The sequence below is a fragment of the Citrobacter sp. EC_71 genome (assembly GCF_019584005.1).
Lineage (GTDB): Bacteria > Pseudomonadota > Gammaproteobacteria > Enterobacterales > Enterobacteriaceae > Citrobacter > Citrobacter werkmanii.
This window is the reverse complement of record NZ_VDAY01000003.1, coordinates 1-230,686: the sequence shown is the minus strand read 5'-3', so window position 1 is coordinate 230,686 and position 230,686 is coordinate 1. Positions and strand designations below refer to the sequence as shown.

The 230,686-nt window shown below is 51.7% G+C and carries 222 protein-coding genes and 3 pseudogenes (1 of these 225 cut by a window edge); 116 read left to right on the top strand and 109 right to left on the bottom strand.

Going from position 1 to position 230,686, the window contains the following annotated elements; translation table 11 throughout:
- On the top strand, positions 1 to 197 hold the final stretch of the coding sequence (rimL, locus tag FHD02_RS04610) for a 50S ribosomal protein L7/L12-serine acetyltransferase (RefSeq protein ID WP_220393629.1). It extends 349 nt beyond the left edge of the window; the window shows 197 of its 546 coding nt (coding positions 350-546); its start codon lies beyond the left edge, outside the window; it ends in the stop codon at positions 195 to 197.
- On the opposite strand, the gene ydcK is transcribed toward rimL, so the two are convergent.
- Positions 189 to 1,169, bottom strand: coding sequence for a YdcK family protein (gene ydcK / locus FHD02_RS04605; protein ID WP_220393628.1), 981 nt, complete (start codon positions 1,167 to 1,169; stop codon positions 189 to 191). The two genes, rimL and ydcK, sit on opposite strands and share 9 nt — an antisense overlap.
- A 113-nt stretch (positions 1,170 to 1,282) precedes the next feature.
- Between ydcK and tehA the strand changes: the two genes are divergently transcribed.
- The 3 genes from tehA (at position 1,283) to FHD02_RS04590 (ending at position 3,710) form a co-directional block, all read left to right on the top strand.
- A complete protein-coding gene (gene tehA / locus FHD02_RS04600) occupies positions 1,283 to 2,284 on the top strand; it encodes a dicarboxylate transporter/tellurite-resistance protein TehA (protein ID WP_220393627.1) in 1,002 nt (333 codons plus the stop codon).
- Positions 2,284 to 2,880 (top strand): tellurite resistance methyltransferase TehB, encoded by a 597-nt coding sequence (tehB, locus tag FHD02_RS04595; RefSeq protein ID WP_042308258.1) that lies wholly within the window; start codon positions 2,284 to 2,286, stop codon positions 2,878 to 2,880. The genes tehA and tehB overlap by 1 nt, the downstream gene beginning before the upstream one ends.
- A 155-nt stretch (positions 2,881 to 3,035) precedes the next feature.
- Positions 3,036 to 3,710, top strand: coding sequence for a DUF3313 domain-containing protein (locus FHD02_RS04590; protein WP_038640757.1), 675 nt, complete (start codon positions 3,036 to 3,038; stop codon positions 3,708 to 3,710).
- Positions 3,711 to 3,747: 37 nt separating this feature from the next.
- Here the strand turns inward: FHD02_RS04590 and FHD02_RS04585 are convergent, their stop codons facing one another.
- On the bottom strand, positions 3,748 to 4,656 hold the full coding sequence (locus FHD02_RS04585) for a DMT family transporter (protein ID WP_137350249.1): 909 nt from the start codon (positions 4,654 to 4,656) through the stop codon (positions 3,748 to 3,750).
- A gap of 185 nt (positions 4,657 to 4,841) precedes the next feature.
- Between FHD02_RS04585 and FHD02_RS04580 the strand changes: the two genes are divergently transcribed.
- Entirely contained in the window at positions 4,842 to 5,711 is an 870-nt protein-coding gene (locus FHD02_RS04580; RefSeq protein WP_137371573.1) for an AraC family transcriptional regulator, read from the top strand.
- Here FHD02_RS04580 and FHD02_RS04575 read toward each other — a convergent pair.
- On the bottom strand, positions 5,694 to 6,860 hold the full coding sequence (locus FHD02_RS04575; protein WP_220393626.1) for a benzoate/H(+) symporter BenE family transporter: 1,167 nt from the start codon (positions 6,858 to 6,860) through the stop codon (positions 5,694 to 5,696). The genes FHD02_RS04580 and FHD02_RS04575 overlap by 18 nt on opposite strands.
- A 105-nt stretch (positions 6,861 to 6,965) precedes the next feature.
- Here FHD02_RS04575 and FHD02_RS04570 point away from each other — a divergent pair, with 105 nt between their 5' ends.
- On the top strand, positions 6,966 to 7,502 hold the full coding sequence (locus tag FHD02_RS04570) for a helix-turn-helix domain-containing protein (protein ID WP_220393625.1): 537 nt from the start codon (positions 6,966 to 6,968) through the stop codon (positions 7,500 to 7,502).
- 79 nt (positions 7,503 to 7,581) lie between these two features.
- Entirely contained in the window at positions 7,582 to 9,543 is a 1,962-nt protein-coding gene (locus tag FHD02_RS04565) for a U32 family peptidase (protein ID WP_137371570.1), read from the top strand.
- Here the strand turns inward: FHD02_RS04565 and FHD02_RS04560 are convergent.
- The 4 genes from FHD02_RS04560 to FHD02_RS04545 form a co-directional block, all read right to left on the bottom strand.
- The gene (locus tag FHD02_RS04560) at positions 9,540 to 9,770 is read right to left on the bottom strand and encodes a DUF2554 family protein (protein ID WP_042308265.1); all 231 of its coding nucleotides are present in this window, start codon (positions 9,768 to 9,770) and stop codon (positions 9,540 to 9,542) included. The two genes, FHD02_RS04565 and FHD02_RS04560, sit on opposite strands and share 4 nt — an antisense overlap.
- Before the next feature lie 189 nt (positions 9,771 to 9,959).
- The gene (locus FHD02_RS04555) at positions 9,960 to 10,085 is read right to left on the bottom strand and encodes a DUF2474 domain-containing protein (protein WP_064507023.1); all 126 of its coding nucleotides are present in this window, start codon (positions 10,083 to 10,085) and stop codon (positions 9,960 to 9,962) included.
- The gene (gene cydB, locus FHD02_RS04550; protein WP_137371569.1) at positions 10,085 to 11,095 is read right to left on the bottom strand and encodes a cytochrome d ubiquinol oxidase subunit II; all 1,011 of its coding nucleotides are present in this window, start codon (positions 11,093 to 11,095) and stop codon (positions 10,085 to 10,087) included. The genes FHD02_RS04555 and cydB (FHD02_RS04550) overlap by 1 nt, the downstream gene beginning before the upstream one ends.
- Entirely contained in the window at positions 11,095 to 12,498 is a 1,404-nt protein-coding gene (locus FHD02_RS04545; RefSeq protein WP_137365483.1) for a cytochrome ubiquinol oxidase subunit I, read from the bottom strand. The genes cydB (FHD02_RS04550) and FHD02_RS04545 overlap by 1 nt, the downstream gene beginning before the upstream one ends.
- A gap of 262 nt (positions 12,499 to 12,760) precedes the next feature.
- Between FHD02_RS04545 and FHD02_RS04540 the strand changes: the two genes are divergently transcribed.
- From FHD02_RS04540 to patD, 8 genes are all read left to right on the top strand, one after another.
- Positions 12,761 to 12,937, top strand: coding sequence for a type II toxin-antitoxin system HicA family toxin (locus FHD02_RS04540; RefSeq protein WP_047411120.1), 177 nt, complete (start codon positions 12,761 to 12,763; stop codon positions 12,935 to 12,937).
- 46 nt (positions 12,938 to 12,983) lie between these two features.
- A complete protein-coding gene (locus FHD02_RS04535) occupies positions 12,984 to 13,400 on the top strand; it encodes a type II toxin-antitoxin system HicB family antitoxin (RefSeq protein WP_137371583.1) in 417 nt (138 codons plus the stop codon).
- Positions 13,401 to 13,492: 92 nt separating this feature from the next.
- The gene (locus FHD02_RS04530; RefSeq protein ID WP_220393624.1) at positions 13,493 to 14,902 is read left to right on the top strand and encodes a PLP-dependent aminotransferase family protein; all 1,410 of its coding nucleotides are present in this window, start codon (positions 13,493 to 13,495) and stop codon (positions 14,900 to 14,902) included.
- A 329-nt stretch (positions 14,903 to 15,231) separates the two neighbouring features.
- Complete coding sequence (gene ydcS / locus FHD02_RS04525; RefSeq protein WP_042308274.1) at positions 15,232 to 16,377, top strand: putative ABC transporter substrate-binding protein YdcS; 1,146 nt, start codon at positions 15,232 to 15,234, stop codon at positions 16,375 to 16,377.
- Between the two features lie 16 nt (positions 16,378 to 16,393).
- Entirely contained in the window at positions 16,394 to 17,410 is a 1,017-nt protein-coding gene (locus FHD02_RS04520; protein ID WP_042308276.1) for an ABC transporter ATP-binding protein, read from the top strand.
- On the top strand, positions 17,411 to 18,355 hold the full coding sequence (locus FHD02_RS04515; RefSeq protein ID WP_220393623.1) for an ABC transporter permease: 945 nt from the start codon (positions 17,411 to 17,413) through the stop codon (positions 18,353 to 18,355).
- On the top strand, positions 18,345 to 19,151 hold the full coding sequence (locus FHD02_RS04510) for an ABC transporter permease (RefSeq protein WP_003020204.1): 807 nt from the start codon (positions 18,345 to 18,347) through the stop codon (positions 19,149 to 19,151). The genes FHD02_RS04515 and FHD02_RS04510 overlap by 11 nt, the downstream gene beginning before the upstream one ends.
- Positions 19,152 to 19,172: 21 nt before the next feature.
- Complete coding sequence (gene patD / locus FHD02_RS04505) at positions 19,173 to 20,600, top strand: aminobutyraldehyde dehydrogenase (RefSeq protein ID WP_220393622.1); 1,428 nt, start codon at positions 19,173 to 19,175, stop codon at positions 20,598 to 20,600.
- Between the two features lie 195 nt (positions 20,601 to 20,795).
- Here patD and FHD02_RS04500 read toward each other — a convergent pair whose 3' ends face one another.
- On the bottom strand, positions 20,796 to 21,920 hold the full coding sequence (locus FHD02_RS04500; RefSeq protein WP_220393621.1) for a multidrug effflux MFS transporter: 1,125 nt from the start codon (positions 21,918 to 21,920) through the stop codon (positions 20,796 to 20,798).
- 101 nt (positions 21,921 to 22,021) lie between these two features.
- Between FHD02_RS04500 and FHD02_RS04495 the strand changes: the two genes are divergently transcribed.
- Positions 22,022 to 22,783, top strand: a complete 762-nt coding sequence (locus tag FHD02_RS04495; protein WP_220393620.1) for a helix-turn-helix domain-containing protein — start codon at positions 22,022 to 22,024, stop codon at positions 22,781 to 22,783.
- A 135-nt stretch (positions 22,784 to 22,918) separates the two neighbouring features.
- Here the strand turns inward: FHD02_RS04495 and yncL are convergent, their stop codons facing one another.
- On the bottom strand, positions 22,919 to 23,014 hold the full coding sequence (yncL, locus tag FHD02_RS04490) for a stress response membrane protein YncL (RefSeq protein ID WP_071524268.1): 96 nt from the start codon (positions 23,012 to 23,014) through the stop codon (positions 22,919 to 22,921).
- A 192-nt stretch (positions 23,015 to 23,206) separates the two neighbouring features.
- Here yncL and FHD02_RS04485 point away from each other — a divergent pair, with 192 nt between their 5' ends.
- Positions 23,207 to 23,380: a GhoT/OrtT family toxin gene (locus FHD02_RS04485; RefSeq protein WP_016153148.1), complete on the top strand. Its 174-nt coding sequence runs from the start codon at positions 23,207 to 23,209 to the stop codon at positions 23,378 to 23,380.
- Positions 23,381 to 23,390: 10 nt separating this feature from the next.
- Here the strand turns inward: FHD02_RS04485 and FHD02_RS04480 are convergent, their stop codons facing one another.
- Genes FHD02_RS04480 through FHD02_RS04470 form a run of 3 tightly spaced genes read right to left on the bottom strand, consistent with a single transcriptional unit; the run spans position 23,391 to position 29,840 of the window.
- Complete coding sequence (locus FHD02_RS04480; protein ID WP_220393619.1) at positions 23,391 to 25,550, bottom strand: virulence factor SrfC family protein; 2,160 nt, start codon at positions 25,548 to 25,550, stop codon at positions 23,391 to 23,393.
- Positions 25,547 to 28,528: a virulence factor SrfB gene (locus FHD02_RS04475; RefSeq protein ID WP_220393618.1), complete on the bottom strand. Its 2,982-nt coding sequence runs from the start codon at positions 28,526 to 28,528 to the stop codon at positions 25,547 to 25,549. Before FHD02_RS04475 ends, FHD02_RS04480 begins: the two co-directional genes overlap by 4 nt.
- A gap of 4 nt (positions 28,529 to 28,532) precedes the next feature.
- A complete protein-coding gene (locus FHD02_RS04470; protein ID WP_220393617.1) occupies positions 28,533 to 29,840 on the bottom strand; it encodes an SrfA family protein in 1,308 nt (435 codons plus the stop codon).
- A 282-nt stretch (positions 29,841 to 30,122) separates the two neighbouring features.
- Here FHD02_RS04470 and FHD02_RS04465 point away from each other — a divergent pair, with 282 nt between their 5' ends.
- Positions 30,123 to 31,721, top strand: a complete 1,599-nt coding sequence (locus FHD02_RS04465; protein ID WP_137371561.1) for an ABC transporter substrate-binding protein — start codon at positions 30,123 to 30,125, stop codon at positions 31,719 to 31,721.
- 17 nt (positions 31,722 to 31,738) lie between these two features.
- Positions 31,739 to 31,972 carry a YdcY family protein gene (locus tag FHD02_RS04460; RefSeq protein ID WP_003020183.1) on the top strand — a complete coding sequence of 78 codons (234 nt, stop codon included), beginning with the start codon at positions 31,739 to 31,741 and terminating at the stop codon, positions 31,970 to 31,972.
- Between the two features lie 80 nt (positions 31,973 to 32,052).
- Here FHD02_RS04460 and FHD02_RS04455 read toward each other — a convergent pair whose 3' ends face one another.
- Together FHD02_RS04455 and mddA are read right to left on the bottom strand one after the other, a co-directional pair.
- The gene (locus FHD02_RS04455) at positions 32,053 to 32,502 is read right to left on the bottom strand and encodes a DMT family transporter (protein WP_042308290.1); all 450 of its coding nucleotides are present in this window, start codon (positions 32,500 to 32,502) and stop codon (positions 32,053 to 32,055) included.
- Positions 32,499 to 33,017, bottom strand: a complete 519-nt coding sequence (mddA, locus tag FHD02_RS04450; protein ID WP_137371560.1) for an L-methionine sulfoximine/L-methionine sulfone acetyltransferase — start codon at positions 33,015 to 33,017, stop codon at positions 32,499 to 32,501. The genes FHD02_RS04455 and mddA overlap by 4 nt, the downstream gene beginning before the upstream one ends.
- 37 nt (positions 33,018 to 33,054) lie before the next feature.
- Between mddA and FHD02_RS04445 the strand changes: the two genes are divergently transcribed.
- A complete protein-coding gene (locus FHD02_RS04445; protein ID WP_137371559.1) occupies positions 33,055 to 33,630 on the top strand; it encodes an XRE family transcriptional regulator in 576 nt (191 codons plus the stop codon).
- Between the two features lie 57 nt (positions 33,631 to 33,687).
- Positions 33,688 to 34,725 carry an NADP-dependent oxidoreductase gene (locus FHD02_RS04440; protein ID WP_061388458.1) on the top strand — a complete coding sequence of 346 codons (1,038 nt, stop codon included), beginning with the start codon at positions 33,688 to 33,690 and terminating at the stop codon, positions 34,723 to 34,725.
- Positions 34,726 to 34,756: 31 nt separating this feature from the next.
- Here FHD02_RS04440 and pqqU read toward each other — a convergent pair whose 3' ends face one another.
- Complete coding sequence (pqqU, locus tag FHD02_RS04435; RefSeq protein WP_220393616.1) at positions 34,757 to 36,877, bottom strand: TonB-dependent receptor PqqU; 2,121 nt, start codon at positions 36,875 to 36,877, stop codon at positions 34,757 to 34,759.
- Between the two features lie 262 nt (positions 36,878 to 37,139).
- On the opposite strand from pqqU, the gene FHD02_RS04430 reads away from it, so the two are divergent.
- Together FHD02_RS04430 and FHD02_RS04425 are read left to right on the top strand one after the other, a co-directional pair.
- Positions 37,140 to 38,201, top strand: a complete 1,062-nt coding sequence (locus tag FHD02_RS04430) for a YncE family protein (protein ID WP_220393615.1) — start codon at positions 37,140 to 37,142, stop codon at positions 38,199 to 38,201.
- A gap of 136 nt (positions 38,202 to 38,337) precedes the next feature.
- Positions 38,338 to 38,559, top strand: coding sequence for a YgdI/YgdR family lipoprotein (locus FHD02_RS04425; protein WP_137398139.1), 222 nt, complete (start codon positions 38,338 to 38,340; stop codon positions 38,557 to 38,559).
- 42 nt (positions 38,560 to 38,601) lie between these two features.
- Here the strand turns inward: FHD02_RS04425 and ansP are convergent, their stop codons facing one another.
- Complete coding sequence (gene ansP / locus FHD02_RS04420) at positions 38,602 to 40,044, bottom strand: L-asparagine permease (protein ID WP_038640693.1); 1,443 nt, start codon at positions 40,042 to 40,044, stop codon at positions 38,602 to 38,604.
- 282 nt (positions 40,045 to 40,326) lie between these two features.
- A complete protein-coding gene (locus FHD02_RS04415; protein ID WP_220393614.1) occupies positions 40,327 to 41,868 on the bottom strand; it encodes a PAS domain-containing methyl-accepting chemotaxis protein in 1,542 nt (513 codons plus the stop codon).
- 515 nt (positions 41,869 to 42,383) lie between these two features.
- Between FHD02_RS04415 and FHD02_RS04410 the strand changes: the two genes are divergently transcribed.
- The 6 genes and pseudogenes from FHD02_RS04410 (at position 42,384) to FHD02_RS04385 (ending at position 49,000) form a co-directional block, all read left to right on the top strand.
- Positions 42,384 to 43,382, top strand: a complete 999-nt coding sequence (locus FHD02_RS04410; RefSeq protein ID WP_220393613.1) for an MsnO8 family LLM class oxidoreductase — start codon at positions 42,384 to 42,386, stop codon at positions 43,380 to 43,382.
- The gene (locus tag FHD02_RS04405; protein WP_220393612.1) at positions 43,382 to 44,503 is read left to right on the top strand and encodes an amidohydrolase; all 1,122 of its coding nucleotides are present in this window, start codon (positions 43,382 to 43,384) and stop codon (positions 44,501 to 44,503) included. The genes FHD02_RS04410 and FHD02_RS04405 overlap by 1 nt, the downstream gene beginning before the upstream one ends.
- 25 nt (positions 44,504 to 44,528) lie before the next feature.
- Positions 44,529 to 46,787, top strand: a pseudogene (locus FHD02_RS04400) (NtaA/DmoA family FMN-dependent monooxygenase).
- 10 nt (positions 46,788 to 46,797) lie between these two features.
- Positions 46,798 to 47,307 carry a GNAT family N-acetyltransferase gene (locus FHD02_RS04395; RefSeq protein ID WP_042308308.1) on the top strand — a complete coding sequence of 170 codons (510 nt, stop codon included), beginning with the start codon at positions 46,798 to 46,800 and terminating at the stop codon, positions 47,305 to 47,307.
- Between the two features lie 9 nt (positions 47,308 to 47,316).
- Positions 47,317 to 48,243 (top strand): amino acid ABC transporter permease, encoded by a 927-nt coding sequence (locus FHD02_RS04390; protein ID WP_137371552.1) that lies wholly within the window; start codon positions 47,317 to 47,319, stop codon positions 48,241 to 48,243.
- The gene (locus FHD02_RS04385) at positions 48,227 to 49,000 is read left to right on the top strand and encodes an amino acid ABC transporter ATP-binding protein (RefSeq protein WP_042308310.1); all 774 of its coding nucleotides are present in this window, start codon (positions 48,227 to 48,229) and stop codon (positions 48,998 to 49,000) included. Before FHD02_RS04390 ends, FHD02_RS04385 begins: the two co-directional genes overlap by 17 nt.
- Positions 49,001 to 49,035: 35 nt before the next feature.
- Here FHD02_RS04385 and FHD02_RS04380 read toward each other — a convergent pair whose 3' ends face one another.
- Together FHD02_RS04380 and FHD02_RS04375 are read right to left on the bottom strand one after the other, a co-directional pair.
- Positions 49,036 to 50,025, bottom strand: a complete 990-nt coding sequence (locus FHD02_RS04380; protein ID WP_137371551.1) for a zinc-dependent alcohol dehydrogenase family protein — start codon at positions 50,023 to 50,025, stop codon at positions 49,036 to 49,038.
- A gap of 89 nt (positions 50,026 to 50,114) precedes the next feature.
- The gene (locus FHD02_RS04375; RefSeq protein WP_137371550.1) at positions 50,115 to 51,044 is read right to left on the bottom strand and encodes a LysR family transcriptional regulator; all 930 of its coding nucleotides are present in this window, start codon (positions 51,042 to 51,044) and stop codon (positions 50,115 to 50,117) included.
- A gap of 112 nt (positions 51,045 to 51,156) precedes the next feature.
- Here FHD02_RS04375 and FHD02_RS04370 point away from each other — a divergent pair, with 112 nt between their 5' ends.
- Positions 51,157 to 51,774: a glutathione S-transferase family protein gene (locus FHD02_RS04370; protein ID WP_137371549.1), complete on the top strand. Its 618-nt coding sequence runs from the start codon at positions 51,157 to 51,159 to the stop codon at positions 51,772 to 51,774.
- Between the two features lie 39 nt (positions 51,775 to 51,813).
- Positions 51,814 to 52,041 carry a tautomerase PptA gene (gene pptA, locus FHD02_RS04365; protein ID WP_137371548.1) on the top strand — a complete coding sequence of 76 codons (228 nt, stop codon included), beginning with the start codon at positions 51,814 to 51,816 and terminating at the stop codon, positions 52,039 to 52,041.
- Between the two features lie 38 nt (positions 52,042 to 52,079).
- Here the strand turns inward: pptA and FHD02_RS04360 are convergent, their stop codons facing one another.
- Both FHD02_RS04360 and FHD02_RS04355 read right to left on the bottom strand, forming a co-directional pair.
- Positions 52,080 to 54,056 (bottom strand): alkyl/aryl-sulfatase, encoded by a 1,977-nt coding sequence (locus FHD02_RS04360; protein WP_137371547.1) that lies wholly within the window; start codon positions 54,054 to 54,056, stop codon positions 52,080 to 52,082.
- 217 nt (positions 54,057 to 54,273) lie between these two features.
- Positions 54,274 to 54,846: a flavin reductase family protein gene (locus tag FHD02_RS04355; protein ID WP_137371546.1), complete on the bottom strand. Its 573-nt coding sequence runs from the start codon at positions 54,844 to 54,846 to the stop codon at positions 54,274 to 54,276.
- A gap of 157 nt (positions 54,847 to 55,003) precedes the next feature.
- Between FHD02_RS04355 and nhoA the strand changes: the two genes are divergently transcribed.
- Positions 55,004 to 55,849: an N-hydroxyarylamine O-acetyltransferase gene (nhoA, locus tag FHD02_RS04350; protein WP_061381316.1), complete on the top strand. Its 846-nt coding sequence runs from the start codon at positions 55,004 to 55,006 to the stop codon at positions 55,847 to 55,849.
- Positions 55,850 to 55,908: 59 nt separating this feature from the next.
- Here nhoA and FHD02_RS04345 read toward each other — a convergent pair whose 3' ends face one another.
- The 7 genes from FHD02_RS04345 to FHD02_RS04315 all read right to left on the bottom strand — a co-directional run bounded on the left by FHD02_RS04345 (position 55,909) and on the right by FHD02_RS04315 (position 65,874).
- Entirely contained in the window at positions 55,909 to 56,802 is an 894-nt protein-coding gene (locus FHD02_RS04345) for a PhzF family isomerase (protein ID WP_137371545.1), read from the bottom strand.
- A gap of 104 nt (positions 56,803 to 56,906) precedes the next feature.
- Positions 56,907 to 57,587, bottom strand: coding sequence for a respiratory nitrate reductase subunit gamma (narI, locus tag FHD02_RS04340; RefSeq protein WP_038640663.1), 681 nt, complete (start codon positions 57,585 to 57,587; stop codon positions 56,907 to 56,909).
- Positions 57,584 to 58,279 carry a nitrate reductase molybdenum cofactor assembly chaperone gene (gene narW, locus FHD02_RS04335; RefSeq protein WP_137371544.1) on the bottom strand — a complete coding sequence of 232 codons (696 nt, stop codon included), beginning with the start codon at positions 58,277 to 58,279 and terminating at the stop codon, positions 57,584 to 57,586. The genes narI and narW overlap by 4 nt, the downstream gene beginning before the upstream one ends.
- A complete protein-coding gene (gene narH, locus FHD02_RS04330) occupies positions 58,279 to 59,823 on the bottom strand; it encodes a nitrate reductase subunit beta (protein ID WP_042308334.1) in 1,545 nt (514 codons plus the stop codon). The genes narW and narH overlap by 1 nt, the downstream gene beginning before the upstream one ends.
- Entirely contained in the window at positions 59,820 to 63,560 is a 3,741-nt protein-coding gene (locus FHD02_RS04325) for a nitrate reductase subunit alpha (protein ID WP_220393611.1), read from the bottom strand. Before FHD02_RS04325 ends, narH begins: the two co-directional genes overlap by 4 nt.
- Positions 63,561 to 63,695: 135 nt before the next feature.
- Entirely contained in the window at positions 63,696 to 65,084 is a 1,389-nt protein-coding gene (locus FHD02_RS04320; RefSeq protein ID WP_137371542.1) for a NarK family nitrate/nitrite MFS transporter, read from the bottom strand.
- Between the two features lie 211 nt (positions 65,085 to 65,295).
- Entirely contained in the window at positions 65,296 to 65,874 is a 579-nt protein-coding gene (locus FHD02_RS04315; RefSeq protein ID WP_042308341.1) for a TetR family transcriptional regulator, read from the bottom strand.
- A gap of 117 nt (positions 65,875 to 65,991) precedes the next feature.
- On the opposite strand from FHD02_RS04315, the gene FHD02_RS04310 reads away from it, so the two are divergent.
- Positions 65,992 to 67,479, top strand: a complete 1,488-nt coding sequence (locus tag FHD02_RS04310; RefSeq protein WP_137371541.1) for an MFS transporter — start codon at positions 65,992 to 65,994, stop codon at positions 67,477 to 67,479.
- Here FHD02_RS04310 and FHD02_RS04305 read toward each other — a convergent pair whose 3' ends face one another.
- The 3 genes from FHD02_RS04305 to yddG all read right to left on the bottom strand — a co-directional run bounded on the left by FHD02_RS04305 (position 67,480) and on the right by yddG (position 70,426).
- Entirely contained in the window at positions 67,480 to 67,860 is a 381-nt protein-coding gene (locus FHD02_RS04305; RefSeq protein ID WP_087856632.1) for a GFA family protein, read from the bottom strand.
- A 143-nt stretch (positions 67,861 to 68,003) separates the two neighbouring features.
- Positions 68,004 to 69,086, bottom strand: coding sequence for a porin OmpD (gene ompD / locus FHD02_RS04300; protein WP_137371540.1), 1,083 nt, complete (start codon positions 69,084 to 69,086; stop codon positions 68,004 to 68,006).
- Positions 69,087 to 69,544: 458 nt separating this feature from the next.
- A complete protein-coding gene (gene yddG, locus FHD02_RS04295; RefSeq protein WP_137371539.1) occupies positions 69,545 to 70,426 on the bottom strand; it encodes an aromatic amino acid efflux DMT transporter YddG in 882 nt (293 codons plus the stop codon).
- A gap of 286 nt (positions 70,427 to 70,712) precedes the next feature.
- Between yddG and fdnG the strand changes: the two genes are divergently transcribed.
- The 4 genes from fdnG to FHD02_RS04275 all read left to right on the top strand — a co-directional run bounded on the left by fdnG (position 70,713) and on the right by FHD02_RS04275 (position 76,033).
- Complete coding sequence (gene fdnG, locus FHD02_RS04290; RefSeq protein ID WP_220393610.1) at positions 70,713 to 73,760, top strand: formate dehydrogenase-N subunit alpha; 3,048 nt, start codon at positions 70,713 to 70,715, stop codon at positions 73,758 to 73,760.
- A gap of 12 nt (positions 73,761 to 73,772) precedes the next feature.
- Complete coding sequence (gene fdnH / locus FHD02_RS04285; protein WP_042308353.1) at positions 73,773 to 74,657, top strand: formate dehydrogenase N subunit beta; 885 nt, start codon at positions 73,773 to 73,775, stop codon at positions 74,655 to 74,657.
- Entirely contained in the window at positions 74,650 to 75,306 is a 657-nt protein-coding gene (gene fdnI / locus FHD02_RS04280; RefSeq protein WP_016153106.1) for a formate dehydrogenase-N subunit gamma, read from the top strand. The genes fdnH and fdnI overlap by 8 nt, the downstream gene beginning before the upstream one ends.
- Positions 75,307 to 75,433: 127 nt before the next feature.
- Positions 75,434 to 76,033: an inorganic diphosphatase gene (locus tag FHD02_RS04275; protein WP_165407619.1), complete on the top strand. Its 600-nt coding sequence runs from the start codon at positions 75,434 to 75,436 to the stop codon at positions 76,031 to 76,033.
- Between the two features lie 47 nt (positions 76,034 to 76,080).
- On the opposite strand, the gene FHD02_RS04270 is transcribed toward FHD02_RS04275, so the two are convergent.
- From FHD02_RS04270 to sra, 5 genes are all read right to left on the bottom strand, one after another.
- Positions 76,081 to 76,365 (bottom strand): HigA family addiction module antitoxin, encoded by a 285-nt coding sequence (locus tag FHD02_RS04270; protein WP_137371536.1) that lies wholly within the window; start codon positions 76,363 to 76,365, stop codon positions 76,081 to 76,083.
- Positions 76,365 to 76,643, bottom strand: a complete 279-nt coding sequence (locus FHD02_RS04265) for a type II toxin-antitoxin system RelE/ParE family toxin (protein ID WP_061381325.1) — start codon at positions 76,641 to 76,643, stop codon at positions 76,365 to 76,367. Before FHD02_RS04265 ends, FHD02_RS04270 begins: the two co-directional genes overlap by 1 nt.
- Positions 76,644 to 76,851: 208 nt before the next feature.
- A complete protein-coding gene (locus tag FHD02_RS04260) occupies positions 76,852 to 78,567 on the bottom strand; it encodes an ABC-F family ATP-binding cassette domain-containing protein (protein ID WP_220393609.1) in 1,716 nt (571 codons plus the stop codon).
- Between the two features lie 308 nt (positions 78,568 to 78,875).
- Positions 78,876 to 80,573 carry a malate dehydrogenase gene (maeA, locus tag FHD02_RS04255; RefSeq protein ID WP_042308364.1) on the bottom strand — a complete coding sequence of 566 codons (1,698 nt, stop codon included), beginning with the start codon at positions 80,571 to 80,573 and terminating at the stop codon, positions 78,876 to 78,878.
- A 179-nt stretch (positions 80,574 to 80,752) separates the two neighbouring features.
- Positions 80,753 to 80,893: a stationary-phase-induced ribosome-associated protein gene (gene sra / locus FHD02_RS04250; RefSeq protein ID WP_038640628.1), complete on the bottom strand. Its 141-nt coding sequence runs from the start codon at positions 80,891 to 80,893 to the stop codon at positions 80,753 to 80,755.
- Positions 80,894 to 81,121: 228 nt separating this feature from the next.
- Between sra and osmC the strand changes: the two genes are divergently transcribed.
- A complete protein-coding gene (gene osmC / locus FHD02_RS04245; RefSeq protein ID WP_042308368.1) occupies positions 81,122 to 81,553 on the top strand; it encodes a peroxiredoxin OsmC in 432 nt (143 codons plus the stop codon).
- Positions 81,554 to 81,600: 47 nt separating this feature from the next.
- On the opposite strand, the gene FHD02_RS04240 is transcribed toward osmC, so the two are convergent.
- Genes FHD02_RS04240 through FHD02_RS04215 form a run of 6 tightly spaced genes read right to left on the bottom strand, consistent with a single transcriptional unit; the run spans position 81,601 to position 87,316 of the window.
- Complete coding sequence (locus FHD02_RS04240) at positions 81,601 to 82,371, bottom strand: 3-hydroxybutyrate dehydrogenase (RefSeq protein WP_137371534.1); 771 nt, start codon at positions 82,369 to 82,371, stop codon at positions 81,601 to 81,603.
- Between the two features lie 11 nt (positions 82,372 to 82,382).
- Complete coding sequence (locus FHD02_RS04235; protein WP_204554957.1) at positions 82,383 to 83,777, bottom strand: GntP family permease; 1,395 nt, start codon at positions 83,775 to 83,777, stop codon at positions 82,383 to 82,385.
- A gap of 43 nt (positions 83,778 to 83,820) precedes the next feature.
- Positions 83,821 to 84,744: a 3-hydroxyacyl-CoA dehydrogenase family protein gene (locus FHD02_RS04230; RefSeq protein ID WP_220393608.1), complete on the bottom strand. Its 924-nt coding sequence runs from the start codon at positions 84,742 to 84,744 to the stop codon at positions 83,821 to 83,823.
- Positions 84,734 to 85,939: an acetyl-CoA C-acetyltransferase gene (locus tag FHD02_RS04225; protein WP_220393607.1), complete on the bottom strand. Its 1,206-nt coding sequence runs from the start codon at positions 85,937 to 85,939 to the stop codon at positions 84,734 to 84,736. The genes FHD02_RS04230 and FHD02_RS04225 overlap by 11 nt, the downstream gene beginning before the upstream one ends.
- Before the next feature lie 10 nt (positions 85,940 to 85,949).
- Positions 85,950 to 86,606, bottom strand: coding sequence for a CoA transferase subunit B (locus FHD02_RS04220; protein ID WP_220393606.1), 657 nt, complete (start codon positions 86,604 to 86,606; stop codon positions 85,950 to 85,952).
- Positions 86,607 to 86,608: 2 nt separating this feature from the next.
- Complete coding sequence (locus FHD02_RS04215) at positions 86,609 to 87,316, bottom strand: CoA transferase subunit A (protein ID WP_042308380.1); 708 nt, start codon at positions 87,314 to 87,316, stop codon at positions 86,609 to 86,611.
- A gap of 142 nt (positions 87,317 to 87,458) precedes the next feature.
- Between FHD02_RS04215 and FHD02_RS04210 the strand changes: the two genes are divergently transcribed.
- Positions 87,459 to 88,349 (top strand): LysR family transcriptional regulator, encoded by an 891-nt coding sequence (locus FHD02_RS04210; protein ID WP_200006434.1) that lies wholly within the window; start codon positions 87,459 to 87,461, stop codon positions 88,347 to 88,349.
- 13 nt (positions 88,350 to 88,362) lie between these two features.
- Here the strand turns inward: FHD02_RS04210 and FHD02_RS04205 are convergent, their stop codons facing one another.
- The 7 genes from FHD02_RS04205 to FHD02_RS04175 are packed head-to-tail and all read right to left on the bottom strand — an operon-like array spanning position 88,363 to position 95,286.
- Complete coding sequence (locus tag FHD02_RS04205) at positions 88,363 to 89,304, bottom strand: ABC transporter ATP-binding protein (protein ID WP_220393605.1); 942 nt, start codon at positions 89,302 to 89,304, stop codon at positions 88,363 to 88,365.
- A complete protein-coding gene (locus tag FHD02_RS04200) occupies positions 89,297 to 90,283 on the bottom strand; it encodes an ABC transporter ATP-binding protein (protein ID WP_042308384.1) in 987 nt (328 codons plus the stop codon). The genes FHD02_RS04205 and FHD02_RS04200 overlap by 8 nt, the downstream gene beginning before the upstream one ends.
- Positions 90,280 to 91,176 (bottom strand): D,D-dipeptide ABC transporter permease, encoded by an 897-nt coding sequence (ddpC, locus tag FHD02_RS04195; RefSeq protein WP_042308386.1) that lies wholly within the window; start codon positions 91,174 to 91,176, stop codon positions 90,280 to 90,282. The genes FHD02_RS04200 and ddpC overlap by 4 nt, the downstream gene beginning before the upstream one ends.
- Positions 91,173 to 92,195, bottom strand: coding sequence for an ABC transporter permease (locus FHD02_RS04190; protein WP_032935738.1), 1,023 nt, complete (start codon positions 92,193 to 92,195; stop codon positions 91,173 to 91,175). Before FHD02_RS04190 ends, ddpC begins: the two co-directional genes overlap by 4 nt.
- 44 nt (positions 92,196 to 92,239) lie before the next feature.
- Entirely contained in the window at positions 92,240 to 93,802 is a 1,563-nt protein-coding gene (locus FHD02_RS04185) for an ABC transporter substrate-binding protein (RefSeq protein WP_137371529.1), read from the bottom strand.
- Between the two features lie 15 nt (positions 93,803 to 93,817).
- A complete protein-coding gene (gene ddpX / locus FHD02_RS04180) occupies positions 93,818 to 94,405 on the bottom strand; it encodes a D-alanyl-D-alanine dipeptidase (protein ID WP_038640600.1) in 588 nt (195 codons plus the stop codon).
- A 14-nt stretch (positions 94,406 to 94,419) separates the two neighbouring features.
- Positions 94,420 to 95,286 carry a MurR/RpiR family transcriptional regulator gene (locus FHD02_RS04175; RefSeq protein WP_137371527.1) on the bottom strand — a complete coding sequence of 289 codons (867 nt, stop codon included), beginning with the start codon at positions 95,284 to 95,286 and terminating at the stop codon, positions 94,420 to 94,422.
- A gap of 399 nt (positions 95,287 to 95,685) precedes the next feature.
- On the opposite strand from FHD02_RS04175, the gene hdeB reads away from it, so the two are divergent.
- Positions 95,686 to 96,015: an acid-activated periplasmic chaperone HdeB gene (gene hdeB / locus FHD02_RS04170; RefSeq protein WP_032939734.1), complete on the top strand. Its 330-nt coding sequence runs from the start codon at positions 95,686 to 95,688 to the stop codon at positions 96,013 to 96,015.
- Positions 96,016 to 96,170: 155 nt separating this feature from the next.
- The gene (locus tag FHD02_RS04165; protein ID WP_137371526.1) at positions 96,171 to 98,114 is read left to right on the top strand and encodes a methyl-accepting chemotaxis protein; all 1,944 of its coding nucleotides are present in this window, start codon (positions 96,171 to 96,173) and stop codon (positions 98,112 to 98,114) included.
- 45 nt (positions 98,115 to 98,159) lie between these two features.
- Here the strand turns inward: FHD02_RS04165 and FHD02_RS04160 are convergent, their stop codons facing one another.
- On the bottom strand, positions 98,160 to 99,299 hold the full coding sequence (locus tag FHD02_RS04160) for an HlyD family secretion protein (RefSeq protein WP_061381336.1): 1,140 nt from the start codon (positions 99,297 to 99,299) through the stop codon (positions 98,160 to 98,162).
- Between the two features lie 2 nt (positions 99,300 to 99,301).
- Positions 99,302 to 99,643 (bottom strand): DUF3302 domain-containing protein, encoded by a 342-nt coding sequence (locus tag FHD02_RS04155; RefSeq protein ID WP_137371525.1) that lies wholly within the window; start codon positions 99,641 to 99,643, stop codon positions 99,302 to 99,304.
- Between the two features lie 211 nt (positions 99,644 to 99,854).
- Here FHD02_RS04155 and FHD02_RS04150 point away from each other — a divergent pair, with 211 nt between their 5' ends.
- The 3 genes from FHD02_RS04150 to FHD02_RS04140 all read left to right on the top strand — a co-directional run bounded on the left by FHD02_RS04150 (position 99,855) and on the right by FHD02_RS04140 (position 102,233).
- Positions 99,855 to 100,493 carry a helix-turn-helix domain-containing protein gene (locus FHD02_RS04150; RefSeq protein WP_220393604.1) on the top strand — a complete coding sequence of 213 codons (639 nt, stop codon included), beginning with the start codon at positions 99,855 to 99,857 and terminating at the stop codon, positions 100,491 to 100,493.
- A 161-nt stretch (positions 100,494 to 100,654) separates the two neighbouring features.
- Positions 100,655 to 100,969: a helix-turn-helix domain-containing protein gene (locus tag FHD02_RS04145; RefSeq protein WP_220393603.1), complete on the top strand. Its 315-nt coding sequence runs from the start codon at positions 100,655 to 100,657 to the stop codon at positions 100,967 to 100,969.
- Complete coding sequence (locus FHD02_RS04140; RefSeq protein ID WP_220393602.1) at positions 100,962 to 102,233, top strand: type II toxin-antitoxin system HipA family toxin; 1,272 nt, start codon at positions 100,962 to 100,964, stop codon at positions 102,231 to 102,233. The genes FHD02_RS04145 and FHD02_RS04140 overlap by 8 nt, the downstream gene beginning before the upstream one ends.
- 37 nt (positions 102,234 to 102,270) lie before the next feature.
- Here FHD02_RS04140 and FHD02_RS04135 read toward each other — a convergent pair whose 3' ends face one another.
- From FHD02_RS04135 to FHD02_RS04120, 4 genes and pseudogenes are all read right to left on the bottom strand, one after another.
- Positions 102,271 to 103,638, bottom strand: coding sequence for a glycoside hydrolase family 10 protein (locus FHD02_RS04135; protein WP_137371521.1), 1,368 nt, complete (start codon positions 103,636 to 103,638; stop codon positions 102,271 to 102,273).
- A 12-nt stretch (positions 103,639 to 103,650) separates the two neighbouring features.
- On the bottom strand, positions 103,651 to 103,938 hold the full coding sequence (locus FHD02_RS04130) for a VF530 family DNA-binding protein (RefSeq protein WP_137371520.1): 288 nt from the start codon (positions 103,936 to 103,938) through the stop codon (positions 103,651 to 103,653).
- 584 nt (positions 103,939 to 104,522) lie between these two features.
- Positions 104,523 to 104,797: pseudogene (locus FHD02_RS04125) on the bottom strand (GrpB family protein); the annotation flags it as partial.
- Complete coding sequence (locus tag FHD02_RS04120) at positions 104,791 to 105,351, bottom strand: GNAT family N-acetyltransferase (protein WP_137370606.1); 561 nt, start codon at positions 105,349 to 105,351, stop codon at positions 104,791 to 104,793. The pseudogene FHD02_RS04125 and the gene FHD02_RS04120, both read right to left, overlap by 7 nt.
- Before the next feature lie 109 nt (positions 105,352 to 105,460).
- On the opposite strand from FHD02_RS04120, the gene tam reads away from it, so the two are divergent.
- Positions 105,461 to 106,219 (top strand): trans-aconitate 2-methyltransferase, encoded by a 759-nt coding sequence (gene tam, locus FHD02_RS04115; RefSeq protein WP_137370603.1) that lies wholly within the window; start codon positions 105,461 to 105,463, stop codon positions 106,217 to 106,219.
- 130 nt (positions 106,220 to 106,349) lie between these two features.
- Complete coding sequence (locus tag FHD02_RS04110; protein WP_042308414.1) at positions 106,350 to 106,730, top strand: GFA family protein; 381 nt, start codon at positions 106,350 to 106,352, stop codon at positions 106,728 to 106,730.
- Here the strand turns inward: FHD02_RS04110 and FHD02_RS04105 are convergent.
- From FHD02_RS04105 to sad, 6 genes are all read right to left on the bottom strand, one after another.
- Positions 106,723 to 107,637: a bestrophin family protein gene (locus tag FHD02_RS04105; protein ID WP_079224232.1), complete on the bottom strand. Its 915-nt coding sequence runs from the start codon at positions 107,635 to 107,637 to the stop codon at positions 106,723 to 106,725. The genes FHD02_RS04110 and FHD02_RS04105 overlap by 8 nt on opposite strands.
- 210 nt (positions 107,638 to 107,847) lie before the next feature.
- Positions 107,848 to 109,299 (bottom strand): tagaturonate reductase, encoded by a 1,452-nt coding sequence (locus FHD02_RS04100; RefSeq protein WP_137370602.1) that lies wholly within the window; start codon positions 109,297 to 109,299, stop codon positions 107,848 to 107,850.
- A 106-nt stretch (positions 109,300 to 109,405) separates the two neighbouring features.
- Entirely contained in the window at positions 109,406 to 109,933 is a 528-nt protein-coding gene (locus FHD02_RS04095) for a GNAT family N-acetyltransferase (RefSeq protein WP_137370601.1), read from the bottom strand.
- 80 nt (positions 109,934 to 110,013) lie between these two features.
- The gene (locus FHD02_RS04090) at positions 110,014 to 110,373 is read right to left on the bottom strand and encodes a DUF4186 domain-containing protein (protein WP_038640562.1); all 360 of its coding nucleotides are present in this window, start codon (positions 110,371 to 110,373) and stop codon (positions 110,014 to 110,016) included.
- A complete protein-coding gene (gene glsB, locus FHD02_RS04085; RefSeq protein WP_220393601.1) occupies positions 110,373 to 111,299 on the bottom strand; it encodes a glutaminase B in 927 nt (308 codons plus the stop codon). Before glsB ends, FHD02_RS04090 begins: the two co-directional genes overlap by 1 nt.
- A gap of 151 nt (positions 111,300 to 111,450) precedes the next feature.
- A complete protein-coding gene (gene sad, locus FHD02_RS04080; RefSeq protein WP_137370599.1) occupies positions 111,451 to 112,839 on the bottom strand; it encodes a succinate-semialdehyde dehydrogenase in 1,389 nt (462 codons plus the stop codon).
- Between the two features lie 102 nt (positions 112,840 to 112,941).
- Here sad and FHD02_RS04075 point away from each other — a divergent pair, with 102 nt between their 5' ends.
- Together FHD02_RS04075 and FHD02_RS04070 are read left to right on the top strand one after the other, a co-directional pair.
- Positions 112,942 to 113,802, top strand: a complete 861-nt coding sequence (locus FHD02_RS04075) for a LysR family transcriptional regulator (protein WP_137370598.1) — start codon at positions 112,942 to 112,944, stop codon at positions 113,800 to 113,802.
- A gap of 94 nt (positions 113,803 to 113,896) precedes the next feature.
- Positions 113,897 to 115,093, top strand: a complete 1,197-nt coding sequence (locus tag FHD02_RS04070) for a sugar transporter (protein ID WP_042308442.1) — start codon at positions 113,897 to 113,899, stop codon at positions 115,091 to 115,093.
- 39 nt (positions 115,094 to 115,132) lie between these two features.
- On the opposite strand, the gene FHD02_RS04065 is transcribed toward FHD02_RS04070, so the two are convergent.
- Positions 115,133 to 115,798 (bottom strand): MarC family NAAT transporter, encoded by a 666-nt coding sequence (locus tag FHD02_RS04065; RefSeq protein WP_061381352.1) that lies wholly within the window; start codon positions 115,796 to 115,798, stop codon positions 115,133 to 115,135.
- A 257-nt stretch (positions 115,799 to 116,055) separates the two neighbouring features.
- On the opposite strand from FHD02_RS04065, the gene marR reads away from it, so the two are divergent.
- The 3 genes from marR to marB are packed head-to-tail and all read left to right on the top strand — an operon-like array spanning position 116,056 to position 117,142.
- Positions 116,056 to 116,490 (top strand): multiple antibiotic resistance transcriptional regulator MarR, encoded by a 435-nt coding sequence (gene marR, locus FHD02_RS04060; RefSeq protein WP_042308445.1) that lies wholly within the window; start codon positions 116,056 to 116,058, stop codon positions 116,488 to 116,490.
- Positions 116,491 to 116,509: 19 nt separating this feature from the next.
- Positions 116,510 to 116,893 (top strand): MDR efflux pump AcrAB transcriptional activator MarA, encoded by a 384-nt coding sequence (marA, locus tag FHD02_RS04055; RefSeq protein WP_003032424.1) that lies wholly within the window; start codon positions 116,510 to 116,512, stop codon positions 116,891 to 116,893.
- Positions 116,894 to 116,923: 30 nt separating this feature from the next.
- Positions 116,924 to 117,142 (top strand): multiple antibiotic resistance protein MarB, encoded by a 219-nt coding sequence (gene marB, locus FHD02_RS04050; RefSeq protein WP_137370605.1) that lies wholly within the window; start codon positions 116,924 to 116,926, stop codon positions 117,140 to 117,142.
- A gap of 33 nt (positions 117,143 to 117,175) precedes the next feature.
- Here marB and eamA read toward each other — a convergent pair whose 3' ends face one another.
- On the bottom strand, positions 117,176 to 118,075 hold the full coding sequence (gene eamA, locus FHD02_RS04045) for an O-acetylserine/cysteine exporter (RefSeq protein WP_042308449.1): 900 nt from the start codon (positions 118,073 to 118,075) through the stop codon (positions 117,176 to 117,178).
- Positions 118,076 to 118,273: 198 nt separating this feature from the next.
- Between eamA and ydeE the strand changes: the two genes are divergently transcribed.
- Positions 118,274 to 119,461, top strand: coding sequence for an efflux MFS transporter YdeE (gene ydeE, locus FHD02_RS04040; RefSeq protein ID WP_220393600.1), 1,188 nt, complete (start codon positions 118,274 to 118,276; stop codon positions 119,459 to 119,461).
- Positions 119,462 to 119,501: 40 nt separating this feature from the next.
- Here ydeE and urtE read toward each other — a convergent pair whose 3' ends face one another.
- From urtE to urtA, 5 genes are read right to left on the bottom strand one after another with little or no spacing between them, the layout of a single operon-like run.
- On the bottom strand, positions 119,502 to 120,200 hold the full coding sequence (gene urtE / locus FHD02_RS04035; RefSeq protein WP_137370596.1) for an urea ABC transporter ATP-binding subunit UrtE: 699 nt from the start codon (positions 120,198 to 120,200) through the stop codon (positions 119,502 to 119,504).
- A gap of 9 nt (positions 120,201 to 120,209) precedes the next feature.
- Positions 120,210 to 121,007, bottom strand: coding sequence for an urea ABC transporter ATP-binding protein UrtD (urtD, locus tag FHD02_RS04030; RefSeq protein WP_137370595.1), 798 nt, complete (start codon positions 121,005 to 121,007; stop codon positions 120,210 to 120,212).
- Positions 121,007 to 122,080, bottom strand: coding sequence for an urea ABC transporter permease subunit UrtC (gene urtC / locus FHD02_RS04025; RefSeq protein WP_061381356.1), 1,074 nt, complete (start codon positions 122,078 to 122,080; stop codon positions 121,007 to 121,009). The genes urtD and urtC overlap by 1 nt, the downstream gene beginning before the upstream one ends.
- Complete coding sequence (gene urtB / locus FHD02_RS04020) at positions 122,080 to 123,654, bottom strand: urea ABC transporter permease subunit UrtB (RefSeq protein ID WP_137370594.1); 1,575 nt, start codon at positions 123,652 to 123,654, stop codon at positions 122,080 to 122,082. Before urtB ends, urtC begins: the two co-directional genes overlap by 1 nt.
- Before the next feature lie 43 nt (positions 123,655 to 123,697).
- Positions 123,698 to 124,969, bottom strand: a complete 1,272-nt coding sequence (gene urtA, locus FHD02_RS04015; RefSeq protein WP_137365534.1) for an urea ABC transporter substrate-binding protein — start codon at positions 124,967 to 124,969, stop codon at positions 123,698 to 123,700.
- Between the two features lie 487 nt (positions 124,970 to 125,456).
- On the opposite strand from urtA, the gene mgtS reads away from it, so the two are divergent.
- Entirely contained in the window at positions 125,457 to 125,552 is a 96-nt protein-coding gene (mgtS, locus tag FHD02_RS04010) for a protein MgtS (RefSeq protein WP_003032406.1), read from the top strand.
- Positions 125,553 to 125,835: 283 nt separating this feature from the next.
- Here the strand turns inward: mgtS and FHD02_RS04005 are convergent, their stop codons facing one another.
- Positions 125,836 to 126,762 carry a diguanylate cyclase gene (locus FHD02_RS04005; protein ID WP_137370593.1) on the bottom strand — a complete coding sequence of 309 codons (927 nt, stop codon included), beginning with the start codon at positions 126,760 to 126,762 and terminating at the stop codon, positions 125,836 to 125,838.
- Positions 126,763 to 126,927: 165 nt separating this feature from the next.
- Complete coding sequence (gene dcp / locus FHD02_RS04000) at positions 126,928 to 128,973, bottom strand: peptidyl-dipeptidase Dcp (protein WP_137370592.1); 2,046 nt, start codon at positions 128,971 to 128,973, stop codon at positions 126,928 to 126,930.
- 137 nt (positions 128,974 to 129,110) lie between these two features.
- Here dcp and ydfG point away from each other — a divergent pair, with 137 nt between their 5' ends.
- The 3 genes from ydfG to ydfZ all read left to right on the top strand — a co-directional run bounded on the left by ydfG (position 129,111) and on the right by ydfZ (position 131,023).
- Positions 129,111 to 129,857, top strand: coding sequence for a bifunctional NADP-dependent 3-hydroxy acid dehydrogenase/3-hydroxypropionate dehydrogenase YdfG (ydfG, locus tag FHD02_RS03995; protein ID WP_042308469.1), 747 nt, complete (start codon positions 129,111 to 129,113; stop codon positions 129,855 to 129,857).
- Between the two features lie 86 nt (positions 129,858 to 129,943).
- A complete protein-coding gene (locus FHD02_RS03990) occupies positions 129,944 to 130,630 on the top strand; it encodes a GntR family transcriptional regulator (protein ID WP_137370591.1) in 687 nt (228 codons plus the stop codon).
- A 189-nt stretch (positions 130,631 to 130,819) separates the two neighbouring features.
- The gene (gene ydfZ, locus FHD02_RS03985) at positions 130,820 to 131,023 is read left to right on the top strand and encodes a putative selenium delivery protein YdfZ (protein WP_042308473.1); all 204 of its coding nucleotides are present in this window, start codon (positions 130,820 to 130,822) and stop codon (positions 131,021 to 131,023) included.
- A 75-nt stretch (positions 131,024 to 131,098) separates the two neighbouring features.
- Here the strand turns inward: ydfZ and FHD02_RS03980 are convergent, their stop codons facing one another.
- The 5 genes from FHD02_RS03980 to FHD02_RS03960 all read right to left on the bottom strand — a co-directional run bounded on the left by FHD02_RS03980 (position 131,099) and on the right by FHD02_RS03960 (position 136,844).
- Entirely contained in the window at positions 131,099 to 132,565 is a 1,467-nt protein-coding gene (locus tag FHD02_RS03980; RefSeq protein WP_137370590.1) for a mannitol dehydrogenase family protein, read from the bottom strand.
- Positions 132,566 to 132,729: 164 nt separating this feature from the next.
- On the bottom strand, positions 132,730 to 134,109 hold the full coding sequence (locus tag FHD02_RS03975; protein ID WP_137370589.1) for an MFS transporter: 1,380 nt from the start codon (positions 134,107 to 134,109) through the stop codon (positions 132,730 to 132,732).
- Positions 134,110 to 134,162: 53 nt separating this feature from the next.
- Positions 134,163 to 135,182, bottom strand: a complete 1,020-nt coding sequence (locus tag FHD02_RS03970) for a Zn-dependent oxidoreductase (RefSeq protein WP_137370588.1) — start codon at positions 135,180 to 135,182, stop codon at positions 134,163 to 134,165.
- 13 nt (positions 135,183 to 135,195) lie between these two features.
- Positions 135,196 to 136,410 (bottom strand): starvation-sensing protein RspA, encoded by a 1,215-nt coding sequence (gene rspA / locus FHD02_RS03965; protein ID WP_042308480.1) that lies wholly within the window; start codon positions 136,408 to 136,410, stop codon positions 135,196 to 135,198.
- A gap of 107 nt (positions 136,411 to 136,517) precedes the next feature.
- Entirely contained in the window at positions 136,518 to 136,844 is a 327-nt protein-coding gene (locus FHD02_RS03960) for a YnfA family protein (RefSeq protein ID WP_038640517.1), read from the bottom strand.
- A gap of 152 nt (positions 136,845 to 136,996) precedes the next feature.
- Between FHD02_RS03960 and FHD02_RS03955 the strand changes: the two genes are divergently transcribed.
- Together FHD02_RS03955 and speG are read left to right on the top strand one after the other, a co-directional pair.
- Positions 136,997 to 137,338, top strand: a complete 342-nt coding sequence (locus tag FHD02_RS03955) for a DUF1283 family protein (RefSeq protein WP_038640515.1) — start codon at positions 136,997 to 136,999, stop codon at positions 137,336 to 137,338.
- 36 nt (positions 137,339 to 137,374) lie between these two features.
- Positions 137,375 to 137,935, top strand: a complete 561-nt coding sequence (speG, locus tag FHD02_RS03950) for a spermidine N1-acetyltransferase (protein WP_038640513.1) — start codon at positions 137,375 to 137,377, stop codon at positions 137,933 to 137,935.
- Between the two features lie 6 nt (positions 137,936 to 137,941).
- On the opposite strand, the gene FHD02_RS03945 is transcribed toward speG, so the two are convergent.
- Positions 137,942 to 138,652, bottom strand: coding sequence for a YnfC family lipoprotein (locus FHD02_RS03945; protein ID WP_038643159.1), 711 nt, complete (start codon positions 138,650 to 138,652; stop codon positions 137,942 to 137,944).
- Positions 138,653 to 138,755: 103 nt separating this feature from the next.
- Between FHD02_RS03945 and FHD02_RS03940 the strand changes: the two genes are divergently transcribed.
- The 6 genes from FHD02_RS03940 to clcB all read left to right on the top strand — a co-directional run bounded on the left by FHD02_RS03940 (position 138,756) and on the right by clcB (position 145,201).
- The gene (locus tag FHD02_RS03940) at positions 138,756 to 139,064 is read left to right on the top strand and encodes a DUF1161 domain-containing protein (protein ID WP_137370587.1); all 309 of its coding nucleotides are present in this window, start codon (positions 138,756 to 138,758) and stop codon (positions 139,062 to 139,064) included.
- A gap of 148 nt (positions 139,065 to 139,212) precedes the next feature.
- On the top strand, positions 139,213 to 141,651 hold the full coding sequence (gene ynfE, locus FHD02_RS03935; protein WP_220393599.1) for a selenate/tellurate reductase subunit YnfE: 2,439 nt from the start codon (positions 139,213 to 139,215) through the stop codon (positions 141,649 to 141,651).
- Between the two features lie 10 nt (positions 141,652 to 141,661).
- Positions 141,662 to 142,279: a dimethylsulfoxide reductase iron-sulfur subunit DmsB gene (dmsB, locus tag FHD02_RS03930; protein WP_042308489.1), complete on the top strand. Its 618-nt coding sequence runs from the start codon at positions 141,662 to 141,664 to the stop codon at positions 142,277 to 142,279.
- A 1-nt stretch (position 142,280) separates the two neighbouring features.
- Positions 142,281 to 143,135, top strand: coding sequence for a dimethyl sulfoxide reductase anchor subunit family protein (locus FHD02_RS03925; protein WP_137370585.1), 855 nt, complete (start codon positions 142,281 to 142,283; stop codon positions 143,133 to 143,135).
- 42 nt (positions 143,136 to 143,177) lie between these two features.
- Positions 143,178 to 143,792 (top strand): Tat proofreading chaperone DmsD, encoded by a 615-nt coding sequence (gene dmsD / locus FHD02_RS03920; protein ID WP_137370584.1) that lies wholly within the window; start codon positions 143,178 to 143,180, stop codon positions 143,790 to 143,792.
- 119 nt (positions 143,793 to 143,911) lie between these two features.
- Positions 143,912 to 145,201: a voltage-gated ClC-type chloride channel ClcB gene (clcB, locus tag FHD02_RS03915; protein WP_137370583.1), complete on the top strand. Its 1,290-nt coding sequence runs from the start codon at positions 143,912 to 143,914 to the stop codon at positions 145,199 to 145,201.
- On the opposite strand, the gene bioD is transcribed toward clcB, so the two are convergent.
- The 3 genes from bioD to FHD02_RS03900 form a co-directional block, all read right to left on the bottom strand.
- Positions 145,157 to 145,852, bottom strand: coding sequence for a dethiobiotin synthase (gene bioD, locus FHD02_RS03910; protein WP_042308499.1), 696 nt, complete (start codon positions 145,850 to 145,852; stop codon positions 145,157 to 145,159). The two genes, clcB and bioD, sit on opposite strands and share 45 nt — an antisense overlap.
- Positions 145,853 to 145,977: 125 nt before the next feature.
- On the bottom strand, positions 145,978 to 147,198 hold the full coding sequence (mlc, locus tag FHD02_RS03905; RefSeq protein WP_042308501.1) for a sugar metabolism global transcriptional regulator Mlc: 1,221 nt from the start codon (positions 147,196 to 147,198) through the stop codon (positions 145,978 to 145,980).
- 118 nt (positions 147,199 to 147,316) lie between these two features.
- Positions 147,317 to 148,225 (bottom strand): LysR family transcriptional regulator, encoded by a 909-nt coding sequence (locus FHD02_RS03900; protein WP_137370582.1) that lies wholly within the window; start codon positions 148,223 to 148,225, stop codon positions 147,317 to 147,319.
- Between the two features lie 107 nt (positions 148,226 to 148,332).
- Here FHD02_RS03900 and FHD02_RS03895 point away from each other — a divergent pair, with 107 nt between their 5' ends.
- Positions 148,333 to 149,583, top strand: coding sequence for an MFS transporter (locus FHD02_RS03895; RefSeq protein WP_137370581.1), 1,251 nt, complete (start codon positions 148,333 to 148,335; stop codon positions 149,581 to 149,583).
- 30 nt (positions 149,584 to 149,613) lie between these two features.
- Here the strand turns inward: FHD02_RS03895 and FHD02_RS03890 are convergent, their stop codons facing one another.
- The 3 genes from FHD02_RS03890 to FHD02_RS03880 form a co-directional block, all read right to left on the bottom strand.
- Positions 149,614 to 150,288: a CPBP family intramembrane glutamic endopeptidase gene (locus FHD02_RS03890; protein ID WP_220393598.1), complete on the bottom strand. Its 675-nt coding sequence runs from the start codon at positions 150,286 to 150,288 to the stop codon at positions 149,614 to 149,616.
- A gap of 92 nt (positions 150,289 to 150,380) precedes the next feature.
- Entirely contained in the window at positions 150,381 to 151,853 is a 1,473-nt protein-coding gene (locus FHD02_RS03885; RefSeq protein ID WP_220393597.1) for a HAMP domain-containing sensor histidine kinase, read from the bottom strand.
- Positions 151,850 to 152,572 (bottom strand): response regulator transcription factor, encoded by a 723-nt coding sequence (locus FHD02_RS03880; RefSeq protein WP_061381375.1) that lies wholly within the window; start codon positions 152,570 to 152,572, stop codon positions 151,850 to 151,852. Before FHD02_RS03880 ends, FHD02_RS03885 begins: the two co-directional genes overlap by 4 nt.
- 188 nt (positions 152,573 to 152,760) lie before the next feature.
- Here FHD02_RS03880 and msrP point away from each other — a divergent pair, with 188 nt between their 5' ends.
- The 5 genes from msrP (at position 152,761) to FHD02_RS03855 (ending at position 157,549) form a co-directional block, all read left to right on the top strand.
- On the top strand, positions 152,761 to 153,765 hold the full coding sequence (gene msrP / locus FHD02_RS03875) for a protein-methionine-sulfoxide reductase catalytic subunit MsrP (protein ID WP_220393596.1): 1,005 nt from the start codon (positions 152,761 to 152,763) through the stop codon (positions 153,763 to 153,765).
- Positions 153,766 to 154,392, top strand: a complete 627-nt coding sequence (gene msrQ, locus FHD02_RS03870) for a protein-methionine-sulfoxide reductase heme-binding subunit MsrQ (protein WP_137370577.1) — start codon at positions 153,766 to 153,768, stop codon at positions 154,390 to 154,392.
- A gap of 47 nt (positions 154,393 to 154,439) precedes the next feature.
- Complete coding sequence (locus FHD02_RS03865) at positions 154,440 to 155,927, top strand: carboxypeptidase M32 (protein WP_220393595.1); 1,488 nt, start codon at positions 154,440 to 154,442, stop codon at positions 155,925 to 155,927.
- A gap of 137 nt (positions 155,928 to 156,064) precedes the next feature.
- The gene (gene asr / locus FHD02_RS03860) at positions 156,065 to 156,457 is read left to right on the top strand and encodes an acid resistance repetitive basic protein Asr (protein ID WP_079224300.1); all 393 of its coding nucleotides are present in this window, start codon (positions 156,065 to 156,067) and stop codon (positions 156,455 to 156,457) included.
- Positions 156,458 to 156,727: 270 nt separating this feature from the next.
- Positions 156,728 to 157,549, top strand: a complete 822-nt coding sequence (locus tag FHD02_RS03855; protein ID WP_220393594.1) for a serine protease — start codon at positions 156,728 to 156,730, stop codon at positions 157,547 to 157,549.
- Between the two features lie 34 nt (positions 157,550 to 157,583).
- Here the strand turns inward: FHD02_RS03855 and mdtI are convergent, their stop codons facing one another.
- Positions 157,584 to 157,913 carry a multidrug/spermidine efflux SMR transporter subunit MdtI gene (gene mdtI, locus FHD02_RS03850; RefSeq protein WP_038640477.1) on the bottom strand — a complete coding sequence of 110 codons (330 nt, stop codon included), beginning with the start codon at positions 157,911 to 157,913 and terminating at the stop codon, positions 157,584 to 157,586.
- Entirely contained in the window at positions 157,900 to 158,265 is a 366-nt protein-coding gene (mdtJ, locus tag FHD02_RS03845) for a multidrug/spermidine efflux SMR transporter subunit MdtJ (RefSeq protein ID WP_167371265.1), read from the bottom strand. The genes mdtI and mdtJ overlap by 14 nt, the downstream gene beginning before the upstream one ends.
- Before the next feature lie 416 nt (positions 158,266 to 158,681).
- On the opposite strand from mdtJ, the gene FHD02_RS03840 reads away from it, so the two are divergent.
- Complete coding sequence (locus FHD02_RS03840) at positions 158,682 to 159,716, top strand: AI-2E family transporter (RefSeq protein WP_220393593.1); 1,035 nt, start codon at positions 158,682 to 158,684, stop codon at positions 159,714 to 159,716.
- Between the two features lie 30 nt (positions 159,717 to 159,746).
- On the opposite strand, the gene FHD02_RS03835 is transcribed toward FHD02_RS03840, so the two are convergent.
- On the bottom strand, positions 159,747 to 160,943 hold the full coding sequence (locus FHD02_RS03835) for a multidrug effflux MFS transporter (RefSeq protein WP_220393592.1): 1,197 nt from the start codon (positions 160,941 to 160,943) through the stop codon (positions 159,747 to 159,749).
- A 261-nt stretch (positions 160,944 to 161,204) separates the two neighbouring features.
- Between FHD02_RS03835 and FHD02_RS03830 the strand changes: the two genes are divergently transcribed.
- On the top strand, positions 161,205 to 162,056 hold the full coding sequence (locus FHD02_RS03830) for an aldo/keto reductase (RefSeq protein WP_061381383.1): 852 nt from the start codon (positions 161,205 to 161,207) through the stop codon (positions 162,054 to 162,056).
- Between the two features lie 42 nt (positions 162,057 to 162,098).
- On the opposite strand, the gene pntB is transcribed toward FHD02_RS03830, so the two are convergent.
- Together pntB and pntA are read right to left on the bottom strand one after the other, a co-directional pair.
- Positions 162,099 to 163,487 carry a Re/Si-specific NAD(P)(+) transhydrogenase subunit beta gene (gene pntB / locus FHD02_RS03825; RefSeq protein WP_038640472.1) on the bottom strand — a complete coding sequence of 463 codons (1,389 nt, stop codon included), beginning with the start codon at positions 163,485 to 163,487 and terminating at the stop codon, positions 162,099 to 162,101.
- Positions 163,488 to 163,497: 10 nt separating this feature from the next.
- The gene (pntA, locus tag FHD02_RS03820) at positions 163,498 to 165,027 is read right to left on the bottom strand and encodes a Re/Si-specific NAD(P)(+) transhydrogenase subunit alpha (protein ID WP_137370571.1); all 1,530 of its coding nucleotides are present in this window, start codon (positions 165,025 to 165,027) and stop codon (positions 163,498 to 163,500) included.
- A gap of 525 nt (positions 165,028 to 165,552) precedes the next feature.
- On the opposite strand from pntA, the gene ydgH reads away from it, so the two are divergent.
- From ydgH to folM, 3 genes are all read left to right on the top strand, one after another.
- Complete coding sequence (ydgH, locus tag FHD02_RS03815; RefSeq protein WP_220393591.1) at positions 165,553 to 166,497, top strand: DUF1471 family protein YdgH; 945 nt, start codon at positions 165,553 to 165,555, stop codon at positions 166,495 to 166,497.
- A gap of 245 nt (positions 166,498 to 166,742) precedes the next feature.
- Positions 166,743 to 168,125, top strand: coding sequence for an amino acid permease (locus tag FHD02_RS03810; protein WP_137370570.1), 1,383 nt, complete (start codon positions 166,743 to 166,745; stop codon positions 168,123 to 168,125).
- A gap of 36 nt (positions 168,126 to 168,161) precedes the next feature.
- Complete coding sequence (folM, locus tag FHD02_RS03805) at positions 168,162 to 168,884, top strand: dihydromonapterin reductase (protein WP_137370569.1); 723 nt, start codon at positions 168,162 to 168,164, stop codon at positions 168,882 to 168,884.
- Here the strand turns inward: folM and FHD02_RS03800 are convergent.
- On the bottom strand, positions 168,881 to 169,216 hold the full coding sequence (locus FHD02_RS03800) for a GlpM family protein (protein ID WP_032939759.1): 336 nt from the start codon (positions 169,214 to 169,216) through the stop codon (positions 168,881 to 168,883). The two genes, folM and FHD02_RS03800, sit on opposite strands and share 4 nt — an antisense overlap.
- Before the next feature lie 126 nt (positions 169,217 to 169,342).
- Here FHD02_RS03800 and rstA point away from each other — a divergent pair, with 126 nt between their 5' ends.
- Positions 169,343 to 170,077, top strand: coding sequence for a two-component system response regulator RstA (gene rstA, locus FHD02_RS03795; protein ID WP_170975143.1), 735 nt, complete (start codon positions 169,343 to 169,345; stop codon positions 170,075 to 170,077).
- An 86-nt stretch (positions 170,078 to 170,163) separates the two neighbouring features.
- Here rstA and FHD02_RS03790 read toward each other — a convergent pair whose 3' ends face one another.
- Both FHD02_RS03790 and FHD02_RS03785 read right to left on the bottom strand, forming a co-directional pair.
- Entirely contained in the window at positions 170,164 to 171,192 is a 1,029-nt protein-coding gene (locus FHD02_RS03790; protein WP_137370567.1) for a HoxN/HupN/NixA family nickel/cobalt transporter, read from the bottom strand.
- A gap of 120 nt (positions 171,193 to 171,312) precedes the next feature.
- The gene (locus FHD02_RS03785; protein ID WP_137370566.1) at positions 171,313 to 172,152 is read right to left on the bottom strand and encodes an aminoglycoside phosphotransferase family protein; all 840 of its coding nucleotides are present in this window, start codon (positions 172,150 to 172,152) and stop codon (positions 171,313 to 171,315) included.
- 191 nt (positions 172,153 to 172,343) lie between these two features.
- Here FHD02_RS03785 and FHD02_RS03780 point away from each other — a divergent pair, with 191 nt between their 5' ends.
- Complete coding sequence (locus FHD02_RS03780) at positions 172,344 to 173,135, top strand: MBL fold metallo-hydrolase (protein WP_220393590.1); 792 nt, start codon at positions 172,344 to 172,346, stop codon at positions 173,133 to 173,135.
- A gap of 25 nt (positions 173,136 to 173,160) precedes the next feature.
- Here FHD02_RS03780 and FHD02_RS03775 read toward each other — a convergent pair whose 3' ends face one another.
- Positions 173,161 to 173,505, bottom strand: coding sequence for a DUF1294 domain-containing protein (locus FHD02_RS03775; RefSeq protein ID WP_137365550.1), 345 nt, complete (start codon positions 173,503 to 173,505; stop codon positions 173,161 to 173,163).
- A gap of 1,438 nt (positions 173,506 to 174,943) precedes the next feature.
- Here FHD02_RS03775 and FHD02_RS03770 point away from each other — a divergent pair.
- The 3 genes from FHD02_RS03770 to tus all read left to right on the top strand — a co-directional run bounded on the left by FHD02_RS03770 (position 174,944) and on the right by tus (position 178,030).
- Positions 174,944 to 175,405 carry a hypothetical protein gene (locus FHD02_RS03770; RefSeq protein ID WP_220393589.1) on the top strand — a complete coding sequence of 154 codons (462 nt, stop codon included), beginning with the start codon at positions 174,944 to 174,946 and terminating at the stop codon, positions 175,403 to 175,405.
- A 319-nt stretch (positions 175,406 to 175,724) separates the two neighbouring features.
- A complete protein-coding gene (rstB, locus tag FHD02_RS03765; RefSeq protein ID WP_137370563.1) occupies positions 175,725 to 177,026 on the top strand; it encodes a two-component system sensor histidine kinase RstB in 1,302 nt (433 codons plus the stop codon).
- Positions 177,027 to 177,100: 74 nt separating this feature from the next.
- Complete coding sequence (gene tus, locus FHD02_RS03760; protein WP_220393588.1) at positions 177,101 to 178,030, top strand: DNA replication terminus site-binding protein; 930 nt, start codon at positions 177,101 to 177,103, stop codon at positions 178,028 to 178,030.
- On the opposite strand, the gene fumC is transcribed toward tus, so the two are convergent.
- Complete coding sequence (gene fumC, locus FHD02_RS03755; protein WP_137370561.1) at positions 178,027 to 179,430, bottom strand: class II fumarate hydratase; 1,404 nt, start codon at positions 179,428 to 179,430, stop codon at positions 178,027 to 178,029. The genes tus and fumC overlap by 4 nt on opposite strands.
- 142 nt (positions 179,431 to 179,572) lie before the next feature.
- A complete protein-coding gene (gene fumB, locus FHD02_RS03750) occupies positions 179,573 to 181,219 on the bottom strand; it encodes a class I fumarate hydratase (protein WP_137370560.1) in 1,647 nt (548 codons plus the stop codon).
- Positions 181,220 to 181,481: 262 nt separating this feature from the next.
- Here fumB and manA point away from each other — a divergent pair, with 262 nt between their 5' ends.
- On the top strand, positions 181,482 to 182,657 hold the full coding sequence (gene manA / locus FHD02_RS03745; RefSeq protein ID WP_137370559.1) for a mannose-6-phosphate isomerase: 1,176 nt from the start codon (positions 181,482 to 181,484) through the stop codon (positions 182,655 to 182,657).
- Between the two features lie 106 nt (positions 182,658 to 182,763).
- Complete coding sequence (locus FHD02_RS03740) at positions 182,764 to 184,272, top strand: YdgA family protein (protein WP_137370558.1); 1,509 nt, start codon at positions 182,764 to 182,766, stop codon at positions 184,270 to 184,272.
- A 45-nt stretch (positions 184,273 to 184,317) separates the two neighbouring features.
- Here the strand turns inward: FHD02_RS03740 and FHD02_RS03735 are convergent, their stop codons facing one another.
- On the bottom strand, positions 184,318 to 185,346 hold the full coding sequence (locus FHD02_RS03735; protein ID WP_038640443.1) for a Mal regulon transcriptional regulator MalI: 1,029 nt from the start codon (positions 185,344 to 185,346) through the stop codon (positions 184,318 to 184,320).
- Between the two features lie 169 nt (positions 185,347 to 185,515).
- Between FHD02_RS03735 and malX the strand changes: the two genes are divergently transcribed.
- The 8 genes from malX (at position 185,516) to add (ending at position 193,708) form a co-directional block, all read left to right on the top strand.
- Positions 185,516 to 187,108 carry a maltose/glucose-specific PTS transporter subunit IIBC gene (gene malX, locus FHD02_RS03730; protein ID WP_137370557.1) on the top strand — a complete coding sequence of 531 codons (1,593 nt, stop codon included), beginning with the start codon at positions 185,516 to 185,518 and terminating at the stop codon, positions 187,106 to 187,108.
- A gap of 10 nt (positions 187,109 to 187,118) precedes the next feature.
- Positions 187,119 to 188,291: a MalY/PatB family protein gene (locus FHD02_RS03725; RefSeq protein WP_220393587.1), complete on the top strand. Its 1,173-nt coding sequence runs from the start codon at positions 187,119 to 187,121 to the stop codon at positions 188,289 to 188,291.
- A gap of 480 nt (positions 188,292 to 188,771) precedes the next feature.
- Positions 188,772 to 188,957, top strand: coding sequence for a general stress protein (locus tag FHD02_RS03720; RefSeq protein WP_006684659.1), 186 nt, complete (start codon positions 188,772 to 188,774; stop codon positions 188,955 to 188,957).
- A 92-nt stretch (positions 188,958 to 189,049) separates the two neighbouring features.
- The gene (locus FHD02_RS03715) at positions 189,050 to 189,547 is read left to right on the top strand and encodes a ferritin-like domain-containing protein (protein ID WP_038640435.1); all 498 of its coding nucleotides are present in this window, start codon (positions 189,050 to 189,052) and stop codon (positions 189,545 to 189,547) included.
- 24 nt (positions 189,548 to 189,571) lie between these two features.
- On the top strand, positions 189,572 to 190,078 hold the full coding sequence (locus FHD02_RS03710) for a ferritin-like domain-containing protein (protein ID WP_137370555.1): 507 nt from the start codon (positions 189,572 to 189,574) through the stop codon (positions 190,076 to 190,078).
- Between the two features lie 50 nt (positions 190,079 to 190,128).
- The gene (locus FHD02_RS03705) at positions 190,129 to 191,535 is read left to right on the top strand and encodes a cytochrome ubiquinol oxidase subunit I (RefSeq protein ID WP_220393586.1); all 1,407 of its coding nucleotides are present in this window, start codon (positions 190,129 to 190,131) and stop codon (positions 191,533 to 191,535) included.
- Positions 191,535 to 192,545: a cytochrome d ubiquinol oxidase subunit II gene (gene cydB / locus FHD02_RS03700; RefSeq protein WP_220393585.1), complete on the top strand. Its 1,011-nt coding sequence runs from the start codon at positions 191,535 to 191,537 to the stop codon at positions 192,543 to 192,545. The genes FHD02_RS03705 and cydB (FHD02_RS03700) overlap by 1 nt, the downstream gene beginning before the upstream one ends.
- 161 nt (positions 192,546 to 192,706) lie before the next feature.
- The gene (gene add / locus FHD02_RS03695; RefSeq protein WP_042308602.1) at positions 192,707 to 193,708 is read left to right on the top strand and encodes an adenosine deaminase; all 1,002 of its coding nucleotides are present in this window, start codon (positions 192,707 to 192,709) and stop codon (positions 193,706 to 193,708) included.
- Positions 193,709 to 193,784: 76 nt separating this feature from the next.
- Here the strand turns inward: add and FHD02_RS03690 are convergent, their stop codons facing one another.
- Positions 193,785 to 194,825, bottom strand: a complete 1,041-nt coding sequence (locus tag FHD02_RS03690; protein WP_042308603.1) for an oxidoreductase — start codon at positions 194,823 to 194,825, stop codon at positions 193,785 to 193,787.
- A gap of 240 nt (positions 194,826 to 195,065) precedes the next feature.
- On the opposite strand from FHD02_RS03690, the gene blr reads away from it, so the two are divergent.
- The 12 genes from blr (at position 195,066) to gstA (ending at position 205,419) form a co-directional block, all read left to right on the top strand.
- Entirely contained in the window at positions 195,066 to 195,191 is a 126-nt protein-coding gene (gene blr / locus FHD02_RS03685) for a division septum protein Blr (protein WP_038643149.1), read from the top strand.
- A gap of 291 nt (positions 195,192 to 195,482) precedes the next feature.
- A complete protein-coding gene (ydgT, locus tag FHD02_RS03680; RefSeq protein WP_008784684.1) occupies positions 195,483 to 195,698 on the top strand; it encodes a transcription modulator YdgT in 216 nt (71 codons plus the stop codon).
- Between the two features lie 91 nt (positions 195,699 to 195,789).
- Positions 195,790 to 196,230 (top strand): DUF2569 domain-containing protein, encoded by a 441-nt coding sequence (locus FHD02_RS03675; RefSeq protein WP_220393584.1) that lies wholly within the window; start codon positions 195,790 to 195,792, stop codon positions 196,228 to 196,230.
- Positions 196,231 to 196,306: 76 nt separating this feature from the next.
- Entirely contained in the window at positions 196,307 to 196,888 is a 582-nt protein-coding gene (gene rsxA / locus FHD02_RS03670; protein WP_003029144.1) for an electron transport complex subunit RsxA, read from the top strand.
- Complete coding sequence (gene rsxB, locus FHD02_RS03665; protein WP_032943340.1) at positions 196,888 to 197,466, top strand: electron transport complex subunit RsxB; 579 nt, start codon at positions 196,888 to 196,890, stop codon at positions 197,464 to 197,466. Before rsxA ends, rsxB begins: the two co-directional genes overlap by 1 nt.
- Positions 197,459 to 199,576, top strand: coding sequence for an electron transport complex subunit RsxC (gene rsxC / locus FHD02_RS03660; protein WP_220393583.1), 2,118 nt, complete (start codon positions 197,459 to 197,461; stop codon positions 199,574 to 199,576). Before rsxB ends, rsxC begins: the two co-directional genes overlap by 8 nt.
- Positions 199,577 to 200,629, top strand: a complete 1,053-nt coding sequence (gene rsxD / locus FHD02_RS03655; RefSeq protein WP_137370551.1) for an electron transport complex subunit RsxD — start codon at positions 199,577 to 199,579, stop codon at positions 200,627 to 200,629. It abuts the gene before it with no gap.
- Between the two features lie 9 nt (positions 200,630 to 200,638).
- Complete coding sequence (gene rsxG / locus FHD02_RS03650) at positions 200,639 to 201,259, top strand: electron transport complex subunit RsxG (RefSeq protein ID WP_061381400.1); 621 nt, start codon at positions 200,639 to 200,641, stop codon at positions 201,257 to 201,259.
- A 3-nt stretch (positions 201,260 to 201,262) separates the two neighbouring features.
- Entirely contained in the window at positions 201,263 to 201,955 is a 693-nt protein-coding gene (locus tag FHD02_RS03645; protein WP_137370550.1) for an electron transport complex subunit E, read from the top strand.
- Positions 201,955 to 202,590 carry an endonuclease III gene (gene nth / locus FHD02_RS03640; protein WP_038640407.1) on the top strand — a complete coding sequence of 212 codons (636 nt, stop codon included), beginning with the start codon at positions 201,955 to 201,957 and terminating at the stop codon, positions 202,588 to 202,590. The genes FHD02_RS03645 and nth overlap by 1 nt, the downstream gene beginning before the upstream one ends.
- Positions 202,591 to 203,203: 613 nt before the next feature.
- Entirely contained in the window at positions 203,204 to 204,709 is a 1,506-nt protein-coding gene (gene dtpA / locus FHD02_RS03635) for a dipeptide/tripeptide permease DtpA (RefSeq protein ID WP_137370549.1), read from the top strand.
- Positions 204,710 to 204,813: 104 nt separating this feature from the next.
- A complete protein-coding gene (gene gstA, locus FHD02_RS03630; protein ID WP_137370548.1) occupies positions 204,814 to 205,419 on the top strand; it encodes a glutathione transferase GstA in 606 nt (201 codons plus the stop codon).
- 73 nt (positions 205,420 to 205,492) lie between these two features.
- Here the strand turns inward: gstA and pdxY are convergent, their stop codons facing one another.
- The 5 genes from pdxY to anmK form a co-directional block, all read right to left on the bottom strand.
- On the bottom strand, positions 205,493 to 206,353 hold the full coding sequence (pdxY, locus tag FHD02_RS03625) for a pyridoxal kinase PdxY (RefSeq protein ID WP_220393582.1): 861 nt from the start codon (positions 206,351 to 206,353) through the stop codon (positions 205,493 to 205,495).
- A 64-nt stretch (positions 206,354 to 206,417) separates the two neighbouring features.
- Positions 206,418 to 207,692 (bottom strand): tyrosine--tRNA ligase, encoded by a 1,275-nt coding sequence (gene tyrS, locus FHD02_RS03620; protein ID WP_032939770.1) that lies wholly within the window; start codon positions 207,690 to 207,692, stop codon positions 206,418 to 206,420.
- 126 nt (positions 207,693 to 207,818) lie between these two features.
- Positions 207,819 to 208,475, bottom strand: a complete 657-nt coding sequence (pdxH, locus tag FHD02_RS03615; RefSeq protein ID WP_137360098.1) for a pyridoxamine 5'-phosphate oxidase — start codon at positions 208,473 to 208,475, stop codon at positions 207,819 to 207,821.
- A gap of 59 nt (positions 208,476 to 208,534) precedes the next feature.
- Positions 208,535 to 208,858, bottom strand: coding sequence for a C-type lysozyme inhibitor (gene mliC / locus FHD02_RS03610; RefSeq protein WP_042308632.1), 324 nt, complete (start codon positions 208,856 to 208,858; stop codon positions 208,535 to 208,537).
- Between the two features lie 93 nt (positions 208,859 to 208,951).
- A complete protein-coding gene (anmK, locus tag FHD02_RS03605) occupies positions 208,952 to 210,073 on the bottom strand; it encodes an anhydro-N-acetylmuramic acid kinase (RefSeq protein WP_042308634.1) in 1,122 nt (373 codons plus the stop codon).
- Between the two features lie 273 nt (positions 210,074 to 210,346).
- Here anmK and slyB point away from each other — a divergent pair, with 273 nt between their 5' ends.
- A complete protein-coding gene (gene slyB, locus FHD02_RS03600) occupies positions 210,347 to 210,814 on the top strand; it encodes an outer membrane lipoprotein SlyB (protein ID WP_003029175.1) in 468 nt (155 codons plus the stop codon).
- Positions 210,815 to 210,860: 46 nt separating this feature from the next.
- Here slyB and slyA read toward each other — a convergent pair whose 3' ends face one another.
- The gene (gene slyA, locus FHD02_RS03595; RefSeq protein WP_019076732.1) at positions 210,861 to 211,301 is read right to left on the bottom strand and encodes a transcriptional regulator SlyA; all 441 of its coding nucleotides are present in this window, start codon (positions 211,299 to 211,301) and stop codon (positions 210,861 to 210,863) included.
- Between the two features lie 192 nt (positions 211,302 to 211,493).
- Between slyA and FHD02_RS03590 the strand changes: the two genes are divergently transcribed.
- The 3 genes and pseudogenes from FHD02_RS03590 to FHD02_RS03580 all read left to right on the top strand — a co-directional run bounded on the left by FHD02_RS03590 (position 211,494) and on the right by FHD02_RS03580 (position 214,633).
- Positions 211,494 to 211,730 (top strand): DUF1656 domain-containing protein, encoded by a 237-nt coding sequence (locus FHD02_RS03590; protein WP_038640388.1) that lies wholly within the window; start codon positions 211,494 to 211,496, stop codon positions 211,728 to 211,730.
- A gap of 2 nt (positions 211,731 to 211,732) precedes the next feature.
- Complete coding sequence (locus tag FHD02_RS03585) at positions 211,733 to 212,596, top strand: HlyD family secretion protein (RefSeq protein ID WP_220393581.1); 864 nt, start codon at positions 211,733 to 211,735, stop codon at positions 212,594 to 212,596.
- A pseudogene (locus tag FHD02_RS03580) lies at positions 212,593 to 214,633 on the top strand (FUSC family protein). Before FHD02_RS03585 ends, FHD02_RS03580 begins: the two are co-directional and overlap by 4 nt.
- On the opposite strand, the gene sodC reads toward FHD02_RS03580, so the two are convergent.
- The 3 genes from sodC to FHD02_RS03565 all read right to left on the bottom strand — a co-directional run bounded on the left by sodC (position 214,609) and on the right by FHD02_RS03565 (position 216,403).
- Positions 214,609 to 215,136, bottom strand: coding sequence for a superoxide dismutase [Cu-Zn] SodC (sodC, locus tag FHD02_RS03575; RefSeq protein WP_137360094.1), 528 nt, complete (start codon positions 215,134 to 215,136; stop codon positions 214,609 to 214,611). The pseudogene FHD02_RS03580 and the gene sodC sit on opposite strands and share 25 nt — an antisense overlap.
- Before the next feature lie 81 nt (positions 215,137 to 215,217).
- Entirely contained in the window at positions 215,218 to 216,114 is an 897-nt protein-coding gene (locus FHD02_RS03570) for an aldo/keto reductase family oxidoreductase (RefSeq protein ID WP_042308642.1), read from the bottom strand.
- 49 nt (positions 216,115 to 216,163) lie between these two features.
- Positions 216,164 to 216,403 carry a DUF1289 domain-containing protein gene (locus FHD02_RS03565; protein WP_038640381.1) on the bottom strand — a complete coding sequence of 80 codons (240 nt, stop codon included), beginning with the start codon at positions 216,401 to 216,403 and terminating at the stop codon, positions 216,164 to 216,166.
- 100 nt (positions 216,404 to 216,503) lie between these two features.
- Between FHD02_RS03565 and FHD02_RS03560 the strand changes: the two genes are divergently transcribed.
- The 4 genes from FHD02_RS03560 (at position 216,504) to rnt (ending at position 219,502) form a co-directional block, all read left to right on the top strand.
- Positions 216,504 to 217,103 (top strand): TetR/AcrR family transcriptional regulator, encoded by a 600-nt coding sequence (locus FHD02_RS03560; protein WP_137370543.1) that lies wholly within the window; start codon positions 216,504 to 216,506, stop codon positions 217,101 to 217,103.
- A 54-nt stretch (positions 217,104 to 217,157) separates the two neighbouring features.
- Positions 217,158 to 218,255 (top strand): alkene reductase, encoded by a 1,098-nt coding sequence (locus tag FHD02_RS03555; RefSeq protein WP_042308647.1) that lies wholly within the window; start codon positions 217,158 to 217,160, stop codon positions 218,253 to 218,255.
- Positions 218,256 to 218,352: 97 nt separating this feature from the next.
- Positions 218,353 to 218,760 (top strand): lactoylglutathione lyase, encoded by a 408-nt coding sequence (gloA, locus tag FHD02_RS03550; RefSeq protein WP_042308649.1) that lies wholly within the window; start codon positions 218,353 to 218,355, stop codon positions 218,758 to 218,760.
- A 94-nt stretch (positions 218,761 to 218,854) separates the two neighbouring features.
- Complete coding sequence (gene rnt / locus FHD02_RS03545) at positions 218,855 to 219,502, top strand: ribonuclease T (protein WP_038640374.1); 648 nt, start codon at positions 218,855 to 218,857, stop codon at positions 219,500 to 219,502.
- A gap of 53 nt (positions 219,503 to 219,555) precedes the next feature.
- Here rnt and grxD read toward each other — a convergent pair whose 3' ends face one another.
- Positions 219,556 to 219,903: a monothiol glutaredoxin 4 gene (grxD, locus tag FHD02_RS03540; RefSeq protein WP_003832760.1), complete on the bottom strand. Its 348-nt coding sequence runs from the start codon at positions 219,901 to 219,903 to the stop codon at positions 219,556 to 219,558.
- Between the two features lie 334 nt (positions 219,904 to 220,237).
- On the opposite strand from grxD, the gene FHD02_RS03535 reads away from it, so the two are divergent.
- A complete protein-coding gene (locus FHD02_RS03535) occupies positions 220,238 to 221,068 on the top strand; it encodes a C40 family peptidase (protein WP_137360090.1) in 831 nt (276 codons plus the stop codon).
- Positions 221,069 to 221,195: 127 nt separating this feature from the next.
- Positions 221,196 to 221,777: a superoxide dismutase [Fe] gene (sodB, locus tag FHD02_RS03530; protein ID WP_003029205.1), complete on the top strand. Its 582-nt coding sequence runs from the start codon at positions 221,196 to 221,198 to the stop codon at positions 221,775 to 221,777.
- 39 nt (positions 221,778 to 221,816) lie between these two features.
- Here sodB and FHD02_RS03525 read toward each other — a convergent pair whose 3' ends face one another.
- Both FHD02_RS03525 and cydH read right to left on the bottom strand, forming a co-directional pair.
- A complete protein-coding gene (locus FHD02_RS03525; protein WP_220393580.1) occupies positions 221,817 to 222,986 on the bottom strand; it encodes an MFS transporter in 1,170 nt (389 codons plus the stop codon).
- Positions 222,987 to 223,161: 175 nt separating this feature from the next.
- Positions 223,162 to 223,251: a cytochrome bd-I accessory subunit CydH gene (cydH, locus tag FHD02_RS03520; RefSeq protein WP_003029209.1), complete on the bottom strand. Its 90-nt coding sequence runs from the start codon at positions 223,249 to 223,251 to the stop codon at positions 223,162 to 223,164.
- Between the two features lie 297 nt (positions 223,252 to 223,548).
- On the opposite strand from cydH, the gene purR reads away from it, so the two are divergent.
- Positions 223,549 to 224,574, top strand: a complete 1,026-nt coding sequence (gene purR / locus FHD02_RS03515; RefSeq protein WP_038640368.1) for an HTH-type transcriptional repressor PurR — start codon at positions 223,549 to 223,551, stop codon at positions 224,572 to 224,574.
- Here the strand turns inward: purR and punR are convergent.
- Positions 224,571 to 225,503, bottom strand: a complete 933-nt coding sequence (gene punR, locus FHD02_RS03510; protein WP_038640367.1) for a DNA-binding transcriptional activator PunR — start codon at positions 225,501 to 225,503, stop codon at positions 224,571 to 224,573. The genes purR and punR overlap by 4 nt on opposite strands.
- A 113-nt stretch (positions 225,504 to 225,616) precedes the next feature.
- Here punR and punC point away from each other — a divergent pair, with 113 nt between their 5' ends.
- Entirely contained in the window at positions 225,617 to 226,822 is a 1,206-nt protein-coding gene (punC, locus tag FHD02_RS03505) for a purine nucleoside transporter PunC (RefSeq protein ID WP_220393653.1), read from the top strand.
- A gap of 290 nt (positions 226,823 to 227,112) precedes the next feature.
- Complete coding sequence (gene cfa / locus FHD02_RS03500) at positions 227,113 to 228,261, top strand: cyclopropane fatty acyl phospholipid synthase (RefSeq protein WP_220393579.1); 1,149 nt, start codon at positions 227,113 to 227,115, stop codon at positions 228,259 to 228,261.
- Positions 228,262 to 228,315: 54 nt separating this feature from the next.
- Here cfa and FHD02_RS03495 read toward each other — a convergent pair whose 3' ends face one another.
- Entirely contained in the window at positions 228,316 to 228,957 is a 642-nt protein-coding gene (locus FHD02_RS03495; protein ID WP_042308659.1) for a riboflavin synthase, read from the bottom strand.
- A 217-nt stretch (positions 228,958 to 229,174) separates the two neighbouring features.
- Between FHD02_RS03495 and mdtK the strand changes: the two genes are divergently transcribed.
- A complete protein-coding gene (gene mdtK / locus FHD02_RS03490) occupies positions 229,175 to 230,548 on the top strand; it encodes a multidrug efflux MATE transporter MdtK (protein WP_042308660.1) in 1,374 nt (457 codons plus the stop codon).
- Positions 230,549 to 230,686: the final 138 nt, after the last annotated feature.

Below are 230,686 nucleotides of genomic sequence, written 5' to 3'. Positions count from 1 at the left end.
TGATTCATCATTATGCGCAGCGCCAGGAAATTCGCCGTTTTGTGATCAAATGCCGCGTAGAGAACGTTGAGAGCAACCAGGTGGCATTGCGCAATGGCTTCCAACTGGAAGGATGTTTACGACAGGCTGAGTTCCTCAATGGCGAATACTACGATATGAATCTCTATGCCCGCATCATTGATGGTCCCTCAGAATAAGCCTGCGATAGGGGTACGCGTAATGCGTTGTTCGCCGTTGATCACTTTCGGCCCGCGCAGATGAATAGCATCGCCATCAAACGCTTCAATGTGCGCCTGGCCGTTTATCTCAATGTGATTCTCGACTAACACTTCTCCAAGAACGCAGGCGTGACCTTCAACCAGGATATGATCGTCTAGCTGGATTGGTCCGCCGCGTAATGTAGCATGTCCCCCGACCAACACATGGTGCTTCAGCACGCAGTTACCCTCGACTACCGCGTGTTCCGCCACCTGTGAGCTGTAGCGCAGGGTAGGAATCGCATCTTCATCGGTTCCGGCGATGACGCGCGCATGTCCGTAGACTTTGGCGCAATCGCAAATCCAGACATTATTCTCTTCATTACCTTCCACCTGGGCGAAATCAAAAACTTCCGCCCGATGCTCAATAAAGGCATAGTTGATATTCGCATCGCCATAGATCTGCGCCTGATGCACTACGCGTGAGTGGCTGACGGTCGCCCGATCGTAAATCTGCAGCAACTGGTCGTTTTCAACAGTGAGTCCCCTGGCGGCAATGATTTCGGACCCACCTACAACGCGTGCATTACCGCGCAGAAGGCACTCGCCGCGAATAACAGAATTCTGAATCGTGACGTTGTCACGTATTTGTGCGTAATGACTGATTTCTGCCCGGTCAATCCACACGGCATCGCCTATTTGCGCGCCATCTCTGACTACGCTTGCCTGAGTAACCCGGGCGTTTCCGGTTATCGATGCGCCGGAAAATGCGAGCGCATTCTCATCGTAAATCCAGCAATCACCGCTTTGCGACAAGACGCTTTCATCATCAATCCAGCCGCCAGGCGTACCGGCGGTAACATCATTAAAATCAATGAGAGCAATGATTTGGCGTAGTAATACGCTTTTTTTATTGCCATTATCCTGGTAACTAAAGGAGCGAAGCTCACCGCTGAGTCGATATTTGGTCATGGCTCATTTCCATGTTGCGCACCTTAGTTAAACGTAGCAAAGTTTTCCGCACTGGCTAAACCAACTGAAATTCCATAAAATGCATTTCAAATATACTTTAAAAAATAAACAAAATGAGTAAGAGCAAACAGAGTGAACGGGTTCTCAATCTTCCGGCCGGTTATTTTGGCATGGTACTGGGGACAATCGGGATGGGATTCGCCTGGCGTTATGCCAGCCAGATATGGCCGGTGAGCCACTGGATTGGCGATGGGTTAGTGATCCTGGCGATGGTCATTTGGGGGCTGCTGACGCTGGCTTTTATGTATCGCTTGTTGCATTTCCCGCACAGCGTACTGGCTGAAATTCGTCACCCGGTGATGAGTAGCTTTGTCAGTCTGTTTCCGGCCACAACCATGCTGGTAGCAACTGGTTTTGTTCCCTGGTATCGACCGCTGGCGATCGGGTTATTCGGCATTGGCGTGGTGATACAACTGGCGTACGCGGCCTGGCAAACGGCAGGATTATGGCGTGGAGCGCATCCAGAGGAGGCCACCACGCCGGGTCTGTATCTGCCGACCGTCGCCAATAACTTTATCAGCGCAATGGCCTGTGGTGCACTTGGTTTCAATGATGCCGGATTGGTGTTTTTGGGGGCCGGGGTTTTTTCCTGGCTCAGCCTGGAACCGGTGATCCTGCAACGTTTACGTAGCTGCGGGGAGCTGCCATCGGTCTTACGGACTTCGCTTGGCATTCAACTGGCGCCCGCGCTGGTCGCCTGTAGCGCCTGGCTTAGCGTCAACGGCGGAGAGGGCGATACGTTAGCCAAAATGCTGTTCGGCTATGGTCTGCTGCAGCTTCTGTTTATGCTACGTCTCATGCCATGGTATCTGTCTCAACCATTTAATGCCTCGTTCTGGAGCTTCTCGTTTGGCGTGTCGGCCCTGGCGACGACGGCCCTGCATCTCGGACACGGCAGCGAATCAGGATTTTTTCATACGCTGTCTATCCCACTGTTTATTTTTACCAATTTTATCATTGCATTATTACTGATACGTACGCTTGCTTTGCTGATGCAGGGAAAGCTGCTTATCCGCACAGAACGTGCTGCATTACTGAAATCTGAGGATAAATGATGACTCATTGCGACGAAAACTACTTTACTGAGAAATACGATTTAACCCGTACGCATTCCGATGTTGTTGAAGCGGCAAAAGTGGTCGCGCCAGGTAAAACATTAGATCTGGGCTGCGGTAATGGTCGTAACAGCCTGTACCTTGCGGCAAACGGCTATGACGTTACCGCATGGGATAAAAACCCCATGAGCATAGCGAACCTTGAGCGTATTAAAGCGGCGGAAGGACTGACCAACCTGCATGCGCAGGTCGCAGATCTTAACGCCTTACGCTTTGATGGCGAATATGATTTTATTCTTTCTACCGTTGTGCTGATGTTCCTTGAGGCGAAAACTATCCCAGGACTGATTGAGAATATGCAGCGCTGCACGAAGCCAGGCGGATATAATTTAATCGTTGCGGCAATGGACACTGATGATTTCCCGTGCACCGTTGGTTTTCCGTTTGCGTTTAAAGCGGGTGAATTACGCAACTATTACAGCGGGTGGGATCTGCTGAAATACAACGAAGACGTGGGTGAACTTCATCGTACGGATGAAAACGGTAATCGCATTAAACTGCGCTTTGCCACTATGCTGGCACGCAAAACTGCCTGAACCTCCTGTCTGGGTTAACTCTCTCTGCGTTCAGCATTTTTTATGTTGAGCGCAAAGATAAAATTGTGCGGTCCTTACCATTTTTAGTGCATCCAAAATGAATCTGTTTTGCTATTCTTTTTAGGCATCATTGCGAAAACTAAAGGGATCGTTTCATGCGTACTCATACTTTATTTAAAGTTGCAGTGCTTACTGGCTTGTTGGCATTATCCGGCTGTGCGTCAAAAGTAACCGAACCGGATAAATATTCTGGGTTTTTAAAAAATTACTCTGATCTGAAGGAAACAAAATCGGCAACCGGACAAACGGTACTCCGTTGGGTTGACCCGAACTACAACGAATCCAAATATGACAACATTGTATATAACCCGGTAACGTATTATCCGGTTCCTAAACCTACTACGCAGGTAGGGCAGAAGGTTCTTGATCAACTACTGACCTACACCAATACACAGTTGAAATCCGCAATCAGTAAACGTAAACCCCTGGTGACTACCCCTGGGCCACGTAGCCTGATTTTCCGCGGGGCAATTACCGGTGTAGCGACCAGTAAAGAAGGGCTGCAGTTCTACGAAGTGATCCCGGTTGCGCTGCTGGTTGCGGGAACGCAAATGGCAACGGGTCACCGTACCATGGATACCAACCTCTACTTCGAGGGTGAGTTGATTGATGCGGCGACCAATAAACCGGTTGTTAAGGTTGTACGTAAGGGTGAAGGTAAAGATCTGAACAACGAAAGCACGCCGATGGCGTTCGAAACGTTGAAGAAAGTTGTTGATGACATGGCGACTGATGCTTCCATGTTTGACGTGAACAAAAAAACACAATAATAATGATGAACGCACCATCTAAGGATGGTGCGTTTTTTTATGCCGCCCGGCGACGATATACGAGTTTACCCATCAGCGCTTCTGGTCGGGCAAACATCACCAGATTCCCCAGCAAAATCAATACTAATCCCACAATCGCATTTACCTGCCAGATATACCCTTCATACAATGTTGACAGCGTCAGTGCGACCAGAGGAAAAAGCAGCGTACTGTATGCGGCCTTACTGGGACCAATACGACCGACCAGTGTGAAATAGGCGCCAAAGGCAATCACCGAACCAAAAATAGCCAGGTACAGCAGTGCGCTAAGATAGCTGAAAGTCCACTGCGGAGTGAAGTCATCGCCACGCATTAGCGCAATAGCGGCGATCAGCAACGTGCCGTACAACATGGCCCAGCTATTGGTGGTCAATACTTCCAGCCCTTTTTTCTGGTGGCGCAGACTTATCATGTTGCCCAATGAAAAACCAAAGGTTCCCAGAGCGCTTAAGCCGATGCCCAGCAGAAGTGAATGGTTGAACCCACTGTTGAGCAAGTCCTGCCAGAACAGGGTGACAATGCCGGTCAGACCGAGACCGGCGGCAATATAAAAGCGCATCGGTGGTTTTTGGCCGAAAAACAGAAAGCTATTGACCGCATTGAACAGGACGGCCATCGAGAAAATCACCGATTCAAGGCCCGTGTTAATCCACGCCGCAGCCGTATAAAAACACCAAAAGTTAAAGCAAAAAACGCATCCGCCTTGTAACAGACAAAACAGATGGTCACGACCTGATAGTTTGCGTAATTTACCGCTAACCAACAGGATTATTATCATTACCGAGCTGGCAACGGCAAAGCGCCAAAAGATAGAAACCGGCGCTGAAACCGGCCCTTGCTGCAGATAAATGGCAATCCATGTCGTTCCCCAAATCACTACCACCAGGCAGTACAATAGTGCGTTCATACAACTTTCTCTTTTTGGTCTTCAGACGCACACTGTGTCACGTTGGGTAGCAGGGGGCTTTCATCAGATTGCGCTGGACTTGCAAAATCTTGCGCTTTTTTTCGCGCAAATGTGAAAAGGAAGCTGTTAACAATATGTAGCTGATATAGACTGAAAGCCTGCTAACTTATTTTGAATGTGATGGTATGTCTCAGCCCTACGGTGCCTTTGAAAATTTACGCAAACACAATGCCGTGCTGCACGAGTCGGTTGCGTTACATTCAGGGATCCAACTGGCGGCCTGGTCAAATAAGCGTGATACCATTACCCAGTATTGTGATCACCATACCCTCAGCTTATATGTCGCCGATGGCTACGAGAGTTACCACAAGACGGCCGGCGGCTGGAAGAATGGCGGTGGGCCGGACCGTTTTTGCCTGATGCCGAAAGAGAGCGAATCCAGTTGGGATATCCGCGACGATCTTTCCTTTGTGCATCTCTATTGTACGGACGGCCATTTGCGCGAAGTGGGTGAAAAAGTCTGGGACAAAAGCCCTTATAGCTTCACGCTGGATGAGCATACGTTTGGTAGCGATCCGGGGATAACAGCGGTTTATCGTCAGTTTTTACTCGGGAATGACTGGCAACAACCGGCCAATCATCTCACGCTCAGCGCCGCGTCTTCGCTACTGCTCACGCATCTGATTCAGCATTACAGCAACGTCCAATGGCAGTTGCCCGTTGTCACCGGGGGGCTTGCGCCTGCCACATTGCGCAACGTGCTGGCCTACATAGAAGCGCATCTGGCGTACCCCATCACCCTGAGCGATTTGGCAAGCGAGGCGGCGCTTAGTGAATTCCACTTTGCCAGAATGTTTCGCCAGTCAATGAATATGGCGCCGCATCAGTACGTTATGCAACGACGTATGGTATTAGCCCAGCATCTGGTCTGTCATTCTTCCCGCAGTTTGTCGGATATTGCGATGGCTTGCGGGTTCAGTTCGGCGAGCCATTTCAGCAACCGGTTTAAGCAGGTGACGGGTAAAACGCCAACGCAGTTACGTGCGGCGAAATAAAGTAAACACCGCGTAACACATACCTCCGGCGATCAGCCCCCAAAATGCAGACCCAACTCCCCATAGCGTCAGGCCACTGGCAGTGACCAGAAAAGTAATGATAGCCGCATCACGCTCGGCTTCATGATGCAATGCCTGGTACAAGCTGCCGCTAATCGTGCCAAGCAACGCCAAACCCGCCAGCATTTGGATCCAGCTTACGGGCAAGGCTGCCATCAGTCCGGTGACCGAACCGCCAAACACCCCAGCCAGAAGATAGAAAACACCCGCCGCCGCCGCGGCAAGCCAACGTCGTTTGGCATCAGGATGCGCTTCGGGACTTTGGCAAATTGCCGCGGTTATGGCGGCAATGCAAATGGAATAGACGCCAAAAGGGGAAAACAGCAGCGCCAGCAGACCGGTAAAGACAATCAACGGTGAAACGGGTAACGCATAACCTGACGCCTTCATGGTGGCGATACCGGGCGCATTTTGTGAGGCCATGGTGACCAGAAACAGCGGGAGTGCGATGCTAATGCTGTGGGCAAACGAAAAATGTGGGGCGATAAACTCGGGTAACACTGGAGATAAACTCACCTTATTAGTGACAATGTCACCTTTTGCCAGCGCGATGATTATACCTACCAGCATCGCGGCGATCGTCGAATACCGTGGGGCAATGACTTTAAACGCTAACCATGCCACCAGCATGCTACCGCACAAGATAAGCTCACTATTCAGGCTATTGAACGCCTGCAGGCCAAAGCGTAACAGGATCCCGGCCAGCATGGCTGACGCCAGTGAGTGAGGGATAATTTTCATCAGTCGGGCAAAGAGTCCGGTTACGCCGCACAGCACTATTAAGGCATTAGCCACGATAAAAATACCGATCGCATTCTGAATCGTTACCCCTTGCAGCCCCGTAACCAGTAGTGCGGCGCCGGGTGTTGACCATGCCGTAAGAACAGGGGCGCGATACCATAATGTCAGCGCCAGCGTGCTAACGCCCATCGCTATTCCCAGCGCGGTCATCCAACCCGCAATTTGCCCAGTTGTCGCACCTGCGGCCAGCGCCGCTTGCCAGATAATGGCTGCCGAACTGGCGTAACCAACCAGCACCGCGACAAAACCTGATAGCACGGTAGGCAGAGGGATTGAAAATGTTCGCATAGCAACTCCGTGTGCGTTATAACGGTCAGCCACTGTAGCACTGTGCGTTATAGCGTACAAGTGCTAAGCTGTAGCCTTGAGAAGGAAGGGCGAAGGAGGAGAAACATGGATAACTTAACTCACTATCTGGCGACGACGCTCAGAACGCTGCGCCACCAGCGGGAATGGAGTCTCTCGCGTCTGGCGGAGGAAACCGGCGTGTCAAAAGCGATGCTAGGGCAGATTGAGCGCAATGAATCCAGCCCTACAGTGGCGACCCTGTGGAAAATCGCCACCGGGTTGAATGTCCCATTTTCGACGTTTATTTCGCCACCCGAGTCAGACAGCCCCCCGGCTTTCGATCCCCTACACCAGGCGATGGTCGTCACGCCGCTGTTCCCGTGGGATCCTCAGTTGTGTTTCGATCACTTTTCGATACTGCTGGCCCCCGGTGCGCTCAGTGAATCCACACCACACGAAAGCGGTGTTATAGAGCACGTAGTGGTGATTAGTGGTCTGCTGGATATGTGCATTGATGGCCTATGGCGTACCATTAAACCCGGTGAAGGTGTCCGTTTTGCTGGCGATACTGCCCATAGTTACCGTAACAGCGGTGAACAAACGGTTCACTTTCATTCACTGATCCATTACCCGCGCAGTTGATCGGGAAAACTATTCCGAAATGCCGCGCTTGTGACTACAATAGCCGCCATTTTTACCGCTTGTGGATGGTAACAACTGTATGCGCCAGCAGCCTCATCACCTTGAATTGTTAAGCCCGGCCCGGGATACCGCCATTGCGCGCGAAGCCATTTTACACGGTGCAGACGCCGTTTATATTGGTGGACCGGGATTTGGCGCGCGTCATAACGCCAGCAACAGCCTGAAAGATATCGCTGACCTGGTGCCTTTTGCCCATCGCTTCGGGGCGAAAATCTTTGTGACGCTGAATACGATTTTGCACGATGATGAACTGGAGCCCGCGCAGCGATTAATTACCGATCTGTACCAGACCGGTGTTGATGCTCTGATTGTGCAGGATATGGGGATTCTGGAACTGGATATTCCCCCCATTGAGCTGCATGCCAGCACGCAGTGTGATATTCGCAGCGTCGAGAAGGCGAAGTTTCTGTCTGATGTCGGATTCACCCAGATTGTCCTGGCGCGGGAACTGAGCCTTGAGCAGATTAACGCCATCCACCAGGCCACGGACGCGACCATTGAATTTTTCATTCACGGTGCGTTGTGCGTTGCCTATTCAGGTCAGTGTTATATTTCACATGCGCAAACCGGGCGTAGCGCTAACCGCGGCGACTGTTCCCAGGCTTGCCGTTTGCCGTATACCCTGAAAGACGATCAGGGGCGCGTGGTGTCCTATGAAAAACACCTGCTATCGATGAAAGATAACGATCAGACCGCCAACCTCGGCGCGTTGATTGATGCAGGCGTACGTTCCTTCAAAATTGAAGGGCGCTATAAGGACATGAGCTATGTGAAGAATATTACCGCGCATTATCGTCAGATGCTCGACGCCATCATTGAAGAGCGCGGCGACCTGGCCCGTTCATCAGCCGGACGCACCGAACATTTCTTTACCCCCTCCACGGAAAAAACCTTCCATCGCGGTAGCACCGATTATTTTGTCAATGCGCGTAAGGGCGATATCGGCGCGTTTGACTCGCCAAAATTCATTGGTCTGCCGGTTGGTGAAGTCCTGAAGGTCGCGAAAGATCATCTGGATGTTGAGGTCACCGAGCCGCTGGCGAACGGCGATGGTCTGAACGTGTTAATCAAGCGTGAGGTGGTTGGTTTCCGTGCCAATACCGTTGAAAAAACGGGGCACAATCGATATCGGGTGTGGCCGAATGAAATGCCAGCCGATTTGCACAAAGTGCGTCCGCATCATCCGCTGAACCGTAATCTCGATCATAACTGGCAGCAGGCGTTAACCAAAACCTCCAGCGAACGTCGTATCGCGGTTGATATTGAGCTGGGTGGCTGGCAGGAGCAGTTGATCCTGACGCTCACCAGTGAAGAGGGGGTGAGCGTTACTCATACGCTGGACGGTCACTTTGACGAAGCGAACAATGCAGAAAAAGCGTTGAGCAATCTGCAGGATGGTCTGGCCAAACTTGGACAAACGCTTTATTACGCCCGCGATATTCAGGTTAATCTGCCGGGGGCGCTGTTTGTGCCAAACGGTCAACTCAATCAACTGCGACGTGAAGCTGTCGATATGCTGGATGCGGCGCGTTTGCAAAACTATCAGCGCGGCAGTCGCAAACCGGTTTCACAGCCTGCGCCGGTGTATCCACAAACGCATCTGAGCTTCCTGGCAAACGTCTACAACCATAAAGCGCGTGAGTTTTATCACCGTTATGGCGTTCAGTTGATTGACGCGGCCTATGAAGCGCACGAAGAAAAGGGCGATGTGCCGGTGATGATCACCAAACATTGCCTGCGTTTTGCGTTTAACCTGTGCCCGAAACAGGCGAAAGGAAACATCAAGAGCTGGAAAGCCACACCGATGCAACTGGTAAACGGCGATGAAGTTCTGACGCTGAAATTTGATTGCCGACCGTGCGAAATGCATGTAATCGGCAAGATGAAACATCACATTCTGAAGATGCCGTTGCCGGGCAGCATCGTCGCTTCCGTCAGTCCTGAAGATCTGATGAAAACATTGCCGAAGCGCAAACCTTAACCCTGGTGAGTATCGGGTTTGCGTGATTTTTGCCAGTAATGATGTTCGCGAAGATCGGCGGCGGATTCTTCCGCCGTCACGCGCAGCTCATCGCTGTCGGCGGTGTGCCGTAATACGTGATCGGCATTCTGCACCTGAAGATATTCATGCCCTTGATTGGTTGCGAGAAGTTGACCTGAAAAAAGCGCGCTGGCCAGCAATAACACCGTTAATCCTTTCTTAAACATCTTGCACCCTCTGGTACGTTAGCAACGGAAGTGGCGATAATTTCGCCTTGTGACTATTCAATATTTTAATCGGTGAAATGGCAATCTCTGTTTCGCCAGTGAGATGTTTTTTGCATTTTTGTTTGGTTAACGTTGGGATTTGTTACAACCGGGAAGCATCGCGCTGCCCGGTTGTTTTCAGGGAGAGTCTCAGGACTTAAAGCCAGCAGCCGTCATCAGTAAACGAAAGAACATACCGACGGCGGCCAGGGCCAGCACGCTGCCACCCCAGAGGATCACTAGCCACATCAGGCGTTTCCAGATTGATTGTTGCATCAATGATACCCCTCACCATGTTGAACTTTGCCGCGGAAAACGTAGTAGCTCCAGGAGGTATATACCAGGATTATCGGGATAATCAGTAGGGCGCCAACCAACATAAAGCCCTGGCTTTGCGCTGGCGCGGCTGCCTGCCAGAGCGTAATGGACGGCGGAATAATATGCGGCCATATGCTGATCCCCAGACCGCTGAACCCAAGGAAGATCAATCCCAACGTCAAAATAAACGGTAGTGCATGGCTGTGTTGTTGGTCCAGTGAGCGCCACAGCCACATACTGATCAACAGCACCAGCAGCGGAACCGGCATCAGGAACCACAGGTTGGGCAGGCTAAACCAGCGCTCGGCAATCGCACTGTGCGCCAGCGGCGTCCACAGGCTGATAATGGCGATAACAACCAGCATCGCCAGCAGCAGTTTTTTGGCCACGCGGCGCATTTTATCCTGCAACGGATTTTCGCTTTTCATCACCAGCCATGTTGCTCCCAACAGGGCGTAGGCCACGACCAGCCCAACACCACAGAACAGCGTGAACGGGGTCAGCCAGTCGAAAGGACCGCCGCTGTAGCTGCGTCCGGTGACAGAGAATCCGTTAAGCACGGCACCTACCACGATGCCCTGAGTGAATGTCGCCAGAATTGAGCCGCCGAGAAAAGCTTTATCCCAGAATGGTCGATGTGCTGGCGTGGCATTAAAGCGAAACTCAAAAGCGACGCCGCGAAAAATCAGGCCGAGCAGCATCAGGGTTAGCGGGATCGTCAGCGCATCGACAATCACTGCATAGGCCAGGGGGAAAGCGCCGAATAATCCGGCCCCGCCCAGTACCAGCCACGTTTCGTTGCCGTCCCATACGGGGGCGACGCTATTCACCATCACATCACGGTCATCAGCATCCTGAATTGCAGGGAACAAAATGCCGATACCGAGATCGAAACCATCCATCACGATGTACATCAACGTGGCGAACACGATAATGACAAACCAGATAACTGATAAATCGATACCCATTAGCGGTGAGCCTCCGGTTGAGAATCAAGAACTGCAGCAGAAAGCGGTCGTGCAGGCGTGCCGGATGGCGGCGTTGACGGATCATCTTCCTGTGGCCCTTTACGGATCAGGCGAATCATGTAGCTGTAACCGACGCCAAACACTGAGCTGTACACCACAAAGAATGACAGCAAGCTGATGCTCATATGTAGATCGCCATGCGCGGATACTGCATCTGCGGTACGTTGCAGACCGTAGACCACCCACGGTTGACGGCCAACTTCAGTGGTTACCCAGCCAGCCAGTATGGCAATCAGACCGGAGGGACCCATCCATAATGCAAAACGCAGGAAAGGACGTGAGGTGTATAACCTCTGCTTGTAACGTAGCCGCAGGGCGATCGTGCCCAGCAGGATCATCAGCATGCCTAGCCCTGCCATAATGCGAAACGACCAGAACACCATGGTTGAGTTGGGTCGATCTTCTTTAGGAAACTCTTTTAGGGCCGGGACTTGTTTATCCAGGCTGTGGGTCAGGATCAGACTGCCCAGCGCCGGGATCTCCAGTCCATAGCGGGTACGCTCCTGTTCCATATCCGGCCAACCGAACAGCAATAGCGGAGTAGGTTCACCGGGCGGATTTTCCCAATGTCCTTCAATCGCCGCAATTTTTGCCGGCTGGTGTTTCAGCGTATTCAAACCGTGCATATCACCAATCAATGCCTGTAACGGGGCGACGATTAATGTCATCCACAGCGCCATTGAAAACATAGCGCGAATAGCTGGCGTATTGTTTCCGCGCAGCAAATGCCACGCCGCAGAAGCCGCGACAAATAACGCGCTGCTGAGGAAGGCGGCTACAGACATATGCAGCAAACGATAAGGGAATGAGGGATTGAAGATAACGGCGAACCAGTCGACGGGAACAACCTGCCCATTAACGATTTCATAGCCTTGCGGCGTCTGCATCCAGCTGTTGGAGGCGAGGATCCAGAAGGTAGAAATAATGGTACCCAGTGCAACCATACAGGTCGCGAAGAAGTGCAGGCCAGGGCCCACGCGATTCCAGCCGAACAGCATTACTCCAAGGAAACCCGCTTCGAGGAAAAAGGCGGTTAACACTTCATAGGTCAGTAGCGGTCCGGTGATGCTCCCGGCGAACTCGGAAAAACCGCTCCAGTTGGTGCCGAATTGATAGGCCATCACCAGCCCGGAAACCACGCCCATACCAAAGTTTACGGCGAATATTTTGGACCAGAAATGATATAGCGAGCGCCAGGTGGGATTTTTCGTTTTTAACCATAGTCCTTCGAGCACTGCCAGATAACTGGCGAGCCCGATGGTAATGGCCGGAAAGATAATGTGGAAGGATACCGTAAACGCGAACTGGATCCTCGCCAGGTGAAACGCGTCAAGACCGAACATGCTTAACTCCGCAGGCAAAATTGATTTGGCGCAATTCTAAGCCTGGGAAGCAATGGAGGGCAGAAACAGAACAGTTCTTTTTAACCATAACAGTTGTAGCGTTGTTATAGGTTGGCCGGGTTGATATGAAATCTGGAGGCTGGATTCCTGTTATTAAATAGCATCCTCCCCACGCTAGTGATTTTGCGTTATTAATAGCAAGATAATTAAAAGTAATCATTAGTGTTTACTTTTTGTGTATAATAGACGACAGGGAGGCGCAGTGAAGCAAAGTGAGTTCAGACGCTGGCTTGAATCTCAGGGAGTTGAAGTTACAAACGGCTCAAATCATCTGAAGTTGAGGTATCAGGGAAGGCGTAGCGTTATGCCCCGGCATCCTGGTGATGAGATAAAAGAGGCCCTGCGAAAAGCGATCCAAAAGCAGCTTGGCTTACAGTAATCATCATCTCTATAAGGCTGACTATATGAGAAATTTTGAGAAAATTATGCGTTATCCCGTTAATCTAATACCCGCCGTGGAAGGTGGGTTCATGGTGTCTTTTCCGGATATTCCTGAAGCATTGACTCAGGGAGAAACTCGCCATGATGCTTTGCAGGCTGCGCAGGCCGCATTGGTCACCGCTTTTGAATTCTATTTCGACGATAACGAACCGATTCCTTTGCCTTCATCGGTTGTCGCTGGCGCTGACTATGTAGAAATACCACTGAGCGTTGCGTCTAAGGTTCTGTTGTTAAATGCCTTCCTTGAATCGAATATTACCCAGCAGGAGCTGGCAAACAGGATCGGCAGGCCTAAGCAGGAAATCACTCGCTTATTCGATTTAAAGCACGCGACAAAAATTGATGCTGTGCAGATAGCTGCCCGCGCTTTAGGAAAAGAACTGTCGGTAACGATGTTATAAAACTGTTAGCTATAACAGTTATAAAAAATGTCTTGATTATGTAAACTGATATACACAGTGGTTGTCACCAACACCGGTAATCAGGACGAAACATGAAAAAGTACCAGCGGCTGGCAGAGCAAATTCGCGAGCAAATCGCGTCTGGCGTATGGCAACCCGGCGATCGTCTGCCTTCTTTGCGTGAGCAGGTGGTCAGCAGCGGGATGAGTTTTATGACCGTTGGCCATGCCTATCAGTTGCTGGAAAGCCAGGGCCGGATTATTGCCCGGCCACAGTCGGGTTACTATGTTGCCGCACGTCCCGAACGCGAGCTGGCAGCGCCGCCAGCGCAGGTGATGCGCGACGAAGCGGTGGATATCAACACCTACATTTTTGATATGCTACAGGCCAGTCGGGATGCGTCGGTGATGCCATTTGCCTCTGCGTTCCCTGACCCGCGTTTGTTCCCCCTCCAGCAGTTAAACCGCTCGCTGGCGCAGGTGAGTAAAACGGCCACGGCGATGAGCGTGATCGAAAACTTGCCGCCGGGGAATCAAGAGCTGCGCCATGCCATCGCCCGCCGCTATGCCCAACAGGGGATGACCATTTCACCTGACGAAATTGTGATCACCACCGGTGCGCTAGAAGCCCTCAACCTGAGCCTGCAGGCGGTCACCGAGCCGGGTGACTGGGTAATTGTCGAAAACCCCTGTTTTTATGGCGCATTGCAGGCACTGGAGCGATTACGTCTGAAGGCGCTGTCTGTTGCCACTGATGTTAAAGAAGGGATCGATCTTACCGCGCTCGAGCAGGCATTGCAGGAGTATCCGGTAAAAGCGTGTTGGTTGATGACCAACAGCCAAAATCCGCTGGGGTTTACGCTCAGCGCAGAGAAAAAAGCGCATCTGGTCGCATTACTGGAGAAATATCATGTGATGCTGATTGAAGATGATGTTTATAGCGAACTGTACTTTGGTCGAGAAAAACCGCTCCCCGCCAAAGCCTGGGATCGCAGCGATAGCGTTCTGCATTGTTCATCATTCTCAAAATGCCTGGTGCCCGGATTTCGTATTGGCTGGGTGGCGGCAGGGAAACATGCCCGGCGCATTCAGCGACTCCAGCTAATGAGCACCTTATCCACCAGTTCCCCCATGCAGCTTGCTCTCGTGGACTATTTGTCAACCCGACGCTATGACGCGCATCTGCGCCGTTTACGCCGTCAACTTGCAGAACGCAAACAGCAGGCCTGGCAAACGCTACTGCGCCATCTTCCGGCGGAGGTCAAAATTCACCACAACGACAGCGGCTATTTTCTGTGGCTCGAACTGCCGGAACCGCTGGATGCGGGTGTGCTTAGTACGCAAGCGCTGGCGCACCACATCAGCATTGCGCCGGGGAAAATGTTCTCAACCTCGGGGAGCTGGACGCGTTTCTTTCGCTTTAATACCGCATGGCACTGGGGAGAACGCGAGGAGCTGGCGGTGAAACAGCTTGGAAAATTAATTCGCGAAATGATGAAATAAAATCTAACGCGCTATTCAATATAAAAGAATAGTGCGTTCTTATTTTCGAAATAGAGAATACCGAACCCTGATGTTATTTATATCGGGTGCTACCATACAAAAAATCAATAGTTCTTACTATTGCCACCTCTACGCCTAACTCCTTGTCTATACTCCAGAAGATTAAAAAAGCGGGTCAGAATCAGTAGCGTAATGAGCGTTAGCTCACAACCTGATTAAATTTCCTTGCGCCAGCAGGAACGCTTAGCACACCCCGACTATTTTTAGGAAAGGACATATATTTACGGCAAGGCTGCCGCTCAATATTTTTTCGACAGGAGTAAGATGTTATGAGCAAGCAATTTGCCCTCAGTAGCCTGTGTGCGCTCAGTATGACGCTGATGACTGCACAGGCAGCCGAACCCCCTACATCATTAGATAAACCGGAAGGCCGCCTGGATATTATTGCCTGGCCGGGTTATATCGAGCGCGGACAAACCGATAAACAATATGACTGGGTCTCGCAGTTTGAGAAAGATACCGGCTGCGCGGTCAATGTTAAAACGGCGGCCACATCTGATGAGATGGTCAGCCTGATGGCAAAAGGCGGCTACGACCTGGTGACCGCGTCCGGTGACGCTTCACTGCGTCTGATTATGGGTAAACGCGTGCAGCCGATTAACACTGCACTGATCCCAAACTGGAAAAGTATCGATCCACGCGTGGTGAAAGGCGAGTGGTTTAACGTTGGCGGAAAAGTATACGGCACCCCGTATCAGTGGGGACCAAACTTGCTGATGTATAACACCAAAACTTTCCCAACACCGCCAGATAGCTGGAACGTGGTGTTTGTTGAGCAAAAACTTGAGGATGGAAAAAGCAATAAAGGACGCGTGCAGGCCTACGATGGCCCGATCTATATCGCCGATGCCGCGTTATTCGTTAAAGCCACCCAGCCGCAATTAGGCATCACCGATCCCTACCAACTCACCGAACAGCAGTATCAGGCGGTTATCAAAGTCCTGAGCGATCAGCATGCGCTTATCCATCGCTATTGGCACGATACCACTGTGCAAATGAGTGACTTCAAAAACGAAGGCGTGGTGGCATCCAGCGCCTGGCCTTATCAGGCTAACGCCCTGAAAGCAGAAGGTCAGCCTGTTGCCACGGTATTCCCAAAAGAAGGGGTTACCGGTTGGGCTGACACCACCATGCTGCATAGTGCAGCGAAACACCCGGTGTGCGCTTACAAATGGATGAACTGGTCATTAACCCCGAAAGTACAGGGCGACGTAGCCGCCTGGTTTGGTTCTCTGCCAGTGGTGCCTGAAGGATGTAAAGCCAGCCCGCTGTTGGGTGAAAAGGGCTGTGAAACCAACGGCTATAGCTACTTTGACAAAATCGCCTTCTGGAAAACGCCAATGGCGGAAGGTGGCAAATTCGTTCCTTACAGTCGCTGGACGCAGGATTACATCGCCATTATGGGCGGTCGTTAATTCCGCTGGGGGTTTTATGACGTACGCAGTAGAGTTTCATAACGTCTCGCGTCTGTACGGGGATGTTCGTGCAGTTGATGGAGTGAGTATTGCGATTAACGACGGGGAGTTTTTTTCTATGCTGGGGCCATCCGGCTCCGGCAAGACCACCTGTCTGCGCCTGATTGCCGGGTTCGAGCAGCTTTCAGGCGGCGCAATCACCATTTTTGGAAAACAAGCCAGCGAATTGCCGCCCTGGGAGCGGGACGTCAATACGGTATTTCAGGATTACGCGCTATTCCCACATATGTCGATCCTCGACAACGTCGCTTACGGGCTGATGGTCAAAGGGATTGATAAAAAACAGCGTCACGCCAAAGCCCGTGAGGCGCTTGATAAGGTCGCACTCGGTTTTGTTCATGAGCGCAAACCGTCACAGCTTTCCGGCGGACAACGTCAGCGCGTGGCGATTGCCAGGGCCTTGGTTAATGAGCCACGCGTCCTGCTGTTGGATGAGCCGCTCGGGGCGTTGGATCTTAAGTTGCGCGAACAGATGCAATTAGAGCTGAAGAAGTTACAGCAATCTCTCGGTATCACCTTCATTTTTGTCACTCACGATCAGGGCGAAGCGCTGTCGATGTCTGACCGTGTGGCGGTGTTTAATAACGGTCGCATCGAACAGGTGGACTCGCCGCGTGAACTGTACATGCGACCGCGTACGCCGTTTGTGGCAAGTTTCGTCGGGACGTCCAATGTCTTTGATGCCACGATGTCAGCGAACGTTTGCGGGCTACAGGGGATGTTTTCCCTGCGTCCGGAACACATTCGTCTGAATGATATTGGGGGAGAAGTCCAGGCTCCGGGCGTTATCCAGGCGGTGCAGTACCAGGGCGCGGCGACACGGTTTGAACTGAAACTCGCCGGCGGTGAAAAGTTGCTGGTTAGCCAGGCGAACCTGACGGGAGAAATGCTGCCCTCAACGCTGTCGCCGGGTCAGCAGGTGATGGCATCGTGGTCACGCGACGTGATGGTGCCGCTGGTTGAGGAGAGGTGAATGGCTATGAACGTCTTACCTTCGCCATCGCAACCGACAAATCTGAACAAGATCTCCGGTTTCTTCTGGCGTAATCCGGGGCTGGGGCTGTTTTTACTGCTTCTCGGGCCGCTGATGTGGTTTGGCATCGTCTACTTTGGCTCACTGCTGACGCTGTTGTGGCAAGGTTTTTATACCTTCGACGATTTCACCATGTCGGTCACGCCGGACCTGACGCTGGCGAATCTGCAGGCGCTGTTTAGTCCCGCCAACTACGACATCATTTTGCGTACCCTGACGATGGCGATAGCTGTCACCATTGCCAGCGCGATTCTGGCGTTTCCAATGGCGTGGTATATGGCGCGCTATACCAGCGGCAAAATGAAAGCCTTTTTTTACATTGCGGTGATGCTGCCGATGTGGGCCAGCTACATTGTTAAAGCCTACGCGTGGACGTTACTGCTGGCGAAAGACGGCGTGGCGCAGTGGTTTTTAACCCATCTTGGGCTGGAGCCGCTGCTGCTTTCGTTCCTGACGCTACCTGCTGTTGGCGGCAATACGTTGTCGACCTCAGGGTTAGGACGCTTTCTGGTGTTCGTTTACATCTGGTTGCCGTTTATGATCCTGCCGGTACAGGCCGCGCTTGAGAGGCTTCCGCCGTCACTGTTACAGGCATCCGCTGATTTGGGCGCACGCCCGCGTCAAACCTTCCGCTATGTGGTCCTTCCGCTGGCAATACCCGGTATCGCGGCGGGATCGATCTTTACCTTCTCTCTGACGTTGGGCGACTTTATCGTGCCGCAACTGGTGGGACCGCCGGGGTATTTCATCGGCAACATGGTGTATTCGCAACAAGGGGCGATCGGCAATATGCCGATGGCGGCGGCATTTACTCTGGTGCCAATTGTGTTAATCGCACTGTATCTGGCGTTTGTGAAGCGTCTGGGAGCTTTCGATGCACTCTGAACGCGCACCCTGGTTACTCAAACTGGCGGCATGGGGCGGGGTTATTTTCCTGCACTTTCCCATCCTCATCATCGCCACCTATGCTTTTAATACTGAGGAGGCTGCTTTCAGTTTTCCACCGCAGGGGTTAACGCTGAAGTGGTTTAGCGTTGCGGCACAGCGTAGCGATATTCTGGAATCAGTGACGTTGTCACTTAAAATCGCTGCGTTGTCGACGGCCATTGCTCTCGTTCTGGGGACGCTGGCCGCTGCCGCGCTGTGGCGTAGGGACTTTTTTGGCAAGAGTGCAATATCGCTGTTGCTGCTGTTGCCAATCGCGTTACCGGGGATCATCACCGGTCTGGCGCTGTTGACGGCGTTTAAAACCATCAACCTGGAACCGGGTTTTCTCACCATCGTGGTGGGGCATGCGACGTTTTGCGTGGTGGTGGTGTTTAACAACGTAGTGGCGCGTTTTCGCCGTACCTCATGGAGTCTGGTTGAAGCGTCTATGGATCTTGGCGCCAACGGCTGGCAAACCTTTCGTTACGTGGTGCTGCCGAACCTGGCATCGGCACTGCTGGCAGGAGGGATGCTGGCGTTTGCCTTGTCATTTGATGAAATCATCGTGACAACGTTCACTGCCGGACATGAAAGAACACTTCCTTTGTGGCTGCTCAATCAATTGGGTCGTCCACGAGATGTGCCTGTCACCAACGTTGTGGCATTGCTGGTAATGCTGGTGACTACACTGCCAATTTTAGGGGCCTGGTGGCTAACGCGTGAAGGCGACACTCTCGCCGGAAACGGTAAATAAACGACGATATGGGAAATTGCTATGCAACATCAATTACTGATTAATGGCGAGCTGGTCAACGGTGAAGGTGAAAAGCAGCCGGTCTATAACCCTGCCACTGGTGAACTGATTCTGGAGATTGCAGAGGCCTCAGCCATGCAGGTTGATGCCGCGGTCCGTGCGGCCGACCATGCATTTGCCAGTTGGGGGCAAACCACACCGAAAGTGCGTTCCGAGTTACTGTTGAAACTGGCAGATGCTATCGCGGATAACGCGCAAACCTTCGCTGAGCTGGAATCGCTCAACTGCGGTAAGCCGCTGCACTGTGTGCTCAACGATGAAATTCCGGCCATCGTCGATGTGTTCCGCTTCTTCGCCGGGGCGGCCCGCACCCTGCAAGGCCTGGCGGCCGGAGAGTATCTGGAAGGGCATACGTCAATGATTCGCCGGGATCCGCTGGGCGTGGTCGCCTCCATTGCGCCGTGGAACTACCCGCTGATGATGGCGGCGTGGAAACTGGCTCCGGCGCTGGCGGCGGGGAACTGCGTGGTGATTAAACCGTCGGAAATTACCCCATTGACGGCGCTTAAACTGGCCGAGTTTGCCAAAGATATTTATCCGGCAGGCGTTGTTAACGTGCTGTTTGGTCGCGGTAAAACGGTGGGGGATCCGCTGACCGGACATGAAAAAGTCCGCATGGTTTCGCTAACCGGCTCAATTGCCACTGGCGAACACATTATTCAGCACACCGCGCCGTCAATTAAGCGCACACATATGGAACTAGGCGGCAAAGCCCCGGTGATCATTTTTGATGATGCGGATCTGGATGCGGTAGTGAGCGGCGTGCGAACCTTTGGTTATTACAACGCCGGACAAGACTGTACCGCCGCTTGTCGAATCTATGCCCAGAAAGGCATTTATGACGCGTTGGTTGAGAAACTTGGCGCGGCGGTTGCCAGCCTGAAAATTGGCGCGCCGAACGACGAATCGACGGAGCTGGGACCGGTAAGTTCGCAGGCGCATCTTGATCGCGTGGCCAAAGCGGTCGATGAGGCCAAATCCCTGGGGCATATCAAGGTTATCACCGGTGGTAAAAAAGTGGATGGTGCAGGCTACTACTTTGCCCCAACGCTGCTGGCCGGGGCGAAGCAAGAAGATGCCATCGTGCAGCGGGAAGTTTTTGGTCCGGTGGTCAGCGTGACCGTATTTGATGATGAAGACCAGGTACTGGCGTGGGCGAATGATTCGAAATACGGACTGGCATCTTCCGTCTGGACCCGGGACGTCGGACGCGCGCATCGGTTCAGCTCTCGTCTGCAATATGGTTGCACCTGGGTCAATACCCATTTTACGCTGGTCAGCGAGATGCCGCACGGCGGGCAAAAACAGTCTGGTTATGGCAAAGATATGTCGGTGTACGGACTGGAGGATTACACGATTGTTCGCCATGTCATGATCAAGCATGAGTAACATTTTAAGCGTGAATACCTAATGCGGCACGGATAGCTAAAAATCAGCAAACGGGTGTCTATACTATTCGCGCCACTGGCCTCGTCGCCATCGGACGGCGGTAAGTTGGAAATATCCGCGAGGTCAGGCTAATTAATACGACAAAGCCCCAGTTTAACGCCGGGGCTTTGTGCTTTCAGGTATACCGTCCGGTTATTAGCGGCGCAAGCTGCAAAGCCAGGCGAGTAGCGCACAGACGCTCAGCACCAGCCCCAGTTGTTGCACCATGCCAGCCAATCCCAGCATCATTCCCAGTAACAGGTAATAGCTTAACCCGAACAAAGCACCGGCGGCCCCGGCCTGTTCACGATAGCAACGCAGAGCCTGGCTCAATACATTGGGAATGGCGATACCATAGGCCAGTACCACCCCAAACACCGGTATCAGGATCCATGCAGTATGCTGTAGCCACCACGCCGCCAGACCTGACAACACGGCCAGCGCACAGGCCTGATGTACCAACTGTTCCGGCGTCAGACCTGTCGTTAACAGCCACCGATTCAGCAGGCTCCCCGACAGCGAAGCCAGCGCAAGTAACACTCCTGTCCAGCCAAAGGCTCTGGAACTCCATCCCAACTGCCCGAAAAGAAATGGCGCCAGGCTGTAATAACTAAACAGCATGGTATTTAACAACACGACCAGGATGGCATTTTTCCACAGCTCACCGTCCCGCGCCATACGGGGAAAGAGCACCGTCATCCGTGGGCGGACCGTATTCTCCGGCCTTGTTTCCGGCAAAAGGGTTGCTGTCAGTATGAGCAGTAATATCGCCAGTAAAACAAGGGCAACGAATACACCAACATGACCATAGAAGCTTACCACCCAGCCTCCGCTTAGCAGGCCAAAAACCGGACTCAGTGCCAGCGCGGCACCCATCACAGAAAAGACGCGGGATAGCGTGGTTGATTCATAACTGTCCCTCAACATGGTCTGTACCACGACTGACCCGGCAGCCGCTCCGATGGCTGACACCATCCGCGCCAGTAGCAACACGTTGAAATTGGTGGCAACAATGGCCAATGCACAACCTGTGCTGTAGCAGATAAGTCCTGCCAGCATCGCCCGCCGTCGCCCGATACTGTCGCTCAGCCAGCCCCATATCGTCACACCAACGGCGAAGGCAACAAAGTAAACGGAGAGTGTTTGAGCTGCACGTTCACTGCTGATGTGAAAAGCGCTGGCTATACCTGGCAATGCCGGGCTGTAAATGGTTTCCACCAGTTGTGGGAACATAATCAGTAGAGTAAGGAGCCACAGCGGCGGGCGACGAAGAATATTCATAGCAATATCCGTAGAGACCGAAAACAGGCGGGCATTATTGCTGAAAGGGGTGTGTCTTATTACTATTAACAGGACTTTAAATATCAAAAATCGGACAGATAATGAAAATTGCCCCCAATGAAATTTTCGATGCGGATAGCTTTGATAACCCGGTAATCGGGATTGCCGCCGATATGGGCGTACACGATTCAGGACGCCATAGCCACCTTCGTCATCAGCTCCTTTTTTCTGCTGCGGGGAGCATCACGATTGAGCTGGAGCAGGCCTTGTGCCAGCTGCCGCCACGCCGAGCGGCCTGGATCCCGGCTGGTACGGTTCATCGCGCCATCATGCGTGGCGTAATGGCTTATCGTTCTTTGTACTTTTCAACCTCGCTGCCGTTATCCGATCTGCCAATGCAAATCGTCGAGGTTAATCCTCTTTTTTTCGAAGTCATAGAACGCATGGCCTTTTGGTCATGGGATATGCCTGCGGTGCAACAGGCCAGCCTCATCACCGTTTTTTATCAGGAATTGCGGGCCGCGCGCAGTGAAAACTGGACATTACAATTTCCCTCAGATCCACGGCTGGACATATGGCTTGAGCAATTGCGTATGGGCGCGTTACCACCGCGACTGAATCAGTTGTCCCAACAGGTTGGGGCGTGTGAAAGGACAATCAGCCGGATCTTTATCAGAGATACCGGGATGAATTATCAGAACTGGCGGCAGCAATTTAGACTGTTAAAGGCCATGGAAATGCTGACGGACGGGAGTCATATTAGCCACGCGGCGCAACATCTGGAATTTGTTAGTGACAGTGCTTTTATCGCATTTTTCCGTCAGCACACTGGCACCACACCGGCCCGCTTTACAGGTAATTAATGCCGCAGAAGGGTTAGGGATATTACAACCTGAGGGTAATTTACCAGATGAAGGCAGGGTGGGAAGATCGTTGACTAATGGCAGAGAGAAGTCCTCTCTGCCAGTGGACGCTGCCATTAATCAAGAAGTTTCACATCAAGCAAACCAGCCGAACCTTGCGGAAATCAGACTGAATAGTCCTACAGCAGCAAATATATTTATCAGCACCACAGTTTTACTGGAAACATTCATTTGTGCCACCTTTCGTTTTAACCCCTATGGGTATAGTACGGGTTATAACTATCCGCAATAGTACGAAATCTGAACATAATGAAAACGGGTTGTTTTACCGCTGTTTCTCTTAAAATAATTAATAAAACTTGATGTGAGTCATGAAAAAGAGCATATTGCGCGCGATTTTACCTTCTGGCCTGGATGCCTTACATGTCTCTGTACCAAAAAATGTTGGTCTTTTATGCAGTGATGGCCGCTATCACGGCAATCATCACCTGGTTTTTGTCCCGCGATAAAAAGCGGATCCGCTTTCTCAGCGCGGTATTAGTCGGGGCGACCTGGCCAATGAGCTTCCCCGTCGCGCTGATGTTTTCACTTTTCTGATGAGGCCGTTTCAGACGGAAAGTAGGGTATCTAAACGTTTTTTGTCGGCTTCCGTGACATCCTGTGGGTGCTGATACCCCACGTTCTCATTCGCGCGTGTATACAAAGCAACCAGCCAGTCGTAAACGTAGCGACTTGCACCGTGCGAAGGCTGTTCTTCCAGTTTGGCCAGGCGCGACATTGGTTGTTGCTTTGGCGCGCTAAAAATAGCCGCGCCTTTTTGGATCCTGCTGGCAGGGCGCTGTTCCTCAGCAACGTTGGCAAATCCAAGCCAGGTAATAAAATCCCCAATATCGGCATGTAGCTGCGCTGCACAGACGTTTTCACGCTGCATAATATGCTGTAAGCGTTGCGGCATATCCAGGCGATAGCTGGTGGTAACGAGGATATCAGCCACCTGCCTTAGCGTACGAGGATCGAGGCCTAAACGGCGCGCATTATTTTCATCGCGGCACCACTGGCGCACGTGATTAATCCACATTTTGTGTGCCAGGTATCCAGTTTCTTTACTTTCCGGCGAGTGCGGCATGTCACGCACTTCAGCAAACAGGTCGATCTCTTCATTAAATAACCCGTTCACCTGTTCCTCACGCGGCTGATGAACACGCAGAAGAGACTCAAAGAGGCGCATTGGCGGCAGTAAACCCTCCAGTAGATCGCCATGTTTTGCCGCCTGGGATTGTAACTGGCGGATCACAGACTCGCTGCTACCTGAAGCATCATCACGGGTGTTAATCCAATTCATCAGCGTTTCGCGGATGCGCTGTTGGTGCTGTTCGCGCAGAGAGGTCAGCCTGGCCTGACGCTGTTGTGGTGAAGTCGCCTGAGTCAGCCATTCGACAAGGCGTTGTAAGCTGTGGTTATCCAGCGCCTGTAGCGTCCCCCAGTGCAGTCCTGGTTTGCCCATTAATTGCTGTACTGACTCATCCAGGTTTTGCTGGGTGCTAAAACGCGCATCCTGTGGGGTAATGGCCCAGACTACGCCCGGTAATGCGGCGTCATGTACGGGTTGCGTATCGTTGACCCAGCCCAGTAGCTTGCGGGTAATGGTTGGCGTCTGGGCGCGGGTAGATACCGCGTTGCAGATTAGGAGCACATCCGGTTGCAGATGCTGGCGATAATGCTCCAGCATCCAGCCTAATTTTGCCTGCCACAGCGGATGGAAATGAGCATCCGGGGCGAGGGGAATATCGAGCAGGTCGACATTCTCCAGCACAGTATCTTCCACCGTCAGGACCAGCTCGCGCGTCAGCAGTGCCAGCGAGGTTTGCGAGAGACTGACCGCATTGAGCAACTGATGATTTTCAATCGGATGAACGACTACATCGCTTTGCGCTTCACTCCCATGCAATGCCGCCTGAGTGAGAAAACTTTCGGCAGGCAAGCCAAAATGATCAACCAGCAGGCTCAGTGGGGCCGCTAATTCTTGCGCGTTCCCGGTTTGTTGCAACGTATGCGCCAACGCCAGCCACTGTTGCGTTAGCTCTGGTTGTTCTCCCCACAATAATGCCCAGGCGTTTGCCCGGGTCGTCAGATCCAGAGCGGGCAGCAGCGTGGCAAACTGATGCCATAGCGCATCGTCAATTTGCTGTTGGTTAGGCGGTACGCAGGAGCGCCAGAAACGACCGATTGCCGCGACATCCTGAGCAGTAATACCTTGCACCGGATGACGCTGACGCAGCGTTTGCCATTTTTCCAGGCGCGCTTCAATAATCGATTTCTCAACCTGGCGGTTGTCCGGGAGCGCACAGAACTGCGTGATAAACAGCTGTACCAGTTCGGCTTCACTGAGTAAGCGTAAGCGCAACGGCCATTCGCTATTCAGCGGATTATCTTCACGCGTAAAGCGAATCGCCATATTGGTCGGTGCATGCCCCGGATTAATATGCGAAAAATAATCAAAACTGCGATCCGGGGTCACGATATTCACTTTGCCGTTGGCATTGCTGCACAATGCCGCGAGCAGATGCGCTTTTGCTGATTGTGAATGCCCGTATAACCCAACACAGCCTCGTGCTGAAAAGGTCGCCGTCAGCGCAGATTCATTAACCGCGGCTAACGTAAGTTGTGTCAGCAGGGCATCCGCCTCATCATCAAGACGTAACGAACGCTGGCGGGTCTCTGTTACCCACTCGATGGCGGCCTGCGCGGTGTTTAACATCTTACTCATTTCAGGTACACGCTCCCGCTATCAATCCAGTAATGGCTACCGCTATGGCGACGATCCGCCAGCGTATTCAATTTTAATGTTAAGGCATTCGCGGCAACGGGGGTGCCATCCTGTAACCAGGCATCGCTGAGTACGAAGCATTCCGGACCGCTCTCTTTGCTGCCGCCGCGTAACTGCAGCCGTACATTTAATACGCCATCTCCGGCGATGCTTTTTGCCAGTTCGGCAGAGTTTATGCTCAGCGTATACAGCGGCGTGGCAGGCCAGCGGCTGTTTGCCAATTGGCGGAAACCTAACGTCACATTGCCGCGCAGCGGGAAGTGCAAACGGGTATCCAGCTTCGCGCCGGGTTTATCCAGATCGATATCGTGATACCAGATGTTCTCATCGCGCAGCGTGTTGACCGTATTATCCAGCACGCCAAGATAACGTACGGTCGAGTAAGCGCCGATATCGGCAGCTTTAAAATTGAAGCGCGGTAAACGCAGATCCAGCGCCAGGCTGCATAGCATTGCACCGACTGCTGCGGTGGATTTGGGGTTGCCAATCCGCCCTTGCTGACTGAACGGATACCACTCGTGGACCCGATAGTTATCCATCCAGATCATACGATTAACCGGAACGGGTTGAAGATGGCGGATCAACGCCTGTACGCCCGGTAAACAGGCGGGTCTGCCGGTCACTAATAAAATGTCGCAACGATAATGTGAGATAGCCTCACAGACCGCGTGCAGCGGCGAGGTCAGGGTAAATTGCCCCGCCAGTAACGCTTCTTGTAACTGCCTGAACTGCACCTGTAACGGCACGCTCAAAACATCAAACGCTGGTGAACCAGATGGCAACGCATGATCGATAGCCTGTTGGATATAGTTCATCACGTTACGCGTGGGTTGCTGGCTAAGCAGCTCGCCAAAGGTGGCATGCAGCCCGGCTACCGGATCGTTAATATCGCTTTGTTCCCAGGCGGATAGCACCGCATGACCGAGCGGCATAAAGAGTTGTAATGCCGTTTGCTGACGCAGAATTGCCTGGGTATCGATGCGCCCGGAATCGCCAAACAGCGTAGCCAGTAATGCGGCGGCGTCGGTCACGCCAGCCTGCTGCAAGCGGGTTTGCAGGGCAGGTAGCACGCAACGCTGAATCACGTCCAGCAGCATGTCATCGCCCGCGACCTTAAAGCCTTCGCGAAACAGCAAATGCGGTGTGATCTTGACGTTCGCGCCAACGCCGTCATCAAGCTGATAATGGACGACGGCCATATCCGTTGTGCCACCGCCAATATCGATGGATGCCACACGCAGCGCACGGCCTTTTGTCTCACCAGGTTCCGGCAGACGATCCGGGCGGGCAAGGGCATTAAAAAACGATTCGGTATGGCCATCGTAGTGGGAGATCGCCTCGTTATACAGCCACACCAACTGACCGCAGCTGGCCTCATCCCATTCCATCTGAATCTCAGGGACGGGAACCACGCTCTTTTCCTGCTGCTTGCGGGTGGTGAAGTCTTCATCCTGCGGGTGCCAGCCCATCGCTTTCCAGACCAGTGCGATGGCTTCAAACATACGCAGGCGGAAAATCTCGCGCTCCTGTTTTGGCATCGCTGATGGCAGGGTCAGGATCAATGTGCGCAACTGGCGAGGAGAGGCCGGGAAACCGAGGCGCAAACGCGTCGCCACGCTGTTAATTTGACCCAGTGCTTGAGCCAGGATCTCACACAGCATATGCGTCATCAACGTGCTGCGGCTGTATTGCGGTGAGAACACCGGCAGACGGTCATCCTGCGGCAGGCTGAACAGCGGTTGTCCGTCATCATTCATTAGATTCATCAGCGGGAAGGCGGTAGCCAGCGGTTCGCGCTGGGTTTTGCCATTCATCTGGCTAAAGCGCCAGTCATGCAGTACAGGTGTTTCATCCCACAGATAACGGCGCGGGCTGGAGATCCCGCTGCTGCCTTCCGTACCCATACGTTGCATCGCCAGCTTGCGGGCTTCATCGCCCACGCGAACAATCGACGGCCAGATAAAGGCGTCATCACGACCGCTCTCAACGGAAAAGTGCTGTTTACCGAACCGCGCTTCGGAAAACTCCAGTCGGCTGGTGAATAGCGGATCGTTAAGAAACTGTGGTTCGCTTAATGACCGCACCTGTAATTCAGCGGTCTGGCGCAGTCCATCATTGGCATCGCCGTGATCCTCAATCAGGACGCCGCAGGTATGGGTATTACCAATATCCAGGATCAGATCGACGGGAATCGCCGGAGTGCTGAGTGTATGTGTGACCAGCTTGACTTCCGGAATGGAAAGCTGTTCGCCTAACAGGGTTAACAAATTTAACCAGTGCGCCTGATACTCAAAGTTACGCAGCGCCTGCTGGATCTCATGTTCTGAGCGGTTCTCGTGCTGAGTGGCATGGTGCATAAAGGATTCACGCAGCCAGCCGTCAATCCAGGTCTGGTCGAGGAAATCGGCAATTTCGTTGTCATGCCAGGCCAGTGCAAATCGCGTACCGTTAAGCAGGTCATTTTCGTTAGGGGTTAACGCTGCCGGGGCATTTTCAGTGAGCTGGCTGTCCAGCGCCAGGGTAATGCGGTGGGTGTTGCCCGCGCTGTCAGGTTGTGCCAGTTTTCGTACCTGTACACGCGCCCAGTTATCCGGGCCTTCAACAAACGTACGCGGCGGATTAAAGCGCAGGAACGGCAGCGGTAGCCAGACGCCGTCGAGCACGTCCAGAGAATAATGCAGCGTCTGGGTGCTTTCCGGCTTCACCACTTCGGGCTGACTGCCGGTGCTGCCCGGCAAGGTATAGCGTCCCGTTGTCAGATCGAAGTCCAGCCGTAGCAGGGGACCGTTGGCCGTTTTGCGCACAAAGCGGCCATGATGTGCAGACTCCTGCGGCGTCAGGCCAAAATCCAGAAATTGCACACCGCTATTGGCGATGAGCGTCACGCTCTGTTTGTAGTCACACAGATTCACCAACATAAAATCAGGCACCTATCTTTTTGATCGTCAGAGGGATTTCCGCGTGATCGTCATATCGTGCGGTACAGGCGGCGACGTCATTGGTTCCCGCTTTGCAGGTAATTTCAGGCATCGGATAACGTGAGCCATCCGTGCAACGGGCATTGCCGCGACTCTTAATCATTAATTCGCCCGACTGATGCAAACCAGAGAAAATCTCGGCACGACAAACAATATTGTCGCCATGCACTACGCGTGCAGTGCCTTTATTCGTCTGGATCTGATAGCGCAGCGACGGCGCTTTGCCGCTGACCGGATCTTTCACGTCGACGATGACGCGCCAGTTACCGTTGAGGAAACGCGTCGTTCCTGCCTTCATCTGGCTAGCATCCATTACCAGCGCATCTTTGGGAATAGCGGCAATCACCACCGGTCCTGCGTCAGGTTTCTCTTTTTTCACTAGCGGAATGACTTCAGCCCGATGCAACGGCAGTGCAGAGGTCAATTCCGGCAAAGGCGTCATGTCTGCTTTAGCGACGGCAATGGGGGCGACTGAAGGGGTAGGGATAACGGCATGTTGTTTCCACAGCAGTGGTCCGACAATGGCTGCGATAATTACGGCGGCAACGGGCAGACTCCACAGCGGCAGGCGACGTGCGGGCTTCACCTGTACCGGTGGCGTTGTGACTTCCGGTTCGTTAATCATGACCAGCGGTTGTGGTTCAGGTTCAACCGGTTTTGGCGGTTCAACGATTGGCGTCAGTAAAGGGGCATCGGCCTCAGTGAAGGTGATTTCAGGTGAAGTCTCTTCTTTCGGGTCAGGCTCTGTCACAGTGACAACAGGTGGAATATCAGCAAGGCGCAGGCAATCGAGCACATCGTCGCGGGGATTTTCATTCAGATTGACGAAGCCCCAGAACGTAATGACGGGTTTGCCATCAACCAGAAACACGTGGTTCTCGCCAGGAAACTGGATGGCTTTTTCGAGCAATGAACCAAACAGCTGGAGGGAGGTTTTTCCCGATTGCAGGCTTTTACGGCTCAGGGCCGCCGCATTTTCCAGCGTGCTCCCCAGATAGCGCAGCGCACGAAAACGTGCCTCTTCATCAGCGGTTTTCCATGCAACGGCTTTTCCTTCAACCGGGGAATACCAGTCAACCCGATCGCCGTTATCGTTAATTTGTGGGATCGCCAGACAATCCACCATCGCCTGCTGTTTACGCAAACGAAGCGTTTCACGAATTTGCAGTGCTGAATCAAACACGGCCTGACCACCGCCACCCACGGCCTGATAGTCATCCAAATTGCCGCTGCGCAAGAGAGTTTTTGCCACGTTGTTACCCCTTAGACTTCTTCACACATCTACTTTACGTTTTATAAAAACGAGCAAACGGCGAAAGAGAGGCAAAAAGGGGCTAATTTTCATGGCATAGAGTGTCGGGAAAAATCTTGACGTTTTGAAAAAGACTTAAGGGAAATTAATTCGCTTGTGGTGATGAATTATTCAGCGAAAACCACCGGATTAGAATAACCTGATAGTGATTTGTTATTGGTCAGTTTTTGTCAGCTATGCTCTGATATTCCGGTTAATAATAAAATAAGAAGGCTTATAACCATGATTGCAAGGAAAACGTTACTCGCGCTGGCGCTCAGCGCTGTCTTACCGTCAGGCGCAGCGTTCGCGGCCAGCACGGACACCATCATCTATTGCTCTGAAGCATCGCCGGAGTCATTTAACCCGCAAATCGCCAGTTCCGGTCCCTCATTTGTGGCCAGTTCTCAAGTGCTCTATAACCGACTTATCAACTTTGATCCGGTAAAGAATACCCCAATACCGTCTTTGGCAACGGACTGGACAATTTCTCCCGATGGGAAGACTTACACGTTTACTCTGCGTCAGGGGGTGAAGTTCAACAGTAATAAATTCTTTAAACCCACCCGCGACTTCAACGCCGATGACGTGGTTTTCTCGGTATTACGCCAGAAAGATGCCGATCATCCGTACCACAAGGTTTCTCAGGGCAGCTACGAATACTTTAACGATGTCGGTCTGGATAAACTGATCAAAGAAGTGAAGAAGGTGGATGATTATCACGTTCAGTTTGTGCTGAATGAACCTAACGCCGCGTTTCTTGCCGACTGGGGGATGGATTTCGCTTCCATTCTCTCTGCGGAATATGCCGACGCGATGCTGAAAAAAGGCACCCCGGAAAACGTTGATAACTGGCCGATTGGCACTGGGCCATATGTGTTGCAGCAGTACAAGCAGGATTCTCAAATCCGTTACCTGGCCAACCCGAACTACTGGGATGGCGCCGTTCCAACGAAGCACCTGATATTCTCGATCACACCAAATGTACAGACCAGACTGGCAAAACTGCAAACTAACGAATGCCAGATTATCCCAGCGCCTGCGCCAATACAGTTTGACGAGATCAACAAGAATAAAGATTTGACGCTGCATTCGGTTGAAGCGCTGAACGTCGGGTATCTGGCGTTTAATACCGAGAAAAAACCGTTTGATAACGTGTTGGTGCGTCAGGCGTTGAACTACGCGACCGATAAAAAAGCCATTATTAACGCCGTCTTTTTGGGGTCCGGAACGGTGGCAAAATCGCCCATTCCACCGAATATGATGGGGTTCAATAAAGATCTAAAAGATTATGCTTACGACCCGCAAAAAGCGAAAGATCTGCTCAAACAGGCTGGGCTGGAAAACGGATTCGAAGCGACGCTGTGGTCAATGCCGGTTCAGCGTCCATACAACCCCAACTCCCGACGTATTGCCGAGATGATCCAGAGCGATTGGGCAAAAGTCGGCGTGAAGGCAAAAATAGTGTCGTACGAGTGGGGCGAATATCTCTCCGGAATGCGCAAAGGCGAGCATGACACCGCGCTGTTCGGCTGGATGTCAGACAACGGCGATCCGGATAACTTTGCCGATGTACTGCTGGGCTGCGACAGCATTAAAACCGGATCTAACGCCGCGCGCTGGTGCGATAAAGAGTATAATTCTCTGGTTCAAAAGGCGAAACTGGTGAGCAAACCTGAAGAACGCGCCGCGCTTTACCAGCAGTCGCAAGAGATTTTCTACCAGCAGGCTCCGTGGATAGCCCTGGCAAATGGTAAAACGTTCTATGCCACGCGCAGCAACGTCAGCGGATACAGCGTCAGCCTGATGGGCAGTGATTTTTCAAAAGCAAAATTAAATTAATGAGTTAAGGAGAGGTTATGTCGCATCTGGATGAGGTCAGCGCACGAGTTGATGCCGCCATTGAAGAGAGCGTCATTACGCATATGAATGAATTGCTGATTGAACTCAGCGATGATGTCGCGCTGAGCCGGGAAGATCGTTACACCCAGCAACAGCGTTTGCGTACGGCTATCGCACATCATGGCCGTCAGCATAAAGAGGATATGGAAGCCCGTCGCGAACAGTTGACCAAAGGCGGCACAATCCTTTAATTCGTTATTACTGTTATCCGGCCTGTATATTCAGGCCGGATAAGTTTTGTAGGCCTGATAAGCGAAGCGCCATCAGGCAGTTAAAAAGAGCGTCTCGCGACGAGCCAGGCCCCGACGACCAGCAGCACAGCGCCGCAAACTGGCCCCACCAGCGCACGTAGCGGTACGCCATGACTGCGCAGAATATCCAGCACGAGTCCGCCAATTAACTGGCTGGCTACCAGTACCGCAATCGTGGTGGCAGCCCCCACATTTTGATAGCCGCTGATACTGGCAAATACAAAAAAAGACCCCAGCAAACCGGGGATCAGCGTCCACCAGCGCACGCTGGAGACCAGTTCGCCAAACCCCGCAGCGCCTTGCTTAAACCACAGAATGCTGACAAACAGCACAATCCCAACCAGTGAGTTCAGCAGCATGGCAATCAGGATCGTCGAGGAGGTCTGCGTAATACGCACCATTAAGGTATTTTGCACCACCAGACCAATACCTGCGGCAATCAGAAAGGAGAGGGTCAGCGTCTGATTCATCTGCCGGCATCCGGATCGCGACGATCGTCTAACTGTAACTGCATAAAGGTCAGATCCAACCAGCGACCAAATTTGGTGCCAACCTGCGGCATTTGTGCCGTGATCTTAAATCCCAGCATACTGTGCAAATGTAGCGACGCCTGATTCTGAGACTCAATCCCCGCCACCATCACATGTTTGCCGCACGTGCGCGCTTCTTCTATCAGTCGGCTGAGCAGCGCTCGTCCCAGGCCCTTGCCCTGATGATCAGGATGGACATACACCGAATGTTCAACGGTATGACGAAATCCGTCAAAGTTGCGCCAGTCGCCGAACGAAGCATATCCGGTGACCACGCCGTTTTCTTCACTTACCAGCACGGGATACCCCACCAATTGGCGTGCTTCGTACCACGAGATACGGTTTTCGGCATCGACCGTTTGATCGTTCCAGATAGCCGCCGTATGCAGTACCGCGTGGTTATAAATTTCAGCAATAGCGGCGCAGTCTGCTTTGCTGGCAAATCTAATTGACATGTTGAACCTCAGGGCTTGTTCACTATAGTATTACAATATGAATACTATTGAAGACAGCATAAATCAACGGATCGGTGCAAGAATTCGCCTTGAACGAGAATCTCGCGGCTGGTCTCTGACGGAACTCGCCGAGCGCGCAGGCGTGTCGCGGGCAATGATCCATAAAATAGAGCGCGGGGAGAGCAGCCCCACGGCCACGCTGCTGGGCAGACTCTCCGGGGCGTTTGGAATCAGCATGTCGATGCTGATTGCGCGGGCCGAAATGCAGGAGGGCAAGTTGCTGCGCCTCACTGACCAGCCCGTCTGGCACGACCCGCAAAGTCACTATCTGCGACGCCATGTTTCACCGCGTAGCGATCTACCCATCGACCTGGTACAGATCGAATTGCCCGCCGGAAGCGATATCCCAATGCCAGCCTCTTCCTACGTGCAGGCCAGACAGCTTATCTGGCTACAGCAAGGGGAGTTAGTCTTTGTGGAAGGCGATGTGCGTCATGAAATGAAAGCAGGCGATTGTCTGGAGCTGGGCCCGCCGAATGACTGTCGGTTTATCAATGAAACCGCGCAAACCTGCGTTTACCTGGTTGTGCGATTAAACCATGTCGTGAGCTAAATGCTGGCGCAGGCTGCTACTATTGATGGATTCATGCTAAAAGCAGAGGAGCACATCATGGGTCAACAGACTAATCGTAATCGCCGCTGGGTACTGGCTTCCCGCCCGCATGGCGCGCCAATCCCGGATAACTTCCGTCTTGAAGAAGATGAAGTCGCAACGCCGGGAGAAGGTCAGGTTCTGCTGCGCACCGTTTTCCTTTCTCTCGATCCTTACATGCGTGGGCGCATGAGCGATGAACCGTCTTACTCGCCTCCCGTTGAAATTGGCGGCGTGATGGTTGGTGGCACGGTGAGCCGCGTGGTGTCCTCTAACCATCCTGATTACCAGCCAGGCGAATGGGTGCTGAGCTATAGTGGTTGGCAGGACTATGACATTTCAGACGGTAACGGACTGGTGAAGCTTGGCGATAATCCTGAACATCCTTCCTGGGCGCTGGGTGTTTTGGGAATGCCGGGATTTACCGCCTATATGGGCTTGCTGGACATCGGCCAGCCGAAAGCCGGGGAAACGCTGGTTGTCGCCGCTGCAACTGGCCCGGTGGGCGCAACGGTTGGACAGATTGGTAAGCTCAAAGGGTGTCGGGTGATCGGTGTGGCGGGCGGGGCAGAGAAATGTCGGCATGCCACTGAAGTGCTGGGCTTTGATGTTTGTCTCGATCACCATGCGCAAGATTTTGCGCAACAACTGGCAAAAGCGTGTCCACAGGGGATTGATATTTACTACGAGAACGTTGGCGGTAAGGTGTTTGACGCCGTACTGCCGTTACTCAATACCTCTGCGCGCATACCGCTTTGTGGACTGGTCAGCGGTTACAACGCGACATCGCTTCCGACCGGCCCTGACCGATTACCGTTGCTGATGGCAACCTTACTGAAAAAGCGTATCCGGATGCAGGGTTTTATTATTGGTCAGGATTATGGTCACCGCATTCATGAGTTTCAGCGGGAGATGGGGCGTTGGATTAAAGAGGGTAAAATCCACTACCGTGAGCAGGTCACTGACGGTCTGGAGAATGCGCCGCAGACCTTTATCGGTTTGCTGACCGGGAAAAACTTCGGCAAGGTGGTTATTCGCGTAGCAGACGATGCGTAAAGAGTGCCGGCGGGAGCGATTCCCGCCAGTATCATTCAAAACGCCAGGCCACATTAATACCCACGCCATAGTTTCGTTCTGGCGCCGGTTCGTAGTATCTGTCCCTTGTTTCATTAACAATCACCGACCCAGCATAGGTCTTATCAAACAGGTTATCCACCCGACCGAACAGGTCGATCATGAGACTGCTGTAATAAAATTTATAGCCGGTATTCAGGCCAACTACGGTATATGACGGGGCTTTCGCCGTGTTTTCATCATTGGCCATAATGTCGCCCATATAACGCACATCTGCTCCCGCATACCAACCTTCATCTGGCATGTAGCCCAGTGAGGCAAATCCCATGTTTTGCGCTATGCCGGGCAGTCGGTTGCCGTTGCAGTTTTGATCGCCACAGACGTTGCTGCGATAGGTTGCATCGAGCCAGGTCCATGCTGCTTTTACGCGCCAGTTTGTGGCAAAGCGTTGGTCCCAGGATAGCTCGCCACCCTGACGGCGGGTTTTTCCGGCGTTTTTATAAGTCGTACGACCACCGTTGTTACTATCAACCACAATCTCGTCATCGGTATCGGTCTGAAATAGCGCCGCGGTAAAAAGTCCATCGCCGATGCGTGTTTTGCTGCCGATTTCAATAGTGTCATTCGTGGACGGCTGTAAACCCAAATTCATGCCGCTTTGTCCATCGGAACGGTAGGAGAGTTCGTTAATCGTGGGGGTTTCAAATCCTCTCCCCGCAGCCAGATAGACATTCCAGGCGTCAGTCATTGCATACTTCAACGATCCGGCGGGCAACCATTGGTGATAACTTACGTCGCCGCTGTCATCTCCGTTATCAACAGTAATGTAGCGATCGTTGGAATCAAACCATACGGAACTGTAACGAACGCCGGCATCCAGCGAAAGCTTCTTCGTCAATTGCCACTGGGTTTGCAGATAGGGATCGACGTTCCACATCAGGTTACGTTCATTGCGTCGCAGGTCGCCTTTCTGACCGTACTCAGGGACACCATTATCAAGACGATAGTTGTTATAGCCTTTACGGTTTTCACTCATGTTTTCATAGTTCACTCCGGTGGTGAAAGTCACCGGAATCCCCAATTCGCCACGGTGAGTCCAACGGTTATCTATCCCCTGATAATGACGTTGCAAGGTGATGACACCGCCGGCATGAGAAGAATTTAACTGTGGGTCCATTGGGATCGACTGATACTGGGTGGTTTCGCGCTCTCCTGCATAGGCCATGACACTGATATCATCCTGCGCGCTAAGCTGGCGTTCATAGCGCAATCCCGCCTGGGTCTGCTTGATAGTTTTTCGCGTATTGAATTGCTCCGCGCGGGGCGATTGCTGCGGATTGGCATTCCATTCTGACTTCGTCAGGCCACCGGGATCGTCGGCCTTAATATCCACGCTGTTGAAAATCAGGGTTAGTTTACTCACGTCATCAACACGTACTCCCAGTCTGGCGTTAGCCAGATTTTTTTGCGCACTACTGTCATCACGATACCCGTGGGTAGTAAATCGTGTAGTTGAAACGGTGTAATCCACATCCCCTGGCTGAGTACCGTCACCCAGTGCTCCTGTGGCCTTTACACCGTAGCGCCAGGTGCCAAAACTACCGTAATAGCTGCTGGCCTCAATGGTTGGCGGTTCACGCCCTGTTTCAGTACTGACATTAATCACACCGCCGGAAGCATTACCATACAGCGCAGAGAAGGGCCCCCGCAGGACTTCAATATTTTGTACGCTGCTGATATCGATATTGGATGTTTGACCTTGCCCATCCGGCATGGTGGCTGGAATTCCGTCTACGTACATACGAATGCCGCGGATGCCATACGTGGTTCTTGAACCAAAGCCGCGAATCGACAACTGGAGGTCCTGCGCGTAGTTCTGCCGATTTTGCACCTGTAACCCAGGGACGCTGGTCAGCGATTCGGACAGGTTAATGCGCGGTGTTGCCAGACGCATATCTTCACCGGCAACGACGCTGACGGCAGCAGGCGTATCCAGTTCTGAAACAGATTGTGGCGTCGCGCTAACGATCAGCGTTTGCTCGTTTAGCTCACTTTCTGCCGCGGCTAAAGTCGAGAGGAAGACAGGCAGTAAGGAAACAGGAAAGACGGTATAGCGGGCTGAAAAAATCGTCATGAATAAGGCCAATGTATGATGCTGACGCCGGAAAACGGACGGTAAGCATGTGAATTTTTTTTATAAAAAAGATGAATTTTAGCGCTGCTGAATTGCAGTAATTTTTCGGGCAATGAAAAGGAGTGTAGTCAATATGTGAAGAAGTGCTCCACTTTGCGATGAATAATGATTACTATTCTCATTCTTAAAAAGGCAAAACCATGATTTTGCTCATTGAAGCTATGTGAAGCAGTAACAAACGAATTTATCAAAGGGAGTCGTCATGTCTTTACGTCATCTGTTTTCGCCGCGCCTGCGTGGTTCTTTACTGTTAGGTTCACTGCTCGTGGCATCATCTTTTACGACACAGGCTGCGGAAGAACTGCTGCGCAAAGCCGTGGGCAAAGGTGCCTATGAAATGGCGTACAGCCAGCAAGAGAACGCGCTGTGGCTGGCGACCTCACAGAGCCGCAAACTGGATATCGGCGGCGTGGTTTACCGTCTTGACCCGGTGACGCTCGAAGTGACTCAGGTTATTCACAACGATCTCAAACCGTTTGGCGCCACCATCAATAACACCACGCAAACGCTGTGGTTTGGTAATACGGTAAACAGTGCGGTGACGGCGATGGATGCTAAAACCGGAGTGGTGAAAGGGCGCCTGGTGCTGGATGCCCGTAAGCGTTCTGAAGATGTGCGCCCGCTGCAGCCGCGTGAACTGGTCGCCGATGATGCTACCAACACGGTATACATTAGCGGTATTGGTAAAGAGAGCGTCATTTGGGTAGTGGACGGTGAGACGATCAAACTTCAGGACACAATCCAAAATACTGGCAAAATGAGCACCGCTCTGGCTATCGACAGCAAAGCTAAACGCCTGTACACCGCCAATGCGGACGGTGAATTCATCACTATCGATACCACCAATAACAAAATTCTCAGCCGCAAAAAGCTGTTGGATGATGGAAAAGAGCACTTCTTTATCAACCTGAGTCTGGACACGGCGGGTAACCGCGCATTTGTTACCGACTCTAAGGCTGCGGAAGTGCTGGTTATCGATACCCGCAACGGCAATGTACTGGCGAAAGTCGCCGCGCCGGAATCTCTGGCCGTGCTGTTCAACCCAGCGCGCAACGAGGCCTATGTAACCCATCGTCAGGCCGGTAAAGTAAGCGTGATCGACGCGAAAAGCTACAAAGTTGTCAAAACGTTCGAGACCCCAACATTCCCGAACAGCCTGGCGCTCTCCGCAGACGGTAAAACGCTATACGTCAGCGTGAAACAGAAATCCACCCGCGAGCAGGAAGCTACCCAGCCGGACGATGTTATTCGTATCGCGCTGTAATTAACCGGAGGGGGAAACCCCTCCTGTCATTTCTCTAAACCTCACGATACGCCTCGTTACACCCCGCCAGTAGCCTGACTAACTTCAGGGACTTACACTACGCCCTCAACGGCTAACTGAATAACGCGGGAATACCATGAAAAAGCCATTTATTTGTCTTTGTGCAGGCGTAATGCTGTTTACGCTGGCAGGCTGCACGACCAATTACGTTATGACGACCAAAAGCGGACAAACCATTACCACCCAGGGTAAGCCACAACTGGATAAAGATACGGGAATGACCAGCTATACCGATCAGGATGGGAATGCGCGGGAAATTAACAGCAACGACGTCGCGCAGCTCATTGAAGCAGACTAAAAAAGAAGGCCTGAAGGGGTAACCAGTCAGGCCTTTTTATCCTTACGGAGCGGTGCGGTGGATTTCCGCTACGCGTTTACGCACACCGAACCAGCCTGCAACCAGCAGGATGGCAATTAACGGTAATGATGCGATAGTATAAGTGCCGTTTGGATAATCAAACGCCATCAGCACCAGCACGCTCAGCAGGAACAGCAACGTGAGCCACGAGGTAAACGGCGCACCCGGCAGTTTAAAACTGACGTCTGCGGTTTTACCTTCTTTAATCGCCCGGCGCAGACGCATCTGGCAAACCATGATAAATCCCCACGACGCAATGATGCCCAGCGAGGCGAAATTAAGCACGATCTCGAACACCTGCGACGGCACCAGATAGTTCAGAAATACCCCTACGACATACACGACCAGCGTGGCGAGGATCCCTGCCCATGGCACCTGTTGGCGGCTCATTTTAGCCATAAATTTTGGCGCGGAACCGCCCATCGACATGGAACGTAAAATACGTCCAGTGCAGTACAGGCCGGAGTTCAGGCTGGAAAGCGCCGCGGTGAGCACCACAATATTCATGATGCTGCCGATATACGGCACGCCAAGTTTGGAGAAGAAGGTGACAAACGGGCTTTGTCCCGCCTGATAGGCGTTCCAGGGCAGAAGCAGAACCAGCAAGACCACTGAACCCACGTAGAACAGACCGATACGCCAGATAACGCTATTGATCGCTTTTGGCACCATCGTTTGCGGATCTTTGCACTCACCAGCGGCAGTGCCGACCAGTTCGATGGAGGCAAACGCGAAGACGACTCCCTGGACCAGCACCAGCGCTGGCAGCAGGCCATGCGGGAAAAATCCGCCGTTGTCGGTTATCAGGTGAAAACCGGTGGCGTTACCATCCAGCGGTTTTCCGCTGCCTAAAAAAACGGTACCCACCACCAGGAAAATTACAATCGCCAGCACTTTGACCAGCGCAAACCAAAACTCCATCTCCGCGAACCACTTCACACCGATCATGTTCATGGTGCCGACAATGGCCAGCGCCCCGAGGGCGAACACCCACTGCGGTACGTCGCCAAATGCGCCCCAGTAATGCATATACAGCGCAACTGCGGTGATATCGACAATGCCGGTCATCGCCCAGTTGATGAAATACATCCAGCCCGCAACATAGGCGGCTTTCTCACCTAAAAATTCGCGGGCGTAGGAGACAAAGCTACCGCTGGAAGGGCGGTGCAAAACCAGTTCGCCGAGCGCGCGAAGAATAAAGAACGAGAAAATACCGCACACCAGATAGACCAGCGCCAAAGCGGGGCCAGCCATCTGCAAACGTGCGCCTGCCCCTAAAAACAACCCGGTACCAATCGCGCCGCCAATGGCGATCATTTGTACCTGTCGATTCCCCATCGCTTTGTGATACCCCTCTTCGTGAGCATTCAACCAGCGTCGTTTCGCCGCATGTTGTTCCGCGGCTTGCGTGTTGTGTGTGTTCATTACTTTTCCTGTTGACCTGACAAAAATACAAAATCCTTTTTGCCGCACCTGCTGCGGCGAAAACAGCGTTACCCTTCATTGTGTTACGGGGGGAAAACTGCCGGCCGAGCATCCTACATTCAATTGTTCACTTGCGCAAAGCCCCGATAACAAGAATGCAGCATTTTTGTGCAGCCGGAACTGGCGCGGTGTGGCCTCGATTCAGCCAATAAAAGAGAGGGGGCGTTTAACCAGCCAGAGGAGTGCGCTTATCAAGACATTCGCCCGGTAAGCGCCGTAACGTTATGCTGATGCGCCAAAGACCTGAACGGCCTGCTGTAAGCGTGATGAACGCTGGGTCAGATCGGCGGTAGCGTCAGTGACGCGTTCCACCATTTCGGCGTTATTATGTGTCATGGCCCCCACGCGTGAAATCGAATCGTTAATCAGATCCAGCGCCTGGGTTTGCTCTCGCGTGGCCAGACTAATATCTTTGATCATCATCGATATCTGCAAGACATCACCAATCATGCCGGTGAGATGCGTTTCCGTTTTCTCCACCATTTTGACGCCGCTGTTAACATTGGCGACGTTCTTCTCGATCAGTTGTTTAATCTCTTTTGCCGCGGACGCTGAGTGCTGCGCCAGATTGCGCACTTCTGCCGCCACAACGGCGAATCCACGCCCGGATTCCCCGGCTCGTGCGGCTTCAACCGCGGCATTGAGCGCCAAAATATTGGTCTGAAAGGCAATGCTGTCGATAACGCCAATGATGTCGACAATCTGCCCATTATCACGCGAGATTGCCTGCATCATGGCAATGGTTTGTTTCATGATATCGCCGCCTGCTGCCGCGTTGGCGCTGGTTTTATCGGCCATGGTCATAGTATGCGCTGCGGTATCAGCGGTTTGCTGTACCGCGCTGCCAATTTCTTCGAGGGCAGCAGCAGTTTGTTGCAGGTCAGCGGAGGTTTCTTCTGAACGTTTGTGCAACGCAGAACCTTCTTTTGACACCCGCTGGCTAATTGCGCGAATACCGGATAGTTGCGTACTGACGTCATCGACCAGCGAATTCAAATTAAGCCCGGACTGATTAACCAGACGCATCAACATTCCGATCTCATCGACCCTGTTTAAATGACAGCTATCAGGTTTACGACCCGACACCACTTTTTTCATTTGCGTCAGTAGCGTATTAACTGGCTGACAAATTTGATACTTAAGGTAAATAGCCAGTGCCAGAAAAAGCACCAACAGCCCACCTGCCTGAATAAAGAGGGGGACGGGGATAAAAATTAATAACAGCACCAGCAGGGCAGCTACCCCTAAACTATAATTAACTCGCTGACTAATACTCAGCCATTTAAACGCAGAAACCCATGCCAATATGCCACGACGAATGACAAGGCCTTTAAAAAGGCGAAAGTGTTTAAACTGCTGACTATTTATTTTTTGATATAAGTTTTCACTCTGTGTTATTTCATCGCGCGAAGGAACCGTCCGTACCGAGATGTAACCGGTGAGTTTTTCATGATGCCAGACCGGTGTCACGTTGGCTCGCACCCAGTAATGGTCACCATTCTGCCGCCGATTTTTCACCATTCCCGTCCAGCTATCTCCCTGCTGTAGCGTGTACCACATATCGGCGAACGCGGCGGGAGGCATGTCAGGATGCCGAATAATATTATGCGGTTCGCCCATTAACTGATGCTCGTTAAATCCGCTGGCGTCGATAAAAGCGGTGTTAGCGTAGGTAATATGACTTTCTTTATCTGTCGTCGAGAGCAACGTCGCTTTATCGTTAAGTGCATACTCAATTTGTGTAACGGGCATGTTACTTTTCATAGAGGCCCCATGATGGTATGTATAATTCATACAAAAATCCCCGCAATAAAAATCGGGGGATATTAAAAACTGTATTAAACCGTTTTAATAAGAAACGCTGTATTCTCTACTAATCATCATTGCTGTGGAAGTGCTTAAATTAAAAAATCCTATATGTACTATCCATTAAGCGTCATAAAAGTGAAACATTTAATACAACCGCATAACCTTGCAAGTCGTTTAACCTGACTTAACGTAAATCGCGCTAAAAAACGTTTTCGCAAAAAGAAAACAGGCATGAACTTATTTTGATGTTATTTCCGTGAGAGTCGTGCCCCTATTATATTTTGTAGGTCATAAATTTTGCATGTTTTCCATTGAGTGTTCTGACCAGTCAAGGAATCCACTGGTATTATCCCTGATGGCAACAAGGCTGGTTATCTACTTTTTAGCTGAGCAAATGTGAATTAAGTGTTTCATTATGGTTATTTGATAATTTAATAATAAAGACATGTTAACAAATATGGGCCTGTAACATGTCATATCGCCTGAGTATTCTGGATAAAAGCCCCGTTGGGGAAGGAGAAACTGCCATGATGGCGCTTGCCCGGACCTTGCGTCTGGCGCAACTGGCAGAAGAGTGGGGATACCATCGTTTCTGGATCGCGGAACACCATAATACACCCCAGCTGGCCAGCCCGTCGCCGGAGCTGGTGATCGCCTGGATCCTCGGGCAAACCCAGCGTATCCGCGTAGGTTCCGGCGGCGTGATGCTGCAGCATTACAGCCCGTACAAAGTGGCGGAAAACTTCAATCTTCTGGCATCACTGGCACCGGGGCGTGTTGATCTTGGTGTCGGAAAAGCGCCAGGCGGCTTACCCCTGTCGACTCAGGCGTTACAGTTGGGACTTCATGCGGATGAAAAAGGCAGTTTTGCTGACCAGCTTTCCCAGCTTAACGACTGGCTGGCGTTAAGCGGAACGGAAAGCGGGGAAGCGGTATTCCCGACGCCAATCCCACCGCAACCGCCGGAAGGATTTGTTCTGGGAGCCAGTGTGCAAAGCGCTCAGTTGGCAGCGCAATACAACTGGAATTTCATCTTCGCGGCACACCTCAACGGTGACAGAGCGTTATTGCGTGACGTTTTGTCCTTTTGGCAGACCCACAGTACACGCCCGACGATAGTCGCCGTCCAGGTGATTGTGGCTGACAGTAACGACACCGCCGCGCAGCTTGCCGAAAATGTGCAGATCTGGGGCGTGGAACTAGAAAATGGGCAACGCGTCACAGTTGCCAGCGAAGAGCAGGCGCTGGTATTCGCTGCGCAGGCTGGCAGTTCTCCCCGCAAAATCGCACGTCGTGAACAGGCCTTATTATACGGTACCGCCCACGACGTGCTGGCAAAACTGAACGGCCTGCACGCGCAATTTGGCATTAATGAGTTCATTATCGACACGCCAGTGGCAGAGGGGCACGCGCGTCTGACGTCGCTACGTTTGTTGGCACAAGCCCATAACTCCGTGGAGGTGGTCTGATGACGCTGGCGACAACGCTTATCAACTGGCGTCGTGAATTGCATCAACACCCCGAACTTTCTCTGCAGGAAGTGGCGACGACGGCGCGTATTCGCGACTGGTTGCACGGTGCTGATGTCCAGATTCTGCCATTCAACCTGAAAACCGGTCTGGTCGTGGAAATTGGTCAGGGAGAAGAGATCATCGCATTGCGGGCGGACATTGATGCCCTCCCGATAGAAGAAAGCGCCGATGTTCCGTTTCGCTCACTCACACCGGGGGTGATGCACGCCTGCGGGCACGATATTCACACCAGCGTCATGCTTGGCGCCGCACTGCTGCTTAAGCAGCAGGAAGCTGACTTACCGGGGCGAGTCCGTATTTTGTTTCAGCCCGCTGAAGAAAGTTTTGGTGGCGCAAAAACACTGATTCGCGCCGGTGCTCTGCAAAACGTCGCGGCTATTTTTGGCATGCACAATGAACCGGGGTTGCCGGTAGGAGAGTTCGCTACGCGCGGTGGTGCATTCTATGCCAATGTTGATCGCTTTGTGTTACGTATCAATGGCAAAGGCGCACATGCGGCGCGTCCGCATGAAGGCAAAGACGCCATCCTGCTCGCCAGCCAACTGGTAACAGTTTTGCAAAGCGTTGCCAGTCGCGATGTTAACACCCTGGATTCAGTGGTGCTCAGCGTGACCCGTATTCAGGGAGGAAACACGTGGAACGTGCTGCCAGAGTCCGTAGAGCTGGAAGGAACGCTCAGAACGCATCGCATTGAAGTGCAGCAGCAGGTCAAAGCTCGGGTTAATGATATCGCGGCCGGATTTGCCCACGCTTTTGGCGCACAAATTGATGTTATCTGGCACGCGGGACCGACTGCGCTGGTGAACGATGATCGTTGGGCTGATATCGCCACTGCCGTGGCGAAACAATCAGGCTACGCCACCCACCATGCCGACCTGCATATGGGCGGGGAGGATTTTGCCGTCTACCTGCAAAATACGCCTGGGGCGTTCGTCAGTATTGGCAGCGCCAGCGAATACGGATTACATCATCCGGGATTTAATCCGGATGAACGTTTAATAGAACCCGCCGCGCACTATTTTGCTCATTTAGCAAAAACGGCATTCGCACACATTTAATTTTATCTGTTGGGTAGGGGTTATTATGGCTGAAAATCGGCAACTACGGCTCGGCACTATTCTGCATGGCGCATCGGGAAATATGTCTGCATGGCGTCATCCGGCAGCGCAGGCCGATGCCAGTATTAATTTTGACTTTGTTAAAGAAACGGCGCGTATTGCGGAAAAAGGGAAGTTGGATTTTATTTTTGTCGCCGATGGTCTGTATATTAATGAAAAATCAATCCCGCATTTTTTAAATCGTTTTGAGCCGTTAACGGTATTATCCGCTTTGGCCAGCATCACCCGAAATCTGGGACTGGTTGGCACCGTCTCCACGTCATACAGCGAGCCCTTTACCACCGCCCGGCAGTTTGCCAGCCTCGACCATCTCAGCCAGGGTCGTGCCGGATGGAACGTGGTGACGTCGCCTCTGGAAGGCTCGGCAAAAAACTATTCCCGCGCCCAGCATCCAGAGCATGCCCAGCGTTATCGTATTGCCGATGAATATTTACAGGTGGTGAAAGGACTGTGGGATTCCTGGGAGGATGATGCTTTTACCCGTAATAAGGCAAGCGGGGAGTTTTTTAATCCGCAAAAACTGCACACGCTTAACCATCATGGGGATTATTTTCAGGTCGCCGGGCCGTTAAATATCGGGCGTACACCACAAGGCCGTCCAATTATATTTCAGGCAGGTGCTTCAACCGATGGCAAGAAATTAGCGGCGCAGCATGCTGATGCAATTTTCACTCATCAGGAGTCGCTGGCAGAGGCTAAAGCGTTCTATCAGGATGTAAAAAGCCAATTAGCAACCACCGGGCGCGGTCCCGATCAACTGCATATATTCCAGGGCGTCAGCGTTATTGTTGGCGACAGCGCAGAGGACGTGGAGCAGCAGTATCAGACGACCGCTGCGCTGGTTTCCATCACTGACGCACTGAACTACCTTGGCCGCTACTTCGAACATCATGATTTTGCCCAATATCCGCTGGACGCACCGTTCCCGGATCTGGGATCCCTCGGACAAAACAGCTTTCGCAGCACGACCGATGAGATCAAGCGCAATGCGCGCGAGCGTGGATTAACGCTACGTCAGGTTGCTCTGGAAGCAGCCAGCCCGCGTCCGCGTTTTAGCGGCACGCCTCAACAGGTGACCGACGGACTTCAGCAGTGGTTCGACGAGAAAGCCGCTGACGGTTTTATCATTCAGGGAGGAACGCCGGATACCTTCCCACGATTTGTTGAGCAGGTTATCCCCGTGCTTCAGGCTCGTGGTCTGTTCCGCCATGAATATCCCGGTACGACCCTGCGCGCAAGCCTGGGATTAGCAACACCTGCAAATCAATTCACACAATAAGAGAAAAACGCTATGCAGAAAAAATCAGTATTCCTCGCGCTGTCGCTGGCTTTCAGCGCGACCGTCTGGGCAAATGACGTGACCATTAACGGCACGGGCGTAAGCCTGGAAGCCAATAAAACGCCGATTAATACGGCAAAAAATCCGCAGGCGATTGCGCAATTACCCGCGAACCTGCACCTGGCCGTTCCGGGCAAATTTACTGTGGCGATTGCCGGGCTCAGTCAGCCGCCGCTGACCGTATTTGCCGATGACAATAAAACACTGATCGGCAGCGAGGCGGACATTGCCCGTCTGGTGGCAGACAGTTTGGGTCTGGAACTCAACGTTGTGCCTACATCATGGGAAGATTGGCCGCTGGGGGTCACCTCCGGCAAATACGATGCCGCGATCAGCAATATTACCGTCACAAAAGCGCGCAAAGAGAAATTCGATTTCGCGACCTATCGTAAGGACTCCCTGGGCTTTTATGTCAAAACCGGCAGCAAGCTGAAGAAAATCGAGCAGGCGGAAGATATCGCCGGTCTGCGCATTATCGTCGGTTCGGGGACGAACCAGGAAGCCATCCTGCTGGCCTGGAACGATGAAAACGTGAAGAAAGGATTACAGCCGTTTACGCCAGTGTATACCAAAGATGATGCCGCCCAGACTCTGGCCCTGCAGTCAGGTCGCGCTGATGCCTACTTCGGTCCTAACGTTATCGGTGCGTGGAAAGCCGCGCTCAACGGTAAAACGAAATTGGTGGGTAGCGTTGATGGCGGTTGGCCAAAAGCGGCACATATCGCCGTGACGCTGAAAAAAGACAGCGGTTTGGTTCTGCCTGTGCAAACCGCCCTCAACGGCGTGATTGGCAACGGCGACTACGACAAGGTACTGAACCGTTGGGGGGAAGGGGTGGAACGCATTCCGCAATCTGAAATCAACCCAGCCGGGTTAGGCGACTAAGGAGGTCATCGTGAGCGATCAATTTCGCGTGGTCTCACCTGAAGCCAGCGAGCTGCAACCCATTTTGAACGGTCTGTTTGGTGAATATGCCGCCCGCTATGGCGATTATTTTTCCCGCGACGCTGAAGTGGAACTGACCGAATGGTATCTGGCGCCGCAGGGACTGTTTGTGGTCCTGGAGCGTGGCGGCGAGATTATCGCCACCGGAGCCTACAAACCTTACGACAAAGACACCGCCGAGATTAAGCGTATCTGGACGAAAAGCACGCTACGTCAGCAGGGACTGGCGGCGCGCGTGGTGCAGGAACTGGAGCGTCGGGCGCTGCTCGCGGGCTACAGCCGGATATATCTGACCACAGGATTTCGCCAGCCGGAGGCCGTCCGGCTGTATTTAAGTCAGGGCTACGATCCGCAATTTGATACGGCGCGGGATCCGGAAGAGTACAGCCAGCCGCCGTTTGATGGACGACTGCGCTTTACCAAACTGTTGACCATCGCCGGTCAGGCCAGAATTGCCTGAGGAGATAAAATGAAAACGACTGATAGCATTAAAGTCGTACCGGCGCGCTATCCTATGCGCACCGTGGGAGCGGTTGTTGCCTTGTTTGTCCTGGCGGTGATTATCCAGTCCGTGGCATTTAACCCGCGCTGGGAATGGGCCGTATTTGCCCGCTGGTTCTTTGATCCGGTTATCTTGTCCGGTCTCGGGCAAACATTGTTGCTGACGCTTATCGGTACGCTGTTGAGTATTATCATCGGCGGTCTGCTGGCGCTGGCGCGACTTTCATCTTCCTGGTTGCTGAACGGTCTGGCATGGGGATACATCTGGCTGTTTCGTTCATTACCGTTGATTGTGGTGCTAATCGTTCTGTACAACTTCTCCTATCTGTACGACACGTTGACGATTGGTATTCCATTTACTCCGCTTCAGTGGGGCAGTTTTGAGACCATCAATGTACTCGGCCAGTTTTCCACTGCGGTAGTCGGCCTGACACTGGTGCAAAGCGCCTATACCGCTGAAATTATTCGTGGTGGATTTTTGGGCGTTGATCACGGTCAGTACGAGGCCGCTGCGGCGCTGGGCTTACCGGCATGGCGACGTACGCTGCGAATTATCCTGCCGCAGGCGCTGCGCACCATTTTACCTGCCGGGTTCAATGAAATCATCAGTCTTGCGAAAGGGACGGCGATGGTATACGTGCTGGCCATGCCGGAGTTGTTCTACACCATCCAGATGATCTACAACCGCACGCAGGAGGTGATCCCGCTGCTGATGGTCGGCGCGGTGTGGTATCTGGTGATCACCACCGTCCTGTCGCTAATTCAGCACCTGGTCGAACGCGCGCTGGCACGTAGCGAACGACGTTCAGCGATCAATACCGCCCGGGTGAGTCGTGCAGAAAAACGCAGTCGTCAACGTCCACAGCAGGAGGCCGCCCATGTCCCACTCGCCTGAAGGCCATATTTCTATTACCGGCGTCAGCAAATACTTCGGCCGCCATAAAGCGTTGGATAACGTATCGCTGGAGATCCCGCCCGGTACGGTAACCGTTATTCTTGGCCCATCCGGTTCCGGGAAATCCACGCTTTTGCGGACAATCAACCATCTGGAGCGTGTGGATGAAGGGTTTATTCAAATTGATGGCGATTACATTGGTTATCGTCGGCAGGGAGATAAGCTGTATGAGCTGAAAGAGGCGGAAATTTTGCGCCAGCGCGTCAACGTCGGCTATGTGTTTCAGAACTTTAATCTATTCCCACACCTAACAGTGCTGGAGAATTTGATTGAAGCGCCCATTGCACACGGACTGGCATCGCGTAAAGCCGCCACCGAGCGGGCATTAACCCTGCTTGATGCGGTAGGGCTGCGTAATAAAGCCGATGCCTGGTCGCGTCACTTATCCGGCGGACAACAACAACGTATCGCCATTGCCCGTGCACTGGCATTAAATCCGCGCGTCATGCTGTTTGATGAACCCACGTCAGCGCTTGACCCCGAACTGGTGGGCGAAGTGCTGGATGTGATTAAAACTCTGGCGCAGTCGGGAACCACGCTGGTTGTGGTAACGCACGAGATTGGCTTCGCCCGGGAAGTGGCGGACCAGGTGGTGTTTATGGTCGATGGCAAAATTGTCGAGCAGGGCAGCAGCGAACAGGTGCTGAATCATCCACGCCACACGCGCACTCAGCAGTTTTTGTCGAAAGTGCTTTGATACACATTGCGGCACAAGGCTGTGCCGCACAGGGGTTATACAGTGACGACGATTTTGCCTACCTGACCGTTGGCTTCCATGTATTGATGTGCCTTGACGATATCATCAAAGGCAAAGGTTTTATCAATCAGTGGCTTGAGCTGCCCGGACTGCAATCCTTCAAAGATAAACCGTTTCGCTCGCGAAAGTTTTTCTGCGTCCGAGGTGATTTCAAAAATTTCATAACCACGGAAAGTCAAATGGCGACCGAGGATCTCAATGACCGGTATAGAAAGGTCGCGTGCATCAAGCGAGCCATATTGGAAAAAGATCCCACCGGCTGGCATTGCCTGGGCAATTTTTGCCACTCCCGGGCCACCGACCGGGTCGAAGACCACTCGGGTTCCTTTGCTATCAGTAATCCGTTGAATCTCAGCCACCAGATCCTGCTCCTGGCTTGCAATAACCTCTGCCGCGCCCAGTTGCAGTAGCTGAGCTCGTTTCTCACTGGTCCGCGTCATCGCAATAGGCTTTGCGCCGAGCATATTAGCAATCTGAATTGCCGCCAGTCCGACGCTACTGGAAGCAGCATTGATCAGCACATTATCTCCAGGTTTAATATCCGCATATTCAACCAGCGCACCAAATGCGGTCACATACATCATCCAACTGGCGGCAGCTTCGGCAAAGCTGAGGTTTTGCGGATGTTTTACGACCGCGTGTGCCGGGGCATTAACGACTTCTCCATACATACCATATTGATGAAAGCTGAAAGCCGGGATGACGCTAACATCATCGCCAGGTGCAAACTCACGTACGTTGTCTCCTACGGATTCAACGACTCCGGCAGCTTCATAACCCAACCGTGCCGGGAAATTAGGTTGGTAAATATACTGGCCTGTGCGGTACATAATCTCCGCACGGTTGATACCAATAGCCCGTACGCGGATCTGAACCTCATTCGCACCAGGCGCGGGAACCTGCATGTCCTGAATCTTCAAGACGTCAGCGCCACCAATTTGATTAAAAACTACGACCTTAGACATAGCAGACCTCAGTAAATTGTTCTGTATTGGGTCCGCACAATTTAACGATTCAGATGAGAGTGAAAAACCGCAGTTGCGGAACTTCACTATTACTGATTTTGTAATAATCCCTGAAGCCGCAGTTTTTGTTGGCTAAAAAGTTCGCACAGCCAGTCAATGAATACCCGTACCCGAGGGGCGAGATGACGTCTGTCCGGGTAAAGCACTGAAACCGGTTTTGATTCCCCGGTGTAATCGGCCAGTACCTCAACGAGCTGACCCGACTGGAGGTAGGGGGCCAGCACGGCATGCACACCGCGGATGATGCCGAGCCCCGATAAACAGCCGGTCAGCAATATATCGGAGTTATCAACGCTAATCCGTCCGGTGGGCGTGAATGATAAAATTTCACCTCCGCTGATGAAGGTCCACTCCAGCGCTTCGCGGTGACGCTCGCTGAAAAAGTTAAGCGCCTGGTGTCGGGATAAATCCTCTGGCGTCTGCGGTACGCCATGTTGTTGCAGATAATCCGGTGACGCACAGGTCACCATCTTTACTTCACCAAGCTGCCTGGATATCAGGGAAGAGTCTTGTAACTCGCCGATACGGATCATGCAGTCGATGCCTTCGGCAAGCATATCGATTCTACGGTCGGTGGAGGTGAGCACCATCTCGATATCAGGATACCGCGACTGGAAATCTTTCAGCGCAGGAACTAACACGGAGTGCGCCAGCGACAGAGGTGCATTAACCCTGAGTTTTCCGCGTGGCGGGCGAGTTGGCGAGAAAGAGGCCATGATGTCATCAACGTCACTGAGCAGTATTTTTGTACGTTGATAAAAAGCGTCACCTTCATCGGTCAGCGACACTTTACGGGTTGTGCGGTTAAGCAACTTGGCCCCCAGCTCGTCTTCAAGGTGCTGGATGGCTTTGGTCACTGCGGGGCGATGCAGGTGTAACACGTCTGCAGCTCTGGCAAATCCCCCTTGCTCAACAACCTGTATAAAAATGGTCATGTATTCAAACATACTCGAACGCATCGCTTATTATCTCCCGGTATCCGATCATTGTTATTATGAGAGTAATAATCATGTCTGCATAGGTTGTTGAATGCTGCTCTACACTTAGGGTTTTAACGTTGAGGGTTGCAGCATGATTAAGGTCTATGGGGTGCCGGGCTGGGGATCGGCCATCAGTGAAGTGATGCTCACACTGGCGGAGATCCCTTACAGTTTTATTAATGTCGACGGCTTTGATAGCGATGGTCCTTCGCGGGAACTGCTTAAGACAATGAATCCGCTATGCCAGGTGCCCACACTGGTACTGGAAAATGGCGAAGTCATGACGGAAACAGCGGCGATCGCCCTGATGATCCTCGATCGTTGTCCCGAGCTTTCGCCCTTTGTTGGGCGCAGCGAGCGTCAGCAGTTCCAGCGTCTGTTGATATGGCTGGTGGCAAATGTCTATCCCACGTTTACTTATGCCGATTATCCTGAACGCTGGGTGCCGGATGCTCCGGCGCAGTTGAAAAAAAATTGTATTGAGTACCGAAAATCTCTCTATATGTGGTTGAATAACCAGCTAAGCGCCGAGCCGTACGCGTTCGGAGAGCAGTTAACCTTGCTGGACGTTTATATTTGCGTGATGCGCAGCTGGGGGCCGGGACATGACTGGTTCCAGGACAATACGCCGAATATTAGCGCCATCGCCGATGCGGTTTGTCAGCATCCGAGGCTACGTACTGTGCTGAAAAACAATAAGATTATTTGAGAAAACACGCTTTCTGACCAAAACAATAAGGAACCTGCTATGCCGCACGTTGATATTAAATGTTTTCCCCGCGATCTGAGCGACAAGCAAAAATCCGCGCTGGCGGCGGATATTACCGAAGTCATTATTCGTCATTTGCAAAGCAAAGACAGCTCGATAAGCGTGGCGCTGACTGAAGTTGAGCCAGAGGCGTGGCAGGGCGTGTGGGATGCGGAGATTAAGCCGCAGATGGCAACGTTAATTAAAAAACCTGGCTACAGCATGTAAGATAAAACGGGCGAATTTTCCGCCCGTTTTCAACAGGTTTACGGTGTAACGATGTTAAACCAGAATTCGAACTTATCCATATAGCCGAGCATAGCGTCAAGTTTAGCGCCGTCGCCGGTTATCTTCACGTCACCGCTGTCTTGAGCCTGTTTCAGCGTCACTTCCTTAAGAATGATTTTATTGAGCGTGTCGCGATTCAGCGTGATCGTGGCGTCAGCCTCTTTTGCCTCGGCATTGGCGGTATGGTTTAGCACGCCATTTTCCAGCTCAAGCTTGTATTTACCGCCGTCGCTGCCAAGGTCGATGTTAAACACCGATTTGGCATCACCCGCTTTCTGCCCGTTAATATGTACCGCCAGATAGTCGAAGAACATTTCCGGCGTCATGGCGCGTACGGTATCCGGGCTGGCGGTGTTCGGGGTTGGGCCTTTAACCACACCATTACGCAGCTCTTGCGCACCGGTCAGGTAGAAGTTGCGCCACGGGCCGGATTCAGCCTGGTATCCTAGCTGTTCCAGCGCATCAGCTTCCAGATTGCGCGCGGCCTGGTTATTGGGATCGGCAAACACCACTTTGCTCACCACCTGAGCCACCCAGCGATAGTTACCCTGGTCATAGTCGGCTTTTGCTTTCTGCAGAATGGCATCCGCTCCACCCATATAATCGACGAATTTCTTCGCGGCTTCTTCCGGTGGCAGTTCATCCAGTGTTGCCGGGTTGCCATCAAACCAGCCGAGATAGAGCACATAGGTCGCTTTCACATCATGACTGACGGAACCATAGTAGCCGCGGTTAGCCCAGGTATGCGCCAGCGAGCCCGGCAGTTTAAAGTTCGCGGCGATTTCATCGCGGGTCAGACCTTCGTTAGCCATACGCAGCGTCTGGTCGTTAATGTAACGATACAGATCCCGCTGACTTTTCAGCAGGTTCACGACTTTGTCATTACCCCAGGTTGGCCAGTGGTGCTGCGCCATCAGGATTTCTGCTTTATCTCCCCAGCGTACAATCGCTTCGTTGATGTATTTGGACCAGGGCAACGGCTCACGAATTTTGGCCCCGCGCAGGGAGTAGGTGTTGTGCAGGGTGTGAGTGACGTCTTCAGCAGACTCAATCAGTTTCTTCTCTTCGATGTACCACAGCATTTCCGAAGGCGCTTCGGAGCCTGGGGCCAACATGAAGTCATAGGTCAGGCCATCAATGACCTCTTTTTGCCCGTCTTTTTCAATTATATTGGTTGGCGCAATCAGGGTGACGGTTCCCGCGGAGGTTGTGGTTCCCAGTCCGGCACCAACCTGACCTTTGGCATCAGGTTTTAGTAGATTGCCGTACATATAGCTCGCGCGACGGCTCATAACGTTGCCGGCCATGATATTCTCAGCCACCGCCGCCTCCATAAAGCCAGCAGGTGCATAAATCTTCACTTTGCCCGCTTTAACATCGGCTTCGTCAACAACGCCGCGCACGCCGCCGTAATGGTCAACGTGGCTGTGTGTATAAATCACCGCGACAACGGGTTTTTGACCGCGGTTTTTAAAGTAAAGATCCATCCCGACTTTGGCCGTTTCTGCTGATACCAGCGGGTCAACAACGGTGACGCCTTCTTTACCTTCAATGATCGTCATGTTGGACAGATCGAGGTTACGGATCTGGTAAACGCCTTCCGTCACTTCAAACAGTCCGCTGATGTTGATCAACTGGGACTGACGCCACAGACTCGGATTTACCGTATCCGGGGCTTTATCACCTTCTTTAATGAACGCATATTGTTGCGGATTCCAGATGACATTTCCTTGCTCACCTTTGATCACATCCTGAGGAATAGGGGCGATGAAGCCTTTATGAGCATCGGTAAAGTCGGTGTTATCGGAGAAGGGCAGTTGGTTGTAGAGCGCATTGTTCGCTTGTTGCGTGGAAGCGGTCGCGTCTTTTGGCGCTTCAGCGGCAATCAGGGGAGCAGAGGCAGAGGTGAGTAACCCGGCAAGGATAAAACTTTGTGCGATTCTATTCAGTTGCATCGTAAAACCTCTCTGACACTTTATAAGTACAGTTGGGGGATGCTGCTTTGACTGATTGGGGTTGGAAGAGATATTTGAGTTAGAGCAAGATTAACTATATATAATTCACGCAAATGATTCAGCAAGGAAGGACAGCGATTCATCCGACTGGTTTTTCAGAAGTTTTAAGAACACGGTGAAGGATGGAAAGCATGAGTTGCCATCCGTTAGCAGACAATTATTCACATGCGGTAATGCGTCTTCCGCTGGAGACAAACGTTCCGCCCCCAAGATGATGAAATGTAGTGAGCTGGTCATCATCAAACTGCCAGCGTCCCTCCACGAAGGCTCGCTCATCAGCGGCAGCGGAGACCACTTCCCCAAACAGGGTGTCATATTTGTCCTGAGCCGCTGTGGCAGGAAGCAGGCGGCATTCCATCCAGGCCAGGCATTTTGCTTCTATGAGCGGTAAACCCAGCACCGGTCCTTGCACCACAGGAATGCCGTAGCAGTTGAATTTATCTTCCACACGGCCGGAAACGTTGCCAACGGCCCAGGTCCAGTTGGCGGCGGCAACTCCCGGAATAACAATGCCAAACATGCCGCTGCGTTCAATTAGCTCACGTGACCAGGCTGTCTTGTCGACAACAATCGCGATACGCGGTGGTTCAAACTCAACGGGCATCGACCACGCTGCAGCCATCACGTTCCGCCGCTCTGTATGATCGTCCCGACTGGTTATTAAAATGGTCGGGCCGTGATTTAGCAGTCGGCTGGCATGTTTTAATTCGAGAGGACGAAAATGGCTCATGGATGCTCCTTGGCTGAGAGATAACACACCACAATTAACTTAGATATTAACGGTATTAGCGATTTTGTCGCCTCGTGAGGAAGAACAACGCACAAAATCGACGGCGTAAAATTAAAAATGCGTTATAAGTACAACATTACACAAACAGGAAGCTGGTATGACGCCTTTTTTAAACGCTTATTTTGCCCGTATTGGCTGGTCAGGTTCGGCCAACGCCAACATTGAAACCCTGCGAGCGCTGCATTTACTGCACAACAGCGCCATTCCTTTTGAAAATCTCGATGTGCTGCTGCCACGCGAAATGCAACTCGACGACGCATCGCTGGAAGAGAAGCTGGTGACGGCGCGTCGCGGCGGTTATTGTTTTGAGCAAAATGGGTTATTTGAGCGGGCGCTCCGCGAAATCGGTTTTACCGTCCGCAGTTTACTTGGACGTGTGGTGCTGGCAAATCCGTCAAGCCTACCGCCACGCACGCATCGTCTGCTGCTGGTTGAGCTACAGGGAGAACAGTGGATCGCTGACGTCGGATTTGGTGGGCAAACGCTGACCGCACCGATTCGTCTGCAGGCAGATGTTGCACAGCACACACCACACGGGGAGTATCGTCTGATTCAGGACGGTGAAGACTGGATTTTGCAGTTCCGTCATCACGAACACTGGCAATCAATGTACCGTTTTGATCTGGTTATGCAGCATCAGAGCGATTATCTGATGGGCAACTTCTGGTCGGCACATTGGCCGCAGTCGCATTTTCGTCATCATCTGCTGATGTGTCGTCATCTGCCAGACGGCGGTAAATTTACGTTAACCAATTTTCATTTTACCCATTATCAGGATGGCCATGCGGTAGAGCAGATTAATCTGCCCGACGTCGCCAGCCTGTACGCCTTATTGCAGGCGCGGTTTGGATTGGGCGTGGATGATGTGAAGCATGGATTTACTGAAGCAGAATTGGCGACGGTAATGGCGGCGTTTGATACGCACCCGGAAGCAGGGAAATAACGCCATCGGGAATAGTGCCGGATGCGGCGTAATCGTCTTATCCGGCCCACAGGAATAGATTAAAAATCTATTGCCCACTCTGCATGGAACAGGATCACCGCCGAACCAGTAATGGTGACTTTTTCCGGCTGGTTATCACGAATAGCGACCGTCACATCAACTATACCGTCACGACCCAGCGCACGGCCCTGATGCCCCTGAACACGTAACGTTTTGCCATCATGCGCCATCAGCCGGTGGTGAACCAGCCACGCGCCCATCGGCCCGTTGGCATTGCCCGTGACTGGATCTTCCACAATACCAATTGCGGGAGAAAACATGCGTCCATCGGTGGCGTTTTCGCCATTGCGGATTTGAAAAGGGAAGAAACCGTTACAGCCAATTTGTTGGCTGATTGTCGCCAGCGCCTGTAAATCTGGGGAAAGGGCGTCCAGGTCTACCTCAGGCTTTAGCGGAATCATCACTTTCGAATGGCCGGTGGTGGCAACCTGGATCGGTAGTCCTGGCAGCATATCGTCTTCGCTCAGATGCAGCGCGCGGATAATTGCAGTACGAACAGCGCCTTGCAGCGGAGGCTCAAATCCAGGTATTCCTTGCTCAAGGCTAATACGATAGTCATCCCCGATGGCTTCGATATTCACCCGATGACGTCCGGCCAGCGAGGTTTGCCAGACGGTAGTGTTGCCCAGCCCCAGCACATTGGCCCGCACATAGTGTGCCGCGACGGTAGCATGTCCACAGATGGGGACTTCAACCGTCGGCGTGAAATAGCGGATGTGTACATCGCTATCGTTGCTGGTCAGCAGGAATGCGGTTTCCGAATGACGCAGCTCGCGGGCAATCAGCTGCATCTGCGCTTCGCTCAGTCCGTCAGCATGCAGCACCACTCCCGCTGAATTGCCGCGAAAGGGGACCGAGGTAAAGGCATCGACGTGGTAAACCTGTGGTTTCATTAGCGTTCTCCCTGGGATGGAGAAGCATCATAGCGTGCAAAATGCCGGATGGCGACGCCCTGCGTCTTATCCGGTCTACTGACCGGATAAGACATCAGAGACAATTAGCGGCGCGAGCGCACAATTTGATAGCGGCGGGTGAAGTACTCAAACGGCGCACTCCACACGTGGACCAGACGTGTGAACGGAAACAGTAAGAATATCGTCATGCCTAACACCAGATGAGCACGGAATATCGGCGCCACGCCATCCAGATGCGCAGATGCGCCGCCCTGGAAAGTCACCACCGACTGCGCCCAACCGACCAGTTTCAGCATTTCACTGCCGTCAGGATGTTGTGCGGAGAACGGAATAGTGGTTAAACCGAGAATGCATTGAACCAGCAGAATGCACAGGATCAGAATATCGGCGGTGGATGATGTCGCGCGAATGCGTGGATTAGTCAGGCGGCGCACCAGCAAACCCGCGCCCCCAACCAGCGTTAACACGCCGCAGACACCGCCGAGAATCATTGCCATTTGCTGTTTCACCGCAATCGGCAGGAACCAGGCGTACATCCAGTGCGGGGTCAACATGCCGAACAGGTGACCGAAAAAAATCCCCAGAATGCCGATATGGAACAAGTTTGACCATAACACCATACCGCGTTTGTCCAGCATTTGGCTGGAAGAGGCGCGCCAGGTGTATTGCCCGTAGTCGTATCGCAACCAACTACCGAGGATAAACACCGTGCCGCACAGATACGGGTAGATATCGTAAAAGAAGACGTTCAGATACTGTATCATTTCGGACCTCCCGCGCTGACGTCGACATACTGCGGCGCCACGTCCTGGCTAAAGCGTCGTTGATAGTTTTGTAACGGTGAACTTTCACAAGCGGTGGCGTTATCTTCGATAAACTTCACCTGTTCCTCTTCCCAGACTGCATCCAGCGCCTGACGGGTATCGTCACGTGTTTCTGCGGCAACCTGTTTGGTGACACTGTCACTTGAAAGGGAACTTCCGGCAAGCAGCAACAGGGCATCAAACAACTGATACCATGGCGTATCGCGCTGTTTTAAACGACCGCCAAGCAGCGCCAGAATGGGGGCGACATTCTGTAATCCTTCTTTAGCCTGGGCCTCCGGCAGCACGCTTAAATACTCCAGATACAACGGTAGATGATCCGGCAGCTCGCGGCAGTTAAGCTGGAGCCCGACCTTTTCATACTGCGCCAGTAGCTCAACCATCGCCTGGCCGCGGTCACGTGACTCGGCATGGACATGTTCGAATAGCAACAGTGAGGTGGCGCGCCCCCGATCAAACACCTCACACCATTCGGCTTGCTTATCCAGTAATGGGGCATTGAGTAGTCCCCGGCTAAATTCGGTAAGCATTGGGGCATCGCTGGACACCAGCGCCAGCGCGTCGTCTTTACACTCCCACAGCAACTCGTCCGGATATTCCAGCAGCAGTCCGATAATCTTCAGAATTTGCATTATTCACCCTCCGCTTTATCGCGCACTTCGGTGATGTCGATGGCATCAATACGGCTGCTGTTAAACAGGTTGAATTTGGTATCCGAACCGTGACAGCCATCGCCAAAGGTGAAACCACAACCGTTTTTCTCCGGGAAAGCGTCGCGCGCCATTTCACGGTGGCTGGTCGGGATCACGAAGCGGTCTTCATAGTTAGCGATAGCCAGATAGCGATACATCTCCTCGACTTGTTCAACCGTAAGACCGACTTCCTCAATGGCGCGGGTATCCGTCACGCCTTCGACGGTTTGTGAGCGCATATAGTGTCGCATCGCCATCATACGTTTCAACGCGCGCAATACCGGACCGGTATCGCCAGCACTGAGCATGTTAGCGAGGTACTGTACCGGGATACGTAGTGATTCCACCGCCGGCAAAATGTTGCCATTGTGTGGCAGACCACCGGCATCAGCCACCGACTGAATCGGTGACAACGGCGGCACATACCAGACCATTGGCAGGGTGCGATACTCAGGGTGTAACGGCAGCGCCAGCTTCCAGTCCATTGCCATTTTGTAGACCGGCGAACGTTGGGCGGCGTCGATAACATTCTGCGGAATGCCTTGTTTTAACGCCTCTTCGATAACTGCCGGATCGTGCGGATTGAGGAACACATCGCACTGACGTTCATACAGATCGGTCTCATGCTCGGTGCTGGCCGCTTCCTCAATGCGGTCGGCGTCGTACAGCAATACGCCGAGATAGCGGATGCGCCCGACGCAGGTTTCCGAACATACCGTCGGCTGGCCGGATTCAATACGCGGGTAGCAGAAAATGCACTTCTCTGACTTACCGCTCTTCCAGTTAAAATAGATTTTCTTGTACGGACAGCCGCTGATGCACAAGCGCCAACCGCGGCATTTGTCCTGGTCGATCAGCACAATGCCGTCTTCTTCACGCTTATAGATGGCACCGCTCGGGCAGGTAGCGACACAGCTTGGGTTCAGGCAGTGTTCACAAAGTCGCGGCAAATACATCATGAAGGTGTTTTCGAACTGACCGTACATCTCCTTCTGCATTTTCTCGAAGTTACGGTCACGGGCGCGTTTTGAGAATTCGCCGCCGAGCAGTTCTTCCCAGTTGGGGCCCCAGATAATCTTGTCCATTCGTTTGCCGTCAATCAACGAACGTGGACGCGCAGTGGGCTGGTTTTTGCTTTCCGGTGCGCTATGCAGATGCTGGTAATCATAGGTAAACGGTTCATAGTAATCATCGATTTGCGGGATCACCGGGTTGGCGAAAATTTTGGTAATCACCCCCATCTTGCCGCCCAGACGCGGTCTTATCTTGCCGTTAACATCGCGAACCCAGCCGCCTTGCCACTCTTCCTGATCTTCCCAATTTTTCGGATAACCAATCCCTGGTTTGGTCTCGACGTTGTTAAACCATGCATATTCCATCCCTTCGCGCCCGGTCCAGACGTTTTTACAGGTGACGGAGCAGGTGTGGCAGCCGATACACTTGTCCAGATTAAGAACCATGCCTACCTGTGAGCGTATTTTCATTTTTTCGCCTCCTGTACCTGATCGCGACCTTCATCATCCAGCCAGTTAATATTTTTCATTTTTCTAATCATGATGAACTCATCGCGGTTAGAGCCGACCGTACCGTAATAGTTAAAGCTGTACGCCAACTGCGCATAGCCACCGATCATATGCGTCGGTTTCGGGCATACGCGGGTGACCGAGTTATGGATCCCGCCACGCATTCCGGTGACTTCGGAGCCGGGAATGTTCATGATTCGCTCCTGAGCGTGATACATCATGGTCATTCCCGGTGGTACGCGCTGACTCACCACCGCACGCGCGGTGAGCGCGCCATTGGCGTTAAAGGCTTCGATCCAGTCGTTATCTTCAATACCCAACTCTTTGGCATCGGTCTCGCTGATCCAGACAATCGGTCCGCCACGTGACAGCGTTAGCATCAGCAGGTTTTCGCTGTAGGTAGAGTGGATGCCCCATTTCTGATGCGGCGTCAGGAAGTTGAGCGCTTTTTCCGGGAAGCCGTTTGGTGGAACTTCACGCATGTCGCTGACGCTGCGGGTATCAATTGGCGGACGATACGCCACCAGGCTTTCACCAAATGCACGCATCCACGCGTGATCCTGATACAACTGCTGGCGACCGGACAGGGTGCGCCATGGGATCAGCTCGTGGACGTTGGTATAGCCTGCGTTATAGGAGACATGTTCGCTTTCAAGGCCGGACCAGGTAGGGCTGGAGATAATTTTGCGCGGCTGCGCCTGAATATCGCGAAAACGGATCTTCTCATCTTCTTTGTTCAACGCCAGATGCGTATGGTCGCGTCCGGTCATCGCCCCCAGCGCTTTCCAGGCTTTGACCGCCACCTGACCATTGGTTTCCGGCGCCAGGGCGAGGATCACCTCCGACGCATCCAGTGCGGTGTCAATCAGCGGTCGGCCTTTTGCCGGGCCTTCGCGCTTGGTGTAGTTCAGCTTGCCGAGGAAATCGACTTCCGCCTGGGTATTCCAGGAGATACCTTTGCCACTGTTTCCGAGTTTGTCCATTAGCGGGCCGAGCGAGGTAAAACGTTCGTAGGTGGCAGGGTAGTCACGCTCCACGACGGCGATATTAGGCGCGGTTTTTCCTGGAACAAGATCGCATTCGCCTTTGCGCCAGTCGAGGATGTCAAACGGCTGTGCCAGTTCTGCCGGTGAGTCGTGTTGCAGCGGTTGCAGGACGATGTCTGTTTCTTGCCCAAGGTGCCCGACACAGACCTCTGAGAACACTTTGGCGATGCCTTTATAAATTTCCCAGTCGCTCTTCGATTCCCACGCCGGATCGACCGCCGCTGACAGCGGGTGAATAAACGGATGCATATCCGAGGTGTTCATATCGTCTTTTTCATACCAGGTCGCGGTCGGCAGAACGATATCGGAGAACAGGCAGGTGCTCGACATACGGAAATCGAGCGTGACCAGCAGATCAAGCTTGCCTTCAATCGCAGCGGACTGCCATTCCACCTCTTCAGGTTTAATACCCTCGCTTGAACCGAGCGCTTCTCCCTGGATCCCGCTTTCGGTACCCAGTAAATACTTGAGCATGTATTCATGCCCTTTACCGGAGGAGCCGAGCAGGTTAGAGCGCCAGACAAAAAGGTTTCGCGGATGGTTGTGGCCGCTGTCCGGCTGTTCGCAGGCAAAACGAATTTCACCTGACTTCAGCGCCTGTGCGGTGTATTGCGCAGGAGATAGCCCTGCTTGTTCGGCTTTTGCTTTCACGGTCAATGGGTTGAGGTTAAGCTGCGGGGCGGACGGCAGCCAGCCCATCCTTTCGGCGCGTACGTTAAAGTCAATCAAATGTCCGCTAAACTTCGACGCATCGGCCAGCGGAGAGAGGAGTTCCTGTGCGGTGAGTTTTTCATAACGCCACTGGCTGGAGTGGTTGTAGAAAAATGAAGTGCTGTTCATCTGACGCGGTGGACGGTTCCAGTCCAACGCAAAGGCCAGCGGCAACCAACCGGTTTGCGGACGCAGTTTCTCCTGCCCCACATAGTGCGCCCAGCCTCCGCCGCTTTGTCCCACGCAACCACAGAACACCAGAATGTTAATCATCCCACGGTAGTTCATATCCATGTGATACCAGTGGTTGACGCCAGCCCCGAGGATGATCATCGAACGACCATGTGTTTTGTGCGCAGTATCGGCGAATTCACGGGCGATTTGTTCGATATGACGGCGTGGCACACCGGTAATTTGCTCGCCCCAGGCCGGGGTGTAGGCTTTCACTTCGCTGTAATCTTGTGCGCTATGAACGTCATCCAGACCACGATCGAGGCCATAATTCGCCAGCACCAGATCATAAACGCTCACTACCGGACAGTTGCGGCCATCGGCGAGGGTGAGACGTTTTACCGGAAGTTGCCGTACCAGCACAGGTTCTTGTTTGACGCTGCGAAAATGAGGGTTTTCGTTGCCGCCAAAGTAGGGGAATGCTACCCCAGCCACTTCATCATGCTGACCCAGCAACGAGAGGGAAAGTTCTGTTTCTGCCCCAGCGGCCAACGACTCGAGGTTCCATTTGCCTGTTTCACCCCAGCGAAAGCCGATGGAGCCGTTCGGCACGACCAGCTCACCTTCACTGTTAAAGGCCACGGTTTTCCACTCTGGATTGTTGCTTTCGCCGAGACCATCGACAAGGTCTGAGGCGCGCATCATACGTCCAGGCACGTAGCTGCCATCTTCCCGGGTATCCAGTAAAACCAGCATCGGCATGTCGGTATAACGGCGACAGTAATTGAGGAAATAATCGCTGGGATTGTCGAGGTGAAACTCTTTCAGGATGACGTGGCCCATCGCCATCGCCAGCGCGCTGTCGGTGCCTTGTTTTGGTGCCAGCCACTGGTCGCACAGTTTGGCGACTTCCGAGTAGTCTGGCGTAATGGCAATGGTTTTAGTGCCTTTGTAGCGCACTTCGGTAAAAAAGTGCGCGTCAGGCGTACGGGTCTGTGGGACGTTAGATCCCCAGGCGATGATATAACTGGAGTTATACCAGTCGGCGGATTCAGGTACATCGGTCTGCTCGCCCCAGGTCATCGGTGACGCAGGCGGTAAGTCGCAATACCAGTCATAAAAACTCAGGCAGGTGCCGCCAAGAAGGGAAAGATAACGCGTGCCTGCGGCATAGGAGACCATCGACATCGCAGGGATTGGGGAGAAGCCGGCCACGCGATCCGGGCCGTAGGTCTTCACCGTCCAGACGTTGGCGGCAGCAATCAGCTGATTAAGTTCTTTCCAGTTGGAACGGATGAAACCACCTCGACCGCGTACCTGCTTGTAGCTCTGGCATTTTTGCGGGTCGTTCATAATCGATTCCCAGGCCAGCACCGGGTCGGACTGGCGGGTCAGGGCGTCGCGCCACAGTTCGATCAAACGTTTACGCACTAACGGATATTTCAGGCGGTTGGCGCTGTAAAGATACCAGGAGTAGCTGGCGCCGCGCGGGCAGCCGCGGGGTTCATGGTTAGGCAGGTCAGGTCGAGTACGCGGGTAGTCAGTTTGCTGTGTTTCCCAGGTTACCAGTCCGTTTTTGACGTAGATTTTCCAGCTACATGAGCCGGTACAGTTCACGCCGTGGGTAGAGCGCACAATTTTGTCGAACTGCCAGCGCTGACGATAGCTGTCTTCCCAGTCCCGGTTGGTGTGCATCACTTGCCCATGCCCCTCGGCAAACGTATCGCCCTTTTGTTTAAAGTAGCGAAAGCGGTCTAACAGTTTACTCATGACATAACTCCTGCTTCGATAATGTGCCAGGCGGTCTTGTAGGCTGGATAAGGCGTAAGCCGCCATCCGGCGCAGTTATTGCCTGATGGCGCTGCGCTTATCAGGCCTACGTCCGATCCTGCGATAAACTTGTTGTTATTTTTGTTTAGGCTTACGGCGACCATAGACCAGCCAGGTCACCAGCACGCAGACGATGTAAAACACCAGAAATATTTTCATAGCCCCCACCGGAGAGCCGGTAAGCGCCAGGGATGAACCAAACGCTTTGGGAATGAAGAAGCCCCCCACAGCGCCGATGGCAGAGATGAATCCAAGCGCTGCGGCGGTGTCAGTTACCGCTTCACGCTGAGCCTGTTCCTCTGTGCCACCGCGCAGTTTCACCCGGTAAATCGTGATTTTGCGAAAGATCACCGCAATCATCTGGAAGGTCGACCCGCTTCCCAGACCCGCGGTCAGGAACAGCCCCATAAACACCAGATAGAAGGCGACAAAGTTTCCTTCTCCTGAGCCCGGCAGAGTAAGAAACAGCAGGGCGCTGAACAGTGCCATAAAGATGAAGTTAATTAACGTGACGCGTACACCGCCGAACTTGTCAGAGATAACGCCGCCCGCCGATCGCGCAAGCGCGCCGATGAAGGGGCCGAAGAACGCCAGTTGCAGAATATTCACGTCAGGAAATTGGGTTTTCGCCAGCATGGCAAAACCAGCCGAAAAGCCGATAAATGACCCGAAAGTCGCGAGATACAGCAGGCTTAACAGCCACAAGTGAAAACGCTTGAGGACCGGTAGCTGGGAAGCAATAGAAGCCTTCGAACTGGCAATATCATTCATTCCCATGCCTGCCGCCAGGGTGGCTATCAGCAGAAGTGGAACCCAAATCCATGCGGCATTGGCCAGCGACAGTAACGAGCCGTCAGCTTGCGGTACGCTCTGGACGCCCAAAAAGGTAAATATGGGCAGAAAAATCACCAGCGGCGCGATTAGCTGCATCACGCTGACGCCGAGGTTGCCAAGGCCGCCGTTAACCCCCAACGCACTGCCTTGCTTTGCTTTGGGGAAGAAAAAGCTGATGTTGCCCATGCTGGAGGCAAAGTTAGCGCCAGCAAAACCGCACATCAGCGCAATAATAATAAATACTCCAAACGGAGTAGCGGTATTTTGCACGGCAAATCCCAGCCAGACGCAGGGAATAACCAGAATAATCGTGCTAAAAATGGTCCAACGGCGACCGCCAAATATAGGTACCATAAAGGAGTAGGGGACGCGCAATATTGCCCCAGAAAGGGAGGGTAATGCCGTTAATAAAAACAGTTGATCGGTGGTGAAATTAAAACCAATTTTATTCAGATTGACGGCTACGGCGCTAAACAGCATCCAGACGCAGAAGGCAAGTAAAAGGCAACTTACTGATATCCAAAGATTTCTACGGGCAATGTGCTTGCCTTTGTTTTCCCAAAAGGCGGGGTTTTCTGGTTTCCAGTCAGTCAAAAGATAACGATTATTTTTCTCATTTGATGATGACATATTATTCTCCATGCACATGCCGTTCATGAAAAAGAAATAAACGCATACAGGCCGCGCGGCTTCTTTTTAGAAACTATTGAAAGGTTTTGGGAATATTGATTGAAAGAATAGATAAAAAAGTGCAATAACGCGGGATGAGGGGAGAATTACATGTTGGTTAAGTGTTACTAATTGTAAACTTAAAAGAGGTATTGTTTATTCATCTATAACATTAGCTAAATAACTCCAGCGTAATCATACGATCCAGGTGGCGATCAAAAGCAGGATCGGCCATTTCCTCGATGCCCAACATATACATACCATCCAGGCCGCACACCAGTGCGATTAAACGCCATGCGACGTCGGCGGCATCTGGGGTGGATGAAAACTCACCGGCTTTCTGTCCCTGAATGATGATATTGGCCGTTTCCTCATGCCACATCCGCATGGTTAGCAGATAGGCGCTTTTGATTTCTGGATCTTTACCGGCTACAACCTGCGCTTCACGCCACAGCTTAATGTAGGGTTCGAAGCCGCCATCTTCACTGCCCAGCATGGCATGCAGTCGCTCACGGAAGCTGGCATCCTCACTGACCAGTTCCGCATCAAGCAGGGTACGGATCAGGCGCACAAAAGCCTGAGACTTGAGTTCACCGGCAGAGGTAAAGTGATGATGCACCTGGCCCGTCGCCACGTGGGCTTCCGCCGCTATACGTCGTACGGTCATGGCAGTAAACCCTTCTTCCAGCGCAACGCGCATTGCCGCTTGCAGAATCACTTCCCGACGTTCATCCCGATTCAGATAACTCATCATTCCTCCTGTATCTCAATAGCACGCAGTCTAACAAAAAGTTGGACATATGTTCAATTTTCCGTAGGATCGCTAAAGCTGGACATGTGTCCAGTTTTGGTTTCGTTAGGGAGTTTTATGTTTCGTCAGTGGTTAACGTTAGTCATTATTGTACTGGTCTACATCCCTGTTGCGATTGATGCAACGGTGCTGCACGTTGCCGCGCCCACGCTGAGTATGACGCTGGGTGCCAGTGGTAACGAGCTGCTGTGGATTATTGATATTTATTCCCTGGTAATGGCCGGCATGGTGTTGCCAATGGGGGCATTGGGCGATCGCATCGGTTTTAAACGTCTGCTGCTGTTGGGCGGGGGCTTATTTGGTCTGGCATCGCTGGCCGCCGCTTTTGCCCACAGCGCCAGTTGGCTGATTGCCACGCGGGCGGTATTGGCGATCGGGGCGGCGATGATTGTTCCGGCTACGCTGGCGGGTATTCGTGCCACCTTTGCCGAGCAGCGTCATCGCAATATGGCGCTCGGCGTCTGGGCCGCCGTTGGGTCCGGCGGCGCGGCGTTTGGGCCATTAGTGGGCGGCATACTGCTGGAGCACTTCTATTGGGGATCCGTGTTCTTAATCAATGTGCCTATTGTTGTGGTGGTAATGGCATTGACGGCTCGTTTCGTACCGCGCCAGGCTGGACGTCGCGATCAATCGTTAAATTTCGGTCATGCGGTAATGCTGATTGTCGCTATTCTGCTGCTGGTCTATAGCGCCAAAACCGCACTGAAAGGTCATATGGCGACCACTGTCATCGTGCTGACATTGTTAGCCGGAGCATTGCTGTTGGGGCAGTTTGTCCGTATCCAGCTAGCGGCTTCCCGGCCAATGATTGATATGCGGCTGTTTACGCACCGCATTATCTTAAGCGGCGTAGTAATGGCGATGACTGCGATGATTACGCTGGTTGGTTTCGAATTGCTGATGGCTCAGGAGCTCCAGTTTGTCCACGGTTTGACGCCGTATCAGGCTGGGTTGTTTATGCTGCCGGTAATGCTGGCAAGTGGTTTCAGCGGCCCCATTGCCGGCATGTTGGTGTCACGCCTGGGACTACGTTGTGTGGCAACGGCAGGCATGGCGCTCAGCGCCGTCAGTTTTTACGGTCTGGCGATGACGGATTTCAGTACGCAGCAAATACAAGCGTGGATATTGATGGCCTTGCTCGGATTCAGTGCGGCAAGTGCGCTTTTGGCCTCAACTGCGGCAATCATGGCAGCAGCGCCGGCAGAAAAAGCGGCAGCGGCTGGCGCCATTGAGACGATGGCTTATGAACTTGGCGCCGGGCTTGGCATCGCTATCTTTGGCTTACTGTTGAGCCGTAGCTTTTCTGCCTCAATTCTGCCGCCAGCCGGACTCAATCCGCAGGAGATAGAGCGCGCCTCATCATCAATGGGTGAAGCGGTACAACTGGCGCATTCGCTCCCGTCGTCGCTGAGTGAGGCATTGCTGGCGGCTGCCAGAGAAGCCTTTACCTGGTCACATAGCGTGGCCTTAAGCAGCGCTGGCAGTATGCTTATCGTATTAGCGATAGGGATGTGGTTCAGTCTGGCAAAGATACAGCGTCAATAACTAGTGGGCTAAATGACAGGGGTAATCCATCTCTTCGACTTCTTTTCCACTCAAGCGAGCGTATTGCCCCGTCAGTCTCCAGAATGCAGGTTGAGTTTCCGTATAGATCTCTGCCGCTAACACCAGGCGGCGGCGATCTACCTCGTTAAGTTCCAGTAGCGTCCACGGCACAAAATAGCGTTCGCTACCCGTCAGGGTAAACCACAGCGGGCACCCACAGCCTGAACAGAAGAAACGTTCACCACGATTTGAAGAAGGAAAGTGCGAGGGTTGGGCTGAATCCGGCGACATCTGCGGATGAGCGCTGGCCTCCAGATACATAGCGATGCCACCCGACCATTTCTGACACAACGTACAGTGGCAGGCATAGACATCCAGCATTTCGACGTCAACGGTAAAATGACTCTGTCCGCAAAGACAACGACCAGTGAACGTCTGCACGGCATACTCCTTATGACCGAGACTACATCAAGAGAAAAAGCCAGCCCTGAAAGGACTGGCTTTGTATTCAGACTACAACAAAATTAGAACTGGTAGTTCAGACCAACAGCCACGATGTTGTCAGTTGAAACTTTTGCTGCATTGGTGAAGTTATTGTCATCCAGCAGGTTGATTTTGTAATCAACGAAGGTAGACATGTTTTTGTTGAAGTAGTAGGTAGCACCCAGGTCTACGTATTCAACCAGATCCTGGTCGCCGTAACCATTGATGTCTTTACCTTTGGATTTCAGGTAAGCAATGGACGGACGCAGACCGAAGTCGAACTGGTACTGAGCAACAGCTTCAAAGTTCTGTGCTTTATCTGCAATACCTTTAACACCAGAACCGCCATAGGTGGTCATGTTACGAGTTTCGGAGTAGGTGGTCGCCAGGTAGATGTTGTTCGCATCATATTTCAGACCAGCAGCCCATACTTCAGCGTTCTTACCGGAAGCCATGAAACTGGAGTCACCCACAGCCTGGCGGTCAGTACGGTCAGATTTTGCATAGGTAGCACCTACGCCGAAGCCTTCGTACTCATAAGTGGTAGACAGACCGAAGCCGTCGCCGTTTGCTTCTTTCACGTCGGTACGGTCATTTTTGCCCTGATACTGAGCAGCAAAGTTCAGACCTTCAACCAGACCGAAGAAATCGGTGTTACGGTAGGTTGCAACGCCGGTAGTACGGCCAGTCATGAATACGTCAGTCTGGGTCCAGGTATCGCCACCGAACTCTGGCAGAACGTCGGTCCATGCGCCGATGTCGTAAGCTACGCCGTAGTTACGACCGTAGTCGAAAGAACCGTATTCAGCGAATTTCAGGCCAGCGAATGCCAGACGGGTTTTGTCTGCTTCGGAACCCTGATCTTCAGAACGGTTGCCTTTGAATTCATATTCCCACTGACCAAAACCAACCAGCTGGTCGTTGATCTGAGTTTCGCCTTTGAAGCCCAGACGTGCGTAGGTTTTGTCGCCATCGCTGCTGGTGTCATCAGAGAAATAATGCTGAGCGTGAACTTTACCGTAGATATCCAGTTTGTTTGCGTCTTTGTTATATACCTCAGCCGCGTTTACTGCACCTGCCGCCAACAGGCTAGTCACTGCCACTGCAACTAATTTAAGTTTCATTCTAAATAATCCTTATAATTTTTTCTTGGTGTGTTTCCTAAACCATTGCTAAACGAAGGGGTTCGTCAATGGCAAACCATTTTTAAATGACGCAGTGGTATAAGTTCAATAATAAGTTTCATAATATTGCGAAATATTTGAAGTTGTGTGATCCAGATCTATATAATACAGCTGATTGTATTAATCTTAATATGTGACAAATCTGATGAGATATATTTACGCAGGGGACTATTATGGCAGCTATGGTTTAAATGGTGTTAGTTTCGCTTGTATAATATATACATGCGGAGGGTTATAGATAAACATGAAATACTTTCACGCGTTAACTAATAATCATATATTTAACATTTAATTAAACAAATATAAACATAAAACACAAGTGCAATGAGCATAATTATCCATCAGTCTGGCTAAAGTATAGCCGGATTTTATTTGTTTGTGATAAAACCCGGTTTTTTTCAGGCGCGGCGAGTTGCCACCCAGCAGAGCAGTGAGCCAGCGCAGACCATCAGCGCGCCTTGCCAGAAAGAAAGTGAGAGCGGGGAGCTGAGTAGCACGGCAGCCAGCGCGGAGGACAGTACGGGAGTAAAATAAGAACCTACCGCCATAATGGTGACATTACCGTGCAAAATACCAATATTCCACGCAGCATAGGCAAATCCTAATGTTAATGCTGCAGTGAACATCTTAATCGTCACCGGAGTGCTGAAAACCATCTCCGGCTGTGGGGTGACAAAATAGTAAATCCACAGACTTGCGGCGGTCAGTAAAACGAACACCGTGATGCCGTTAAAGCCTTTTGCATATTTATTGGTCACTGTGCAATATGTGGCCCAGATAAAAGCTCCCAGAAAGGCGAGAAAATAGCTGAGTGGGCTACTGGCAACATTGCTGATAATTTCGCCTGGATTGAGACCATTTTCACCGCCCAGTACCCAACAAACGCCGGTCAATGCGATAATTAATCCAGGAATGACCAACCAGGTTGATTTTTGACCATTAAATAATATGGCGAACAATATCGTCAGGCTTGGCCAAAGATAATTTACCATTCCCACTTCAATAGCCTGATGACGGGTAGCGGCATAACCCAGGGCCAGTGCTAAACAAATTTCATAGCTCACAAAAAGCACGCTACCGGCGATTAAATAACGAACAGGAATTTTTCTGATATTTGGAAATCCGACGGTAAATATGAGCAACAGGCCGCTTAATGAAAAAATCATCGCTGCGCCGCCAGCAGGTCCCAGTCCCTCACTCACTCCCCGAATAAGTCCAACCATCGTGCTCCAGAGTACGATGGCAATCAGACCAATTAACGTTGCTTTTTGTTTTGTCATTCTGTTTCTCTGTCCATGCCACTGGCAAAAAATAAGCTGAAATTTATAGCACTTTTACACCGTAGCGCGCTAATTAATTACCTTTTACGTACCTCCTTATAGGTACAAGGGTTAAACAAAGTGCACTATTTAGTAGCGGAACCGTTTCGTTTTTGATTTGACGCAAAAAAAATATGGATATAGCTGATAGTTTCGTCGCGAAGTTGTACATGTCATCTTTCAGGCTGCCTCGATTACGCGCTTTGAGAGATTTCTTGTACGAATCCCTGCAAAAAAGAGGAAAGCAATGGACGTCAGCCGCAGACAATTTTTTAAAATCTGCGCGGGCGGTATGGCGGGAACAACAGTAGCCGCTCTGGGTTTTGCACCCAAAATGGCACTGGCTCAGGCGCGAAACTATAAGTTATTACGCGCCAAAGAGATCCGAAACACCTGCACATACTGTTCCGTAGGTTGCGGGCTATTAATGTATAGCCTGGGTGATGGAGCAAAAAACGCCAAAGAGTCGATTTACCATATTGAAGGGGATCCGGATCATCCGGTGAGCCGAGGTGCGTTATGTCCTAAGGGCGCAGGATTACTGGATTACGTACACAGTGAAAACCGTCTGCGTTACCCGGAATATCGCGCTCCAGGTTCCGACAAATGGCAGCGTATCAGCTGGGATGAAGCTTTCTCCCGCATCGCGAAGCTGATGAAAACTGACCGTGACGCCAACTTTATTGAGAAAAATGAGCAGGGCGTAACGGTTAACCGCTGGCTTTCCACCGGGATGCTGTGTGCATCTGCAGCCAGTAATGAAACCGGCATGCTGACGCAAAAATTTGTGCGCTCACTCGGCATGCTGGCAGTAGATAACCAGGCGCGCGTCTGACACGGACCAACGGTAGCAAGTCTTGCTCCAACATTTGGTCGCGGTGCGATGACCAACCACTGGGTTGATATTAAAAATGCTAACGTCGTGATGGTGATGGGCGGTAACGCCGCTGAAGCACATCCGGTGGGATTCCGCTGGGCGATGGAAGCTAAAAACAACAATGACGCTACGCTGATTGTTGTTGACCCACGTTTTACACGTACAGCCTCGGTGGCGGATATTTACGCACCGATTCGTTCCGGCACGGACATTACGTTCCTGTCCGGCGTTTTGCTGTACCTGATTGAAAATAACAAAATCAACGCTGAATACGTTAAGCATTACACCAACGCTAGCCTGCTGGTGCGGGATGATTTTGCTTTCGAAGAGGGTCTGTTCAGCGGGTATGACGCGAAAAAACGTCAGTATGATAAATCGTCCTGGAACTATCAGTTCGATGAAAACGGTTACGCCAAACGCGATGAAACATTAAGCCATCCGCGCTGCGTGTGGAACCTGCTGAAACAGCATGTATCCCGTTACACGCCAGATGTGGTGGAAAATATCTGCGGTACGCCAAAAGAAGACTTCCTGAAAGTCTGCGAAGTGCTGGCTTCCACCAGTGCGGTCGATCGCACAACCACCTTCCTGTATGCGCTGGGCTGGACGCAGCATACCGTCGGGGCGCAAAACATCCGCACCATGGCGATGATCCAGCTGCTGCTCGGTAATATGGGGATGGCCGGTGGTGGTGTCAACGCCTTGCGCGGTCACTCCAACATTCAGGGGTTAACCGACTTAGGTCTGCTCTCTACCAGCCTGCCGGGCTACCTGACGCTGCCGTCAGAGAAACAGACAGATCTGCAAACCTATCTGGCCGCGAACACGCCAAAAGCGACATTGGCCGATCAGGTTAACTACTGGGGCAACTATCCGAAGTTTTTCGTTAGCCTGATGAAATCCTTCTACGGCAATGCGGCGCAGAAAGAGAATGACTGGGGCTTTGAGTGGCTGCCGAAGTGGGATCAGTCCTACGACGTGATCAAATACTTCAACATGATGGACAGCGGAAAAGTCACCGGCTACATCTGTCAGGGCTTTAACCCGGTTGCGTCCTTCCCGGACAAAAACAAAGTGGTGCAGTCCCTGAGCAAACTGAAGTATCTGGTCGTTATCGATCCTCTGGTGACAGAAACTTCAACGTTCTGGCAAAACCACGGCGAATCAAACGACGTTGATCCGGCATCTATCCAGACCGAAGTCTTCCGTTTGCCGTCAACCTGCTTTGCGGAAGAGGACGGTTCAATTGCCAACTCCGGACGCTGGTTGCAGTGGCACTGGAAAGGTCAGGACGCGCCGGGCGAAGCCCGTAACGACGGCGAAATTCTGGCCGGTATATACCACCGTCTGCGCGATATGTATCGCACCGAAGGCGGTAAAGCCGCAGAACCTGTACTGAAAATGAGCTGGAATTATAAGCAGCCGGACGAACCGCATTCAGAGGAAGTGGCGAAAGAGAACAACGGCTACGCGCTGGAAGATCTCTATGATGCCAACGGTGTGCTGATTGCGAAGAAAGGCCAGTTGCTCAATAGCTTTGCGCTGCTGCGTGATGATGGTACTACGTCATCTTCCTGCTGGATTTATACCGGGAGCTGGACCGAGCAGGGCAATCAGATGGCCAACCGCGATAACGCCGACCCGTCAGGGCTGGGTAATACGTTGGGTTGGGCATGGGCATGGCCACTGAACCGTCGCGTTCTGTATAACCGCGCGTCAGCGGATCCGCAGGGTAAACCGTGGGATCCAAAACGCATGTTGATCCAGTGGAACGGTACGAAATGGACGGGGAATGACATCCCGGACTTCAACACCGCGGCACCAGGCAGCGGCACCAATCCGTTTATCATGCAACCGGAAGGTCTGGGACGTCTGTTCGCCATTGATAAAATGGCGGAAGGGCCGTTCCCGGAACACTACGAGCCGATGGAAACGCCGCTGGGCACTAACCCGCTGCACCCGAATGTGATCTCCAACCCGGCAGCGCGTCTGTACGAGGCGGATAAGCTACGCATGGGCACGAAACAGGACTTCCCGTACGTTGGGACGACTTATCGTCTGACCGAACACTTCCATACCTGGACCAAGCACGCATTGCTGAATGCGATTGCCCAACCAGAACAGTTTGTGGAAATCAGCGAAACGCTGGCGGCAGCGAAAGGTATTAATAACGGCGATCACGTGAAAGTCAGCAGCAAACGTGGATTTATTCGCGCAGTTGCGGTGGTGACACGTCGTTTGCGTACTCTGAATGTCAACGGTCAGCAGGTCGAAACGGTTGGGATCCCGATCCACTGGGGCTTTGAAGGAGTCGCGCGTAAAGGCTTCATCGCCAACACCCTGACGCCGAATGTCGGTGATGCAAACTCGCAAACGCCTGAATACAAAGCGTTTTTAGTTAACATCGAGAAGGCGTAAGGGGGCGAATATATGTCTATGGAAACGCAGGACATCATCAAACGGTCCGCAACAAACTCCATCACGCCGCCGCCTCAGGCCCGTGATTACAAAGCAGAGGTCGCGAAACTGATCGATGTGTCCACCTGTATAGGCTGTAAGGCCTGCCAGGTGGCATGTTCAGAGTGGAACGATATCCGCGATGAAGTCGGCCATTGCGTCGGGGTGTATGACAACCCCGCCGATCTCAGCGCCAAATCCTGGACGGTAATGCGATTTAGCGAAACCGAACAGAACGGCAAGCTGGAGTGGCTAATTCGTAAAGACGGCTGTATGCACTGTGAAGATCCGGGCTGCCTGAAGGCGTGCCCGTCTGCCGGGGCGATTATTCAGTACGCCAACGGGATTGTCGATTTCCAGTCAGAGCACTGCATTGGCTGCGGCTACTGTATTGCCGGGTGTCCATTTAATATTCCGCGCCTCAATAAAGAGGATAACCGCGTGTATAAATGTACGCTGTGTGTGGACCGCGTCAGCGTCGGGCAGGAACCTGCCTGCGTCAAGACCTGTCCGACAGGGGCAATACATTTCGGCACTAAGCAGGAAATGCTGGAAATGGGCGAACAGCGGGTGGCCAAACTGAAAGCACGCGGTTATGAACACGCCGGTCTCTACAACCCGGAAGGTGTTGGGGGAACGCATGTGATGTACGTTCTGCACCATGCCAACCAGCCGGAGCTGTACCACGGCCTGCCGAAAGAACCGCAGATCGATACCTCTATCAATCTGTGGAAAGGGGCGCTGAAACCGCTGGCTGCTGCCGGATTTATCGCCACCTTCGCCGGACTTATTTATCACTACGTTGGTATTGGTCCGAATAAGGAAGTGGACGACGACGAGGAGGATCATCATGAGTAAGTCGAAAATGATTGTGCGCACGAAGTTTATCGACCGCGCCTGTCACTGGACGGTGGTGATCTGCTTCTTCCTGGTGGCGCTGTCGGGAATTTCCTTTTTCTTCCCGACTCTGCAATGGCTGACGCAGACTTTCGGTACACCGCAGATGGGGCGTATTTTACACCCGTTCTTCGGACTGCTGATCTTCGTGGCGTTAATGTTCATGTTTGTACGATTTGTTCACCACAACATCCCGGATAAAAAAGATATACCGTGGCTGAAAAACATTGTGGAAGTGCTGAAAGGCAATGAACATAAAGTGGCGGATGTGGGCAAGTACAACGCCGGACAGAAAATGATGTTCTGGTCGATCATGAGCATGATTTTCGTGCTGCTGATTACCGGCATTATTATCTGGCGTCCGTACTTTGCGCAGTTCTTCCCGATGCAGGTCGTGCGTTACAGCCTGCTGATCCATGCTGCGGCGGGCATTATCCTGATGCACGCCATCCTCATCCATATGTATATGGCATTCTGGGTGAAAGGTTCGATTAAAGGCATGGTCGAAGGGAAAGTGAGCCGTCGCTGGGCGAAGAAGCATCACCCGCGTTGGTATCGCGAAGTCGAAAGACAAGAAGCGAAAAAAGAGAGCGAGGAAGGGGTTAATTAATCCCAGACGTTCTCCACGTAATGGCGCTACATCGGTAGCGCCATTTTTTTGCCAAAAAAACGTCATGTTACTGTCATCTGCTAAACGTAAGGTGTTGTCTTTCCATTAATAGAAGAGTTAAAAGACAATGCATCTGGTGAAAAAATTACTCGCAGTTAGCGTGTTTCTTTGTGCGTCCGCTCAGGCGCAGAACATCCTCGAATTTCCTCAGCCGGAAAATAACCCGGAAGAGTTTTATGCCGTAACTGAAATTCCGGCAGGTGGAATGATTAAATATGAAACCGACGCCAAAACGGGGTTTATCGTTGCTGACCGTTTCCAGTCTATGCCGGTTGCTTATCCCGCCAACTACGGTTCACTAACCCAGTCTTTAGCCGGTGACGGCGACCCGCTGGACGTCATTTTTTATACCCGTGCGCCGTTGGCCCCTGGAACATTGATTAAGCTGCGCGCCATTGGCGTGCTGAAGATGATCGACGGCGGAGAAAAAGACGACAAAATTGTCGCCGTTCCGGCCAGTAAAATTGACCCGACTTATGATGACATCAAAGAGTTGAGCGATCTGCCCAAGATTGAAGTGCAACGCCTGGAATCTTTCTTCCGCGTGTACAAAGATCTGCCGGAAGGGCGCAAGAAGGTCGAATTAAACGGTTTCAACGACGCCGCCACGGCTAAGCAAGAGATCAAACAGGCCTGGGATGCCTGGAAAGAGAAAAAACCAAAGTAATAAATGGCATGCCGGATGGCAAAAGTTTATCCGGCATTCAACTTTTATCACTGCACTGCCAGTTTGCGCAGGCGTGAAGTATCCACGTTTTTTTGGGCCTCTGCCAGGCTCCAGGTATTTTGCAGGTTTAACCACATTTCGGGTGAACTACCAATTACGACAGAGAGTTTGATCGCCATCTCAGGCGTGAGGGCCGCTTTCCCGGTCAATAGTCGGCTTGCCGTCGAAGGTGCAATCTCCATCGCCCTGGCAAATTCGCGCAGACTGACATTGAGTTCGTCCAGTGCTTCCTGAATGATATCCCCAGGGCGGGGATGATTTGCCATTTTCATCAATGATAGTCCTCGTAGTCCAGTATGTACGCATCGCCATTGACGAATTCAAACGTAATACGCCAGTTACCTGAAACAGAAATTGCCCAAACTCCATCACGCTCGCCTATAAGAGAATGAAGCTTATAACCGGGCATATTGATATCTGTAACCTTACTTGCCGCATCAATAACAGCAAGCCTGTGTCGTAATCGTCGGACATGCTTCGCCATAACGCCTGATGTTCGCCCATGAAGAAACAAGTCGCGCAATCCTTTGTGTCTGAAGTTCATGATCATCCATACCTTCCTTGTTCCCTCAAGAGGAACGGTACCATTAATGTTCCTTTAAGCGCAACACCAGGATTGCGATATTTTAAATTTTGCGGCGAATGTGCAAAAAGAAAAAGGGAGAAGGGGAATATCTGGAAAGCGTCACGCAAGAATTGCCGGATGACGGGCCTAAAGGCGCATTTTGCTGATGTAGGCCGCCATCCGGCAATGCGGTTTACTCCAGTTGTGAGTTCAGCCGCGCAATCTCCTTACGCCATTGCGCCTGTAACAGCGGTTTTTGATGCTTCGGCTTACGAGAGAGAGCGTCGGCCAGCCGCTGCTCCAGTTCGAGAAGTTGTTCCAGTAACGCATCACTGTCGCAGCTTATTTCATTTCTCGCTTCGACCACCGTTTTCGGGACAGGTATCTCAGCAGATGTTTCCCGAATTCGCGCGTTGATCGCGTCCAGATCGTGCCATTCGCTGAGTTCGCCGTTATCAATAAACCAGAACCGGTTACAGCTTTTGCTGATAAGCTGGCGATCGTGGCTTACCAGCAGCACGCCTCCGTGATAGCTTTGCAGCGTTTCAGCCAGCGCCTCTTTGCCTTCCATATCCAGATGGTTGGTCGGTTCATCGAGCATCAGCAGGCTATAACGCGCCAGAGTCAGTCCAACAAACAATAACCGGGAACGCTCGCCACCGCTTAATGTACTGACCCGCTGCGCGTGACGAACCCATGGAAAGCCCGCGCTAATCAAGGCCATTTTGCGAATATCAGGCTGAGGAGCAAATGCTTCCAGCGCGTCAAACAGCGAGTCGTCATCAGCGAGTTGGTGCAGCGTCTGATCGTAATACCCCAGCGTAACGCGCGGATGTAACACCAATGAAGGCGATGCCAGCTGTGAGTGAAACTGTTGCCAGATAAGCCTTAACAGCGATGATTTCCCACAACCATTGCGCCCGACAATCGCCACGCGATCGCCGCTTTTTACGCGGATACCGGCTATCGAAAACAGCGAATCTGCGCCAGGAGCAGGGGCTACGGACAGATGAGTCATCTCCAGCAAACGATCCGCACGCAGGGCATCACCCTGCAATGTTAGTGTCCACTGACTTCCCGAGGTTACTTCGGTCTGTACCTCTTTCAGGCGCAACACCTGTTTTTCCATCTGCTTGGCTTTACGGGAAAGATCTTCGTTGTCGTAGACCCGTCCCCAGGTCGCCAACCGTTTGGCGCTGGCGGTGACGCGATCGATCTCCTTTTGTTCAGCCTTATGGCGCAAGGCATCGCTGGTGTCTCTGTCTACCAGAGCCTGACGCGCCGGGCTACAGGGGAGATCGAAGGCATGCAGGGTGCGATCGCGCAGGATCCAGGTTCCGTGAGTCACGGCATCCAGCAACTGCGGGTCGTGGGAAACAACCACAAAACTATCAGACCAGTTCTGTAAGAACTGTTCCAGCCACAGTAACGTGGGCAAATCCAGGTGGTTACCTGGCTCATCCAACAGTAGCAGGTCAGGGTTTCGCATCAGCGCCCGCGCTAATAACAGACGCGTGTGTTGTCCGCCGCTCAGCGTTTGTGCTGTCAGAGATAAATTCTCCGGCGTGAAACCCATTTCGGCCAGCAACGCTTCAACTCGCCATTGTTGGCTCGCGCGTTCATGCTCGGGAAGTTGAGCAAGCACCGCCTCTTGCAGCGTCAGCGGCAGTATATCGTCAGGTAAATGTTGCTCCACACGCGCAAGATGACAGTGATTCGCCTGCGCAATTGTCCCGCTGGTGGGTGAAATCGTGCCATCGAGTAGTTTTAACAGCGTACTTTTGCCGCAGCCGTTGTAACCGATAAGCCCGATGCGGTCGCCTTTTTTCAGGGTGAAGGAAAGATCTTCGAATAGCGTACCGAATGCCGTATCAACGTGTAAGGATTGTGCGGTTAGTAATGTGCTCATTGTTGCTTACTCAAGAGTTACAGGCGTAAAAACGCCTCGTCAAACATCGCTGACGATAACCCGGTAAGCCCGAGAGAAGGGGATTGAGAAGTTAGCTTCGCTCAAGCAGAAGTTATCGCAGCACGATACCGATAACGCTTGAGCACTGGCGATCGCCAAAAGCATGTGAAACGATAAAACGTTCACAGTACAGCATAAGTATCCTCCTTTTGTTTTTCAGAAAGTTAATCGGTGATGAAAGTGTAATCGCAAGTTACGCAGTTGCGCAAGCTTTGAACGCCCGGCAGCTGAGTCTGCCGGGCAAACCGTCAAATAGAAGTACGACGGTAGTCGCGATATTCCGCCTGCCAGAAATTATCGTCAATCGCCTGTTGCAGCGCTTCGGCGGACGTTTTCACCGCCACGCCTTGCTGCTGGGCCATTTTACCCACGGCAAAGGCAATCGCGCGGGAAACGATCTGAATATCTTTCAGTTCCGGTAATACCAATCCTTCGCCGTTCAGCACCAGCGGAGAATACTGCGCCAGTGTTTCACTGGCTGACATCAGCATTTCATCGGTAATGCGCGATGCGCCAGAAGCAATAACACCCAGCCCGATACCCGGGAAAATATAGGCGTTGTTACACTGGGCAATCGGGAAGACTTTTTCCTTCCACACTACCGGCGCAAACGGGCTACCGGTCGCAACCAGCGCGTTACCTTCGGTCCAGGCGATAATATCCTGTGGCGTAGCTTCCACGCGTGAAGTTGGGTTAGACAGCGGCATGACGATGGGGCGCGGACAATGCTTGTGCATTTCGCGGATGATCTCTTCGGTAAACAGGCCGGTCTGTCCGGAAACACCAATCAGGATATCCGGCTTAACGTTACGCACCACGTCGAGTAACGACAGCACATCCTCTTGCGTATCCCAGTGCTGCAGATTTTCGCGTTTTTGCACCAGCTTGGTCTGGAAGGAGAGCAGGTTCGGCATTTTGTCGGTTAACAGGCCGAAGCGATCGACCATAAACACGCGCTGACGCGCCGCTTCCTCGCTTAAACCTTCACGCTGGATTTGCGCGATGATCTGCTCGGCAATCCCGCAACCGGCTGAGCCCGCTCCCAGGAACACGATATTCTGTTCACTTAACTGGCTACCCGCCGCGCGGCTGGCGGCAATGAGCGTACCAACGGTAACCGCTGCGGTGCCCTGAATATCGTCGTTAAACGAGCAAATTTCATCGCGATAGCGGTTCAGCAACGGCATCGCATTTTTCTGCGCGAAGTCTTCGAACTGCAGCAGCACGTCCGGCCAACGATGCTTCACAGCCTGAATGAATTCATCGACAAATTCGTAGTATTCATCATCAGTGATACGCGGATTACGCCAGCCCATATACAGCGGATCGTTCAGCAGTTGCTGATTGTTAGTACCGACGTCCAGGACGACCGGCAGGGTGTAGGCCGGACTAATCCCACCACACGCGGTATACAGCGACAGCTTACCGATCGGAATACCCATCCCGCCGATCCCCTGGTCGCCAAGGCCCAGAATACGTTCACCGTCGGTAACGACGATGACTTTGATATTGTGGTTAGGCACGTTCTGCAGGATATCGTCCATATTGTGGCGGTTCTGATAAGAGATAAATACGCCGCGCGCGCGACGGTAGATCTCAGAGAAACGCTCACAGGCAGCACCTACCGTTGGGGTATAGATAACCGGCATCATCTCATCAAGGTGATTATGCACCAGTCGGTAAAACAGGGTTTCGTTGGTGTCCTGGATGTTGCGCAGGTAAATATGCTTGTCGATTTCGGTTTTGAATCCCTGATATTGGATCCAGGCGCGTTCAGCCTGTTCTTCAATCGTCTCGACCACTTCCGGCAGTAACCCCAGCAGGTTGAAGTTACGGCGTTCTTCCACACTGAAAGCGCTCCCTTTATTCAGTAAAGGGAATTCCAGCAGTACCGGGCCAGCGTAGGGGATGTAAAGGGAACGCAGTTTTTTAGTTTCGTTTTCCATGTCACTCACTCTTTTTTGAATAACCGTCCCTGGCGTTCTTTATGATCGAGTGTGGCCTGTCCGCCAGGGAAACGGGCGAAGTATAAAGCATTGTGAATGGGTTAAGGGGTTTTATAAGCAAAAACACCACTGCGGTTGCAATGGTGTTTATCTCGTTATTCAGTCAGACCAGCGAAAGACTATTTGCCGTCAGCGCGGCGCTTTCTTCCGGTAGGATTGTTGACCACACTGGTTTTGTCACCTTCGGTCACGACTTTACGTTGGTTTGAGATTTTGTGGTCCAGTCCAAGAATATGACGGGCCTGACGGTTCGATTTCATTCTAACTCCTTAATCCTGTTTCTGGTTTCAAGGGCGAGTCCGTATAAAAACGGACGAAATACAACCTGATAGAAAGCCGATGTTTAAAATAACGGCTTTCCGGATGGTCGGTCATTTTATCTGAAAGGTCAATGCTTAAGCGGTAAATGCAGAACTATCCCGTATGTGTCATGCATTTTCTCAGGCGTCCTATACTTGTAACTTCAACGACAACACAGGAGAACGGTAATGACTATCCATAAGAAAGGTCAGGCACACTGGGAAGGCGACATTAAGCGCGGTAAAGGTACCGTATCGACTGAAAGCGGCGTGCTAAATCAGCAACCGTATGGGTTTAATACCCGGTTTGAAGGGGTAAAAGGCACCAATCCTGAAGAGTTGATTGGCGCGGCTCATGCGGCTTGCTTCTCAATGGCGCTTTCGTTAATGCTGGGTGAAGCGGGCTTTACGCCAGATGCTATTGATACCACTGCCGATGTTTCTCTGGATAAGGTGGATGCGGGTTTTGCGATAACCAAAGTAGCGCTGCACAGTGAAGTAAGCGTTCCGGGGATAGACGCCGCCACGTTTGACGGCATCATCCAGAAAGCGAAAGCCGGATGCCCTGTTTCGCAGGTGCTGAACGCGGAAATTACACTGGATTATCAGCTGAAGTCTTAATCGTGGCGTGCCGGATGCGACTACGTCTTATCCGGCACCCGATGATGTTATTGCGCCACCCAGCCGCCATCCATATTCCACGCAACGCCGCGCACCTGTGCCGCACCGTCTGAACATAAAAACAACGCGAGTTCCCCTAACTGCTCCGGCGTGACGAATTCACGCGACGGTTGTTTTTCCGCCAGCAGGGCGTCACGTGCGACGTCAGGCGCCACGCCTTCGGCAATACGTTTATCAATCTGCTGCTGAACCAGCGGCGTGAGTACCCAACCGGGGCACAGCGCATTGCAGGTAATGCCCGTCTGCGCGGTTTCCAGTGCAATGGTCTTGGTTAATCCCACCACACCGTGTTTTGCGGCCACGTAAGCGGATTTCTCTTTTGAAGCTACCAGGCCGTGAACCGAGGCGATATTAATGATGCGTCCCCAGTTTCGTGCGCGCATACCCGGCAGCGCCAGCCGCGTAGTGTGAAAAACGGATGAGAGGTTAATAGCAATAATCGCGTTCCATTTTTCAACCGGGAAGGTTTCTACCGGAGACACATGCTGGATCCCGGCGTTGTTGATCAGAATATCCACGCCGCCGAATTCGCTTGCGGCATAGCGCATCATGTCAGCAATTTGCGCTTCATCGCTCAGGTCCGCGCCATGATAGCCTGGCGTTTTGCCATATTGCGCCACGGCGTCTTTGGCGGCTTCAACATCACCAAACCCGTTGAGGATCAACGTAGCGCCCGCTTGTGCCAGCACCTGAGCGATGCCTAATCCAATACCGCTGGTCGAGCCGGTAACCAGGGCGGTTTTTCCCGTTAAGTTCATGATAATTTTCCTTAAACAATTCCGGTGGTGTAGAAGACGCCGATAACAAACAGCACGGCCAGGCTTTTGATCACGGTGATGGCGAAAATCCCGCCATATGCCTGACGATGGCTGAGGCCGGTAATAGCCAGCAGGGTAATGACCGCGCCGTTGTGCGGCAGGGTGTCCATGCCGCCACTAGCCATTGACGCCACGCGGTGGAAGACTTCGAGTGGAATATTGGCGGCATGGGCAGCGGCAATAAAAGTGTCAGACATGGCGGCAAGGGCAATACTCATCCCACCCGATGCCGAGCCGGTGATCCCGGCCAGCGTGGTGATGCTGATGGCTTCGTTAAGAAGCGGGTCAGGGATCGCCGCCAGCGCTTTTGACAACACAAGGAAACCCGGCAGGGCAGCGATCACCGCACCAAAACCATACTCCGACGCGGTGTTCATCGCCGCGAGGATCGCGCCGCCAACCGCCGTTCTGCTGCCTTCCGCCAGGCGACCTTTAATGTTGCGATAGCCGAACAGCACCACCAGTAAGATCCCTGAAATCAGCGCCGCTTCCACTGCCCAGATAGCGGTGATTTTACCGACTTCGGTGGTAATCGGTTTGGCAAGGCCTGGCAGTTCCAGTTGATGTGTTGCGCCATACCACTGTGGGATCCAACGGGTAAACAGCAGGTTAAACACCCCAACCAGAATCAGCGGAGAGATAGCGATTATCGGGTTTGGCAGGTTAATGTTATCCGGCGTTTCCGGCTCGTTTAACAGTTCAGTGCCATAGCCTTCATCCTTAGCCTGCGCTTTACGACGCTGACGTTCGAGATAAACCAGACCGACGAAAATAATAAACAGTGAGCCTATCAGCCCCAGCCACGGTGCGGCCCAGGCGTTAGTCCCAAAGAAACTGGTCGGAATAATGTTCTGGATCTGCGGCGTGCCAGGTAAGGCGTCCATCGTGAAGGAGAACGCGCCCAGCGCGACGGTGGCCGGGATCAGGCGCTTAGGAATATTACTCTGGCGGAACAGCTCCGCCGCAAATGGATACACCGCAAACGCCACGACGAACAGCGATACCCCGCCGTAGGTTAACAGCGCGCACACCAGCACGATCACCGGGATGGCGTGACGCCGCCCGAGGATATTGATGGCGGCGGCAACAATAGAGCGGGAAAAACCAGATAACTCGATTAACTTGCCAAACACCGCTCCCAGCAAAAACACCGGGAAGTACAGCTTCACAAAACCGACCATTTTTTCCATAAACAGGCCGGTGAAGGCAGGGCCGACGGCGCTGGGTTCGGTGAGCAATACAGCACCTAATGCCGCGATGGGGGCAAACAGGATGACGCTATATCCGCGATAGGCTGCAAGCATCAGCAGGCCCAGCGCTGCCAGGGCGATTAATACACTCATCATGACTCCTCAATATCATTGTTATAGTGGGGTACAGAAAGAGAAGTTACGGTTTCAGGGCAAAGCGCAGTTGATGCTCTCTGCGTTGTTGGATGTACTCTTTGCGCGAATCATCCCAGCGATAAAATCCCTGGCCGCTGCGCAACCCGGTATCACCGTTGGCGACCTTGTCAGCGACCAGCGACATCATGTCGCTACCTGTTGCCAGCTCCGGTAACAGATGCCGACAAATGTCCTGTACCGTAGAAAGACCGGTCATATCAGCCGCCTCCAGCGGGCCAACCATGGCATAGCGTCGTCCGAGCGAGGCACGCATTACCTGATCCACCACCTCCGCGCTGGCGATACCGCTTTTAACGATATGCAACGCTTCACGCAGCAGGGCGAATTGCAGACGGTTGCCGACAAACCCTGGCGCGGCGCGATCGAGCACGACCGCTTCCAGTTGCATCGACAGCAGTAGTTGTTGTAATTCATGAAGATATTCCGCCTTCGTTGCAGTCCCCGGCACAATTTCAACCAGCGGAATAAAGTGCGGCGGGTTCCAGAAATGGGCGATTAGCAACCGCTCGGGATGGACAAGTTTTTCTGCCAGGGCATCGGGTGGCAATCCGCTGGTATTACTGGCGATCACCGCCTCCGGTGCGATCAGCTTTTCCAGTTGCGCATACAGCGCATGTTTAAGTTCGAGGCGTTCCGGGATGGCTTCAATCAGCAAGCCGCACGCGGCAATATCCTGTAGCGACGTCGTACCGTGTAGACGGTTCATAACCGATGCTTTTTCGCTTAGAGCAAATTGTTCAGTAGCAATAAGCTCATCCACAATATCGCTGGCAATATGGCTAATTTCCGCAATTCGGCTGCTATCGGTGTCGTACAACCAGATATCGTGACCAAAGCGGGCAAAGTGGGTGGCGATGCCAACGCCCATTAAACCTGCGCCAAGTACGCAGATAGAATTATTTTGCATGAGATACCCCCTCTGGACGCTCTACTGCCAGTGCGACCCCCTGACCACCGCCTACGCACAGTGTGGCCAACCCTTTGGCGGCGTTGCTGCGGGCCATTTCATGCAGCAGGGTCACCAGAATCCGGCACCCGGACGCGCCAATCGGATGACCCAGCGCGATCGCGCCGCCATTGACGTTAACTTTGCTGCTGTCCCAGTTCAGAGATTCGCCAACCGCCAGCGCTTGTGCGGCAAATGCTTCATTGGCTTCAATGAGATCAACATCGTTCAGCGTCCAGCCAGCCCGTTTCAGACACTGAAGTGACGCTTCTACTGGCCCAATGCCCATAATGGCCGGATCGACGCCGGAAACCGCGTAGCCCGCCACCCGTCCCAGAACCGGCAAATTGAGTTCTGCGGCTTTGGCGGCGCTCATTAGCATCACCGCCGCGGCGCCATCATTGATTGAAGAAGCATTCCCGGCGGTCACCGTACCGTTTCCTGGCCGAAACGCTGGCTTGAGCTGCGCCAGCTTATCGGCCTGAGTATCCGGGCGAGGCTGTTCGTCACGGTCCACTACACGCGGCGGTTTTTTCCCCTGCGGAACGCTGACTGGGGTAATCTCCGCACTAAAACGACCGGCTTCAATCGCGGCAGCCGCTTTTTGCTGGGAGTGCAAAGCAAATGCGTCCTGTTGCTCACGACTGATAACAAACTTATCCGCGAGATTTTCCGCGGTAATGCCCATGTGATAGTCGTTGAAGGCATCCCACAAACCGTCATGTACTACGCTGTCTTTCAGGCTGGCATGACCCAGGCGCAGACCTGCCCGCGCGCCGTCGAGAAAATAGGGCGCGTTGCTCATGCTCTCCTGCCCACCGGCAATCACAATTTGCGCATCACCGCAGCGAATCGTCTGTACCGCCTGATGCACCGCCTTCAGACCCGAGCCGCACACCAGATTAATGGTTAGCGCTGGCGTAGTGACCGGCAAACCCGCACGTACCGCCGTCTGTCTGGCAGGGTTTTGACCACAGCCCGTCGTGAGTACCTGACCCAAAATCACTTCATCAATTTGCTCTGGTGCCAACGCCGTTTTTTCCAGCAGGGAACGGATCACCACCGAACCGAGTTCAACCGCCGAAAGCGGCGCCAGCGCGCCATGAAAACTGCCAATCGGGGTGCGCGTTGCCGCGACAATAACAACATCCTGCATGGTCAGCTCCTCAGTTAAATTGCATTTCGGGGACATTTTCAGGCACGATCAGCTTGCCGGCGGTTCTGGCGACGATTTCATCCACGCTGATACCCGGGGCGCGTTCACGCAGAATGAACGCCCCATCGGCAATCTCCAGCAGCGCCAGATCGGTAAGCACGCGTTTGATGCAGGCCACGCCGGTCAGCGGCAGAGTGCATGCAGGAAGCAATTTTGACTCACCGCTTTTGGAGGCATGGGTCATTACCACGATGATGTTGTCGGCTCCGGCCACCAGGTCCATTGCGCCGCCCATGCCTTTCACCATTTTTCCGGGGATCATCCACGAGGCGATATTGCCCTTAACATCGACTTCAAACGCGCCGAGCACCGTCAGGTCAACGTGGCCGCCGCGGATCATCGCGAAGGATTGCGCCGAGTCGAAAATCGCTGCGCCTTTGCGCGCCGTCACGGTCTGTTTTCCGGCGTTAATCATGTCCGCATCAATCTCGTCTTCAGTAGGAAACGGCCCCATACCCAGCAAACCGTTTTCCGATTGCAGCATCACGTCCATACCATCGGGGATGTAGTTCGCCACCAGAGTGGGAATACCAATCCCAAGGTTGACGTAATAACCGTCGCGCAGCTCACGGGCGACACGCATTGCCATTTGTTCACGCGTTAACATGGTCAGGCTCCTTTCTGGCGCAGGGTGCGTTGTTCAATACGTTTTTCAAATTGCCCCTGAATAATGCGGTTAACAAAAATTCCGGGGGTATGAATCGCAGAGGGATCCAACTCGCCAGGGGGGACGATCTCTTCGACTTCCACTACGGTAATGCGCCCGGCAGCGGCCATCAGCGGATTAAAATTCTGTGCGGTATGGCGATAGATAACATTGCCGTACCAGTCGGCTTTCCAGCCTTTGACCAGCGCAAAATCCCCGGTTATGGCCTGCTCTAAAATGTACGGACGTCCGGCAAACTCGCGCACCTCTTTTCCTTCGGCCACGGGGGTTCCGTATCCGGTCGCGGTGAAGAAAGCGGGGATCCCCGCGCCGCCAGCGCGCAACTGCTCCGCCAGCGTGCCTTGCGGCGTCAGGATGGCTTCCAGTTCGCCACTAAGCACCTGCTTTTCAAACAGCGCGTTTTCCCCCACATAAGATGCGACCACTTTGCGCACCTGACGCGTTTCCAGCAGCACGCCGAGGCCAAAACCGTCCACGCCGCAGTTGTTTGACACCACGGTAAGTCCCTGAACTTCCCGACGACGTACTTCGGCAATCAGATTTTCAGGGATCCCACACAAGCCAAAACCGCCCGCCAGCAGCGTCATGTTGTCGGTCAGTCCTTCCAGCGCCTCTTGATACGTGGCGACCCGTTTATCCAGTCCAGCCATATACTTGCCCCTCCTGTTGTCCTTGCCGACATCATTGGGGGAGAAAAATGATTTGTTAATTTTAAATTTGTGACTCACTCATTGGGTTTTTTTATCAATTTAATGTTAATTAAAGGTATTCAACAGGTTAAAGGAATGCGAAATGGGAATGAGCATCAAACAGTTACGCGCGTTTTTAGCGGTAGCTCACACTCTGAATTTCGCTCATGCCAGTGAAAGACTGAATATGTCGCAACCCGCATTAAGCCTGGCGATTAAAGGACTGGAGGATTCGTTAGGTGGAGCTTTACTGTTGAGAACTACCCGCAAAGTGACCCTTACGCAGGAAGGGGAAACGTTGCTGAATATGGGGCGACAGCTGCTTGCGGACTGGGAGAACACGGAAGAGGCAATGCGCCAGCGATTCACGCTGCAACGCGGTAAAATCTCTATTGCCGCCATGCCTTCATTTGCCGCTAACGTCCTGCCATCGGTACTAAAAACGTTTCGTGATTCCTATTCTGGTATCAACGTAACGGTTCACGATGTGATTAACGAACAGGTCATTGAGATGGTGAGTGAAGGGCGGGTAGAGATGGGTATTGCCTTCGAACCGGACTATTCCGGGCATCTGCATTTCACCCCGCTTGGCGTGGATCGTTTTATTGCGATTGTCCCGCCAACCTGCCGACTGGCAGGGCGGGATCGTATTGCATGGCGTGAACTGCTGACGCTGGATTTCATCACCCTGCAACGTCCTTCCGCCGTGCGTCTGATGCTGGAAGAACAGCTGGTGCAAAGCGGGCATTCGCTGGAGGTGGCGCTGGAGAGCCATCAGCTGGTGACCGTTGGCCGGCTGGTGGCTAAGGGCCTGGGCGGCAGCGCGGTACCTGCGCTGTGCCGTACGCAAATGACTGAATTAGGCGCAACCTGTATCGATCTGGACACGCCGGTGATCCAGCGTCGGATCGGCGTTCTGCGTTCGGCACATCATAAGTTATCTACCGCCTCCGAAGTGCTGGTGGAAACACTGAAAAAGGCGTATTGCACCTGATTTTCCGCCGCATTCAGCGCATGTTAACCGCCCGCCAGCAGCGAACTTCACTTCCCGTTTCGCTGGTCAGCAAGGCCTGTTTATTCTCACAGCCACGGATCGCCAACGGACATCTGTCACGAAAAAAACAGCCCTCGGGCAGCGTTCGGTTCCCCGGTAGTTCGGTTTTCCGTAACACTAAATCCTCCGCCAGCGGTGCTCCCGTTTTCGGAACTGATTCCAGTAATAATCGCGTGTAGGGATGGGCAGGATGAGTAAGAACCTGCTGCGTTTCACCCAGTTCAACAATTTGCCCAAGGTACATCACCGCCACGCGATCACTCATATGGCGAACCACCGACACGTTATGCGATATCAGCACATAGGTCAGATTTCTGCGGACCTGCAATGACACCAGCAGATTAAGAATTTGCGCCTGCACGGAAATATCCAGCGCCGAAGTGGGTTCATCCAGTACGATCACGTCCGGCTCAGACGACAACGCCCGGGCAATGGCAATACGCTGACGCTGCCCGCCGGAGAACGCATGCGGCAGACGGTCGAGATATTCAGGGCGGATCCCTACCTGTTGCGCCAAATCTTCGGCAAGAATACGGCGTTCACGCTCGGAGCTTCGTTTCTGGATCCACACCGGTTCGGTGATAATTCGCCACACCGGCAAACGCGGATCAAGCGATGAAAGCGGGTCCTGAAAGACCATCTGCATGCCACTGTGCTGCTTGTCATTGTGGCGAGAGTAGTTTCCCTGACTCGGTTGCAGCATCCCCATCAGCAGTTGCGCCAGCGTACTTTTTCCGCAGCCCGACTCACCGACAATCCCCAGCGTTTCTCCCTGACGAATCTGTAAGTCCAGACCGTTGAGCGCATGCACCCGTTCGGTAACCTTGCCGAGCCAGTTTTTACGCGCGGGAAAGCTGACATGAACATCCTGCAGGGCCAGTAAAAATTCAGACATGTGTTGTCTCCAGTTGCGGATACCAGCAGGCAGATTGTTGATCCGCGCCTCCCTGACTGCTTAATGCAGGCGTCTCGTCACAGCGAGGGCCAGCCGCAAAACAGCGCTCACGAAATGCGCATCCGGTCGGTAAGCGGGTTAAATTCGGTACGGTGCCGGGAATGGCAGGCAGCAATGCGCGCGGTTCGCCGTGTTCCGGCGCACATTTCAGCAAGCCGATGGAATAGGGGTGCGTCGGATGCTGAATAACGGTTGGTGTAGGGCCGCTCTCAATCACGCTTCCGGCATACATGACGTATAACCGGTCGCACAATTGTGAAACCACCGCCATATCATGGCTGATAAATAGCACCGCTGTCCCGCTGGCGCGCGCTTTTAGCTTCAGCAAACGCAGCACCTGCAGTTGTACCGTGACGTCAAGTGCGGTGGTCGGTTCATCGGCAATGATCAGTTCCGGCTCGCAGGAAAAGGCCAGCGCAATCATCACCCGCTGGCGCATACCGCCGGAAAGCTCAAACGGGAAACGTTTCATCACTTCCGCCGCGTCCGGAATTTGCATCTCCTCCAGTAAAGCGATGGCTTTCTGGCGAGCATCCGCGCGGCTTAACGCCTGGTGATGGCGGATAACTTCCACCATCTGCTGGCCGATACGTCGCGTGGGATTAAGCGCGGTCATGGGCTCCTGGAAGATCATGGCGACGCGTGCGCCACGCCATTGGCGCATCTGCTTTTCGCTGGCGTTGAGCACATCTTCACCCAGCAGCGAAACGCGTCCCTGGTGAATATGATAACTGCCCTCCGGCAGCAGCCGCATGGTAAGCATCGCCGTCACGGACTTGCCGGAACCGGATTCACCGACCACGCCGACAATTTCTCCACGGTTGATATGCAGCGAAACATGATTCAGCGCATGCACGTCAGCTTTATAGCCGGGGAAACTCAGATGCAAATCCTCAATTTCCAGTACGGGTTGTGTCATGACTGTTTTCCTCCGGCTTTTGGATCCAGCAGGTCGCGAATACCATCGCCAAAAAGATTAAAGCCCACGGCGGTAATCAAAATTGCGGCACCGGGAAAGGCGCAATACCACCACTGATCAAGCACGTAGTTGCGGCCAATCGCCACCATCGCCCCCCATTCCGCGCTGGGTTGCTGTGCGCCCAGACCAATAAACCCGAGCGTGGCGGCCATCAGGATCGCACTGCCGATATCCAGCGATGCCTGCACAATCAGCGGTGGCAGAGAGTTACGTAAAATGTGCCAGCTAATCAGATGCCAGCGTGAAGCGCCGTAGGTCCGCGCAGCCTGCACATAGGTAAACTGACGCACCACTAACGTCTGGCCGCGGGCAAGGCGCACATAAAAAGGAATACGTACGACTGCAATTGCCAGCATGGCGTTGAACAGGCTGGGTCCCAGCGCGGCGGCCAGTGCCATCGTCAGCACCAGCGAAGGGATGGACAGCATGATGTCCATTATTCGCATAATGATGGCATCGGCGCGTCCGCCCATGACACCAGACAGACAACCCAGCAGCGAACCCAATCCACCGGCAATTCCCACCACCACCAGACCAGCGACGACCGACTGCTGGCTTCCGACCAGTACGCGGCTGAACAGATCGCGGCCCACTTCATCGGTACCAAACCAGTGAGCGGCAGATGGTGGCAGCAGGCGCGCACTTAAATTGATGGCATTAGGATCGTAAGGCGTAATCCACGGTGACAGCACCATCAGCAACAGTATCAGTACAATGATGACCCCGCCTACCAGCGTCAGCGGGCTGCTTTTCATCATCCAGAACAATTTCGCCCAGTCCGTGCGACGGCGTGATGTCTGCGGGGCGGTCGGCGTTTCTTGGGTGAGCATCATTCAGCACCCCCGCGTCCAATTCGTGGGTCAATCCACAGGTAGAGTAAATCCACCACCAGGTTGACCAGCACATAAGCGAAAGAGACCACTACGGCAAATCCCATCACCGCCGGGAAGTCGAGCGCCTGAATCGACGTTACTACCCAGGCGCCCATTCCCGGCCAGGCGAATACCGTTTCGGTTAGTACCGCACCGTAGAGCAGATCGCCCAATGCCAGGCCGAGAACCGTTATTGATGGGATAAGCGCATTCGGCAACGCGTAACACAACACGATGTACCAGCCCGGCAGCCCGCTGGCGCGCGCGGTACGAATGTAATCTTCACTCAGTTGCTCCAGCATAGCGGAGCGAATCTGGCGGGCAACGATCCCTAAGTGCACAAAAGCCAGCGTCAGTGATGGTAGGATCAGGTGCTGGAGCGCATTGAAAAAGACTTCACCATTGCCTTCCAGCAGGGCATCAATCAGGTAGAACCCAGTGACATGAGCCGGTGGATCCAGCCAGTCGTCTAACCGACCACCGCCGGGCAAAATTTGCAGATGACCGTAAAACAGCACGATAACCCCCAGCCCCAGCCAGAATGCAGGCGTGGAGATGCCGGTAATCGCCATCAGGCGAACGAGGTGATCAAGCCAACGGTTGCGCCAGACCGCAGATAAAATACCTAACGGAATACCGATCACCAGCGCCAGCAGCAAAGAGCAGAAAGCCAACTCCAGAGTAGCGGGAAAGAAGATACGCAGCTCATCCAGTACCGGACGACCGGTGCGAATGGATGTGCCTAAATCTCCGTGAAAGATATCGCTCACATAGCGAAAGAACTGCACATATAGCGGCTGGTTCAGCCCCAGTTGTTGGCGAATATTTTCGACTATCTCATCGCTGGCGCGATCGCCCGCCAGCAACCGCGCGGGGTCGCCTGGGATCAGGTGCGAAATAATAAAGGTGATCACGCAAACACCGATAACCACCAGAATAAGACCCCAGCATCGCTGGCGTAAAATGCTCCAGAACGTCATTAGCTTCCCCTTGCGGAGCCTGAGTGGCTCCGCATCAACGTGGCTTATTTACTCATGGTGGAGATGTTGAAGACCTGTTCCAGCATGGGGTTAAATACAAATCCTTTGACGTCTTTGTTCATCGCCAGTTGATAGTTTTTCTGGAATAAATAGACGTAGGCCGCTTCATCAATCACGATGGTTTGCGCCTGCTGGTAATCATTGGTTCTGGCGACCGGATCGGTGGTGGCTAATGCGCTACGCAGCAGCTTATCGACCTCACTATTTTCGTAGAACGAACGGTTACCCGGCAGACCTTTTTTATCTGACTCAAACCAGTAGTTCATAAACATGTACGGGTCGGCGAAATCCGGACTCCAGTTGCCGATAGCAATGTCGTAATCCCCTTTACCCACACGGTCACGCATGGTGGCATTCGCCAGTTTTTCCAGCTTCACCTTAATACCCAGCTTGTTGAGACTGGCCTGGGTTGAGAGGGCAATCGGCTCCCAGTTAGGGTCATTATCTGAATACAAGAAGCTCAGGCTTTCGGGTTTGCTCGTGACTTTGTCCCATGCAGCTTTCGCTTTGGCTTCATCAAAACTGTATTGCATAGCCTTGTCATCAAAACCCCACATTCCTTCAGGGATCGGACCGCGCATCTGTTTACCATTGCCACTGAGGATCCCATTCACCATGCCCTTATAATCGGTGGCCCACGAGATGGCGCGGCGTAAATCCACCTGATTGAGCGGCGCTTTACTGTTGTTCAGATACAGATAGGTCACGCGCAGTGAGGGATAATCCGCTACGTTAACTTTGCCTTCCTGTTTTAAAGCGGCAAGCTGGTCGACAGGAAGCGCATCGGCAATGTCGATATCGCCACGCGACAATTGCAGGCGACGGGAAGCGCTTTCACCGATGATTTTTACCGAAACCCGCTTAAACGTTGGTTTGGCCCCGGAATAATGCGGGTTTGGCACCAGCACCAGCTGTTGTCCTTTTTGCCAGCTTTTCAGCATGAAAGGACCGGAGCCTGCTGTGTTCTGCGCCAGGAATCCGCGGGCATCATCTGCCGCGTGCTCTTTTAAGACAGCCGGATTGATAATTGAGGCCCCGTCATTTGCCAGCGTATACAGGAAGGGTGCGAACGGCTGGCTGAGGGTAAATTTCACCGTGTTGTCATCAATGGCCTCAATCTTCAGATCTTTCGGGAATGCTTCAGCGGGTCCCTGGCCAATTTTGAGCAGGCGCTCAAAGGATTGTTTCACCGCATCAGCTGTCACCGGCGTACCGTCGGCGAATTTGGCATCGTTTTTCAGGGTAAACGTCCACTCTTTCTGATCGTCAGAGGCTTTCCAGCCGCTGGCTAAATCACCTTCAACTTCCGTGGAGCCTTTACCGCCTTCGGTTTTGTACTGAACCAAACGTTGATAAGAGGGATAGGTGACCGTCCAGTCGTTGTTATCGATGGTCACGGCCGGGTCGAGCGTCTGCGGATCGGCGGCTTTACCGATGACCAGCATATCTTTAGGCACGGCGGCCTGCGCGGCAGGCAGGGCAAATGCCAGCGCAACGGCGATCAGAGCGGGGCGAAAAAACGCATTTAACGCAGGTGTAGTCTTCATAACCAGGCTCCAGAATTAAAAGGGATGTTGTGTTGTTATGGGGGGAACAGGGAAACAGGCTATCTGGTCGTCAAGCAGCGGATAACGGGCGGCATCAGGCAATTCAAAATGCCACCACTCGCTGTTAATGCCGACAAAACCGCCACCGAACATAATGGCGTTGAGTAGCAACCGGTTACGCTGCGCGGCCGGTGGAACAGAAGGGTGCCAGGCATGGGAACGGTCGTGCATCTCATCAAAATCAGCGCCCATATCGAGGACATTGCCACGATCGTCCATCAGCGTAACGTCGATGGCTGTTCCGCGGCTGTGATTGGATCCAATCGCCACATCGACGACGTACTGGGGATCCGGACACGCATTCCACAGCACCGCCTGCGCCTGCTGGGGGCGATACGCGTCATACACTACAAGCTTCAGGCCCGCCAGTTGCGCGATACTGATGCTTTTAGCCAGCGCGGTTACCGCCTCGCGGTGTAACAGGCAGCGCGCTTCCCGGTAGATAGGCGCGCCGGTAATGTTGTCGGCAGTGGCGTATTTGAGATCGATATGCAGCGACGGGAATATCACCGACAGATCGACCAGTTCTGGGGTTTCTGACATAGCACATTTCCTGTTTATTGTTCGAATTGACCAAACTGTTGTTGTAACTGGCGATTGGTTTGCAGGCGTCCTGCGAGGGAATCACCAAGTTGCTCCACCACCGCAGAAAGTAATAAGTTGAACAGACAGCTCACGGGAGCCAGAGAATCCCAGAAATGTCCGGTGTCAGTTTTTACCTGGAGTAAATCAAGGGCATAATCTCTGGCCCACGGACACCACACATCGGTGATCAGCGCCAGTGGAATCTGGCGTTCTGTCGCGACGCGGCAATATTGTCGGGAGATGGCGGAGTAGGCGCGCATGTCGGTGATCACCACGTATGGCTGGTTAAATCCCGAATTCAGCGACTCGACCCAACTGCCGGAAAGCCCCTCGGAGTAGCTGACTTTAGGCCGCAGGTATTCAAGATGACTAAAAAAGGCGTTGGCAATCCCACGCGTAGATTGGATTCCGAGGATGTAAACCGCTTCCGCATGCGCCAGCTGCTGCGCAATGCGTAAAAATGTATCGCTTTGCGCGAGTTGATAGACGTGGGTAATGGCGTCGATTTCCAGTAACAGCGACTGCTGCGCGCGATCTGGCAGGGTTTGTTGCTGGTGCCAGGAATCCAGCCGCTCGTTCATTCCCCAGGGTTGATAGGGGACTACGGGCAGCTCACGCAGGCTGGCTTTTGCATCCTCCAGATTGCGAAAGCCCAGTTTACGCAGGTAGCGCCCTACGGTAATACCGCTGGTTCCTGCCGCTTTAGCGATGCCATCCGCAGTTTCAAAAGGGATCTGTACACCATGGGCTAACAGCCATCCGGCTACGCGCTTTTCGCTCGGCGTAAGCTGGCTGAAGGTCTGTTCTATGCGGGTAAATAATTCAGGTTTCGCTGTCATTACCTTCTCGCTGTTAGTTGTCTGTCAGATTACCGCTCACTGTTAGTGAATTAACAATGCAGGACGCGTGCCAGGTCGCTAACAGCTGCACGCAGGCTGTTTTTGTTAAAACACAAACCATATTCATTAACTAATGATCAACATTTGTGCAGCGTAGTTCAGTTTTGGTGCAGCGACAGCAGAGCGGGGTATGAATATGCCGATTTCGTCGGAACGATCACATTGTCGACAACATTTCCTCTCAAACATCAGAATCAGTAATGGTAAATATAACTTTCAGCCAAATGAATAATGGCAATCTTTATTCTTATTACGGTAGGGGTATTATTTTTTGCGAACTACATTAACGGTTTGAAGCGCGAGTGTAGATATTATCTATATTATAAATGGAGTACTACAATGAATAAATTCTCCCTTTCTACAGCAGGTATTCTGGTCGCAGCGCTGTTAACCAGTGTTAGCGTCAATGCAGCCACTGATAGCGCGAAAACTGAAGTGACACCGAAAGGCATGAGCTGCCAGGAGTTCATCGATCTGAACCCGCAGACCATGGCTCCGGTGGCTTTCTGGGTGCTCAATGAAGATGAAGATTTCAAAGGTGGTGATTACGTCGACTATAACGAAACCGTCACGACCGCAGTACCTCTGACCGTAGAACTTTGTAAAAAACATCCGCAGAGTGAATTAAGCAAAATAAAAGACGAAATCAAAAAAGAATTATCAAAATAAAATTAAAGCGTTATTAAAACCCGGCCAAAGTGCTGGGTTTTGCTATTTGTGACGCTGTCACTTATTTATTTTGCAATACTTAAGGAAAGTTTATAAAGATAAAAATGCCGGTGCCGATACTGGGTAAAAGTTAGCCTTTTGCAGAAGGAGTTTGTATGGTCTGGTATCCTACTCGTATTTCAACGCGTTTAACCATTGGCGGCATTCTGCTGCTTGCAGTCACTACACTTGTTATTGTTGCGATTATGCTCTGGCGAGGGCAGCCGCGCGTGGTTGAAATCAATACCGCCCTGATCGAAGAAACGGGGCAAGGTTTAACCCGTCAGTTAAGTACCGTGTTGTCGCGAATTGAAGGTGAGACCGTCGGTTTGTCGCGACTGGCCGAAGTGCTGCCCAACGATGAATCGCTGTACCAAAGCGTTGTTCCGCATTTGATTGGTGAAGATAAAGAGTCGATCATTACCGGCGGCGGCATCTGGCCAGAGCCAGACGCTTTCACAGCAGGCGTAGAAAAGCGCAGCTTTTTCTGGGCGCGTAACGCTGAAGGAAAGCTGATGTATTCCAACGACTATAACGTCGAAGGATCAAGCGGATACCACAATGAAAGCTGGTATCAGCATGCCAAAGGTCATTCACAAAACAGCTGCTTATGGTCTGATGTTTACCAGGACGCCAGTTCCGGGGTCAACATGGTAACCTGCAGCGTTCCTTACCAACTGGCCGGTAAGTTTGCCGGCGTCGCCACTACCGATATTCGTCTGGATAACGTTGCCACCTTTATGCAACAGCAGGGAAATAGCACCGGCGGTTACGCGTTCGTGGTGGATAAACAGGGACAACTTCTCTATTTCCCGCAGGCCGACCTGACAAAACACAAAACCATTAACGAGCTAGCGCAAAGCGCGCAATGGCTTATCCCGGTGGAAAACGGTCTTAAATCTTTACGTCCGGCAGATGGAGTGAAAACGATTACGCTTGCCAATGACAATGTGTTGAATACGCCGTCCCGGGTAATGCTATTCCCGATGGCGGATACCGGCTGGGTCGTGGGGCTGGTGACGCCTGAATCACGCATCGTCGGTCTCGCCAAAGTGATGATGCAGGACGTGCTGGAAGTGTTGATCCCAATTATGACGCTATTGCTGGTGGGATCCTGGCTGGTGGTTCGCCGACTGATTTCGCGTCTCGATGATACCCGCCAGGCACTCGATGATATTGCGCAGGGCGAAGGCGATCTTACACGTCGTCTGGATGTACGCGGTAAAGATGAGATTTCGGCTATCGCCGAGGCGTTTAATCTTTTCGTCGATAAAATATCAGCCATCCTGATCACCGTCAGAAGCAGCAGCGTGGTGGTGGCGAATAATGCCGTCAGCCTGGCTGACAGCAATATGGAACTCTCATCTCGCGTCACGCAGCAAGCCGCTGCGCTGGAAGAGAGTTCGGCGGCGATGGAACAGTTAAATGCGACCGTTCACCAAAATGCGAGTAATACACAACTGGCAGATGAGCTATCCGATAGCACCGCGCAAACGGCCAACCGTTGCGGTGATGTCATGCAGGGCGTGATCTCAACAATGGATAACGTCAGCGCGTCATCCGGGAGAATGGTAGAAATTGTCGCGGTGATTGACAGCATTGCGTTCCAGACCAATATTCTCGCCCTGAACGCCGCCGTTGAAGCCGCCAGAGCGGGCGATGCAGGTAGAGGATTCGCGGTTGTCGCCTCTGAAGTACGTACGCTGGCCCAGCGTAGCGCCACTGCCGCGCAGGAAATTAAAGCATTGATTGATGAATCTGTATCACATGTTGGTAGCGGGAGTCAGCAAATTCACAATGCAGGCGAACGGCTGGGAGAACTGGTCAGTAACGTACGGCAGGTGCGTCAGTTGATGGGAGAAATACGCGTTGCAGGCGAAGAACAGCGTAAAGGCGTTTCCGAAGTCACGCTGGCCGTTACCGAAATGGACAGCACCGTTCAGCAGAATGCCTCGTTAATTGATGATGCCGCCGCACGTACACAGGCCCTGAAAGAGGAGGCGGAACAACTGGCGCTGCTGGTCTCGTCGTTTAGATTACCAGAACCCGCTACTGTCTGAGCGTCGAGTGAAGTCCGGGTGCAGCTATCGCACCCGGACAGTCGATTAATGATCAAGGTACAGGTAGTGCATCCAACTGGTCATGCGCAAGAGTATTTTCCGTAGCAATGATAATGCTTCAAAATGCTGAGCTGAATAGACGGCAACCTGAGCGGCAACACCGTCTGGGAGTTGCTGTTCAGCCTGATTATTATCAACTTCGATACTGACCAGCACTTTGTTACTGCCCGGTGTGACGTTTAAGGATTGCAATGTTCCCTGGGCATAATAAGCCCCGGTAGGGATCACGGGGGCAACACTGACGACTTTTCCTTGTATTACTTGTCCCGGCAAGCCATTGAAGACAATCTCAGCGTCATCCCCCACATTAAGACGTAAGATCGAATTTTGACGAAATGCCGCAACAATTTGGTTTTTGTGCGCAGGAATAAACACCATAACAGGCTTAAAAGGCAGTCTCGACGCATAGGTTCCAGGACGAACCAGTAATTGGCTGACATAACCGTCGCTGGGGGCGCGAACAATGGTTTGCTCATAATTAAATCGAGCCTCATCAATTTGAGCTTGCAGACTGGCGATCTGCGAGTTTTGTCCATGAATGGTGCTGTCGAGTTCTTTCTGGATACTGTTCAGTTCAGCATTGGCGGCGTTCATCGCCGCGTCCTGAGCCAGATAATCCTGGCGCGCAGTATCAATATCATTGGCAGTAAATGGGTTCACTTTTGCCTGACTGCCTTTCTGGTAGCGCTGATAGTTTTTGTAATATTTATCACGTTCAGCCCTGGCCTGTTCTAGCTGCAGTCGCGCGCTATTGCGTTTCTCCTCAAGGGCCAGAACGTCATGTTTTGCCGTAACAATGTCCGCTTCAAGCTTTTCCAGTTTAGCTTTATAACGGGCAGGATCGATTTTAAACAGTACATCTCCTTTTTTTATTGGTGTGTTAATTTTATCCGTTACTTCTGAAACCACCCCGGTAACTTGCGGAACAACGGGAATGCCCACAACCAATTTTTGTGCATCTTCTGTATAGGGATGATTATAATTCATGGTAAGGATCAGTGCCCCAAGCATGACCACGCCCCCCAATACCGCTGAGGGTAATGTCCACTTATTCAACGGAACCTTAAATACTTTAAAAATGACGTAAACGATAGCGGCGTAGGTTAATGTTAATAATATTTCCACGATTAATTTACCTTTGGATCCTGCGGGCTGTATGCGCTATTAGTTTGTTCATGTGTTTTTTCCAGTATCGCAATCCGCGCGCTTAGCTCAGCGATATTATGTCCTGAGGTATTTCCATGCCAGCCATGCTTATCATTGTATAATGTTGCCCAAATCCAGAGAAATGGCCAAATCGCATGTAACGTAAATAAACTGACCCAACCCGCGACATGTATGGCATCGAGGTGAGGGTGGTTGCGTTTCTTAGCGATCTCGTATGGGATGTCGTGCAAGATTAATACGCCATAAAAAATAATTAAGAACACCAGGATGAGTATTGCTAATGATAAATAATTGAGCAACATAGGAACTCCAATAAGAACCATTTTTATTGGCCGACATTATCGCTGCATTTTTATTAGCAAGTAGTTTTAATGTATTGCAAGTATAAAATCAGACTTTCTTGTAAGGCTAATGTTAATAATCAAATCCAAAAATGGACTTTTCAGGTTTGATTTTTTCTCTATTACCGATAATCATTAATAAGATTATTTAGTGAATTATACTGAGCCTTCTATGACCAGCAATACTGAACAAACCGGTAGCAGCGAAGAACTCCTTGCGACTAATATAACCAAACTTTTCAAGGCATTACTGCCACTTTCTGAAGCCCAATCGCTATATCGTAGCGGTTCTTTTATTATGGATTCTCAGGGGGAGAACGGGATCTGGTTGTTGACCGAAGGTAGAATCGTCATTCGCCGACGCACTGATGGGCTAATCCTGGCCAGTCAGCAGGCACCGATGATGCTGGGAATGGCCGAGTTCTTTCTTCCTACAGGGCATAACTTTTATGATATTGAAGCGGTCAGCCCATGTACTACTCATGTAGTAAAGAAAACGGATTTCATGACTATCGTTAACCGTGAGCGACTCTGGGAATCTGTGGCAATAGTTGAAGCCTATATTATTCAGGTAATGAGCCAGCGCGATCGCCTGATCACCAGTCGAACCGCAACTGATATGGTTTGGGGACATCTTGAACTTTTACAACAAGAGCCTGATGACATCAAAAAAAGAATCCCGGCGGTACAATATATCAGGGAGCGAACCGGACTTTCTCGCAGCACCATTATGGATACGCTTGCCCGGTTAAAACGACAGGGCGCGATCCAGCTGCACCGTGGTCATTTAGTCTGCATAGCGGCAGATTAATCACCGCACCCGACCATGATTTAAATACATTATAATGGGTTTTATCGCGGACTTGTGGCGTTAAATCCATTAAAACATATGTTATCCGCTTTGTATTAATCTCGACTTAACTCTATAATATTGTGTGTAAACTGGCATTTATCCAAATAAGGCCCAATATTATGGATTTAACGCTCAATACAGCTACTGACATCGTCAAACTGCTCTGTAACAGATTACGTAAAGAACGACTCGCGCGGCAAATGACGCAGGCTGAGGTTGCCGCGCGTTCAGGTGTCGGTGTGAATACCGTTTCGAATCTGGAAACAGGTAAGAATGTGGGATTTGAGAATCTGGTCAAAGTCGCAATGGTGTTAGGCTATGGCGATGCGCTGGAGGGTTTATTCAAACCCAAGATTGACAGTCTGGATGATATTTTGCGTTACGAGAAGAGCGCGGCACGCCAGCGGGTGAAAAGGAAAAATTCTGATGCCTGAACAAGTTGATGTCTTTTATGAAGGCTGGGGTGAAAAATGGCTGTGGGGAAAACTGGTGTCTTCCACAGCCCTGACCGGACGCCCGTTGATCGCCTTTGAATACAGTGAAGACGCCATACGTAAGGGACTGGAACTGTCCCGGCTGATGTTACCGCTGAACGGCCCACGTTTACGCAGGGATTTTCCGGCTCATCAATTGGGATTACCTGGACCAGTCTATGATTCGCTACCTGATGGCTGGGGTATGCTGTTGATGGACCGATTATTTAAACGTCGCGGACTAAACGCAGCGCGCATAGGTCCTTTGGAGCGGTTAACCTGGGTCGGCAACAACGCGATGGGCGCCATGACATTCCAGCCCGTTCAGTCAGATGTCGAGAAGATTTCAAAAGAGGATGTTCCTCTCGAACAACTGGCCGCAGAGGTGCAGGAAGTCTTGAGTGGAGACGGCGGGGAATTCTTGCAAAAATTGCTTCAGATGGGCGGTTCGCCGCAAGGGGCAAGGCCAAAAGCGCTACTTTATCGTGACAGTGTCACGTCAAAATTCACCACTGCTCCGCTGCCCGGGAGCGAAAGCTGGCTGATTAAATTTCCCGCCAGGCATGAGCATGCTGAAGTATGCGCCATCGAAGCTGTTTATGCTGAATGCTTGCGTCAATGTGGGATTAGCACGCCCGATACGGCATATTTTGATCTGCCTGGTGGGCAGGCGGCCTTTGCCACCCGCCGTTTCGACCGTGACCAGTCAATACGTATTCCAATGCAGAGTCTGGCGGCTCTAACCGGCGCAAATTACCAGTTACCCGGTGCTTTAGATTACCGGGATTTTCTGCGCGCCACGCAGATCTGTACCAATGATGTCAGAGAAAAGGCGAAAGCGTTCGAACGCGTGGTTTTCAACGTGGCATTCAACAATCGTGACGATCATCCGAAGAATTTTGCTTATTTAATGTCAGCCGATGGAAACTGGACTCTGGCTCCGGCTTACGACGTCACCTGGTTTGAAGGACCCGGCGGGTACCACCAAATGGACGTGCTGGGGGAAGCGCTGGATATCGAAAGAAAGCACCTTCAGTTGCTTGGCGTTCAGGAAGCTGAGCTCTCTGCTGACGAGGTGAACGCCATAATCGAAAAGATCTGCCACTCTGCGATAGGGCTGAGCGCTATCGCCAGTGACAAATACCCCGATCAGATAACGCAAACCACGCTGGATACGATCCAGAAACAAATTAATGATAATGTCCGCCGGTTACTGTCCCGGTGATGCAGGTTCAGTCGCTACACAGACCTAAAGATAACCATTAACGCCCCCAACGACTGCGAATATAGGTTACGGCCTCCTGCGTTTGCGGCTGATTAAGATAATCTTCGCGAAACAGGATGGTGCCGTTGATGTGTGGTTCGGACTCGTTCAGATCGAGCTGCTTTTTCAGTTCTGGCACGCCGCCTTTGACTGTCCAGTCCGGTTCTTTTCGTGAAGGTTCGCCGACCTTATACAGCGCCACACCAATATAGAGGCGGGTATTGGTTGATTTCACAACATCTGCCCACCATTTCGCCAGCACATCGTATCGTGCCGCATCACGGGCAAAAGGCCAGTACAACTGTGGGGCGATGTAGTCCAGCAAGCCTAATTGCACCCAGCGGCGGGTATCGGCATAGGATTCATCATACGCTGCCGCGCCACGGGTGTCGGAACCCGCAGGATCGTGAGAGCGATTGCGCCACACACCCGCGGGGCTGACGCCAAACTCCACCTCAGGCTTAAGTTTCTTGATGGTCCGCGAAACCTGGGCGATCAGTCGTTGCGTGTTATCGCGCCGCCAGTCAGCTTTGGAATCAAATCCCTGACCATATTTTCTGAAGGTCTGGCTGTCGTTAAGCGCTGAACCGGGAGACTCGGTATAGAAGTAGTCATCAAACTGCACGCCGTCGACCGGATAATGTTCCACCACTTCCGCCACAATGCTGGTGATCCAGTCGCGCACTTCGGGAATACCAGGATCTAACACGAAACGCTCGCCCGAGGTGCGGATCCAGTCCCGATGCAGGACATAAACACTGGAAGGCGTCTGCGACAGCGTGCTGTTTAATTCGGTGATCGTTGACGGTTTGATATTAACGGACACACGGTAGGGGTTAAACCAGGCATGGACTTTCATGCCGCGTTTATGCGCTTCATCGAGCATAAACTGTAGCGGATCGTAACCCGGATCCTGACCAATCGTGCCGGTTAGCGTATCTGACCAAGGCAAGATTTTAGATTGCCACAATGCGGTACCATCGGGTTTGACCTGGAAAAAAACGGTGTTGATGCCAAGACGTTTCAGGTTATCCAGCTTATCCGTCAACGCTTTCTGCTGCAGGCTGATACGGATGGCAGGGGAACTGACATTCACTGATGAGATCGGCGGCCAGTCCAGACGAGAAACCGTCGCCAGCCAGATTCCACGCACCGGCTCCTTACTCTGTTGCGGTTTATTCACCGGAGGTAGTGGGGTGACTTTGGGAGCGGGCGGCTGTGAAGAGCAACTGCCCAGTAACAACATACTGCCCACAAGTACCGCGAACCATTTCAGGTTGGTTCGCGGTAATCTGGCATGGCAACGGACGAAGATATTCGCCAGTTTTTTCTGATATTTTCCTGAAAAGAAACCGGATGCTGGCATCAGACTTTGCTCTTATTGTTTCTTGTTGCGGCTGTTAGCCCAGGGATCAATAGCAGGCGCGGTGTTGTTGTACGGGGTCACGTCATGCAGCGAATCAAGATAGAGCGCTTCAACTTCAGCACGCGCCCACGGCGTACGGCGCAGAAACTTTAAACTGGATTTAACGCTCGGTTCATTTTTAAAGCAGTTGATGTTAATGCGTTGAGCAAGCTCAGCCCAACCAAAACGATCGACCAACGCATTGACCTGCATTTCTAGCGTTACGCCATGTAAAGGGTCTTTTGAAGTATGAGCATTCATATGAAGTCCAGTTCGGTATTTCCAGATTTTGTCAGTTATGCAACGAGACAGATTACAAGAAAGCGGAACGACCAGCAATGGCCCAAATCGGCACTGTTCTTCCAAGGAACGTTCGCTGAAACTGTAAAAAGAGGAGGGTGGACAAGCCTGACACTTCTGGCTAATCGCGATGGAAGAACTCTTCAGAAGCGATAAGTTAGTAGTGGTGTCAACCAATGTCCAAATGCCAGCAAACGAAAGACTAATGGGGACTTAATTCTATGACTTTATGCGAATCACTTAATTTAACATAATATACATTATGCGCACTAACGTCAGGTAGCGAGAATTGTAGCCAGATTGGTGCAGTAGTTCTAGTTAGTTCGCATAACAGTTGGATTGTCTTGCGCCCTCTGGTTCAGATTGAGGACTTCCTATGGCTAAGCAATTATCAGGTGCCTGTTGATCTTGCCCGATACACACTCAACATAATCCGCGAGAGCTATACCGGCTTTGGGCCGACGCGGGTATGCGGGAAACTCGTAGAACTGCACGATGTCCATCTGTCCAAAGAAACTGTCCGGTCGCTTATGGTTAAAGCCGGTTGCTAGATGTTTTATTATTTGAGCATCCCCAGTGGTAAAAGCATGGATGTGATGACTGCGCTGATTTCCACCTTTTGTGAAGTACCTACGATTTGAAATGCCATTTTCACCACGTACAGTATATCCGACACGCTCTATCGCCTGATTCAGGCTGTCCATTTCATCAAGATTAGTAACTTCGATTAATATATCGACACTGGTTTAGCTGATAATCCCGGCACCGAGGTGCTACCAATATGATGAATTTGGGATAGTACTTTACCAAGAGTCATCTGAGACATCGCTTACTTTCCGAAAAACGGTAATCAAATTGCCCCCTCCGATACAGGATGTGTTGTGCTAACCGGTGATCAGAGGGCAACGCGGGATGCACGAACTCTTCAGTTTTATTCATGCCCAACCGTATCATCAGACGCTCTGACGGTTTATTCAGCACCGACGTAAATGAAACCACCTCACTTAACGCCAGTTCCTCGAAAGCAAACGTCAGGCACGCCTCGGCGGCCTCCAATGCAAACCCTTGATGCCAGTAGGATTTAGCAAGACGCCAGCCTATTTCGGTACAGGGTGAAAAGTGAAATTTATCAGGTTGTGGATGTAAACCTACACACCCCACAAACTGGTGTGTTTCTTTAAGTTCAACGGCCCAGAATCCCCAGCCGCGCTCTGTAATGCCTTCCTGGAATCTGGCAGCCAGGTTGTCGCTTTCCGTTCGTTGCAGCGGAGCCGGAAAAAAACGCATCACGTCCGGATCGGCATTTAACGCGGCAAACGGGGCTTTGTCTTTGGCTTCCCACGGGCGTAAAATCAGTCTTGATGTTTCCAGCATATTTCTGCCCTTCTCCTGTATTTTCATATAATCTTCTAAAAGAAATGGCTCATCGGCAAGGACTTATGTAACCCTTTCCGCCTTTTTCTCTCATACTGGAGATTCATTCATGGCCGACTGGAATCCTTCGCTTTATCTGCAATATGAAACTGAACGTTCAAGGCCCGCTGCGGATTTACTCAGCAGAGTGGCGTTAGAGAATGTCCATTCAGTCGTCGATCTTGGCTGTGGTCCGGGAAATAGTACGGCATTACTGCATCAGCGCTGGCCCTCGGCTGTAATAACCGGGATTGATACCTCACCCGCCATGCTTAATGAGGCGCGCAAGGCATTACCAACATGCCGCTTTATTGAAGCGGATATCTGTAAATTCCAGACAGAGCAGCCTCTTGAACTGCTATATGCAAATGCTTCGTTGCAGTGGGTTCCCGATCACTATGATTTGTTCCCGCATCTGGTATCGCTACTGGCTCACAATGGCGTGCTGGCTGTACAAATGCCGGATAACTGGCTGGAGCCAACGCATGTTTTGATGCGTGAAGTGGCTTATGAACAAGGTTACCCTGACCGGGGCCGCTCGCCGCTTCCTGGTGTACACGCCTATTATGACATTTTGGCTGAAGCGGGCTGTGAGGTGGATATCTGGCGCACAACGTATTATCACGTTATGGAATCACATCAGTCGATTATCGACTGGGTAAGTTCAACGGGCCTGCGGCCCTGGTTACAGGACTTGAGCGAAAATGAGCAACATCTTTACCTGGCACGTTATCATGAACTGCTTCAGGAACAATATCCTCTGCAGGAAAACGGTAAAATTTTGCTGGCCTTTCCGCGGTTATTTATCGTAGCCAGACGCAATGATTAAGCGTTTATTATAAGTGCATCACAGGAGATAACTATCTGCCATGCGCGCCCTCGCCTTTTTATCATGAGGATCTAGTGGCAAAGCCCGTCATCTGCTAGTGTCTGGCAACGTGTTTCTGACGGGAGTTGTCATGTCTAAAGTCTACATTGGTGGCTGTCTGTGTGGTTCGATTCGTTTCGCGGCCAGCAGTCCAAATAATTCCCATACCTGCTCCTGCGATATATGTCGGAAACATACGGGTGCACCGACCGTCGTCTGGATTGAGTTTAATGCAGAAAATGTAACGTGGACGGGTCAAGGCGGAAAACCGACAACCTGGCGCTCTTCTGAGGCGTCAAGTCGGGCATTTTGTCCACAGTGCGGCAGTTCCGTAGGCGCCATTGATGACGCCCCGGTTATTGCACTGTTAGCTGGCGCTTTTGACGATCCTGACGATGAAGACCTGGCGCCGGAATTTCATTCTTTTTCAGATATGCAACCTACATGGTGGCAAAAGAATGTAACTAAGTGAGTTGGTAATGCTTATCTGGAATGTGTTTTGCTGGCACGTTTGTTTCATCGTTCATCTGCAGCAAGTCGATTTCAATCGCATTGCAAATCGCATCCAGCGGCAGGTCATTGTTTTCTGTGCCAAACGGGTCTTCCAGCTCTTCTGCCAGCGTATCGAGCGAAATAAAAGTATAGGAAATCAGCACTGAGATAAACGGCGTCATATAGTGCAGATCTACCACCAACGCGAAAGGTAACATAATGCAAAACAGGTATACCGTTCGATGAAGTATCAGAGTGTAAGCAAATGGCACTGGGGTATTCGCGATCCGCTCGCACCCTGCAAGTACCGCCGACATATCATTTAACCTATTGTTTAAACTATGGAATAATATATCTGACAGCTGACCATTGCGCCGACGTACAGCCAACCATTCCCCCATCAGCAACAGAATGCGGTTTGCAGGCGACTGTGAGGCGAACACGGTCTGTAAATCTGCCTCACTCAGATATTTCGCTAACGGCTCAGCCTGGGGCTGACGGCGTAACGTCATGCGTAAACAGTGGGCAAAGGCGATTTGCAGACGAACAAATTGACCCAGTTCGACGTCGTCCGGCAAGGTGGTTTTTACTTCACGTAGCAGCGATCGGGAAGCAATCATCAACTGCCCCCACAAGTGTCGAGCCTCAACATAACGTGAATAACAGGCGTTATTGCGAAAGCCTAAAAAGATTGCAATCGCCACGCCGAGAATGCTGAACGGCGCCAGGGTAAATTTGATGCCCAGCATCGTATACCACGGCAGCATGATAATAACGGCGATGGAGAGCAGGAAGTTCAGCAGCAGGCGTGAAAAAATTTTAGATAGTACCGACCCATGCCAGACGAATATCAGGCGTAGCCAGTGTTGTTGGGGGCGAACGATCATGGTTATCTTCGAAAAAATGTGAAACTCGTCACATTAAACGCGAACGTGATCAATGTTGCAAGCTCATCGTAACACTATTTAAACATCTTTCCCTCCTGCTGAACGGACGATGCGTTGAAGCGACAGACTGTCACCCTAAAAGCAGAAATCCATAGTATGTTGTAACTAAGATATGCCTGTAAAAAACCCGGCCTGAGCCGGGTCAGCGTATTAGCACAGAGGTTTAACAGCTTCTCGCATGCCGTTTAGCAGAATGCTATCCAGATCGGCAGTCACCTGTTCCACCAATCCAGAAACTTCCGTCAGATCCTGTTCCCAGTGTTCTGTAACGGCCAGCACAGCTTTAACCAAATCTTCAGTGCTTATCTGGCAGTCATGATGCTGGGACCAAAGCTGTTGAAAACGCGTCATCCAGTGCGCATCATCCTGAACCGGGTAAGACTCTCCGTTACGCTCTCCACGGTAGAACGCAATCAACGCGGCAAGCGCAAATGTCAGACGCGCAGGCAGTTTACCGCCAGCCTGTTGCCCCGCCAGTAGTTGCGGCAATATGCGAGTGCGGAATTTAGTCATGCCGTTCAGGGCAATCGACAACAGCTGATGTTTGATATACGGGTTGCAGAATCGACCTGTCACCGCGCTGGCAAAAGACGCCAGCTCATCGCGTGGTAAATCCAGCACTGGAATAATTTCTTCATAGATCGCTTTTTCCACGAAGGCGCGAATCTCCGCGTCATTCATGGCCTCCCCCACGGTATCCAATCCAGCCTGCCAGGCAACGGGAACCAATGCGGTATGTGCGCCGTTGAGAATAGCCACTTTCCGTTCTTTATACGGTTTGATGTCATCAACAATCAGAACATTCAGCGGATATTTATCCAGACGCAGCTCAGCGGCTAATGATTTCGGACCCTGAATAACAAACAGATAGAAGTGTTCAGCGGTGTCCAGAAACGCATCGTGATAACCCAATTCCGCTTCAAGCTTCGCGACTTCGTCACGTGGATAGCCGGTAACAATACGATCCACCAGCGTGGAGCAAAAGGTATTGGCCTGATCCAGCCATTGGATAAATGCTTCCGGTAACGCCCACTCCTGAGCATAGCGCAGGACCAGTTCATGCAGCGCATCACCGTTATAATCAATCAGTTCGCAAGGAATGATTATCCAGCCTTTATCCGATGCGCCATTAAAATGGCTGAAGCGCTCAAACAGCAGTCGGGTAAGTTTGGCCGGATAACTCACCGCAGGCGTATCCTCAAACCTATCACCAGCGTGGTAGCTGATGCCAGCTTCGGTGGTATTAGAGAAAACAAAACGCATATCAGGGTTATGCGCCAGCTTCAGGAACTCATCGTACTCACTATAGACGCTGATCTCGCGATTAACCGAACGAATTAAACGGGCATCGCTCACGGCTTCGCCCTTCTCATTCAAACCACGAATGATGGTGGTATAGAGGCCGTCCTGTGTACTCAGTGATGGAGGAAAAGTACTTTCGATAGGTCGGACAATGACCACACCAGAGTTAAGATCGGTATGCTCATTCAGCAGATCGACTTGCCAGTCAACGAAGGCGCGCAGGAAGTTTCCTTCACCAAACTGAATAATGCGTTCAGGATACTGAGCACCGGGGAAATCGCGACGATTTAAAGTTTGCACAATGGGTTCCCTTTTTGATTAGTCATACAACCTGATTGAATTGGTCTAATAGGTTAGCAAACTTTAATACATTGAAACCCTGTTTTGATCAATCCCCAGCCACAAATTAGAGAGTTTTATAAAAAAGTGTGGTCGCGGTCAGCGTCCCGTCAGGCATTTTGGCATAGTCAGGTATTACTCCTGCTTTTTGCCACCCGCACTTGTGGTAGAACAACTCCGCGCCACTGCCTGTCGCCGTATCAAGCACCAGCAACGTTTTGCCCTGTTGACGCGCACAACTTTCCAGCTCATTCATCAGTTCCCGGGCAACGCCGCTCCGCCGTGCAGAGGTATGAACCAGCAGCTTAGCGACATCGGCGCGATGAGGTTGGTTTTCCGGTTGATCGATAATGAGCTGGACGGTACCGACGAGCGTTCCCTGGGCATTCTGGGCGCCAAGAACAAGTCTTTCCCCACGGGCAACGCTTTGCGCGACGTTCATCCAGAAAGGCCGTGATTTCTCACGATCAAAAGGCAGCATAAAGCTGACGGAGGCGCCGTCATTGACGCACTGTTCAAGGACATCGCTGAGCTCGTCGATTCTCGACACAATCTGTGCTGCATTCAGCACGAAGCAGGGTTTGCAGGAAGCCATTTTTTCTCCTTAGATAGACCCCCTTAGCATGTTTTTAACAATTGCATAACACAAGAGGCTGTATCATAGGATTATGTTATCTATGGCTTATTCATTTGGATCACTAACCAGTGATATATAACCGTGACAACGTAACGTTGCTGTTGTTCGTTAAGCGCCACACCCTGAGGAATATCGTGCCATTTTGCCAGACACCCCCGACAACAGGTCGCCGTCGCGTGTTGTGCGATGAATACCGGGTGACCACGCATTGGCGTCTGCTTCCCATCATTAGCGGGAAAAGCGGGAGCCAGTCGTTTGGCAATAAAATCGGCTGCATGTTGTTCAATAACCGGCGCGCCTTTATCCAGACAATACTGCCTTTCTTTCTGGCCGAGGCGAAACCGCGAGCGAAACGTCGATTTCGCCAGCCGGGCAAAAAGAGGGTCGAGCGTATTCATCAGTAAACCGAGCGCCCCATTTGTTGCGTTAGTTGCTCCAGCGCGGCGATACCCGCCAGCGAATTTCCCGCTGGATCCAGTTCCGGGCTCCAGACAGCAATCGCCATCTCGTGTGGAACGATGGCCACGATACCGCCACCCACCCCAGATTTTGCCGGCAGGCCAACCCGCCAGGCAAATTCACCCGCGTTCTGATACATACCGCTGGTCGCCATCAGCGCGTTGATTTGTCGGGCCTGCATCGGCGTAACCACGGGATCCTCAAGATGGAAGGCATGGCCCTGATTCGCCAGAAATACGAAGGTTCGCGCCAGTTCCACACAGCTCATTTTCAATGCGCAGTAGTGAAAATAGTTTTGCAAAACAGTGGTCACGTCATGGTTAAAATTGCCGAACGATTTCATCAACCAGGCGATAGCGGCGTTACGTGCGGAATGTTCAAACTCAGATCGCGCCACCCTCGCATCGTAGGCGATATCCGGGACGCCGCTTAATGCCCGGACCACTTCCAGCATCCGTTGACGTGGGGCGCTCAGACGCCCTTGCAGCATGTCGCAAACCACCAGCGCCCCGGCGTTAATAAAGGGATTACGCGGGATACCCTGCTCCATTTCCAACTGCACCAGGGAATTAAAAGGATGACCGGATGGATCTTTGCCGACGCGTTGCCAAATCTCCTCTTCCTGATAGTGACGCATCGCCACGACCAGGCTTAAAACCTTCGAAATCGACTGAATAGAAAAGCGTTCTTGCGCATCCCCCGCCTGATAGTGTTGTCCATCGACGGTACAGATGGCGATACCCAGTTTGGAACCGTCGACAGAGGCTAATGCAGGTATATAGTCAGCGACTTTACCCTGACCGATCAGCGGACGAACCTGCTGCACAATGGTCTCTAAAATTGAATTGTCCATGGCCCTGGCCACAACATGCTCCTTGCTCGCAGGTATGAAAGGCCTGCGAGTATAACAGAGCTGAATACGCTGCGTCAGACCATTAGGTATCAGTGTACGAAGAGTCAATGACAGAAAATTTGCAGAAATAAGGCAGGTGCCCCCGACGGAGGCACCCTCACCTTCAGAGGCGGTTTTTCCAGACGGTCTGCACATTACAAAACTCATGCAGGCCAAAATGCGAAAGCTCGCGACCAAAACCACTTTTCTTCACGCCGCCAAACGCTACACGGGCATCGCTGGCGCTGTAACCATTGATGAAGACGCCTCCACACTCCAGACGAGAGGCCATATTCTGGGCCAGCGCGTCATCCGCAGTGAACACCGTGGCGGATAAACCAAAATCACTGTCATTCGCCAGTGCCAGGGCATGTTCCGCATTCCTGGCAACGGTGATCGCCGCAACCGGACCAAACAGCTCCTGACGGAAAGCCGTCATTTCTGGCGTTACGCCGCCCAGTACCGTCACGGCATAGTAATTGCCCTGACCTGCTATTTTTTCGCCCCCAAGGAGTAACTTCGCCCCTTCGGCCAGGGATGCTTCAACCTGCTGATGCAACTCATCACGCAGATCAAATCGCGCCATCGGTCCGAGATCGTTTTCTTCGTTTAACGGATTGCCCATTTTGAGCGCGCTCGCGGCCGCCACAAACCGCGCAGTAAATTCTTCAGCAATCCCTTCTTCGATGATAAAGCGCTTCGCTGCCGCACAAACCTGCCCGGTATTCTGATAACGTCCGGTGACTGCCGCTTTAACGGCCAGATCGAGATCGGCATCATTGAGGACAATAAACGGATCGGAACCACCCAGTTCAAGTACGCATTTTTTCAGCGCCGCACCCGCCTGTGCACCAATCGCCGCACCGGCACGTACGCTACCCGTTACCGTTACCGCTGCGATACGCGGGTCGTTGATCATCTGACTGACTCCGGCGTTATCGGCATTTACCCAACCATAAACACCGGCAGGAACGCCTGCATCAGCAAAAACCTGCGCGATAATCGCAGCACAGCCGGTTACGTTAGGCGCATGCTTTAACAAATAGCCATTACCAGCCAGCAAAATCGGAATGGCGCCACGCAGTACCTGCCACAGCGGGAAATTCCACGGCATGATCGCCAGAATAGTTCCAACAGGACGATACTCAATCACCGCCTGGTTATTTTCTACCAGCGTCGGTTCCGGGTTAAGCATCTCAGGTCCATGTTCAGCGTACCAGTCGCACAACGCGGCTGACTTGGCGACTTCACCCCGAGCCTGTTTAATGGGTTTGCCCATTTCACGTGAAATACACTGCGCCATCTCTTCCGCGCGATTACGCAGGGCCTGGCCGATTTGACGCAGCGTATGCGCACGGTGCGCGACGGTAGTCTGTTTCCATTCACTGTAGGCACTCGCGGCAAGACTCAGTGCCTGAGCAATCTCTTCAGTGCCGGCCCACGGCATCGCCGTTAGTCTTTCACCGCTGGTAGGATCAACCGAAATAGCATGTGTTGCTGCTGTGATAGTCATAGATGCCTCTCTTTATCGCAGGGTATGGTCATATCATGAGCATATTTACTCTTTCTGAAAAATGAATAATATTAACCATACCATTCACGATTAGAGAATATTATGGATCTGACGCAACTGGAAATGTTCAATGCCGTCGCGGAGACCGGCAGCATTACACAGGCCGCCGCGAAGGTGCATCGCGTGCCGTCCAATCTCACTACCCGTATACGCCAACTTGAGGCCGACCTTGGCATCGATCTGTTTATTCGTGAAAACCAGCGTCTGCGGCTTTCGCCCTCCGGGCACAACTTTTTACGCTACAGCCAACGGATCCTGGCGCTGGTAGAGGAAGCGAGAATGGTCGTCGCCGGGGATGAACCACAGGGCTTGTTTTCACTCGGATCGCTGGAAAGCACCGCCGCGGTACGGATCCCTGCTACGTTGGCTGAATATAACCAACGTTATCCAAAAATTCAGTTTGCCCTGGCGACCGGTCCCTCAGGCACCATGCTGGACGGCGTGCTGGACGGCACGTTGAACGCCGCTTTTGTCGATGGTCCCGTTGCCCACCCCGGACTTGAGGGTATTCCGGTCTATCGTGAAGAGATGATGATTGTCACCCCGCACGGTCACCCTCCCATCCAGCGGGCCAGCGACGTCAACGGCTGCAGTATTTACGCGTTTCGCGCCAACTGTTCCTACCGCCGACATTTTGAAAGCTGGTTTCATGCCGATCGCGCAATGCCGGGTACCATTCATGAAATGGAGTCATACCATGGGATGCTGGCCTGCGTTATTGCCGGTGCGGGTATCGCGCTAATTCCACGTTCGATGCTGGAAAGTATGCCCGGACACCATCAGGTCAACGCCTGGCCGTTGAGCGAAAACTGGCGCTGGCTGAATACGTGGCTGGTCTGGCGAAGAGGTGCGATGACAAGGCAGCTGGAAGCCTTTATTGAGGTATTGAACCCGCAGCTGTAAAAATGAGATCCGCATCACAAAATGATTGTGTTTTCGCCAGAAAACGTTTTAAGATCGATGCCTCTCCTTTTCGCAGTTAACCCGATTTATCGATATGACAACAGACACTGTTTCCCGCAAGGTGGCGTGGCTACGTGTAGTTACGCTTGCCATTGCCGGTTTTATTTTCAATACCACAGAGTTTGTCCCTGTCGGTTTGCTGTCCGACATCGCGCAAAGTTTTAATATGCAGACCGCGCAGGTCGGGATCATGCTGACAATCTACGCCTGGGTTGTTGCCTTAATGTCGCTTCCCTTCATGCTGCTTACCAGCCAGATGGAACGACGCAAGCTCCTGATCTGTCTGTTTGTGGTGTTTATTGCCAGCCATGTGCTCTCTTTCCTGGCATGGAATTTCACCGTGCTGGTGATTAGCCGTATTGGTATCGCCTTTGCACACGCTATTTTCTGGTCCATTACCGCATCGCTGGCAATTCGTCTGGCCCCGGCAGGAAAACGCGCGCAGGCGCTTAGCCTGATTGCTACCGGCACCGCGCTGGCAATGGTGCTGGGTCTGCCTATCGGGCGTATCGTCGGTCAGTATTTTGGCTGGCGCACCACATTCTTTGCCATCGGCATGGGGGCGTTAGTCACCCTGCTCTGCCTGATTAAGTTACTGCCTAAATTACCCAGCGAACACTCCGGTTCACTTAAAAGTTTGCCGGTGTTATTCCACCGTCCGGCGTTGATGAGCCTGTATGTGCTGACGGTGATTGTGGTCACCGCCCACTACACGGCTTATAGCTACATTGAACCGTTTGTACAGACCGTCGCCGGACTGAGCGCCAACTTTGCTACCGTGCTGCTACTGATTCTGGGCGGCGCGGGTATTATTGGTAGTGTGATATTTGGCAAACTGGGTAATCTACATGCTTCCATACTCATCAGTAGCGCCATTGCCCTGCTGACGGTATGCCTGGTGCTCCTATTGCCAGCCGCTGACAGCGAAATGCACCTCGCCATCCTCAGTATTTTCTGGGGCATTGCTATTATGTTGATCGGTCTTGGCATGCAGGTAAAAGTGCTGGCGCTGGCCCCGGATGCCACCGATGTCGCAATGGCACTGTTCTCCGGTATCTTTAATATCGGCATTGGCGCTGGCGCGCTGGTGGGTAATCAGGTGAGTTTACACTGGTCGATGTCAACGATTGGTTATACAGGCGCAGTACCTGCCGTTGTTGCGTTGGTATGGTCGGTGATAATCTTTCGCAAATGGCCGATATCGCTCGAAGAGCAGCCACAGCATTCATAAAAAACGGGCCTGGTATAAGACAATACCGGGCCCGTTTATTTAAGCGTAAGTTTTAATAATTTCCAGCACGCCGTTAATAATAAACTGCACGCCCATACACACCAGCAGGAAGCCCATCAGGCGCGAAATAGCTTCTATACCGCCTTTGCCTACCAAACGCATAATCCCACCGGAACTGCGTAAACAACCCCACAGGATCACGCCGACAACCGCAAAAATTATCGGCGGCGCAACCATAATTACCCAATCAGGAAATTCGGAGCCATGACGTACGGTTGATGCCGAGCTGATAATCATGGCTATCGTACCCGGACCGGCAGTGCTTGGCATTGCCAGCGGTACAAATGCAATATTGGCAGTCGGTTCGTCTTCCAGCTCCTCTGATTTGCTTTTCGCCTCTGGAGACTCATGCGCCTTCTGCTGTGGAAACAACATCCGAAAACCGATAAACGCAACGATTAACCCACCTGCAATACGTAATCCGGGGATCGAAATCCCGAAGGTATTCATCACCAGCTGCCCGGCATAGTACGCCACCATCATGATGGCAAACACATACACAGACGCCATCAGGGACTGACGGTTACGCTCTGCGCTGTTCATATTACCGGCAAGGCCAAGGAACAACGCCACGGTGGTTAACGGGTTTGCCAACGGTAACAGGACTACCAGCCCCAGCCCTATTGCTTTAAACAAGTCCATCATAATGTCATCTTTCCTGTGCGTTAATCGTCAACGGCAAGTATAAGGTGAAAGCCGAGTGATAAGCCATTTTCACGGTGTAAGGATTCATTTTTCGCCCGCACCTATAACCCATAATTATCAGACCGTTAAAATTATATACGTCAGTTGATGAGCCTGCTGATTTAGCAAAACGTGGCATTTGCCGACCCATTCATTTGACTTATATTTGCCTAAGCAATAATATCAGCCGTGACTAACTACTTGCCAGGGCAACCATTGTGAAAAGCACCAGTGATCTGTTTAACGAAATCATCCCACTGGGTCGTTTGATCTATATGGTTAATCAGAAAAAAGATCGTTTGCTAAACGACTATCTGTCACCGCTGGATATCACAGCATCACAGTTCAAAGTGCTCTGCTCCATCCGTTGTGCGGTGTGCATTACCCCTGTCGAATTGAAAAAAGTGCTGTCTGTCGATCTTGGCGCCCTGACGCGGATGCTGGACAGGCTGGCCTGTAAAGGCTGGATAGAAAGGCTTCCGAATCCACATGATAAGCGTGGCGTGCTGGTGAAACTCACCGAGCATGGCGCAGCAATTTGCGAGCAGTGTCACCAATTAGTCGGGCAAGACCTGCACCAGGAACTAACAAAAAACTTAACGGCGGATGAAGTAGCCACGCTTGAGCATTTGCTTAAGAGAATCCTGCCGTAAACAGAAAAGAGGTATGACGATGTCCAGACGCAATACTGACACAATCACTATTCATAGCATTTTGGACTGGATCGAAAATAACCTTGAATCACCGCTCTCGCTGGAAAAAGTGTCTGAGCGTTCAGGTTACTCCAAATGGCACCTGCAACGGATGTTTAAAAAAGAAACCGGTCATTCACTGGGTCAATACATCCGCAGCCGTAAAATGACTGAAATAGCGCAAAAATTAAAAGAAAGTAACGAGCCGATTCTTTATCTGGCGGAGCGTTACGGCTTTGAATCTCAGCAAACGCTGACCAGAACGTTCAAAAACTATTTTGATGTTCCGCCGCATAAATACCGTATGACCAATATGCACGGCGAGTCACGCTACTTGCTTCCGCTCAATCAGTGTAATTGCTAATCGCCAGTTAACGACGTAACCGAGGAAATGATGAAAATTCTGTCTTATGCGATGCTGGCCCTGCTGTTGGTTGTTTCGGGCCAGAGCATGGCGGAACAGACTGCGCAACCCGCCACCCAGAACAGTCGTGACACAATGATTATGCCCCCTGCGCACGATCAGTCCCCGTTCGATTTTAATCATATGGGTGCCGGCAGTGATAAGTCCGACGAATTGGGGGTGCCTTATTACAATACACGCAACCTGTAATTCGTTTTTGCCCCGCCACGGCGGGGCTTTTTATTACCCTCTCACCTGCGCTATCTTGCGCAAACGAAAGCCAAATACATTAATATACAGCCCAGCCATAATCAGCAGCGCACCCAGCAGTTGCAAACCCGTGAGCGTTTCATCCAGCAACACAGCTGCACTTGCCAGACCGACAACGGGCACTAACAGCGACAGCGGCGCTACCCGCCAGGTTTCATAACGCCCAAGTAATGAACCCCAGATTCCGTAACCCACAATGGTCGCCACAAACGCCAGATAAACCAGTGACAAAATGGTGATCATATCTATCGCCACCAGGCTCTGCACAATTTGTGTCGGACCATCAAGCAGTGCGGATGCCAAAAAGAACGGGATAATGGGAATTAAAGCGCTCCACACGACCAGGGACATCACAGCCGGACGCGACGTGTGCTGCATTATTTTTTTGTTAAAGATATTGCCGCAGGCCCAGCTTAGCGCCGCCGCCAGCGTCAGCATAAAACCGAGCATGCCGACATGCTGCCCGTTCAGACTAGCTTCAATCAATACCAGTACGCCAAAGACGGCCAGCGCAATCCCTACCAGCTGTTTCCCCTGCAAACGCTCGCCAAAAGCGAATGCCCCCAGAATGATGGTGAAAAACGCCTGAGCTTGTAATACCAGCGAAGCTAACCCGGCAGGCATACCGAATTTGATGGCGCTAAAGAGAAACGCGAACTGCCCAAAACTGATGGTCAGGCCATAACCGAGTAACAGCGAAAGCGGGATTTTCGGGCGGGCAATAAAGAATATCGCCGGAAATGCCACCAGTAAAAATCGCAATCCTGCCAGCATCAATGGCGGCATATTGTGCAGGCCAACTTTAATGACGACAAAGTTCAGGCCCCAAACGACAACGACCAGCAACGCTAACAACCCGTCTTTACGTGACATACCACCGCCCTTGCAAATATTAAATTTTTGTAAACAAGTTAAGGTAACGGAAATCATTGTACCGGAACAGATCATTAATTCAGGTAGGCTATTGAGGGCATTTTCCGACAACTTATTGAGTGTACATCACACTTTTACCATGCTATTTGTTTCTGATATCTAAAAAAAACATAACAACATGCATTGTCGGGCAGGAAAATGAATATCTCTCTGAGACGGTCCACTCTCGCGTTACTTGCATCATCCTTGTTATTAACCATTGGGCGCGGCGCTACGCTGCCATTCATGACGATTTACCTCAGTCGGCAGTATAACCTGAGCGTCGATCTGATCGGTTATGCGATGACGGTCGCCCTGACTATTGGCGTCGTTTTCAGCCTTGGCTTTGGTATTCTGGCCGACAAGTTCGATAAAAAACGCTACATGCTGCTGGCTATCTGCGGCTTTGCCTCTGGTTTTATTGCGATCCCACTGGTGCATAACGTCGTGGTGGTGGTGCTGCTCTTCGCCCTGATCAACTGCGCCTACTCCGTCTTCGCAACGGTGCTGAAGGCCTGGTTTGCCGATAATCTCTCTGCCACCAACAAAACGAAAATTTTCTCGCTTAACTATACCGTGCTGAACATCGGCTGGACCGTTGGCCCCCCGCTGGGCACCCTGCTGGTGATGCAAAGTATTAACTTACCGTTCTGGCTGGCGGCCGCCTGCTCGGCTTTACCACTGGTGTTTATCCAGACGTGGGTAAAACGTTCAACGGTAGTATCAGAAGGTTCAAACGCCGCGGTTTGGTCACCCTCGGTGCTCCTGCGCGACAGAGCCTTATGTTGGTTTACGTTGTCGGCATTTCTGGCGTCATTTGTTGGCGGCGCATTTGCCTCCTGTATTTCACAATACGTGATGGTAGTCGCCAACGGTGATTTTGCCGAAAAAGTGGTAGCGGTCGTTCTGCCCGTCAATGCCGCCATTGTGGTATCGCTGCAATATGCCCTTGGACGCAGGATCACTGCCGCTAACATTCGACCGCTGATGACAGTAGGCACAATCTTCTTTGTGCTCGGCCTGGTTGGTTTCATGTTTTCCGGCAATAGCTTATGGTTCTGGGGTATTTCTGCGGCCCTTTTCACGATCGGTGAAGTCATTTACGCCCCGGGCGAATATATGCTGATCGATAACATCGCCCCGGCCGGCATGAAAGCCAGCTATTTTTCCGCCCAGTCGCTGGGCTGGCTTGGTGCCGCGGTAAACCCATTGGTCAGCGGCGTCATTTTGACCACATTACCGCCATGGTCGCTGTTTGGGGCGCTGATCGTGGCGATTGTCCTTGCCTGGGCGTTAATGATAAAGGGTATGCGCGCCAAACCCTGGGATCAGACGGCGGTCTGCTGATTGTTATCGCGACAGATCCATAGTGGTTCTGTCGCTTATCTCAAATGGCCACCAGCCCTCGTACTCCCTCGGATTCCATATTCTCGCCGGAACCGCTTTGAATAATACTTCCGCGCGACATAAGCAGGTATTTGTCAGCCAGCTGCTGCGCAAAATCATAGAACTGTTCCACCAGCAAAATGGCCATATCACCCCGATGCGCCAGGTGAGAAATAACCTGACCAATCTCTTTAATTACTGACGGCTGGATCCCCTCGGTGGGCTCATCAAGGATCAACAACTGCGGCCGACTGGCCAGCGCCCGTCCAATAGCCAGTTGTTGTTGTTGTCCACCGGACAAATCTCCGCCCCGTCGATACTTCATCTCCTGTAGCACTGGAAATAGCGCGTAAATATCATCTGGCACTCGCCGGGCGTCCTGTGCTGAAAAGCGGGAAAGGCCCAGCAGCAAGTTCTCTTCCACTGTCAGACGCGGAAAAATATCGCGTCCCTGCGGCACGTACGCTACACCGGCTCTGACCCGTTGATGTGGCTTCCAGTACGTGACATCTTTCTCCTGCCACAGCACGCTTCCACTACGGGCAGGGATAAGCCCCATCAGGCATTTTAAGAGCGTTGTTTTACCCACGCCGTTACGCCCCAGCAGACACGTCACCTCACCGATACGCGCTTCAAAGCTCACGCCACGCAGAATATGGCTGCCGCCATAATATTGATTCAGTTCATTTACCTGCAGCATCAGCCCTCCTTACCGTCCAAGATAAACTTCAATAACCTGCTCATTGGCCTGCACATCGCGCAGGCTCCCTTCAGCCAGCACTCGCCCTTGATGCAATACCGTAACGTGGTCAGCAATTGTCTCGACAAATCCCATATCATGCTCAACCACCATCAGCGAGTGCTTCCCGGCAAGCTGGCGAAACAGTTCCGCGGTGTATTCCGTCTCCGCATCCGTCATCCCCGCCGCCGGCTCATCCAGCAGTAGCAAATGCGGCTCCTGGACCAGCAACATGCCGATCTCAAGAAACTGCTTTTGCCCGTGCGAAAGCAGCCCGGCACGGCGTTCGCGATCGTTTCCCAGGCGCAACAGCACCAGCATTTCATCGATGCGGTCCCGCTGTTCACCCGAAAGGCGCGCCCGTAAAGACCCCCAAACGGATTTATCGTTTTTCAGTGCCAGCTCCAGATTCTCCACCACTGTTAATGCTTCAAATACCGTGGGCTTCTGAAATTTTCGTCCAATCCCCTGACGCGCAATGGCGATAGAATCAAACGCCATTAAATCAATCGACTGATCGTAAATCGCGCGGCCGCTTTGCGGTCTGGTTTTGCCGGTAATGACATCCATCAACGTCGTTTTTCCGGCACCATTAGGACCAATAATGCAGCGCAGTTCCCCTACGCCAATATCAAGTGTGAGATCCGTTAGCGCCTGAAACCCATCGAAGTTCACGTTGATTTTTTCCAGCTGCAATACCGGGTCGGTTTGATTGCGAAATCTGTCCCCTGGCAACTGGCGGGTAAAAAGACCTTCATCTGGCTGCATTATTTGTCTCCTTTGCGAAACAGACCAATCACGCCACGGGGTAAAAACAGCGTAACGCCAATAAAAATCAGGCCAAGAAACAGTTGCCAGTATTCAGGCATGATTACCGTAAACAGACTTTTAGCGCCGTTCACCAACACAGCGCCAAAAACCGGGCCAATCAGGGTTCCGCGACCACCGAGGGCGACCCAAATCGCCGCTTCAATCGAGTTGGTCGGTGACATTTCGCTGGGGTTAATGATGCCCACCTGCGGAACATACAGCGCACCAGCCAGCCCGCACAGCACAGCGGAAAGCGTCCATACCAGCAGCTTGAAGCCTTTCGGATCATAGCCACAGAACATCAGCCGATTCTCGGCATCGCGCACGGCAGTCAGGATACGACCAAACTTACTGCGCGCCAGCGCCAGTCCCAGCCATAACGCCAGCACCAGTAGCATCACCGTCGCCAGAAACAGCGCGATACGGGTTGAGGTCGCGGTCACGGGGAATCCCAGAATAGTGGTAAATCCGGTGAAACCGTTATTTCCACCAAACCCGGTTTCGTTACGGAAAAACAGCAACATGCCAGCGAAAGTCAGGGCCTGAGTCATGATGGAGAAATAGACGCCCTTGATTTTTGAGCGAAAGGCAAACCAGCCAAACACCAGAGCCAGCAGGCCGGGTACCAGCACAACCAGCAGCATGGCCCAGATAAAGTGTTGCGTTCCCCACCAAAACCAGGGCAGTTCGGTCCACGACAGAAACGACATAAAAGCCGGTAGTCCTTCGCCGGAGGCCTGACGCATCAGGTACATCCCCATCGCATATCCCCCCAGCGCAAAGAAAATGCCATGACCCAGTGAGAGCATTCCGGCATAGCCCCACACCAGATCCAGTGCGACCGCTACAATGGCATAGCACAGGATTTTCCCAGCCAACGTTAGTGTCCAGACGGAGATTGCCAGCGGATGATCCACCGGGAGCAGCGCCAGAAATGGCAGAATAATGAGCGCCAGCAGCAAAAACAGCCCCAGGATGCGCGTCACGCGCGGCGCTTTTCGTGCCAGCGTTAATGTCATTGGCATAGTCATTAGTCAATAACCCTCCCTTTCAATGCGAAAAGTCCCTGAGGTCGTTTCTGGATAAACAGAATGATCAGCACCAGGATCATAATTTTGCCGAGAACAGCCCCCATCTGAGGCTCAAGAATTTTATTGAAGATCCCGAGACCAAACGCCGCTGCCACACTCCCAGCGAGTTGTCCAACGCCGCCAAGCACCACCACCAGAAACGAATCAATAATGTAACTTTGCCCCAGTTCTGGCCCCACGTTACCCAACTGCGACAGCGCCACGCCACCCAGCCCGGCAATCCCTGAACCCAGCCCAAAGGCCAGCATATCGACTCGCCCGGTGGGCACGCCGCAGCAAGCCGCCATATTGCGGTTTTGCGTCACCGCGCGCACGCGCAGCCCAAGACGGGTCTTATTCAGCAATAACCAGGTGAAGAACAGCACCAGCATGGCAAAGCCAAGCACCACAATTCGGTTCCACGGCAAAATCAGATTGGCATAGACCTGAATCCCCCCGGAAAGCCATGTCGGATTGGCGACCTCGAGATTTTGTGCACCAAAGGTCATTCGCACCAACTGGATCAGCATCAGGCTGATCCCCCATGTAGCCAGTAGTGTTTCAAGCGGACGGCCATATAAATGGCGGATCACACCGCGCTCCAGCAGCATTCCTACTGCCGCGGTAAGTAAAAAGGCGACCGGAAGCGCAATGACCGGGTACCAGGCTAACCATTGCGGAAGAAACTGCCCCATCAGCTGTTGCACCATCCAGGTACAGTAAGCGCCGAGCATCAACATCTCGCCATGCGCCATATTGATGACACCCAGCAGCCCGTAAGTAATCGCCAGCCCTAACGCCGCCAGCAGCAAAATAGATCCCAGAGACAGCCCCATAAAGGCTTGCCCAAGAAGATCGCCAACCTTCATGCGGTGTGCGATGGAATTCAGACTTTCGTCGGCGGCAGCGCGAACGCGGGCATCAGGCTCATGTTCTGCGCGGGTGAAGGGTTGTAATTTCGCCTGGGTTTCAGGGTCGTTTGACGCCCCCAGCTGTTCAATTGCCTGCCGCCTGACCTCGGGCGAGGTGCTGGTCAGTCGCAGGTTAGCCAGAGCAATAACCAGGGCAGATTTCACATTAGCATCCGGTTCCTGCGCCAGTCGTTGCTGCAAAAATGACAGCATGCCAGGCTGAGCCTCACGCTGTAATATCCTGGCTGCGGTGCTCCTTTCCGTGACACTGTCACTTAAAAGTTGATGAACGGCCAACGTTCCGGCAACCAGATTGCGCAGCCGGTTAGTCAGCCGGACTTTTTTTAGCTCACCGTCAGGACCTGTTGCCCTCCCCAACGGTTGTGCTTGCGCCCCATCCATGACAAACGCATTTTTCGCGCTATCGGTCAGCAGATTTTCATCTCGCAGCGCCTTAAGCACGGGTAAACGCTTAAGGTCAGGATTTGTCGCCCACTGTTCAAGTAAGACAGCCTGCTGCGTCCGGTTGGCAGCGGTAAAAGTATCGGCATCTGATGCCTGCGCTATCCACGGCAAAAACCACGTCAGCAACATCACACCACGAATAAAGCGCATGGCTTTCATGAGCATTCTCCCAAGCGTTGCCCTCCCGCAGGAGGGCATAAGATCAGTTGCTGGCGGTTTTCACGGGTTGTTCAGATTTTTTATCATTGCCGGCGATATACGGGCTCCACGGCTGGGCACGGACCGGCTCATCGGTTTGCCACACCACATTAAACTGACCGTTGCCTTCAATCTCGCCAATCATGACGGGTTTATGCAGGTGATGGTTGGTGGCATCCATCGTGAGGGTAAAGCCAGATGGCGCGGCGAATGATTGCCCAGCCATTGCAGCACGGACTTTATCCACATCGGTAGTTCCGGCTTTTTCTACTGCCTGTGCCCACATATGTAGACCAACCCAGGTGGCTTCCATTGGGTCGTTTGTCACAACCGAATCCGCATTCGGTAATTTGTGCGCTTTGGCATACGCCCGGTAATCCGCGACAAACTTCTTGTTAGCCGCATTATCGACAGACTCAAAGTAGTTCCAGGCGGCAAGGTTGCCTACCAACGGTTTCGTATCAATACCGCGTAATTCTTCCTCGCCTACGGAGAAGGCCACTACCGGAACATCGGTGGCTTTCAGACCCTGGTTCGCTAACTCTTTATAGAATGGAACGTTAGAATCACCGTTGATGGTTGAGACCACCGCCGTTTTTCCCCCTGCGGCGAATTTTTTGATACTGGCGACAATGGTCTGATAATCACTGTGTCCGAACGGGGTGTACACCTCTTCGATGTCTTTATCGGCAACGCCTTTCGAATGCAAAAAGGCACGGAGAATTTTGTTAGTCGTGCGCGGATAAACATAATCAGTCCCCAGCAGGAAGAAGCGTTTCGCACCACCGCCATCCTCACTCATCAGATACTCAACCGCCGGAATCGCCTGCTGATTAGGTGCCGCGCCGGTATAGAAGACGTTAGGCGACATTTCCTCGCCTTCATACTGCACCGGATAAAACAGCAAACCATTTAACTCCTCGAATACCGGTAACACCGATTTACGCGAAACCGATGTCCAGCACCCAAACACCGCCGCCACTTTGTCCTGACTCAGCAACTGTCGGGCTTTTTCAGCAAATAAGGGCCAGTTCGAGGCCGGATCAACCACAACCGGCTCCAGCTTTTTGCCCAACACGCCGCCCTGCGCATTGATTTCGTCAATAGTCATCAACGCCACATCTTTCAACGGCGTTTCGGAAATCGCCATCGTTCCGGATAACGAATGCATGATGCCCACTTTAATAGTGTCAGCCGCCTGGACGCTAAAACTCATGCCCATTGCCATAACGGAGGCCGATAACGCAAAAGCTTTTAAAAATGTACGACGCTGCATAGTTTCACTCCTGAAATTAGATTCGCTGAAAGCTCCGGTGCAGCCGGGCAGACAAAACGGTGCAAATTAAGGGGATTCAGAAGTAATAAGGCAAAAACGATGCCAGATATTAAAACATCATATAAAATCAAGGCATTAGAATCGTATAACTCAGTAACTGGATGAAAACATTTCATCAAGAAGGGGGATCGCCAGGAAAATTGAACCACCATGAGACAGCGTTGCATTATAAACGTGCAACAATTTGCGTCGGGTTCGCATAGCAATGACTGTGGAAATCAGCATAAAATCGTGGTTAATTTGCGCAAGGATAAGCGCGCCTTGTCACTATTATTTATTTCCCCCGACGAAATCGCGTCAATTTTTTACATTTCAGACGAAATAATCACACAGTTCAGCCTTTGTTTAAGTTGCAATTGCTACTATAGTCATAAGCGAGGTGAACTTAAGGTAAGAGAGGAAACTCACAGATAAAGGAGCATTTACTATGCTGGGTAATATGAATATTTTTATGGCTGTTCTGGGAATTATTTTATTTTCCGGTTTCCTGGCCGCGTATTTTAGCCACAGATGGGATGATTGATGAACGGCGATAGTCCTGAACCGAACCGGCCCCTTGTCGCGTCACTGCACAAGGGGCCATTTTTTTACCTGCATCGCCTTTCCGGCACCTTTTCCCTGGCCACAGATAAAAAAAACCGCCGGATAAACCAGCGGTAAATGCTTGCATGGATAGATTTGTGTTTTGCTTTATACGCTATCTGGCAATTCCCTGCGAAGATAACGGATAGTCTGCTAACCTAGCATCGGCAACCCCAATGAAAGCTAAACGAAACGCAACTAACATAAAACGGCTTAGATGAATTTCACGCGCTGAGGTGGAACGAAGGCCCATCACTGGCGTTAACCAGCGTGATCTGCTCGCGTTCATCCATAAACATACAGCGATTCCTGCCGCTCTGTTTTCCCTGGTACATCGCTCTGTCTGCCCGTCCAAGAGCGGTATCTAATTTTTCATCCCGCTGAGCTCTGGTGATACCGGCCGTTACGGTGATGGCGATCTCTCCATCTGCGTAGGGGATTTTTTGCTGGCCTACAAGCTGACACAATCGCAACCCTGCCTGGCGGGCCTGCTCGTCAGTTTTGGTTCGGATGATGATAATAAATTCTTCGCCACCGTAGCGGTACGCAACTTCATCATATCGCGTCCATGCCAAAAAATTTGCTGCCAGAGCGCGTAATACCACGTCCCCCACAAGATGACCATACGTATCATTAACGTGTTTAAAACGGTCGATATCCAGTAGCAATATATAAAGATTAAGCGGCCCGGCATCGATTAACTGTTGGTCAAAAGACTCATCGAGCATTCTTCTGCCAGGTAAGCCTGTTAATATGTCGATATTACTGCGGATACTCAGCAAATATATTTTATAGCCCATCACAGCAGACGTAAATGCCAGTAACGCATTCTCGAATTTGGTGAAATGCCATGGATAACTACGTTTCTCCAGTATTGCCGATAGCAAATCCTTCCCTGATAAATGCATTTTTTCGTGAACATTATTTATCTTATTCACATAGCTACAATCATCTTCATTGCGCAGCGATTGATTATTAAGCCACTGTCCAAACTGACAAACGAAATGCGCGTTGTCACCCATGATATCCGGTTGCGTAGCATTCGAGGTTACTGCGCAACGGAACATATTCACCAGCCATTTATAGTGGGCATCAATGGACTTGTTTAACTCGATCAAAATTGCATCTATTTCCGTAGTATTTCTCATCATCACGATCTTCCTCCCTGTTCGAACGTTTCTGATGCAATCATCTTAACGACAAAAAAGAAAACTTATGTAAATTTTTTATTTTGAGAATAAGCCTTATCAGTTTCAGTAATGAACATAAGATAAGACCGGGCATCACGCCCGGCTCTGCGCAAGATCTAAAAATGCTTACGCGCTCAAACCACGATGTGCCAGCATCGGCTCCATGCGGGGATCGCGCCCGCTCCACTTGCGATAAAGCTCAGCTAAATCAGTGCTATTCCCGCGGGACAAAATCGCTTCGCGGAATTTCTGTCCGTTTTCGCGGGTTAATCCGCCCTGCTCTACAAACCACTGATAACCGTCATCGGCCAGCATTTGCGTCCATAAATAGGCGTAATAACCCGCGGCATAGCCACCGCCAAAAATATGGGCAAAATAACTGCTGCGATAACGAGGCGGCACGGCCTGAAGATCCAGATCTTCTGCCGCCAGCGCCTGCTGCTCGAATTGATCAACCGAAGAAGATGACGCGCTCATCTCCAGACTGTGCCAACGCATGTCCAACAATGCGGCACTGAGCAGTTCGGTCATATCGTAGCCTTTATTAAACAGGCTGGCCCGCTGCATTTTATCCCGCAACGCCTGCGGCATTGGCTCTCCGGTTTCGACATGACGGGCAAATCGGGCAAAAACCTGCGGATGGCTCGCCCAGTGTTCGTTAATCTGCGAAGGAAACTCGACAAAATCACGCGGTGTGTTAGTCCCTGAAAGCGTGGCATAACGCTGAATGGCAAACAGACCGTGTAACGTGTGGCCAAATTCATGGAACAACGTAATGACATCATCCCACAACAGTAACGCGGGCTTACCCGTTGCGGGTTTTTGATAATTACAGACATTGTAAATAACCGGTCGGGTTTCGTTCAGCTCCGATTGCTCAACAAAATTGCCCATCCATGCCCCGCCGCTTTTTGATTCACGGGCGAAGAAATCACCGTAAAACAACGCTAGTCCTACGCCATCGTGGTCGAAAATTTCCCATACCCGCACGTCCGGGTGATAAACCGGAATGTCGAATCGCTCAACGAATTTGATACCAAAGAGCTGATTGGCCGTCCAGAAAACACCCTCGTTCAACACCGTATCCAGAGCAAAGTAAGGTTTAAGCTGTGCCTCATCAAGGGCGTATTTCTCACGGCGGACCTGCTCAGCATAAAATGCCCAGTCCCAGGCCCTGACACTAAACCCTCCCTGCTCTTGATCGATGACTTTCTGGATTTCTGCCTGTTCATCCAACGCACGCTGGCGCGCGGCCGGAACGATCGCCCGCATAAACGAAAGTGCCGCTTCAGGCGTTTTAGCCATCTGGTCGGCGGTTTTCCAGGCCGCATAATTGGCAAAACCGAGTAATTTCGCCTGTTGCATGCGGATGTCGACCAGACGCTGAATAATAGCCTGGGTATCGTTATCGTCATCGTGTTCAGCCCGCGTCCACGCCTGGGTAAACAGTTCTTCACGGATCTGTCGATTGCGTAACACGGCAAGCGCCGGTTGTTGAGTGGTATTCACTAACGGAATAACCCAACGTGATTCGAGCCCCTTTTCTTTTGCAGCCTCAGCGGCAACGGCAAGTTCTTCTGCGCTAAGCCCGTCAAGCCGCCGGACATCATCCACCACCAAAGCACCGGACTTGTTCGCCGCCAGCAGACGCTGATTAAACTGACTGGTCAGCGTGGCTGACTCGGTATTGAGCGCTTTGAGTCGTGCTTTGTCGGCCTCATTCAGACGGGCGCCTGCCAGTACAAAACGCTGGTAAATGACCTCCACCAGGCGCAATGATTCGCTATCCAAACCTAATGTATGACGTCGTTGCCAGACAGCCTCGACGCGGGCGAAAAGCGCACTATCAAGGTAGATATCATTGGCAAGCCCCGCCAGTTCTGCTGAGAACGCTTCGTCAAGGCGCTGTAGTTCATCGTTGGTGTGCGCCGACGTCATCGCGAAGAAAACGCTGGTTACGCGCGTGAGTAATGCGCCACTTTGTTCAAGTGCCAGGAGAGTATTGGCAAAATCAGGATCCTGAGGATTGTGTACAATCGCCTCGATCTCTGCGCGTTTTTGCCGCACGCCCTCATCAAACGCCGGACGATAATGCTGCACGTCAATCTGATCAAACTGCGGCGCCTGATACGGCAATGTGCTGTGGTGTAAAAAAGGATTCGTTAACGACATCTTTCACTCCTGAAAACGATTTGTTTACCAGAGTAGACTTCCCGGGAATCGACCGCAATCCTGTTAACCAGGAATAGCTCTGAACAGAAATGACGTGCTATGGTAGTACTACATAAAAAGCGTTGAGGAACAGTGAGATGATCGTTTTAGTAACCGGAGCAACCGCAGGTTTTGGTGAGTGCATTACGCGTCGTTTTATTGAGAATGGGCATAAAGTTATTGCCACCGGACGCCGTCAGGAGCGCCTGCAGGAACTTAAAGATGAGCTGGGTGACCGACTCTATATCGCGCAACTGGACGTACGTAATCGCGCATCGATTGAAGAGATGCTGGCGTCCTTACCTGCTGAATGGCGCGATATTGATGTTCTGGTCAACAACGCGGGTCTGGCGCTGGGCCTCGAGCCTGCCCACAAGGCCAGCATTGAAGACTGGGAAAACATGATCGATACCAACAACAAAGGCCTGGTTTATATGACCCGTGCCGTGCTGCCTGGTATGGTTGAGCGCAATCGCGGACATATTATCAATATCGGCTCTACCGCCGGTAGCTGGCCATACGCCGGCGGTAACGTTTATGGCGCGACCAAAGCGTTTGTCCGTCAGTTTAGTCTCAACTTGCGTACTGACTTACACGGGACAGCGATTCGTGTTACCGACATTGAACCAGGTCTGGTTGGCGGTACGGAATTCTCTAACGTGCGTTTCAAAGGCGATGATGCCAAGGCTGAAAAAGCTTACGAAAATACCACTGCGTTGACCCCGCAAGATGTTACAGAAGCGGTATGGTGGGTGGCTTCGTTACCTGCTCATGTCAACATTAACACCCTTGAAATGATGCCGGTCACGCAGTCTTTTGCCGGGCTGAGTGTCCATCGGAGCTAATTTCCCTGCCCGGCCTTGCGCCGGGTATAGATAGCCTGAAATAAGTGATAAAATATCTGGGTTAACTCTCTAAAAAGTAAGAATGAATGACCGTAGAAACGCAGCTCAACCCTACACAGCCTGTAAATCAGCAGATTTACCGTATTCTTCGTCGCGATATCGTGCATTGTCTGATTGCGCCTGGTACGCCGCTGTCGGAGAAAGAGGTTTCCGTACGCTTCAATGTTTCACGCCAGCCGGTACGAGAGGCATTCATCAAACTGGCAGAGAACGGTCTGATTCAGATCCGTCCGCAGCGTGGCAGCTACGTGAACAAAATTTCGTTGTCGCAGGTGCAAAACGGTTGTTTTGTTCGCCAGGCAATTGAATGTGCCGTGGTCCGCCGCGCCGCCACCCTGATCACCGATAAACAGTGCTATCAGCTCGAACAGAATCTGCATCAGCAGCGCATTGCGATTGACCGAAAACAAATTGATGATTTCTTCCAGCTTGACGATGAGTTTCATCAGAAACTGGCTTTAATCGCCGAGTGCCAGCTCGCCTGGGACACCGTCGAGAATATTAAAGCCACCATTGACCGCGTTCGCTATATGAGCCTGGATCATATTTCCCCTCCTGAAATGCTGCTTCGCCAGCATCACGATATCTTTGCCGCACTTGAAAAACATGATGGTGACGGCGTCGAGCGCGCAATGATGCTGCACCTTCAGGAGATCGGTGAGTCTGTGCAGCTTATTCGCCAGGAAAATAGCGACTGGTTCAGCGAAGATTAATTTTACGCTCACCTCTCTGCGGGGTGAGTTGTCCTGCGTTTACCCTCTCCTGCACATCTCTCTAAAAAAAGCTGTGATTTTGATCGAAAACAAAAAAAATCCTTAGCGAGAAGCGTATTTATATTGCGCCCGTTACGTGGGACCAGAGGCCCACGGGCTTTGACGGTGAGTTGGAAAGGAGAAAACACCATGAAAACATACGATCGTAACCGCAACGCAATCACCACTGGCAGCCGCGTCATGATTAGCGGCACCGGACTCACAGGCCGCATTACAGCGATAGACACCGATGGCCTGACCGCTGAGCAAATTCGCCGTGGCAAAACAGTGGCAATCGAAGGGTGTGAAGGTAAATATACCCCTATCGAGTTGATTCGTTTGGGCATGAACTAATTGGTGTAAATGCCAGAAAACTCTGCGCCATCTGGCTCGCTGAAAGCCAGATGGCGTCATAAATGATGCCCTTCGTTACTTCAGTTTTGCTGCATACTTCGCAACCGTTGCCTTCGCCCCTTCAGCCAGTAAAGCAAGATAGGCTTCTGTGACCTGGTTTTTGAATAGTTCTACCTGCGGTAATTCGCGACCAAAAATGGCATCAATCGCCAGTAACGCCTGAACGCGTGCTTCCCCCTCGGGACTACTGCGAACCGCAGTCTGGATCACCGGCAACAGCGGATCGCTGATTTCAATCGCCTGACCGTGTTCATCCACACCGCCGACATAGCGCATCCAGGCGGCTACGCCCAGTGCCAGCAGCGCAAAATGGCTGCCATGCGCAATGTGCCAACGAATTGAATCGAGCATACGCTGCGGCAGTTTTTGGCTACCATCCATCGCAATCTGCCAGGTACGGTGACGCAGAGCCGGGTTGCTGTAGCGCTCAATGAGCAGATCGGCATAGTGCTGCAGATCCACACCTTTCACTTTCAGCGTCGGCGCCTGTTCCTGCAACATCAACGCTCGCGCGGCAAGACGATAATTTTCATCCTCCATGCAGTCGTTGATATGCTGATAACCCGCCAGATAACCAAGATAGGCAAGGAAAGAGTGACTGCCGTTGAGCATACGCAGTTTCATCTCTTCAAAGGGGATCACATCCGATACCAGCTCCGCCCCGGCCTTTTCCCATGCCGGACGACCGGCGACAAAGTTATCTTCAATTACCCACTGACGGAACGGTTCACAGGCTACGCCTGCCGGGTCGCGTACCCCGGTGATGTGTTCAATTTTGTCCAGCGTCTCCGGGGTAACCGCAGGAACAATGCGGTCAACCATTGTAGACGGGAACGTCACATGCTGTTCGATCCATGCAGCCAGTTCAGCATCTACCGCTCGGGCATACGCAGTGACGACATTGCGCATCACGTGGCCGTTTTCAGGCATGTTGTCGCAGGACATCACGGTAAATGCGGCTAACCCCGCAGCTTTGCGGCGCGCCAGAGCTTCAACTACCACGCCTGGCGCAGTTTTTGGTTGTTTTGGATTTTGCAAATCGGCGGCAATCATGGGGTTGTCTAACATCAGTTGCCCCGTCGCCGGAGAGTGGCAATATCCTTTCTCGGTGATGGTGAGAGAAACGATCGCCACCTGCGGTTCGCACATCGCAGCCAGTACGCTTTCCAGACCATCTACCTGCGCATGCAGCGCGTTTTTCACCACACCAACGACTCTGGCAGTCCACGCATCCGCAGACATTTCCGCAACGGTATACAGATAATTTTGCTGTTTCAGATCGGCAATCTGCTGCTCACCGCCAATCAGATTTACTTCGCAATAACCCCAGTCACTGCCGTGTTCTGCAGCCAGGATGTCAGCATAAACACCCTGATGTGCGCGATGAAACGCGCCAAATCCCAGATGAACAATACGTGGGACCAGTGTGGTACGATCGTAGTCAGGAAGCGCAGCCTTTGCCGCTAAGAGCTTGTTTTGCATGGTATGGCCTACTTATCTATGAAATCAGGACTGTCTCAGAGTAACGCCTGTAGGGTTGTATGTTTTGATTTGCATTAAGCTTTTCATAATTGGTATGACATCATTTAAAGCTGTGTAATAGCATGGCGGAGCATAACCGTATCCGTCCATGCTATTACCAGGACTTAGCTTATCTGGGTCGCCGAACAACGAACTTTATTCGTCTGACTCACTTCAGCGGCATCCTCAAGCACACTCAGATCGCGGTCTTTCACTTCCGGCATCAGCAGCGCAGACACCAGACCGATCAGTGAATAGGCAATGACCATCGCCAGAATTGGCCACCAGGAATTGGTCATGTTACAGAAAATACCGGCCAGAACAGGTCCAAAACCAACGGCTACCAATCCGCCTGCCTCTTTTGAAATCGCCATTCGCGTAAAGCGATTACGGGCACCAAACATTTCAGCCATGGTGATATTTTCGAGAGCAAATAATCCCAACACAGCAAAGTTATGAATAACAATCAATGCTGTCATAATAACGCCCGGGCTATACGTTTTATCCACCACAATTGACAGCATCGGGTAAGCCAAAATAATGGCTGAGATATTGAGGATAATATAGGGTAAACGACGACCAAATTTATCAGACAACCAACCGAGCAGCGGTATGGTAATAAATCCAAGTACCGAGCTAATCATTAACGCATCGGTGGGTATTGATTTATCAAATAACAATGTCTGTACTAAATAACCGGCAAGAAAGGTTTGGATTAACCCAGAGTTGCCCGCCTGACCAAAGCGTAAACCGGTTGCCAGCCAGAACGATTTACTGGTAAACATCGCCCCCAGCGTATTTTCCGACGCATTGTTTAATGCCGACGCATTTTCTTCATCATTAACTTTCTCAAATACCGGGCTTTCTTTGAGATTCATACGTAACCAGATGGCAAAGATCATCACCACAATACTGGCAAGGAACGGAATGCGCCACCCCCAGGCTAATAATTCCTCACGGTCAAGAGCAAAGAACATCACCGCCCAGATTGCCGTTGCGCTAAGGGTCCCACAGTTGGTTCCCATGGCGACAAGTGAGGAAATAATCCCGCGTTTCCCTTTCGGCGCATACTCGGCAAGCATCGTTCCCGCCCCCGAGATCTCAGCCCCCGCGCCAAGCCCTTGCACAATACGCAGCGTCACCAGCAGTACGGGCGCAAAGATACCGATTTGCGCATAGGTTGGTAGAACGCCGATTAATGTTGTACAAATCCCCATCATGGTGATAGTAATAAACAACACCTTTTTACGCCCGATGCTGTCCCCCATCTTGCCAAATATAAATGCCCCGACGATACGAGCAATATATCCCGCACCGTAGGTTCCCATTGCTAAAATGAGGGCCATCGCCGCAGATTGTTCCGGGAAAAATATCTCATGGAATACCAGTGCGGCACCCAAAGAATATAACTGAAAATCCATAAATTCGAGCGCAGTACCTAACCATCCGGATACGGCGGCTCTGACCAGATCTTTGGTGGATCTTTCGTGTTTTTCTTGATTCATATTGGCTATCTCGTAGAGGTAAGATGCGTACCACTTACTCGCAGTTATTTATATTATTCAGTGAATGTGAGTAAAACTTTGCAGCAGTGCTGCTGATCTTTCTCGAACAATTCAATTGCGTCTGTAACGTGGTGATAGTCAAAAGTATGGGTAATAAGTTGATTAGGATTGATAAGTCCGTTAACTAACCAATCAATAACAATCGGGAATTTATTGGCATTTAATCTTGAGGAATAAATTGAAAGTTCTTTCCCGGTAATGCCCTGCTGAACAATCTGACAAGGTTCGCTGGAGAAGCCCATCAGGACAATCCGTGCGGCTGGCGATGCCAGCGTGATAGCCTCCTGTAAAATGGATGGATGACAAGCCGCATCCACGATGATGGTCGGCTTAAGCCCTTTTTCCGCCAGGAAATCTTGCAACGATTGCTGACCATTATTTATTACCCAGTCAGCGCCGCACTGCTTCGCCATGCTCAGGCGTTCTTCGATTCTGTCGGCAATCACCAAGGTTTTTACTTTATAGACACGTTTAAGCGCCTGTACGGTGGTTAGCCCCATAGGCCCTGCACCATAAATCAGCGCAATATCATTTTCTGTAGGTTTAATTTGTCCGGTTACGTTCGCGGCGATGGTAAAAGGCTCTACCATGACGGCATGTTCATCAGGAACGGCATCGGGGATCGTCCAGGCATTTTTTGCCGGTACCACGGCGTACTCGCTAAAACCACCATCGCGATGAACGCCCAGCACCACCAGCGATGTGCAAACGTTAGGTTTACCTATTGAACAGGGATAGCAATGCCCGCAGCTGATAACGGGATCAACGGATACTCGTTCCCCCATTCGCGCACGATCAACACCTTCCCCTACCGCATCGATCACGCCAAAAAATTCGTGGCCGATAACGCGAGGATACTGCGCAAATGGATTATGCCCACGGTAAATATGGCTATCGGAACCACAAATTCCCGCCAGTTTTACCTTCACCCTCACCTCTCCCGCTGATGGCTCTGGAACGGGCCGCTCGGCAATGACCAGCGTATTTGGTTTTTCAATCACAATACTTTTCATAGCAAATCACTCCTTACCAGTTCCACAGCGTGCCATCTTCCAGGCGAGCGACAGGCAGATATGCCGGGTCATACGGATATTTCGCCGCCAGTTTTTCATCAAACTCAATACCAAGGCCTGGCTTATCGCCCGGGTGCATGTAGCCGTTATCAAAAGTCCAGTTATGCGGGAACACTTCCAGCATTTGCTCGGAATACCCCATATATTCCTGAACGCCGAAGTTCGGCACCCACAGATCAAAATGCAGTGCTGCGGCCATGCATACGGGTGACAGATCGGAAGGTCCATGCGACCCCGTGCGTACCTGATACAGCGAGGCGAAATCGGCAATACGGCGCATACCGGTAATGCCGCCCGCATGGGTAATGGTGGTGCGGATATAGTCGATCAGCTGTTCTTCGATCAGCTGTTTGCAATCCCAGATGCTATTGAAAACTTCCCCTACTGCAATCGGCGTGACCGTATGCTGGCGGATCAGGCGGAAACACTCCTGGTTTTCGGCTGGGGTTGGGTCTTCCATCCAAAACAGACGATATTGCTCAATGCTTTTGCCAAACCGGGCAGCTTCAATCGGCGTCAGGCGATGGTGCATGTCATGTAGCAGATGTTCGTTAAAACCAAATTTATCGCGAACAGCGGCAAACAGTTTTGGCGTGAAATCGAGGTATTTCTCTGTAGACCACAACTGCTCTTCCGGCCACTGCCCTTTGGTCGCGGGTTCATAGGCCAAACCTTTGCCTTTTGACATACCGTAAGTGGTTTTCATGCCCGGTACGCCGCACTGTACGCGAATCGCTTTAAAGCCCATCTCTTTATGTCGCGCGTAATCTTCCAGCACATCATCTACGGTATGGCCTGTGGTGTGGCAGTAAACCATGACGCCTTCGCGAGACGCACCGCCGAGCAACTGATACAACGGCATGTTCGCCGCTTTCGCTTTGATGTCCCACAATGCCATATCTACTGCGGAAATCGCCGACATGGTGACCGGACCGCGACGCCAGTACGCGCCTTTGTAGAAAAACTGCCAGATGTCTTCGATTCGATGCGCGTCGCGACCAATAAGTTGCGGACAGACATGATCTTTCAGATAGGACGCCACGGATAATTCGCGGCCATTTAAGGTGGCATCGCCCAGCCCGGTGATCCCATCATCTGTCGTTATTTTTAACGTTACAAAATTACGCCCCGGGCAGGTGACAAAAACTTCAGCCCCGACAATCTTCATTTTTTCTTCCTTACATCTGTTCTTGAGATGCAGGAAATTTACTCAACTGAACTACTACCATACAAGTATAAAGATCGAAAAAGCGCTCGTTGATCACAAAAAAGGCGCTATGCGCGCCCCCATCCAGCCACGATAATCAGCATCCCGCACAAGGCCACCAGCGCACCAGACCAGTCATACAGGCTGAGTTTTACGCCATCGACAAAGCGCAGCCATAGCAGCGCAGTGACAACATAAACACCGCCATAGGCCGCGTAAACTCGCCCACTCGCGGCGGGATGCAGCGTCAGCAGCCAGACGAATAAGGCCAACGATACACCGGCGGGTACCAACAGCCACGCCGTAGCGCCTCGTTTAAGCCAGAGCCAGGGTAAAAAGCAGCCGATGATTTCGCATAAGGCGGTGACGAAAAAAAGAAAGGTGGTCTTAAGCATTGACGTTATTCAGTTACCTTCGGTTTAACCATGATACGACAGAATATCGCCAACGTATCCATATCCGCTCAGTGGGTATGCCCTGAAGCAGGAATAGTGTAGAATTTAGCCCTGTTTTATCGTTTTTCCCTTTCTCATAAAAGGAATTCGCCATGAATATTACACTGACCAAACGTCTGTGTCTGACGGCTATGCTGACGCTTGCGGCGGCTGTGTACACCTCTTCAGCATTTGCTGAAACCAGTAAACTGGTCATTGAATCCGGGGACAGTGCGCAAAGCCGTCAACAGGCCGCAATGGAAAAGGAACAATGGAACGATACCCGCCAACTACGTCAGAAAGTGAACAAGCGTACTGAGAAAGAGTGGGACAAAGCCGACGCGGCCTTTGATAGCCGTGATAAGTGCGAACAGAGCGCCAATATTAACGCCTACTGGGAACCTAACACCCTGCGCTGCCTCGACCGTCGTACTGGCCGTACCGTTGCACCATAATGACTGTGCCCCTAAAGGATATTGCAAGGATACAATATGACTAGCGCCCTCAGTGTTAAGCTGCGCCCGCTGGAGCGTGAAGATTTACGTTTTGTCCACCAGCTTGATAACAACGCCAGCGTTATGCGTTACTGGTTCGAAGAACCTTACGAAGCGTTTGTTGAGCTGTCAGACCTGTACGACAAGCATATTCACGACCAAAGCGAACGTCGCTTTGTGGTGGAATGCGAAGGTGAAAAAGCCGGGCTGGTGGAGCTGGTAGAGATTAACCACGTCCACCGCCGGGCTGAATTCCAGATTATTATTTCGCCCGAATATCAGGGTAAAGGTCTGGCTTCGCGGGCGGCAAAGCTGGCGATGGATTATGGCTTTACCGTTCTCAACTTATATAAGCTGTATCTAATCGTTGATAAAGAGAACGAAAAAGCCATCCACATCTACCGTAAACTCGGCTTTATGGTGGAAGGTGAACTGATTCATGAATTCTTTATCAACGGTCAGTACCGCAACACCATCCGTATGTGTATTTTCCAGCAGCAGTATCTGGCAGAACACAAAACGTCTGGTCCTAACCTGCTACAACCTACCGCTCAATAAAGGCGATTAGTAGTAATCGATGGTATTTTCAATCGAGTAATGATGTTCAACTGCTGGCTTCACGCTTTCGTCAACGATAACCAGCTGGCAGTTGACCGGGTTGGCGTAGTTATCGTACTTACAGGTTTGCCTGACATTACCTAATGGATGATTGTTCAGCATACTCACCGCCGTGTAATCCAGCTTCTTCAGCGGATCAACCGACGGTTTGGCATCAACCTGTAAGGTATTGTCTTTACTGACGGTAGTTTTACCCAGCGGGTAGCCTTCCGCGTCATAGCGGTACTGGACTTTCATCTCTTTTCCCGTGGCAGAAACGACAAAGCCGTTATCGTCGGTATCCCACACCACACCGGCAGCAGGCAGTTCCGCTAGCTGGCATTTACCTTGTAAGCGGATCTTTTTTTCCAGCGTTTCGGCATCGCGATAATAGTTGGCATCCAGAACCAGCGCCATTCCGGTATTATTTTCGATATCGTGCAGTTCAAGCGTATCGAAACACCCTTCCTGCGAGAGCGTACCGACAACGCGCTTGGAAACTTCACCTTTATCATTAAGAAGCGTCTGACTGAAATCTTTCACTGGCCCACGCAGCGGATCGAAATCAAATTCATTGGAAAAACTGGCCATTTCCGGTGTAAAAGAAACCAGCCCTTTGGCGTTATCACACCCGACCAGTACGGCGCACAGGAAAACTAACAGGGTCTGTTTCTTCACATTTTTCACCCGGATAAGAAGATAATTCTCAATCATATTAGCAAATACAATTATTTACACCAGAAATGCTACTCTTAGTTCATGTCGTTCACAAAAGGAGCTGATGATGAAATACATAACAGGAATTGCCGCAATCTTACTGGTAGCTGCCTCCCCACAAGTTCTGGCGGCACCAGCGTCCTGCGAACGCGTTAAGAGCGATATCGAACAGCGCATCATAAATAATGGCGTCGCAGAGTCCAGCTTTACACTGAACATTGTCCCCAACGATCAGGCCGATCAACCTGATTCACTGGTGGTAGGCCATTGTGCAAACGATACGCACAAAATTCTCTATACCCGGACTAACAGCGGCAACGCCCCTGCCAATAGTTCGCCTGCACAGGACGGGCACGCCGCCGAACCGCAATAAATCTCCCCCTCCGTACGCGGAGGGGTACTCCTGTTTGATATGCATTAAGATGGCATACCTATAAGGGGGTAAACTCATTCCATTATTAGCATGCTATTAATTTCGTTATAAATATTTATATATAACGATAACTATAATGGAGTGAGTTATGTCGGAAACTGAGCAATATGGAGGCATCAGCCGCAGGACATTAGTGAAATCCTCGGCTATCGGTTCGTTGGCGCTGGCCGCGGGCGGGTTATCGTTACCTTTTGGAATGCGCACCGCAGCGGCTGCGGTACAACAGGCGTTACAACCAGCTGAAGAGAAAGTGGTTTGGGGCGCTTGTTCCGTAAACTGCGGCAGCCGTTGTGCCCTGCAACTGCACGTCAAAGATGACGAGGTCGTATGGGTGGAGTCCGATACGACCGGAGACGATATTTATGGTCAGCACCAGGTGCGTGCCTGTTTGCGTGGACGCTCAATCCGTCGACGGATCAATCATCCGGATCGCCTCAATTATCCTATGAAGCGTGTGGGCAAACGCGGTGAGGGTAAATTCGAACGCATAACCTGGCAGGAAGCGCTGGATACCATCAGCACCAGTTTAAAAAATACCGTACAGAAATACGGTAATGAGGCCGTGTATATCAACTACACCTCTGGCATTGTCGGCGGCAATATTACTCGCTCCTCCCCTTATGCCTCGCTGGTCGCTCGCCTGATGAACTGCTATGGCGGATTCCTGAGCCATTACGGCACCTACAGTACCGCACAAATCGCGGCGGCAATGCCTTACACCTACGGCTCAAATGACGGCAACAGTACCTCCGACATTGAAAACACGAAGCTGGTGGTGATGTTCGGCAATAACCCTGCCGAAACGCGCATGAGCGGCGGTGGCATAACATACTTCCTTGAGCAGGCCCGGGAGCGTTCTAACGCCCGCATGATCGTCATCGACCCGCGTTATACCGATACCGCTGCGGGTCGTGAAGATGAGTGGATCCCTATCCGTCCGGGAACCGATGCCGCACTGGTGGCGGGAATCGCCTGGGTCCTGATTAACGAAGATCTGGTCGACCAGGCGTTCCTCGACACATATTGCGTCGGTTATGACGAGAAAACCCTACCCGCTGACGCCCCCGCTAACGGACACTACAAGGCCTATATACTTGGCAACGGCGATGACGGTATCGCTAAAACGCCCCAATGGGCCTCGCATGTCACCGGGATCCCGGCCGAGCGCATCATTAAACTGGCCAGAGAAATCGGTAGTACAAAACCGGCGTATATTTGTCAGGGTTGGGGTCCACAACGTCAGGCTAACGGCGAACTGACTTCGCGCGCGATCGCGATGCTGCCAATTCTTACCGGCAACGTTGGCATCAACGGTGGCAATAGCGGTGCACGAGAATCAACCTACACCATCACGATTGAACGCATGCCGCTGCCGGATAATCCCATCAAGACCCAGATATCCTGCTTTAGCTGGACCGACGCCATCGCCCGTGGCCCGGAAATGACCGCAACCCGCGATGGCGTGCGCGGGAAAGATAAGCTCGATGTACCGATTAAATTTATCTGGAACTACGCGGGCAATACCATTACTAATCAGCATTCAGATATCAATAAAACGCATGAGATCCTTCAGGATGATACGAAATGCGAAATGATAGTGGTCATCGAAAACTTCATGACTTCCTCGGCGAAATATGCCGATATTCTGCTGCCGGATTTAATGACCGTCGAACAGGAAGACATCATTCCTAACGACTATGCGGGCAACATGGGATACCTCATTTTTATTCAACCCGCGAGGTCACCGAAGTTCGAACGCAAACCGATCTACTGGATAATGAGCGAAGTCGCCAAACGCCTTGGCAATGATATCTATCAACGGTTTACGGAAGGCCGTACTCAGGAACAGTGGCTCCAGTATCTGTATGCAAAAATGCTGGCCAAGGACCCCGCGCTCCCTTCTTATGACGAGCTGAAAAAAATGGGGATCTATAAACGCAAAGATCCTAACGGGCATTTTGTCGCCTACAAAAAATTCCGCGACGATCCGCAGGCAAATCCGCTAAAAACTCCGTCAGGAAAGATTGAAATTTACTCCAGCCGACTGGCGAAAATTGCCAACACCTGGGAATTGCAGAAGGACGAAGTAATTAGCCCGCTTCCCGTCTACGCCTCCACGTTTGAAGGGTGGGACGATCCTAAACGTAGCGCATTTCCGCTGCAGTTGTTTGGCTTCCATTACAAATCCCGTACGCACTCCAGCTACGGCAATATCGATGTTCTGCAAGCGTCCTGTCGTCAGGAAGTGTGGATCAACCCCGTCGATGCCCAAAAGCGTGGTATTGCAAATGGCGATATGGTGCGGGTCTTTAACGACCGCGGTGAAGTACGTATTCCGGCCAAAGTAACGCCACGGATCCTGCCTGGCGTCAGCGCAATGGGCCAGGGTGCATGGCACGATGCCGATATGGCCGGCGACAAAATTGACCATGGCGCCTGCGTCAATACGCTGACAACACAGCGCCCTTCACCGCTGGCAAAAGGCAACCCACAGCACACTAATCTGGTCGAGATCGAGAAGGTTTAAGGACTAACCCATGACAACTCAGTATGGATTTTTTATTGATTCCAGTCGTTGCACCGGGTGCAAAACCTGCGAGCTGGCCTGCAAAGACTACAAAGACCTCACTCCTGACGTCAGTTTCCGGCGGATATATGAATACGCTGGCGGTGACTGGCAGGAGGATAACGGCGTCTGGCATCAGAACGTTTTTGCCTACTATCTCTCCATATCCTGTAACCACTGCGAGGATCCAGCCTGCACCAAGGTTTGTCCTAGTGGGGCTATGCATAAGCGCGAAGATGGTTTTGTCGTGGTGGATGAAGACGTATGCATCGGCTGTCGCTACTGTCACATGGCCTGCCCATACGGTGCGCCGCAATACAATGCCGCCAAAGGTCATATGACCAAGTGCGATGGCTGTCATGATCGCGTCGCCGACGGCAAAAAGCCTATCTGCGTTGAGTCCTGTCCGCTACGCGCGCTGGACTTTGGTCCGATTGATGAGTTGCGCAAAAAACATGGTGAGCTGGCGGCGGTTGCCCCGTTACCGGGCGCACACTTCACCAAACCGAGTATTGTGATCAAACCCAATGCCAATTGCCGCCCGACCGGGGATACCACGGGTTTTCTGGCTAATCCGAAGGAGGTGTAAAATGGGAAATGGATGGCATGAATGGCCGCTGGTCCTGTTTACGGTGCTGGGCCAATGTGTGGCCGGGGCGCTGATCGTGAGTGGGTATGGCTGGTTAACCACCAAAGACGATGTGGCAAAACGACGTATCGTGCGCAGTATGTTTTTCCTGTGGCTGGTGATGGGCATCGCCTTTCTCGCCTCAATAATGCATTTAGGTTCACCGCTACGCGCGTTTAACTCGCTGAACAGAATCGGCGCATCGGCGCTCAGTAACGAAATCGCCAGCGGTTCGCTGTTTTTCGCGGTTGGTGGTCTGTGGTGGCTGGTGGCGTTTCTCGGTAAAATGCCGGCTACGTTAGGTAAAATCTGGCTGCTGCTCAGCATGTTGCTTGGTCTGGTTTTTGTTCTGGCGATGACTAACGTCTATCAGATAGACACCGTTCCGACCTGGTATAATGGCTATACTACGCTGGCGTTTTTCATGACGATGTTGCTGAGTGGCCCGATGTTTGCCGCCCTGCTGCTACGCGCTGCGAGCATGTCGTTTAACGCCGCCAGATTCGCCGGAATCAGCATTCTTGCCCTGCTGGTGACCGTGGCCGTTATCGTTTTGCAGGGCGTATCGCTCAGCGAAATTCACAGTTCGGTACAACACGCCAACGCTCTGGTTCCCGACTACGCAAGCTTACAGGTCTGGCGCATCGTGATGCTGGCTGCGGGGCTGGGTTGCTGGATATGCCCGCTAATTCGTCGCAAAGAACCGGCTGTCGGCGGATTGGCGCTGGGTTTAATTTTCGTGTTTGCCGGTGAAGTTATTGGCCGCGGTTTGTTTTATGGCTTACATATGACAGTCGGAATGGCTGTTGCAGGTTAACACTCGGGTGCGGGGCAACCCGCACTTTTCAGGATTGTTTGCATGACCCATTTTTCACAACGTGACAACTTCTCTACCGCGGCGCGCGTATTGGGTGCGCTGTTCTACTATGCGCCAGACAGTGCGGAAGCTTCTGCGCTGGTCAGTGCGCTTAAAACCGATGGCTGGCAGGCGCAGTGGCCGCTTGCACCCACGTCCCTTTCTGCGCTGGCTGAACAACTGCAGACCGAGGCTGATGAGCCGCTCCCGCAAGCCTGGCAGCAACTGTTTGTCGGCCCTTACGCGCTACCTTCTCCACCCTGGGGTTCTGTCTGGCTGGATCGTGAAAATGTCTTGTTTGGCGATTCCACACTGGCATTACGTCAGTGGATGCGGGACAACGGGATCCAGTTTGCCATGCAGCAAAATGAACCGGAAGATCACTTCGGCGCGTTGCTGTTACTGACGGCCTGGCTTGCTGAAAACGGACGCCACACGGAATGCGAACAGTTATTAGCCTGGCATCTGCTACCGTGGTCAACTCGCTTCCTTGACGTGTTTATCGAACATGCGAACCACCCGTTCTACCAGGCTTTGGGTGAACTGGCGCGACTGACGCTGGCACAGTGGCGATCGCAATTACTGATCCCAGTAGCCGATAAACCTATATTTCGTTAATTTCGCCGCAGGCAAGACGTTTCTTGCCTGCGTTCCATCCCGTTGCGCACGCTGAGCTTTTGCTTCTGCTGCCAAATAGCCGCAAAATAAAGCGTCTGAATTTCCCTGTCTGGCCACTCATGCATCATTTACATGCTTACCCTGACCTGCGTGCGATGTTTCGCCGCCTGCTGATCGCCGCGCTGATTGGTATCCTTGCCGCGTTAGCCGTCGCGGGTTTTCGCCATGCCATGTTCCTTCTTGAATGGTTGTTCCTGGGCAACGACACGGGCAGTCTGGTCAATGCGGCGACAAACCTTTCTCCTATAAGACGCATGCTGACGCCCGCGCTGGGCGGCCTGGCAGCTGGCTTACTGCTCTGGGGTTGGCAAAAATTCAACCGTTTACGACCACAGGCTCCTACAGATTACATGGAAGCCCTGCAAACGGATGGACAATTCGACGTCAGCGCAAGCCTGGTAAAGTCACTGGCATCGTTACTGGTTGTCGCCAGCGGCAGTGCTATCGGGCGCGAAGGCGCCATGATTTTGCTGGCGGCGCTGGCCGCGTCCAGCTTTGCCCAACGCTTTACACCCCGCGCTGAATGGAAATTATGGATTGCTTGTGGCGCGGCTGCAGGTATGGCCGGCGCGTATCATGCCCCGCTGGCGGGCAGTTTATTTATTGCTGAAGTCTTGTTTGGCACGATGATCCTCGCCTCGCTGGGGCCGGTGGTGGTATCCGCCGTCGTCGCTTTGCTCACCACTAATGTGCTGAGCGACAGCAATGCATTGCTCTATGCCGTGCACTTCACACGGGAACTGCATGTGCTGGAATACGTCATGATCGTCAGTACTGGTCTGGTTGCCGGCGTCTGCGGTCCGCTGTTCATGTGGTTGATGACCGCCAGCCATAATGGCTTTTTACGCTTAAAACTCTCGCCACCGTGGCAACTGGCGCTTGGCGGGCTGATCGTTGGCCTGTTGTCGCTGCTCACTCCTGCCGTTTGGGGAAATGGCTACAGCGTGGTGCAGTCATACCTACTCTCGCCACCGCTATTGACCGTGGTGAGTGGGATCTTTATCTGCAAGTTACTGGCTGTGCTTGCCAGCAGTGGCTCCGGTGCGCCGGGTGGGGTGTTTACGCCAACGCTGTTTGTCGGTATGTCTGTCGGCATGCTGCTGGGACGGGCGTGGGGATTATGGCTTCCGGGTCCGGATGAAATTGCCATTCTGCTGGGATTAACGGGGATGGCCACGCTACTGGCAGCCACCACGCATGCGCCAATTATGTCTACATTGATGGTTTGTGAAATGACCGGGGAGTATCGCTTGCTCCCCGGATTACTGATCGCCTGCGTGGTGGCGTCAGTGCTGTCGAGAACGTTACGCCACGACTCTATCTACCGACAGCACGCTGCCAAGCATTGACAGACGGATATACTGTGACAGCTCGCGCTGCTCTGCGCGAGGCAGATACGGCAGTTCGCCGATTAGCGGCGCAGGTAATTTTTTGCTCAGCACATCAATGATTTCCGCATAATGCGCCAGCCCTGGGTTGATTCGGTTTGCGACCCAGCCAAGCAGCGGCAATCCGTCGCTGGCAATCGCCTGTGCGGTAAGGATGGCATGATTAATACAACCTTCCTGAATACCGACTACCATCAGCACCGGCATTTGTTCCTGTACCACCCATTCAGATAGCGGACGCAGATCATTCATCAGACTCCGCCAGCCGCCGGTGCCTTCCACGACAACGTGATCGACTTTTTCACTCAGACTTGCGAGACCGTTGGAAAGCAAGGTGTAATTGACCGGACCACTATGCGCTACGCTACTTTCGTCCTCGCTCAGCGCAATCGGGTTGACCGCCTCATAAGGCAGTTCGATGGATGACACACTTTGCAGCACCAGCGCATCTTTGTTGCGCAAGCCTTCAGGTGTCTCTTTGCTTCCTTTGGCTACCGGTTTGTAGCCCGCGACACTTTTACCCCCTGACGCCAACGCTTGTAGTAATGCGCGGGAAACCACGGTCTTCCCAACAGAAGTGTCTGTACCTGTAATAAAGAAACGCTTCAGCATCACTAACTCCACCGTTATGCTTTGAAAATATAAGTCAGGAAAATAAAACAGTGGAGAAAGTCTAAGGTATGACGACCGGAATCAGCTTGAGATAGCGCAATTTTTCGTACAACAGTTAAAAAATGTTAACCCTGTAATAGACGTATCAACAAAGAACCGTTATACATCGCGTCCTTAACGAGCGCGGCCCCTGCCATCGTCCCCTGATTAGTAAACTGCGTACTTTCGACGACAATATGCCGACTGTAAGCCGGGAGCGCCTGCTGACGAATGCTGTCAGCAATGGTGGGAAACAAAATATCCGCCGCTTTACTGAGCGGAGAACCAATCAATATCTTTTGGGGGTTGAACAAATTCACCATAATAGCAAGGATACGTCCGACGTGGGTCCCGACACCGCTAATGATATCCTTCGCCAATAAATCACCCTGCATGGCTGCCAAACACAGCGCGTCCACTGTTAACGGTTGTCCATGCAGTGAAGAGCTCATTGACTGCTTCAGCCGCACCTGCGCGAGTTCCAGTACGCTGTCGACGCTGGCGATGGTTTCCAGACAGCCATGATTACCGCAATAGCAACGTTTACCGTAGGGATCGACCTGCGTATGACCAATTTCCACCAGGCTACTGCTACCGGCATGCAGTAAATGACCGTCGGTTATCACCCCTGCACCAACGTTATGATCAATGACGACCTGAATGACATCGCGTGCGCCACGCGACGCGCCAAAAAGCGCCTCCGCCATGGTCCAGGCGCTGATATCATGCTGAATATAGACCGGCACACCGGTATGGTTTTCGAGCGCTTCGCCCAGCGGCATCTCTTTGACGTCATCGTAAAACGGCATGCTATGAACGATGCCGTTTTCGGTATCGATTATGCCAGGTAGCGTGATGGCGATGGAGGTCAGGCGTTCCAGCTTTTGCTGGTGGCGGATGAAAAACTGATCGACCTGGGTAATGACACGTTGCAGCAGAGGTGTTTCACTGACCAGCGCCATTTCCAGGCAATCCTCAACCACCAACTTGCTGCTCAGATCGCGCAGCGCCAGAAAAATCTCGCCGCGACTGATGCGAATAGATAGATAGTGCCAGGCTTCGGTTTCGACAACCAGCCCCACGGCCGGACGCCCACGACTCCCCGCTTCCTTGATTTCCAGCTCTTGTACCAGGTGTGCTTCAAGCATTTCTCGGACAATTTTGGTAATACTGGCAGGCGCCAATTGTGCCAGGCGAGAGAGATCAATACGCGATACCGGTCCCAGCTGATCAATCAGGCGATAGACCGCGCCCGCATTGGTCTGCTTAATTTGATCGATATGCCCAGGCTGACTATCAGCAACCACCACTTACTCCCTTTATTTTCGCGCTCCGAAATAATCTGCGGGCTATGGTGAAGCACTTCAATGGCTCCCGTCAACTTTTTACTTAGCCTTGTGATTTACTGCACATTTTCACCCATATTTAAACTAAATTAATCGCCTGGACCGCCGCCAGCAGTTGTTCACGAAAACGTTGCGCGGCATGACTTTGCTCATGATGCTTAGGCCAGACTAACCACATTTCGGAGACGGCATCTTCTTCCGCTATCGGGATCCAGCACATTTCATACAGTTGCACACGTTTAAAGGAAGCAGGCAGGATCGAAACGCCCAATCCCGCGGCCACTAATCCAATGATGGTCATCGCCTCGCCAACCTCCTGAGTTATCGTCGGTTTGAGGTTATAGCGACGCATCAGGCCCAAAATGTCGTCATACAACCCCGTTCCCACATGCGGGTCAAAAAAGACAAAAGGCTCATTAGCCAGCTCAGCCAGCGTCACTACGGGCTTTTGCGCCAACGGGTGCGCTCGTGGGATCATCGCCATCAGCGGTTCATGCAGAATAACCTCTCGCGCCAGCGTTTCCGGGAGTTGCGTGTTACGCATAAGCCCCAAATCCAGAGTGCCTTCGTTAAGTGGAGCAATTTGCTCGCGCGTATTCATCTCGCGGGTTTGCATATGCACCACAGGATAGCGCTGGCGAAACAGGGAGAGCGTATCTGACACCGCTTTGATAAACGGCGCTGATGACGTAAAGCCGATACGCAACTCCCCCGCTTCTCCGAGATGCAAACGCTCTGCACGGGCGGCGGCTTCATTAACCATGCCAAGGATCTGCCGACTGTCCGCCAGAAACTGTTTTCCGGCGGCTGTGAGGGCCACGCTGCGGTTAGTTCGCGCCAATAACCGGGCGCCAATCTGCTGTTCCAGGATTTGGATCTGCTGGCTTAACGGTGGTTGCGAAATATTCAGCCGCGCTGCCGCCCGGCCAAAATGCAACTCTTCCGCAACCGCCACAAAGTAGCGTAAGTGACGAAGTTCAATATTCATATTTTTAAAATATTATTTGAGATTATTAATATATTAGACAGAATATTGGGATTTTCATACTCTTAAGGCTGGTCCTGTAGTAGCAAAATATTAAGCAAGGATTCCAAGTGAGTCGTACAACAACGGTCGATACCGCGCCGGCAAGCGATATTGACGAGAGCGTTACCCTGCCGGATGGTTTTATCAAACGCGGTACATCCCCTTTTATGCGCGTTACGCTGGCGCTGTTTTCTGCCGGGCTGGCGACATTTGCCCTGCTCTATTGCGTGCAGCCCATACTGCCGGTGCTCTCGTACGAGTTTGGGGTTTCCCCTGCCAGCAGCAGTATTTCGCTTTCCATCTCTACGGCAATGCTGGCCATCGGTTTACTGTTTACTGGCCCACTTTCCGATGCGATAGGTCGTAAGCCGGTAATGGTTACGGCACTGCTACTCGCCTCCTGCTGTACGCTGCTTTCAACAATGATGACCAGCTGGCACGGGATTTTAATCATGCGCGCGCTGATCGGTCTGTCGCTGAGCGGCGTGGCGGCAGTGGGGATGACCTATCTGAGTGAGGAAATTCATCCCAGCTTCGTGGCTTTCTCAATGGGTTTGTATATCAGTGGCAACTCAATTGGCGGTATGAGTGGTCGCTTGATCAGCGGCGTATTCACCGACTTTTTCAACTGGCGTATCGCGCTGGCGGCGATCGGCTGTTTTGCCCTCGCCTCCGCGCTGATGTTCTGGAAAATTTTGCCAGAGTCCCGTCATTTCAGGCCCACGTCGCTGCGACCTAAATCATTGTTCATCAATTTCCGTTTGCACTGGCGCGACAGGGGGTTACCGCTACTGTTTGCGGAAGGTTTTTTGCTGATGGGGTCGTTTGTCACACTGTTTAATTACATCGGCTATCGCCTGATGCTCTCTCCGTGGGAACTCAGTCAGGCAGTTGTCGGCCTGTTATCCGTGGCATATCTGACCGGGACCTGGAGTTCGCCGAAAGCAGGCTCCATGACCACCCGCTATGGTCGCGGCCCGGTGATGATCGTTTCAACCGGCGTGATGCTTTTTGGGCTATTGATGACCCTGTTTACCTCACTATGGCTGATCTTCGCCGGGATGCTGCTCTTTTCTGCCGGGTTCTTTGCCGCACACTCCGTGGCAAGCAGTTGGATTGGGCCACGGGCGAAACGCGCTAAAGGCCAGGCCTCTTCCCTGTATCTGTTCAGCTATTACCTGGGCTCCAGTATTGCCGGTACGCTGGGCGGTGTGTTCTGGCATAGCTACGGCTGGAACGGCGTGGGCGGATTTATCGCCCTAATGCTGGTGCTGGCGTTGCTGGTCGGTGCGCGTTTGCACCATCGTCTGCACGTTTAATCAAGGATGCCCGGCTTCGGGCATCATCACTTATGAAGACGCTGCCATTTGCAGGACAATAACCGTCCCGTTCATCACGATATGCAGCGTCATCGGCATCAGCAGTCCGTTGCTTTTCAATCTGGCAAGGATTAAAACCTGCGACACAAGAAACAGCATCAGCAGCGTGCGCAGATCCACATACTGGGTATGCATCACGGCAAAAATGATCGATACCACGACTGACGACAGCCAGGTTTTATTATTGAACCAATACTGGAATGCGTTGAATAAACAGCCCCTGAAAACAATTTCTTCATAAACTGGCGCAAAAAATATCAGGGTCAGAGTGGATAACCACAGCGCGTAGTTGTTTAAAGATATCTGGCTGGTTACCCACGCTTCGGTTTGTCTGAGACCTATCAACCACGGCAAGATAAGCTGAATAAAAAGCAGGGCCGCAAATAAAATGCCAAACCACCGGGCATTGAAGATCCCTTTGCCCAGCCCTTCTCTTTTTCTGAAGAAGAAATAATACAGCGGAACCAATACGACAAATTCCAACACAAACAACAGCGGGAAGAGAAATCCTTTGGCGAGCAGGTCCTGGCTCGCGGGAAAAAACAACGGGGTAAACGTGAGACCAAACATCAGCAAAAACATAGAAAAACAGCCAGAAACGGCTTTGGTCCGGGCGATATATTGGTTGTCGACATCCTGTGACATACAATCTCCTTGCGCTTGTCGAGTATAAGATGATGAATTATCGATATATGATAAAAATTCTCATTATCACTGACAACCTACCAACATTTACCCTATGGAGAATCCGTCAGCGGCAACCAAAAACGGAAGCACGCGCCTGCCGTTGAATTAACCAGATTGATATCGCCTCCATGCAGTTCAAGCATTCTTCGCACAATCAACAATCCCAGACCGCCACGCTGCTCACGGGGAGTTAACGCTGTCGGGCGCTGAAATAATACTTCGCGTACTCCCATTTCCACGCCAGGACCACTGTCCTGCACTTCTGCTAACAGTCGATCTTCATCACGCCAGATTTTTAGCCATACATCCCCCCCGTCAGGCGTATGGCGGATAGCATTATCCAGCAAATTGGTCACCACGCTTTCCATCATCGATAAATCGGCATTTACCAGTGGTAACGGCCCCATCACGTCAAGGTGTAACTGCAAATGGCGTGTGGCAACAGGGAGATCAAACTTCTGCGCCACATCCTGGATCAACTCGCCAAAAGCAAAACGTTCGCGCTGAGGTTTTATGCCTCCGTGCTCCAGCCTCGCCAGCTCAAACAGTTGTTGTGACAGATGGCGAACCTTATGCCCCTGGCGCAACGCGATACTAAGATAATGCCTGTTTTCCTCTGGCGTTATTGTGTCCGCTTTCAGCGACAACATTTCCAGATACCCCAGCAGCGAGGTGAGCGGCGTGCGTAAATCATGAGATATATTGGCAATAAACTCTCTGCGCTGGCGATCGCTGTCAGCTAACAAATCCCACTGCTGCGCAATTTGCTGTGCCAGTTCAATAAACGCATTGTTCAACAACGCAATTTCATTCCCCGGTGACGGTACGGGCTTTTTCTGCGCCAACTGCTTAATGACGCTAATACTGTCCTGCTCCATTTTGACCACCTGCGCGGTCAACCTTTTTACCGGATGCGTCACCCATCGCCACACCAGCAAGCCCGCAATTCCGCCGGCTAATAAAACCAGAATTAACGTTCCTGTCACGGTGTTCCAGAGCGTTTTCTGCCAGGCGGTATTTGCCAGCATATGCAGATTTTCGCCCTGGAGAATAATGTACAGATAACCATGCAGTTGGCCGTTAAGCATCACTGGCGCCGCACTAAAGACCTTCTGCTGATTGCTGCGCGGATCATCGCCATACACTGGCAAAGCATCCGAATTTAGAAAACCCTGAATCGGCTGTACGGTAATTTTCTGGCGCTGAATATGCCCGGGCGGTGCGGCATCGGCGAGTATGTCACCTGCTGGTGAAACCAGATACAGTTCGACGCTTGGATTGAGCGTCATCAGGTGATTAAACAGTCCTTTTAACGTCTGTCGATTGATCTGCCCGCGGGTATCAATCAGAGCCTCACTTTTGACAATCTTGCTCGCCAGTTCCAGCGACAGCCTTTGCACCATGGCATCGCCATATTTTTGACTATTACGCAGTTGGACAACGCTGGCGGCTACCGCGCAAATCAACATAATCGCGGTAAATACCAGGGTCAGACGCTGGCTTAAAGACAGTCGATAAATCATGACTGATGCTCCGCGTTATTCGCCGCAAGCTTATAGCCTCGTCCCCAAACGGTAAGAATAATTTCCGGCTCAGCAGCATCTTTTTCAATCTTGGTCCGCAGACGATTAATATGACTGTTCACCGTATGCTCATACCCTTCGTGCTGGTAGCCCCACACATGATCCAACAGCGCCTGACGCGAAAAAACTTCGCCAGGATGACGAGCGAAAAAATAGAGCAGATCGAACTCACGGGGCGTCAAATCGATTGATTTGCCATGCTGGCGGACTTCACGGGCTAAGGGATCAATCTCCAAACCATGGATGTTAATGATCCCCGCTTCCACACGCAGATTCTGGCTCATCGCCTCCTGACGGCGAAACAACGCCTTCACGCGGGCCATCAGTTCCAGTATGGAGAAAGGTTTGGCTAAATAATCATCGGCTCCCATCTCCAGCCCCAGAACACGGTGAGTTTCACTGGTACGGGCGCTAATAATGATGACGGGTAAATAGAAACTCATTTGACGAATGCGACGACATATTTCCAGACCATCGACACCCGGCAGCATTAAATCGAGAATAACCGCATCCCAGACATGTTTTTCCAGTTGTTCAAGCGCGCGCGTTCCATCCGCCTCATGGATAATTTCGTATCCCTCATCCTTCAGGCTAAGCTGCAAAAGTGAGGCAATATCGCTGTCATCTTCCACCAAAAATATCTTTTTTGCGCCGGCCATCAGTGTCCTCTCCCTCTCATCGTTGTGAAAGCTTACCCCAGGCAAGGGGCGGAAGTTATCACAAAATTTTTAACTTTTCGTGAGGATCCTGGGATACGCCTGGATACAGGATGTCGTTACAGAAAGTCAGGCATCAACAGGGAAACGTCGCTTTGTTTTCCTTAACATGAAAATAAAAAGGAACAGTTATGCAGAAAAAACGTCCACTTCGGGAAGCTGATGTTACCGCCGAATCAGTTTTTTTTATGCAAAGACGACAGGTCCTCAAAGCGCTTGGAATAGGCGCTGCAGCCGCTTCACTCTCCTCCCCGACACAGGCGAATCTACTGAATTGGTTTAAGGGCAACGATCGAACGCCTGCACCGGCGGGAAAACCGCTCGAGTTCATAAAACCGGCTGCCTGGCAAAGCACACTGCCCCTGACGCCGGAAGACAAGGTGACGGGCTATAACAATTTCTATGAATTTGGTCTGGATAAGGCCGATCCTGCCGCCAACGCCGGTAGCCTGAAAACCGATCCCTGGACATTAACCATCAGCGGTGAGGTGAACAAACCCTTAACGTTGGATCATGATGCGCTGACCACGCGTTTTCCGTTAGAAGAACGTATTTACCGGACGCGTTGCGTTGAAGCGTGGTCGATGGTTGTGCCGTGGATTGGCTTTCCCTTACATAAATTATTGGCGCAGGTTGAACCCACCAGCGACGCCAAATACGTTGCCTTTGAAACACGTTACGCCCCCGATGAAATGCCCGGTCAGAAAGATCGCTTCATTGGTGGCGGCTTGAAATACCCCTATGTTGAAGGTCTGCGTTTGGATGAGGCCATGCACCCTCTTACCCTTCTGACCGTGGGCGTGTATGGCAAAGCGTTGCCGCCGCAAAACGGGGCGCCGATACGCCTGACGGTCCCCTGGAAATATGGCTTCAAAGGTATTAAATCGATTGTCAGTATCAAGCTGACACGTGAGCGCCCGCCGACGACCTGGAATATGTCAGCACCGAATGAATACGGTTTTTACGCCAATGTTAATCCGCATGTCGATCATCCTCGGTGGTCTCAGGCGACGGAACGTTTTATCGGTTCCGGTGGGATTCTCGATGTGCAACGCCAGCCGACGTTGCTTTTTAACGGTTACGCCAGGGAGGTGGCATCGTTATATCGGGGCATGGATCTACGGGAGTATTTTTAAGTGAGGCTCACCGTAAAACAGATAACTGGCTTGAAAGTGCTGCTGCATCTCGCCGGTTTTTTACCCCTGCTATGGCTCTTCTGGGCAGTGCAACAGGGTGCGTTGGGCGCCGATCCCGGGAAAGACATTCAGCATTTTACCGGCATTACTGCGCTAAAATTTTTGCTTGCTACCCTGCTGGTATCGCCGCTCGCACGCTATGCAAAGCAGCCTTTGCTGTTTCGTACCCGACGGTTGTTAGGATTATGGTGTTTTGCCTGGGCCACACTGCATCTGACCAGCTATGCGCTATTGGAACTGGGTATACAAAATTTGGGATTGTTGGGACGTGAACTGGTTTCACGCCCATGGCTAACGTTGGGCATGGCGGGTTGGGTTATCTTACTCCTGCTGACGCTGACCTCCACGCAGGCCGCCCAGCGTAAAATGGGCAAACGCTGGCAAACGTTGCACAACTACGTCTACCTGACTGCCATTTTACTCCCGGTTCATTACCTATGGTCGGTCAAAGTGTTGTCACCGTCCCCTATTATCTACGCCTTCTGTTTTATTGTGCTGCTGGTATTTCGCTATAAAAAGTTGTTACGCAAAAGCGAATACAAAGGTGTGTTTATGAAAAGTGAATGAATCACGGTAAACTTCTTACCCACACCAAAACAGAACGAGAACAAAAAATGAGTAACAATGATAATTACCATCAACTCACCCGCACGTTCCAGCGCCTCTCTCGCTTCTCTCACCTTTCGGCTATCGCCAGTTGGGACATGTTTACCATGATGCCGCCGGGCGGCAGTAAAGTCCGCGGCGAAGCGTTGGCTGAACTAAGCGTGCTTGAGCATCAGCTGTTAACCGACCCGAAGGTAGCAACGTGGATCGCCGCAGCAGAACAAGAAGACCTTAACGATGTTGAGCAAGCGAATTTGCGTGAAATGTCACGACTGCATCACCAGGCATCCCTGCTGCCTGAATCACTGGTAGAAGCAAAGTCGCTGGCGGGCAGCCGCTGTGAGCATGCCTGGCGCAGCCAGCGACCCGCGAACGATTGGGAAGGATTCTCCGAGAACCTGAAAGAAGTCGTGAAGTACAGCCGCGAAGAAGCCCGACTGCGTGCAGACGCTAAAGGCTGTTCACCTTATGACGCGCTACTGGACATCTTTGAACCAGGGATGACCAGCGCCCAACTGGATGTCCTGTTTGCGGACGTGAAAAACTGGCTGCCCGATCTACTCACCAGGGCAGTGGCAAAACAGTCTCAGCAAACGCTTATCGCCCCGGTTGGCCCCTTCCCGAAGGCTGTCCAGCGAGAGTTGGGTCTGGAAACGATGACGCAGTTAGGATTCGACTTTACGGCTGGCCGACTGGATATCAGCGCACACCCCTTCTGTGGCGGCGTACCGGAAGATGTGCGCATTACTACCCGCTATGACGAAAATGAACTCCTCAGCGCGCTGTTTGGCGTGATTCATGAAACTGGTCATGCCCGCTATGAGCAAAACCTGCCGCGTAACTGGTCTGGACAACCTATCGCTCTGGCACGCTCAACAGCCATTCATGAGTCGCAAAGTCTGTTCTTTGAGATGCAATTGGGGCGCAGTAAAGCATTCCTGACGCGACTCATTCCGGCGGTGACGCGTCATTTTGGCGATCAGGCTGCGTTTGAAGAGAGCAATTTCATTGCCTGGAACCAGCAGGTAAAACCCGGTTTTATCCGCGTTGACGCCGACGAGGTAAGCTATCCGGCTCACGTGATCCTGCGTTATGAAATCGAGCGAGCATTAATTAACGGCGACATTGAAGTGGATGACATTCCGGCATTGTGGAATGAGAAGATGCAGGCCTGGCTTGGACTGTCAACAGTGGGGGATTATCGCAATGGCTGTATGCAGGATATTCACTGGACCGACGGCGGCTTTGGCTACTTCCCGTCTTACACTTTAGGCGCTATGTATGCGGCGCAATTGTTCAGCGCAGCTCACCGCGCATTACCGGATCTGAACCAGGAGATTGCGCAAGGAGAGTTTTGCGCCCTCTTTGACTGGCTACGCCAGAATATCTGGCAGCATGGCAGTCGTTTTACCACGGAACAACTCATTACCCAGGCCACCGGAGAGCCGCTCAGCAGCCGCTATTTCCGCGCTCACCTGGAAGCCCGTTATTTGTAATCTCCTGCCGTGAGTCATTGTACATATCGTTACACGCCGATACCAATGACTCACGGAAGCCCAGTAATTACAGCGATATAGTTATTTCAACGGCCCCGCAGTGGGGTTGAATGAAAAACCAAATCGAGGGTATGAGAATGAAAAAAGTATTAGCTCTGGTTGTTGCCGCTGCTATGGGTCTGTCTTCTGCTGCATTTGCTGCTGAAACAACTGCTACCACCGCGCCAACTGCTGCAACGACGAAAGCGGCCCCGGCGAAAACCACGCATCATAAAAAACAGCACAAAACTGCGACGCAAAAAGCGCCAGAACAGAAAGCTCAGGCTGCTAAAAAACACACCAAAAAAGCAGCAACTAAACCGGCTGTAGAACAAAAAGCGCCAGCACAGAAAGCTCAGGCGGCGAAAAAGCACACCAAAAAAGCAGCAACCAAACCTGCTGCAGAACAAAAAGCTCAGGCCGCTAAAAAACACACCAAAAAAACCGTAAAACACGACTCCGCGAAACCAGCCGCTCAGCCTGCTGCATAACACGCCTGTAGTCACTATGGCGCCCCCCACGCCGTAGCATACGGCGCTAAATCATCCAGATTTGGCGCCGCCTTTCGGAGGGTAAAATGGTGTCACATTACCGCTTTGAGTTCATTCTTACGGCCCTGATTATTTGTGCCCTCATCACCATGCATTTTTATCTTTCCTGAGTGTAGTTATCTGATTTTACTCCCACTTTCCCGCCGTCCCGTCTATAGTATTAACTGAGGGTTTGCTGTTAAAAATCATAATTCCCCACCAGAGTGTGATATGCATAAAACCATTGCTATGTTACTGGGTTCAATTTTTTTAACTCCTGTCGTTGCGCATGCGGAACAGCCAGCAACGTCCAGCGCTGAAGCAGAAAACATAAAAACGCTGTTTTTTGGACATGACGATCGCATTAAGGTGACTGACCCAACGCAATCACCATGGGACGCTATCGGACAACTGGAAACCGCCAGCGGTAATCTGTGTACCGCTACGCTCATTTCCCCCCATCTGGCTCTGACTGCCGGACACTGCTTACTTACGCCGCCAAAAGGAAAACCTGATAAGGCCGTAGCGTTACGCTTCGTGTCGAAAAAGGGTATCTGGCGTTATGAAATCCACGGAATTGAAGGCCGGGTTGATCCTTCGCTCGGCAAACGTTTAAAAGCCGATGGTGATGGCTGGATTGTGCCCCCCTCCGCCGCCCCATGGGATTTTGGTCTGGTGGTGTTGCGTTATCCACCTTCCGGTATCACGCCGCTGCCATTATTTGAAGGTGATAAAGCGGCGTTAACCGCGGCGCTGAAAACCGCGGATCGTCAAGTCACGCAGTCGGGCTATCCGGAAGATCATCTTGACGATTTGTACACACATCAGGATTGCGTGGTAACCGGCTGGGCGCAAAATACCGTTTTGTCACATCAGTGCGATACGCTCCCGGGCGACAGTGGGTCACCATTGATGCTGAAGACGGATTCCGGCTGGCAATTGATTGGCGTACAAAGCTCCGCTCCGGCGGCGAAAGATCGCTGGCGGGCAGATAACCGCGCGATTTCCGTGACCGGATTTCGCGACAAACTGGAAGCGCTCGCCAAGGGATAACACATGCTGCCCGCATTAACGGGCAGCACTTTTATCAGGCTAGTTTTATCATGATCATTCCGGCCAACAGCAATGCCACGCCGATCCAGCCTTTATTGTTCAGACGCTGACCAAACAGCACCCAGCCTGCGGCTAACGTCGCGGCAATCCCGAATCCGCCCCATAAGGCATAGGCGACGGAGAGATCAATGCCTTTTACCGCCTGCGACAGCGCACTAAAAGCCGCTAAAACTGCAGCCAGCGAGAGCACACCATAAGCCTTGCGGCGAAAACCATCAGAAAACTTCAAAAAGACGTTAGCCACGATTTCCAGAACGATGGCCATGCCAAGCCACGCGCCGTGTACCCATTCAAACTGCTGCATGGGTCACCTCTCTGCCCGCTTTTGCAGGTTTTCGTGTACCGGATTTAATCAGCACAATACCTACCACCAGCGAGACCAGACCAGCCACCTTCATCGTGGACAAGGTTTCGTCAAATAGCAGCACGCTAAACAGCGTAATAAATAAAATACCGATACCTTCCCATAAGGCATAAGCTACGCCGAGGGCAATTTTTTTAACGGCAAAACTGAGAAAAATATACGATAAGGCGATCATTACCAGCATTAAAATAAAGCCCGCATTACCATGGCCCACGCTCGCCCATTTCATTGACAGCGTACCGGTAATTTCAGCCGCGATGGCCAGACCTAATAATATCCAGTAAAACATGATGCTTCTCCTGCTTGAGAATATAGTCCTTTGGGCCTACTGCATGCAGTAAACCAAAAAATAAAATCAGTTAGCTCAGCGCACAGCGCCAGCTCAGGCAGAAGAAGGGACTAAAGCGCGTTGCGCCAGTGTTGCTCACCCGCAAGCAGGAAAGTGGAAGAGGTACGAAGAAGTGTAGGTAAAAGCAAAAACATCCTGAACATATTGTCCATAATATTACAATTATCCGCAGTGTTGCTTCTCATCATCGCGGATGATAATTGTCCTCGGTAGTTAAACACAGATGATTTGTATCATAGGTTCATTACGAACTCAAAGCCTTTTCACTTCTTTACCAGCCCCGTTTGATTTTTGTTATAACGGCTCGAGGCAAATCACATTATTATTCAGATTCAAAAATTAAAAACGCAGGAATACACATGGCGAAACCGATCATCACGCTTAACGGGTTAAAAATAGTCATTATGCTGGGCATGCTGGTTATCATACTGAGCGGCATCCGCTTTGCCGCAGATATCATCGTGCCCTTTATTCTGGCATTATTTATTGCCGTTGTGCTGAACCCTGTGGTGCAACGCATGGTGAAACTTCGCATACCGCGCGTATTCGCAGTGTCATTGCTGATCGTCATTATTGTGATGCTAATGGTGCTGCTATTAGCCTACTTAGGTACATCCTTAAATGAGCTTGCGCGGACGCTACCGCAATACCGTTCTTCACTGGTTATCCCGCTGAAAAATCTCGAGCCGTGGCTACAGCGCGCAGGGATCGGCGTTTCCGTGGATGAGCTCGTCAAATACATTGATCCGAACGCGGCCATGACGCTGGTCACTAATTTACTGACGCAGCTGTCTAATGCCATGTCATCGATATTTTTACTGCTGCTGACGGTGGTTTTTATGCTGCTGGAAGTCCCGCAACTGCCCAACAAACTGAAACAAATGATGAGCCGGCCTATTGAGGGAATGGCAGCGATTCAACGCGCCATCGACAGCGTATCGCACTATCTGGTACTAAAAACGGCAATCAGCATTGTGACCGGACTGGTCGCCTGGGGCATGCTCGCCGCCCTCGACGTGCGCTTTGCCTTTGTCTGGGGATTGCTGGCCTTTGCCCTCAACTATATTCCTAATATCGGTTCCGTGCTGGCAGCCATCCCCCCTATTGCTCAGGTGCTGGTATTTAACGGTCTTTACGACGCCCTGGTGGTGCTGGCGGGTTATCTGATCATTAACCTGGTGTTCGGGAATATCCTCGAACCGCGGATTATGGGACGTGGGCTTGGACTGTCCACGCTGGTGGTGTTTCTGTCGTTGATCTTCTGGGGCTGGTTGCTGGGTCCTGTGGGGATGCTGCTTTCTGTCCCGCTGACCATCATCGTCAAAATTGCGCTTGAGCAAACCAACGGCGGGCAAAGCATTGCCGTTCTGCTTAGCGATCTCAACAAAGCGTAAATTGTCGCCCCGCCTGCGCGGGGCTTTCGTTTATCGTTTAGCACGTAGCGCCAGGGTGGCACTCAACAACGTAAATAACGCAATTATCCACGCCATGGTCCATGGCGTGCCGTCACTGAACGCGGCCAGCAGTAATGATGAGATAATGCCGCTACCGTATTGTAATGCGCCAATCAGCGCGGAGGCTGAACCAGCGATGTTCGGTACCGCATCCAGCGCTGCGGCCGTTGAGGTGGCCGCAATAATGCCGTTCATTGAGAACAACAGGAATATGGTAATGATAATGGCCACAATTCCCCCGCACTCCAGCTTAACCAACAGGGCAAGCGCAACCGCAGCCAGCGCCGCCAGCATCGTCGCATATTTCAGCAGTTGCTCCAGGGGATGCCGTTGCACCAGCCTACGGTTTACCACGCTCATCGCCATGACGCCGACAATATTTAGCGCAAACAGCCAGCCATAATGCTGAGGATCAACATGGTAATAGCTAATATAAACAAATGGCGATCCGGTAATAAACGCATACGCGCCGACGTAATAAAACGTCAGGCTCAGGGTGTAGCGCATAAAACGCCCATTAGATAACAGGGAACGGTAATTACGAAATGCGCCCGTCAGAGAAGCTTTTACCCGTTTTGCTTCAGGCAGTGTTTCTGGTAGCCAACATAAAGAGACACACATTAGCGCGCCAATCAGCACCAGCAGCCAAAAAACTGCGTGCCAGGTGCTCAGGCGAATAATTTGCCCGCCAATCAATGGCCCAGCTATCGGCGCAATCGCCATTATCAGCACCAGCGTCGAGAGCATTTGCGCCGCACGGGTACGCGCAAAGAGATCGCGGATCATTGCCCGGGCCAGCATAGGCCCAGTACAGGCGCCAAGGGCCTGAAATACCCGCCAGAAAACAATCTGCGTGATGCTTGTAGACATCGCACATCCTGCAGACCCGATGATAAAAAGCACCATGCCAATAAACAGCGGTTTACGCCTGCCCAGATGATCGCTAATCGGTCCCCAAATCAGCTGTGCGATAGTAAAACCTACAAAAAATCCGGTGATCGTAAGTTCTACATTGCCATGTAAATCCGTGGCCATTGTCGGCATTGCCGGAAGATAAATATCGGTAGAAAGTGAGGTAAAGGCCATCAGGCCACTGAGGATCAGAATAAAACTAAGGCCGGTGTGGCTTGCTGTAGCCACCGGCGATGCCTGTTCATTTTTACGCATAGCGCTCTGTCATGTTGAAGAAACAGACCGCAGTATATATGCGACGTATTGCGGTGATTAGAGGGCTAAAACGGCATAAGTTTATGAACCATAATCATGAATAATGGCAACGTTAGCGGCAGATATTGTGATTCAACGCCAGTATTTGCTATCCAGAAATGAATTTAACTCATAGGTCCATGCGGGATTCACAGACTAATAGTACCAACAGAAAATTGCTAATCTGCGGTCAATACAAAGATGAATGCTCAGGAGAATCCCATGAATACAAAAGTACTAAATAACGGTGTTGAGATGCCCTTGCTTGGTTTTGGCGTTTATCAAATGACCGATGCCGCCGAATGCGAGCAAGCCGTACGGGATGCCATTGATTCAGGTTATCGCCTGATTGATACCGCTGCCTCATATCTGAATGAAGCTCAAGTAGGGAACGCACTCAAGCAAAGCAGTGTGCCACGTAATGAGCTTTTCGTGACCACCAAGTTGTGGTTACAAGATGCAAGCTATTCCGGCGCAAAGGCGCAATTTACTCGGTCCCTGCACCGCCTTCAGCTTGATTATATTGATCTTTATTTAATCCATCAGCCCTATGGAGATGTACATGGTGCCTGGCGCGCTATGGAGGAATTATATGAGGAAGGAAAAATCCGTGCGATTGGCGTGAGTAATTTTCATCCGGATCGACTGGCTGATTTAATGGCCTTCAATCGCGTGATTCCTGCCGTAAACCAGATTGAGGTAAACCCATTCCATCAACAGCCACATGCGGTTGCCTGGATGCAGAGCAGAAACATTCAACCACAAGCCTGGGCACCGTTCGCCGAGGGGCGTAATGACCTGTTTCAGAACCCGGTTTTAGCGGCTATTGGGGAAAAATACGGCAAAAGCATTGGTCAGATCGTGCTGCGCTGGATTTATCAGCGCGGAATTATTTCACTGGCGAAAACCGTGCGTAAAACGCGTATGACCGAAAATATTCAGGTGCTGGATTTTAGCTTAACCCCGGAAGAAATGACGCAAATTGCCGCCATGGACAGCGGAAGCAGCGCGTTTTTCTCGCATCGAGATCCGGCTCGAGTGGAATGGATCACCCAGCGGAAGCTGGACGTTTAAAAAAACGGCCTCCGCAGAGGCCGTCTTACTTTTGGCTAACGATTACAGCGCCTTCAGAATCGCATCCACGCTGGCCTTGGCATCGCCAAACAGCATATGGGTGTTTTCTTTAAAGAACAGCGGGTTTTGTACGCCAGCATAGCCGGTGTTCATTGAACGTTTAAACACGATAACGTTCTGCGCTTTCCACACTTCCAGCACTGGCATACCGGCGATCGGGCTGCGTGGGTCATCCTGCGCCGCCGGGTTTACCGTATCGTTGGCGCCAATAACCAGTACGGTGTCGGTGTCGGCGAAATCATCATTGATTTCATCCATTTCCAGCACGATGTCATATGGCACTTTGGCTTCCGCCAGCAGCACGTTCATATGACCCGGCAAACGCCCTGCTACCGGGTGGATCCCGAAACGCACTTTGATGCCGCGGGCACGCAGCTTCTCAGTGATTTCCGCCACCGGATATTGCGCCTGAGCCACCGCCATACCGTAGCCCGGAGTGATGATCACGGAGTGCGAGTTCTTCAGCATTTCTGCTGTGTCTTCTGCATTAATCTCCCGGTGTTCACCCACTTCTTCATCAGAACCCGTAGATGAGCCATCAGAACCGAAGCCGCCCGCAATAACGCTGATGAACGAACGGTTCATTGCCTTACACATAATGTAAGACAGGATCGCACCGCTCGAACCTACCAGCGCACCGGTAACGATCAGCAGATCGTTGCTGAGCATAAAGCCTGCCGCTGCCGCCGCCCAACCTGAATAGGAGTTGAGCATTGAAACGACTACCGGCATGTCTGCCCCACCGATGGACGCCACCAGATGCCAGCCAAAGGCCAGCGCGATGATGGTCATCACCAGCAGCGCCAGAACCTGCAGGCCAACGCTTTCAGTACGAACAAACACCACCAACAGCAAGAAGGAAACGACCAGCGCCGCGAGATTCATCTTGTGACGATTTGGCAGCATTAGCGGTTTAGAGGAGATCTTGCCGCGCAGTTTGCCAAAGGCCACCACGGAACCGGTAAAGGTCACCGCACCGATGAAGATACCGAGGAACACTTCCGTCAGGTGAATGTTCACCAGAATCGGTTCCAGGCCCGTATCGTGATACAGGTAGCTGTTAAAGCCCACCAGTACCGCCGCCAGACCAACGAAGCTGTGCAGAATCGCCACCAACTCCGGCATCTCGGTCATCTCGACTTTTTTCGCCAGGCGGATACCAATCGCGCCGCCGATGATCATCGCCACCAGGATCCAGGCAACATTACCGGTATCCGGGCCAAAAATCGTCGCAATCAGCGCAATCGCCATCCCGGCGATACCGTAGTTGTTACCCTGCTGCGAGGTTTCGTGTTTGGAAAGTCCCGCCAGGCTGAAAATAAACAGGATCGCGGCAACAATGTATGCAGCTGTAACTAATCCTCCAGACATATGTTACCCCTTAGTTTTTCCGGAACATTTTCAGCATGCGCTGAGTCACGGTGAAGCCACCGAAAATATTAATGCTGGCAATAAGCACCGCGATAAAGCTCAGGAAACTCACCCAGCCACCCTGGCCAATTTGTAACAACGCACCGACAACGATGATCCCGGAGATGGCGTTGGTCACGGACATCAGCGGAGTATGCAACGCGTGCGACACATTCCAGACCACGTAGTAACCCACCACGCAGGAAAGCGCGAACACCGTAAAGTGACCGAGGAACTCTTTCGGGGCGACGTCGGCAAGCCAGCCAAACAAAATGACTACCAGCGCCATCAGCGCATATTTACGCCATGGTGAAACAGGTTTTTTCTCTTCTTTCGGCGCTGGAGCCGCTTTTGGCGCAGCCTGCGGCTGAGCTGAAACCTGAATCGGTGGCGCAGGCCAGGTAATTTCACCCTCGCGAACCACCGTCACGCCACGCACCACCACATCGTCAAAATCAACGGTAATGTTGCCGTCTTTCTCTTTGCACAACAGTTTGAGCAGGTTGACGAGGTTGGTACCGTACAACTGGGAAGACTGCGTCGGCAGACGACCTGGCAAATCGGTATAACCGATAACCTTCACACCGTTCGCGGTGGTGGTCACCTGGTTTGGCACGGTATATTCGCAGTTACCGCCATTTTGCGCGGCGAGATCGACAATTACACTCCCCGCTTTCATCGAATCAACCATTTCGCGGGTGATCAGTTTCGGCGCTGGTTTGCCCGGGATCAATGCCGTTGTAACGATAATGTCGACATCTTTTGCCTGAGCGGCGAAAAGCGCCATCTCGGCTTTGATGAATGCTTCGGACATCACCTTAGCGTAGCCGTCGCCGCTGCCCGCCTCTTCTTTAAAGTCCAGTTCGAGAAATTCAGCGCCCATACTCTGAACTTGTTCTTTCACTTCCGGACGGGTATCAAACGCGCGGACGATAGCGCCCAGGCTGTTTGCCGCCCCGATCGCTGCCAGCCCCGCCACACCAGCACCAATCACCATGACCTTGGCAGGTGGAACCTTGCCCGCGGCGGTGATCTGTCCGGTAAAGAAACGGCCAAATTCATGTGCGGCTTCAACAATGGCGCGATAGCCGGCGATATTCGCCATCGAGCTTAAGGCATCAAGCGACTGCGCACGCGAAATACGCGGCACGGAGTCCATCGCCATCACCGTCACATTCCGCTCTGCAAGCTTTTGCAGCAGCTCCGGGTTTTGCGCGGGCCAAAGAAAACTCACCAACGTCGTGCCCGGATTCAGCAACGGAATTTCCGCCTCTTCCGGCGCATTGACCTTCAGAATAATCTCTGACTGCCAGACAGCATTCCCGTCCACAATTTCTGCGCCTGCCTGCACAAACGCGTTATCGTCAAAACTCGCCAGTTGACCTGCGCCGCTTTCAACCGCGACGCTAAAACCCAGCTTCAGCAGCTGCTCAACCGTTTTCGGCGTAGCTGCGACACGGGTTTCATTGGTTAACCGTTCTTTTGGTATGCCAATTCGCATAATGTTCCCTTCCATCTGTATTTATGATGATGGTTTATCAATGTTCGCACGAGGCATGCGCGCACTCTCGAAAGAGGTCAGTGTTACCTCAATAAAATAAAACAGTAACAAACTCTGTATAACCTACTGAAAATGGAGCCTGTGATCTAGCGCCAAAAAACAGTATTTATTATGAAATTCGCAAAACAGGGATGAATTCGCCCGCAGACAGGGATAATGCCCTTTAAATAGCCCGCAATGACTGATAATTCGCTCAAGCGAAGCGGCAAAACATGATTAAGCACCACCACAGAACAATTGGTTAACATTAAATTAACTTATGAAATTCAACTGTTTTATCAGTTTTAGCCTCCAAACGCCGAATTTTTGGACATATCACAAAATGTTATCGACACTGTTACACCCTGTGGCACGATGAGTGAAAAATGACGCAGACACTGACACAATTTAAATGCAATAATCAGCGACGTTTCTAGTCAATAACAATACCAGTACCTGGTTTGCGCAAGGCGAAGGATTATTTTTATGAAGCTTAAGAACACTCTCCTGGCGTCCGCACTTATTTCTGCGACTGCTTTTTCTGTAAATGCAGCGACAGAATTGACGCCGGAGCAAGCTGCTGCCCTGAAACCCTATGACCGCATTGTGGTTACCGGTCGTTTTAATGCGATCGGCGACGCGGTGAATGCCGTATCACGTCGTGCAGATAAAGACGGTGCAGCCTCTTTTTATGTTGTTGATACCTCAGATTTTGGCAGTGGCGGTAACTGGCGCGTTGTAGCCGACATCTATAAAGCCGACGCTGAAAAAGCGGAAGCATCCAAAAACCGTATCATTAACGGTGTGATAGAGTTACCTAAAGATCAGGCCGTTCTGATAGAACCTTACGATACCGTTACGGTACAGGGCTTCTACCGCAGCCAACCTGAAGTGAATGATGCCATCACCAAAGCGGCAAAAGAGAAAGGGGCTTACTCCTTCTATATCGTTCGCCAGGTCGATGCCAACCAGGGTGGTAACCAGCGTATTACCGCATTCATCTATAAAGCGGATGCGAAAAAACGCGTAGTACAAAGCCCTGATGCAATTCCGGCTGATTCTGATGCCGGTCGCGCCGCGTTAGCTGCAGGCGGTGAAGCTGCTAAGAAAGTTGAGATCCCGGGCGTTGCGACTACCGCATCTCCGAGTGCTGAAGTTGGTCGCTTCTTCGAAACGCAATCCACCAAAGGTGGACGTTACACCGTCACGCTGCCGGATGGAACGAAAGTTGAAGAGCTGAACAAAGCGACTGCTGCAATGATGGTTCCGTTCGACAGCATCAAGTTCACCGGTAACTACGGTAATATGACCGAAGTCTCTTATCAGGTTGCCAAGCGCGCAGCGAAGAAAGGCGCGAAGTATTATCACATTACTCGCCAGTGGTCAGAACGTGGTAACAACATGACCATTAGCGCTGACCTGTATAAGTAATATCCTATGCTCTATCAGGTCTACAGCTCTTGTAGACCTGATAATTTTTCCTCGTTAAATCCTCAGCCCGAACAAAAACACGAATATTAAGACAACTTTTCACACTATTAGTCACAAATCTCTCTATCCCCATTGCATGCGTTCTCTTCTCTCCGTAAAATCCCGCGCCTTAGTGGCTTTCACCATTTTTATGCGGTTTGCCAAAATAATTATTCTCTCACTCTCGTTTTAGTAACTGGATACAAATGGAAAAGAAATTGGGTCTGAGCGCACTGACCGCGCTGGTTCTAAGCTCAATGCTCGGCGCTGGTGTTTTCAGCCTGCCACAAAATATGGCGGCGGTTGCCAGCCCAGCTGCATTACTGATTGGTTGGGCGATTACCGGTGCGGGTATTCTGCTGCTCGCCTTTGCCATGCTGCTCCTGACGCGTATCCGACCTGATCTGGACGGTGGAATTTTTACCTACGCGCGCGAAGGTTTCGGGGAACTGATTGGCTTCTGCTCTGCATGGGGATACTGGCTGTGCGCCGTTATCGCTAACGTTTCGTATCTGGTTATCGTCTTCTCTGCGCTCAGCTTCTTTACCGACACGCCGGAATTACGCCTTTTTGGCGATGGTAATACCTGGCAGGCTATCGTTGGCGCATCAACGCTGCTGTGGATAGTCCATTTTCTGGTGCTGCGTGGGGTGCAAACCGCAGCCAGCATTAATCTGGTTGCGACCCTGGCCAAATTGCTGCCGCTTGGCCTGTTTATCGTGCTGGCGTTCATGCTATTTAAACTCGATACCTTCAGTCTGGATTTTACCGGCGTCGCGTTAGGCGTCCCCGTCTGGGAGCAGGTCAAAAACACTATGCTCATTACCCTGTGGGTATTCATCGGTGTGGAAGGCGCAGTGGTGGTTTCCGCCCGCGCGCGAAACAAACGCGATGTCGGACGCGCCACGCTGCTGGCGGTGCTTGCTGCGCTGGGCGTTTATCTGTTGGTCACCCTGCTGTCGCTGGGTGTTGTCGCGCGTCCAGAACTGGCAGAAATCCGCAACCCATCAATGGCCGGTCTGATGGTTAAAATGATGGGACCATGGGGCGAAATTATTATCGCCGCAGGCCTGATTGTCTCCGTTTGCGGTGCCTATTTAAGCTGGACGATTATGGCGGCGGAAGTGCCGTTCCTCGCCTCTACCCACAAAGCGTTTCCACGGATCTTCGCGCGTCAGAATGCGCAGGGTGCGCCATCCGCGTCGCTGTGGCTGACCAACATCTGCGTCCAAATCTGTCTGGTGCTGATCTGGCTCACAGGTTCCGACTACAATACGTTACTGACCATTGCCTCAGAGATGATTCTGGTGCCCTATTTGCTGGTCGGCGCATTTTTGCTGAAAATAGCGACCCGTCCGTTGCATAAAGCAGTTGGTGTCGGTGCGAGCATTTATGGCATATGGTTATTGTATGCGTCAGGTCCGATGCACTTGCTACTGTCTGTGGTGCTGTACGCGCCAGGACTACTGGTTTTCCTTTATGCCCGTAAAACACACGCGCATGAAAATGTATTAAAACGCCAGGAGATGGCACTGATCGGCCTGCTGCTTATTGCTGCAGTTCCGGCGACCTGGATGTTGGTGGGGTAACGCTATCCCCATCGTTTGCGAAACCTGGAGATTACGATGGGTAAAAAGCCCCCTTTGCCGATTCTTATCACTGGAGGAGGTCGTCGCATCGGCCTCGCCGTCGCATGGCATTTTCTCAATCAAAAACAGCCAGTTATTGTCAGTTACCGGACTCATTACCCGGCCATTGATGGCTTGTGCGAAGCTGGCGCGTTGTGTATCCAGGCTGACTTTTCTACCGATAAAGGCGTGTTAGCCTTTGCCGATGAGGTTAAAAGACAGACGAACGGTTTGCGCGCCATTGTGCATAATGCCAGTGCCTGGGTGGCAGAAAAGCCGGGCACGCCGCTAACCGAAGTGCTGTCGGCCATGATGCAAATTCATGTCAATACGCCCTACTTACTCAACCACGCCCTGGAAGAGTTGTTACGCGGTCACGGACATGCAGCCAGCGATATTATCCATTTTACGGATTATGTTGTAGAGCGTGGCAGCGACAAGCACATTGCTTATGCTGCCAGTAAAGCGGCGCTTGACAATATGACTCGCTCATTCGCCCGCAAACTGGCACCAGAAGTCAAAGTGAATTCAATTGCCCCCTCGCTGATCCTATTCAACGAGAGTGACAATGCTGAATATCGCCAGCAGGCTCTGAATAAATCATTGATGAAAACGGCGCCCGGTGAAAAAGAAGTCATTGATTTAATTGACTATCTATTGACCAGTTGCTTTGTCACAGGACGTAGTTTTGCCCTTGATGGCGGGCGTCATCTGCGTTAATGCAGTTTTATCCAACAAAAAATCAGCAACCACGCGCTCAGGCTCCAGCACACCACTGACCCGCCGAGCGCGACGGGTAAGCGCATAAATCCAGTGAAATACCACAGCGAAACGAGGTAGACAAAATAGGGAATAATTGACCACATGCTGAATACAATGGTGGTACGCAACGCCTCGATCCCACGTTCACTGGCCACGATATAATGGGCAATTAACGCGAATGTCGGGAACAGCGGGATTAATCCAGCAATATAGTAATTCTTTGTTTTAGCGAGCAAACCAATCAATACGACCACCAGCGCACCCAGCGCCGCTTTGATAACGAGTCCCATCACCCTGCCTTAACACATCAATAACATCAGCCCCTAGCATAACGGAAGCGTTCTTGTTTAGAAAAGATTAATGGAAGGAAAAACGAGGGCGGTGTATGTTGGCGTTTTATATTCAAAATGAATGATATGAACACCATCGTATTTGTTGAAGATGATCCCGAAGTTGGCTCGCTGATTGCCGCCTATCTGGCCCGGCATGACATTGAGGTTATCCTTGAACCTCGTGGTGATTTGGCTGAGGAGAAAATCCTGCAAGTTCAACCCGATCTGGTGTTGTTAGATATCATGCTGCCGGGCAAAGACGGGATGACAATCTGCCGCGATTTACGTGGACGCTGGCAGGGTCCGATTGTCCTGCTGACCTCTCTGGACAGCGACATGAACCATATCCTGGCGCTGGAAATGGGTGCCTGCGACTACATCCTTAAAACAACGCCTCCGGCCGTGCTGCTTGCACGGCTACGCCTGCATTTGCGTCAGAGCGAACATTCAGCCCAGTCTAAAGGTATTCAGGCAGCGACCATCACACCGCATACCACGCTACGCTTTGGTACACTCACTATCGACCCAACCAACCGCTCCGTGCTACTCGGCGGCAAGCAAGTCTCTCTTTCCACCGCCGATTTTGAATTATTGTGGGAGCTGGCAACCCATGCCGGGCAGATTATGGACCGCGATGCGTTGCTGAAGAACCTGCGCGGTGTAAGCTATGACGGTATGGATCGCAGCGTCGATGTGGCGATTTCCCGGTTACGTAAAAAACTGCTCGATAACGCCATAGAGCCCTATCGAATCAAAACGGTACGCAACAAAGGTTACCTGTTCGCACCGCACGCCTGGGACGATGAATCTGACAAGTAAACCCATCGGGCCGTATCTCGCTTATTATACGGCCCTATAAACGTGACAGTGTCACAATAATTTATTAATCGGTTTTAGCTTGTATCTCAACTGAACGTCAGTCCGTCGTATTTTTTCCAACGGTAATTCACTGCGGAAATAATCCAGCAGCCGATGAAGACGCCAATAATCACGAAGCCGACATTCCCCATGTGGTCGCTCAAATTGCTGACGGTGTCCCACAATCCCCCCTGGAGTGAAAAGGCATCAGACAGCAGTCCGAGCGCCTCCAGTCCACCGATAAATAGCGCAACAATCACCGAGGTGCCGGTGATTGTCATATTGTAATAAAGCTTGCGCTGGGGCTTATTAAACGCCCATCCGTAGGCCTCAACCATCAGGATGCTATCAAGGCAATCAATCAGCGCCATGCCGCAGGTAAACAGCGCCGGGAAAACTAATATTGACCAGACCGACATGCCACTGGACGCGCTTGAGGCAGAAATACCCAGCAGAGAAATTTCAGTGGCAGTATCAAAACCCAGGCCAAACAAAAAACCGACAAAATACATATGCCAGTCTTTACCTACCAGGCGGAAAGCGGAGCGGAAAAGCCAGTTCAGCGGGCCTGAAACCGTCATATCTTCCGCATTGCCAGCGTAAGTACCGGTACGTTTAAGATGGCGAAAAGCCTTCCAGATATGGCAGAAAATAATGAGATTAATGGTAGCCAGAATCAGCAGAAATGCGGCAGAGACCGTGGTACCGATAAGACCGCCGACATTCTGAAACCATGCCATATGCTGCTTAAATACGCTGGTGGTCAGCGCAATACCAATGCTTGCCAGCACCACAATGGTAGAGTGACCAAGTGAAAACCAGGCTCCCGTCGTAAGGGCGCGTTTTTTCTGTTGCATGAGTTTACGCGTCGCACTGTCTATCGCGGCAATATGGTCGGCATCTACGGCATGGCGCAAACCATAGCACCACGCGATTAGACTCAGCGCCAGTAACGACGTGTTGTTGCTAAACGCGGTGAAAGCCCACAGCCACGCCACAATGTTTGCCCCGATGAGTAAAACCATCAACGAAATAATGTTTGGGCGTTTTTTTAATATTGAAAACAATGTGTTCATTGTTTCCAGCCTGTCAAATTTGCGCTAAACAACACACCACACCGCCGTTCACTGATTGATTAATAAAACGTTTACCAGGCTAATGATAACTCTTAAGAATTACCAACCCAGTGTCGTAGATCAAAGTTGATTACCACCTGATGCGAGTTCCTCCATCGCTAACTCCGCGATGCGCAGGGGTATAGCCGCGCAGTCCCCCTCTTGCAGAAACCAGGCGGACGATAATCCACACCAGGCAATAATCCACATTAACAGACGTTGCCGTTCAATCCCGGCAGCTTCTGATACGATATTCACGCGTTGCAGGAATCTTTCTGGCTCAATACCGACAGGCCGGGTCGGATCGGCAAGATCCGGATTGGTAAAAATATTGGCGTAATCAAACCCACGCTCGCCTACCAGCCCTTTCGGATCGATTGCCAGCCATCCTTTAATTTCGAAATCAAGAATATTGCCGTGGTGTAAGTCGCCGTGCAATACGACTTCATTCTGGGGAGATGAGAGCAGTACGTTTGCCACCTCAGCGCAACGTGTCATGATGCCGCCATGTTTTTTCGCTGCAGGAGCGAGATCGCGAAACCAATGATGCAGCGGGGTTAAAGCAGGCGTTAACGCATTCCACGGTAGATGGAGCCGACTGGCCGCATGGCAAATAATGCGACAGGCCTGCGCATCGTTGCCAGACCACGCCATTTCAGCTAAAGAACGCCTCCCTGTCGCACGGTCTAACAGAATCGCCCCATCATCATAGGCCAGTACCTTTGCTGCGCCATTACCATTCCACCAGACCATGAGTGCGCAGCCGTTGCGTTCACTGTCATCGTCGGTAAGCTTGAGCATCGCTTTCTGCCCATCCTTGACCACCACAGGCAAAAGCTGCGATGTGTGCGTTTCAAATGCCTCACCATCAGGAATGAGTCCCCAGCGGCTAAGCCAGGCGTTGAACAGACGATTTTTCAAACAATACCCTCATTTTTGCGCCGGAAGATGACAACCGACGTGGACTGTGTAGCCATTATTCCTGCTTTCACCTGATTGAGCCACCGCGTGCCGATTTCATCCTCTCTTGCTTATAGACCAGAGCACTAACGGGCACCTTCTTATGTCTCTGTGTGCCATGCTGATTGTGGTTGTTAAATGAGGAAGACGCGATGATCGTTTTATGCAAAGCCTGCGGGACATCCTATGAGAAAACGAATTCTCATCCACAACATTGCGCTATTTGTAATGATGAACGCCAGTATGTCCCCGCGACAGGGCAGAAATGGATCGATTTTGCCGCCCTTTGCGCTTCACACACAAATAAGTGGCAACAACACAACAGCGATCTTCTCAGCATCCACACCGTTCCTGATTTTGCGATTAATCAGCGCGCGTTTATCCTGCTCACTCCCGAGGGCAATATTTTGTGGGACTGTATTGCCACACTCGATGACGCCACGAAAATGTTCATAACCTCTTTGGGCGGGCTTAAGGCTATTGCGATATCACACCCTCACTACTACACCACTATGCAGGACTGGGCTGCAGAATTTAATGCCCCAATTTACCTCCATGCCAGTGATAGCGAGTGGGTAATGCGCGACAGCCCGTGGATTAAATTTTGGCAAGGCGACACCCTTGAACTGGCCCGAAACGTCAGTGTTATACGACTTGGGGGACATTTTTCCGGCGGCTGTGTTCTGCACTGGGCACGAAATGAAGGCCTGGTGCTTTCCGGCGACATCGTTCAGGTCACACCAGGGGCGCACGCCGTCTCCTTTATGTGGAGTTACCCCAATATGCTGCCGCTGCCAGCCGCTACGGTCAGCGACATCACCCAGCGCCTGAGTATGGTGAAATTTAAACAACTCTACGGTGCATTTGAGGGAAAAGATATTACGGACAATGCCGATGAAATCGTACGCCGTTCAGGCGAAAAGTATATCTCCTGCCTTAGATAATCGGGCCGTTTACTCTCCCCCTCATTCAGGAAGATGAAAATGGATAGAACTGATAAACCGCCCCCATCAGCGAGAGACTGACTATCACACTGATAATAAAATAGGTTTTGAATGGTTGCTTTTGTGTTTTATGGCGGAAAATTTGTTGACCCGCTATCGCACCAACCCACCCGCCAACAACACCAAACATCAGCAATGTAGACTCAGGCACCCTGCGCCAGGCCTGACGCGCGGCCATTTTGTCCACGCCGTATAGCGCCATCGTTAGTATATTGGCAAGTATGAGCCACATAACCCAGGGATGTGCGGTGAAAATACAGCCTGTTGCTGCGAAAATGAGTAGCAAATAACAACAACGATTGAAATTCATATTTTTATATCACAACAATTTTGAGAGTATCAGTACGCATTATATTGCGTATTCGGTGATTTCCTTGTTCAGGCGCTCATTCTGCTGCTAGCGGATGGGTTTTACAATCACTTCACCGATAATAGCATTTGCAAAATACTGCTGCTGGCGTAACGGTCTGGATACCGCCCAACCAGTCGCGTTTCGCCATTTTGTCGTAACCATTGGCACAATTCAGACTGATATCGCAGATTGTGGGATCAAGTATTAGCCCCATCATTTATTCATTATTTTTTTAGCCTTAATCTACTGACTATTCACCATAAAGCCACCCCTACAATCCTTGCAGCGCCAATATCACGCATATATTCACAGGGGAAATATTAATAATGTTAATATTGAGTTAATTTCATGTTAAATATTATTGCTTAATTTCGTCCATGAGACCACCCTGTAATTGGGAGAACACTACAACATCTTGCTAACCTATTACCGGGGATGATGATGTCTCATCCTCCGGCCCTTTTATTACAGACTACGATTAGCAATCATCTTTCGGTTGAGGTACACCGCGACAGGCCCACATGCAAACCTCCTGCTTTTTGGTGTGGGCAATAGCCATGCAACGATGATCAACATCACCGCCATTCAGAAACTCAACCTGTGCATATATTGACGTACCGCCAGCAGAATTAATACACTCTCTGTCTTTCGTGGTCACACTGGTACCATCTGCGATAATGACGTGTTTTGATTTTCTCAATCAGAGTTTTATGCTGGTTCGCCGATTATAACCCTGCAAACTGGCGAGACCATGAGATCTAAAAACAGATCGTTTATGCTGAAATAGAATAGATCATCAGCATTTTTTAGAATTTTGTAAATCAAAATGGGTTGATGCAGCCTCTAAATGTAGAAAACTAATATGCAGGCCAAAATATCGCCTACCATGTATCTCTACTTCGATCACCACCCAAAAGCCATCGCGCAAGCTCACCACCCAGTAGCGCCAAAAAGACCCGAGCACCTTGATTGAGTATAGAGAAAATGAGAATCAGCTAAACAGCTTTTAGAGCATTGATCTCACACCTGTTTAGTGACGTTGTCACGTAGTATTTTCTCCCGCTGGTTATCATCACGGTAACTCACCATGATCATCTGGTAGCCTATCGGGTGTTCGCGTCCAACGTTGACAGCATTGCTGCAATGTCATCCCCGCGATTAAAAAATTACCCCCTGAGTTTCAACTTTGCCGTTTTGTTTGCAGCTTCTGTGCTTATGCTTTTGTCTTGCTAACCTACTCTAGCCGCGGGGATTATTGCCTAAGGAGCAATTAAAATTGTAAAAAACAACATTTCCAGCAACAATAATATTGTTCTATTTATTTCTTCCAAAATACTACTTTAAAAAATACAATTAGTGGTTTAAATAAACAATATTTACAATGGAAGCATATTTCATGCCTAAATTTTTCACGCGCGATGGTAGTGAACATTACGCTAAAATAGTAAGTTACATTATCCAATATTGTATTTTTATCACATTAACTCTTTTGCTCTCATGCAAAGGTTTAATCGAAATCATTCAGACATTGTCTCCAGACGCTGGTATTCTGCAGTGGCAACTTTCGAAGCAACTCCTTAGTATAAATACATTATTGTATGTATCACTGGCACTCGCTATTTCGTGCGGCATTCAGTTAGCTTACATGTTAGTGACACACGGCCCAGATGAGGCATTTGAACCCGTTATGTTAGGCATTGCATCTGCTGTATTGCTGATATTATCCAAAATTGAACCGGATGAATGGACGGTTCAATACGCTTTGGTTATTTTGATAATGATTATATGTATTGCCATTTTGTTCTCACTTTCAATTTGGATGAATAAGGGAGCTACCCCCCCTTCAAATACCCCATAGTACAAGTTCTGGCTCCGCCAAACCCAACAAGGCATTTTTGGACCGCCCAAAACTCGTGCTGGCGAAAGAACCATAAAACTTCTTGCACCTACACCAGCTGGATGCTTTCCGCCGGGGCCAACCCTGCGTTTATTGCAAATCAGATGGGCCGCGAGAATGCAGAAATGGTTTATACAGTGTACTCTGCCTGGATAAACGCGCTTGATGGTGATCGGATAGCCTTTCTGAACCCGCGCATCGGGGGATACAAGGGTGTCCCCCTGGTGCCCCCAGAGGTGGATGCGCACTAATTAAATCATTGAAATTCCGGTGATATTTCATGAAGAAGCTGTTTGTACAGTTTTATCTCCTGCTGTTTGTCTGCTTTCTGGTTATGACCCTGTTGGTCGGCCTGGTATATAAATTCACCGCAGAACGCGCGGGCAGGCAGTCGCTCGACGATTTAATGAAAAGCTCGTTGTACCTGATGCGCAGTGAGCTGCGCGAGATCCCACCACGTGACTGGGGTAAGACGCTAAAGGAGATGGATTTGAACCTCTCTTTTGATCTGCGCGTTGAACCGCTGAATAAATACACGCTGGACGCCCCAACCATGCAGCGCCTGCGCGAAGGCGATATTGTCGCACTCGACGATCAGTACACTTTTATTCAACGAATCCCGCGCAGCCATTACGTGCTGGCCGTTGGCCCGGTTCCCTATCTCTATTTTCTGCATCAAATGCGCTTGCTGGACGTCGCGCTGATGGCGTTCATTGCCATTTCACTGGCCTTCCCGGTGCTTATCTGGATGCGCCCCCACTGGCAGGAAATGCTCCGACTGGAAGCCGCAGCACAACGTTTTGGTGAAGGCCATCTGGGTGAACGCCTCCATTTTGATAACGGTTCCAGTTTTGAGCGTCTTGGTGTGGCGTTTAACCAGATGGCGGACAATATCAATGCGCTGATCGCCAGTAAAAAACAGCTCATCGATGGTATTGCCCATGAGCTTCGGACTCCACTGGTACGCTTACGTTACCGACTGGAGATGAGTGAGAATCTCACCGAGCAAGAATCTCAGGCACTGAATCGTGATATCGGCCAGTTGGAAGCGTTGATCGAAGAATTACTGACCTACGCCCGGCTGGATCGTCCCCAAAATGAATTGAAGCTCAGCGTACCCGACCTGCCCCTTTGGCTGACAACCCATCTTGAGGATGTGCAAAGCGTCAATCCTGACCATGCGGTGCGCCTTCGCCATCTTCAGAGTGGCGACTACGGTGCGCTGGACATGCGCCTGATGGAGCGCGTGCTGGATAATCTGCTGAATAACGCCCTGCGCTATTGCCAGTCGACGGTACAAGCCAGTCTGCGACTGGACGGTAATCAAGCAACGCTGATCGTGGAAGACGACGGCCCTGGTATCGCACCTGCGGCGCGCGAACAAGTTTTTGAGCCATTTGTACGCCTCGATCCCAGTCGTGACCGGGCGACCGGTGGTTGCGGGCTTGGGTTAGCCATCGTCCACTCGATCGCATTGGCTATGGGCGGTACGGTCGTTTGCGATGAAAGTGAACTGGGCGGGGCCCGTTTTTCTTTCAGTTGGCCCGTCTGGCATAACATTCCTGAATTTCCCACTGCCTGACCCATACCGCTCGGTGGTCAGGCGGCAGATGTTGTGCTATAAAAAAGTATGTTGTAACTAAAATGGTAAAACACATGGCCCGTTACGATCTCGTTGACCGTCTGAACAGTACCTTCCGCCAGATGGAACAGGAACTGGCGCTTCTGAGCGAAAATTTGTTGCAGCAGACGCTGCTGATTGCGCGCGTGTTCTCGTTACCAGAAGTCGTCAAGGAGGCAGAACATGCCCCTTTGCAGAGCATCGATGTAAAACAACATTTAGGCAAAGAGGCTGAATCGCTGGCGCTGCGTCACTATCGCCATCTGTTTATTCAGCAGCAATCTGAGAACCGCAGCAGCAAAGCGGCCGTCCGTCTTCCGGGCGTGTTGTGCTATCAGGTGGATAACGCAGCGCAACGCGCACTGGAAGAACACATTCAGCGTATCAACCAGTTGAAAACAACGTTTGAGCGCATTGTCACTGTGGAATCGGAACTGGCGCCGGCGGCACGTTTCGAATGGGTGCATCGCCACCTGCCAGGACTGATTACGTTGAATGCCTACCGTACCCTCACGCTGGTGAAAGAACCCGCCACCCTGCGCTTTGGCTGGGCTAACAAGCACATCATTAAAAACCTTAAGCGCGATGAAGTCCTGCAGCAACTGGAAAAGAGTCTGACGTCGCCGCGCAGCGTACATCCCTGGACGCGTGAAGAGTGGCAGGCAAAGCTGGAGCGGGAATATCAGGACATTGCAGCCCTGCCACAGCAGGCAAAACTGAAGATTAAAAGACCGGTAAAAGTGCAGCCCATCGCTCGCGTGTGGTACAAAGGAGAACAAAAACAGGTGCAATACGCCTGCCCGACGCCATTGATTGCGCTAATCAACAACGACAACGGCATGACAGTACCCGATATCGGCGAGTTACTGAATTACGATGCCGACAACGTTCAGCATCGTTTTAAACCTCAGGCGCAGCCGTTGAGATTGATTATTCCCCGACTGCACCTGTACGTTGCGGATTAACTGCCCGGTCGCATGCTGCCAACCATCAGTTCCGGTCGTACCCAACTGTCGAACTCCGCTTCGGTTAAATATCCCAGCGCAAGGGCAGATGCTTTTAACGTCAGCCCTTCCTTATGCGCTTTTTTGGCTATCTCGGCGGCTTTGTCATAACCAATATGGGTATTAAGTGCGGTAACCAGCATCAGCGACTCGTTGAGTAACTGGTCGATTCGCTCACGATTGGGTTCAATTCCCGTCGCACAGTGCTCGTTAAAGCTTTCCATCCCGTCCGCCAGCAGACGCACTGATTGCAGGAAGTTGTGGATGACCATCGGTCGATACACGTTAAGCTCAAAGTTACCTGACGCCCCGCCCATATTAATGGCAACATCATTGCCCATCACCTGGCAGCACAGCATAGTCAGCGCCTCACACTGAGTCGGATTGACCTTACCCGGCATAATGGAGCTACCCGGTTCGTTTTCAGGAATTGAAATTTCACCAATACCGCAACGCGGACCGGATGCCAGCCAGCGTACATCGTTGGCGATTTTCATCAGCGATGCCGCCAGCCCTTTCAGCGCGCCATGCGCGTGAACCAACGCATCGCAGGTCGCCAGTGCTTCAAATTTATTCGGTGCGGTAACAAACGGCGCGCAGGTAATTACCCGCAGTTCATCCGCAACCCGACGAGCATATTCCGGATGGGTGTTCAGCCCAGTTCCCACCGCGGTTCCCCCCAGCGCAAGTTCCGCCACATGAGGTAAACTGTTTTCAATGTGTCTGAGGTTATGTTCGAGCATTGCGACCCAGCCGGAAATCTCCTGGCCAAGCGTAAGCGGGGTTGCATCTTGCAGATGCGTCCGGCCAATTTTGACGATATCGGCAAAAGCGTGGGATTTATCACTGAGCGTTTTGGTCAACACCGTTAATTGCGGGATCAGTGATTTGCGTAGCGCCAACAGCGCGGCAACATGCATCGCAGTCGGAAAGACATCATTCGAGCTTTGGCTCTTATTAACATCATCGTTGGGGTGAATTTTTCGCTCCATTCCCCGCACACCGCCCAGCAATTCGCTGGCACGGTTTGCCAGCACCTCGTTCATATTCATATTGCTTTGTGTGCCGGAGCCCGTTTGCCAAATGGCCAACGGAAACTCATCGCGATGTTTATCCGCCAATACCTCATCTGCGGCCTGCATAATCGCGGTGGCTTTATCCTCCGCCAGCAGCCCGAGATCTAAATTAACCTTTGCTGCCGCCCGTTTCGTCAGCGCCAGCGCGTGGATCAGCGAGACCGGCATTTTCTCCGTAGAGATACGAAAATGCTCCAGCGACCGTTGGGTTTGCGCGCCCCAAAGCCTATCGGCAGGAACATCAATTGCGCCCATTGAATCATTCTCGCGGCGTACCGTTACCATTACCTGCTCCTTACATTAACAATTGATTAGGTTATGTTTCGACATTGCCCACTTGCATTGGTCTTATCAGTATTAACGAGGATTAAACCGTCGTTTGGTGGTTCGTGCGGTAAAAAAAAACCGCCCCAAAGGGCGGCTGACGTTACTTAACGCAGCGTGCGCACTGCGACGTCTGAATTTGCTTGAAGAAATCATTACCTTTGTCATCCACCAGGATAAACGCCGGGAAATCTTCCACTTCAATTTTCCAGATGGCTTCCATCCCCAGTTCAGGATATTCCACGCATTCCAGACTCTTGATACTGCCCTGGGCAAGCACCGCTGCGGGGCCGCCAATACTGCCTAAATAGAAGCCGCCATGCTTATGACAGGCGTCGGTCACCTGCTGGCTACGGTTGCCTTTCGCCAGCATGATCATGCTCCCACCCGCGGCCTGAAGCTGGTCAACATACGAGTCCATACGCCCGGCAGTGGTTGGGCCTAGCGAGCCTGATGCATAGCCTTCGGGCGTTTTTGCCGGGCCGGCGTAATAGATCGGGTGATCTTTAACATACTGCGGCAAACTTTCGCCGTTATCCAGACGTTCTTTCAGTTTCGCATGCGCAATATCACGACCAACAATAATGGTTCCGTTGAGCGACAGACGCGTGGACACCGGATATTGCGACAACTGAGCCAGGATCTCTTTCATTGGCCGATTGAGGTCAACACGCACCGCTTCGCCTTCGCCTGCCTGACGCAGCTCTTCTGGTATGTATTTACCCGGATTATGCTCCAGTTTTTCGATCCAGATACCTTCACGGTTGATCTTAGCTTTGATATTTCGATCGGCTGAGCAAGAAACACCCATACCAACCGGACACGACGCGCCATGACGCGGCAGACGGATCACACGGATATCATGAGCAAAATATTTGCCGCCAAACTGGGCGCCCAGTCCCAAATTCTGCGCTTCTATCAACAGTTCTTTTTCCAGCTCCACATCGCGGAATGCCTGACCATGCTCGTTACCTTCGGTCGGCAGTTCATCGTAGTATTTCGCCGAAGCCAGTTTGACGGTTTTCAGCGTGGCTTCCGCCGACGTACCACCAATCACAAACGCGATGTGATACGGCGGGCAAGCCGCTGTTCCCAACGTACGCATCTTCTCGACCAGGTAATTTTTTAATTTGCCCGGCGTGAGCAGCGCTTTGGTTTCCTGGTACAGATAGGTTTTGTTTGCCGAACCACCGCCTTTGGCAATACACAGGAATTTGTATTCATCGCCGTCAACGGTATACAAGTCAATCTGCGCTGGCAGGTTGGTGCCGGTGTTCACTTCTTTGTACATATCCAGCGCGGCGTTTTGTGAATAGCGCAGGTTGTCTTCGATATAGGTGTTATAGACCCCTCGCGCCAGTGCCGCTTCATCACCGCCGCCGGTCCAGACACGCTGACCTTTTTTACCCACGATTATCGCTGTGCCGGTATCCTGACAGGTCGGCAAAATACCTTTCGCCGCGATGTCGGAGTTGCGCAGGAATTGCAGGGCCACATATTTGTCGTTTTCACTGGCCTCAGGATCACGCAGGATATCGGCAACCTGTTGCTGATGCGCTGGACGCAGCATAAACGAAGCATCATGAAAAGCCTGGCGAGCCAGCAGGGTTAGCGCTTGCGGCGCGACTTTAATAACCTCTTGCCCTTCGAATTCGGCAACGGATACATAGTCGCTGGTCAGCAGATAATAGTCGGTATCATCCTTTTTCAGGGGGAAAGGATGCTGATAATGAAAGGGTTTGTTTGACATTGTGCTCTCACTTACTGCTCGGTCTGGTTATTCTCTGGGCAGATGTTCCGTTGCCCTGCTTCCCTGCCGTAGGTCGGGTTGGAGAAGGTAAGGCTTTCTGCAACCGGAATTACTCAGGGTATTAAAAGCGAGTCACCATATCCTACACAATTTTTTAACAAAAACTGAGACAAGTACGACTTTTTACATGTGCAGGTTACTTCCCTCAGGGTTTCTTGGTTTAATAGCCAGAGAAAATTCCACATTCAAACAGGGCTTGAGAATGCAAAAACTCATCAACTCAGTGCAGAACTACGCCTGGGGAAGTAAAACTGCGTTAACGGAACTTTATGGGATTGCCAACCCAACTCAGCAACCGATGGCTGAGCTTTGGATGGGGGCGCACCCAAAAAGCAGTTCGCAAGTTCAGAGCGCTGATGGTCAGACGGTTGCTTTACGCGACGTTATTGAAAGCGATAAATCCGCGCTATTAGGCGATGCCGTTGCCGAACGCTTTGGTGAACTGCCCTTCCTGTTTAAAGTGCTCTGTGCTGCGCAACCTCTTTCGATTCAGGTTCATCCTAACAAACACAATTCTGAAATCGGGTTTGCCAAAGAAAACGCCGCCGGGATCCCGATGGATGCCGCCGAGCGCAACTACAAAGATCCTAACCACAAACCAGAACTGGTTTTTGCTTTAACGCCTTTCCTGGCGATGAACGCCTTTCGTGAGTTCTCCGATATTGTTGCGTTATTACAACCTGTTTCCGCTGCGCATCCGGCTATTGCGCATTTCCTGCAGGAGCCGAGCGCAGAGCGTCTGAGCTATCTATTTGCCAGCTTGCTGAATATGCAGGATGAAGAGAAATCCCACGCGCTGGCGATCCTGAAATCGGCGCTGAACAGTCAGCAGGGTGAACCCTGGCAAACCATCCGCCTGATCGCCGACTTCTACCCTAACGACAGCGGACTCTTTTCCCCACTGCTGCTCAACGTGGTTAAACTCAATCCCGGCGAGGCCATGTTCTTGTTTGCCGAGACCCCGCACGCCTACCTGCAAGGTGTGGCGCTGGAGGTGATGGCGAACTCGGACAACGTGCTGCGCGCTGGGCTAACGCCAAAATACATTGATATCCCGGAACTGGTCGCCAACGTTAAGTTTGTCGCTAAGCCTGCAAACCAGTTGCTGAACACACCGGTTAAAACAGATGGTGAACTGGACTTCCCTATTCCGGTCGACGATTTCGCCTTCTCCCTACATGAGTTAACGGCCACTGGTGCAGAGATCGGCCAGCAAAGCGCCGCAATTCTGTTCTGCATTGAGGGTGAAGCCGTGTTGAGCAAAGGTGAGCAGCGTCTGGTCCTGCAGCCGGGTGAGTCGGCCTTTATTAGTGCGAATGAATCGCCGGTAAACGTCAGCGGCAAGGGCCGTTTAGCTCGGGTTTATAACAAGCTGTAGCAAGATACTGATATTTTTAACAACTCTTGCTAAGCTGTAGTGAGTTAAAGACAAGTCACTCCTCCAGGCGTCTTCAAACGCCTGGTTTTATTTTATGGATATCAAAATGAAAAAATCGCTGGTAGCTGCGGGTGTAGTGGTTGCACTGGGTATCGTCTGGACGGGCGGTGCCTGGTACACAGGTAAAAAACTCGAAACGCATCTCGCCGAGATGGTGACACAGGCAAACAATCAGTTGAAACGCTACTCCCCTGAGGCGGGCATTGAACTGAGTTATCAAAACTATCAGCGCGGCGTGTTCAATAGCCAACTGCAACTGGTGGTTAAACCCATCACCGGGCAGCAAGATTCCTGGCTGAAGCCTGGGCAAAGCATCGTCCTTAATGAAACAGTTGATCACGGTCCTTTCCCGCTCGCACAGCTGAAATCGCTGAATCTGGTTCCCGCTATGGCCTCGGTGAAAACAACGTTGGTGAATAACGACGTCACCAAACCACTGTTCGATATTGCCAAAGGCGAAACACCATTCGTCATTAACTCCCGTATCGGTTACAGCGGCGATACCCGTTCCGATCTCTCCCTCAAACCGCTGAACTACGAGAATGGCGATGAAAAAGTGGCCTTCAGCGGCGGGGAATTCCAGTTTACGGCTGACAAAGACGGTAATGCAGTTTCGCTAACTGGCGATGCGCAAAGTGGTCTGGTTAATGCGGTCAATGAGTACAACCAGAAAGTACAAATTACCTTCAATAACCTGAAAACTGAGGGTTCCAGCAGTATCGCCAGCTTTGGTGAGCGTATTGGCGACCAGAAGTTGTCACTCGAAAAACTGTCGATTGCAGTCGAGGGTAAAGAGTTGGCGGTTCTGGAAGGCATGAGTATCGATGGTAAATCCGATCTGATCAACGAGGGTAAAACCGTCAACAGCCAACTGGATTACACCCTGAACAGCCTTAAACTGCAGGGCCAGGATATGGGTAGCGGCAAACTGACGCTGAAAGTGGGCCAGATTGATGGTGAAGCCCTGCACCAGTTCAGTCAGCAGTATAGCGCCCAAACCAAGGCGTTGATGTCACAAATCGATGTGGTGCAAAACCCGGAGCTATATCAGCAGAAAGTCACCGAAGCCTTCTTTAATGCCCTGCCGATTCTGATGAAAGGCGAACCGGTTATCACTATTGCGCCGCTGAGCTGGAAAAATGCGAAAGGTGAAACCGCCTTTAATTTGTCTCTACTACTAAAAGATCCGACCGCAAACACCGTAGAGCCGCAAACGCTGGCCCAGGAAGTGGATCGCTCCGTCAAATCACTGGATGCTAAGCTGACGATCCCTGTCGATATGGCGACTGAATTCATGACGCAGATTGCCAAACTGGAAGGATATCAGCAGGAAGAAGCGGCGGGTCTGGCGAAGCAGCAGGTTAATGGCCTCGCGGCGATGGGTCAGATGTTCCGTATTACGACGCTGCAGGACAACGTTATCGGTTCCAGCCTGCAATATGCGAACGGTCAGGTAACACTTAACGGACAGAAAATGTCGCTGGATGAGTTTGTTGGCATGTTCGGTATGCCTGCCTTTGCTGAGCCGGATGCTCCTGCAGCCCCGCAACAGTAAATATCCGTTACGACAGGCCCGATAACATTGCTTATCGGGCTTTTTTTATTTCGCGACGACCAGTCGGGCGGCAAGCGTCAGATTGCGCGAATGGCTTTCATCGTGGCCAATGCGTTGTAGCATGCGTTCCGCAAGGGTGTATCCCATTTCACGGGCAGGCGTGCAAGCCCAAATGATGGGAATGTCATCCAGCGCGCTTTCCGCCACATCAGCAAATCCGGCCAATGATATTTGCTGTTCAAAGTAGCGATCCACGCCTGTTTCACCGCTCTGTCGCCCTGCTCTCATCAGGCCAAACCAGGCGCCTACGGCAATGGTTTCGTTGTAGCACACCACCGCACTGATTGTGGGATTCCGGCGTAACAGCGCCGTCACCTCTTCCGCAGCCTGCTTTTGGCTGGATGAACACTCCAGCACCCAGTCGCTATGAAACGGCAAACCATACTTTAACAATGTCGCACAATACCCGCCGACGCGCTCTGCCCGGGTTAATGAAGAGCTTTGCCCGCCCAGCCAGGCAATGCGCTGATGCCCATGACGTATCAGTTGTTCAACCAGGAGTTGCGCGGCCTGCATGTTATCAGGTCTGACGGTGTCAACGTCATCCATATAGCTGGCGCGTGACGCAAACACCACCGGGATCCCTTTCTCAGCGGCCAGTTGTTGTAGCGCGTCACTGCTGCCTGCGGCCCCAGCGATCACCACGCCATCAACCCCTTGATTAAGTAACAGTGTGAAGCGCTGCGTCAGCTGTTCGCCGTCTTTGCCGCCATGCAGTAAGAAGACCATGCGCCCCTGGGCTTCTAATGCTTCCGTCAGCCCCGCCGTCAGCTCGGCGTAAAACGGCGTAGAAAGATCGCGCACAATCAAACCCACGACCCCGCTCTGCCCACCGCGCAGGGCTGATGCTTGCCGATTACGCACAAACCCCAGTTGCTCAATGGCTGCATTTACCCGCTCACCGGTTGCTGATGAAATACGTCCTTTGCCGCTGAGTACCAATGAGACGGTACTGACCGAAACCCCCGCAGCCAGCGCAACATCATGGATCGTTATTTTTTTGGCTATAGCCATAAAAACAGAAAACTCCCTGATAACGTGACCGATAAAACGTTTTATCAATCACTTATATTTATACCCTCTATTATCGTTCGATAATGTGATTTATACCGCACTAAAATTAGGTAAAACGTTTTATCTTCTCGCCATCATTAGCCAGTCTGATTTTACAAGGAGTCGTTTAATGACGACGAGAACCACACCAAAAATAACGTTATGGGAATTTTTCCAGCAGTTGGGCAAAACCTTTATGTTGCCCGTGGCTCTGCTCTCATTTTGCGGGATCATGTTAGGGATTGGCAGTTCGTTAAGCAGCCACGATGTCTTAACGTTAATCCCGGTGTTAGGAAATCCGGTGCTACAGGCCATCTTTACCTGGATGAGCAAAGTTGGCTCATTTGCGTTTAGCTTCCTACCGGTGATGTTCTGTATTGCCATTCCTCTTGGCCTGGCGCGCGAGAATAAAGGCGTGGCGGCGTTTGCCGGTTTTGTCGGTTACGCGGTAATGAACCTTGCCGTCAACTTCTGGTTAACCGCCAAAGGCATCTTACCCACCACTGATGCGGCGATCCTGAAAGCCAACAACGTGCAAAATATTCTGGGGATCCAGTCGATCGACACAGGGATCCTCGGCGCCGTCATCGCTGGGATCATCGTCTGGATGCTGCATGAACGCTTCCATAACATTCGTCTGCCGGATGCCCTGGCCTTCTTCGGCGGCACTCGCTTCGTTCCCATCATCTCCTCGGTGGTGATGGGCCTGGTCGGTCTGGTTATTCCCCTGATTTGGCCGGTTTTCGCCATGGGCATTACCGGACTCGGTCACATCATCAACAGTGCAGGTGAATTTGGTCCTATGCTGTTTGGTACCGGCGAACGTCTGTTGTTGCCTTTTGGTCTGCATCATATTCTGGTGGCATTGATCCGCTTTACCGAAGCGGGCGGCACGCAGGAAGTCTGTGGTCATAGCGTGAGCGGTGCATTGACTATTTTCCAGGCTCAATTGAGCTGTCCGACAACGCAAGGTTTCTCTGAAAGCGCAACCCGCTTCCTGTCCCAGGGTAAAATGCCGGCGTTCCTCGGCGGGTTACCGGGTGCAGCGTTAGCGATGTACCACTGCGCACGTCCAGAGAATCGTCATAAAATTAAAGGATTATTAATTTCCGGTCTGATTGCCTGTGTAATTGGTGGTACGACCGAACCTCTCGAGTTCTTGTTTCTGTTCGTGGCTCCGGTTCTGTACGTGATCCATGCTTTGCTTACCGGTCTCGGCTTTACCGTGATGGCGGTGCTTGGCGTTACCATCGGTAACACTGACGGTAACCTGATCGACTTCGTGGTATTCGGCATCCTGCATGGATTGTCTACCAAGTGGTATCTGGTCCCTGTCGTCGCAGCTATCTGGTTTGCGGTGTATTACGTTATCTTCCGCTTCGCCATCACGCGCTTCAATCTGAAGACACCGGGTCGCGAAGTCGAAATGGCCAGCACTATCGAAAAAGTGATGGCTGGAGCGCCAGGTAAATCGGGTTATAACGTGCCAGCTATTCTGGCGGCGTTGGGCGGCGCGGAAAACATTGTTAGCCTGGATAACTGCATTACTCGTCTGCGCTTGTCAGTGAAAGATATGTCGCTTGTTAACGTACAAGCTCTGAAGGACAATCGTGCCATTGGCGTAGTACAACTCAATCAGCATAACCTTCAGGTTGTTATTGGTCCGCAGGTCCAGTCAGTGAAAGACGAAATCGCGGTTCTGATGAACACCGTACAGGCTTAAGGACAACAATATGTTTGATTTTTCTAAGGTTGTGGACCGACACGGTACCTGGTGTACCCAGTGGGATTATGTTGCCGACCGTTTTGGCTCAGCCGATCTTCTGCCGTTCACCATCTCTGACATGGATTTTGCCACTGCCCCCTGCATTCTTGAGGCGCTTACCCAGCGCCTGTCCCATGGCGTGTTGGGTTACAGCCGTTGGAAAAATGATGAATTTTTGGCGGCTATTCAGCACTGGTTTCTGACGCGTCACAATACAAAAATCGATCCTCAGTCGCTGGTATATGGTCCCTCGGTCATCTATATGGTGTCAGAGCTGATTCGCCAGTGGTCTTCCGCGGGTGATGCGGTGGTTATTCACACCCCGGCTTACGACGCGTTTTACAAAGCTATTGAGGGTAATCAGCGCGTGGTGCGCGCTGTCGAACTGGAAAAACGTACTGACGGTTGGTACTGCGACATGACCGCACTGGAGAATGCCCTGTCTCGTCCAGAGAGCAAAATTCTTCTGCTCTGTAGCCCACAAAATCCGACGGGCAAGGTGTGGAGGCGCGACGAACTGGAAACCATGGCGGAACTGTGTCAGCGCCATGGTGTAAAAGTCATTTCCGATGAGATCCATATGGATATGGTATGGGGGGATCAGCCGCATATCCCCTGGAGTAACGTCGCGCGTGACAGCTGGGCGCTGCTCACTTCCGGCTCAAAAAGTTTTAATATTCCGGCACTGACCGGGGCTTACGGGATTATTGAAGACGCTCAAAGCCGTAACGATTATCTCAGCGCATTAAAAGGTCGCGATGGTCTTTCCTCACCTGCGGTGCTGGCGCTGACAGCTCATATTGCCGCCTATCAACAGGGCGCAAGCTGGCTTGATGCGCTGCGGGATTATCTTGCCAGCAATCTGCATTACGTCGCCCGCGAGCTTAATGCCGCATTCCCCGAACTGAGCTGGCAGGTTCCACAGTCTACCTATCTGGCGTGGATTGACCTGCGTCCGCTTAACATTGATGATCGCGCATTACAGGAAGCGCTTATCCACCAGCAGAAAGTTGCCATCATGCCAGGGTACACCTACGGCGAAGAAGGACGCGGTTTTGTGCGCCTGAATGCCGGATGTCCGCGCTCAAAACTTGAAAAAGGCGTTCAGGGGTTGATTAACGCCATCCGTACAATACGTTAAACAGGTTTGCGCAATGAAAATCTCATTGCGCGCCTTCTCTGCCTGACGCTTTACCGCCCTGTTCATCCAGCATCGTCGAAAAGCCCGCGTTATCCCTTGCATCGGGAAAAAAGGGTGAGCGTAGACAAAAATGGATATCATGACATTTAATAATGCTATTTTATGTCTGAGCGGAGCGCTTCGGTTTTATAATTTATTTATAATTTAAGAAAATTCACAAGAATAATCCTGATTGAGCACTCATATTTTTATTCCCTCTAACTCTCAGACGGTTACGATTATTTATTAATCAAACATCATTCATAATAAGCGAAGCGGTATTTCCCGCAATCCATTGAAAATTATCAATACGGACTGATTCACCTATCAACATTAAATTTGACTTAATACAAATAGCCGCTAACTTTAAGCCTTGAACAACGACGGATACGAAATTATTTTTTTGTATCTGACTGACATAACCGATATATGAGGTGATATATGGCAGAGCATCGTGGTGGTTCCGGTAACTTCGCAGAAGACCGAGAAAAAGCATCAGAAGCGGGCCGTAAAGGCGGTCAACATAGCGGTGGTAACTTCAAAAACGATCCACAACGCGCATCTGAAGCAGGTAAAAAAGGTGGGCAAAGCAGCCACGGCGGTGGCCGTAAGTCTGACAACTCCTGATAGTTAGCGTTATTTTCATCTTTTAATTAAAAGAGTGTCCTGCGGGTCTGTATGGGGCTCGCAGTTATTTTTAACCTCTAAAGGATATTAATATGCATATGAAAAGCATTGAAGACGTATTTATTCACCTACTTTCAGATACCTATAGCGCTGAAAAACAGTTAACGCGCGGACTGGCTAAACTAGCCAGAGCCGCCTCAAGCGAAAAACTCAGCAAAGCGTTTAATGCCCACCTGGAAGAAACCCAGGGGCAAATTGAACGTATTGACCAAATCGTTGAGCAAGAACCGGGAATTAAGATTAAACGCATGAAATGTGTGGCGATGGAAGGCTTAATTGAAGAGGCTAATGAGGTTATTGAAAGCACCGAGAAAAATGAAGTACGCGATGCAGCATTAATCGCAGCCGCCCAGAAAGTGGAACATTATGAAATTGCCAGCTACGGCACACTGGCAACCCTGGCAGAACAACTGGGATATAAAAAAGCCGTAAAACTCCTCGCAGAAACGCTTGAAGAAGAGAAACAAACCGATCTGAAATTAACCGATCTGGCGGTTGGTAACATTAATAAAGACGCTGAAAAACGATAACCATACTGACTCGAGGAAATTACGATGAATCACTTAGAACATTACCATGACTGGCTACGCGATGCGCACGCGATGGAAAAGCAAGCGGAGTCAATGCTGGAATCGATGGCGAGTCGTATCGATAATTATCCTGATTTGCGTGCCAGAATTGAGCAACATATTAATGAAACAAAAAGGCAAATTACCCTGCTGGAAGAGATCCTCGATCGAAACGATATTTCGCGTTCTGTATTAAAAGACTCCATGAGTAAAATGGCCGCTTTTGGCCAGTCGATTGGCGGCATGTTTCCTTCTGACGAAATTGTAAAAGGCGCAATCAGCGGCTATGTATTCGAGCAATTTGAAATAGCCTGCTACACATCGCTTTTGGCCGCTGCCAAAAAGGTCGGTGATACCGCCTCTATCCCCGCTATCGAAACGATTCTCGCAGAAGAACGTGAGATGGCCGACTGGCTGGTTAAACATATTCCGCAAACGACAGAACAATTTCTCTTACGGTCTGACGCTGACGGCGTTGTAGCCAAAAAATAATCTCATTACGCTCTGCTTCAGGCAGAGCTTCCTCGGATGGGGTCTGTACCGTGCCTGAACTTGACGCTTTTTATTTAGCCCGTTTTCAGTTCGCCTTCACTGTCTCTTTCCATATTCTTTTTCCCGCGATTACGATTGGACTGGCCAGCTATCTGGTGGTGCTGGAGGGGATGTGGCTGCGCACGCGAAACAATCTCTGGCGCTCGCTCTATAATTTCTGGCTGCAAATCTTCGCCGTCAATTTTGGGATGGGTGTCGTATCCGGCCTGGTGATGGCTTATCAGTTTGGTACCAACTGGAGCGGCTTTTCGCAATTTGCCGGCAGTATTACCGGACCACTGCTGCTTTATGAAGTCCTGACCGCCTTTTTCCTCGAAGCGGGCTTCCTTGGCGTAATGCTATTCGGCTGGAACAAAGTATCTCCAGCGCTGCATTTCTTCACCACCTGTATGGTGGCGCTGGGCACGTTGCTATCTACCTTCTGGATCCTGGCTTCCAATAGTTGGATGCAAACACCTCAAGGTTTTAGCCTCGAAAATGGGCATGTCATTCCCCAGGATTGGCTGGCTATCGTATTTAATCCTTCCTTTCCGTATCGCTTATTGCATATGTCGATTGCTGCTTTTCTGAGTAGCGCGATGTTCGTTGGCGCATCTGCCGCATGGCATTTACTACGGGGTAACGATACTCCTGCCATTCGTAAAATGTTTTCGATGGCGCTGTGGATGGCTCTGATTGTCGCCCCTATTCAGGCGGTTGTTGGAGATATGCATGGCCTCAATACCCTTGAGCATCAGCCTGCAAAAATAGCGGCCATTGAGGGGCACTGGGAGAACATCCCCGGAGAGGCAACGCCATTGACGCTGTTTGGCATGCCTGACATGGAGGAAGAGCGCACCAAATACGCTCTGGCGATCCCTGCGCTGGGCAGTCTGATTCTGACCCATAGTCTGGACAAGCAGGTTCCTGCGCTGAAGGATTTTCCCAAGGAAGATCGCCCCAACTCCGCGATTGTATTTTGGTCGTTTCGCATCATGGTTGGCATGGGCGTGTTGATGATCGCCCTGGGTATCTGCAGTGTCTGGTTACGTTGGCGCAAGCGCCTGTACCATTCCCGTCCATTCCAATGGTTTGCACTCTTGATGGGGCCTGCCGGACTATTGGCCTTACTGGCTGGTTGGGTGACCACGGAGGTTGGCCGCCAGCCCTGGGTCGTATACGGCTTTTTGCGCACCCGTGATGCCGTTTCGTTGCACAGTACAACGCAAATGGTCATCAGTTTGCTGGTATTTATCGTCGTTTACAGCACCGTCTTTGGCGTGGGTTACCACTACATATTCAGACTGATTAAAAAAGGTCCTCAGCCGGTCAGTGAACTGACCTCACAAACCGATGGCACCCCTGCGCGTCCGCTTTCCGCCGCAGAACCGGTAACGGATGAAGAGGAGAAAATCTGATGGACATCGATATCACCGTAATCTGGTTTATTATCATTGTCTTTGCCACGCTGATGTACATCGTAATGGATGGTTTCGATTTGGGCATTGGTATGTTGTTTAGCATTGTACATGCCCCCGGCGAACGAGATGTGATGGTGAACAGTGTGGCCCCCGTCTGGGACGGGAATGAAACCTGGCTGGTGCTCGGTGGGGCCGGTCTCTTTGGCGCCTTCCCTCTGGCTTATGCTGTGATTGCTGACGCACTGGCAATTCCACTCACGATGATGCTAATTGGGTTGATTTTTCGCGGTGTGGCGTTTGAGTTTCGCTTTAAAGCCACGCCGTCGCATCGGCTATTTTGGGACTACGCATTTGCCGGTGGATCGTTGCTGGCGACCGTGAGTCAGGGGATCGTTGTTGGCGCCGTGATTAACGGTTTCGATATAGCAGACCGTCGCTTTGCCGGGTCGGCATTGGATTGGTTGACCCCATTTAATGTATTTTGCGGCCTCGGACTGGTTGCCGCCTATCTGTTACTCGGCAGCACCTGGCTGATAATGAAAAGCGATGGCGAGCTTCAGGAACGGATGCGTAAATTAACGCGCCATGTTCTGCTCGCTCTGCTGGCGGTTATTGCCGTTGTCAGCATCTGGACACCCCTTAGCTGGCAATACATTGCAGAACGCTGGTTCACGCTACCTAATTTCTACTGGTTTGTGCCGGTCCCCATTCTGGTGACGATACTCAGCCTGTGGATTTGGCGTCTGAGCAGCGACAACACCAGCCATGCACGACCTTTTATCCTGACGCTGGGATTGATCTTTCTGGGATTTAGCGGCTTAGGTATCAGCCTGTGGCCCTATATTATTCCGCCGCATGTTACCTTATGGGATGCAGCGGCTCCCCCTGCAAGCCAGATGTTTATGCTGGTTGGCACGCTTATTATTATTCCGGTTATTCTGATGTATACAGCATGGAGCTACTATGTCTTTCGCGGCAAAGTATCTGACGGAGAAGGCTACCATTGACCAGGATAGCGCACCGATCGCCTGACTCATTGAAAACCTGAAATATATGTCCACAATGTTCCACTTTTACAAAGTGTTGGCGCACTTTATTCAAAGTTTTTAGAGAATTATGATTCTGTTGTATAATGCCCTGCACTTTACCTAAAAATACGAGTGCGACCATGATTGATACTTCTCTCCCCTTAACCGACGTCCATCGCCACCTTGATGGTAACATCCGTGCCCAAACGATCCTCGATCTGGGTCGCCAGTTTAATTTAACCCTCCCGGCACAGACGCTGGAAACGTTGATTCCTCATGTGCAAGTGACGTCAACCGAGCCTGATTTGGTCAGCTTTTTATCCAAACTGGACTGGGGCGTAAAGGTTCTGGCCTCGCTGGACGCCTGCCGCCGCGTCGCGTTTGAAAATATTGAGGATGCCGCACGCAACGGCCTGCACTATGTTGAACTACGTTTTTCCCCTGGCTACATGGCAATGGCCCACCAACTCCCTGTAGCAGGCGTGGTTGAAGCCGTAATTGCAGGCGTTCGCGAAGGCTGCAAAGCCTTTGGCGTTGAAGCGCGTTTAATTGGCATTATGAGTCGTACCTTCGGCGAAGCCGCCTGCCTGCAGGAACTTGATGCGCTGTTAGCACACCGTGATCATATTACTGCGCTGGATTTGGCCGGTGACGAACTGGGCTTCCCGGGTAGTTTGTTCCTGTCACACTTCAACCAGGCACGCGATGCAGGCTGGCATATCACGGTGCATGCCGGCGAAGCCGCGGGACCAGAAAGCATCTGGCAGGCCATAAAAGAATTGGGCGCTGAACGCATTGGCCATGGTGTTAAAGCGGTCGAAGATCGTGCGTTGATGGATTACCTCGCCGAGCATCGTATCGGCATTGAATCCTGCCTGACATCGAACATTCAGACCAGCACCGTCGCTGCGCTGGCGACCCATCCGCTGAAAACATTCCTTGAACATGGCGTTGTGGCCAGTCTGAATACGGACGACCCGGCTGTTCAGGGTGTCGATATTATTCACGAGTACACTATTGCCGCGCCTGCCGCAGGTTTAACTCGCGAACAGATCCGCCAGGCACAAATCAATGGTCTGGAAATGGCATTCCTGAGTAACGAAGAGAAACGTACGCTGCGCGAGAAAGTCGCCGCAGCGTAACGCTTATCCGGCCTACGTGGCGTTGCATTGTGGGCCGGATAAGATGCCAGGGCATCGCCATCCGGCATTTGCCTTATCAGGCAAGGCATAGCGTAGAGCGGTGTTTCGCGGACTCAATACCAAGCTCAATCAGCTCCATAATCTGGATCGCTTGTCTCGCCGGGACCGGGTTTTCACCGTTACCGTTCAGCGCATCACGGATGCCTGCATAGTATGCCGGGTAATTGCCCGGCACGGTCAGCCAGGTCTCTTCAACCCGCTCATCGCCTTCAACTCGCGTCAATACACCATCGCGCATGTCGTAACCCCAGTCTTCCTGAGGCAGACGCTCACCATTTTTCAGACGTTCTTCCTGTGGATCAAGACCATACTTGACGTAGCTCCCACGTGAGCCGTGCACGATATAGCGGGCCGATTCTGCGGCCGCCAGCATGGTTCCATGCAAAATCACACGACGCTGCGGATACGTCAGAATGGCATGGAAGTAATCTGTCGATTGCGCCCCCGGACGCAGTTGCGCCAGATCCACCGTCATACTGACCGGCAAACCAAACAGATTAATCGCCTGATCCAAAAGATGTGGCGCTAAATCATACCAAATACCGCTTCCCGGACCGCCTTGTTCACGCCAACGGTCACGAACCTGTGGGCGGAAACGATCGAAGTGGGATTCAAAATAGGCAACTTCGCCCAAAACACCATCCGCCAATAACGCTTTCAAAGTCAGAAAATCACTGTCCCAGCGCCGGTTATGGAAAACAGAGAGTACGCGTCCCAGACTACGCGCAAGTGCATCCAGCTCACGAGCTTGTGACAGTGTCACGGTGAAAGGTTTATCAACAACCACATGTTTACCCGCTTCCAGTGCAGCCTTCGCTAACGGGAAGTGCGTGTCATTTGGGGTAGGGATCACAATCAGGTCAATATTAGGATCGTTAAAAAGGTGCTTCGGTTCAGCAACAACCGTCACTGTAGGCCAGTCGGCCTTCACTTTTGCTTCATCACTACTGGACACCACAGCCAGTTCCAGGCCCGGTGTGCCCACAATCAGGGGGGCATGGAAGGTTTTACTGGCGTAACCATAGCCGATTAGCCCAACGCGGATGTTGTCACTCATGTTATTGCCTCTCAATTCAGACCGACCTATTTCACACCATACCTTGCAACGTCTCAATAGTTTAATAACCTTTGCGCTACAAAGGTTGTTTATTAACTTAAGTCAAACATATGCTTCTTAAGGCGAATTTGCCGCGAAAAAGTGGCAGAAATCGTTCCCAATCTTCTTGCTGTATTATGGAGAGATTAGTAACATTTGCGGCCTGTGTTTATGGATAAATCAAAGCAAATGTCATCAGTAATGAATCGCCTTATTGAGTTAGCAGGTTGGATTGTTCTTGCGGTCTCCGTGATCCTGCTGGGTATTGCCAATCATATTGACAATTACCAGCCACCGGAGCCAATTGCAGCAGTGCAGAAAAAATAAGCGTCATCAGCCTTTTTCGACCCGCAGTTCACATTCACGCATTGCTGGGTCCGGCTGTAAAAGATCCAATTCTGTCAAAAAAAGCGAATTATGCCGCATCCCGCTCCCGCGCGTATTGCCTGCGATTGCGAAGCGCGCTAACCTTGCCGCAGGCGTACATAGCGCCTGCTTTTTCACAGGTATGCATACTCTTCTTACATTTGCGCGCAAATCCGCTTTTACCTGTGCACATTGTTTATTTCTTAATATTTACTACTCCGTTGGTATTATTTTATATATGGATCGCTCTTTATGACTGTTCAGGATTACTTATTAAAATTCCGTAAAATTAGTTCACTCGAAAGTCTGGAAAAACTATTCGATCATCTTAACTACACGCTCACCGACGATAACGACATTATCAATATGTACCGTGCAGCAGACCACCGTCGTGCGGAGCTCATCTCCGGCGGTCGTCTGTTTGACGTCGGTCAGGTACCTAAATCAGTCTGGCATTACGTGCAATAAAGAAGAAAGTAGCGCTCAACGTTAAAAGCTTTATAATAATTGCCCCAAAATGAATGGCATGTTTGATCGCGCGCGTAAACCTGGAGAAGAGATGACTACCACACCGGCACAACGTATCGGAGGCTGGCTACTTGGGCCATTGGCCTGGCTGTTAGTTGCGTTGTTGAGTGCTTCGCTGGCGTTGTTACTTTACGTCACTGCGCTAGCCACACCGCAAACCTTCCAAACGCTCGGTGAGCAAAGTACGACCAATTTGTCGTTATGGGGCGTCTCTTTTATTACGGCTATCGCCATGTGGTATTACACGTTATGGCTGACGATTGCGTTTTTCAAACGCAGATCCTGCGTGCCGAAGCACTATATTTTATGGCTGCTGATCTCCGTGTTGCTGGCGATTAAAGCGTTTGCTTTTTCACCCGTCCCGGACGCCTTTGCCGTGCGCCAACTGCTGTTCCCTTTGTTAGCAGCAGCACTGCTGGTGCCCTATTTCAAGCGCTCACAGCGCGTTAAGTCGACGTTTGTGAACCCGTAATAACCCTACAGTTAACCTGTTGTCGCCTGTTGTAGATTGTCAGATAATAGGCGGCTTTTTTATTTCAGGCCGAAAAATGACTGATTACCTGCTGCTGTTTGTCGGAACTGTACTGGTCAACAACTTTGTACTGGTTAAGTTTCTGGGGCTCTGCCCGTTTATGGGCGTTTCCAAAAAACTGGAAACCGCAATGGGTATGGGCCTTGCCACGACGTTTGTCATGACGCTGGCCTCCATTTGCGCATGGTTGATTGATACCTGGATCCTCATTCCGCTCAATCTCATCTATCTGCGCACGCTGGCTTTTATTCTGGTCATCGCCGTCGTCGTGCAATTTACCGAGATGGTGGTCCGTAAAACCAGCCCTGCGCTATACCGCCTGTTGGGGATCTTCTTACCACTGATCACCACAAACTGTGCGGTGTTGGGGGTAGCGTTGCTGAATATTAACCTCGGCCATAACTTCTTACAGTCGGCGCTATACGGCTTTTCCGCCGCCGTCGGCTTCTCACTGGTAATGGTACTGTTTGCCGCTATTCGCGAACGTCTCGCTGTGGCAGACGTCCCTGCTCCGTTTCGCGGTAATGCGATTGCGCTGATTACCGCCGGTTTAATGTCATTGGCCTTTATGGGCTTTAGTGGTTTGGTGAAGTTGTAATGAATGCTATCTGGATTGCCGTTGCCGCAGTGAGTCTGCTGGGTCTGGCGTTCGGCGCTATTTTGGGTTACGCCTCGCGACGTTTTGCCGTTGAGGATGATCCGGTCGTGGAGAAAATTGATGAAATTCTCCCGCAAAGCCAGTGTGGGCAGTGCGGCTATCCGGGCTGTCATCCCTATGCTGAAGCGATCGGCTCGCAGGGGGAAAAAATCAATCGTTGCGCGCCCGGTGGTGAAGCGGTGATGTTAAAAATCGCTGCCCTGCTGAACGTCGACCCGCAGCCGATTGATGGTGATGAACAAGATGTGACACCCGTGCGTATGCTGGCGGTCATTGATGAAAATAACTGTATTGGTTGCACAAAGTGCATTCAGGCCTGTCCGGTCGATGCCATTGTGGGTGCAACCCGTGCCATGCACACAGTGATGAGCGATCTCTGTACCGGCTGCAACTTGTGCGTTGACCCATGTCCAACGCAATGTATCGAATTACGCCCGGTGGCTGAGACCCCCGATAGCTGGAAATGGGATTTAAACACTATCCCTGTGCGCATCATTCCTGTGGAACAACATGTTTAAGTTATTCTCTGCATTCAGAAAGAACAAAATCTGGGACTTTGATGGCGGCATTCATCCACCTGAAATGAAGACCCAGTCAAACGGTACGCCATTGCGACAGGTTCCGCTGGCGCCGCGATTCGTTATTCCGCTGAAACAACATATAGGCGCGCAGGGAGAACTGTGTGTCAACGTAGGCGACACCGTCCTGCGTGGCCAGGCGTTAACCATCGGACGCGGCAAAATGTTGCCGGTACATGCGCCAACGTCAGGTACCGTTGTGGCTATCGCGCCGCACTCCACCGCACATCCTTCGGCATTAGCAGAGCTAAGCGTCATCATTGATGCCGATGGCGAAGACCGCTGGATTGAGCGTGATGGCTGGGCCGATTACCGCTCCCGTAGCCGGGAAGAGCTTATTGCACGTATTCATCAGTATGGCGTCGCTGGCCTGGGCGGAGCAGGTTTCCCAACCGGCGTTAAGCTACAGGGCGGCGGTGATAAAATTGAAACCCTGATCATCAACGCCGCCGAATGTGAGCCGTACATTACGGCAGATGACCGCTTGATGCAGGACTGCGCGGCGCAGGTCGTCGAAGGTATCCGCATCCTCGCGCACATTCTTCAGCCGCGTGAGATCCTGCTGGGAATAGAAGATAACAAACCGCAGGCAATTTCCATGCTGCGTGCGGTGCTGGCCGATTCGCACGATATCAGCTTACGCGTGATCCCGACAAAGTACCCGTCAGGCGGCGCCAAACAGTTAACACAAATTCTGACCGGCAAACAGGTACCCCATGGCGGACGCTCCTCAGATATTGGCGTGCTGATGCAAAACGTCGGGACCGCCTACGCAATCAAACGTGCGGTCATTGACGGCGAACCCATTACCGAGCGTGTTGTGACACTTACAGGCGAAGCCGTCAGCCGTCCGGGCAACGTCTGGGCGCGATTAGGCACGCCGGTTCGTCATCTGCTCAACGACGCGGGTTTCTGCCCTTCCGCCGACCAGATGGTCATTATGGGCGGGCCGCTGATGGGGTTCACGCTACCGTGGCTGGATGTACCGGTGGTGAAGATAACCAACTGCCTTCTGGCCCCCTCTGCCAGTGAAATGGGCGAAACGCCGGAAGAGAAAGGCTGCATTCGCTGTAGCGCCTGCGCTGATGCCTGCCCGGCGGATCTTCTGCCGCAGCAACTCTACTGGTTTAGTAAAGGGCAGCAGCACGATAAAGCCACAACCCACAACATCGCAGACTGCATCGAATGCGGCGCTTGTGCATGGGTATGCCCGAGCAACATTCCGCTGGTGCAGTATTTCCGCCAGGAAAAGGCCGAGATTTACGCTATTAGCCAGGAAGAAAAACGCGCCGCGGAAGCCAAAGCACGTTTTGAAGCCCGACAGGCGCGACTTGAGCGTGAGAAAGCCGCACGTCTTGAACGCCATAAAAGCGCTGCCGTACAGCCTGCGGCTAAAGATCATGATGCCATCGCCGCCGCGTTGGCTCGCGTAAAAGAGAAACAGGCTCAGGCAATGCAACCGGTTGTTATTCAGGCTGGCGAAAAACCTGACAATAGCGCAGTGATTGCCGCTCGCGAGGCGCGTAAAGCACAGGCTCGTGCGGCCCGAGCGGAAAATTCAAACAAAATTGAAGACAGCAGCGCGAGCATCGATCCGCGTAAAGCCGCCGTTGAAGCGGCTATCGCCCGCGCCAAAGCCCGTAAGCTTGAGCAGCAGCCGGTGACTGAAACCGCTGAACCGGTGGATCCACGCAAAGCGGCAGTTGAAGCGGCTATCGCCCGCGCCAAGGCCCGTAAGCTTGAGCAGCAGACGGTGACTGAAACCGCTGAACCGGTGGATCCGCGCAAAGCCGCCGTCGAAGCGGCAATCGCCCGCGCCAAAGCCCGTAAGCTTGAGCAGCAGCCGGTGACTGAAACCGCTGAACCGGTGGATCCGCACAAAGCCGCCGTCGAAGCGGCAATCGCCCGCGCCAAAGCCCGTAAGCTTGAGCAGCAGACGGTAACGGAAACAGCAGAACCGGTTGACCCACGTAAAGCCGCCGTCGCGGCCGCTATCGCACGCGCCCAAGCTAAAAAAGCCGCACAGCAGCAGGTTGTAAACGAGGAATAAATGGTATTCAGAATAGCAAGCTCCCCCTATACCCATAACCAGCGTCAAACATCACGCATCATGATGTTGGTGTTACTTGCTGCATTGCCGGGGATCGTCGCGCAGCTGTGGTTCTTTGGCTGGGGGACGTTGTTGCAGATCGTTCTGGCCGCCATTAGCGCTATCGCCGCCGAAGCGGTCGTACTTAAACTGCGTAAACAACCCATTGCGCCGATTTTAAAAGATAACTCCGCGCTCCTCACCGGGTTGCTGCTGGCCGTGAGTATTCCTCCGCTGGCCCCCTGGTGGATGGTGGTATTAGGCACGGTATTTGCCGTTATCATTGCAAAACAGCTGTATGGCGGCCTCGGACAAAACCCGTTCAATCCAGCGATGATTGGCTACGTCGTACTGCTTATCTCATTCCCGGTGCAGATGACAAGCTGGCTGCCGCCGCAGGAAATTGCAGCCACCGTACCCGGATTCTTTGACGCTCTGAATGTAATCTTTACCGGACATACCGCGGGTGGCAGTGATATGAACGCGCTCCGTATGGGAATCGACGGTATCAGCCAGGCTACGCCGCTTGATACCTTCAAGACATCTCTGCATGCAGGACGAACAATTGAACAGGTAATGCAGTACCCGATTTACAGCGGCATGCTCGCGGGCGCCGGATGGCAGTGGGTTAACCTTGCCTGGTTGGCTGGCGGCATTGTGCTGTTATGGCAAAAAGCGATTCGCTGGCATATCCCGGTTAGTTTCCTGCTGTCGCTCGCTATTTGCGCTACTTTAGGCTGGATTTTCTCGCCAGAGTCGCTGGCATCGCCTCAGTTACACCTACTCTCTGGCGCGACGATGCTCGGCGCTTTCTTTATTCTTACCGATCCCGTTACGGCATCAACCACCAACCGTGGTCGCCTGATTTTTGGCGCGCTTGCAGGTTTGTTAGTATGGTTAATCCGCAGTTTTGGTGGCTATCCCGATGGTGTGGCCTTTGCCGTGTTGCTGGCAAATATTACGGTTCCCCTGATTGATTATTACACCCGCCCTCGCGTGTACGGACATCGCTAAGGACAACATATGCTGAAAACGATTCGTAAACACGGTATTACTCTGGCGCTGTTTGCCGCCGGATCTACGGGGTTAACCGCGGCAATCAATCAATTAACCAAATCCACTATCGATGAACAAGCGGCGCTGCAACAAAAAGTATTGTTTGATCAGGTTCTGCCTGGCGATCGCTACAATAACGCGTTGTCTGAGAGTTGCTATCTGGTGAATGCGCAGGCGTTAGGTAAAGGGACTCACCGTGTATATATCGCGCGCCAGGACGATCGGCCTGTCGCGGCAATTCTCGAAGCCACGGCTCCAGATGGTTATTCTGGGGCTATTCAACTGCTGGTTGGTGTGGATTTCACAGGTACCGTATTGGGTACACGTGTGACTGAACATCATGAAACACCGGGGCTGGGCGATAAAATCGAACTGCGTCTGTCTGACTGGATCACCCACTTTAGCGGCAAAACGATCGGCGCGGGTAACGATGCCCACTGGGCAGTGAAGAAAGATGGCGGCGACTTCGACCAGTTTACTGGCGCAACCATTACACCTCGTGCGGTGGTTAATGCGGTGAAACGTGCGGGGCTGTATGCCCAGTCACTGCCTGCACAACTCCCTCAACTTAGCGCCTGTGGAGAATAAACCATGAGCGAAATCAAAGATGTCATTGTCCAGGGGTTATGGAAAAATAACTCCGCACTTGTGCAGTTACTTGGCATGTGCCCGCTGCTGGCGGTAACCTCTACCGCTACCAATGCGTTAGGCCTGGGACTGGCGACTACGCTCGTCCTGACGCTGACCAACCTGACCATTTCAGCCCTGCGTCGCTGGACGCCCTCTGAAATTCGTATTCCAATTTATGTCATGATCATCGCTTCCGTTGTGAGTGCGGTACAGATGCTGATTAATGCTTACGCTTTTGGTCTGTATCAGTCTCTTGGCATCTTTATCCCACTGATTGTGACTAACTGTATTGTTGTTGGTCGTGCTGAAGCCTTCGCGGCTAAAAAAGGCCCGGCATTATCCGCCCTTGATGGTTTCTCTATCGGTATGGGCGCAACTGGCGCCATGTTTGTTCTGGGTTCGCTACGTGAAATAATTGGTAACGGTACGCTATTTGATGGCGCAGACGGTTTACTTGGCAGTTGGGCTAAGGTATTACGCGTAGAGATCTTCCATACCGATACGCCGTTTCTGCTGGCTATGCTGCCACCGGGCGCGTTCATTGGCCTGGGCCTGATGCTGGCGGTGAAATATCTGATCGATGAGAAAATGAAGAAACGTCGTGCCGAAGCGGCTGTTGCAGACAGTCCGCTTGGTGAAACAGGGAATGTGTAATGAACAAAGCAAAACGGCTGGAAATACTGACACGCCTGCGTGATAACAATCCGCATCCGACAACTGAACTGAATTTTACATCGCCGTTCGAACTGCTGATTTCGGTCTTGCTCTCCGCGCAGGCCACCGATGTCAGCGTCAATAAAGCCACGGCTAAGCTGTACCCTGTCGCCAATACCCCTGCCGCTATGCTGGAGCTCGGCGTAGACGGGGTTAAGTCCTACATCAAAACAATCGGGTTATTCAACAGTAAAGCGGAGAACGTGATCAAAACCTGCCGCATTCTGCTGGAAAAACATAATGGTGAAGTGCCAGAAGACCGGGCCGCATTAGAAGCCCTGCCCGGTGTTGGGCGAAAAACAGCCAATGTAGTGTTAAATACCGCCTTTGGCTGGCCTACCATTGCGGTAGATACCCATATTTTTCGCGTCTGTAATCGCACGCAATTTGCGCCAGGCAAAAACGTCGAGCAGGTAGAGGAAAAATTACTGAAAGTCGTACCGAGTGAATTTAAAGTCGATTGCCATCACTGGTTAATCCTTCATGGCCGCTACACCTGTATTGCGAGAAAACCGCGCTGCGGTTCTTGCATCATCGAAGATCTCTGCGAATTCAAAGAGAAAGTTGATATCTGATACTGATGGGGCGTTCTCTTTGCCCCTTTGACACATAACGATTAGTTATGCACTCCCTAAACAATTTTTTCCCGTCGATGATGCCATTCAACTGCGCATATCTAACGCATTATTCTTGCGTATAAACACCTGAGCAGGTTAATCGTTTTTTTAGTAATAGAAATTTCTATCTATACGTGATGCAGATCACTCAGACAACACTATGTTAAATAATTTTTATTTTTTAGTTAAAGTGACAATCAGATGACCTTACCGAACAGTTTCTAAACAAAACATTACACTGGCTATTTTTCAGATAATGGCCTATATCACTGGATTCAACCGTAAATAGCAGAACATATCGCCGCATTGCGGTTTTTGGGTTACTTAAACAGTGTAAAAATCTGCGATTTTTCAAATGAAGAAATTTAACGCTAGATAACATTTCTCTGTACCGATGATTTCACCACCCAGGATATATGTAACAGATTATTACAAACCACTTGTCTGAATGGTCAAGATAGTGAACATTACTTGCCGTTTCCCCTCCCACTATAACAATCGGACGGATGAACTTGATTCATCACGTACCTGAACACCCCCGTTGATATGGGATGTAAAAAAAGAGGTAAAAGTGTCTACTGCAAACAATAAACCAACAGAAAGCGTTAGTTTAAACGCCTTCAAACAACCGAAAGCGTTCTATCTCATTTTCTCGATAGAGCTGTGGGAACGTTTTGGTTATTACGGCCTGCAAGGGATTATGGCCGTCTACCTGGTTAAGCAACTGGGTATGTCAGAAGCGGATTCCATCACCCTTTTCTCGTCCTTTAGCGCACTGGTGTATGGTCTGGTTGCCATCGGCGGCTGGTTAGGCGATAAAGTTCTGGGAACAAAACGTGTCATTATGCTGGGCGCCATTGTTCTGGCCATCGGTTATGCGCTGGTTGCATGGTCCGGTCACGATGCTGGTATTGTTTATATGGGCATGGCGGCCATCGCGGTCGGTAACGGCCTGTTTAAAGCCAACCCATCCTCTCTGCTCTCTACCTGCTATGCAAAAGATGACCCGCGTCTTGATGGTGCATTTACCATGTACTACATGTCCGTCAACATCGGTTCATTCTTCTCTATGCTGGCAACGCCATGGTTAGCTGCGCGTTACGGCTGGAGCACCGCGTTCGCGCTGAGCGTCGTAGGTATGCTGATCACCGTGGTTAACTTCGCATTCTGTCAGCGCTGGGTTAAACAGTACGGTTCTAAACCTGACTTTGAGCCGATCAACTTCCGTAACCTGTTGCTGACCATCGTTGGCGTTGTGGTTCTGATCGCGATTGCGACCTGGCTGCTGCACAACCAGCAAATCGCCCGTATGGTTCTGGGTGTGATTGCCATTGGTATCGTATTTATCTTCGGTAAAGAAGCCTTCACCATGCACGGTGCTGCGCGTCGTAAAATGATCGTCGCCTTCATTCTGATGCTGGAAGCGATTATCTTCTTCGTGCTGTACAGCCAGATGCCGACCTCACTGAACTTCTTCGCGATTCGTAACGTTGAACACTCTATTCTGGGTATTGCTTTTGAACCTGAGCAGTACCAGGCGCTGAACCCGTTCTGGATCATCATTGGTAGCCCAATCCTCGCCGCTATCTATAACAAGATGGGTGATACGCTGCCGATGCCGACCAAGTTCGCGATTGGTATGGTGCTGTGCTCCGGTGCGTTCCTGATCCTGCCGCTGGGTGCGAAATTCGCCACCGATGCGGGCATCGTTTCCGTTAACTGGCTGATCATTTGCTACGGTCTGCAAAGTATCGGTGAGCTGATGATTTCCGGTCTGGGTCTGGCCATGGTGGCGCAGCTGGTTCCGCAACGTCTGATGGGCTTCATCATGGGTAGCTGGTTCCTGACCACTGCCGGTGCAAACATCATCGGCGGTTACGTCGCCAACATGATGGCAGTTCCAGAAAACGTGACTGACCCGCTGATGTCTCTGGAAGTCTACGGTCGTGTGTTCCTGCAAATTGGTGTTGCAACGGCGGTTATCGCTGTTCTGATGCTGCTGACGGCGCCGAAACTGAATCGTATGACTCAGGACGATGACGCTAATGAGAAAGCCTCTAAGGCCGCAACAGCGTAATTCTCAGGGAAACTCATTTTCAGGCCGCTAACTGTTGTTAGCGGCTTTTTTTTTGCCAGAGGTAGCACTACCATACGATAAACCTCAGCCAAAAGGAGTTACCGATGAAACTGTTCTACAAACCGGGCGCTTGTTCTCTCGCTTCCCACATCACACTTCGTGAGAGCGGTAAAGATTTCACGCTGGATGGTGTCGATTTGATGAAGAAACGTCTGGAAAACGGCGATGATTTTTTCGCGGTAAACCCAAAAGGACAAGTTCCCGCGCTGCTGCTGGACGACGGTACATTACTAACCGAAGGCGTCGCCATCATGCAATACCTGGCGGACACAGTGCCAGACCGCCAGCTCCTCGCCCCTACCAGCAGCCTATCCCGTTACAAAACCATCGAATGGCTTAATTACATTGCGACAGAACTGCATAAAGGTTTTACCCCACTGTTCCGTCCTGATACACCGGAAGACTTCAAGCCAACCGTTCGCGCACAGCTGGAGAAAAAAATGCAGTACGTGAATGAATCGCTGAAAGATGAGCAATGGATCTGCGGCCCACGCTTCAGCATTGCAGACGCTTATCTGTTCACCGTGCTGCGTTGGGCTTATGCGGTTAAGCTGAATATGGCAGGATTAAGCCATATCGAGGCGTATATGGCGCGTATGGCTGAACGCCCGGCGGTTGCCGCAGCATTGAAGGCTGAAGGGTTGAATTAATTGGTGTTGCCGGGTAGCGCTTGCGGTTACCCGGCCTGTATACCCGATAAGCGTGAGCGCCATCGGGCATTGATTACAACTGCGTCGCGCTAAAGTAGTGTTCAGGCTTCGCGATACGATCCTGAGCGGCCACCACCTGCAACTCATACTCATGCATTTCTTTGGTGGCGATCATCACTTCATATACTGCCGCAGTCACATGCTCAAGCGCCTGCTGTAAAGACGCGCCCTGGAGCAGTTTCACCAGCAACAAGCCGCTGGTAACGTCACCCACGCCAACCGGCTGACGCGCGCCAAAATCGACTAATGGGCGGCTGATATGCCACGCCTGTTCCGCAGTGACCAACAGCATCTCGAAACGATCGGTGCTAATACCTGTGCGGGCCAGATGCTTCACCAGCACAATTTCTGGCCCCTGGGCGATCAGCTCACGGGCAGCCATCACCGCTTCAGTCACATTGTGAACCGCATGTTCGCACAGAATTTCAAGTTCAACCAGGTTCGGGGCAATAATGTCGCTGGCGGGAAGCGCATGACGCACATGAAATTCCGCCACGCCCGGCGCGACGATACACCCTTTCTCCGGATGCCCCATCACGGGGTCACAAAAGTATTTTGCCCGCGGATTGGCCGCTTTCACCTGGCGCACAATACCCAGAATATGCTCACCCTGTTCTGCCGAGCCAAGATAGCCGCTCAGTACTGCATCACAGGTCTGGAGTTTATCGATATCGGCAATACCCTGCACGATTTCAGTCAGATGAGTCGGGGGCATAACGCAACCGGTCCATTTGCCGTACTGCGTGTGGTTAGAAAACTGCACGGTATTCAGCGGCCAGACATTTGCGCCAAGACGACGCATCGGAAATTCTGCCGCGCTGTTGCCCGCATGACCAAAAACAACGTGAGACTGGATGGCGAGGATATTTTTCATTTTATTTATCACAACCCTGAAAAAATAAAGGGGCGTAGTTTCCCACGCCCCTGCTAACTAAATCTTACTTCCAGCAAATCAGACAATAGTTCTTCTTGCCACGGCGCAGTAAGGTGTAGCGCCCGAAGAGGATATCACTCTCCTGGAAGAAATATTCCGGATCGGATTGCTTCTCACCGTTGATGGTCACCGCGTTAGACGCAATGGTCTTACGCGCCTGACCGCGAGACGGTTGCAGTTCGGAATCCACCAGCGCCTGCATCAGATCCGCACCTTTCTCCATCTCAATCATCGGCACGCCATCCTGCGCCAGCTGTTCGAAATCCGCTTCGCTCAAATCGCTCAGGTTGCCGTTGAACAAGCTTTCAGTAATGCGTTTTGCCGCAACCAGACCTTCTTCACCGTGAACCAGACGCGTGACCTGCTCAGCCAGAACATACTGGGCACGCGGTGCTTTACCACTATTCTTATCTTCTTCTTCCAGCGCATTGATCTCTTCAATATCCATGAACGTGAAGAATTTCAGGAAGCGATAAACGTCCGCATCGGCGGTGTTGATCCAGAACTGGTAGAATTTGTACGGACTGGTTTTCTTCGGATCCAGCCACACTGCGCCGCCTTCAGTTTTACCGAATTTGGTGCCATCCGCTTTGGTGATCAGCGGAACAGTCAAACCAAATACCTGATTCTGGTGCAGACGACGGGTCAAATCGATACCGGAGGTAATGTTACCCCACTGGTCAGAACCACCAATCTGCAGCGCCACGCCGTGCAGTTTATTCAGGCAGGCGAAGTCATAGCCCTGCAGCAGATTGTAAGAAAACTCGGTAAAGGAGATCCCCTGATCGTCACGGTTCAGACGTTGCTTAACCGCTTCTTTGTTGATCATCTGGTTAACAGAGAAGTGTTTGCCGATATCACGCAGGAAAGTCAGCACATTCATACCGCCAAACCAGTCGTAGTTGTTCGCAGCAATCGCCGAGTTGTCGCCACAGTCGAAATCAAGGAACGGTGCAACCTGCTTGCGGATTTTATCCACCCACTCCTGCACGGTGTCTTCGGTATTCAGTTTACGCTCGGCAGCTTTAAAGCTCGGGTCACCAATCAGACCGGTCGCGCCACCTACCAGTGCAACAGGCTTATGGCCTGCCTGCTGGAAGCGTTTCAGGCATAACAATGGAACCAGATGCCCCAAATGCAAGCTGTCAGCGGTAGGATCGAAGCCGCAATAGAGCGCGATCGGGCCTTGCGCCAGTCGCTCTGCTAACGCTTCCTCGTCCGTCACCTGGGCCACCAGCCCCCGCTCTTGCAATTGTTTAATCAAGTTACTGCTTGCCATCAAAATCTCCATGTATAAAACGACTGCACCTTTGCCGGTACACGACTTTTCGCCTGATGCGAAAGAAACATAGAATAAAGCGCCGGATTGATCAGCACCAGCGCTTAAAACAAGAATTTTGCATCTTTAGGGGGCCAGACGATCAATTTTCCACGCGTTATCTTCACGTTGGTATAAAAAACGATCGTGCAGACGATTTTCGCCGCCCTGCCAAAACTCCATTTGTTCAATACTCACGCGAAAGCCGCCCCAGAAACTGGGCAACGGAACTTCCCCTTGCTGAAACTTCTGCTTCAGCTCAAGGAATTTGCTTTCAAGTATGCCGCGAGCGGAGATCCGGCTGGACTGTTTAGATACCCAGGCGCCAATCTGGCTGTCGCGTGGGCGACTGTGGAAGTACTTCACCACCTCAAGCGTGGAAAGACGCTCAGCCTTACCGATCACCATCACCTGCCGTTCCAGGGTATGCCATGGGAACAACAGGCTGATACGAGGGTTATTCTCGATTTGATGTGCCTTGCGGCTACCGAGGTTGGTATAGAAAACCAGCCCTTTGTCATCATAATGTTTGAGCAACACGATGCGCTGATACGGCTGACCATTTTCATCGACGGTCGCAACAACCATAGCAGTAGGGTCTGCCAGTTTGGCATCGCAAGCTTGCCCCAGCCAACGCTCAAACAGCGCAAGGGGTTCGGCGGGAAGATCATGGCGGCGAAGACCGCCTTTCGTGTATTCACGGCGCAGATGCGCGATTTGCTGCAATTCGTCGTTGTCAGACATGATGTTAGGCTACGGATTGTCAATGGGTGACGCTATTGTGCGCCGCCCAGGTGAAAATCTCAACGCTTCGGGTTCTGTAACTGACAGTTATTTAGCACAATTCTGTCTCGTTTATAGACCGTTGCCTCGTCGCCTTTAGACCAGAAGACGTAGATACCATCCGTATAGCGCGCCCCCGATGCCGAGATGCCCTGTTTGAGGTTCAATAGCTGATTATCATAAACAAAGTTCACTTCCTGGCGCGTATTGTTCAGCTTCACGGTAAGCGGTTTTTCGTCACAACGGTATTCGAGCGTGTCGGTTTGCATACGTTCAACAAATTGGTTGTACACGCTGCACCCGCTAAGCAGTACCGGCAGACATACTAACAACAGTTTTTTCATAGCCCTATCCTGAAGACTTTCCTGGTCCTGGAGGGTAATGGCACCCTCCCTAATATCCCTAGTTTACCGGCATACCGCGCTGAATAATTTCAGTTAACTCTGAGTTCGTGGATTGGCAGGATAAATCGCCCCTAACACGCTCGGCTCTGACGCGCCGGTCACAGAAGGTAAATTTCCCGGTAATCCGGCCAGCGTTCGCCACGCCAGCCAGGCAAAGGCTAACGCTTCCATATCGTCGCCGCTAATCCCGGCGTCATCGGTAGAGGTGACTTCGGTACCTGGTAATAATGCTGCCAGACGCATCATCAGCAGCGGATTACGACTTCCACCGCCACATACCATGAGTCGATCACAGCCGCCGCTTAACAAGACCTGCTCTGAAATGGTGACTGCCGTCAGTTCGGCAAGCGTCGCCTGTACATCTCGTGGGCTAATTCCCGGGAACTGCGCCAGATGACGCTCTATCCAGCCGTAATTGAAATACTCACGGCCTGTGCTTTTGGGCGCTGGCGCGGAAAAATAAGGGTCGTTAAGCATGTTTTGCAGTAACGGCAGGACCACCGTTCCTGAAATGGCCCACTGTGCATCTTTGTCGTAGGGTTGGCCGCATTGTCGCCAGACCCAGGCATCCATCAGCATATTGCCCGGCCCGGTGTCGTATCCGCGAACGGGTTGTTGCGGAATAAGCAGAGATAAATTGGCAATTCCGCCGATGTTCAGCACCATCCGCCGTTCCGTAGGATGGGCCAACAGTGCCTGATGAAACGCAGGAACTAACGGCGCGCCCTGCCCACCGAGCGCGATATCACGCCGACGAAAATCGCCGACGACGGTTATTCCGGTACGCGCGACAATCTGATTGTTATCCCCAATTTGTAGCGTGTGCGGCGCAGCGCCGTTCGGTTCATGCCACACGGTTTGTCCGTGGCAACCAATCGCTACGATATCCTGCGGTTTCAATTTTTCCTTCGCCAGCAGCGCATTTACCGCCTCGGCAAAAAGATAACCCAGTTGCGCGTCCAGTTGTCCAAACTGAGAAAGCGTAAGCTGCTGCCCCTGGCAGATATCAAGAATCGCCTGTTTTACATGAATGGGGATAGGCCAGGTCAGACTCGCCTGCTGTGCAACCATCGTTTCATCTATTGTCGCCAGCACAACATCGACGCCATCAAGGCTGGTTCCAGACATAACACCGATAAAACGGCCCGATTTCATACGTCATCCTTTTAAGCAAATTAGCCTTGACACTCAACCATAAAGTGCAGACTAATGCCATGCTTCCTGAATGATTTTTGAGAGGAAATCATGTCAATGGTCGCTTAATTACATCAATTATATGAATGATTCGTTTATACTCGGTTGATCCGATTTCGGTTAAGATTTTCATATTGTGCCAGTGGCACATGTGACCTCAGGCTCACAAATGCCATATAATTTAACCATGATGGGGCTTTATTAGCGTTCCGTGGTGATAAAGGAGATTTATAAATGATTAAACGTGTGCTGATTGTTTCATTAATGGGCGTATCTTTGGCGGGCTGCGTGAACAATGATAGCCTTTCAGGCGACGTATATACCGCATCCGAAGCGAAACAAGTTCAGAACGTTACCTACGGTACGATTGTTCATGTTCGTCCGGTGCAAATCCAGGGTGGCGATGACGCAAACGTAATTGGTGCTATCGGCGGTGCGGTGCTCGGCGGGTTCCTGGGTAACACCGTCGGCGGCGGTACGGGTCGTTCATTAGCAACGGCTGCAGGCGCAGTTGCCGGTGGCGTCGCGGGTCAGGGCGTACAAGGCGCGATGAATAAAACCCAGGGTGTCGAACTGGAAATCCGTAAGGATGATGGTAATACCATCATGGTGGTTCAGAAGCAGGGCGCGACCAAATTCTCTGCTGGTCAGCGCGTTGTTATGGCGAACAACGGCAGCCAGGTTACCGTGTCTCCACGTTAATCGAATTTACGTGTGGTCAGGCGCTGGCCACACGTTATCTCTCGTCTCAGCCCTGCGACTGCAGTTCAATAATATTGTGTTCCAGTCTGGCGACCAGTTTAATCAGCAGATCAATTTCCTCAGCTGAAATCCCTTCCAGAATCTCTCCACGTGTCTTGTTGATAACCGCTTCCATGTCTGCGATCAGTGGCTCGGCTTTCTCAGTCAGTTTAATTCTCTTTGCCCGACGATCGCTGGCGCAAGTCTGTCGTGAAATGAGTCCCTTTTCTTCCAACTGGTCGAGCGTACGTACCAGCGAAGGCTGTTCGATGCCAATCGCTTTAGCCAGTTGGATCTGCGATTGATCCGGCGGCAACTGATGAATGTTGTGCAGCGTAACCCAATGCGTCTGCGTCAACTCCAGAGGTTTCAGGCGATGGTCAATCAGAGCACGCCAAATGCGCACCAACCGTGCCAGATCAGAACCTAATGGCGATTCCAATTTCATCTCCTTATAATTAGCTTGCTAAGTTATTGTGCTGATTTTAGAATAGTGTGCAGCATTTGTATTCTCAAAACAAATGTATTGCCAAATTTGCTTACCGGTTGACATTTTTTCAGACATTATGTGTTACAGAGACTCATCGTCTCTTTTTTGCTAAACCTATAGCAATGCTCTCTTCCGTCAAGGATTTTGCCCGTGAAGTTTATGTTTAATGCAACAGGATTGCCCCTACAAGATTTAATGATCGGTGCATCTGTCTACTTCCCTCCCATTTTCAAGGCGTTTGTCGCAGGGTTTATTCTCTGGTTGGTTGTTCATCGCCTGCTGCGCGACTGGATTTATTCCGGTGAGATCTGGCATCCCCTGTTGATGGATCTGTCTCTCTTTACGCTTAGCGTAGGTCTGGCCTTTGTTATGCTGATTGTGTGGTGATTATGTCGCTCAAAACCATTAAATACTTCTCAACCATTATAGTCGCTGCAATCGCAGTTTTTGCCGGATGGTGGATGTGGAATTACTATATGCAGTCGCCCTGGACACGTGATGGCAAAGTGCGTGCAGAGCAGGTCAGCATCACACCACAGGTTTCGGGCAGCATTAATGAACTCAATATAAAAGATAACCAGTTCGTGAATAAAGATGATGTCCTGTTTACTATCGACAAGACGCCGTTTCACATTGCTGAACTGAATGCGCAAGCACAGCTGGCGAAAGCGCAATCCGATCTGGCAAAAGCGAATAATGAAGCCAATCGTCGTCGTCATTTATCGCAAAATTATATCTCAGCCGAAGATCTGGATACCGCCAACCTCAACGTAAAAGCGATGCAGGCAAGCGTTGAAGCAGCCGAGGCCAGTTTGCGCCAGGCGCAATGGCAATTGTCGCAAACGGTCGTCAAAGCGCCCGTAGCGGGCTGGGTCACCAACCTTTCAACCCGCACCGGCGACTACGCCTCAACCGGTAAGCCGCTGTTTGCTCTTGTCGACAGCCACTCTTTTTATGTGATGGGGTATTTTGAAGAAACTAAGTTGCGTCACATACGCGAAGGCGCACCGGCGTTTATTACGCTCTACAGCGGCAACGTTAAGTTACAGGGTCACGTCTCCAGTATCGGTCGCGCGATTTATGACCAAAGTGTAGAAAGCGATTCCGGCCTGATTCCTGACATCAAGCCAAACGTGCCGTGGGTACGTCTGGCACAGCGTGTCCCTGTGCGCATCGAATTTGACGCTTTGCCGCAGGATGTCACGCTGGTCTCTGGTACCACCTGTAGCGTCTCTATCGGCCAGCGTAAATGAAAATGCCCCACCTGACGCCAGGCAATTGGCCATGGTTTAAAGCCACGTCGGCACAGTGGCGTTATGCGCTGCGTAACACCATTGCGATGTGTCTGGCGTTAACCTTCGCCTATTATCTGAATCTGGACGAACCCTATTGGGCGATGACTTCCGCGGCGGTGGTGAGTTTCCCAACCGTCGGCGGGGTCATCAGCAAAAGCCTGGGTCGTGTTGCCGGTAGTTTACTTGGCGCGACAGCCGCGCTGATTATTGCCGGCCATACCCTCAATGAACCGTGGCTTTTTCTGCTGAGCATGTCAGTCTGGATCGGCTTTTGTACCTGGGCCTGCGCGCATTTTACTAATAACGTCGCCTACGCCTTTCAACTGGCGGGTTACACGGCGGCGATCATTGCGTTTCCCATGGTCAATACCGTCGAGATCACGCAGTTATGGGATATCGCGCAGGCCCGCGTATGCGAGGTCATTGTGGGTATCTTGTGCGGGGGTATGATGATGATGATCCTACCCAGCACCTCCGATGGCACCACGTTGCTTACGGCACTGAAAAACATGCATACGCGTTTGCTCGAGCATGCCAGCTTGCTCTGGCAACCGGAGACAACGGATGCCATCCGCACGGCACATGAAGGTGTTATCGGTCAGATTCTGACCATGAACCTGTTGCGTATACAGGCGTTCTGGAGTCACTACCGCTTTCGCCGCCAAAATGCCTTACTCAATTCGCTGTTACATCAGCAGCTACGTATGACCAGCGTGATTTCCAGCCTGCGCAGAATGCTGCTGAACTGGCCTAATCCTCCGGCCAATACCCGCGATATCATTGAACAATTACTTGGCGCGCTGGTCAAATCCAATACCGACAGCTATACCGTCGCGCGTATTATCGCCCCACTGCGGCCCGTCGATGCCCGCGATTATCGACACGTCGCCTTCTGGCAACGGCTGCGCTATTTTTGCCGCCTCTACTTATGTAGCAGCCATTACCTGCATTTGCTGGAAAATGGCGTTACCGCCGAACGTATCAATGTTGCTCGTACGCCAGGGCTTGCCCGCCATACCGATAATGCGGAAGCTATCTGGAGCGGGTTACGCACGTTCTGCACTTTGATGCTTATCGGCGCATGGAGCATTGGCGCACAATGGGAATCAGGATCTGGCGCACTCACGCTCGCGGCCATCAGCAGCGTGTTGTATTCCGCCGTTGCCACGCCCTTCAAATCACTTTCCTTGTTAATGCGCACGTTGGTTCTGCTGTCGCTATTTAGCTTTGTGGTCAAGTTTGGTTTGATGGTACAAATTACCGATCTCTGGCAGTTCATCCTGTTTCTCTTCCCGCTCCTCGCCACCATGCAGCTGTTAAAACTACAAATGCCTGCGCTGGCGGGGCTTTGGGGGCAGCTTATCGTGTTTATGGGATCGTTCATCGCGGTAACGAATCCCCCGGTATACGACTTTGCTGATTTTCTGAATGACAATTTGGCGAAAATCACCGGCGTGGCATTGTCATGGCTGGCATTCGCTATTCTACGCCCCGGATCGGATGCGCGGAAAAGCCGCCGTCATATACGCGCCCTGCGTCGGGATTTTGTCGATCAGCTCAGCCGACATCCTGCACTCAGTGAGAATGAATTTGAGTCGTTGACCTATCATCACGTCAGCCAGCTGAGTAACAGTCAGGATGCGCTGGCGAGGCGTTGGTTATTACGTTGGGGGGTTGTCTTGCTGAACTGCTCGCATGTGGTGTGGCAACTGCGTACCTGGGAGGCGCGCTCAGATCCGCTGGCTCGCGTCAGGGATGTGTGTATCTCGTTGCTACGCGACGTGATGAGTGAGCGCGGCGTCCAACAACGACCGTTGAATGCCACGCTAAGCGAGCTACAGCGTATCTGCGATACGCTCGCCCACCATCACCAACCTGCTGCGCAGGAGCTGTCGGCCCTCGTCTGGCGGCTGCACTGCTCGCTGTCACAGCTTGAACAGGCGCCACCACCGGGTACGCTAAGCAGCTGACTATTTGATAACGCCGCAAGCGTAGCGCGCTCCGCCACCGCCAAGCGGTTTCGGTTGATCGGACATATTATCGCCGCCCACGTGAATCATCAGCGCCTTACCTTTTACCTCATCCAGGGATTTAAGCCGCGGCGCTATGACCGGTGTTGTGGCGTTACCGTCGTTATTCACCACCAGCAGCGGCAGGTCACCCATGTGACCTGCACCTTCCGGGCCTTCGTGTTTACCCGTTTGGTGAGGATCGTAATGCCCTCCCGCTGATTCCGCCGCTGAAGCCTTCCCGTCTTTAATCGCCGGTTGGCAACTGCCGTTGGCATGCACATGGAAACCATGTTCACCCGGCGGCAACGCTTTCAAATCGGGGGTAAATTCCAGCCCTTTCCCGGTTTCAGTAATTGAGACAGTACCAATCGCCTGGCCGACTCCTTGCGACGTCACCAGATTCATCGTTACTTTTTCTTCTTCACTGGCAGCCTGCGCACCTGCACAGGCCAGTAAGGTAATAATGGCTAAACTCAAACGCTTCATAAGACCTCCGTCTAAAAGGTGTCTGATTGATAAGTGTAAACCAGTGACACAAATTTGAACGGTGAAGCGCCAAAAACGCGATTAAGGTACGTCGTAACCCAGCGCGGCTTTACGGATGCGGAACCATTGTTGGCGAGACATGCTCAGCGCTTCGGACTCAATGGCGGCACGAACACGCTCGATTTTACCCGAACCAATAATCGGCAGCGGTTGCGAAGGCAGACGTAAGATCCAGGCGTACACTACCTGCTCGATGGACTGCGCGTTCAATTCTTCTGCGATCGCGGCCAGTTCATTGCGCAGCGGCTGGAAGGCATCATCATTAAACAAACGACCGCCTCCGAGGCAGGACCAGGCCATCGGACGGATACGCAGCTGTTGCAGTTGATCTAAAGTACCATCCAGCAGGAGTGGCTGATGTACCGGTGAAATTTCAACCTGGTTGGTCGCCAGAGTGAACGGCAGACGCGATTGCAACAGCGAAAACTGCGCGGGGGTGAAGTTAGAGACGCCAAAGTGACGCACTTTGCCGCTATGGTGCAATTTTTTAAATGCGTCGGCCACATCGTCTGCATCCATCAGAGGATCTGGACGATGGATCAGCAGCAAATCAATATGATCGGTCGCCAACAGCTTTAGCGATTGTTCCGCGCTGGCAATAATATGGGCGCTGTCGGTAATATAGTGCCCAAGCGCATTTTCCGTGCGCGCCGTCGTGGCGATCCCGCATTTGGTGACAATCTGCATTTTCTCACGCAAATGCGGAGCCAGTTTCATCGCCTCGCCAAACGCTGCTTCACACTGGTATCCGCCGTAAATATCGGCGTGATCGACGGTGGTAACGCCAAGGTCAAGATGCTCTTCAATAAAGCTGACTAACTGACGCGTGGACATATTCCAGTCCATCAGGCGCCAGTAACCCATCACAAAGCGAGAAAATTCCGGGCCTTGCGGCGCAATAGTAATACGCTGAACCATAGCAGCTTCCTTATAGATGAATGTGCATCGAGTATACGCAATTACGCTTTTAAAAGAGTGAAGGTTGTTGCGGTTCTTCCGGTGGGTTGGGTTTATTTGCACGTAATTTACGCATCAGGCGCTGGCGACAAAGACGCAGCACGTCCTGCTTTTCGGCATCGCTCATTTTTTGCCAGTTAAAACGCTCATCCCGGCTACGAAAACAGCCACGGCAAAAGCCGCGCTCGTCAGACTGACATATACCACGGCATGGGCTCTGGACGGGGAAAAATTCCAGCTGTTCTGCCACATCCCCTCCTTTAGTAAGATTGATATATCTATTGAAGACGTTAACTGAATTTCTCGCAAGCGCTATTGCATTAGACCGACTGGTCTATTATGCTTCTTTCATGAACAAAATTACTGAACACGATACACGCGAACATCTTCTGGCGACTGGCGAGCTGCTGTGCATGCAGCGCGGCTTCACCGGCATGGGCTTGAGTGAGCTACTAAAAACCGCTGAAGTGCCTAAGGGTTCGTTTTATCACTATTTTCGCTCAAAAGAAGCGTTCGGTGTCGCGATGCTGGAACGCCACTATGCGGCTTATCATCTGCGACTGGCTACGCATTTTGATACGGGGGCGGGAAACTACCGCGACAGGATCCTGGCCTACTATCAGGAAACCCTGAATCAGTTTAGCCAGCACGGCATTATTAGCGGCTGTTTAACCGTAAAACTGTCTGCCGAAGTGTGCGATCTGTCAGAAGATATGCGTACAGCGATGGATAAAGGCGCACGGCACATCATTGCGCTGTTGGCGCAGGCGCTGGAGAAAGGTCAGGCCAATCATTGCCTGTCTTTCGTTGGCGAGCCATTACAGCAGGCACAGGTTCTGTATGCGCTGTGGCTGGGCGCCAATCTACAGGCCAAGATTTCTCGTAGCGCCACACCGCTGGAAAATGCGCTGGCGCACGTTAAAACCATCATTACGACGCCTGCCGTTTAACAGGCGTTTTTATTTCTTTTATTACTAGACGACCGGTCTATTCAGGAGTACCACATGTCATCTGAAAAACTGTTTTCCCCACTGAAAGTGGGTGCCATTACGGCGGCAAACCGCGTCTTTATGGCGCCATTGACGCGTCTGCGCAGCATTGAGCCTGGCGACATCCCTACTCCGCTGATGGCCGAGTATTATCGTCAACGCGCCAGCGCGGGACTCATCATCAGTGAAGCGACGCAGATTTCCGCCCAGGCGAAAGGTTATGCCGGAGCGCCGGGGCTACACAGCGAAGCGCAGATTGCCGCATGGAAGAAAATCACTGCAGCCGTCCATGCTGAGCAAGGTCATATTGCTGTCCAGCTGTGGCACACCGGGCGCATCTCCCACGCCAGTCTGCAGCCAAACGGCCAGGCCCCTGTAGCACCTTCCGCGATTAGCGCCGGTACTCGCACATCACTGCGCGATGAAAACGGTCTGGCGACGCGTGCCGATACTTCTATGCCGCGTGCACTCGAAACGGAAGAAATTCCGGGTATTGTTAATGATTTCCGTCAGGCAATTGCTAACGCGCGTGAAGCGGGTTTCGACATGGTAGAACTGCACTCCGCCCATGGCTACCTGCTGCACCAGTTCCTGTCGCCAACCTCTAACCAGCGTACCGATCAATACGGCGGTAGCGTCGAGAATCGTGCGCGTCTGGTACTGGAAGTTGTCGATGCCGGTATTAAAGAATGGGGTGCCGATCGCATTGGTATTCGCGTCTCTCCGATTGGCTCTTTCCAGAACGTCGACAACGGTCCGAATGAAGAAGCCGACGCACTGTATCTGATCGAGCAATTGGGTAAGCGTGGCATCGCTTATCTGCATATGTCTGAGCCAGACTGGGCCGGTGGTGAGCCGTATTCCGACGCGTTCCGCGAGAAAGTGCGTGCACGTTTCCACGGTCCGATCATTGGCGCGGGCGCTTACACGCCTGAAAAAGCCGAAACGCTGATCGAGAAAGGTCTGATCGACGCCGTTGCTTTTGGTCGCGCTTATATCGCAAACCCGGATCTGGTGGCACGTCTGCAACATAAAGCGGAACTGAACCCACAGCGTGCCGAAAGTTTCTACGGCGGCGGCGCGGAAGGTTACACCGATTACCCGACCCTCTAACGTCACAATCTCCGTTCTGCCATTGATAGCGGCGTAACAACGCCGCTATACTAAAACAACATTTTGAATGTATTAGCCATTTTCGAAGGGGAAAAAGATGCGTTTACTTCATACCATGCTGCGCGTGGGTGACCTGCAGCGTTCCATCGAGTTTTATACCAACGTGCTGGGCATGAAACTGCTGCGTACCAGCGAAAACCCTGAATACAAGTACTCTCTGGCCTTTGTTGGCTACGGTCCTGAAACCAGTGAAGCGGTGATCGAGCTGACCTATAACTGGGGCGTTGAAAAATATGAGCTGGGCACCGCCTACGGTCATATTGCCCTGAGCGTAGACAACGCGGCTGAAGCCTGTGAACGTATTCGTCAGAACGGTGGTAACGTGACGCGTGAAGCTGGCCCGGTAAAAGGTGGCACTACGGTGATTGCGTTTGTTGAAGATCCTGACGGCTACAAAATTGAACTGATTGAAGAGAAAGACGCCGGGCGCGGCCTGGGCGACTAACCTCCCCTCGGGCGCAGATCGTCTGTGCCCGTAGTTTTATACTCATCATTTTGCCATAATACGCGCTGCAATTTTCCCGTATTAAGAGACCCAGATGTCCGATAACGCTCAACTTTCCGGTCTGTGTGACCGTTTTCGTGGTTTTTACCCTGTCGTCATTGATGTCGAAACCGCAGGGTTTAATGCCAAAACCGATGCGCTGCTTGAGATCGCAGCCATCACATTGAAAATGGATGAACAAGGCTGGCTGATGCCGGACACGACGTTACATTTCCACGTAGAGCCGTTTGAAGGGGCAAATTTGCAGCCTGAAGCGCTCGCCTTTAACGGTATTGACCCTAACAATCCTTTACGTGGCGCGGTCAGCGAATACGACGCTCTGCATGCCATCTTTAAAATGGTACGTAAAGGCATTAAAGACAGCGGCTGCAATCGGGCAATTATGGTGGCGCATAACGCCACATTCGACCACAGTTTTATGATGGCCGCTGCAGAACGCGCCTCACTGAAACGTAACCCGTTTCACCCGTTCGTTACCTTTGATACTGCGGCATTAAGCGGTCTGTCGCTGGGGCAAACTGTGTTATCAAAAGCATGCCTGGCGGCAGGAATGGAATTTGATGGCACTCAGGCGCACTCGGCGCTGTATGACACCGAACGTACGGCCGTGCTGTTTTGTGAAATCGTTAACCGCTGGAAACGCCTCGGCGGCTGGCCTCTCCCCGTACCGGAAGACGCATAACGGACCGATAAAAAAAGCGACCCTCACAGGTCGCTTTTTTACTTCAGCTGATATTACTCAGCGTCCGGCTCTTCGGTTTTATACTTCGCCGCTGTTTCTTTAATCAGCTGCTGCAACTCACCGCGCTGGTACATTTCAATGAGAATGTCACAGCCGCCAACCAGCTCACCATCAACCCACAGCTGCGGGAAGGTCGGCCAGTTTGCGTATTTCGGCAGCTCGGCACGAATATCCGGGTTCTGCAGAATATCAACATAAGCAAAGCGTTCACCACAGGCGGACAGCGCCTGTACGGCCTGAGCGGAGAAACCGCAGCTTGGCAGTTTAGGAGAACCCTTCATGTACAGGAGAATTGGGTTTTCAGCGATCTGGCGCTGGATTTTTTCGATAGTGGTGCTCATTATCTTGCTTCCTTAAACTTCTTTTACGGCAGTAGTCTGACATTGTAGCGGGTCAGGCAGGCAACGGAAAATAACATTTTCATTACGCGTTATTATTTTATCGTTTGCCGTTAAAAGTTGCATTCATAATCTTACTTACCCACTCAAAGTGTACGGCCTTGATTATTTGTTCACCAATCATACGTTGAGTTGCTGTTTTTTTTTGCGGTCGGTAACGAAACGCAGGGTTAAACAAAAAAAGCTATTAACTTTCCCCGTTTCGATAGATTAGAATCATCAAGTTTTGAAAATCACACGCAGGTATGATAGACCTGCCTTACCAGAGGACTGCTCAGTGGCGCGGATAAACCGAATCTCGATCACGCTCTGTGCTTTACTTTTTACTACACTGCCTTTTACGCCTATGGCGCATGCTTCCAAGCAGGCCAGGACGACACCTACCAGTTCCCACACCGTCAAGACGGTAGATAAAAAGAAAAGCGCAACAACCAGCCAAAAAACAGCAAAGACCAACAAGAAATCGGCGACAAAGACCACCAGCAAAACCAGTAGCAAAACAGCCTCCTCTTCTAAAAAACGCACAGCCACTCCGGCAAAATCGACAAAAACTGCCAACCGTCGCAGTAAAACTGCCGCAGCACAAACCGCTGCCGTTACCTGGACTGAAAAATGTACGCCGCGCAAAGGTCATAAACCGCGCTGCGTGAAGGTGAAAACCGCCGCACCGACCACGCTTGCTGAGGCACATAAAGTCAAAGTGCAGAAAGCGACTAAAACCGCGATGTCCACCCTGATGAACCAAATCGGCAAACCTTACCGTTGGGGCGGATCTTCGCCAAGAACCGGCTTTGATTGCAGCGGTCTGGTCTATTACGCCTATAAAGATCTGGTTAAATTCCGCATTCCGCGTACGGCGAATGAAATGTACCACCTGCGCGACGCCGCGCCGATTGAACGTGGCGAGCTGAAAAACGGTGATTTGGTCTTCTTCCGCACGCAAGGTCGCGGCACAGCCGATCACGTTGGTGTTTACGTTGGTAACGGTAAATTTATTCAGTCACCACGCAGCGGTCAGGAAATTCAAATCACTTCTCTGAGCGAAGATTACTGGCAGCGCCACTATGTGGGCGCTCGCCGGGTAATGACACCGAAAACAATTCGCTAAAAACTTACCCTACAGAACATGCTGTAGGGTAAGTTCTTCTTTTGCATAACCTTTCAATTTGCTACCCTATCCTTACTCACAATGAGGCTATTGTGTGTACTCAATATAAATAATAAGGAGAGAAGCAATGTCGTTTGAATTACCTGCATTACCGTATGCCAAAGATGCTCTGGCACCGCACATTTCTGCCGAAACGCTGGAATACCACTATGGCAAACACCATCAAACCTACGTGACCAATCTGAACAACCTGATCAAAGGCACGGCGTTTGAAGGTAAATCACTGGAAGAGATCGTGCGTAGCTCTGAAGGCGGTGTATTCAATAATGCTGCACAGGTATGGAACCACACGTTCTACTGGAACTGCCTGGCGCCGAACGCAGGTGGCGAACCGACCGGTAAACTGGCCGATGCAATTGCCGCCTCCTTTGGCAGCTTTGCGGATTTCAAAGCGCAATTCACCGATGCCGCTATTAAAAACTTCGGTTCTGGCTGGACCTGGCTGGTTAAAGGAACGGATGGCAAACTGGCTATCGTTTCCACTTCCAACGCTGGTACTCCGCTGACGACCGACGCGACGCCGCTGATGACCGTTGACGTATGGGAACACGCCTACTACATCGATTATCGCAATGCCCGTCCTGGCTACCTGGAACACTTCTGGGCGCTGGTGAACTGGGAATTTGTTGCGAAGAACTTCGCAGCATAAAATGATAACGCAGAAGGGATCCCCTTCTGCGTTTTAGTGTTAGCTGGAGGCCGTGCAGAGTTCTTCAGGTTGTCTTCTTGCCGAGATAAAGACCGGCAATAACGCAAGCCCCGCCACAATCGCTCCCATCACCGGCACAAAACTGTAGCCCAGGCCACCGGAAATCACCGCCCCACCGGCTGCCGCACCTAACGCATTCCCCAGGTTAAACGCGCCAATGTTGACTGACGATGATAACCCTGGCGCTTCGCTGGCAACGCGCATCACCCGCATCTGCAACGGCGGAACCACCGCAAACGTCGCCGCGCCCCAGACTACCATACTGACCGCCGCCCCCAGTTCATTACGCGCCAGGAAGGGAATAGCCAGCATAATAACCATCAACAACAGCAAAAAGCCTTTAAGCGTACCGTTGACAGAACGATCCGCCAGTTTGCCGCCAAGATAGTTACCGATCGAGAAACCGACGCCAATTAATACCAGCATTCCGGTCACAAACGCCGGTGTGGCATGGGTAATGCTGTGCAGCACTGGCGAAATGTAAGTATAAAGCGTGAACATCGCGCCGGCGCCCAGCACGGTGGTCAGCAGAGCCGACAGCACCTGTGGGCGCATAAGTACCGCCAGTTCGCTGCGGACATCGGGGCGCGCTCCTGCCCCACCTTTTGGTAATGAGAAAAACAGGCTGACCATAGCGATGACGCCCAGACCCGCCGTCGCCATAAACGACATCCGCCAGCCGATAGTTTCACCAAGCCACGTCGCCGCGGGAACGCCGCCAATATTGGCAATCGTTAACCCCATGAACATGGTTGCCACGGCGCTGGCCTGCTTATGTTTAGGTACCACGCTTGCGGCGACCACAGAGCCGAGACCAAAAAATGCCCCGTGGTTAAGACTGGTCAAAATACGCGACAGCATCAGCGTGGTGTAATCCGGTGAAATAGCTGAAAGCACGTTGCCCAGCGTAAAAATCGCCATCAGGAATATCAACGCATTACGTCGCGCGCGATGGGACAGCAGCAGGGTCATCAGCGGAGCCCCCACCATAACGCCAACCGCATACGCGCTGATCAGCATCCCAGCCGCGGGAATCGAGACATCCACCCCTTTGGCAATCACGGGCAATAATCCCATTGGCGAAAATTCGGTGGTGCCAATGCCAAACGCGCCGATCGCCAGCGCCAGTAAGGGATAATTGATTTTCATATATCGACTCCGTAACGTCGAGCCATGGCGCGACATAAAATAAGAGTCAAAAGCATGACATTGATCGCAAAATTAATAAAGTTAACAAAATTGCAAAAGACTTTTGCTTATTCGCAAACAATAGAGGGGAAACAGATGCGGAGAGGATGAGGGAGAGCTAACTCCCTCGGGGAAATCAATGCAGCGCTGCGGTCAGGCCACCCGCGACGATCAAACCCAGAACAATAATGGTAGTCACTAACGAAAATTTCAGATCGGTGCTCATCAAGTTTTCTCCTTTTTATTCCCACACAAAAAGTGATATTGCGCATTTTTACACACTTGAAAGCAAAAATCTCTCACGATTTATATTGATAACTGCTTTTAACTCTTCCCCTTTTCGTTAAGATCAGACAAAATTCCACGCTTACTTGATTAGCGTACCGGCCATTGACCCCTTCCTGACGTTCCGTGTCGTTTTCCCGGCGTGCCGCAACCCCTACGTTGCGTTAAGGGTGTGTGAAGGCAAACGTTTACCTGGAGTATTCTCAGGAGCTTAGGATATGGTCTGGAGTGAGATGTAATGGCAACAATTAAAGATGTAGCGAAGCGAGCAAACGTTTCCACTACAACCGTATCACACGTAATTAACAAGACGCGCTTTGTCGCGGAAGAAACGCGTAATGCGGTTTGGGCTGCGATCAAAGAGCTGCACTATTCTCCAAGCGCAGTAGCGCGCAGCCTGAAGGTGAATCACACCAAGTCTATCGGCTTGCTGGCGACCAGCAGTGAAGCGGCCTATTTCGCCGAAATTATCGAAGCCGTTGAGAAAAACTGTTTCCAGAAAGGCTATACCCTGATTCTGGGTAACGCATGGAACAGTCTTGAAAAACAGCAGGCCTATCTGTCGATGATGGCGCAAAAGCGCGTTGATGGTCTGCTGGTGATGTGTTCTGAGTATCCGGAATCTCTGCTTTCGATGCTCGAAGAGTATCGCCATATTCCGATGGTTGTGATGGACTGGGGCGAAGCTAAAGCTGATTTTACCGATACGGTCATTGATAACGCTTTCGAGGGCGGTTACATGGCGGGTCGGTATCTGATAGAACGCGGCCATCGCGAAATTGGCGCGATCCCGGGCCCTATGGAGCGGAACACCGGGGCTGGTCGTCTGGCTGGCTTTATGAAAGCGATGGAAGAAGCGCTGATTAAGGTTCCCGAAAACTGGATTGTACAGGGCGATTTTGAACCTGAATCCGGTTATCGCGCCATGCAGCAAATTCTTTCACAGTCGCATCGTCCGACCGCCGTCTTCTGCGGTGGCGATATCATGGCGATGGGCGCGCTTTGCGCTGCTGACGAGATGGGACTGCGCGTACCACAGGATGTCTCGCTCATCGGTTATGATAACGTGCGCAACGCCCGCTTCTTCACGCCGGCACTGACGACCATTCATCAGCCTAAGGACTCACTGGGTGAAACGGCCTTCAACATGCTGTTAGACCGTATCGTGAATAAACGCGAAGAGTCGCAGTCGATCGAGGTTCATCCGCGTCTGGTAGAGCGCCGCTCCGTTGCTGACGGTCCATTCCGCGATTATCGTCGTTAAGCCTGTTGTGCGGGGGCCTCATCTGGCTCCCGCAGCCATTCTTTATTCAGCGTTTCGCTATCCCCCAAATAATCCAGCAACCAACTCAGTGCTGGCGAGGTATCGTTCTGTTGCCATGTCAGACAACACGCGGCATCAGGAAAGGGATTCTCCAACTGCAGCGAGACCCATTTACCGCTATCAATCCACGGCTTGGCAAAATGTGTTGGTACCATGCCCACACACAATCCCGCAGATAAACAGGTCGCGGAAGATTCCCAGTCAGGAACCACAACGCGCTTTTGGTTATCCAGTAACCAGGTAATACGCTTCGGCAATGTACGTGAGGTATCTTCGCGCACCAGCGACGGCCAGTTGCGCAACGTATCATCGCTTAGCGGCCCCGACATTGACGCCAGCGGATGATGGCTGGCCACCACGCAGCTCCAGCTCAGCATGCCCATGTCGCGAAAGGTATAGCGCCCCCCTACCGGAATGGCCTGCGTGGCGCCAATAGCCAGCTCTACGCGCCCATCGGAAAGCGCATCCCAGACACCATTAAACACTTCCTGAAAAACCAGCAGTTCCACATCGTCAAAGTGGCGATAGAAATCTACAATCATCTGTCGGGTACGTTCCGGACGGACAATGTTATCTACCGCGATTGCCAGTTGTCCTCGCCAGCCGTTGGCGATTTGTTGACATTGCTGACGAGTGATCTGCATTTTTTTGATAACAGAGCGCCCTTCTTTTAAAAACCACGCACCAGCAGGCGTTAATTCCACATCGCGATGACGTCGCTCAAAAAGCGGTACAGCCAGCCACTCCTCCAGTTGGCGTACGGTGTAGCTTACCGCCGAAGGTACGCGGTGCAGCTCCTGCGCGGCTGAACTAAAACTGCCGTTACGCGCAACCGCATCAACCACTTCAAGTGAATATTCCGACCACATATTCTGCCTGCAAAAAATTTGAAATCAGTAAGCAAATATTAGCGTTTCACAGCGAGAATTACACTCACTACACTCAGCGGCATTGTTCTACTGCTAAAAAAAGAGAAATGATGATGCAACCTGGGAAAGGTTTTTTAGTCTGGTTGGCGGGTCTTAGCGTGCTTGGCTTTCTGGCGACGGATATGTATCTGCCCGCCTTTGCCACGATTCAGTCCGATCTGCAAACACCTGCCTCTGCCGTCAGCGCCAGCCTAAGTTTGTTTTTAGCGGGTTTCGCCGTCGCGCAACTTCTGTGGGGACCGCTCTCAGACCACTATGGTCGTAAACCGATTTTACTGCTGGGTTTATCTATCTTTGGGCTGGGTAGTCTGGGTATGCTGTGGGTTGAAAACGCCACAGGGTTGTTGGTATTGCGCTTTATTCAGGCTGTTGGCGTCTGTGCCGCGTCGGTTATCTGGCAGGCGCTGGTCACCGACTACTACCCATCACAAAAAGTAAACCGCATCTTTGCCACCATTATGCCGCTGGTCGGGTTATCTCCGGCTCTCGCGCCGTTATTAGGTAGCTGGATTCTGGTCCATTTCTCCTGGCAGGCCATTTTCGCGACCTTGTTTGCTATTACACTGATTCTGATGCTTCCGGCCCTGCGTTTAAAACCGACGGTTAAAGCACGCGACGACAGCCAGGATAAACTGACTTTCGCCACACTGTTGCGCTCGAAAGCATACCGTGGAAACGTACTGATTTATGCCGCCTGTTCCGCAAGCTTTTTCGCATGGCTGACAGGGTCACCGTTCATTCTTAGCGAAATGGGCTACAGCCCGGCAGTGATTGGCCTGAGCTATGTTCCACAAACTATCGCTTTCTTAATTGGTGGTTACGGCTGCCGTGCGGCGCTGCAAAAATGGCAAGGCCGCCAGCTGCTGCCATGGTTACTGATTCTTTATGCCATTAGCGTTGTAGCCACCTGGGCTACCGGCTTTATTCATCATGTTGCCCTGGCTGAAATCCTGATCCCATTCTGCGTAATGGCGATCGCGAACGGCGCAATCTACCCTATCGTTGTCGCTCAGGCGTTACGTCCTTTCCCACAGGCCACAGGGCGCGCAGCTGCATTGCAAAATACGCTGCAACTGGGTTTATGCTTCCTGGCAAGCCTTGTGGTGTCATGGTTGATCGCCACCCCGCTGCTCACCACCACCAGCGTGATGCTGACTACTGTGCTGCTGGCAGGCATGGGTTACAAAATGCAATCGCAGAGCGATAACGCCTCACAAACAGAGGACCAAGGGCAAATTGCCCATAGTGAGTCTCACTAATAATTGTCGCGGGCAATTAGTTAGCCCGCTAACAATTTTCTATTGAATCGTCAAAAAATCAGGCTTATACTGATTTCCAGTTGTTACAAAAACGATAATTTTTAGGTATTAACGGGGACAAGAACGTTCCCGTTTTTCCACGGATGGCCTTTTCGGTAAGGGTTTCTCCCTTCCTCTGTTCTACGTCGGATTAAAGATTCGCGGATTAATTCCGTGAGATTTCTCACAAAGCCCAAAAAAGCGTCTACGCTGTTTTAAGGTTCTGATCACCGACCAGTGATGGAGAAGCTATGAGTTCATCGTGTATAGAAGACGTCAGCGTACCGGATGATGACTGGTACCGCATCACCAATGAATTATTGAGCCGTGCAGGTATTACCATTAATGGTTCGGCAGCGGCAGATATTCGCGTCAAAAACCCCGATTTTTTCAAACGCGTACTGCAGGAAGGATCGTTGGGTTTGGGTGAGAGTTATATGGACGGCTGGTGGGAGTGCGATCGGCTGGACATATTTTTCACCAAAGTGTTGCGCGCCGGGCTTGAAAATCAACTCCCCCGCCACTTCAAAGATACCTTACGTATCGCCACGGCACGGCTGTTCAATTTACAGACCAAAAAACGCGCATGGGTTGTCGGCAAAGAACATTACGATCTGGGCAACGACCTGTTTACCCGCATGCTTGATCCCTACATGCAGTATTCCTGCGCCTACTGGAAAGATGCCGATACCCTGGAATCTGCCCAACAGGCGAAGTTAAAAATGATTGCCGAAAAATTGCAGTTGAAGCCGGGTATGCGGGTGCTTGATATTGGTTGTGGCTGGGGTGGCTTGTCCCATTTTATGGCATCGCAATACGGTGTGAGCGTGGTAGGTGTGACCATCTCGGCAGAGCAGCAGAAAATGGCGCAAGCGCGTTGCGCGGGACTGGATGTCACCATTTTGCTGCAAGATTACCGCGACCTGAACGATAAATTTGATCGTATTGTCTCCGTCGGCATGTTTGAGCATGTTGGTCCGAAAAACTACAAAACCTATTTCGACGTTGTCGATCATAATTTAAAACCGGACGGTCTCTTTTTGCTGCACAGCATCGGTTCGAATAAAACCGACAATAATGTTGATCCGTGGATTAATAAATACATCTTCCCGAACGGCTGTTTACCGTCAATTCGCCAGATTGCCAACGCCAGCGAGCCGCATTTTGTGATGGAAGACTGGCATAATTTTGGCGCAGATTACGACACCACACTGATGGCATGGCACGAGCGCTTCATGCGTTCCTGGCCTGAAATCGCCGATAACTATACCGAGCGTTTTAAACGGATGTTCAGCTATTACCTGAACGCCTGCGCCGGTGCGTTTCGTGCTCGCGATATCCAGCTTTGGCAGGTGGTTTTCTCCCGCGGTGTTGAGCACGGCCTGCGCGTCCCCCGCTAATGTCTACCGTCTACCGCCCCCGTGCTGACGGGGGCGTTTTGTTTCTGACCGGATTCAGACCTCGCCCGCTACGTTACTGATGGCGCTTTCGCGCGCAGCCAGTACACGTTCAACGGTATCAACAACCGCCTGCGTTTGCGGATCGATTTCGATATTAACCCGCGCACCCAGCTTTTTCTTACCCAGCGTCGTACGCTCCAACGTTTCCGGGATCAAATGCACGCAAAAGCGCGTTGGCGTGACTTCGCCGACCGTCAGGCTGATGCCGTCAATGCCGATAAATCCCTTGTACAGGATATATTTCATCAGCGATGGGTCCTGAACTTTAAACCATACCTGCCGGTTATTTTCCGAAGTCAAAATTTTAGACACCTCGGCGGTGGTCATAATATGGCCCGACATTAAATGCCCGCCAATCTCATCGCTGAATTTTGCCGCACGCTCAACGTTAACCATATCCCCGACCTTCAGGTCGCCCAGGTTGGTGATACGCAGCGTCTCTTTCATCAGATCGAAGCTTATGTGGTTACCGTTGATTTCGGTTACCGTCAGGCAACAGCCATTGTGGGCAACCGATGCGCCGGTCTCCAGCGCATCCAGCATATATTCAGGCAACTCCACGACATGCGTACGAAAATTTGGTTTTTCATCAATGGACACCAATTTTGCGGTGCCCTGCACAATACCCGTAAACATACTTCTCACTCCTGAACTCAATTAAGACATCTCTGCCCAGCACAATAGCAGGTGGAAATTCAGGTTGCCAGCAGTGCGCCACCGCTGCCTGTTTTTTCACTGGAGAATTACGTATTCCTCGCTACAATAGACTGAAATTTCCCCAGCTTTTTCTCCTTGCTGCCATATAAGGCGGCTTTTTTAGTCTCTCAAATAACAACAATATAGTGGTGTACACGTGCAAAAGTATGTAAGTGAAGCGCGTCAGTTATTAGCTCTGGCAATTCCGGTGATTCTTGCGCAAATCGCTCAAACCGCAATGGGATTCGTCGATACCGTCATGGCGGGCGGATACAGCGCGACGGATATGGCGGCCGTTGCCATTGGTACGTCCATCTGGCTGCCAGCTATTCTGTTTGGCCACGGACTCCTGCTGGCGTTGACGCCGGTCATTGCCCAACTCAATGGTTCTGGCCGCCGCGATCGTATCGCCCATCAGGTACGCCAGGGATTCTGGCTGGCTGGTAGCGTCTCCGTTTTGATTATGGTCGTGCTGTGGAATGCGGGATACATTATCCGCTCTATGCATAACATCGACCCGGCGCTGGCCGATAAAGCCGTCGGTTATCTGCGCGCATTGCTATGGGGTGCGCCGGGGTATTTGTTTTTCCAGGTAGCCCGTAACCAGTGCGAAGGGCTGGCCAAGACTAAACCGGCAATGGTGATGGGGTTTATCGGCCTGCTGGTGAACATTCCGGTTAACTATGTTTTCATCTATGGACATTTAGGTATGCCGGAACTTGGCGGCGTGGGCTGTGGCGTGGCCACGGCAGCGGTTTACTGGGTAATGTTTGCCGCCATGCTGTCTTACGTCAAACACGCGCGTTCAATGCGTGATATCCGTAATGAGCGAGGCTTCCAGAAGCCAGACACTGCGGTGATGAAGCGTCTCGTGCAGCTGGGTTTACCCATCGCGCTGGCGTTATTTTTCGAAGTGACGCTGTTTGCTGTGGTTGCGCTGCTGGTTTCCCCGCTGGGGATCGTCGATGTGGCCGGGCACCAAATCGCGCTGAACTTTAGTTCGTTAATGTTCGTTCTGCCGATGTCGCTGGCGGCCGCTGTCACTATTCGTGTCGGTTATCGTTTGGGTCAGGGTTCCACGCTGGAGGCGCAAACGGCGGCCCGAACCGGTCTGGGCGTTGGTGTCTGCATGGCGGTTGTGACGGCGGTTTTCACCGTGACCTTCCGTGAGCACATTGCCCTGCTCTACAACGATAACCCGGAAGTGGTCGCTCTGGCGGCGCAGCTCATGTTACTGGCCGCGGTGTATCAAATATCGGACTCTATCCAGGTTATTGGCAGCGGTGTTCTGCGCGGTTACAAAGACACGCGCTCTATCTTCTTTATCACCTTTACAGCCTACTGGGTGCTGGGTCTGCCAAGCGGCTATATTCTGGCGCTCACCGATTTGGTGGTCGACAGGATGGGACCTGCGGGTTTCTGGATGGGCTTTATTATCGGTCTGACCTCTGCGGCCGTCTTAATGATGCTGCGGATGCGTTATCTGCAACGCCAGCCGTCAGCCGTCATTTTGCAACGCGCGGCACGATAACCGCACAATAGCCGCCGTCTGGCTAACACCGTTCACTTAAGATGTTTTGAGTGAACGGGATACTGGGTTTTTGAGATTCGAACGGTCCTTTTTTTGGGCCGTTTTCTCTTTTCTGGCAGGATAAATTGTTTCACATTC

Coding starts and splice junctions, on each gene's coding strand:
- ydcK (WP_220393628.1), bottom strand. CDS start 1,169: ATGACCAAATATCGACTCAGCGGTGAGCTTCGCTCCTTTAGTTACCAG.
- tehA (WP_220393627.1), top strand. CDS start 1,283: ATGAGTAAGAGCAAACAGAGTGAACGGGTTCTCAATCTTCCGGCCGGT.
- tehB (WP_042308258.1), top strand. CDS start 2,284: ATGACTCATTGCGACGAAAACTACTTTACTGAGAAATACGATTTAACC.
- FHD02_RS04590 (WP_038640757.1), top strand. CDS start 3,036: ATGCGTACTCATACTTTATTTAAAGTTGCAGTGCTTACTGGCTTGTTG.
- FHD02_RS04585 (WP_137350249.1), bottom strand. CDS start 4,656: ATGAACGCACTATTGTACTGCCTGGTGGTAGTGATTTGGGGAACGACA.
- FHD02_RS04580 (WP_137371573.1), top strand. CDS start 4,842: ATGTCTCAGCCCTACGGTGCCTTTGAAAATTTACGCAAACACAATGCC.
- FHD02_RS04575 (WP_220393626.1), bottom strand. CDS start 6,860: ATGCGAACATTTTCAATCCCTCTGCCTACCGTGCTATCAGGTTTTGTC.
- FHD02_RS04570 (WP_220393625.1), top strand. CDS start 6,966: ATGGATAACTTAACTCACTATCTGGCGACGACGCTCAGAACGCTGCGC.
- FHD02_RS04565 (WP_137371570.1), top strand. CDS start 7,582: ATGCGCCAGCAGCCTCATCACCTTGAATTGTTAAGCCCGGCCCGGGAT.
- FHD02_RS04560 (WP_042308265.1), bottom strand. CDS start 9,770: ATGTTTAAGAAAGGATTAACGGTGTTATTGCTGGCCAGCGCGCTTTTT.
- FHD02_RS04555 (WP_064507023.1), bottom strand. CDS start 10,085: ATGCAACAATCAATCTGGAAACGCCTGATGTGGCTAGTGATCCTCTGG.
- cydB (WP_137371569.1), bottom strand. CDS start 11,095: ATGGGTATCGATTTATCAGTTATCTGGTTTGTCATTATCGTGTTCGCC.
- FHD02_RS04545 (WP_137365483.1), bottom strand. CDS start 12,498: ATGTTCGGTCTTGACGCGTTTCACCTGGCGAGGATCCAGTTCGCGTTT.
- FHD02_RS04535 (WP_137371583.1), top strand. CDS start 12,984: ATGCGTTATCCCGTTAATCTAATACCCGCCGTGGAAGGTGGGTTCATG.
- FHD02_RS04530 (WP_220393624.1), top strand. CDS start 13,493: ATGAAAAAGTACCAGCGGCTGGCAGAGCAAATTCGCGAGCAAATCGCG.
- ydcS (WP_042308274.1), top strand. CDS start 15,232: ATGAGCAAGCAATTTGCCCTCAGTAGCCTGTGTGCGCTCAGTATGACG.
- FHD02_RS04520 (WP_042308276.1), top strand. CDS start 16,394: ATGACGTACGCAGTAGAGTTTCATAACGTCTCGCGTCTGTACGGGGAT.
- FHD02_RS04515 (WP_220393623.1), top strand. CDS start 17,411: ATGGCTATGAACGTCTTACCTTCGCCATCGCAACCGACAAATCTGAAC.
- FHD02_RS04510 (WP_003020204.1), top strand. CDS start 18,345: ATGCACTCTGAACGCGCACCCTGGTTACTCAAACTGGCGGCATGGGGC.
- patD (WP_220393622.1), top strand. CDS start 19,173: ATGCAACATCAATTACTGATTAATGGCGAGCTGGTCAACGGTGAAGGT.
- FHD02_RS04500 (WP_220393621.1), bottom strand. CDS start 21,920: ATGAATATTCTTCGTCGCCCGCCGCTGTGGCTCCTTACTCTACTGATT.
- FHD02_RS04495 (WP_220393620.1), top strand. CDS start 22,022: ATGAAAATTGCCCCCAATGAAATTTTCGATGCGGATAGCTTTGATAAC.
- yncL (WP_071524268.1), bottom strand. CDS start 23,014: ATGAATGTTTCCAGTAAAACTGTGGTGCTGATAAATATATTTGCTGCT.
- FHD02_RS04485 (WP_016153148.1), top strand. CDS start 23,207: ATGTCTCTGTACCAAAAAATGTTGGTCTTTTATGCAGTGATGGCCGCT.
- FHD02_RS04480 (WP_220393619.1), bottom strand. CDS start 25,550: ATGAGTAAGATGTTAAACACCGCGCAGGCCGCCATCGAGTGGGTAACA.
- FHD02_RS04475 (WP_220393618.1), bottom strand. CDS start 28,528: ATGTTGGTGAATCTGTGTGACTACAAACAGAGCGTGACGCTCATCGCC.
- FHD02_RS04465 (WP_137371561.1), top strand. CDS start 30,123: ATGATTGCAAGGAAAACGTTACTCGCGCTGGCGCTCAGCGCTGTCTTA.
- FHD02_RS04460 (WP_003020183.1), top strand. CDS start 31,739: ATGTCGCATCTGGATGAGGTCAGCGCACGAGTTGATGCCGCCATTGAA.
- FHD02_RS04455 (WP_042308290.1), bottom strand. CDS start 32,502: ATGAATCAGACGCTGACCCTCTCCTTTCTGATTGCCGCAGGTATTGGT.
- mddA (WP_137371560.1), bottom strand. CDS start 33,017: ATGTCAATTAGATTTGCCAGCAAAGCAGACTGCGCCGCTATTGCTGAA.
- FHD02_RS04445 (WP_137371559.1), top strand. CDS start 33,055: ATGAATACTATTGAAGACAGCATAAATCAACGGATCGGTGCAAGAATT.
- FHD02_RS04440 (WP_061388458.1), top strand. CDS start 33,688: ATGGGTCAACAGACTAATCGTAATCGCCGCTGGGTACTGGCTTCCCGC.
- pqqU (WP_220393616.1), bottom strand. CDS start 36,877: ATGACGATTTTTTCAGCCCGCTATACCGTCTTTCCTGTTTCCTTACTG.
- FHD02_RS04430 (WP_220393615.1), top strand. CDS start 37,140: ATGTCTTTACGTCATCTGTTTTCGCCGCGCCTGCGTGGTTCTTTACTG.
- FHD02_RS04425 (WP_137398139.1), top strand. CDS start 38,338: ATGAAAAAGCCATTTATTTGTCTTTGTGCAGGCGTAATGCTGTTTACG.
- ansP (WP_038640693.1), bottom strand. CDS start 40,044: ATGAACACACACAACACGCAAGCCGCGGAACAACATGCGGCGAAACGA.
- FHD02_RS04415 (WP_220393614.1), bottom strand. CDS start 41,868: ATGAAAAGTAACATGCCCGTTACACAAATTGAGTATGCACTTAACGAT.
- FHD02_RS04410 (WP_220393613.1), top strand. CDS start 42,384: ATGTCATATCGCCTGAGTATTCTGGATAAAAGCCCCGTTGGGGAAGGA.
- FHD02_RS04405 (WP_220393612.1), top strand. CDS start 43,382: ATGACGCTGGCGACAACGCTTATCAACTGGCGTCGTGAATTGCATCAA.
- FHD02_RS04390 (WP_137371552.1), top strand. CDS start 47,317: ATGAAAACGACTGATAGCATTAAAGTCGTACCGGCGCGCTATCCTATG.
- FHD02_RS04385 (WP_042308310.1), top strand. CDS start 48,227: ATGTCCCACTCGCCTGAAGGCCATATTTCTATTACCGGCGTCAGCAAA.
- FHD02_RS04380 (WP_137371551.1), bottom strand. CDS start 50,025: ATGTCTAAGGTCGTAGTTTTTAATCAAATTGGTGGCGCTGACGTCTTG.
- FHD02_RS04375 (WP_137371550.1), bottom strand. CDS start 51,044: ATGCGTTCGAGTATGTTTGAATACATGACCATTTTTATACAGGTTGTT.
- FHD02_RS04370 (WP_137371549.1), top strand. CDS start 51,157: ATGATTAAGGTCTATGGGGTGCCGGGCTGGGGATCGGCCATCAGTGAA.
- pptA (WP_137371548.1), top strand. CDS start 51,814: ATGCCGCACGTTGATATTAAATGTTTTCCCCGCGATCTGAGCGACAAG.
- FHD02_RS04360 (WP_137371547.1), bottom strand. CDS start 54,056: ATGCAACTGAATAGAATCGCACAAAGTTTTATCCTTGCCGGGTTACTC.
- FHD02_RS04355 (WP_137371546.1), bottom strand. CDS start 54,846: ATGAGCCATTTTCGTCCTCTCGAATTAAAACATGCCAGCCGACTGCTA.
- nhoA (WP_061381316.1), top strand. CDS start 55,004: ATGACGCCTTTTTTAAACGCTTATTTTGCCCGTATTGGCTGGTCAGGT.
- FHD02_RS04345 (WP_137371545.1), bottom strand. CDS start 56,802: ATGAAACCACAGGTTTACCACGTCGATGCCTTTACCTCGGTCCCCTTT.
- narI (WP_038640663.1), bottom strand. CDS start 57,587: ATGATACAGTATCTGAACGTCTTCTTTTACGATATCTACCCGTATCTG.
- narW (WP_137371544.1), bottom strand. CDS start 58,279: ATGCAAATTCTGAAGATTATCGGACTGCTGCTGGAATATCCGGACGAG.
- narH (WP_042308334.1), bottom strand. CDS start 59,823: ATGAAAATACGCTCACAGGTAGGCATGGTTCTTAATCTGGACAAGTGT.
- FHD02_RS04325 (WP_220393611.1), bottom strand. CDS start 63,560: ATGAGTAAACTGTTAGACCGCTTTCGCTACTTTAAACAAAAGGGCGAT.
- FHD02_RS04320 (WP_137371542.1), bottom strand. CDS start 65,084: ATGTCATCATCAAATGAGAAAAATAATCGTTATCTTTTGACTGACTGG.
- FHD02_RS04315 (WP_042308341.1), bottom strand. CDS start 65,874: ATGAGTTATCTGAATCGGGATGAACGTCGGGAAGTGATTCTGCAAGCG.
- FHD02_RS04310 (WP_137371541.1), top strand. CDS start 65,992: ATGTTTCGTCAGTGGTTAACGTTAGTCATTATTGTACTGGTCTACATC.
- FHD02_RS04305 (WP_087856632.1), bottom strand. CDS start 67,860: ATGCTGGATGTCTATGCCTGCCACTGTACGTTGTGTCAGAAATGGTCG.
- ompD (WP_137371540.1), bottom strand. CDS start 69,086: ATGAAACTTAAATTAGTTGCAGTGGCAGTGACTAGCCTGTTGGCGGCA.
- yddG (WP_137371539.1), bottom strand. CDS start 70,426: ATGACAAAACAAAAAGCAACGTTAATTGGTCTGATTGCCATCGTACTC.
- fdnH (WP_042308353.1), top strand. CDS start 73,773: ATGTCTATGGAAACGCAGGACATCATCAAACGGTCCGCAACAAACTCC.
- fdnI (WP_016153106.1), top strand. CDS start 74,650: ATGAGTAAGTCGAAAATGATTGTGCGCACGAAGTTTATCGACCGCGCC.
- FHD02_RS04275 (WP_165407619.1), top strand. CDS start 75,434: ATGCATCTGGTGAAAAAATTACTCGCAGTTAGCGTGTTTCTTTGTGCG.
- FHD02_RS04270 (WP_137371536.1), bottom strand. CDS start 76,365: ATGAAAATGGCAAATCATCCCCGCCCTGGGGATATCATTCAGGAAGCA.
- FHD02_RS04265 (WP_061381325.1), bottom strand. CDS start 76,643: ATGATCATGAACTTCAGACACAAAGGATTGCGCGACTTGTTTCTTCAT.
- FHD02_RS04260 (WP_220393609.1), bottom strand. CDS start 78,567: ATGAGCACATTACTAACCGCACAATCCTTACACGTTGATACGGCATTC.
- maeA (WP_042308364.1), bottom strand. CDS start 80,573: ATGGAAAACGAAACTAAAAAACTGCGTTCCCTTTACATCCCCTACGCT.
- sra (WP_038640628.1), bottom strand. CDS start 80,893: ATGAAATCGAACCGTCAGGCCCGTCATATTCTTGGACTGGACCACAAA.
- osmC (WP_042308368.1), top strand. CDS start 81,122: ATGACTATCCATAAGAAAGGTCAGGCACACTGGGAAGGCGACATTAAG.
- FHD02_RS04240 (WP_137371534.1), bottom strand. CDS start 82,371: ATGAACTTAACGGGAAAAACCGCCCTGGTTACCGGCTCGACCAGCGGT.
- FHD02_RS04235 (WP_204554957.1), bottom strand. CDS start 83,777: ATGATGAGTGTATTAATCGCCCTGGCAGCGCTGGGCCTGCTGATGCTT.
- FHD02_RS04230 (WP_220393608.1), bottom strand. CDS start 84,744: ATGCAAAATAATTCTATCTGCGTACTTGGCGCAGGTTTAATGGGCGTT.
- FHD02_RS04225 (WP_220393607.1), bottom strand. CDS start 85,939: ATGCAGGATGTTGTTATTGTCGCGGCAACGCGCACCCCGATTGGCAGT.
- FHD02_RS04220 (WP_220393606.1), bottom strand. CDS start 86,606: ATGTTAACGCGTGAACAAATGGCAATGCGTGTCGCCCGTGAGCTGCGC.
- FHD02_RS04215 (WP_042308380.1), bottom strand. CDS start 87,316: ATGGCTGGACTGGATAAACGGGTCGCCACGTATCAAGAGGCGCTGGAA.
- FHD02_RS04210 (WP_200006434.1), top strand. CDS start 87,459: ATGGGAATGAGCATCAAACAGTTACGCGCGTTTTTAGCGGTAGCTCAC.
- FHD02_RS04205 (WP_220393605.1), bottom strand. CDS start 89,304: ATGTCTGAATTTTTACTGGCCCTGCAGGATGTTCATGTCAGCTTTCCC.
- FHD02_RS04200 (WP_042308384.1), bottom strand. CDS start 90,283: ATGACACAACCCGTACTGGAAATTGAGGATTTGCATCTGAGTTTCCCC.
- ddpC (WP_042308386.1), bottom strand. CDS start 91,176: ATGATGCTCACCCAAGAAACGCCGACCGCCCCGCAGACATCACGCCGT.
- FHD02_RS04190 (WP_032935738.1), bottom strand. CDS start 92,195: ATGACGTTCTGGAGCATTTTACGCCAGCGATGCTGGGGTCTTATTCTG.
- FHD02_RS04185 (WP_137371529.1), bottom strand. CDS start 93,802: ATGAAGACTACACCTGCGTTAAATGCGTTTTTTCGCCCCGCTCTGATC.
- ddpX (WP_038640600.1), bottom strand. CDS start 94,405: ATGTCAGAAACCCCAGAACTGGTCGATCTGTCGGTGATATTCCCGTCG.
- FHD02_RS04175 (WP_137371527.1), bottom strand. CDS start 95,286: ATGACAGCGAAACCTGAATTATTTACCCGCATAGAACAGACCTTCAGC.
- hdeB (WP_032939734.1), top strand. CDS start 95,686: ATGAATAAATTCTCCCTTTCTACAGCAGGTATTCTGGTCGCAGCGCTG.
- FHD02_RS04165 (WP_137371526.1), top strand. CDS start 96,171: ATGGTCTGGTATCCTACTCGTATTTCAACGCGTTTAACCATTGGCGGC.
- FHD02_RS04155 (WP_137371525.1), bottom strand. CDS start 99,643: ATGTTGCTCAATTATTTATCATTAGCAATACTCATCCTGGTGTTCTTA.
- FHD02_RS04150 (WP_220393604.1), top strand. CDS start 99,855: ATGACCAGCAATACTGAACAAACCGGTAGCAGCGAAGAACTCCTTGCG.
- FHD02_RS04145 (WP_220393603.1), top strand. CDS start 100,655: ATGGATTTAACGCTCAATACAGCTACTGACATCGTCAAACTGCTCTGT.
- FHD02_RS04140 (WP_220393602.1), top strand. CDS start 100,962: ATGCCTGAACAAGTTGATGTCTTTTATGAAGGCTGGGGTGAAAAATGG.
- FHD02_RS04135 (WP_137371521.1), bottom strand. CDS start 103,638: ATGCCAGCATCCGGTTTCTTTTCAGGAAAATATCAGAAAAAACTGGCG.
- FHD02_RS04130 (WP_137371520.1), bottom strand. CDS start 103,938: ATGAATGCTCATACTTCAAAAGACCCTTTACATGGCGTAACGCTAGAA.
- FHD02_RS04120 (WP_137370606.1), bottom strand. CDS start 105,351: ATGCTGGAAACATCAAGACTGATTTTACGCCCGTGGGAAGCCAAAGAC.
- tam (WP_137370603.1), top strand. CDS start 105,461: ATGGCCGACTGGAATCCTTCGCTTTATCTGCAATATGAAACTGAACGT.
- FHD02_RS04110 (WP_042308414.1), top strand. CDS start 106,350: ATGTCTAAAGTCTACATTGGTGGCTGTCTGTGTGGTTCGATTCGTTTC.
- FHD02_RS04105 (WP_079224232.1), bottom strand. CDS start 107,637: ATGATCGTTCGCCCCCAACAACACTGGCTACGCCTGATATTCGTCTGG.
- FHD02_RS04095 (WP_137370601.1), bottom strand. CDS start 109,933: ATGGCTTCCTGCAAACCCTGCTTCGTGCTGAATGCAGCACAGATTGTG.
- FHD02_RS04090 (WP_038640562.1), bottom strand. CDS start 110,373: ATGAATACGCTCGACCCTCTTTTTGCCCGGCTGGCGAAATCGACGTTT.
- sad (WP_137370599.1), bottom strand. CDS start 112,839: ATGACTATCACAGCAGCAACACATGCTATTTCGGTTGATCCTACCAGC.
- FHD02_RS04075 (WP_137370598.1), top strand. CDS start 112,942: ATGGATCTGACGCAACTGGAAATGTTCAATGCCGTCGCGGAGACCGGC.
- FHD02_RS04070 (WP_042308442.1), top strand. CDS start 113,897: ATGACAACAGACACTGTTTCCCGCAAGGTGGCGTGGCTACGTGTAGTT.
- FHD02_RS04065 (WP_061381352.1), bottom strand. CDS start 115,798: ATGATGGACTTGTTTAAAGCAATAGGGCTGGGGCTGGTAGTCCTGTTA.
- marA (WP_003032424.1), top strand. CDS start 116,510: ATGTCCAGACGCAATACTGACACAATCACTATTCATAGCATTTTGGAC.
- marB (WP_137370605.1), top strand. CDS start 116,924: ATGAAAATTCTGTCTTATGCGATGCTGGCCCTGCTGTTGGTTGTTTCG.
- eamA (WP_042308449.1), bottom strand. CDS start 118,075: ATGTCACGTAAAGACGGGTTGTTAGCGTTGCTGGTCGTTGTCGTTTGG.
- ydeE (WP_220393600.1), top strand. CDS start 118,274: ATGAATATCTCTCTGAGACGGTCCACTCTCGCGTTACTTGCATCATCC.
- urtE (WP_137370596.1), bottom strand. CDS start 120,200: ATGCTGCAGGTAAATGAACTGAATCAATATTATGGCGGCAGCCATATT.
- urtD (WP_137370595.1), bottom strand. CDS start 121,007: ATGCAGCCAGATGAAGGTCTTTTTACCCGCCAGTTGCCAGGGGACAGA.
- urtC (WP_061381356.1), bottom strand. CDS start 122,080: ATGACTATGCCAATGACATTAACGCTGGCACGAAAAGCGCCGCGCGTG.
- urtB (WP_137370594.1), bottom strand. CDS start 123,654: ATGAAAGCCATGCGCTTTATTCGTGGTGTGATGTTGCTGACGTGGTTT.
- urtA (WP_137365534.1), bottom strand. CDS start 124,969: ATGCAGCGTCGTACATTTTTAAAAGCTTTTGCGTTATCGGCCTCCGTT.
- mgtS (WP_003032406.1), top strand. CDS start 125,457: ATGCTGGGTAATATGAATATTTTTATGGCTGTTCTGGGAATTATTTTA.
- FHD02_RS04005 (WP_137370593.1), bottom strand. CDS start 126,762: ATGATGAGAAATACTACGGAAATAGATGCAATTTTGATCGAGTTAAAC.
- dcp (WP_137370592.1), bottom strand. CDS start 128,973: ATGTCGTTAACGAATCCTTTTTTACACCACAGCACATTGCCGTATCAG.
- ydfG (WP_042308469.1), top strand. CDS start 129,111: ATGATCGTTTTAGTAACCGGAGCAACCGCAGGTTTTGGTGAGTGCATT.
- FHD02_RS03990 (WP_137370591.1), top strand. CDS start 129,944: ATGACCGTAGAAACGCAGCTCAACCCTACACAGCCTGTAAATCAGCAG.
- ydfZ (WP_042308473.1), top strand. CDS start 130,820: ATGAAAACATACGATCGTAACCGCAACGCAATCACCACTGGCAGCCGC.
- FHD02_RS03980 (WP_137370590.1), bottom strand. CDS start 132,565: ATGCAAAACAAGCTCTTAGCGGCAAAGGCTGCGCTTCCTGACTACGAT.
- FHD02_RS03975 (WP_137370589.1), bottom strand. CDS start 134,109: ATGAATCAAGAAAAACACGAAAGATCCACCAAAGATCTGGTCAGAGCC.
- FHD02_RS03970 (WP_137370588.1), bottom strand. CDS start 135,182: ATGAAAAGTATTGTGATTGAAAAACCAAATACGCTGGTCATTGCCGAG.
- rspA (WP_042308480.1), bottom strand. CDS start 136,410: ATGAAGATTGTCGGGGCTGAAGTTTTTGTCACCTGCCCGGGGCGTAAT.
- FHD02_RS03960 (WP_038640517.1), bottom strand. CDS start 136,844: ATGCTTAAGACCACCTTTCTTTTTTTCGTCACCGCCTTATGCGAAATC.
- FHD02_RS03955 (WP_038640515.1), top strand. CDS start 136,997: ATGAATATTACACTGACCAAACGTCTGTGTCTGACGGCTATGCTGACG.
- speG (WP_038640513.1), top strand. CDS start 137,375: ATGACTAGCGCCCTCAGTGTTAAGCTGCGCCCGCTGGAGCGTGAAGAT.
- FHD02_RS03940 (WP_137370587.1), top strand. CDS start 138,756: ATGATGAAATACATAACAGGAATTGCCGCAATCTTACTGGTAGCTGCC.
- ynfE (WP_220393599.1), top strand. CDS start 139,213: ATGTCGGAAACTGAGCAATATGGAGGCATCAGCCGCAGGACATTAGTG.
- dmsB (WP_042308489.1), top strand. CDS start 141,662: ATGACAACTCAGTATGGATTTTTTATTGATTCCAGTCGTTGCACCGGG.
- FHD02_RS03925 (WP_137370585.1), top strand. CDS start 142,281: ATGGGAAATGGATGGCATGAATGGCCGCTGGTCCTGTTTACGGTGCTG.
- dmsD (WP_137370584.1), top strand. CDS start 143,178: ATGACCCATTTTTCACAACGTGACAACTTCTCTACCGCGGCGCGCGTA.
- clcB (WP_137370583.1), top strand. CDS start 143,912: ATGCATCATTTACATGCTTACCCTGACCTGCGTGCGATGTTTCGCCGC.
- bioD (WP_042308499.1), bottom strand. CDS start 145,852: ATGCTGAAGCGTTTCTTTATTACAGGTACAGACACTTCTGTTGGGAAG.
- FHD02_RS03900 (WP_137370582.1), bottom strand. CDS start 148,225: ATGAATATTGAACTTCGTCACTTACGCTACTTTGTGGCGGTTGCGGAA.
- FHD02_RS03890 (WP_220393598.1), bottom strand. CDS start 150,288: ATGTCACAGGATGTCGACAACCAATATATCGCCCGGACCAAAGCCGTT.
- FHD02_RS03885 (WP_220393597.1), bottom strand. CDS start 151,853: ATGATTTATCGACTGTCTTTAAGCCAGCGTCTGACCCTGGTATTTACC.
- FHD02_RS03880 (WP_061381375.1), bottom strand. CDS start 152,572: ATGGCCGGCGCAAAAAAGATATTTTTGGTGGAAGATGACAGCGATATT.
- msrP (WP_220393596.1), top strand. CDS start 152,761: ATGCAGAAAAAACGTCCACTTCGGGAAGCTGATGTTACCGCCGAATCA.
- FHD02_RS03865 (WP_220393595.1), top strand. CDS start 154,440: ATGAGTAACAATGATAATTACCATCAACTCACCCGCACGTTCCAGCGC.
- asr (WP_079224300.1), top strand. CDS start 156,065: ATGAAAAAAGTATTAGCTCTGGTTGTTGCCGCTGCTATGGGTCTGTCT.
- FHD02_RS03855 (WP_220393594.1), top strand. CDS start 156,728: ATGCATAAAACCATTGCTATGTTACTGGGTTCAATTTTTTTAACTCCT.
- mdtI (WP_038640477.1), bottom strand. CDS start 157,913: ATGCAGCAGTTTGAATGGGTACACGGCGCGTGGCTTGGCATGGCCATC.
- FHD02_RS03840 (WP_220393593.1), top strand. CDS start 158,682: ATGGCGAAACCGATCATCACGCTTAACGGGTTAAAAATAGTCATTATG.
- FHD02_RS03835 (WP_220393592.1), bottom strand. CDS start 160,943: ATGCGTAAAAATGAACAGGCATCGCCGGTGGCTACAGCAAGCCACACC.
- FHD02_RS03830 (WP_061381383.1), top strand. CDS start 161,205: ATGAATACAAAAGTACTAAATAACGGTGTTGAGATGCCCTTGCTTGGT.
- pntB (WP_038640472.1), bottom strand. CDS start 163,487: ATGTCTGGAGGATTAGTTACAGCTGCATACATTGTTGCCGCGATCCTG.
- pntA (WP_137370571.1), bottom strand. CDS start 165,027: ATGCGAATTGGCATACCAAAAGAACGGTTAACCAATGAAACCCGTGTC.
- ydgH (WP_220393591.1), top strand. CDS start 165,553: ATGAAGCTTAAGAACACTCTCCTGGCGTCCGCACTTATTTCTGCGACT.
- FHD02_RS03810 (WP_137370570.1), top strand. CDS start 166,743: ATGGAAAAGAAATTGGGTCTGAGCGCACTGACCGCGCTGGTTCTAAGC.
- folM (WP_137370569.1), top strand. CDS start 168,162: ATGGGTAAAAAGCCCCCTTTGCCGATTCTTATCACTGGAGGAGGTCGT.
- FHD02_RS03800 (WP_032939759.1), bottom strand. CDS start 169,216: ATGGGACTCGTTATCAAAGCGGCGCTGGGTGCGCTGGTGGTCGTATTG.
- rstA (WP_170975143.1), top strand. CDS start 169,343: ATGAACACCATCGTATTTGTTGAAGATGATCCCGAAGTTGGCTCGCTG.
- FHD02_RS03790 (WP_137370567.1), bottom strand. CDS start 171,192: ATGAACACATTGTTTTCAATATTAAAAAAACGCCCAAACATTATTTCG.
- FHD02_RS03780 (WP_220393590.1), top strand. CDS start 172,344: ATGATCGTTTTATGCAAAGCCTGCGGGACATCCTATGAGAAAACGAAT.
- FHD02_RS03775 (WP_137365550.1), bottom strand. CDS start 173,505: ATGAATTTCAATCGTTGTTGTTATTTGCTACTCATTTTCGCAGCAACA.
- FHD02_RS03770 (WP_220393589.1), top strand. CDS start 174,944: ATGCCTAAATTTTTCACGCGCGATGGTAGTGAACATTACGCTAAAATA.
- rstB (WP_137370563.1), top strand. CDS start 175,725: ATGAAGAAGCTGTTTGTACAGTTTTATCTCCTGCTGTTTGTCTGCTTT.
- tus (WP_220393588.1), top strand. CDS start 177,101: ATGGCCCGTTACGATCTCGTTGACCGTCTGAACAGTACCTTCCGCCAG.
- fumC (WP_137370561.1), bottom strand. CDS start 179,430: ATGGTAACGGTACGCCGCGAGAATGATTCAATGGGCGCAATTGATGTT.
- fumB (WP_137370560.1), bottom strand. CDS start 181,219: ATGTCAAACAAACCCTTTCATTATCAGCATCCTTTCCCCCTGAAAAAG.
- manA (WP_137370559.1), top strand. CDS start 181,482: ATGCAAAAACTCATCAACTCAGTGCAGAACTACGCCTGGGGAAGTAAA.
- FHD02_RS03740 (WP_137370558.1), top strand. CDS start 182,764: ATGAAAAAATCGCTGGTAGCTGCGGGTGTAGTGGTTGCACTGGGTATC.
- FHD02_RS03735 (WP_038640443.1), bottom strand. CDS start 185,346: ATGGCTATAGCCAAAAAAATAACGATCCATGATGTTGCGCTGGCTGCG.
- malX (WP_137370557.1), top strand. CDS start 185,516: ATGACGACGAGAACCACACCAAAAATAACGTTATGGGAATTTTTCCAG.
- FHD02_RS03725 (WP_220393587.1), top strand. CDS start 187,119: ATGTTTGATTTTTCTAAGGTTGTGGACCGACACGGTACCTGGTGTACC.
- FHD02_RS03720 (WP_006684659.1), top strand. CDS start 188,772: ATGGCAGAGCATCGTGGTGGTTCCGGTAACTTCGCAGAAGACCGAGAA.
- FHD02_RS03715 (WP_038640435.1), top strand. CDS start 189,050: ATGCATATGAAAAGCATTGAAGACGTATTTATTCACCTACTTTCAGAT.
- FHD02_RS03710 (WP_137370555.1), top strand. CDS start 189,572: ATGAATCACTTAGAACATTACCATGACTGGCTACGCGATGCGCACGCG.
- cydB (WP_220393585.1), top strand. CDS start 191,535: ATGGACATCGATATCACCGTAATCTGGTTTATTATCATTGTCTTTGCC.
- add (WP_042308602.1), top strand. CDS start 192,707: ATGATTGATACTTCTCTCCCCTTAACCGACGTCCATCGCCACCTTGAT.
- FHD02_RS03690 (WP_042308603.1), bottom strand. CDS start 194,825: ATGAGTGACAACATCCGCGTTGGGCTAATCGGCTATGGTTACGCCAGT.
- blr (WP_038643149.1), top strand. CDS start 195,066: ATGAATCGCCTTATTGAGTTAGCAGGTTGGATTGTTCTTGCGGTCTCC.
- ydgT (WP_008784684.1), top strand. CDS start 195,483: ATGACTGTTCAGGATTACTTATTAAAATTCCGTAAAATTAGTTCACTC.
- FHD02_RS03675 (WP_220393584.1), top strand. CDS start 195,790: ATGACTACCACACCGGCACAACGTATCGGAGGCTGGCTACTTGGGCCA.
- rsxA (WP_003029144.1), top strand. CDS start 196,307: ATGACTGATTACCTGCTGCTGTTTGTCGGAACTGTACTGGTCAACAAC.
- rsxB (WP_032943340.1), top strand. CDS start 196,888: ATGAATGCTATCTGGATTGCCGTTGCCGCAGTGAGTCTGCTGGGTCTG.
- rsxC (WP_220393583.1), top strand. CDS start 197,459: ATGTTTAAGTTATTCTCTGCATTCAGAAAGAACAAAATCTGGGACTTT.
- rsxD (WP_137370551.1), top strand. CDS start 199,577: ATGGTATTCAGAATAGCAAGCTCCCCCTATACCCATAACCAGCGTCAA.
- rsxG (WP_061381400.1), top strand. CDS start 200,639: ATGCTGAAAACGATTCGTAAACACGGTATTACTCTGGCGCTGTTTGCC.
- FHD02_RS03645 (WP_137370550.1), top strand. CDS start 201,263: ATGAGCGAAATCAAAGATGTCATTGTCCAGGGGTTATGGAAAAATAAC.
- nth (WP_038640407.1), top strand. CDS start 201,955: ATGAACAAAGCAAAACGGCTGGAAATACTGACACGCCTGCGTGATAAC.
- gstA (WP_137370548.1), top strand. CDS start 204,814: ATGAAACTGTTCTACAAACCGGGCGCTTGTTCTCTCGCTTCCCACATC.
- pdxY (WP_220393582.1), bottom strand. CDS start 206,353: ATGAAAAATATCCTCGCCATCCAGTCTCACGTTGTTTTTGGTCATGCG.
- tyrS (WP_032939770.1), bottom strand. CDS start 207,692: ATGGCAAGCAGTAACTTGATTAAACAATTGCAAGAGCGGGGGCTGGTG.
- pdxH (WP_137360098.1), bottom strand. CDS start 208,475: ATGTCTGACAACGACGAATTGCAGCAAATCGCGCATCTGCGCCGTGAA.
- mliC (WP_042308632.1), bottom strand. CDS start 208,858: ATGAAAAAACTGTTGTTAGTATGTCTGCCGGTACTGCTTAGCGGGTGC.
- anmK (WP_042308634.1), bottom strand. CDS start 210,073: ATGAAATCGGGCCGTTTTATCGGTGTTATGTCTGGAACCAGCCTTGAT.
- slyB (WP_003029175.1), top strand. CDS start 210,347: ATGATTAAACGTGTGCTGATTGTTTCATTAATGGGCGTATCTTTGGCG.
- slyA (WP_019076732.1), bottom strand. CDS start 211,301: ATGAAATTGGAATCGCCATTAGGTTCTGATCTGGCACGGTTGGTGCGC.
- FHD02_RS03585 (WP_220393581.1), top strand. CDS start 211,733: ATGTCGCTCAAAACCATTAAATACTTCTCAACCATTATAGTCGCTGCA.
- sodC (WP_137360094.1), bottom strand. CDS start 215,136: ATGAAGCGTTTGAGTTTAGCCATTATTACCTTACTGGCCTGTGCAGGT.
- FHD02_RS03570 (WP_042308642.1), bottom strand. CDS start 216,114: ATGGTTCAGCGTATTACTATTGCGCCGCAAGGCCCGGAATTTTCTCGC.
- FHD02_RS03560 (WP_137370543.1), top strand. CDS start 216,504: ATGAACAAAATTACTGAACACGATACACGCGAACATCTTCTGGCGACT.
- FHD02_RS03555 (WP_042308647.1), top strand. CDS start 217,158: ATGTCATCTGAAAAACTGTTTTCCCCACTGAAAGTGGGTGCCATTACG.
- gloA (WP_042308649.1), top strand. CDS start 218,353: ATGCGTTTACTTCATACCATGCTGCGCGTGGGTGACCTGCAGCGTTCC.
- rnt (WP_038640374.1), top strand. CDS start 218,855: ATGTCCGATAACGCTCAACTTTCCGGTCTGTGTGACCGTTTTCGTGGT.
- grxD (WP_003832760.1), bottom strand. CDS start 219,903: ATGAGCACCACTATCGAAAAAATCCAGCGCCAGATCGCTGAAAACCCA.
- sodB (WP_003029205.1), top strand. CDS start 221,196: ATGTCGTTTGAATTACCTGCATTACCGTATGCCAAAGATGCTCTGGCA.
- FHD02_RS03525 (WP_220393580.1), bottom strand. CDS start 222,986: ATGAAAATCAATTATCCCTTACTGGCGCTGGCGATCGGCGCGTTTGGC.
- cydH (WP_003029209.1), bottom strand. CDS start 223,251: ATGAGCACCGATCTGAAATTTTCGTTAGTGACTACCATTATTGTTCTG.
- purR (WP_038640368.1), top strand. CDS start 223,549: ATGGCAACAATTAAAGATGTAGCGAAGCGAGCAAACGTTTCCACTACA.
- punR (WP_038640367.1), bottom strand. CDS start 225,503: ATGTGGTCGGAATATTCACTTGAAGTGGTTGATGCGGTTGCGCGTAAC.
- punC (WP_220393653.1), top strand. CDS start 225,617: ATGCAACCTGGGAAAGGTTTTTTAGTCTGGTTGGCGGGTCTTAGCGTG.
- cfa (WP_220393579.1), top strand. CDS start 227,113: ATGAGTTCATCGTGTATAGAAGACGTCAGCGTACCGGATGATGACTGG.
- FHD02_RS03495 (WP_042308659.1), bottom strand. CDS start 228,957: ATGTTTACGGGTATTGTGCAGGGCACCGCAAAATTGGTGTCCATTGAT.